Source organism: Streptomyces sp. NPDC001530 (assembly GCF_042894545.1).
In the GTDB taxonomy this organism is placed as follows: Bacteria; Actinomycetota; Actinomycetes; order Streptomycetales; family Streptomycetaceae; genus Streptomyces.
The window spans coordinates 173015-391097 of record NZ_JBIAVS010000009.1 but is presented as its reverse complement, the minus strand read 5'-3'; the positions used below and the strand labels follow the sequence as shown (position 1 = coordinate 391097).

The following is a 218083-nucleotide window of genomic DNA, read 5'->3' as shown; positions in this document are numbered from 1 at the left end:
CGGTGGTGGGGGTGGGCGGGGGGGGGGGCCCCCCCCGCCCCCCCCCCCCGGGCGCCGCCCCCCCCCCCCCGGGGGGGGGGGGGGCACCGCCGCGACAAGCCCCCACCCACCCGCAGCCGAAAGGCTGGTACGGGACGGGCAGGGGCGGAGGGGGCGAAAAACCTCTGGCCCGGCACCAACGCCGGGTGCCCTGCACACCAGTTGGCGTGCAGGGCACCCGACAAACACAGCGGAGCGCTTACGCGGGGACGGAAGCCACACCCGGCTCCAGGAACCGCTTCGCGTTCACCCGCTCGGAGACGCCCTCACGGTCCAGGTAGGGAGTGATCCCGCCCAGGTGGAAGGGCCAGCCGGCACCGGTGATCAGGCAGAGGTCGATGTCCTGGGCCTCGGCGACGACGCCCTCGTCGAGCATCAGACCGATCTCCTGGGCCACCGCGTCCAGGACGCGGTCACGGACCTGCTCCTCGGTCAGGACGACATCGCCCTGCTTGAGGAGAGCGGCCACCTCGGGGTCGAGCTCCGGCTTCCCGGAGTCGTACACGTAGAAGCCACGCTTGCCCGCCTTGACGACGGCCGCCAGGTTCGGGGAGACCGTGAAGCGGTCCGGGAAGGCCCGGTTGAGGGTCTCCGAGACGTGCAGGCCGATGGCAGGGCCCACCAGCTCCAGCAGCACGAGCGGCGACATCGGCAGACCCAGCGGCTCGACCGCCTTCTCCGCGACCTCGACCGGCGTGCCCTCGTCGATGACGTTCTGGATCTCGCCCATGAAGCGGGTGAGGATGCGGTTCACGACGAACGCCGGGGCGTCCTTCACCAGAACCGCCGTCTTCTTCAGCTTCTTGGCGACGGCGAACGCCGTGGCCAGAGAGGCGTCGTCCGTCTGCTCACCACGGACGATCTCCAGCAGCGGCAGGATCGCGACCGGGTTGAAGAAGTGGAAGCCGACGACCCGCTCGGGGTTCTTCAGCTTCGACGCCATCTCCGTCACCGACAGCGAAGACGTGTTCGTCGCCAGGATCGCGTGCGCCGGAGCGACCGCCTCGACCTCCGCGAACACCTGCTGCTTGACGCCGATCTCCTCGAAGACCGCCTCGATGATGAAGTCGGCGTCGGAGAAGCCCTCGGCCTTGTCCAGCACACCGGTGACGAGGCCCTTCAGGCGGTTGGCCTTGTCCTGGTTCACGCGGCCCTTGCTCAGCAGCTTGTCGATCTCGGCGTGGACGTAGCCCACACCCTTGTCGACGCGCTCCTGGTCGATGTCCGTCAGGACGACGGGCACCTCGAGGCGGCGCAGGAAGAGCAGGGCGAGCTGAGAGGCCATCAGGCCCGCGCCCACGACGCCCACCTTGGTGACCGGACGCGCGAGCGACTTGTCCGGCGCACCCGCCGGACGCTTGCCGCGCTTCTGGACCAGGTTGAACGCGTAGATGCCGGAGCGCAGTTCGCCACCCATGATCAGGTCGGCGAGCGCCTTGTCCTCGGCGTCGTAACCCTGCTGCAGGTCGCCGTTCTTGGCGGCGGCGATGATGTCGAGGGCGCGGTAGGCGGCCGGAGCGGCCCCGTGCACCTTGCTGTCCGCGATGAAGCGGCCCTTGGCGACGGCCTGGTCCCAGGCCTCGCCGCGGTCGATCACCGGGCGCTCGACCTCGACGTCGCCCTTGAGGACGTTGGCCGTCCAGATCAGCGACTGCTCCAGGAAGTCCGCGCCCTCGAAGATCGCGTCGGCGATGCCCAGGTCGAAGACCTGCTGGCCCTTGAGCTGCTTGTTCTGGTTGAGCGAGTTCTCGATGACGACCGAGACGGCCTTCTCCGCACCGATCAGGTTCGGCAGGATCGTGCAGCCGCCCCAGCCCGGCACCAGACCGAGGAAGACCTCGGGCAACGAGAAGGCCGCGATGGCCTTCGACACCGTGCGGTACTTGCAGTGCAGACCGACCTCGACGCCACCGCCCATCGCCGCGCCGTTGTAGTACGCGAAGGTCGGCACGGCCAGCGCCGACAGGCGCTTGAAGACCTCGTGGCCGCCCTTGCCGATGGCGAGCGCGTCGTCGTGCTTCTTCAGCAGCTCGACGCCCTTGAGGTCCGCGCCGACCGCGAAGATGAACGGCTTGCCGGTGATGCCGACACCGACGATCTCGCCGGCCGCGGCCTCCGCCTCGACCTGGTCGATGGCGGTGCTGAGGTTCGCCAGCGAGGCCGGGCCGAAGGTGGTCGGCTTGGTGTGGTCGAAGCCGTTGTCCAGCGTGATGAGCGCGAAGCGCCCGGCGCCGAACGGCAGGTCGAGGTGGCGTACGTGCGCCGACGTCACGACCTCGTCCGGGAACAGCTCGGCCGCACCCTTCAAAAGTTCAGCGGTGGTGCTCACTTGCTGCCTCCGGCGGTTTCCTCGAAGTGCGGGTTCTCCCAGATGACCGTCGCGCCCATGCCGAAGCCGACGCACATGGTGGTCAGGCCGTAGCGGACGTGCGGCTGCTCCTCGAACTGGCGGGCCAGCTGCGTCATCAGACGGACGCCGGAGGAGGCCAGCGGGTGGCCGAACGCGATGGCGCCGCCGTACTGGTTGACGCGCGCGTCGTCGTCCGCGATGCCGTAGTGGTCGAGGAAGGCCAGGACCTGGACGGCGAAGGCCTCGTTGATCTCGAAGAGGTTGATGTCCTCGATCGACAGACTGGCCTTGGCGAGGGCCTTCTCGGTCGCCGGGATCGGGCCGTAGCCCATCACCTCGGGCTCGACGCCCGCGAAGGCGTACGAGACCAGGCGCATCTTGACCGGCAGGTTGTTCTCGCGGGCGAAGTCCTCGGACGCGATGATCGAGGCGGTCGCACCGTCGTTCAGACCAGCGGCGTTACCGGCGGTGACGCGGCCGTGCACACGGAACGGCGTCTTCAGACCGGCGAGGTTCTCGAGGGTCGTGCCGGGACGCATCGGCTCGTCCGCCGTGACCAGGCCCCAGCCCGTCTCGCCGACCTCCGCGTTGGTGTTGCGGACCGAGATCGGCACCAGGTCCTGCTGGATCTTGCCGTTGGCGTACGCCTTGGCGGCCTTCTCCTGCGAGCGCACGGCGTATTCGTCGGCGCGCTGCTTGGTGATGTGCGGGTAGCGGTCGTGCAGGTTCTCGGCGGTCATGCCCATGAACAGGGCGGACTCGTCGACCAGCTTCTCGCTGACGAACCGCGGGTTCGGGTCCACGCCCTCGCCCATCGGGTGGCGGCCCATGTGCTCGACACCACCGGCGATGACGGCGTCGTACGCGCCGAAGGCGATGGAGCCGGCCGTCGTGGTGACGGCGGTCAGCGCGCCCGCGCACATGCGGTCGATGGAGTAACCCGGGACCGACTGGGGGAGCCCGGCGAGGATGCCGGCCGTGCGGCCCAGCGTCAGACCCTGGTCACCGATCTGCGTGGTCGCGGCGATGGCGACCTCGTCGATCTTCTTCGGGTCGAGGCCGGGGTTGCGGCGCAGCAGCTCCCGGATGGCCTTCACGACGAGGTCGTCGGCGCGGGTCTCGTGGTAGATGCCCTTCGGGCCCGCCTTGCCGAACGGGGTGCGGACGCCGTCGACGAAGACGACGTCCCTGACGGTACGAGGCACGATGGCTCTCCTCCAGATGCGGGATGGCACTGCTGCGATGCGCTGAGCGCGCGCTCAGGACCCATGCTACTTGCGGGTAATGTAGCTGCCCAGTCCCCTAGGCCGGAGCGGTGAACGTCACACACCGTGGCGCGCCCCGTAGGGGGCGCGCGGAACTGCGCGACAAGCCACATACGGCCCGCAGTCCACATACGGCCCGCAGTCCACATACGGCCCGCAGGCCGCATACGGCCGGCAGTCCGCATACGGCTGTCACACCCGCGGCGGCGCCGCAGACCCCCGAGGCGTAAGAACAGGCGTGGGCGCCCCCTCCCATGCCTGCGCGGACTGATTGGCGGCGGCCAACACCAGCCCCTCGCCCCGGAGTTGGAGCGTCAGCAACCGGTCCGCATACAGCCGCCGCAGCTCGTGGTAGAGCTGTTCCGCCCGGCCGTCCCCGTCGATCGCGGCCCAGGACGTCACCGGCCAGCAGTCGTTGAGCGGCCAGACGATCGTGCCCGCGCTCCAGCTTCCCGTTCCCGTCGTCTGCTGGTGGTGCAGCAAGGATCTTGGCGTGATCTCGACGTCGCTGTTCCGCTTCAAGGGCCCGTTCGGCGCGCACGGGGAGACGATCTCGGCGGGCGCGGTGCTCGTCATCCAGCCGACCTTGATCGTCTTCCTGCTCCTGCAGCGCTTCGTCTGCAACGGCTTCATGCGAGGGGCGACCAAGTGAGCGCCGGGTGCCCCTGAAGGGGCGCGGGGACCTGCGCGACCAGCCACGAACGAGCCGCAGCCGCCATAGGACCTCACCGCCTACGGCGGCTGCGCGCCCCTCAGCCCTTGGTGGACAGTGCCGCCACCAAGACAGGCGTGACCTGTTCGACCTGCCAGGGGCGCGCTCCGTAACCCACGAGGGCAGCCGCAACCGACCCGGAGTCCGGGCTGGCCGGTGGCTCCCAGCACACCCGCCGCACCGTGTCCGGCGTGATCAGGTTCTCCTGAGGCATGTTGAGTTGCTCGGCAAGGGCCGATACAGCGGCCCGCGCGGCGGAGAGCCGAGCGGCGGCGGCGGGGTCCTTGTCGGCCCAGGCGCGCGGCGGCGGAGGCCCGGTCACCGGCTGCCCCGGCTGCGGCAGCTCGGAGTCCGGCAGCGCCTTCGCGCGATCGACGGCGGCCTGCCACTGCTCCAGCTGGCGCCGCCCCATCCGATGCCCGAACCCGTTCAACGCGGCGAGCGCGTGCACATTGGCCGGAAGAGAGAGCGCGGCCTCCACAATGGCCGCGTCCCCCAGCACCTTGCCCGGTGAGATGTCCCTGCGCTGCGCGATCCGGTCCCGGGTCTCCCACAGCTCCCGTACGACCGCCATCTGCCGGCGGCGGCGCACCTTGTGCATCCCGGACGTACGACGCCAGGGGTCCTTGCGCGGCGGCGCGGGCTGGGCCTGCGCGATCGCCTCGAACTCCTGCTGGGCCCACTCCAGCTTGCCCTGCCGGTCGAGCTCCTTCTCCAGGGCGTCGCGCAGGTCGACGAGCAGCTCCACGTCGAGCGCGGCATAGCGCAGCCACGGCTCGGGCAGCGGGCGCGTCGACCAGTCGACCGCGGAGTGCCCCTTCTCCAGTACGAAGCCGAGCACGCTCTCGACCATCGCGCCCAGACCCACCCGAGGGAACCCGGCGAGGCGCCCGGCCAGCTCGGTGTCGAAGAGCCGCGTCGGGATCATGCCTATCTCGCGCAGACACGGCAGGTCCTGGGTGGCCGCGTGCAGCACCCACTCCACTCCGGAGATCGCCTCGCCGAGGGTCGACAGATCGGGGCAGGCGACGGGGTCGATCAGCGCGGTCCCCGCTCCCTCGCGGCGTAGCTGCACCAGGTAGGCGCGCTGGCCGTATCGGTACCCGGACGCGCGTTCTGCGTCGACGGCTACGGGGCCGGATCCGGCGGCGAAGGCGGCGATCACCTCGGCGAGCGAGGCGTCGTCGGCGATCACGGGTGGGATGCCGTCTCGGGGCTCAAGCAAAGGGATCGGCGCCGATTCGACGTCGTCCGGAGGGGCGCCTCCGGTGGTTCGCAGTGAGCTGTCTGCTGCGGTCTCTTGGGCGTCGGTCACCTGTCAAGGGTATCTGTGTATGGACAACGCCCGTCGACGGAACGTTCCGTCGACGGGCGTCTGAGGGTCGTAAACCAGTCAGGTCAGTGAAAGATCCGGCTGACGGGCGGGGGAGGGGGCCGAGCGGTGGGCGGGTCGGAGTGGGGAAAGGCCGGAGTAGGGGGATCAGGGAGCAGAGATCAGGTATCAGGGATCAGTGGATGATTCCGGTGCGCAGGGCCACCGCCACCATTCCGGCGCGGTCACCCGTGCCGAGCTTGCGGGCGATCCGGGCGAGGTGGCTCTTGACGGTCAGTGCGGACAGGCCCATGGAGACGCCGATGGCCTTGTTCGACTGGCCCTCGGCGACCAGCCGGAGCACCTCGACCTCTCGTCCGGACAGCTCGCGGTAGCCACCCGGGTGACTCGGGGCACCCGGGGGGCGGCGGTGCATACGGGCGGCGGCCGAGCCGATGGGCGCGGCGCCCGGCCGGGTGGGGAGCCCGACGTTCGTACGGGTGCCGGTGACGACGTAGCCCTTGACGCCGCCCGCGAGGGCGTTGCGTACGGCACCGATGTCGTCGGCGGCGGAGAGGGCGAGGCCGTTGGGCCAGCCCGCGGCTCGGGTCTCGGACAGCAGGGTGAGCCCGCTGCCGTCGGGCAGATGGACGTCGGCGACGCAGATGTCGCGCGGGTTGCCGATTCGGGGACGGGCCTCCGCGACGGACGACGCCTCGATGACGTCGCGCACTCCGAGCGCCCACAGATGGCGGGTGACGGTGGAGCGGACCCGGGGGTCGGCCACGACCACCATGGCGGTCGGCTTGTTCGGGCGGTAGGCGACCAGGCTTGCGGGCTGCTCGAGGAGAACGGACACCAGGCCTCCTGGGGTGCGGGTCGGAGCCGGCTCTGGGGATGAAGCCGGGACGAACCGTGCTTTCAAGGTCACAGACGTCTTCGGCACCAAACCCGTCCTCCTTTAGAGAATGATCACGATTTGGTGAGTAACAATCCGTGCAATTCGGACACGCGATCGATCATCCGAAGATCGAACCGAGTCGATCCGCGTCAATACGCGGCCGAAAGTGGCCGTATCGACAAAGAACCGGTAAGGACCGGCAAGCGGTGCGCGCGTCGGCGTGCGCGCCGGGGCTTCCAGCGGGACGGTGGGCGCGGTGGGCACCCGTACGGAACTCACGCGGTGGGCCCGCGCACGGAACTCAACGGAACCCACCCGCGTACGGAACCTCAGCGGGGCTGCGGTCCCCGGCGCTGCGGAAGGCTGACCACCGACGGGTCGCCCGGGGTCACCGGCGGGAGCCCGGCGATCTGGCACAGCAGATCGCACCACGCGGCGAGGTGCATGGCCGTGTCCGGGACGCCGCCCAGGCCCTCCCGGGGCGTCCACGACGCCCGGATCTCGATCTGGGAGGCGGCCGGGCGCTCCGCGAGGCCGCCGAAGTAGTGCGAGCTCGCGCGCGTGACGGTGCCGCTCGCTTCGCCGTACGACAGACCGCGGGCCTGGAGCGCGCCGGTCAGCCACGACCAGCAGACCTCGGGGAGCAGCGGGTCGGCGGCCATCTCCGGCTCCAGCTCCGCGCGGACCAGGGTCACCAGGCGGAAGGAGCCCTGCCAGGCGTCGTGCCCCTCCGGGTCGTGCAGCAGGACGAGCCGGCCGTCGGCCAGATCCTCGTCGTCCGCGACGACCGCGGCCTCCAGCGCGTATGCGTACGGGGCCAGGCGCTGCGGCGGGCGCGTCGGGTCGATCTCGATCTCCGGCCGCAGCCGCGCGGCCCTCAGCGCGTCAACGGCGGCCCGGAAGGGCAGCGGAGCCGTCTCCATCGCATCCCGGTCCCCCTCCTTCGCGTCGTCCATTCCGCCAGCGCCGTCCGACAGTCGTCCCTGAGCCGCAGCCATGCGGGGAAGATTAAGGGGAACGGAGCCTTCGCGCAGGGAGAGACACCCTTGCCTCCGGCGGTTCGGCGGGAATGCCTCCGGCGGTGCGGCGGGAATGCCTCCGGAGTTCGGCGGGAACGGCTCGGTTTCGCCGTGTTCGTGACCGTAACTGCGTGTGGCCGTGAGCGGTTCGTCGTGGGTGGTTCGATCCTGTGGCGGCCGCGGGTGGTCTTGGGTTGCTCGCGCCCACGCGGCGGAGCCGCACGATGTCACCAGCCCCGCGCCCCTTTGCGGGGGTCGCTGCCCCCGAGCTTGGCTGTCAGTGCGGCGTGCGAGACTTTCCGTCGTGAGTGCCAACCACAGCCCCGCCGGGCAGCAGCCGACAGCCACGTACGAGTCCGCCTTCCTCAAGGCGTGCAGGCGCGAGCCCGTGCCGCACACGCCGGTGTGGTTCATGCGGCAGGCCGGTCGCTCACTGCCCGAGTACCTCAAGGTGCGCGAGGGCATCCCCATGCTGGAGTCCTGCATGCGGCCCGAGCTGGTCGCCGAGATCACGCTCCAGCCGGTGCGCCGGCACCACGTGGACGCGGCGATCTACTTCAGCGACATCGTCGTCCCGCTGAAGGCCATCGGCATCGACCTCGACATCAAGCCGGGCGTCGGCCCCGTCGTGCAGAACCCGATCCGCACCCGCGCTGATCTGGCCCAGCTGCGCGATCTGACCCCCGAGGACGTCAGTTACGTCACCGAGGCGATCGGCCTGCTCACGGCCGAGCTCGGCCCGACCCCCCTCATCGGCTTCGCGGGCGCGCCTTTCACCCTCGCGAGTTACCTCGTCGAAGGCGGTCCGTCCAAGAACCACGAGCACACCAAGGCGCTCATGTACGGCGACCCGCAGCTGTGGGCCGACCTGCTCGACCGTCTCGCCGAGATCACCTCCGCCTTCCTGAAGGTCCAGATCGAGGCCGGCGCCAGCGCCGTCCAGCTCTTCGACTCCTGGGTCGGCGCCTTGGCACCCGCCGACTACCGCCGCTCGGTGATGCCCGCGTCCACGAAGGTCTTCGACGCCGTGGCCTCGTACGGCGTTCCGCGCATCCACTTCGGCGTCGGCACCGGCGAGCTGCTCGGCCTCATGGGCGAGGCGGGCGCGGACGTCGTCGGCGTCGACTGGCGCGTCCCGCTCGACGAGGCCGCCCGCCGCGTCGGCCCCGGCAAGGCGTTGCAGGGCAACCTCGACCCGGCCGTCCTCTTCTCCTCGACCGAGGCCGTGGAGACCAAGACCCGCGAGGTACTCGACGCCGCCGCCGGTCTCGAAGGCCATGTCTTCAACCTCGGCCACGGCGTCCTGCCGACCACGGACCCGGACGCGCTGACCCGGCTCGTGGAGTACGTGCACACGCGGACCGCCCGCTAGTTCACCAGCCGGGCCGCGCCTGCCTCCCCCACAACAGGCGGCGCGGTTCCGGTGGCGGCGGGGTGCCCGGGCGCAGCGGCCAGGCGAGCAGCATGCCCGCGAGGAAGCCGACGACGTGCGCCGCGTACGCCACCGTTCCCGCGGTCGAGACGCCGCCGCCGGACGAGTACACGGCCTGGAGCACGAACCAGAAGCCCAGCACGGTCCACGCGGGCAGCCGCAGCGGCAGGAAGACCAGGAACGGGACGAGGACCCAGACCCTGGCCCTCGGATAGAGCACCAGATAGGCGCCGAGGACCCCGGCGATCGCTCCCGAGGCGCCGATCAGCGGGTCGCCCGAGTCGTCGTTCAGCAGCGCGAAGCCGTAGGCCGCCGCATAGCCGCAGGCGACGTAGAACAGCGTGAACCGCACATGTCCCATGCGGTCCTCGATGTTGTTGCCGAAGATCAGCAGGAAGAGCATGTTGCCGAGCAGGTGCAGCCAGCTCCCGTGCAGGAACATCGCCGTGAACACCGACAGCGGCGGCGACTTGTCGTAGTCCGGCGGGCTCACCACACAGCCGGCCCCGTGCGCTCCCACCCCGACGTCGCCCGTGGGCACCAGCCGGGGCATCTGATGGTGGATCAACTCCTGTGGCACCGCGGCGTAGTGATCCAGGAACGCCTGCAGATGGCACAACTGGGACAGACTGCTGTCGCCCGCCACCGATCCGGCGAGGCCGGGGGTGTAGAGGAACACGAGAACGTTGGCGGCGATCAGCGCGTACGTCACATAGGGCGTGCGCCGCACCGGGTTCACGTCATGGACGGGAATGACCACAAGGAACTAGTGCCCTCGATGCGCCGCGCGAATCCGCGCCCCGTACGTGGCGTGGGGCGGTGACGGCATGGGGATCCGCCCCACTGAACGCTGCCGTCCCTCTCTGCGTATGTCTCCTCAACCGCCCGCGCCGCGACGAAGACGCGACGCGAGGAAGACGTGAGGACACAGGCGATGAACGACCGAGTTACTCCTCCGATGCACGCCCTGCCCGACGGTGAGGCGGAGATCGCCCTCGTGCTGCACCTGCCCTGGGAGGACGTCGCCGCGCTCGGCCAGGAGGCGGGCCGGCTCGCGGCGCGTCTGCAGCGTCCGGTGACGCTCGACGAGGCTGTCAGCCATCGGTTGCGCACCAGTAGGCCTGCCGCCCATGCGAAGCCGGCGCAGTCGCCGCCGGCGGTGGCTGCGCCCGCCTCGGTCTCGTCCCTGCCTGCGCGGCCGCCCGCGGAGCAGGCCCGGCAGGCCATCGATCGGATCAACGGGACCCCCGGGCACGAGTCTGCGTAGGCGCGCCGCGGCGGAGCGGTCGGTCGTTGACTGCGGGCCATGCGTGGCTGGGCGCGCCCGCGCGGCGGAGCCGCATGACGTCACGGCCCCGCGCCCCTAGAGGGCGCTCTTGCGCACCGCCGCTACCGCCTTGCGGGCCGCCACCAGTACGGGGTCCCAGACGGGGGAGAACGGGGGCGCGTAACCCAGGTCCAGGGCTGTCATCTGCTCCACCGTCATGCCCGCTGTCAGCGCCACCGCGGCGATGTCGACCCGTTTCGCCGCCCCCTCGCGGCCGACGATCTGCACGCCGAGCAGCCGCCCCGTGCGGCGCTCGGCGAGCATCTTGACCGTCATGGGGGTGGCGCTCGGGTAGTAGCCCGCGCGGCTGGTCGACTCGATGGTGACGGTCACGAACTGCAGGCCCGCCCGGCGCGCGTCCTTCTCGCGCAGCCCCGTGCGGGCGATCTCCAGGTCGCAGACCTTGCTCACCGCCGTGCCGACGACGCCGGGGAACGTGGCGTACCCGCCGCCCACGTTGGAGCCGATGACCTGCCCGTGTTTGTTGGCGTGCGTGCCCAGCGCGATGTGCCGTTCGCGCCCCGAGACCAGGTCGAGCACCTCGACGCAGTCGCCGCCCGCCCAGATGTTCTCGTGCCCGCGCACGCGCATCGCCAGATCGGTGAGCAGTCCGCCGTGGTCGCCGAGGGGCAGTCCGGCCGCCTTGGCGAGCGTCGTCTCGGGGCGTACGCCGATGCCGAGCACGACCACGTCCGCCGGGTACTCGGTGTCCTCCGTGGCGACCGCGCGGACCCGCCCCCCGTCACCGGTGAGGATCTTGGTGACCTCGGCGTCGTCGACCATGGTGATGCCCATGCCCTCCATGGCGGCGTGCACCAGGCGGCCCATGTCCGGGTCGAGCGTGGACATCGGCTCCTTGCCGCGGTTGACCACCGTCACCTCGTACCCGCGGTTGATGAGCGCCTCGGCCATCTCCACGCCGATGTAGCCGGCGCCCACGACCACCGCGCGGTGGCCCTGCGTCGCCGCCAGGGTGTCCAGGAGGGCCTGGCCGTCGTCCAGGGTCTGCACGCCGTGCACGCCCGGCGCGTCGGCGCCCGGCAGATCGGGGCGGATGGGCCGCGCGCCGGTCGCGATGACGAGTTTGTCGTACGACGTCCATGCCTCGGCCCCGGTTTCGAGGTCGCGGGAGCGCACGCGAGCGCCCGCGACGTCGATCTCCGTGACCTCCGTACGCATCCGCAGGTCGATGGCGCGCTCCCGGTGCTCCTCGGGCGTCCGCGCGATCAGCCGGTCCCGCTCGGGGACGTCGCCGCCCACCCAGTACGGGATGCCGCACGCCGAGTAGGAGGTGAAGTGGCCGCGCTCGAACGCCACGATCTCCAACGTGTCCGGCCCCCGCAGCCGGCGCGCCTGCGACGCGGCGGACATGCCCGCCGCGTCACCGCCGACCACGACCAGTCGCTCTTTCGCCCTGCCCGCGCTGTCCGCCCTGCCAGTCCCGCTCGTACGGCTCATGCTCATACGAACACGCTACGGGGGCCCCGCATTTCAGTCCTCCTCGCCACTCTTCTCCCGTACGGGAGGAGCCACAGGGAGCGAACCGGCGGTGGCCGGAGCCGGGGCGGGAGCCGCAGCCGGAGCCGCAGCGGGCCGGCGCGGCAGCCGGGGCCGGACGAGACGCATCCACACCAGGACGATCAGCGCCAGGCCCACCGCGAACGGGAACACCGCGCCGAGCGCCAGGGCGATCCAGCGCAGCATCGTGACCAGCACGTGCCAGCCGCCCGTGAGCGCGTCCACGAAGCCCGGGTCCTCGTCCTTCTTCTCGGCCTTCTTCACCGGGGTTTCGGTCAGCGAGAGCGTGATCGTGGCCAGGCTGGTGCGGTCCTTCAGGGACGCCTGCTGGGCGAGCAGCGCCTCCAGATCGGACTCACGGCTGCTCAACTCCCCTTCCAGGGTGACCACATCGCTGAGCTTGGTCGCCTGGTCCATCAGTTCGCGGACGCGGGCCACGCTGGCGCGCTGGGACTTGATCCGGCTCTCCACGTCCACGACCTGGTCGGTGACGTCCTGGGCCTTGGCCGTCCGCTCGACGACCTTGCCCGCGCCCTGCAGGTCGGCGAGCACCTCGTCGTACCGCTCGGTGGGCACGCGCAGCACGACGCGGGTGCGCTCGTGGCCCTTCTCGTCGCGGGTGGTGGTCTCGTTGCCGACATAGCCGCCCGCGTTCTCCGCCGTGGTCCGGGCCTCGTCCAGGGCCTTGGGCACGTCCTTGACCTGCACGGTCAGGGAGGCGGTGCGGATGATGTGGTTCGCGGTCACCTTGGGCGGGGTGGTGGCCTTGGAACCGCTCGACCTGCCGCTGTCCGCCGCGCCCCCGGCACCGTCCTGGGCTTCCTGGGCGGCCGCCCCCTTGCCGGCCTTGGAGTCGGTGGACGACCCCCCAGTGTCGTCGGCACCGCTACACCCCGCCAGCGCGAGGGCGGCAGCGAGGAGGATCCCCGCCAAGGTATGGACGGGTCGTACGGAACGTCGTGTGCGCATCTGGGCCTACCCCCGAGGATCGTGACAACTCTGTCCTGACGACTGACGCTCCTTCGACGCCCGAGTAGGCGGGGACGTTGGCCGGATCCGGTCCCGATGCGGTCACGGTCAGGACTCGTACAGGACACCGGACTGCTGGTGGGCGTGTCAGTGGGGTCTGAGAAGGTGGAGACATGCGCGCACAGGAGACTCGTACGGGTACGGGACACGTCGTGGTCATCGGCGGCGGGATCGCGGGTCTGGCCGCAGCCCACCGATTGCTGGACCGCGGGGCGCGGGTGACCGTCCTGGAGGCGTCGGACCGTGTCGGCGGCAAGCTGCTGCCCGGCGAGATCGCGGGCGCGCGCGTCGACCTGGGCGCCGAGTCGATGCTCGCGCGCCGCCCCGAAGCGGTGGCCCTCGCCCGCGAGGTCGGCCTCGCCGAGCGCCTCCAGCCCCCCGCCACCGCGACGGCCTCCCTCTGGACCCGCGGCGCGCTGCGCCCCATGCCCAAGGGCCACGTCATGGGTGTCCCCGGGTCCGCGTCCGCCCTCTCCGGGGTCCTCTCCGACGAGGGCCTGCGCCGCATCGAGCGCGACGCCGACCTACCCCGCACGGAGGTGGGCGACGACGTGGCGGTGGGGGAGTACGTGGCGGCGCGCCTCGGCCGCGAGGTCGTCGACCGCCTGGTCGATCCCCTCCTCGGCGGTGTCTACGCGGGCGACGCCTACCGCATCTCCATGCGCCTGGCCGTCCCCCAGCTCTTCGCGGCCGCCCGCACCCACGCCTCCCTGACGGAGGCGGTCCGCGAGATCCAGACGAAGGCCGCCGCCGCCCAGCAGACGGGGCCGGTCTTCATGGGCATCGAGGGCGGCGTGGGCCAACTGCCCCTCGCGGTCGCGGAGTCGGTGACGGCCCGTGGCGGCGAGATCCTCACCGGCGCGCCGGTGAGCGAATTGCGGAGGATCGAAGGAGCGGAGCCCAACACCGCGAGCGGGGGACCAGGAGCGGCCGGCGGCGAGCCCGGGGCGGCCGGAGACTCGGGCCTCGTAGGCGGCGACGGCTCGCTGCTCGCGGGGACGCAGCCGCCCGCGGCGTGGCGTGTCGTCGTCGGAGGCCGTGGAAGCGCTGGAAGCCGTGAAAGCCGTGTCCTGTACGCCGATGGCGTCGTCCTGGCCCTCCCCGCCCCGGCGGCCGCCGCGCTGCTGCGCGGCGAGGCGCCCGCCGCCGCGGCCGAGCTGGCCGCCGTGGAGTACGCCTCCATGGCGCTCGTCACGCTCGCCTATCGCCGCACGGAAATCGCCCTCCCTGAAGGGAGCGGTTTTCTGGTGCCGCCGGTCGACGGGCACACCATCAAGGCGTCCACCTTCGCCTCCCAGAAGTGGGGCTGGATCGCCGACGAGAACCCCGACCTGCTCGTGCTGCGCACGTCCGTCGGACGGTACGGAGAGACGGACGTGCTCGGACGGGAGGACGCCGACCTCGTGGACGTGTCCCGGCGCGACCTGCGGGAGGCCACCGGCCTGGACGCGGCCCCCCTCGCGACCCGGGTGACCCGGTGGAACGACGGGCTGCCGCAGTACCCCGTCGGGCACCACGCGCGCGTGGCCCGCATCCGCGAACACATCGCCAAGCTCCCGGGCCTCGCCGTGTGCGGCGCGGCGTACGACGGGGTCGGCATCCCCGCGTGCATCGCGAGCGCGTACGCCGCCGTGGACCAGCTCGGCGGCGACCGCGGCGGGCTGGACGCGTTGATCGCGAACCCGGTGCAGAGTCTGCACGGCGGCGCGGGAGAATAGCCTTATGAGTGACGACGCCCCCGCCAAGATCCCGAACATCGGCAAGAAGGCCAAGGACCTCAACGAGGTCATCCGCTACACCCTGTGGTCCGTCTTCAAGCTGCGCGACGCACTGCCCGAGGACCGCGCCGGTTACGCCGACGAGGTCCAGGAGCTCTTCGACCAGCTCGCAGCGAAGGATGTCACCGTCCGCGGCACGTACGACGTGTCGGGGCTGCGCGCTGACGCCGACCTGATGATCTGGTGGCACGCCGAGACGAGCGACCAGCTCCAGGAGGCGTACAACCTCTTCCGCCGTACCAAGCTGGGCCGCGGCCTGGAGCCGGTCTGGTCGAACATGGCGCTGCACCGCCCCGCCGAGTTCAACCGCTCGCACATCCCGGCGTTCCTCGCCGACGAGACGCCGCGCAACTATGTGAGCGTCTACCCCTTCGTGCGCTCCTACGACTGGTACCTGCTGCCGGACGAGGACCGCCGCCGCATGCTCGCCGACCACGGCAAGATGGCCCGCGGCTACCCGGACGTGCGCGCCAACACGGTCGCCTCGTTCTCCCTCGGCGACTACGAGTGGATCCTCGCCTTCGAGGCCGACGAGCTCTACCGCATCGTCGACCTCATGCGTCACCTGCGCGCCTCCGAGGCCCGGATGCACGTCCGCGAAGAGATCCCGTTCTTCACCGGGCGCCGCAAGTCGGTGGCCGAGCTGGTCGCCGGGCTCGCCTAGATCGGCCGGATCGCCCAGATCGGCCGGATCGGCTGAATCGGCCGGATCAGGGCGCCTGCCGGGTGGTCTTCGGGTCCTCGGAGCCCTCGGAGCGCTCAGCGCCCTTCGAGTTCTCCGAGCCCTTTGAGCCCTCCGAACGATCGCCCGGCTCCACCGGCTTCGGTTCCGCGTGCGGCGCGCACGCCGCGCGCCGCACCGGGAGCCGGCCCTCCAGCAGATACGCGTCGAGATAGCCATTGACGCACTGGTTGGGCCCGCCCCCGATCCCGTGCGTCCCGGCCCCGTTCTCGGTCACCAGGACCGAACCGGACAGCCGCTGCTGCAGCTCCAGGGCCCCCTCGTACGGCGTCGCCGCGTCCCGCTCGGCCGCCAGGATCAGGGTCGGCGGCAGCGCGCCCGGCAGCGTCCGTACGGCGAGGGGCTTCTGCCGCGGCTCCGGCCAGTACGCGCACGGCAGGTTCATCCACACGTTGTCCCAGGTCTCGAACGGCGCCTGGCGCGCGAGGCGCGTGTTGTCGCGGTCCCAGGTGCGCCAGTCGGTCGGCCAGGGCGCGTCGTTGCACTCGACGGCCGTGTAGACCGCGCTGCCGTTCTCCTGCTCGGCGGCCGCCTCCGGAAACGGACCGGCCTGCTCGATCAGCGGCTTCGGGTCGCCCTTCAGATAGGCGGAGAGCGCCGTGGCGGTCTGCGGCCAGTAGTCGTCGTAGTACCCGGCCTGCAGGAGTGTGCTCTGCAACTGCCCGGGCCCCACCTTGCCGCCCGCGGGCTCGGCGGCGAGCTGCGCCCGCGCCTTCTCGTAGCTGTGCAGCACCTCTTCGGGCGTGGCGCCGAGCCCGTACACATCGTCGTGCTTGGCGATCCACGCGCGGAAGTCCGCCCAGCGGGTCTCGAACGCGGCCGACTGGTCGAGGTTGTTGCGGTACCAGATCTTGTCGGGGTCGGGGTTCACCGCCGAGTCGAAGACCATCTTCCGGACGTGCGAGGGGAAGAGGGTCGCGTAGAGGGCACCGACATACGTCCCGTACGAGGCGCCCATGAAGGTCAGCTTCTGCTCGCCGAGCGCGGCGCGCAGCACGTCCAGGTCGCGGGCGTTGTTGAGCGAGGTGTAGTGGCGCAGGGCGCTGCCCGAGCGCTCGGCGCAGCCGCGGGCGTACGCCTTCGCCTCCGCGATGCGCTCCTGCTTGTACGACTCCGAGGGGTACGTCGGTGCCTGCGAGGGCGCCTTCACGAAGTGCTTCGGGTCCTTGCAGGACAGCGGGGCGGAGCGGCCGACCCCGCGCGGCGCGTAGCCGACGAGGTCGTACGCGCCCGCGATGCGCTTCCACTCCGGGAGGACGCCGATCAGCGGGAAGTACATGCTGGAGGCGCCCGGGCCGCCGGGGTTGTAGACGAAGGCGCCGTGTCGGGGCACCTTCCGCTTCGAGTTCTTCGCGTCCTTGCCGGTGGCCCTGACGCGGCTGACGGTCAGCTTGATCTGCTTGCCGTCCGGATGGGCGTAGTCGAGGGGCACGGTGACCGTGCCGCACTGCAGGGTGCCCGGAAGGTCCTGCTCCTTGGCGCAGTTCCCGAAGTGGATGCCCGCGGCCGCGGCGCGCTCGGCGGCGACGGCGGTGCCGCGCATCTCGGCGGCGCCGGCCGGGTTCTGCCAGGCGGGTGCGCCAGCCGCTGGGGCACCGACCGCTGCTGTGCCGACTGTTGGCTCGCCGACCGCCGGGGCGGCGACGAGAGCGGTCAGGAGCAAGGACCCTGCGGTTCCGTGGAGGACGGCAGTTCTCATCGAGAATCCCTTCAGCACGCGGCAGCGACAAAGGGGATGTTTCGTTTGACGGTTGGCGAAGTAAAGCACCGGCCGCCGGTGTCGGCGCCTATGACCCCTATGCGCTCCCTGGGGCGCCCCTCAGCCCCTCCGCAAGCCTCTTTGCGGCCCTTCGGAAGGTCGCCAACCCGTCGCTAGCCCCTTCGCTCGGCGCTGCGGTCGCGGTGTGTGAAGGCCGCGCGCAGGTCCGGTTCGCCGATCGCGCGGATGCCGCGTACGGCGACGGAGGTGAGGTACGTACGGTCGTCGCCGGTGTCGTCGCTGTGCCGGGCGAGGGTGCCGAGCAGTCGCTGTCCCGCCGGGGACGCCCAGCGCGTGTACGGGTGGACCTCGATGCGGGCGATGGCGAGGCAGCTCAGCGTGAGGACGAGCGGAAGCGCGAACCAGACGACGACCGGGACCTCGTTCCCGGTGGTCTGGGCGGGCAGCATCAGGGCCACGGCACCCAGCGCGAGGACCGCCGCCGCGGCGGCCTGCACCTGGCGGACGGCTCCCGCGACGGTGGTGCGGGCGCCGTCGGGCACGGCGAGCCCCACGGCGACGAGGTGGTCGGCGAGATGGCGCACCGAGTCCGCGGCGGCCGCGGTCGCCCGGACCGGCGCTATCCGGGACTGGCCCTCCGGGCCGATGGCTCCTATGACCGAGCGCTCCATCTCGTCGCGCCCGCGCGGGTCCACGACGGTCGCCCAGCCGGTGTGCGCGAGCAGCAGCCGGCGCTGGCGGGCCATCGAGACCAGGGTCAGATCGGCGACCCGGGCCGGTCCGCCGGACAGGAACGCCGCCTCGTACAGCGTGAGGTCGTGCCCGCGCGCCGCGTCCGCGTCGACGGCCGCCGCGCGTACGGCGGCCAGGCACAGCCGGGTGCAGGAGATGCCGGCCGCGGCCCAGGCCAGGAGCAGGAGAAGGACCCAGAACATGGCGTTTTTCTATGCGAACGGCCGGGCGGACGCCATGGGTTATTCACTATATGGACGGAGCGTTGCGGGTATGTGACGTTCCGCTTGTCGCCGGTTGGGCCCCATGGAGCCCTGGGGAGGCCTGTGAAGCCCTGTGTGGCCCCTTGGAGCTATGGGGTTGAAGGGGGTTTGGCGCGCGACGCGGCCGGAGGCATGGGGTAGCCCGAAGACGGCGTCACCGGGATCGGCGAGTCCGGGGACTGCGTCGGGCCGGGCGGGGCCGGGGAGTTGGTGAGGGGCGGCGGGCTCGCGGTGGCCGCGTCCTCGGCGAGGGCGTCGAAGTCGACGTATCCGGTGGCTTCGAGGACCTTGATGTGGTCGAGCACGGTGGTGTTCGCGTCGTCGGCGAGGTCGCGTACGAGGGAGTTGCGGGTGTTCGCGCGGACCTGGGCGACCACGGAGAAGACCTTGCCGTGGGCTTTGCGCAGGATGTTCGCGAACTTCCGGTCGTAGTCCGTGCCGTGCGCCGCGTCGAGCGTGGCCAGCCACTGACGCTGTTGCGGGTTGGGCTGGTTGGGCAGTTCGAGGCTGAGCCGCGACGCGACATTGCGGACGCGCGCGTCCAGGAACGTGTGGCCCTCGATGAGGTGCCCTCCGGCGGTCCGTACGGCCTGGGTGGTGCCGCGCTCCTGGGCCTGCTGGCCCGCGGGCAGCTCCCACAGGCCGGCCAGCCGGACCTTGGTGATGAACTCCCGGTCCAGGGTCGACAGCGGACCGAACTGGGTCGACACGGTCTGTGCGTTCAGGGTGTCCAGGCCGGTGCCGGAGCGGTCCGCGTACGACCAGATCGGAAAGACCAGCGCGACGAGGGTCGCCGTGAGGCCCGTGATGATGAGCCCTGTTCCACTGACCAATCCGGTGCGGTTGATGGATCGCATGGTGCCTCCTGTTGCGGCACCGCACGCTAGTGCGCTTCGGGTGCGGGTTGGCATATTACTGCGAGCGCTACGCCAACTGCCGTACGAGGAGAACGGGTTGAGCGGTGGGTGGAAGGCGCCGGATGCGGTATTTCGGGCGTACGCCAGACCATCCGAAACCCGTGGAATCCGGACGCGCACAGCACCTTCACAGACGGCGGTGTTAACCCCGGCACACTCTGCGGCGGTGCGGGCCGCCGCGCGCGTACTCGGCCGTGCCGAGGGGTCGCCGCACCCGTACTCAGCGGCGCAGCAGCACCCGCCGTGTGGCGCGGGCCAGGCGGGCCGTGGGGCGCTGCGACAGCGGGGCCGGGCCCGAGCGCTCCAGCCACCAGTCGCGCAGCCGGCGCCGGGTCTCCGCATCCTCCGGGAGCCCCGCGAGGAGCAGCTGCTCGGCGAAGTCGAGGGCGTCGCGCCGGTACCCACCGGTCATCGGATGCCTTTGCGCATACGCGAGGAACGCCGGCCGGTAGCCCTCTGCCAGGATCTCCGGCAGCTCCGCGGCCACCTTCGCCACGACATCCGCCCGCTTGGCGGCAAGCGCCCGCGCCTGCACCCCCAGCCGCACCCGGTCGAACCCCTCGGGCACGGGGGTTCCCGCCACGAGCGCGGACAACAGCGCGGTCTGCGCGAGAGCGAGCCGCTGCCGGGCGGGACCGGTGTCGGCTCCGTCTTCGCCGGAGTCAGGGGCGGTCGTCGCCGAGGGGCAGCTGTCCGCTGCCCGAGGGACCTCCCCCGCCTTTTCCAGGGTTCCCTGTATCGCCGCCAACTCCCGCTCCAGCTCACCTGGTTCGGGGAAGTTCTCGTCCCGCTCGAGGAGGACCCCCGGCGGGCTCACGCGGGAGGCGAGGTCCGCCAGGATGTCCAGGACCGCCCGGGGGACGGGGTGGGCGTGGCTGTCGTGCCAGACGCCGTCGCGTTCGAAGCCGCCCGCGACGTGGACGTAGGCGATGGCTTCGACGGGGAGTTCGGCGAGGGCCTTTGCGGGGTCCTCGCCGCGGTTGACATGGTTGGTGTGGAGGTTGGCGACGTCGATGAGGAGGCGTACGCCGGTGCGGTCGACCAGGTCGTAGAGGAACTGGCCCTCCGTCATCTCCTCGCCGGGCCAGGAGATCAGCGCGGCGATGTTCTCCACCGCGAGAGGCACGGGCAGGGCGTCCTGGGCGATACGGATGTTCTCGCACAGGACGTCGAGGGCGTCCCGGGTGCGCGGGACCGGCAGCAGATGCCCGGCCTCCAGCGACGGCGACGCGGTGAGGGGACCCCCGGCCCGTACGAACGCGATGTGCTCCGTGACGAGCGGCGAGCCCAGCGCCTCGGCCCGCTCGGCGAGCGCGGTGAGGCGGGACTCGTCCGGGCGGTCCGCGCCGCCGAGGCCCAGCGAGACCCCGTGCGGCACCACGGTGACCCCGCGCTCGCGCAGCCGCAGCAGCGACTCGGGGAGATGCCCGGGGCACACGTTCTCGGCCACGGCCTCGACCCAGTCGATGCCGGGCATGCGCTCCACGGCGTCGGCGATCTCCGGCCGCCACCCGATTCCCGTCCCCAACCGCTTCAGCTGCTCCATGTCCCCTCCTGCGTCACAGACCTCGACCAGACCCTGCGTGTCGTCTCCTTACGACGGACTGTGTTCCGGCGTGACGGAGTCATGGCCCCGGGACCCGGGGCCGAACCCAGGGGAGGGGACGTTCAGAGCAACATTTGAGGTTCCGCACGGCTACTGGAGTACGTGGTCCGAGTCCGTGGGCTCCGGTCGGCTGGTGTTGATGTCCGCGCCGACCTGCGGCTGCGCCGACGGGCTCGACGAGACGTTGACGCCGTTGCCCGGCTGGACAGGCGGCGCGGAGGCCGCCGACGCACCGACGGTCGGCGCCGGGGGGCCGGTCGGGCTGGCGGTCGACGTGGCGGCTGCCGCGTTGGCGATGGCGTCGAAGTCGACCTCGCCGGTCTTCTCCAGCATCGTGATGTGGTCGAGCACGGTCAGGTTGGCGTCCGTGGCGAGCTGGCGCACCAGCGTGTTGCGGGTGCTGTTGCGGACCGCGCCGATGGCCGGAAAGATCTTGCCGTGCGCGGCCCGCAGCAGGTTGGCGAACTTCTGCTCGTACTCCTTGCCCGACGCCGCGGTCAGCTCCTTCAGCCAGCCCTGCTGCTGCTCGTTCGGCTGGTTCGGCAGCTCGACATTCAGCTGGGCCGCCACGATCCGCACCCGCTTGTCGAGGTCGGTGTGGCCGACGATCAGGTGGTCGCCCGCCTCCTTGATCGCCTTGGTGGGCGCCCGCTCGATCGCCTGCTGGCCGGCCGGCAACTCCCAGAGGCCGGCCAGTCGCACCCGTACGATCAGATCGCGGTCGGCGGCGGACAGCGGCCCCCAGCGTGTGTTCACGGTCCCGGCCGCGAGATTCGCCTGGCCCGTGCCCGCACGGTCGGCGTACGACCACACCGGGAACGCGAGCGCGCCCACGGTGGCGACGAGTGCCGCGATGACGAGGGCCGTACCGTTGATACGCCGCAATTGTGCCTCCCCGGGCAAACCAACTGGTCGTTGGGAACCTTTACTTGGCCAGCGCCAGGGGGTACGTGCGGGACGGCGGTGTTGTTCAAACGCCGTGGCGGGGCGTGCGGAGCAGCTCGGCGGGGACGACGGGCGGGCTCCGCTAGCTCGTCGGCGGCCACTTCTCCGGGTCCCGGCCCAGCAGCCGCAGCGCCTCGTCCAGCGGGTCCGACCCGGCCGGCCCCTCGAGCACGGGCGCGAACGCGAACCCCGGCCCACGACGCGCCGGATCCGTCGGCACGCGGCGGGCGACGGCCAGCGCCGCGTCGAGGACATGGCCCGGCAGGTCGAGGCCGGCGCCGAGCGCGGCGGCCACGTCCCACGCGTGCACCACGTAGTCGATGAAGTGAAAGCCGACGGCCCGCCCTCCGGGGAACTCGCCGCCCAGCTCCGGCAGCGCGAACTCCCGCTCCGTGACGCCCGGTTCGGCGAACGCGGCGAGCACGGCGGTGGCCGCACCCCGATACGTCCGCCCCGGATCGCTCATGTCCTCCGGCTCCCGCCAGTACGCCGCCTCGCGTCCCGTTCCGCGCGCGGCCGCGGCGAACCCGTAGTGCTGCGCGGCCATGTGCGCCACCAGCTGCCGCAGCGTCCACCCCGCGCAGGGTGTGTCCCGCTCCCAGTCCGCCTCCCGCGCCAGTGCCACGACCCTGAGCGACTCGTGCACGGCGATCCGGTCGAGCTCGACGATGTCCGGTCCAGTCGTTGTCATCCGGCCTCCTCGGTGAGGGGACGAGCATAAAACTAAGCGAACGGTCGTGCTAGTTGTTTCAGTAGGCCGCGCGCTTCGGCCCTCGTGTTCAAGTTGCGTGCGGATTACGGGACTTCGGGCACCCGGGACGGATCCGTCGCCGCCGCGCGCAGTCGGGAGCTGATGGCGACGCGGGCCCTGCGATAGGCGACCGTCTCGTTGTGCAGGACGGAGACGGCGTTGGCCGTCTCCATCAACGCGATGAGTTCGAAGGCGAGTTGGGGTGCGTCCGTGTCGGGATGGAGGTCGCCGAGGTCGCGGGCCTCCGTGACGGTGCGCTCCACGTGGTCCGTCCAGTCCCGCTGGGCGCGTACCACCGCGTCGTGCACGGGCCCCGACCTCGCGTCGAACTCGGCGATGACCTCGTAGAAGAAGCAGCCGCCCGGGAAGACCCGGCGCTGGGAGTAGTCCAGCCAGAGCTCGCACAGCCGGAAGACGCGGGCGATCCCGGCCGGGGTCTGGGCCGTGGGCCGGATCACCTGCTCGACGTAGATGCGCGCCGCCTCCCGCACGGTGGCCAGTTGCAGCTCCTGCTTGGAGCCGAAGAGCGCGAAGACCCCGCTCTTGCTGAGCCGGAGCTCGGTGGCCAGGCGTCCGACGGACAGGGCCTCCAGTCCCTCGACGGAGGCGATGTCGACGGTGCGGCGGAGCACCAACTGCCGTGTGCGGTTGCCGCGTTCGACCCTGCCGTCCAGCCGGGTTCCGGCCATCGTGACCTCCCCATGTCCACGCCTGTGCGAAGAGCCTAGCCCGGGGGCTCTGTCAGGCCGCGAAGAGCAGGGCGGCGCTGACGAGGACGGCGACGGCGGTGGCGAAGTGGATCCCGAAGGCGACGGCCTTGGTGCCGCCATGACGGAGCACGATCAGCGTGTCGCCGAGCGGGGCCAGCGCCACCACCAGCATGAACCACGCCTCGGCGGTGGCGCCGGCGAAGGCGAGCAGGGCCAGGCCCAGGACGCCGAAGGTGGCGTCGCGCAGGCCCTTGATCTCCAGATAGGCGGCGTCGCCCTGCGGCTTGGCGGGAACGCCGTAGCCGGCGGCGGCAAGCCCCGGCTGCAGCAGGAACCGCGCGCCGATGAAGAGGACGAGGAGGTCGAGCACGATGGCAAGGCCGTAGGCCGTGGGAGTGAGCACGTCGGATCTCCTTGCTAGCAGCGCTAGGGACAAGAGCGAAGCTAGCATAGCGCCGACACAAATGCTAGCGGTGCTAGAATCACTGTCATGTCGATCCAGACGCGCCGAGAGCGCGAACGAGCGGAGCGCGAGCGGCTGATCGTCACGGCCGCGCGGGAACTGGCCGAGTCCGAGGGCTGGGACGCGGTGACCACACGTCGGCTGGCCGCCGAGATCGAGTACAGCCAGCCCGTGCTGTACAGCCACTTCAAGGGCAAGGACGCCATCATGGCCGCCGTCGCCGTGCAGGGCTTCGCCGAGCTGGCGGCGGAACTGCGGGCGGCCCGCGCGTCAGTATCGGATCCCGGCGCGGCCCTCGCCGCCGTCGGCGCGGCCTACGCGGAGTTCGGTGAGCGACGCCCCGCGCTGTACGACGCGATGTTCACGCACGCCGTCGACCTGCCGTTCGCGACCCCCGAGGCGCCGCCCGCCCTGTGGGACGCCTTCGGCGAGCTGCACCGGACCATCGAGCCGCTCGCGGGGGACGACGACCCGGGCATCCTCACGGAGACCTTCTGGAGCGGGCTGCACGGACTCGTCACGCTGATGCGCAGCGGACGCCTGCCGCGCGAGGGCCACGACCGCCGACTGGCCCTCCTGATCGGCCACTTCGCCCCGCGAGGGTAAGGGGGACGGGAGGCCATCTGAGGGTAACGGGGCGGGAGGCCCTGCGATGGCAAGGGGGCGGGAGGCCCCGCGAGGGTAAGGGGGACGGCGCCCCCCGCGAGGGTAAAGGGGCCGGGAGCCTCAGCGGCGCAGCGCCGGGTGGTCCGCGACCACCGTGCACGACCCCGGCGCGATCTCCGTGAAGCCTGCGTCGCGGACCAACGGGAGCCCGGAGGTGGTGAGTTCACCCCAGCGGGCCGGGTCCGCGGTGCGCACGGCGAGCGCGAAGCCCGCGTCGCGCCAGGCCGCGCGCTCCTCGTCCGACAGCTCCCACCACGCCAGTTGGGCGCCGTGGCCTGCCTGTGCCATCGTCTTGCCGGCCGACATGTCGAGGTCGGGGTTGAGCCACAGCACCGGCGCCGTCGGGTCGGCGTCCACCGGCGGCTCCGGGTCGTCGAGGTCCGTGCCGGAGACCTGGAGCCGGGCCAGGTCCTTGGGCCAGCCGTCCAGCGGGACCGGCGGGAAGACACGCACCTCGGCGGACTTCCCGGTCACGGTGATGCCCGGCAGCGCCTCGGCCCGCCGCCACTCGGCGCCGCGCGCCCGCCGGACGACCTTGCGGATCCGCGCGTCCTGCCAGTCCCGAATCGCCTGCGCCCATTCCCCGTCGCCGCGCGACCGCTCGTCGCCGAGGACGGTCAGCACGGCGCGGGCCGCGGTCTCCAGCGCGTCGGTACGCGCCGGGGGAGCGGCCTTCTCGATGCGCACGACCAGGGGCAGCACGAACTGCGGTGCCTGGTCGCGCGCGGTGCGCTCGGAACGGAAGGGGCTGTCGCCGGGAACGGAGGGATCACTGGTCACGTCCTCCAGTCTGCCAGGCGGAAGATCGGATCTTCCCCGGGCGGCCGTGACGACGAGCGAGGAGGGGCGCCATGGGACGTGAGCTACGGCTGAAGGGGGTCGGCCGTCGTTACGGCATCCACGAGCCCTGGGTACTGCGCGGCGTGGACCTGGCGGTGGCCCTCGGCACGCTGATCCGCGTCGAGGGCGCCAACGGCACCGGAAAGTCCACCCTGTTGCGCCTCCTCGCCGGGATCGACGCGCCCACCGAGGGCCGGATCACCGGGCGCCCGCGCTGGGGGTCCCCCCACGCCCTCTAGGCAGTGGGGGAATACGTCCCCGAGCGCTTCCCCGCCGCCCTCCCCTTCACCGCCTCCGGGTACCTCACCCACCTCGGCGCCGTCCACGGCCTGACCCGTACGGCCGCCGCCCGCGCCGCCGAGGAGTGGCTGGAGCGGCTCGGCGCCGCCGCGTACGCCCGTACGCCCATGTCGGAGCTGCTCGTCCTCGACGAGGCCTGGACCGGCCTCGATGTCGCCGCCCGCGCGGAACTGGAACGCGCGGTCGCGGAACGCACCGCCGCCGGCGGTGCCGTCGTCTTCGTCGACCACGACCCGAAGCGCCTGGAGGACGCGACGTACACGGTGATCGACGGATCCCTCAACCGCCGTACGGACAGTGTCACTTCGGCGGTGTCCGGACCGCACGTCGTCGTCGAGGCCGAGGGCCCGCCGCCCGCCGAAGCGACGAGCAGGCGCTCCCCGACGACGAGCGGGCACTCCCCAAGGACGAGAACGTCGTACCGCACCTCGAAACCGAAAGCCGCCGATGACCGCCCTCCTCCGCTACCAGGCCGCCCTCCTGCTCCGCTCCCAGCGCTGGTTGTCGCCGTGCATCCTGTACGCGGCGTTCCTCGCGATCGGTGTGCAGAGCGGCCAGCCGGTGCTCGACTCGCTCGGCTACTCGGCGGCGGCCGTGCTCATCGGGGCGGCGGCGACCTTGGTCGTCACGGTGATCAGCGATCCGACCAGTACGGACCACCAGAAGCGGATGCCGGTCCTCGCGGCGGGCGCTGCCGGACTCCTCGCGGCGCTCGTCTGCGCGCTGCTCGGCACGGCCGTCGGCGCGCTCACGACCTGGCCGCTGCTGCGCTCGCCGGGCCGCGCGGTGCCCGCGATGCTGCTCGCGGCGCTCCTCGCGCTGGTGCTGACGGGCTCACCGGCCCACGTGGCGCTCACCGACCTGATCACCGGCTCGCAGGAGGGCAGGGTCCCCGCGCCGCTGCTGCCGCTGGCGGCCGCCGCGGGCGGCGCGCTGCGCTCCCCGCTGGTCAGCCCGAGCAGGCGGTGCGCTGTGCCTCCTGCCACTCGCAGACGGGGCACAGCGTGATCCCCTTGTACGACTCCGGGTACTCCGTCGGTTTCCGGCACAGCACGCACTCCGCGTACGGCGGCCCGTCCGCCTTGGGCGGCCTGGTGGCGTCGATCGTGCAGTAGTCGTCGCTCATGCCGTCAGCGTACGAGGCTCACCGCCGACCGCTCGCCGCCCCGATCAGCTCCGACACCTTCACGAAGCGGTACCCCTTCTTGCGCAGTTCGGGAACGATCGTGCGCAGGGCCTGCTCGGTCGCCGGCGCCGCACTGCGCGTGCAGTGCATCACGACGACGGACCCAGGCTTCACGCCCTCCAGGACCTGCCGCGCGACCGCGCCGGAATCCGTCGCGAACGCGTCCCCGCTCACCACGTCCCACTGCACGGCGGTCACCCCGGCCGCGCTCAGCGTGCGCAGCGCCCGCTGGTCGTAGCACCCGCCAGGGAAACGGAAGTACGGCATCACGTCCTTCACCCCCGCCTTCTTGAAGGAGGCGAACGCCCGCTCCACGTCCGCCCGCATCCTGTCCTCGGACACGGTCGGCAGCCCGTAGCAGTCGTCGGTGAAGGCGTAGTGGCTGTACGAGTGGTTGGCGACCTCGAACAGCGGGTCCTGCCCGATGTTCTTGGCCTCCTGCGGATACTCGTCGGCCCACCGCCCCGTCATGAACACGGTCGCCGGCACCTTGAACGCGCGCAGCGTGGCGATCAGCTCCGGATTGTCGAAGCGCTCCCCGGCCGCCGCCCGGGGCCCCTGATCAGCGGTCATGTCCGCGTCGAAGGTGAGCGCGACGGTCTTGTCCTGGGTCCGGGGACCGTTCTTGAAGACGGGGGTCAGCCCGGCGGGGCCGGGAGCGAGCGTCGGGGGCCGCGACGACGCGGCACTGGCGGACGCGGGGTGCCCTGGCCGGGCGGCGTGCGGGGTCCCGGGGGCACCACAGGCGGCGAGCGCGATCCCCAGGGCGCCGAGGGCGCAGGTTGCGGCGAATCGTCGTACAGGAATGATCACCGTATGAAAATATCCGCGCAAATGTGATTATTCGTCCCTTTCGTACGCGTGCCGCGCGGAGACGGCCCCGAAGTCACCCGCCTAGAGCCGCGCACCGGGGTCCGGGGCCTGCGCGAGCAGGCGCTTGCGGCTCTCCTCGATGTCGAAGTCCGGCTTCGGGTACTGCGGATCCAGCGCCTCCAGGTGCTCCAGGAGGAGCCTGCTGATCGCCCAGTTGCGGTACCACTTGCGGTCGGCGGGGACCAGGTACCAGGGCGCCTGTGGCGTGGAGCAGCGCTCCAGGGCGATCTCGTACGCCTTCTGGTACGCGGGCCACAGGGCGCGCTCGTCGATGTCGCCGGGGTTGAACTTCCAGTACTTGTCGGGGTTGGCGAGACGTGCGAGAAGGCGGCGGCGCTGCTGCTCGTAGGAGATGTGCAGGAAGCACTTCACGACGGTGACGCCGTCGTCGGTAAGGGACCGCTCGAAGCGGTTGATCTCGCCGTAGCGGTGGGCGATTTCCTTGCGCGGGGCCAGTTCGCGGACGCGGGCGATCAGGACGTCCTCGTAGTGCGAGCGGTCGAAGATGCCGATCTCGCCGTGCTCGGGGAGAGCCCGCCTGATCCGCCAGAGGAAGGAGTGCCTGCGCTCCTCGGGGGTCGGCGCCTTGAAGGCCTTGATGCGGCAGCCGGAGGGGTTGAACAGTCCGATGACGTGCTTGACCGTGCCGCCCTTGCCGCTGGTGTCCATCCCCTGGAGGACCAGCAGGACGCGCCGCCGGTCGCCCGCCGTGCTCGCGGCCCACAGACGTTCCTGCAGGTCGGCGAGGTGTTCGCCCATCTGGGCGGTGGCGGCGAGACCGGCGGCCTTGTCGCTCGGACCGGCGGGGGTGGCCTCGGCGTCGTAGGAGGAGAGGTCGACCCCCTTCCCGCCGGGGATGCGCAGCAGCTCGCGGAGCTGGGCGGGGGCCTGGCCCTGGCCCTTGCCCTTGGGCGTGTGCCCGTCGGCCTTCCCGTCGCGCTTTCCGCCGTCCTTCTTGCTGTCCCGCCGGCCGGCGTGCTCGTCCTTCCTGCCGTCCCGCCGGCCGGCGCGCTCGTCCTTCTTGCCGTCCTGTTTGGCCACCGCGTACCCCTTCCGGCCGTGTCCCTCGATGGTGCGACGGGCGGCCGGGGCCCGCTAGTCGCGCTCAGGCGTCCTCGTCGAGCAGGTCGGTGCTGTGGGCATCGATCAGCTGTCCGATGCGGTGAAGGACCTCGGCGGCGGGCCGGGCGTCGAGGCGGCGGCCGTCGCGCAGGCGCAAGGCGATCAGATCGGCGGCGGCCTCCCTGGGGCCGATCACCGCCTGGTACGGGACGAGGCGGGCGGCGCGGATCCGGGCGCCCAGGGTGCCCTGGTCCGGAGCGGCGAGCTCGGCGCGGAGCCCCTGCGCGCGGCAGCGGCGTACCAGCGCTGCGGCCCGGTCGGCCTCGGCGTCGGAGACGGGCAGGGCCACCAGCTGGGTCGGCGCGAGCCAGGGCGGGAAGGCGCCGCCGTGCACCTCGATGAGATGAGCGACGGCCCGTTCCAGGCTGCCGATGACACTGCGGTGGACCATGACCGGCCGGTGCTTGGCGCCGTCGGGGCCGATGTAGCGCAGGTCGAAGCGCTCGGGCTGGTGGAAGTCGACCTGGACGGTGGAGAGGGTGGACTCGCGGCCCGCCGGGTCGGCGATCTGGACGTCGATCTTGGGACCGTAGAACGCGGCCTCGCCCTCGACGGCCTCGTACGACACGCCGGAAGCGTCGAGGACCTCGCGGAGCAGCGCGGCCGAGCGCTCCCACAGCTCGGGGTCGGCGACGTACTTGCCGCCCGGGCCCGGCAGGGAGAGCCGGTGGCGCGCCGGGCTGATGCCGAGCGCGGCGTACGCCCGTCCGATCAACTCCAGTGCCGCGTACGCCTCTTCGGCGACCTGGTCCGGGGTGCAGAAGATGTGCGCGTCGTTGAGCTGGATGGCGCGGACGCGGGTGAGTCCGCCGAGGACGCCGGACAGTTCGGAGCGGTACATGGCACCCAACTCGGCCATACGGAGCGGAAGTTCGCGGTAGCTGTGCGAGCGGGAGCGGTAGATGACCGCGTGGTGGGGGCACAGGCTCGGCCGCAGCACCAGCTGCTCGCCGCCGAGTTCCATCGGCGGGAACATGTCCTCGCTGTAGTGCGACCAGTGCCCGGAGGTCTCGTACAGCTCCCGTTTGCCCAACGCAGGTGAGTACACGTGCCGATAGCCCGCGCGTCGCTCGGCGTCGCGGACGTACTCCTCCAGGGCGTGCCGCACGGCCGCGCCGTCGGGCAGCCAGTACGGCAGGCCCGCGCCCATCAGGGGATCGGTGTCGAACAGGTCGAGTTCACGGCCGAGTCGGCGGTGGTCATGCATGGTGGTCTCCTCACGGGAGGGGACGAGTGCCCGCACGACGAAGCCCCGGGGCACTCGCCCCGGGGCTTCGGACTCACGTCAGCGGTCAGCGCGCCGGGACACTCTCCGGCGTCGTCGTGTTCACAGCGGCACGCTTCATGTCGGCGACGCTAGCAGGAGACCGCCGGGCAGGCATCGGATTTACTCCGAGGCCGACACCCGCGAAGGCGGCGCTTGGCTCCGCCACGGCCTCGTCACCTAGCTCCGCCAGGGGCCCGTCACCGCGAACGTCGTTCCCGGTGTGTAGCAGTTCACGTACATCGTTCCGCCGTCGGGCGAGAACGTGACGCCCGCGAACTCGCCCCACTCCGGGGCCTCCGGGGTGCCGATGTTTTGCGCGCCGCGTACCAGGGGGTACACCTCGCCGCGCCGTGTCACGCCGAAGACGTGCTGCGCGCCGTTGCCGTCCTCGCAGACCATGAGGCCGCCGCCGGGGGCGAGGCAGATGTTGTCGGGGGACTCGCCGGGGAGCTGTACGTCGGTGTCGGGGCCGAAGACGATCACCAGGGTGAGCCGGCGCGTCGAGGGGTCGTAGCGCCAGATCTGGCCGTAGTGGTCGGCGGCCGAGCCGTCCGCGCCGCGGGCGAAGGAGGACACGAAGTACACGCATGTGCCGCCCCAGTAGCAGCCCTCCAGCTTCTGGGCGTGCGTGATGCCCTTCGGGCCGAAGTCCTGCAGGCGGATGGGTGTTTGGGCGGCGAGCGGGTCCGGTACGTCCACCCACTCGATGCCGTCGAAGCTCGCGCCGGTCTCCTGGATGGACGACAGGTCCGCTACGCCGGGCACGCGCATCGCCTGGAGCCGGCCTCCCGCGCGCAGTGAACCGGTCCCGCCCTCGGGCCTGTTGGGCAGAAAACGGTAGAAGAGGCCGAAGGGATTGAGGAACGCGTCCTCGGTCTCGTAGACGATGCCCCGCTTCGGGTCGACGGCGATCGCCTCGTGCTGGAAGCGGCCCATGGCGGTGAGCGGGACGGCTCCGGTTCGGTGCGGGTCCACCGGGGCGACCTCGAAGATGAAACCGTGGTCCTTGGTGTAGCCGTTGGTGCCTGCCTTGTCCTCGGTCTCCTCGCAGGTCAGCCATGTGCCCCAAGGGGTGGGCCCGCCTGCGCAGTTCACAGCCGTACCGGCGATGGCGACGCGCTCCGACAGGACGTTCCCGCCCCGGTCCAGCGTCAGCGACGTACAACCACCCTTGCCCATCGGGTCGTACGTCAGGCCATCGATCGTCGGGACCGGGATCTTCGCGGTGACGCGGTTCTCGTGGTTGCGGACCAGGTGGACACGGCCGTTTCTGCCCCTGAAGGCCGACATGCCGTCGTGGTTGCTGGGCACCAGGCCCTCACCGGAGCGGAGTTGGTCGCCCTCGCGGGACAGGACCCGGTAGCGGAAACCTTCCGGCAGGTCGAGCAGTCCGTTCGGGTCGGGGACCAGGGGGCCGTAGCCGCTGTGGCCGAGGTTCTGCGCGGCGGCGGTGCCCGCGAAGAGTTCGGAGAGGTTTCCGGCGAAGGCGATCGAGGCGCTTAACACTGCGGTGCGAGCAATCGCCTGACGCCGTGTCGTGGAGCGGCCGTTTTCGGGCATGGGGCAACCTTCCTGCTGGCGGACAGGACTGTGACCCGCCTGTGTGTATCACGGGGTGGGGGCCGCCGGAACCACGCGCGTCACACGTGTCACTCGTCGCCCTTGGGCTCATCGAGCTCGTCAAGGCCACGGAGCGGATCGAGCTCCTGGAGTCCGGGGACCTCATCGAGCTTCTGGAGTTCATCGGGCCGGCCGAGTTCGGCGGACTCGTCCGGCTGGTCGATTTCATCGGGCTCGTCGAGCCGCACGTGCTCATCGGGTCGCGGGGGCGCCGGCTGCTCGACCGCTTGCGGCGCCTGTCCGGCCTGCGCCCGCTCCAGGAACCGCAGCAGCTCCACCGGGAAGGGCAGCACGAGCGTGGAGTTCTTCTCGGCCGCGACCGCCACCACGGTCTGCAACAGCCGCAGTTGGAGCGCGGCGGGCTGCTGGGACATCACTCCGGCGGCCTCGGCCAGCTTCTTGGAGGCCTGCAGCTCCGCGTCCGCGTTGATGATCCGGGCCCGCCGCTCGCGGTCGGCCTCGGCCTGCCGGGCCATCGAGCGCTTCATCGTCTCCGGCAGCGACACGTCCTTGATCTCGACGCGGTCGATCTGCACGCCCCAGCCGATGGCCGGGCTGTCGATCATCAGCTCCAGGCCCTGGTTGAGCTTCTCGCGGTTGGACAGGAGGTCGTCGAGGTCGCTCTTGCCGATGATGGACCGCAGCGAGGTCTGCGCCATCTGCGAGACCGCGAAACGGTAGTCCTCGACCTGGATGATCGCGTCGGGCGCGTTGACCACCTTGAAGTAGACGACCGCGTCGACCCGCACCGTGACGTTGTCCCGCGTGATGCCCTCCTGCGCGGGCACCGGCATCGTCACGATCTGCATGTTGACCTTGTGCAGCCGGTCGATGATGGGGACGATCATGGTGAAGCCCGGCGGGCGCACACCTCCCGTGAACCGCCCCAGCCGGAGGACTACACCGCGCTCGTACTGCTTGACGACCCGGGCCGCCGCCGACAGGTAGACCAGGCCGGCCGTACCGGCTGTCACCGCCGCGACGACGATTTCTTCGACCATGACGACTCCCTTCCGAGCCGCCCACCACCGCTATGCCTGACGTATCCACTTTACGTCGTAGGGCTGGACCTGTTGACGCCCTCGGGCTGGGCCTGCCGTACGCCGAAGGGCCGGGCCCGCCGCAGGGCGGGCCCGGCCCCCGGTTCACGATCCCGGCGTGACCTTCACCGGCTCGATCCCCGTCGCACTGTGCCGCGCCGACCAGTTCTCCAGCGCGGTCCGGCACGCGTGGTCCAGGTGGTGCAGACCGGAGAGGTCCAGCTCGACGGGCCGGTCCTGCGGCAGCGCCTCCAGGCTGTCGAGGATCTTCGGCAGCCGCAGGAAGGTCGCGTTGCCCGAGAGGTACGCCTGGACGGGCCCGGCGCCCTTGTCTATGACGTCGAGGCGCACGTGCGAGGCCTCCCACGCCGTCTTGGCGACGGCCAGCGCGAGCCCGATCAGCACGCCCTCGAACATGCTGACGGCGACGATCGACACGGCGGTGACCACGAGGATCAGCGCCTCGCCCCGGTGCTCGCGCCACAGCGACGCGATCTCGCGCAGCGGGATCAGCTTCCAGCCCGCGTGCACGAGGATGCCCGCGAGGGCGGGCAGCGGGATGACGCCGAGCGCGGCGGGCAGCAGCGCCGCGAACAGCAGCAACCACACGCCGTGCAGCACCCGGGACGCCTTCGTCCGCGCACCAGCCTGGACGTTCGCCGCGCTGCGGACGATCACGGCGGTCATCGGCAGCGCGCCGAGCAGCCCGCAGACCGTGTTGCCCGCGCCCTGCGCCATGAGTTCCTTGTCGTACGCCGTCCGCGGCCCGTCGTGCAGTCGGTCCACGGCCGCCGCGCTGAACAGCGACTCGGCGGAGGCGATCAGGGTGAACGCCAGGATCGTGCCGAGGACGCCGACGCTCACCAGCTCACCGAACGCGTCGAGGGGCGGCGGCTGGAGCGAGCCCAGCAGCCCGCGCACCTCGACCGTGGCGACGGGGAGCCCGAACACCGGCGTGGCGAGGGTGGCGAGGACGACCGCGCCGAGCGCCGCCGGCACCGTCCGCACGCGCCGCGGCAGCCGCTGCCACAGGACGAGGACGGCTACGGTGCCCGCGCCGAGCCCGAGCGAGGCCAGCGCCTCGGTGCTCCCGGCGGCGTCGACGAGCGCCCCCGGCAGCCCGGCGAGCTTGTCGAGTCCGGACGCCGGTGCCTTGAGGCCCGCCATCGAGTAGAGCTGGCCCGCGATCAGCACGAGCCCGATCCCGGCCAGCATGCCCTCGACGACGGCCACCGAGATCGCCCGGAAGTAGCGCCCCAGCTTCAGGGCGCCCATGAGGAGTTGGAGCACACCCGTGGCGAGCACGACGACTCCGAGCACGGCGAGCCCGTACTCCCGAACGGCCTCGAAGACCAGCACGGTCAGCCCCGCGGCCGGCCCCGACACCTGGAGGCTGCTGCCGCGCATCAGCCCGGTGACGAGACCGCCCACGATGCCGGTGACCAGGCCGAGTTCGGCCGGGACTCCGGAGGCGACGGCGACGCCCACGCACAGCGGCAGGGCGACGAGGAACACGACGATCGAGGCGGCGAAGTCCTGCCGCAGGTACGGGAGTCGCCTGGTGAGGTTCGGGAGGGTCATCGCGCGGCTCACAGCGCCTCGAAGGAGTCGGTGTCCGGCCGATGCGCGCGCACGGCGCCGGTGTGGACCTCGTAGTACCAGCCGTGCAGGCGCAGGTGACCCGCCGTCAGGGCACGCTGCACACACGGGTATCCGCCAAGCCGCAGGAGCTGGGCGAGGACGTGGTTCTGCACCGCGTCGGCGACGGCCGGGTCGTCGTCCGGCGCGTCGGTGGGGGGCTCGGCCTGCGCGAGCCAGTCGCGCACGGCCGGTACGGCGTTCAGGTCCTCGCCGCGCACCAGGGCGCCCACGGCGCCGCAGTGCGAGTGGCCGCAGACCACGATCTCGGAGACGCCGAGTACGTCCACCGCGTACTCGACGGTGGCCGCCTCGGAGGTCGGCCGTCCGGAGACGTAGGGCGGCACGATGTTGCCCGCGGTGCGCAGCTCGAAGAGCTCGCCCGGGCGGGCGCCGGTGATCAGGGCCGGGACGACCCGGGAGTCGGAGCAGGTGACGAACAGGACCTGCGGGGACTGGCCTTGGGCGAGCGAGGCGAAATCCTCGGGCCGCCGGCCGAAGGAGCGGGCATGGTCGATGAGAGGCTGCATGTCAGTTCCTCCTGGCGCGCCCTGCGGGCGCGTCGGCTTACGAAACAGAGCGTGGGGGGACGCGCTCCGCTCAGCAGAGGAAGACCTGAAGTCTCGCGGGGGAGTGGTTGGCCGACGCACTCGACGTACGGGGGTGCGTGGCGGCGAGCGGGACCGGCGGGTACGTGGCCGCGGGGTCGCACGCCAGCAGGGCGCGCGCCGGTGTCTCGGGCACCAGGTCCTCGTCGCGCATCCGCCGGCGGGCTCCCAGGGGCGGGGCCATCTTGTGCGGATGCTCGGCCTCGGCGCAGGAGGCGACCTCGCCTCTGTACGCGGACGCGAACGCCTCGGTGGGGGTGCAGAGTTGCAGACAGATGAGGACGGCGGCGAGTACCACATACAGGGTCCGGGTCGTCGTACCTCGTAACATGCGCTCCCTCCCCGCCCCATACTCGCGTCAACCGTCAGCGTCAATACATACGTTAACGCGGCAAGTTGTTTGCAGGGTTAACTCGGCGTTTCACCCGGAAGAGCGCCCGAAACGGGAGGGGGAGTTGGCGCGATCTTGCCCTTCGCGGAGCCTTCCTAGCCCGCCACGAGCCCCTTGGCGTCCCGCGCCAGCGCGGTGAGCCGCGATATCGCGCGGAAGTACTTCTTGCGGTAGCCGCCGTTCAGCATCTCCTCGCTGAACAGTTTGTCGAAGGGCATTCCGGAGGCGAGGACCGGCACCTCGCGGTCGTAGAGGCGGTCGGCGAGCACGACGAGCCGCAGCGCGGTCGACTGGTCCGGGACCGGCATGACGTCGGTGAGGCAGACGGCCCTGAGGCCGTCCGTCAGGGCGCCGTACCGGCTGGGGTGGACGCGCGCGAGGTGGTCGAGCAGGTGCGGGAAGTCGTCGAGGGAGGCGCCGTCGGTGGCGTACGCGGTCTTCGTGACCTGCTCGTCCGAGAACGGCGCCGGGGCCTCGGGCAGCCCGCGGTGGCGGTAGTCCTCGCCGTCGATGCGCAGCGGCCGGAAGTGCGCGGACAGGCCCTGGATCTCGCGCAGGAAGTCGGCGGCCGCGAACCGGCCCTCGCCGAGCTTGCCCGGCAGCGTGTTCGAGGTGGCCGCGAGCGCGACGCCCGCGTCGACCAGCTTGCCCAGCAGGGTGGACACCAGGACGGTGTCGCCCGGGTCGTCCAGCTCGAACTCGTCGATGCACAGCAGCCGGTGCCCGGACAGCGTCTGCACGGTCTTCTGGAAGCCGAGCGCGCCGACCAGGTTCGTCAGCTCCACGAAGGTGCCGAACGCCTTGAGCGCGGGCTCCGCCGGGGTCGCGTGCCACAGGGAGGCCAGCAGGTGGGTCTTGCCGACGCCGTAGCCGCCGTCGAGGTAGACGCCGCGAGGCCCTGCGGGCGTCTTCGGGACCTTGCCGAAGCCGAACAGCCGCCGCTTGCCGCCGCCCACCGCGTGCGCCCCGCCGAGCCCGCCGGCGAAGCCCTCGAGGACGCGGACGGCCTCGGTCTGGCTCGGCTGGTTCGGGTCCGGGATGTACGTGGCGAAGCGGACCGAGTCGAAGCGCGGCGGGGGCACCATCTCGGCCACGAGCCGGTCGGCGGGGACGTGCGGCTCGCGGGCGCACAGGGACAGGGGGGCCGCTTCGGTTATCGGGTCGATCCCGGAGGCGGTGGTGGAGGACGACACGGTTCCCCACTCTAAGGGCCGTGCCACACTGCACGTCATGCGACGCCTGTTCCCTGTGACCTACGAAACAGCAGCCCAGGCCTCGGGTGGGGCCCCTGAGGCGGATGTGACGGACCGAGAATGGGGGCTCGGGGAACTGGCGGAGGCCTACGCCTACCCTGACCGCCGCGCACCCTGGCTGCGCGCAAACATGGTCTCCACGCTCGACGGCGCCGCCCAGCACGACGGGCGCTCGCAGCCCATCTCCAACGCCACCGACATGCGGATCTTCGGCGTGCTGCGGGGACTCGCGGACGCCGTGGTCGTCGGCGCGGAAACCGTACGGCAGGAGGGCTATCGTCCGGCACGCGCGCGTGAGGCGTTCGCGGCGCTCCGGGAGGCGGCCGGACAGGGCCCCGCGCCGGCCATCGCGATCGTCACGGCCAGCCTCGACCTGGACTTCTCGCTTCCGCTCTTCACCTCGCCCCTCGTGCCCACGCTGGTGCTCACGGGTGCCGCGGCGCCTCCCGAGCGGGTCGCGGCGGCCGAGAAGGCGGGCGTCCAGGTGGTGATCGCCGGGGACGAGACGGGCGTGCATCCCGCCCGCGCCGTACGGGCCCTCGGGGAGCTCGGTCTCACCCGGCTGCTGACCGAGGGCGGGCCCCGGCTGCTCGGCCAGTTCGTCGCGGCGGGAGTGCTCGACGAGCTCTGTCTGACCGTGTCGCCGATGCTCGCCGCGGGCGACGCGCAGCGGATCGCCGGAGGACCCGCGATGGCGGTCCCGAAGCGGTTCGAACTCGTGTCCCTGCTGGAGGAGGCCGGGTTCCTGTACAGCCGATACCGTCGGTCCTGACAAGTGGGTGGAATGTCCCATTCCGCTTATCTTTCGCTGGGCACACTAAATCTCGCAGTCCCCGTGCGGTCACGGGGCAGGATGGTTTCCGCAGGGGCCCAGGGAGGCCCACGGAGGAGAAGGGCGCCTGTCGTGTTCACAAGCGTATTGATGATCGAGAAGGCCCTGACGTCCGCCGACGTGGAGTTCGTCACCACCTTGCACGGCGACGAGCCGGTCGCCTTCCACGTGCTGCTGCAGCCGCGGGGCGACCAGGCGGACCGGCTGCTGCGGGCCATCGACGATGTCGCGCTCGGCGAGCTGGACGAGGCGGCTCGCGAAGGCGAGACACCGGAGGGCGAGGAGGCGGCCAGTCAGGGGGAGCAGGCCCTGGAGGTGTCGCTGACGGCTCTGCGTGCCTCCGGCAGCGAGGCCGAGGGCCGGCTCATCGAGGACCACCCGCTGGATGCCCTGAAGGCCCTGGTCGACGAGACCGACGCCGACGAGGTCATCGTGCTGACCGACCCCCACTACGTGGAGGAGTTCTTCCACCGCGACTGGGCCTCCCGGGCCCGCCACAAGGTCGGCGTGCCGGTGCTGAAACTGTTCTCGCACAGCAAGGCGTGATCGCTGCCGCTGCCGCTGCCGCTGCCGCTGCCGCTGCCGCTGCCGCTGCCGCTGGGGCTGGGCTTGGCCGTGGGCGCCGCGGGGGTGCGGTGTTTTTCTGGGTGCGGGTGCTTCGTGGCTGGTCGCGCCCGCGCGGCGGAGCCGCACAAGGGCACGGCCCCGCGACCCTTGCGGGGCGCTGCCCCGGCCACGGCATAGGCTGGGGGCGCGCTCCTTCAGGGGGCGCGCTCATCGTCGTACCGGATCTTGGGGAGACATACGCATGGCACCCGGCCTTCCTACCGCCATGGACCGACCGCACTTCATCGGCATCGGCGGCGCCGGGATGTCGGGCATCGCGAAGATCCTCGCGCAGCGCGGGGCCAAGGTGGCGGGCAGCGACGCGAAGGAGTCCGCGACCGCCGAGGCCCTGCGCGCGCTCGGCGCGACGGTGCACATCGGCCACGCGGCCGACCACCTGGCGTCCGACGCCACCTGCGTCGTCGTCTCCTCCGCGATCCGCGCGGACAACCCGGAGCTGGCCCGCGCGGCCGAGCTCGGCATCCCGGTGGTGCACCGCTCGGACGCCCTCGCCCGGCTGATGGACGGCCTGCGCCCGATCGCGGTCGCGGGCACCCACGGCAAGACGACGACCACGTCGATGCTGGCGGTGTCGCTGTCGTCCCTGGGCCTGTCCCCGTCGTACGCGATCGGCGGCGACCTCGACGCCCCCGGCTCGAACGCCCTGCACGGCGAGGGCGAGATCTTCGTCGCCGAGGCCGACGAATCGGACCGCAGCTTCCACAAGTACGCGCCCGAGGTGGCGATCGTGCTGAACGTGGAGCTCGACCACCACGCCAACTACGCGTCCATGGACGAGATCTACGAGTCCTTCGAGACGTTCGTGGACCGCGTCACGGAGGGCGGCACGCTGGTGATCTCGGCGGACCACGAGGGCGCGCGCGAGCTGACACGGCGCGTCACGGCCTGTGACGTGCGTGTGGTGACGTACGGCGAATCGGCGGACGCCGACGTCCGTGTGCTCTCCGTGGTCCCGCACGGCCTGAAGAGCGAGGTGACGGTGCTCCTCGACGGCTCGGAGCTGACCTTCACGGTCTCCGTCCCCGGCCGCCACTACGCGCACAACGCGGTGGCGGCACTGGCGGCGGGCGTGGCGCTCGGCATCCCGGCGGCCGAGCTGGCCCCCGCGCTCGCCTCCTACACGGGGGTGAAGCGCCGCCTCCAGCTGAAGGGCGAGGAGGCGGGCGTCCAGGTCATCGACTCCTACGCACACCACCCGACGGAGATGACGGCCGACCTGGAGGCCATGCGCGCGGGCGCCGCCGGCCGCATCCTCGTGGTCTTCCAGCCCCATCTGTTCTCCCGCACCCAGGAGCTCGGCAAGGAGATGGGCGAGGCCCTGGCGCTGGCGGACGCCTCGGTCGTCCTGGACATCTACCCGGCCCGCGAGGACCCGATCCCGGGTGTCACGAGCGACCTGATCATCGCGGCGGCACGGGCGGCGGGCGCGGACGTGACCGCGGTCCACGACAAGGCCGAGGTCCCCTCTGCCGTCGCGGGAATGGCCAAGCCCGGTGATCTCGTTCTCACCATGGGCGCGGGCGACGTCACGGACCTCGGTCCCGAGATCCTGACCCGCCTGTCGAAATAGCCGTACACCGTACGTGCAGTGACGTACTTGTAGTGAGGGGTTGAGCTTCATGTCGTACGACATCGAAAAGCCGGACGAGCAGTGGCGCGCGGAGCTGACCCCGGCTGAGTACACGGTCCTCCGCAAGGCGGGCACGGAGCCGGCGTTCACCGGCGAGTACACCGACTCCAAGACCAAGGGCGTCTACTCCTGTCGCGCCTGCGGCGCCGAACTCTTCACGTCCAACGAGAAGTTCGAGTCGCACTGCGGCTGGCCGTCCTTCTACGACCCGAAGGACACCGACGCGGTCGAGCTGATCGAGGACCGGTCGCACGGGATGGTGCGCACGGAGGTGCGGTGTGCCCGGTGCGGCTCGCATCTTGGGCATGTGTTCGAGGGTGAGGGGTATCCGACGCCCACCGACCAGCGGTACTGCATCAACAGCATTTCGTTGCGGCTGACGCCCGACGCAGGCTGATACGCGTCGGCGCCGCCCGGGCCGGTCACCGGAGGCCAGTGGTCGCCGCTATCGGCACGGAGCCGCGGCCCGGGTGCGGATGCGCAGCGGGGCGAACGCGTCGGAGGCGAGCTGCTGGAATCGCTGGGCCCTGTCACCGGGCCTGAGGGACGGTGGCCATGGGCTGCCTCCTTCGCCGGTGACTCATTGTGCCCCGCCGCGCAGTCCGTCGAAGAGGACGGCCGTCAGGGCGTCCGCCAGCGCCGTCACCGGCAGTCCGCCCTCCGGCCGGTACCACTCGATGAGCGAGTTGACGGTGCCGAACAGCAGGCGGCTCGCGAGATGCGGGTCGATGTCGTCGCGTACGCCGCCCTCGGCCGCCGCCCGGGCCACCAGCTCGGCCACACGGTGGTCGAACTCCCGGCGCCGCTCCAGGGCCCGCCGCTCGACCGCGCTGTTGCCGCGCACCCGCAGCAGCAGCGTGACATAGGGCAGTTCGGCGGCGAGGACTTCGACGCTGCGGTGCACGACATGCTCCAGCCGCGCCGTCGCCGTCGTGTCCTCGGCCCGGTGCTCCTCGTCGAGAACGGCGAAGAGGGCGTCCAGAGCGCGGCCGACGGCGAGATCGAGCAGTTCCTCCTTGCCGGAGGTGTGGTGGTAGATGCTGGACTTGCTCAGGCCCAGCCGCCTGGCCAGTTCCTCCATGCCGGTGCCGTCGTAACCGCGCTCGTTGAAGACCGTGACGGCGACCTCCAGCAGGGACTGGCGGTCGTAGGCCGGGCGGTCACGACGGCCGGCGGGGCTCTGCGGAGGCGTTCTCCTCACCTGGCTCTTCTCGCAAGGGGGACGGTGACGGTCATGGGCGGCGGAGATCCTTGACGCGGCGGAGCTTTCCGAGCGAGCGCTCCAGGGTCTCCGGGTCGACGATCGCCACTTCGACGGTGACACCCACCCCGTCCTTGACACCCTGGGCGATCGCCTTGGCGGCCGCTTCCCGCTGCTCGGGACCGGCGGCGGGGCGTGCCTCGACACGGACGACCATGTGGTCCATGCGGCCGCGCTGGGTCAGCTGGATCTGGAAGTGCGGCGCGACCCCGGGCGTGCGCAGCACGATCTCCTCGATCTGGCTGGGGAAGACGTTCACCCCGCGCAGGATGATCATGTCGTCGCAGCGACCGGTGATCTTCTGGATGCGGCGGAAGGCGGGCCTGGCGGTGCCGGGCAGCAGCCGGGTCAGGTCGCGGGTGCGGTAGCGGATGATCGGCAGGGCCTCCTTGGTGAGCGAGGTGAAGACGACCTCGCCCTCCTCGCCCTCGGGCAGGACGGCGTCCGTGATCGGGTCGACGACCTCGGGGTAGAAGTGGTCCTCCCAGACGTGGAGGCCGTCCTTGGTGTCCACGCACTCCTGCGCGACGCCCGGGCCGATCACCTCGGACAGGCCGTAGATGTCGACGGCGTGGATGTCCATGCGCTCCTCGATCTCCCGGCGCATCTCCTCCGTCCACGGCTCCGCACCGAAGATGCCCACCTTCAGGGAGCTGGTGCGCGGGTCGACGCCCTGTCGCTCGAACTCGTCGAGCAGCGTGAGCATGTAGGACGGGGTGACCATGATGATCTCGGGCTTGAAGTCCTGGATGATCTGCACCTGGCGCGCCGTCATGCCACCGGAGGCCGGGATCACCGTGCATCCGGCGCGCTCGGCGCCGTAGTGTGCGCCCAGGCCGCCGGTGAACAGGCCGTAACCGTAGGAGATGTGCACCTTGTGCCCGGGACGGCCGCCGGCCGCGCGGATCGAGCGGGCGACCATGTCCGCCCACATGGACAGGTCGTTTTCCGTGTAGCCGACGACCGTGGGGCGGCCGGTGGTGCCGCTGGAGGCGTGGATACGCCGTACGTCGGCCATCGGGACGGCGAACATGCCGAAGGGGTAGGTGTCCCGCAGGTCCGCCTTGGTGGTGAAGGGGAACCGGGACAGGTCCTGAAGCGAACGGCAGTCGTCGGGCCCGACCCCGGCCTCGTCGAACTTCTTCCGGTACAGCTCCACGTTGTCGTACGCGTGCCGCAACGTCGCCCGCAGACGGTCGAGTTGGAGCTTCCTGAGCTGCTCGCGGGTCAGGCGCTCGCCGTCGTCCAGCAGGTCGTGGGGGAGCGGTTCGCCCAGGCGGTGGGCGGCGGCCGCGCCGGCCGTCGGTGCGGTGCTCATCGCGACTCCTTCGTCGTGCTTCTCATGCTGCGGCTGCGTCCGCGGAACTCCGCGATCACCTCGCCCGCCCGTCTCCCGCCACCACCCTCAACGGACCGCGCTTCGCGCGGACCGTCATTGATGCGTCGGACGCTCACGTCGTACAGGCCGCTGCGGCCGAACCGGGTGCGCTCCTCGGCCGTCGCCACGAGTACGTCGCCCTCGTACGCCGGGGCGACGAAGGTGATGTCGGCGCCGGCCGCGACGGTCACCGGGCCGTGGCTGTTGCAGGCGCAGGCGAAGGCGGTGTCGGCGAACAGGAACAGATAGCCGCCGTGGGCGATCTTGTGTCCGTTCACCATCGCCGGGGTCACGGTCATCCGGAGAACGGCGGTGCCCTCCCCGTGCTCCAGCAGTTCGATGCCGAGACTCCGGGACGCGTCGTCGGCGGCGAACATCGCCTCGGCAGGAGTCGCGTCAGTGGTCCGGGTCACCTTTTCCACCACCTTGTCTCCCGACCGAACATTCGGTTAGCGTGCGGCACGGCCTAGTAATCCAGCCACGCCGCTGCCTGTCAAGAGGTGGAACGCATGCCCCAGAACCTCCCTGACCGTCCGGACTTCTTCGCCCGTCACCGAGACCTGCTGGAGCGGGCGGTCGCCGCCACCGCGAGCCGGGACCACTGGACGCCGTACCCGGAGTCGCCGAGCAAGTCGGTGTACGGAGAGGACGCGGCGAAGGACGGGGAAGCGGCCTTCCGGGACCGGATCGGAGGTCACTTCGAGCTCCCCGGTCACCCGGGCAACGGCGTGGTGCCGGCCACCGAGACCTCCCCGTACGGCTTCCCGCTCGGCATCACCTACCCGCGCGTCGCGCCGGACGAGGCGGTCGCCGCCGCGAAGGCCGCCACCGGCGCCTGGCGCGACGCGGGCCCCGACACCCGTGCCGGAGTCGCCGCCGAGATCCTGGCCCGGCTCAACGCCGCGAGTTTCGAGATCGCGCACGCCGTGCAGCACACCACCGGGCAGGCCTTCGTGATGGCCTTCCAGGCGGGCGGCCCGCACGCGCAGGACCGTGGCCTGGAGGCGGTGGCGTACGCCTGGGCGGAGCAGAAGCGGCACCCGGGCGCGGCTCGCTGGAGCAAGCCGCAGCGCAAGGGTGGGCCGCTGGTGATGGACAAGAAGTTCACACCGGTGGGGCGCGGGGTGGCGCTGCTGATCGCCTGCAACACCTTCCCGACCTGGAACGGCTACCCGGGCCTGTTCGCCTCCCTGGTCACCGGCAATCCGGTCGTCGTCAAGCCGCACCCGGGTGCCGTGCTGCCGCTCGCGATCACCGTGCGCATCGCCCGCGAGGTGCTGGCCGAGGCGGGCTTCGACCCGAACCTGGTGATCCTGGCGGCGGAGGGTGCAAAGGAGCGTACGGCTTCGGAGTTCGCCCTCCACCCGGACGTACGGATCGTCGACTTCACCGGCTCGACCGTCTTCGGCGACTGGCTGGAGACTCACGCCCGCCAGGCCGCCGTGTACACCGAGAAGGCGGGCCTCAACACCGTCGTCCTTGATTCGACGGACGACTACCGGGGTCTGCTGGGCAACCTGGCCTTCTCGCTGTCCCTCTACAGCGGCCAGATGTGCACGACCCCGCAGAACCTGCTCATCGCCCGCGAGGGCTTCGCCACCGACCAGGGGGTGAAGTCCGCGGACGAGTTCGCCGCCGACCTCGCGGGAGCCCTGGAGACGTTGCTCGGCGACCCCGCCCGCGCCGCGGGCACCCTTGGCGCGATCGTCAATGACGGGGTGCGGGAACGGCTGGAGGTGGCGGCCGGGCTCGGTCGTACGGTGCGTGCGTCGGCGTCCGTCGAGCACCCCGAGTACCCGGACGCGGTCGTCCGTACGCCGCTGGTGGCGCGCCTGGACGGGGAGGCCGACCGGGAGACGTACACCCGCGAGTGGTTCGGGCCGGTCTCCTTCGTCATCGGCACCGACTCCACCGAGCACAGTCTGCGGATCTTCCAGGAGACGGTGCGCGCGCACGGCGCGCTGACCGCGGCCGTCCACTCCACCAGTGAAGAGGTGCTGGACACCGCGGAGTTGGCGGCCCTGGACGCCGGAGTGCACCTGTCGGAGAACCTCACCGGTGGGGTCTTCGTCAACCAGTCCGCGGCCTTCAGTGACTTCCACGGCAGCGCCGCCAACCGGGCCGCCAGCGCCACCCTGTCCGACCCCGCGTTCGTCACCGGCCGGTTCGCGACGCTGCAGTCGCGTCGGCCCGTCGCTGCTGAGGAGTCCGCCCATGCCTGACGAGGTCTTTCTGATCGACGGGGCCCGCACCCCGCAGGGCCGCTACGGCGGCGCGCTGGCCTCCGTACGCCCCGACGATCTCGCGGCCCTGGTGGTCGGTGAGGCCGTCCGGCGTGCCGGAATTCCGGGCGAGGCCGTGGACGAGGTGATCCTCGGGGCCGCCAATCAGGCCGGTGAGGACAACCGGGACGTGGCCCGCATGGCCGTGCTGCTCGCCGGGCTCCCGCACACCGTGCCCGGCTACAGCGTCAACCGGCTGTGCGCGTCCGGGCTGACAGCGGTCGCGAGCGCGGCCCAGGCGATCCGGTCCGGCGAGGCCGAACTCGTCGTCGCGGGCGGCGTGGAGTCGATGACCCGCGCGCCCTGGGTGATGGCGAAGCCCGGGGCCCCGTGGGCCAAGCCGGGCGAGGTGCACGACACCTCGCTGGGCTGGCGTTTCACCAACCCGCGCTTCTCCGCCGCCGACCGGGCGATACCCGCCGGTGCCGGCCCCGAGACGGCGAAGGTCACCCTGTCGATGGGCGAGACCGCCGAGGAGGTCGCCGCCCTCGACGGCATCACCCGCGCCGACTCCGACGCCTTCGCGCTGCGCAGCCATCAGCGGGCCGTCGCCGCGCAGGAGGCCGGGCGCTTCGACCGCGAGATCGTCCCGGTGCCGGTGAAGGACGGCGAGGTGACCCGCGACGAGGGACCGCGGCCCGCCACCACGTTGGAGAAGCTGGGGAGCCTGCGGACGATCTTCCGCAAGGACGGCATCGTCACGGCCGGTTCCTCCTCGCCGCTGTCCGACGGCGCCGCCGCGCTGGTGGTGGCGAGCGCCGCGGCCGTCGAGCGCTACGGGCTCACACCGCGGGCCCGGATCGTCACCTCCGCCTCGGCCGGTGTCCAGCCGAACCTGATGGGTCTCGGTCCGGTTCCCGCCACGGAGCAGGCACTCGCCCGCGCGGGCTGGGGGACCGGCGACCTGGACGCGATCGAGCTGAACGAGGCGTTCGCCGCCCAGGCCCTGGCCGTGATCCGGCGGCTGAAGCTCGACGAGGAGAAGGTCAACGCCGACGGCGGCGCCATCGCGCTCGGGCATCCGCTCGGCTGCTCCGGCGCGCGCATCCTGCTCACCCTGCTCGGCCGGCTGGAACGCGAGGACGCCCAGCTGGGCCTCGCCACGCTGTGCGTGGGCGTCGGGCAGGGCGTCGCGATGCTGGTGGAGCGCGTATGACCACCACGTACGACACGCTCCTGGTCGAGGAGCGCGACGACCGGGTCGTCGTCACCCTGCACCGCCCCGAGGCGCGCAACGCCATCAGCGGGCTGATGATCCGCGAACTGCACGCCGTCTGCGGCCAGTTGGAGCAGGACCCCAAGCTGCTGCTGCTCACCGGCCACGGCGGGGTCTTCGCGGGCGGCGCCGACATCGCGGAGCTGCTGCGGCGCGGCCGGGACGAGGCCCTGCGGGGCATCAACAGCCGGCTGTTCGAGCGGGTGCGCAGGCTGCCGATGCCGACCGTCGCCGCCGTCGACGGCTGGGCACTGGGCGGCGGTGCGGAACTGTCGTACGCCTGTGATGTACGGATCGCGGGGCCGGACGCGGTGTTCGGCAACCCGGAGCCAGGGCTCGGCATCCTCGCCGCCGCCGGGGCCTGCTGGCGGCTGCCCGAGCTGGTCGGCGAGTCGGTCGCCAAGCAGGTACTGCTCGCCGGTCGGCGGCTGGACGCGGCCGCCGCCCTGGCGTGCGGGCTGGTCATCGACGTCGTACCGGCCGACAGGCTGCTGGACGAGGCGCACGCGCTGCTCGACTGCATGACACGCTCCTCCGCCACCGCCCTGCGCCTGACCAAGCTCGTGGTCGACTCGCCCGGCGCCCACCCGGTGGCCGACGACCTGGCGCAGGCGGTGCTGTTCGAGGGACAGGACAAGAAGGACCGCATGACGCGGTTCCTGGAGAAGTCTTCGGAGAAGAGGAGCAACAGGTCATGAGCACTCCTTCGGCGCCTGCCGTCGTCGGTGTGATCGGCGGTGGCCGGATGGGCGCCGGGATCGCGCAGTCCTTCGCGGCCGCGGGCTCCTCCGTGACCGTCGTGGAGAGCGGTGCGCAGGCCGCGGCCGCCGCGCTGGACCGCGTCGCCACCGGTCTGCAGCGGGCCGCCGAGCGGGGCCGGCTCACCGAACCCGCCGAGCAGGTGCTCGGCCGGGTCGGCACGGTGGACTCGGTGGACGCACTGCCCGCTGCGGCCGACCTGGTCGTCGAGGCCGTCCCCGAGGACGCCGCGCTCAAGGCCCGGCTGCTGGCCTCGGCGGAGCGGGCGGTGAGCGTCACGACCGTGCTGGCGAGCAACACCAGTTCGCTGTCGGTCACCGAACTCGCCTCCGCGCTCACCCACCCCGGGCGCTTCCTCGGCATGCACTTCTTCAACCCCGTACCGGCCTCCGAGCTGGTGGAGATCGTCGTCGCGCCGGACACCGGGGACGAGACCGTGCGCGCGGCGCTGGCCTGGACGCACGCCCTCGGCAAGAAGGACGTCGTCGTCAAGGACTCGCCCGGGTTCGCCAGCAGCCGCCTCGGTGTGGCGCTGGGCCTGGAGGCGATCCGCATGGTCGAGGAGGGGGTCGCCGAGCCGGAGGCCATCGACGACGCCATGAGCCTCGGCTACAAGCACCCGATGGGACCGCTGCGTCTGACCGACCTGGTCGGACTCGACGTACGCCTCGCCATCGCCGAGCACCTGCACGCGATGCTGGGGGAGCGCTTCGCGCCACCACGGCTCCTGCGCGACAAGGTCGCCCGCGGCGAGCTGGGCCGCAAGAGCGGACAGGGGTTCTACTCGTGGCAGTGAGCCCCGTCGCCGCCGACCCCGCCACCTCTGGCCCGGCCGCCGCCGGCCCCGTCGCCGCTCGCCCCGCCACCTCTGGCCCCGTCGCCTCTGGCCCCGAGGCCTCCGGCCCCGACGACGTCGGCATCGACAGTCCGGCCGGGTCTTGCCCGGCACGGGAAAACACGTCAGACTAGTACCGAACGAATGGTCGGTAGGGAAGCTGGTATCGATGACCACGACACACTCCGCCGAGGCGCCACTCCAGGAGCACTTCGACGCGACGATCGCGCGTGACCAGCGGATCGAGCCGCGTGACTGGATGCCGGACGGCTACCGCAAGACGCTCGTCCGGCAGATCGCGCAGCACGCGCACTCGGAGATCATCGGCATGCAGCCGGAGGGCGAGTGGATCACCCGCGCGCCGTCCCTGCGCCGCAAGGCGATCCTGTTCGCGAAGGTCCAGGACGAGGCCGGCCACGGTCTGTACCTGTACTCGGCGGCCGAGACCCTGGGAGCCGACCGCGCCGACCTCACGGAGCGGCTGATCGAGGGCCGCCAGAAGTACTCGTCGATCTTCAACTACCCGACCCTGAGCTTCGCCGACGTCGGAGTGATCGGCTGGTTCGTCGACGGCGCGGCGATCTGCAACCAGGTGCCGCTGTGCAGGAGCTCGTACGGGCCGTACGCGCGCTCCATGGTGCGGATCTGCAAGGAGGAATCGTTCCACCAGCGGCAGGGGTACGAGCTGCTGCTGACGATGATGCGCGGCACCGACGCCCAGCGCGCGATGGTCCAGGACGCGGTGGACCGCTGGTGGTGGCCCTCGCTGATGATGTTCGGCCCGCCCGACGACAACTCGCCCAACTCGGCCCAGTCCATGGCCTGGAAGATCAAGCGGCACAGCAACGACGAGCTGCGCCAGCGGTTCGTCGACATGACCGTCCCGCAGGCCGAGAAGCTGGGCGTCACCCTGCCCGACCCCGAGCTGCGCTGGAACGAGGAGCGCGGGCACCACGACTTCGGCACCCCCGACTGGGACGAGCTGATGCGCGTCATCAAGGGCGGCGGCCCGTGCAACGCCGAGCGGATCGCCCGGCGCAGGACCGCCCACGAGGAGGGCGCCTGGGTGCGCGAGGCGGCCACCGCCCACGCGGCCAAGCAGAGCGAGCGAGCGCACAAGGGAGCGGCGGCATGAGTGACACCAGCAAGGGCAACTGGCCGCTGTACGAGGTGTTCGTGCGCGGCAAGCGCGGCCTCAACCATGTGCACGTCGGCTCGCTGCACGCCGCCGACGACGAGATGGCCCTGACCCACGCGCGCGACCTGTACACCCGGCGCAACGAGGGCGTGAGCATCTGGGTGGTGCGCTCGGAGCACATCGCCGCGTCCACGCGCGACGAGAAGGACCCGTTCTTCGCGCCGAGTGCCGACAAGGTGTACCGGCACCCGACCTTCTACGACATCCCCGACGACGTCCCGCACATCTGAGGAGCAGGGCATGAGTGACGATCACGTCTACATGACCCTCGCCGAGGGACACGAGGACGACACCCGCTGGGCGTACGGCACCGGCTTCGAGGACCCCCTGCACGGCGTGGACACCGCCGTGCCCGAGGGCATCGACGTCGGCCGGCTGGCCGCGGACTGCACGGCCCTCGCCGACGACGCCCTGGTCTCGGCCCAGCGGCTGGCCGAGTGGACCACCCGCGCCCCCGAGCTGGAGGAGGAGGTGGCGCTCGCCAACATCGGCCTCGACCTGCTCGGCCAGGCCCGCCTGATGTACGCGCGCACCGGCCAGGTCGACGGCACCGGGCGCGGCGAGGACGCGTACGCCTACTTCCGGGACGCCGAGGACTTCAGGAACGTACGCCTGGCGGAGCTGCCCAATGGCGACTTCGCGTTCTCGATCGTGCGGTTGCTGGTGCTGTCCAGCTGGCGCCTCGCGCACTTCGAGCAGCTCACGTCGCACCCCGACCCGGTCCTGGCGGCGATCGCGGCGAAGGGCGTCAAGGAGCTTACCTACCACCGGCAGTACGCGGCCGAGTGGGCGGTGCGGCTCGGTGACGGTACGGAGGAGTCCCACCGGCGGATGCGTACGGCCCTGGAGCAAGTCGCCCCCTACTTGGGTGAGTTGTTCACGGCGTACGACGTACGGGACGAGGTCGTCGCGGTCCTGCGCCAGGTCACCGAGGCGGCCGGACTGCCCATGCCCGTGTACCGGCCGCTGCCCGGGGCCGGCCGCGACGGCGCCCACACCGAGCATCTCGCGCCGCTGCTGGCCGAGTTGCAGAGCGTGGCGCGTGCCCATCCGGAGGCGACATGGTGACCGTACTGACGGACGCGCGGCGGGCCCGGCACATCGCCGAGCAGGTGCCCGACCCGGAGCTGCCCATGCTCACCCTGGCCGACCTGGGCGTGCTGCGCGAGGTGTCGGTCGCCCCGGACGGTACGGTCGTCGCGAGCCTGACGCCGACGTACTCGGGCTGCCCGGCGATGGCCGAGATGCGCGCGGACGTGGCCGCCCGGCTGCGCGACGCGGGGTACGCGCGCGTGGAGATCCGTACCGTTCTGGACCCGCCGTGGACCAGCGACTGGATCACGGCGGAGGGCCGCCGCAAGCTCGCCGAACACGGGATCGCCCCTCCAGGGGCCGCACCCCGCCGGGCGGCCGGACCGGTGCCGCTGGTGCTGGCCCCCACCCGACGGGTGGTGGCGTGCCCGCGGTGCGGCTCGGCGGACACGGAGGAGACCTCCCGCTTCGCCGCCACGTCCTGCAAGGCGCTGTGGCGCTGCCGCGCCTGCCTGGAACCGTTCGAGTACGTCAAGGAGATCTGATGGAAGACCTGTTGGGCCCGGCCGCCCCCGCCCCGGCGGTACGTCCGCGTACCCGCCGCCGTCCGGCCTTCCACGCCCTGCGGGTCGCCGCCGTCCAGCCGCTGTGCGACGACGCGGCGGCTGTCAGCTTCGACATTCCGGAGGAGCTGGCCGAGGAGTTCGCCTTCGCGCCCGGCCAGTCGCTGACCCTGCGGCGCGCGATCGAGGGCCGCGACGAGCGCCGCTCGTACTCCATCTGCTCGCCCGCCGGATCGGTGCCGCGCATCGGTGTGCGGGTGGTGCCGGGCGGATTGTTCTCGTCCTGGCTGGTGCGGGACGTGCGCCCCGGCGACACCGTCGAGGTGATGGCCCCCACCGGCGCCTTCACCCCCGACCTCACCACCCCCGGCCACCATGTGCTGATCGCGGCGGGCTCCGGCATCACGCCCATGCTGTCCATCGCCGAATCCGTGCTGGCCGCGGACTCCCGCTCGACCGTCACCCTCTTCTATGGCAACCGGCGCACCGACACGGTGATGTTCGCCGACGAGCTGGCCGACCTGAAGGACCTGTACCCGACCCGGTTCCACCTCGCCCACGTGCTGTCCCGCGAGCCCCGCGAGGCCGAGGTGCTCTCCGGGCGCCTCGACGCCGAGCGGCTCTCGGCGCTCATCGACTCGCTGGTCGACGTGAAGGCCGCCGATCACTGGTGGCTGTGCGGCCCGCACGGCCTGGTCCGCGACGCCCAGCAGGTCCTCGACGGTCTCGAGGTGCCCGGCGAGCGCGTCCACCAGGAGCTGTTCTACGCCGACGACGAGCCCGTACGGGAAGTGCACCACGAGGACGCCGCCGCCGAAGGACCGGTCAGCCAGGTCACCATCACCCTCGACGGCCGCTCCACGACCTCCGCCCTCCCACGCGGGCGGACCATCCTCGACGGCGCCCAGAGGACCCGCCCCGACCTGCCCTTCGCCTGCAAGGGCGGCGTCTGCGGCACCTGCCGCGCCCTCGTCACCGACGGCGAGGCCGACATGCGCCGCAACTTCGCCCTCGAACCCGCCGAGGTCGACGCGGGCTACGTCCTCACCTGCCAGTCGTACCCGGTCTCCGAGACCCTGGCCGTCGACTACGACAGTTGATCCGTCCGTGAGCGGCGGTCGTACGTGCCTCGAGTGCCGAACGGCTGCCGGTACCGTCGCGACCGATGAATCTCGTCGTTCCCGATCGTCTGAATGTTCTGAGTCCGAATGTTCTGAGAACGCAGCAGATGAGGTGAAGGATGAGCGTGTTCGTCCTGATTCCCGGAGCCGGGGGTGCGGCCTGGTACTGGCATCGTGTGGTGCCCGAGCTGCAGGCCAGGGGCCACGCGGCGGTCGCGGTCGATCTGCCCGGCGCCGACGAGTCCGCGGGGCTGCCCGAATACGCCGACGCGGTCGTTGCCGCGATCGGGGATCGCGATGACGTCGTGCTGGTGGCCCAGTCGATGGGCGGCTTCACCGCCCCGATGGTCTGCGCTCGCGTGCCAGTAGGTCTGCTGGTGCTGGTCAACGCGATGATCCCGCTGCCGGGCGAGACGCCCGGACAGTGGTGGGACAACACCGGATCGCCGGCGGCCCGTGTCGCGGCAGCCGAGGCGGGCGGATACTCAGCGGAGTTCGATCTGGCTGCCTACTTCCTGCACGACGTGCCGGCAGAGGTCGCCGCCGCCGGTGCGGCGCATGAGCGGCCCGAGGCCGACATCGCGTTCGGCCAGCCCTGCGGCATCGAACGATGGCCGGACGTGACCACGCGCGTGCTGGCCGCCGCCGAAGACCGGTTCTTCCCCCTCGAGTTCCAGCGCCGAGTGGCCCGCGACCGTCTCGGGATCGAGGCTGACGAGGTCCCCGGCGGTCACCTGGTCGCGCTGTCGCGCCCCGTCGATCTCGTGGACCGGCTGATCGAGTATCTGCCCTGAAGAACGGTGGGCCGTCGTTCCGGTTCGGCTTCGGCCGAAGAGCGCTCCTGGGTCCTTGCGTGACTTCGGATGGTCACAGCACCTTTCGGTGGAGGAGGGCCGAGAGGACGAGGGCGCCCGGCAGCAGGGGGAGCCAGACCGTCAGGACGCGGTAGCCGATGACGGTCGCCGTGGCCAGGTCCATGGGGGCGCCCAACGTGACCATGGTGAACACCAGCGCCGCGTCCACGGGGCCGATGCCGCCCGGCGCGGGCACGGCCCCGACCGCCGTGCTGGCGGCGAGGAACGCGAAGACCACCTGCGCCCACGACAGCGGCAGGCCGAGCGAGGCCCCCACGGAGGCGATCACGCTCGCCTGGAGCACCGGGGCGACGGCAGCCCCGCCCCAGAGGGCGAGGACGCGGCTGGGACGGGAGTGCAGCAGCCGTACGTCGGTCAGAGCGGTGCGTACGAAGGCGAGGATCGGGCGACGCAGCGGACGTACCACCGCCATGAGCAGGGCCGGCGCGGCGAGACCGATCGTCACGCTCCCGGCCGCCAGGAGCAACGTCCGCTCGTCCGGGACGAGTTCACCCAGCCGCAGCAGGTCGGGGAAGGCCACGAGGAACACGAGGAGTACCAGCGTCTTCGCGATCGGTTTGATCAGCGAGTACAGGGCGAGCGAGGCGGTGGCCCGCGCGAGGGGTATGCCGCGGCGCTGCAGAAAGCGCAGGGTGACGGCATGGGCGCCGATGCTCGCCGGAAGCACATGGTTGGCGGCCCCGGCGGCGAACTGGGACGCGAGCAGCGGCCCCGGCGGAAGCCTCTCCGGTATGGCCCCCTGCCGGACGCACGCGGCGGCCACCCAGCCCAGGCAGGTGAAGAAGACCCCGGTCAGCAGCCACCGGGGGTCGGCGGAGGCCAGCCGGGCGGCGCCGTCGGACACCGCGTGCCAGTCGACCGCCGCCCACGCTCCGATCAGCAGCAGCGGGAGGAGGCTCAGCACCCGGCCGGCGAGGCGTGCGGCGGAGGCGGAGGGGGAGCGGACGGGGGCGGGGAGCGGCCGGGGGAGCGGCCCGGGGAGGTCATCGAGCGGGAGCAGGGACACGGCGCACGTCGTCCTTCCACGTCACGTCCCGCGCGGTGCGGGGCGAGACGGATACAAGGCGAGGCAGGAGGGGACGGCGGAAACGTGCCCGCCCGGTGTGACGCCATAGTGTCCGGGAGCCGAAGGAGCGCTGGCGGCTGGGCGACGCTGCCGACGCCGGACGCGAGCCGAGCCCGGGGCGGTGGGTGTGCGGGTCGAGCGGTGTGTGCCGGTGGGCGTGCGCGTCGAGCGGTGTGTGTCGGTGGTGTGCGCGTCCGCGCCCGTCGCCGCGAGAAGCGGGGCGCTCGGCGCACTCGTTCGTACGGCTCGCCGCCGCGTGAACCGGCTGCGACCATATCGTTCCGCGAGAGCTCGCAGGCGGAGGGGAAGAGAGCCACGTGGCGCAAGTGCGATACGACCAGCGGGTGTTGGTGCTGGTCGAGGTCCGGGGCGGGGCGCATGACTGGGAGGAGGCCGAGCGGCGTTTCGATGCGCACGGCTGGCCCCTGCGAGGTCATCATCCGTGCGGCGAGGGGCCGTTGAGGGGTGTGCTGCCGCCCGATCCCACCTCACGTGTGTACGAGGTGGAGGTACGGCTCTTCGGAGCTGCCCGGGGGTGTGACCGAGGCGCCTCGCACCGGGTGCGCAAAGTGATGCGGGCCGCACGTCTCGAAGCCTATGTGCGTCGTGCCGAACCTCTGGTGCGTGACCGGGAGATGTTCAGCCACTGGAAGGTCTTCAGCACTGCCCACCGGCGGGCGGGGCGCGGTTCCCGGCTGCGTCGGCTCGTCGACCGGTATGCCGTGCGGCTCGGGCGGTACGACACGGACGTACGGGTGTCCGGGAGACCCGCGCAGGCGCTGCGCCTCGCCCGCGCCGACGGCACGTCGGGCTATGTCGCGTCGACGCCGGTGGCCGTGCGCCCACTGGACGGGAGGTGGCGCGCGAACGTGGGGTACTGGCCGGAGGAGGAGGGGGAACGCCGCCTGTTCCGGATGGTCTGCTGGACGCTCCTCGCCGCCGCCTCGCTGGTGTTCGCGTCCGGACGCGAGGGGTCGGCGCTCTGGTTCTGGTGCGGTGTGGTGGTGCTCGGCCTGGCGGGCGCGCTGTGGTCGGGGACGCGGCTGTATCGGCGGGGGCGGCTGGCGGGCGGAGTCATCGCGGCCGTGGCGGTGGGGGTGTTCGCCGCCATGGCGCTCGGCCTGCTCGACGAGCACGGGCACGGTTGGACGCGAATGCAGGGTCCTGGTCACCGTCGCCCTGGTCGCCGTACTCGGTGGCCTGCGGCTGCTCGTGCGGCAGTGGACGTGGGGTGAGTGGGTGGCCTGGGCGGTGCCGCTCGTGGTGACGCCGGCCGCCTCGTCGTTCATCGCCGCGGGGTCCGTCCTGCACGCCCTGTACGCGGACGGGCTCGATCTGGCGCCGGACGACCTCGACGTTCCGGGCATCTGGCAAGTGGCCGCCGCCGTCAAGCTGTTGGTCCTGCTGAGCGTGGTCATGGCGGTACCCGCCTGGTGGGGCTACGCCCGGCACCGGCATCACTTCTACGCCACGCCCGGCGACGGGTTCAACGTCGTCCTCTACGTCCTGCTGCTGATCCTCATGCTCGGCGGGGCCGCGAGCCTCGCCTTGGACTCGGCCGGGATCGCCGTGGACCGGACGACCGCCGCTGTCAAGCGCGGTGAGGACCCGCCCTCCTACTTCGGTGTCCAGCCTGAGTGGACATGCGTCGAGTCCGTGGTGTCCGTGTCCCGGCTCTCCGGAGAGGGGCCCCGGCTCCGACCCGCAAGGCCCTACCTGTCGTTCGGGGTCGTCGACGGCACGGCCGTCCTGTGGGACCGGGCGACCGAGCAACCGGTGAAGCTGCCCGCGAACCAGGTGCGTCTCGTACCGGCGCGGTCGGCGACGGCGCCATGCGGGGGCCCCGCCCGATAGTCATCGGGCGGGGCCGGGGGTGGTGTGCCGTCTGCTCAGCTGACGTCGGAGGCGTCCAGGCGGTACAGACCGCCGGCGCTCGACGAGGACGACGAGGACGACGTTGAGCTGCTCGTCGAGGTCGACGACGAACTGGAGGTGTACGCCGAGGACTTGACGGCGGTGCCGTGCTGCGCGACCCAGGTGGCGATCTCGGAGTCGGTGCCCTGTCCGCCACCGGTGCTGCTGATCATGATGTAGTGCAGCTTGCCGGACTTCACCAGGCTCTTGAGCTTGGCCAGGGTCATGGCGTTGTCGCTGCCGGACCAGCCGCCCATGGAGATGACGGGCTGCCCGGACTCCAGGATGATCGAGGACGCGGTCTGGTCGGTGGCCACCGCCAGCAGCCAGGTGGCGCCGTCCTGGTGCTTCTTCAGATACGTGATCATGTCTGACGTGACCTGGCTGCCGCCGCCCATCTGGCCACCGCCGCCGCCCGCCTGGCTCTCGCCCGCCTGGCTCTCGCCCGCCTGGCTCTCGCTCGGCTTGGTGCCGGACTCGGCCGTGGACGACGAGCCGTTGCCCGTCGGCGGCTCCCCCATGGACTGGCCGCCGGTGCCGCTCTTGCCGCCGGTGCCGGTCGGTGCCTCGCCGCCCGTGGTGCCCTTGCTGCCGCCGCCGCTCGGGCCGCCGCCCATACCGCCCATTCCGCCGCCGGTGTTCGGGCCCGCCGTCGGGTTGGTGCCGTTGCTGGAGGTGCCGGTGGCCGCGGAGAGCGAGTACGCCGTGGGGCCGGCCAGCAGCGCGACGACGGCCGCCAGCGCGGCGAAGCCCAGCAGCCGCTGCCGCTTCAGGAACCGTCCGGCGAGCAGACCGAGCACCGCGACCGTGCCCGCGACGCCGACCACGGTCTCGGCGACGGTGTAGAGCGTCCCGGAACCCGAGACCCGCTGGAGCAGGACGATCGCCCTGACCGCGCTCGCCGCGACGGCGGCCGGGAGGACCCAGCCCCACTTCGCCGCCGAGCCCGCACGGAACGCCCGGTACAGGAGCACGCCGCCGGCACCCGCCAGGGCCGCGATGCCGGGGGCCATGGCGGTGACGTAGTACGGGTGGAAGGTGCCCTCGGCGAGGGCGAAGGTCAGATAGTGCAGGACGAACCAGCCGCCCCAGAGCACGAGGGCCGCGCGCTGGGCGTCCGTGCGGGGGGCTCGGCCGCGCAGGATGAGACCCGCGATCAGGGCGATGGCGGCGAAGGGGATGAGCCAGGAGATCTGGCCGCCCATGATCTCGTTGAACAGCCGGTAGATGCCCGCCTCGCCGCCGAAGCTCGCGCCGTTGCCCTGCGAACCCACCGACGAACTGGCGCCGAAGATGCGGCCGAAGCCGTTGTAGCCGATGACCAGGTCCCAGACGGTGTTGTCGGTCGAGCCGCCGATGTAGGGGCGGGAGGACGCCGGGATCAGGTCGACGATCACCATCCACCAGGCGCTGGAGACGACCAGGGCCACCGTGGCGACGGCGAGGTGGCGGATCCGCCTGCCGAGGCTGCCGTGAGCGGCCCAGAGGTAGACCGGGAAGAAGGCCGGCAGGACGACGTACGCCTGCATCATCTTGGTGTTGAACGCGAAGCCGATCGCGACGGCGGACCAGACGAGGGGCATCAGCCGGCCGGTGCGGACGGCCTTCAGCAGGCCCGCCGCGCCGAGCAGCATCAGGAAGACCAGGATCGGGTCGGGGTTGGTGTCGCGGGTGATGGCGACGGTGATCGGGGTGAGGGCCAGCGCCAGTGCGGCGATCGTCGCCGCCACCGGGCCGAAGTCACGCTTGACCAGCCGGTGCAGCAGGGCCACCGATCCCGTGCCCACCGCGACCATCGGCAGCATCAACTGCCAGGTGCCGTAGCCGAAGACGCGGGCCGACAGCCCCATCACCCACAGGGCGAACGGCGGTTTGTCGACGGTGATGAAGCTGCCGGAGTCCAGGGCGCCGAAGAAGAACGCCTTCCAGCTCTTGGTGCCGCTGTAGACGGCGGCGTTGTAGAAGGTGTTGCCCGTGAGGGAGGAGAGGTTCCAGGCGTACAGGGCCGTGGCCAGGACGAGGATCGCCCACAGGGCGGGGCGGGTCCAGCGCGGATCCTCGGCGGGGCCGGTGAAGAGCCCGCGGGCGGGGGCGGCGAGGCCGCCGTCGGCGGGCGGGGCGGCCCGGTGCCTGCTGCCCTGAGATGACGTGGGCGGTGGGGCGAGGGTCGTCATGACGCGTACTCCAGGTTCTCCGGGCGGGAAGAGGGGCTCGCGTCGGCGCCCGCCCGAACGGGCAGGACCTCGGCGGTCTGACGGGTGGCCGGCACCTGCGGGACACTGACCCGGCGCGGTACGGCGGCGACCCTGGCTCGGCCGGTCGCCCAGCGCTTCAGCATCCGGCCCACGCCCTTGAGGTCGTCCACGGCGGTACGGACGAGGTCGACCCGGCTGTCGGGGTCGTCGACCCAGTCGACCGGCACCTCGTGGATGCGCAGCCGGTTGCGTTCGGCGAGCACCAGCAGTTCGGTGTCGAAGAACCAGGCGTTGTCCTCGATGTGCGGGGCGAGCGCGCGGAAGACCTCGGTGCGTACGGCCTTGAAGCCACACTGGGCGTCCGAGAAGCGGGCGGCGAGACCCAGCTTCAGCAGCAGGTTGTAGGAGCGGGAGATGAACTCGCGCTTCGGGCCGCGCACCACCGCCGCCTGACGGTGCAGCCGGCTGCCGATGGCCAGGTCACTGTGGCCGGACAGCACGGGCGCGACCAGCGGCAGGAAACCTTCGAGGCCGGTGGACAGGTCGACGTCCACGTACGCGACCACGTCCGCCGTCGACTGGCTCCACACGTGCTTCAGGGCACGGCCCCGGCCCTTGGCGTCCAGGTGGACGGCGTGCACGTGCGGGAGTCGGTGCGTCAGGTCGTTCGCCTGCTGCCAGGTGGCGTCCGTGCTCGCGTTGTCGGCGACGGTGATCCGGAACGGGAACGGGAAGGAGGCTTCGAGGTATGCGTGGAGACGGCCGATGCTGTCGGCGAGGACATGAGCCTCGTTGTAGACCGGCACAACGATCTCTACCGAGCGCTGCCGGACGCCTCCCGCGTTCTTTTCGTTCATGGCAGCGACCATCCGGGCCGCGTCTGGGGCATCGGTGAGTCCGCGCTGAGGGGAGGATGAGAATCAGGGAACTCACAGCTTTCCCACAGCCGGGTCACGCCGGGCCGCAAGGAACCGCCGGGCAACGGCAATTGCGCACGATGGAGGAAGCGGTGCCCGCGAGCCCGCCGGCCGACTCGTGGTGCGTGTGCCCGGACGCGGAGGAGTCGGCCTGGCGTCCGGGCACGGATCCGTCAGATCGGGAAGTGCGCGTGGCCCACGGCCTGGGCGGTCACCCACCGGGTGTCCGTGAACGCCTCGGCGCCCGCCTGCCCGTCGAAGCGGCCGTAGCCGGAGCTCCACGCCGCCGAACGGGGCCTGCGGTTCGTCGCCGATTGACTGGTCGTTGACGTGGACGATGCCGGTACGGAGGCGGGCGGCGACCTGCAGGCCCGTCGCCAGGTTCTCGGTGATGACGCCCGCGCTCCGCGGGCGTCGCACTTGCGCGCGCATGACATGGCGGCAGTTGATGGAATGGGGACGACTTCTCCAGGAGGGAGATCGAATGAGCGTGCACCAGGGGTCCGAGGGGTCCGAAGGGTCCGAGGGGTCCGGGCGGCCGCGGACCGGGCCGCTGAACGCGCTGACGGATGTCGCGGGCCTGCGGGTCGGCCACGCCCAGCGCGCCGGTGACGGCTGGCTGACCGGCGTCACCGTGGTCCTCGCGCCCGAGGGCGGCGTGGTGGCCGCGGTCGACGTGCGCGGCGGCGGCCCGGGGACCCGGGAGACCGACGCACTGGATCCGCGGAACCTGGTCGACCGCATCGACGCCGTGGTGCTGACCGGTGGCAGCGCCTTCGGACTGGACGCGGCGAGCGGCGTGGTGGCCTGGCTGGAGGACCAGGGGCGCGGCTTCCGCGTGGGCGCCGATCCGTCCCAGGTGGTCCCCGTGGTGCCCGCCGCCACCCTCTTCGACCTCGGGCGCGGCGGCGACTGGCGGGCCCGGCCCGGGGCGGCCTTCGGACGGGCGGCCGTCGAGGCGGCGGCCGGCACGACGGAGGGCTCCCCGGTGCCGCAGGGCTGCGTGGGCGCGGGCACCGGCGCGACGGCGGGCGGAGTCAAGGGCGGGATCGGCACGGCGAGCGTGCTGCTGCCGTCGGGGGTGACGGTGGCCGCGCTGGCGGCGGTGAACGCGGCCGGCTCGGTCCTCGACCCCGACACCGGGGCCCTGTACGGCGCCTGGACGGCCCTGGGCGAGGAGTTCCGCGAACGGGGCCTGTCCGCCGGGACGCCCGCCGAGGACGTACACCTCCGGGCGCGCGAACGGCTGGCCGCGGCCGGCGAGGAGTCCCTGCGGCGCAAGGCGGACACGGCGCGCCCGCTCAACACCACCCTGGCGGTGGTCGCCACCGACGCGGCACTCACCCGCGCGCAGGCGCAGAAGCTGGCCGGCACCGCCCACGACGGACTCGCCCGGGCGATCCGTCCGGTGCATCTGCTCACCGACGGCGACACGGTCTTCGCCCTGTCCACCGGAGGCCGCGCGCTGCTGCCGGAGCACGCCGACACCACCGGCTGGGGCGCCCATACGGAGACCGCGGAACTCAACGCGGTCCTCGCGGCGGGCGCGGACGTCGTCACCCGGGCCGTGGTGCACGCGGCCCTCTCCGCCGAGGGCGTGGACGGCCCGGGCGGCGTCTTCCCGTCCTACCGGGACCTGTACGGAGGGCAGGTGACGGGCGGTCGGACATCGTGACGGCCGCCGCCGGCATCGCTCGATGGCGTAACTACTGGACGGGAAGCGGCTGTTCGGCCCAGATCGTCTTTCCGGTGCCGGTCGGGCGGGTGCCCCAGCGGTCGGTGAGCTGGGCGACGAGGAGGAGGCCGCGGCCGCCCTCGTCGTAGGTGCGGGCCCGGCGCAGGTGGGGCGAGGTGCTGCTGGCGTCGGAGACCTCGCAGATGAGGGCGCGGTTGCGGATGAGCCGGAGCTGGATGGGGGCGCCGCCGTAGCGGATGGCGTTGGTGACGAGTTCGCTGACGACGAGTTCGGTGACGAAGGCGGCCTCGTCGAGCCCCCAGTCGGCGAGCTGCTCGGTGGCGTTCTGCCGGGCGGTGGCCACCACCGCCGGGTCGGCGGGCAGGTCCCAGACCGCGACCTGCCCGGTGTCCAGGGCGCGGGTGCGGGCGAGCAGCAGGGCCACATCGTCGGCGGGGCGCTCCGGGAGCAGGGCCTTGAGGACGTTGTCGCAGGCGTCCTCCAGGTTTCCGGCCGGGGTCGCCAGGGCGGTGCACAGCGCGGCGGTGCCCGCGTCCACGTCGAGGTCGCGGGCCTCGATGAGACCGTCGGTGTAGAGGGCGAGTACGGCGCCTTCGGGCATGTCCAGTTCGGTGGACTCGAACGGGAGGCCGCCGACCCCGAGCATCGGCCCCGCGCTCACCCCGACGACCTCGACGGTTCCGTTCGGATACAGCACGGCCGGCGGCGGATGCCCGGCGGAGGCGATCGTGACGTGGCGGGAGACCGGGTCGTACACCGCGTACAGACAGGTCGCGCCGATCTCGGCGCCCACCCCGCTCTCGTCGGCCGCCAGATGCCCGACGAGGTCGTCGAGGTGGGTGAGCAGCTCGTCCGGGGGCAGGTCGACATCGGCCAGCGTCCATACCGCCGTACGCAGCCGTCCCATGGTGACGGAGGCGTGGATGCCGTGTCCGACGACGTCTCCGACGACCAGCGCCACCCGGGTGCCGGACAGCGGGATCACGTCGAACCAGTCGCCGCCGACGCCCGCCTGGGACAGCGCCGGAAGGTAGCGGGAGGCGAACTCGACCGCCGCCTGGTCCGTCACGACCTGCGGCAGCAGACTGCGCTGCAGGGCCAGCGCGGTCGTGTGCTCCCGGGTGTACCGGCGGGCGTTGTCCACACAGACGGCGGCGCGGCTGGCCAGCTCCCGCGCCAGGGACACGTCGTCCTGGCCGAAGGGATCGGGACTCTGTGGAGTGAGCAGCCGGACGAAGACGGCCACCCCGAGGGTCGTACCGCGCGCCACCAGCGGTACGGCCATCAGCGAGAAGTCGCGGTTGTCGTTCTCGCGCAGTTTGGCGGCCCGGTCGTGGTGCCGTGCGAGCCAGACGTCGAGGTCCGCCTCGCCGGTTCTGGTGACCACCGGGTCGCCCGTGGCCAGCGCGCGGGCGGGCGGCGAGGAGGGCGGATAGACGTCCGCGGCGCCCAGGTCGATCGCCGCCTCGGGCACTCCGGCGGTGCGGGAGTGGTGGGCGACACGGCGCAGCCGCAGCTCGCCGGCCTCCGGGCCGGCGGCGGGTTCCTCGCCCGCCAGCACCGAGTGCAAGAGGTCGACGCTGGCGAAGTCCGCGAGCCGGGGCACCGCCAGTTCGGCCAGCTCGCGGGCGGTGTGGATCACGTCCAGCTTTGTACCGATGCTGGTGGCGGCCTTGTTCAGCAGCGCGAGCCGCTGCCGCGCCCCATGCTGCTCGCTGCTGTCGAACGCCGCGAGCGACACTCCGAGCAGCTGCCCGGAGGGGTCCCGCAGCGGCCACATCTCGGTGCTCCAGGCGTGCATCCGCCTCCCGGAGGGCGTGCGGGTCCAGCTCTCGTAGCGCACGGGCCGACCGGTCTCGACGACCTCGCGCAGATGGCGCAGGAAGCCGCGGCTGTGCTCCGCGTCCTCCACGGTGTCGGGGTAGGAACGGCCGAGGAACTCCGCCGCCGCCCGGCCCATGATCCGGCACGCCGTGTCGTTCATCCGCAGATACCGCTGCTCGGTGTCGAGGACCGACATCGACACCGACGCCTGCCGGAAGGCCAGCTCGCCGAGCGCCCGGGCCTCGTCGTCCGGCACCGCGGTGATCACGTATCCCCGCGGTCCCCCCTCGTCGCCCTGCCAGGGGCACGCCCGCAGGGCCAGCTCGGTCCGCCGCCCGTCCGCACGCCGTACGGCCACCACCGCGCCGCCGCTCGACCGCAGATCCCGCCATGCCGCGTCGCAGTCGCCGTCCATCAGCTCCGACAGCGGCCGTCCGGTGATCTCCCGCGTCGTGTATCCCGTCAGCAGGCGAGCGCCCTCGCTCCAGCCCGTGACGACTCCGTGTACGTCGACCACCGCCCTGGCGTCACCGGCCGTGGTCGCCCGCCCCGCATCGCCCGGCAATATCACCATATGTACAAGGATGATCCGATCGGGCAGCGGCATCAAGCCAGGGCCGGACCCGGTCTATACGGCGCTATACGGAGCTGTCCGCGTGGCCGGTCCGCCAGGCCCAGGCGGCGATCTCGACGCGGTTTCGCGCCGGGAGCTTGAGCTGGATGCTGGCGAGGTGCGTCTTCACGGTCGACAGGGAGACGTACATCGAAGCGGCGATCTCGGCGTTGGTGTGGCCGAGGGCGACCAGCCGTACGACGTCCAACTCCCGGTCGGTCAGGGCCTCCTGAGGCAGCGACGGCCCGGGCACGGGCGGCGTCTGCGGTGCTGTCTGCGTCTGAGCAGTGGTGATGTGCTTGAGGAGGCGGACCGTGACCGAGGGGGAGACCAGCGAGTCGCCGACCGCTGCGGCCCGGACCGCCTCCGCCAGCAGCGTCGGCCCGGCGTCCTTGAGCAGAAAGCCGCAGGCACCGCCGTTGAGCGCCCCGTAGACGTACTCGTCGAGGTCGAAGGTGGTGACCACGACGACCCGCAGCGGATCGGCGACGCCCGGCCCGGCCAGCAGCCGGGTGGCCTCCAGGCCGTCCAGCTTGGGCATCCGGATGTCCAGCAGACACACGTCGGGCCGCAGCCGCCGCGCCAGCGTCACCGCCTCCTCCCCGTCCCGGGCCTCGGCGACCACCGTGATGTCCGGCTGGGCGTCGAGGAAGAAACGGAAGCCGGTGCGGACCATGTCCTGGTCGTCGGCGATCAGCACACGGATCGGGCTGCGGTCGGTCATGAGCGCATCATGCCCGAGGGCGCCGTGCGCGACGTAGGCGGAACGGCCGGTGCCATGGTCGTTCCTCGCCGGCGTCTCAGTCCGGCTGCTGCGCCGGATCGTCGGTGACAGCCCGCAGCAGTGGGCGACTGGCGCCGATCGCGGCGAACATCGCGGCGGCGCCGACGACGACGCAGAGGCCCAGCTGCAGCGCGCCGGAGCCGTCGATCGTGGTGCCGCCCGCCTTGTTCAGCTGCATCGCGAGGTAGACACCGGACCCCGTCATGCCTCCGGCGAGCACCACCAGCGGGAGCACGGTTTCGCGGACCCGGGCCCGGTCCAGCACCTTGAGCGGGGTGCCGGCCAGGCGCAGCAGGCCGTAGACGCGACGCCGGTCGAGCACGTTCGCGGCGGCCGTGAGACCGGCGGAAGCGGTGGCGACGGCGAAGCCCAGGGCCATGGTCGCCCGGCTCATCGCCCGCAGCTGGCCGGCGGCGACGTCGTCGACCCCGGTCAGATCCTTCGGGTGTACGGCGGTGAAGCGGGGTTCAGCGGAGTCAGCGCTGTCACGGCGGTCTCCAACTGCGCCTGTCCGCCGGTGACTTGGGCTGTGATGCCGTCGCCGCCCAACAGGAGGGAGTCGTCGGCCCCATCTCCGGTGCGGACCTGTACGGTCGCGGTCACTCCGGCGTCCTTCAGCAGCGCGCGGGCACGGGCGGCGGTCTCCCCTACGGTGCCGGACGGGTGCGCGTTGGCCGGCGCGACGACGGCGACCTGGCCGCGATAGCCGAAACCGTCGAAGCCGAGGTGCGCCACGGAGAAGAACCCGGCCACGAAACCCGCCAGGACCAGGCCGCTGACGGTGCGCCAGGCGCCGCGCGGATCGTCGCTGAGCCTGCGGGCGGCGAGCAGCGTGGCGGGGCGGCGGGCGAAACGGCCCAGGATGCGGCCGAGCCGGTCCACGACCCACGGGCCGACGATCCAGAAGGCCCCGTAGAACAGAGCGAGCAGCGCGACCTGCTGGGAAGTCTTGAGGCCGCCTCCGCTGCTCCTGAGGCCGGGGAGGTGATCCGCCTCGACTCTCGCCGCCGGGCGGCGCCCCGCGCCTCGGCCGAACGGTCAGCACCCGGCGGCCCCTACGCCATAGGGTCGGCCGATCGGCCGATCCCTCGGGGCCGCCCCCTCCGTACGGTGGGCAGCGTGTACCTCGTGCAAGGGATCGACGCCCCCAAGAGCCGTCGGCAGGGCTGCCTCCGGGCGGTCGGCATCACCGTCCTGGTGCTGCTGGTCCTGACGGACCTGATGCTGTCGGGCGCCTCCGGCTTCGCCGTCTGGCCACAGCTCCCGGTGCTGGTCCTCGGCCTGGCCGCCGTTCTCTGGCCGGTCGCCCGACGGCCGGCGTGGCTCAGCCCGCAGGTGCGCACCCTCGTACCCGTGGCGGCGTCCATAGTGCTGACGGTGGTGGCCACGCCGCAGGACGGGATGCCGCAGTTCGGGCCCGGTGAAGTGGCCATCCTGCTCTGCCTGTTGATGGTCGCCGTCCGTACCTGCCCGCCGGGCCGGGTGGGCACGTGCTCCGTACTGTGCGGCGGCGCGATCCTCGCGTTGCCACTGCGTGCGTACAGGTTCAGCGCCGCCAACGACGACCTCGGCGGCCTGTCCGGGGTCCTGACGCTGCTCGTGGTGCTGGTCGGCATCGTCGCCGGACTCGGCGGCTACCTGCGCACCCTCGACCGGCGGCGCAGCGACGCGGTCACCGAGACGCGTCGCGCAGAACGCCTCGCCATGGCCGCCGACCTGCACGACTTCGTCGCCCACCATGTCACCGGCATCCTCGTGCAGACGCAGGTGGCACGGCTGATGGCCACCACCGAACCGGACAATCTCGACCCGGTGCTTGCGGGCATCGAGCACGCCGCGACCGAAGCTCTCGCCTCGATGCGCCGCACGGTCGGCATTCTGCGCGAGGGACCCGAGGACATGGCCGGACCGGAGTCCGCCGACCGCCGCCCGGCGGGCGACCTGACGGCACTCGCGGACCTGGTCGAGGGCTTCGGCGGCCCCATCGGCCCGAAGGCGGAGCTGCGCCGCGACGCCTCCGTGCCCGCGGACCTGCCCCACGAGGTGCAGGCCGCCGCCCACCGGGTCGTCCAGGAAGCGCTCACGAACGTACGCCGCCACGCGGCCGACGCCACCGAGGTCACCGTCGCCCTGGCCTACGAGGACGGCACCCTGCGCGTGACGGTGCGCGACAACGGCCGGGGCGGCACGCAGATGCCGCACGCCGCCCGGGGCGGCGGATTCGGCCTGGTCGGCCTGACCGAACGCGTCAGCGCACTCGGCGGCGAACTGCGCACCGGACCGCGCCCCGACGACGGCTGGGAGGTCCTGGCCCTGCTGCCGGCCGTGGGGACGGGCGTGAACACCTATTCCTGACGGGCGTGAACGCCTATTCCCTTTCCTTGTCATCTCAGGGGCGGTGGAAATCCTGTGAGGCGGCCCCGCCGTTCGGCGGGGGATTCCCGCCGAACGGCGCGTACCCTGCAGTCGACCCGCCGGGCACCATGAACGCACTGGTCACACCGCAGTGGCCGTGATGCGAGGAGCCGCCATGACCGCCGAGCCGACGATCTCCGCACCCCTGGCAGACACCGAGCAGGTCCCCCCGCCGCCGCCCTTCGACCCGGAGCTGGCCGCCGCGCTGGAACTGCTCGCGGAGGAAATTCCCTCCGGTTTCACGGCGGAGCTGATCCCCGCGCTGCGGGAGGGCACGAACCACATGCGGCCCTCGGACGAGGAGCTGCGCCGGGACGGAGCCTTCCAGGTCGAGGAGCGGTCGGTGCCGGGGCCCGCGGGCGCGCCGGACATCTCGTTGCTCATCTGCCGGCCGACCGGCGCGAGCACACCGCTGCCTGCCGTGTACTACATCCACGGCGGCGGCATGATCCTCGGTGACAACCGGATGGGCGTGACCGAAGCGCTCGACTGGGCCGAGGAGTTGGGCCTGACGGTGGTGTCGGTGGAGTACCGGCTCGCCCCCGAGCACCCGCATCCGGCACCGGTCGAGGACTGCTACGCGGGTCTGGTGTGGACGGCCGCGCATGCCGAGGAGCTTGGAGTCGATCCCGACCGTCTCCTCGTCGCCGGGGCCAGCGCCGGGGGCGGACTCGCCGCGGCCCTCGCGCTGCTGGCGCGGGACCAGGGCGGGCCCGAGCTGATCGGCCAGATGCTGATGTGCCCGATGCTGGACGACCGCAACGACTCGCTCTCCGGCCGCCAGATGGCCGGGCTCGGCGTCTGGGACCGCACGGCCAACGCGACCGGCTGGGGCGCCCTGCTCGGGGAGGCGTGCGGCGGTCCCGACGTCTCGCCGTACGCGGCCCCGGCCCGGGCGGCCGACCTGTCCGGGCTGCCCCCGGCCTTCATCGACGTCGGCTCCGCGGAGACCTTCCGCGACGAGGACATCGCGTACGCCGACCGCCTCTGGCAGGCGGGCGGCCGCGCCGAGCTCCACGTCTGGCCCGGCGCCTTCCACGGCTTCGAGATGTTCGCCCCCCAGGTCCCCCTGGCCCAGGAGAGCCGGGCGACGAGGCTCCGCTGGCTGCGGCGGCTGCTGGGAATCTGACCGGCGGATTGACCCGGGGCGCCTGCCGGTTGTCCGATCGGTGGTCGGGTCTGCGTGGGCTGCGTGGGCTGCGCCTGCTTGTGGGTGCGTGATAGCGGGCCGGTGTGCGGGGCCACGATGGCTGCTCGATGCGGTGTCTGGCCGCGCTCGCCCGCCTGCGCGGGCTGCGCCGGCTGCTGATGCCTGATCGGACGTGGCGTTGGTGCCGGTGCCGCCGTATCGCCGCCGTGGCGTTCGTCTCCGCGCCGCCGTACGGCTGTGGCGTTGGTGCCCGTGCCGCAGTATCGCCGCCGTGGCGTTCGTCTCCGCGCCGCCGTACCGCCATGGCGTTCCTCCCACGCCGCGGGTCGGCCCGCGCGAGCTCCGCCGGCCTCCGTGTGTCTGGCCGGCGGGCCTCCGCCTCCCCGCGTCGGCTGCACCGCTTTCCGGGCGGCGAACCGGCGAATCCGCCCGCGTCGGCCGCCTCGCCCCCCTTGGCTGCATCGGCTCCTGGACGTCCGACCGGCGGGCCCGCCGCCTTGCGCGCCGGCCCCGGCGCTTGGCAGGACGGGGCCCCGGTCGCAGGATGGTGCCTGTGAAAGAGCTGGCAGGACGGCTCGCGGCGCTCGACCCGGACGCGGGGGCCGCGTTGCAGGTCATCGCGTACTTCGACCGCCTGACGGAGGGCCGGGTCGGCCTGGAGGCCCTGGTGCGCGGCGCCGCCGTGCTGTCCGGCTGCACTGCCCGGCTGATCGACGAGCGGCGCGGCGTACGGGTCCGGGTGACGCCGGACGGACGGCGCGACGACTCCGCCGGGCCGGTCGACCCGGCGTGGCCATGGGTGCCGCTGAAGCCCGTCGCGTCCGCGGCGCCGGATGCCGCCTCCGCCGCGTCCCTGGCGTTGGACACCGCCTCTCTTGCGTCCGCGGCGCTGGGTACCGCCTCTGCCGCGGCCCCGGCGCTGGGTACCGCCTCCGTTGCGTCCGCGCCGCCAGCCACCGCCTCCGTCGCGTCCGCGGTGCCCGGTACAGCGTCCGTCGCGTCCGCGGTGCCCGGTACAGCGTCCGTCGCGTCCGCGTTGCCGGGTACAGCCTCCGTTGCGTCCGCGCCGCCAGCCACCCCCTCCGTCGCACCCCCGGTGCCGGCCACCGCCTCTGTCGCGCCCCCAGCGCTGGCCACCCCCGCATCCCCGCCGCCGGACACAGCCCCCGCAGCTGTCCCGGAAACCCCGGCCGCCCTCTGGCTGGAGCGCCCCGGGCCGCCCGACGGTGTGCAGGCCATGATCCTGGAGCGGGCGGCGCGTGCCGTACGGGATGTCATGGACCGTACGCGCGGGTGGGCGCCCCCGGCTGTACCCGCGACGCACGATCCAGCGCTGGTGGAGGTGGTGCTGGACGCGTCCGCGCCGCAGGCCGCGCGGAGGCATGCTGCGGCACAACTGGGGCTCAAGCAAGGTGAGTTGGTGCGGGCGGTGGCGTTCCATGAGGGCGGTGCGGAGATCGTGGCCGCCGGTCGGCGCGTATCCGAGACACGGCGGGCCGGGGTAGGGCCGGCCGTCGAGCCCGCCGAGCTCCCGCACTCGTGGGCGGCCGCCAGGACCGCGCTCCGGCTGACCGCCGAGGGCACCGCACAGGATCCCGGGGCGCGCACGGTGTACGCCGAGGAGCTCGGCGGTCTGGCCCTGCTCGCCACCGCCGTGGGCCCGGGCACCCCGCCGATTCCCGACGTACTCGCCGTGGAACGCGCCCTGGCCGAGGCTCCCTGGGCGGCCGCCACGCTCCACGCCGTGGCCGCCGCCCCCAGTCTGCGCGCCGCGGCAGCCGAACTGACGGTGCATCACTCAACCCTCCAGGAACGCCTCGCACAGGCCGAGCACATCCTGGGCTGGGACGTACACGCGCCCCAGGGCCGACTGCGTCTGCAACTTGCCCTTGCTGTACGGAAGTTGCGACGCACCCCGGCGGACACCGGGACGGGACAGGCGGCACCCTCGGCGTAAACGCCCCCCGTCGCCCCGTCGCCCCGTCGCCCCGTCGCCCCGTCGCCCCGTCGTCCCGCAGCCCGCGACCATGCGTCGCGGGAGCCCTACGGCCGCTTCCCCCTGTACCGCATCTCCCGAGGGCTCACCCCGAACCGCTGTCGGAACGCCGTGCTCAGTGCGCTCGCCGAGGAGAAGCCCGAGGTGTACGCGAGGTCGGTGATCGTCAGGTGTTCGCAGTCGCCGCACTGGAGGCGCTCGCGGACGAGGCGGAGGCGTTCTTCGCGGATCAGGTCGCGGGGGGTGGTGCCCGCGCGTTGCAGGGCCAGTTGGATCTGGCGGAGGGACCAGCCGAGGGCGTGGGCCATCGACGTACCGGTGAGGGCGGGGTCGGCGGCGTGCTCGCGGACGTAGCGGCGGACCATGGTCTCGACGTCGGTGAGGTGCCTGGATCCGTCCGGGCGGTCGTCGCCGGTGGCGAGCATGCACAGCAGCTCGACGATGCGGTCGGAGACGGCGTTGAACTGGGGGTCGGTGAGGTGCTCCCGCTCGGTGTAGAGGTCGTTCAGCATGGAGCCGACCACCCGGCCGAGGCCTCTGCTCAGGTCGAGCCCGGTGGCCAGCGGCGACTTGCGGTTCAGCGGGCCGTCCACCTCGCGGGCCGGGATCGTGAAGATGAACGCCTGTGTGGACGCGTCCTGGAGGCACTCGAAGGGGGATCCGAAGGAGACGAGCGTGCCGGTCCCCGGCGTCAGCCGTGCCTCCTGACCGTCCTGGCGCAGGACGATCTCGCCGGTGAGCGGAAGCAGTAGGCGGTAGTCCTCGTCGGGGTCCTCCCGGAGCTGCCCCGCGGTTCTGCTGTACTCGATCTCGTCGGACCGGAATCTGACGAGCTGGTAGGTCTCGGTGCGCTGGCGGACCGTCTCGCCGCGGAAGTTGTCGGTGCGGGCGTACCGGTAGCCCATCCGGGACTGGTAGGACCCGATGTGCTCGCTCCAGAAGTCGGTCCGCTCGCGCGGATCCACCTCACCGGTCGACTGTGATTCCACGAGGTAGCTTCCCGCCGGCAATGACACCTCAACTCCCGTACTGCTGGCCACAGTTACGCGCCGTCAGCCTAGTGCACACAGCCCGTGCGCATGACAACAACTTCCTTGCGCGCCGGGGCAAGCGCGGGCGCGGGCGCGCGGCTACCGTCGTGCGCCGCGCCCACTCGCGCCCCACCCCTCTCCCTTCCACCTCCCACCCCTTCAACGCACATATGCATACGAGGACTTGAGGACCCATGACCGAACGGATACCGGAGGCGGCGTTCTGGTGCCTGGCCGTCGGACTGCTCGCCGTCACCGTGCTGCTGCTGCGCCAGCACGGCATCACCGGGCGGCAGCGCAGACGGACCGCCGAGCTGGCGGACGGAGTGCGGGCCCGGGACGAGGAGCTGCGCCATCTGGTCGCGGTCCGGCTGCCCGCCCTCGAGGAGGCCCCGCACCAGACCGCTCCGGCCGTCGGTCTGCTCGACGCCCGGCTGGCCGACACGGACTTCGCGAAGTGCCTCGACAGCGTTCTTGAGCGCTTCTCCGGCGCCGTGGAGCACGCGCAGTCCCGCGCCGACCAGTCCGCGAAGGCCGCCCTGAAGGCGTCGATGCGCTCCATCCAGGCCCTCGCCAACGAGCAGCAGGTGTCCATCTCCGAGATGCAGGACCGGCACGACCACCCCGACGTGCTGCGCGATCTCCTCGAAATCGACCACACCAATGCCCAGTTCGGCCGTCGGGCCCAGGCCATCGCCGTGCTGTGCGGCTCCTGGCCCGGACGGCAGCGGTCCACCTCCGCGCTGATCGAGGTCGTCCGCGGCGCGACCTCCCGCATCCGCGACTACCGGCGCATCCGGATCAATGGACAGGTGGACATCGCGGTCGAGAGCCGCGCCGTGGAACCGGTGGTCCTCGCGGTCGCCGAGCTGCTGGACAACGCGGCACGCCACTCGCAGCCCAACACCAACGTCGAGGTCAACGTCCAGTCGGTGCACAACGGCGCCTGCGTGATCATCGACGACGCGGGCGTCGGCATGGACGGGCAGGCGACGGAGCACGCCGCCGCGCTGCTGTCCGGCCGGCACGCGGTGGACGTCACCCGTCTCGACGACCCGCCCCAGTTCGGCTTCGCCGTCATCGGCGTGCTCGCCGCGCGCTACGGCTTCAGCGTCTCCGTGGACACGCGCTCGCCGTACGGCGGTGTCCGCGCCGTCGTGTTCGTACCGGCGGCCCTGCTCACCCACGTGGACACGGTCGAGGACGTGCCGCCACCGGCCGAGCCGACACCGACGCCCGCTCGTACAACGACTCGTACGTCCCCTCGTACGACCGAGCCCGCGGAGGCCACCACGGCCGGAGGACTGCCCAAGCGGCGCCGCCGCGCACCCCAGGCGCCGGCGACCGCCGCAGAGCCGGCCGCCCTCCCGGCCGAGGAGGCCGGCGGCCGGTCGGCCGAGGAGAACGCCCGGCGCATGGGCGCGTTCGCGCGCGGCACCCGCTTCGGCCGGGCCGCCCAGGACGCCCCCGACGCCGACGAAGCCCCCCACGAGAACGAAGGGAACACACAGGGATGATCGCGCCCATGACCAACGAGCTGGGGTGGATGCTCGACGAGGTCCTGAAGGTGCCGGAGGCGCGGCACGCGATCCTGCTGTCCGCCGACGGCATGCTCCGGGCCCACTCCGCGGACATCGACCGCGACGACGCCGAGCGGTTGGCCGCGGGCCTGTCCGGGGTGCAGTCGATCAGCCGCAGCACAGCCGAGTTCTGCGGCAGCCCGCACACACCGTGGCGGCAGACCCTGATCGAGTTCGCGCACGGGTACGTCTTCCTCGTCGCCGCGGGTGAGGGCGCCTACCTTGCGGTGTCCACCACCGAGAACGTGGACATGGAGGCGGTCACCTACCGCATGCACAAGCTGGTCGACCGGCTCGGCAAGGAGCTGACCAGCCCGGCCCGGCAGGACACCGGCAGTCCGGCATGACGCCCCGGCGCCGTCCCGGAGAGCGGCTGGTGCGGTCGTACGTCGTCACGGACGGCCGCGCCCACCCGTCCCGCAACACCCTCGACCTCGTCACGCTGCTGATCGCCGCCGACGATCTGCCGCTGACCGGCCTGAGCCCGGAGAAGCGCCGGCTGATGGAGCTGTGCAGGCCAGGAGCGCTGTCGGTCGCCGAGGTGGCCGGGCATCTGGAGCTGCCGGTCAGCGTCACCAAGGTGCTGATCGCCGACCTGATGGACAGCGGTCACATCGTCACCCGCGCGCCGATCCCCTCCGCCCGCCCTTCCGACACCCGCATCCTCCAGGAGGTGCTCGATGGGCTCCGCGCCCGCCTCTGAAGCCATGTATCTGCGCGAGGGGGTGCAGACCGCGGTCAAGCTGCTGATCGTGGGCCACTTCGCGGTCGGCAAGACCACCTTCGTCGGCGCGCTCTCCGAGATACGGCCGCTGCGCACCGAGGAGGTCATGACCCAAGCAGGCGCCCTCGTCGACGACTTGGCCGGTACGAAGGACAAGACGACCACGACGGTCGCCCTCGACTTCGGCCGCCTCACCCTCAACGACGCCCTGGTGCTGTACCTGTTCGGCACTCCGGGGCAGCAGCGCTTCACCGAGCTGTGGCAGGACATGACACGGGGAGCGCTCGGCGCGCTCGTCCTGGCCGACACCCGCCGCCTGGACCAGTCCTTCGAAGTCATGGGCGTACTGGAGGAGTTGGGCCTGCCGTACGCCGTCGCCCTGAACGACTTCGACGACGCACCCGCACACGATCTGGACGAGGTGCGCGAGGCCCTCGACCTGCTGCCCTCGACGCCGCTCGTACGCTGCGACGCCCGTGACCGCGTCTCGTCCACCGAGGCGCTGATCGCCCTCGTCGAACATCTGCTGACCCGCACCGGCGAAAGCCGCCCAGGCGAACTGGAGCACGCGTGACCGCCGTACCCCCACCGGGCTGCCCCTTCCACGAGCCGTTGCACGGCCCGGAGTTCGCGGCCGACCCGGCCGCCGTCTACCAGCGGCTGCGGAGGCTCGGACCGACCGCTCCCGTGGAACTGGCACCCGGAGTCCAGGCGACGCTCGTCACCTCGTACGACGCCGCCCTGCACGTCCTGCGCAGCCCGGAGACCTTCTCCAAGGACCCGCGCCGCTGGAAGGACCTGGCCAACGGCACCGTCCCGATGGACAGTCCGGTCGTGCCGATGATGATGTACCGGCCCAACGCGCTGTTCACGGACGGCGAGGAGCACCGCCGGCTGCGCGGGGCGATCACCGACAGCCTGGCCCGGGTGGAGCCGAACACGCTGCGCGGATACGTGGAGCGCAGCGCCGACACCCTCATCGACCGGTTCGCTCCGCTCGGCACGGCGGACCTGCTCGGCGAGTACGCGCAGGTCCTGCCGCTGCTCGTCTTCAACCACCTCTTCGGCTGCCCCGCCGACTACGGTGTCCGGCTGGTCGAGGGCATGTCCGGGATCTTCGACGGGGTGGACGCCGAGAAGGCGAACGAGCTGCTCACCACCACCCTGCTCGACCTGGTCACGCTGAAGCGGGCGAGGCCCGGGCAGGACATGACGTCCTGGCTGATGGCGCACCCCGCCGGGCTCACCGACGAGGAGATGATCCACACCCTCGTCGTGCTGATGGGCGCCGGCACCGAGCCGCAGCAGAACCTGATCGCGAACAGTCTGCGGCTGCTGCTGTCCGACGACCGCTTCGCGGGCGACCTGTCCGGCGGCAGCCTGCCGGTGGAGGACGCCCTCGACGAGGTGCTGTGGACCGACCCGCCGATGGCCAACTACGCCGTGCACTACCCGATGCACGACGTCGTGTACGAGGGCACGCTGCTGCGGGCGGGCGATCCGCTTGTCGTGAGTCTCGCCGCCGCGAACACCGATCCGGCCCTGACGGCCGATCAGCGGGCGGGAAACCGCGCCCACTTGGCATGGAGTGCGGGCCCGCACAACTGCCCGGCGCAGAGCCCGGCCCGGCTGATCGCGGCGGTCGCGGTCGAGAAGCTCCTCGACCGCCTCCCCGACGTCGAACTTACCGCGCCCGTCGAGGAGTTGGCCTGGCGCCCCGGCCCGTTCCACCGCGCGCTCGCCGCACTGCCCGTACGCTTCCCGCCCGCCACCGCGGTCGTACGACCCGACAGTGGGCGGCAGCCGCACGCGCAGCCCGACCCGGCGCCCGTGACGCAGCCGCCCACCGAGGTGCCCGACCGCCCGAGGAGCGGCTGGGCACGGCTGCTGGCGTGGTGGCGCGGGGAGTGAGCCCTTCCGCGGTGGGACTGGTCCCTCCGCGGTGCTACGAAACGCGTACGGGAAGGGAGCGGTGGCCGTTGGAGATGAAGGAGTCCACCGGCCGCAACTCCTCCGAGGGAACCGCGAGGTGGAGGCCCGGGAACCGGTCGAAGAGCGCCGGGAGCGCGATGCGGGCCTCCAGTCGGCCCAGCGGGGCGCCGAGGCAGTGGTGCACGCCGTAGCCGAAGGCGAGGTGCTCCTTGTCGGCGCGGGTGACGTCGAAGCGGTCGGCGTCCTTGCCGTGCCGCTCGGGGTCGCGTCCGGCGGCGGCGTACGCGGCGAGGATCGCCTCGCCCTTGCCGATCACGGCTGCGTCCGGGCCGCCGAGTTCGGCGAGCGGGAGGTCCTCCACTGCGTACCGCAGCGGCAGGCTCGCGACCGGCGCGTCCGCACGCAGCGTCTCCTCGATCACGTCGTCCCAGGTGGCGCGGCCCGCGCGGACGTGCGCCAGCTGCTCCGGGTGGGTGAGCAGGGCGTGCACGGCGTTGTCGATGAGGTTGACCGTGGTCTCGTGCCCGGCGCTGATCATCAGCACCAGGGTGTCGAGCAGCTCCTGCTCGCTCAGCCGGGTGTCGCCCTCCTCGTCGCGGGCCGCGATCAGCCCGGAAGTCAGGTCGTCGCCGGGCGACTCCCGCTTGGAGGCGACGAGTTCGGCCAGCAGGGCGTACATCCGCTCGTAGGCGGCGGTCATCTCGCCCGGGTCGCTGGAGGTGTCGAAGAGCCGGTCCACCAGACTCCGCAGCACCGGCCCCCGCTCCTCGGGCAGCCCGAACAGCTCGCTGATCACCTGGATCGGCAGCGGATAGCAGAACTCCTCGCGCAAATCGACGGTCCGGGAATCGCGCCCGGCCTCCTCGATCCGGTCCAGGAGCTGCCGGGTGATCTCCTCGATCCGTGGCTGGAGCGCGGCCGTCCGGCGCGCGGTGAACGCCTTGGAGACCAGAATGCGCAGACGTTTGTGGTCACCGCCGTACGCGGTGAACATGTTCTGCACGGCGACCCAGGTGAACAGCGGCCAGTCCGGGGTGATCTCCCCGTTCGCGAGCCGGGGCCAGTGCTGCCGGGCGTCCTTGGACACCCGCGGATCGGTCAGCAGCCGCTTGAGCAGCTCCGGACTGCTGACCGCCCAGGCCTCCACTTCACCGGGGAGCACCACCCGGGCCACCGGGCCCCTGGCGCGGATGCGGGCGGCTTCTCCGTGAATGTCGCGGCCGGTCGCGTCTATCACTAAGGGGCTTGGGTTTCCCATCGGGAGCCTCCCTGGCACTCGAACGTCAATACGGCACGTCACGCTACGCGGGGGTACGGTTCCCCAGCGAGACCGCCTGGCGCTCGGTGCGTACGCGGGCAACTTCCCTGCGCGTACCCGCAAGTGCTCCTAGGCCTCGGTCGCCGCCCGCCGCTGCTGGTCGCGGCGGTGCAGCAGGCGTCGGCGGGGTTCCTGGTCCGGGAGCCAGCCGAAGGTGAGGCAGCTGCCGGTGGCTCCGAGGAGGAGGCCGATGAGGAAGCCGCCGAGGTTGGAGGTGAGCCAGGTGCCGAGGGAGAGGAGGATGCCGAGCAGGGAGTAGAAGAGGCGCTGGGACGGGTTGAAGAGGATCAGCAGTCCGCAGAGCAGCATCACCGTGGGCAGGAGATAGCCCGCCATTCCCTGCATGCCGATGTGCATGACGACCTTCAGGGACGCCTTCTCGGTGAGGAGGATCTCCGCCCCGGCCAGGGTGAGCAGCAGCCCGCCCCAGAAGGGGCGGTGAGCGCGCCACTGCCGGAAACCGGACCTCAGGTTCCGGACGGAGGACATCAGCAACCCGTGTCGCTGAAGCGGAGTTTGAGACCGGGGAGCTTGAACACCGCCGCCGTGGTGGCGTAGTTGGTCTGCCGCAGGTTCGCGATGTGCACGGTGTCGGCCTGCTGGCTGAACACGCCCTTGGGGCCCTGGACCCCGGCCTTGGTGAGCGTGCTGGCGTCGTTGCCGATCTCGATGTTGTCGAAGGACGCGTCGCCCGACAGCTCGGTCGAGTCGGTCGTCAGGTGGGTCGCCTGCACCTTGTCCGAGCCGCTGCCCGCGGTGATGAGCAGGTTCGTACCGCCCAGGTCGACGCTCTGGCACAGCTTGGTGAGCGTCGCGTTCTTGATCGCGGAGGTGACGACCAGGACCTGGCCGCCCGTGTCGCCGGCGTTCGGACTGCCCTCCGCCATGTTGTCGAGGGCGCCGAACTGCTCGAAGCCCGTGCCGTTGAGATCTGTCGCGGTGACCGTGAACGGCATGCCGGAGATGGCGAATTGGACGCCCAGCGCGCCCTGGGCGGTGAGGATCATCAGCCCCGCGGCGATCGCGGTGGCGGGCACCGCCATCACGGCGGCACGGCGCAGGCGGACCCGCCCGCGTCTCGCGGAAGCGCTCTCCAGGTCTTCGGGGGTGGAATCGGTGGACGCCGCGGCGTCCGAGGACGAGGCCATGTCTGCTCCCTGGGCATAGTCAATGCAGGTGGGGCTTCGGCGGCTCGTTGCCCTGGCGCGGACAGCGGCTGTGGCGCACGGCTCCTCACAACTCCCGGAGGATGCAAGGGCTTTCCCGTTACGCCGCAGTAGCCGCCGAGGAAGTTACCCGGGGTTACATTCGAGGGTCAAGCGACTTGTGGGAAAAGGGTGTTGATTGTGTCCCGCCTGTGAGTGCGAGGCCTTCCTGACCTTCAACTTCCTTGCTGTGCCTTGACGTTGAGCATCCATCGGGTCTACAACTCTCCCTTGTTTCCCAAGGATCCGTGGCGCCGGATCCACGGCGCGGCGATGTCACCCTCCCGGCCCCCGCCAGTCGCGGGGCGTATGTGACGCATCCGAACGCGCGGCGCGCCATCCCTCACCCCGCCACCCCCCCCATGGCACCGGCACGGCCGCCTTCCCCCCTTGGGCCGTGCCCGGTTGCCCTGCTGCCGCTGCCGTTCCGTCGCGTACGGAGAAGGCGTCACGGACCGGCAGCGGCCCCAGGCCCCGCACCCCCCTTCGGAGAAGAGGCACCCCCATGCGTACTCGATCCCTCCTTGCCCTCGTCGGCGTCGCCGCGGCACTCTCGGTCTCCGCGATCGCCCCCGCCTCCGCGGCCGACACCCCGGTGCTCACCACCGGCGGCGCCGGCGGAACCCCCGTCGCCACCGGGGACGTCCTCAGCGCCTCGCTGGCGAGCGGCACCGCGGCCACGCTCTACTCCAGCAGCACCGGCACGAGCGGCGTCTCCTGCTCGTCGTCGACCTTCACCGCCACCGTCGTCGACAACCCGGCGGCCCCCGGTACGGCCACCGAGTCGCTCACCGGGCACACCTTCGACAGCAGCACATGCACGAGCAACGTCGTCGGCGTGCTCGGCGTCACGAGCATCACGGTCGACAACCTGCCGTACACCACCACGGTCGCCTCCGACGGCACCGTCACCGTCACTCCGGCCGCAGGCTCCACGATTCAGACCACGGTCAAGCTGCGCACGCTGCTGGGCAGCATCAGCTGCGTCTACCAGGCGGCCAGTCTGTCCGGGACGGCGAGCAACACGGACAACAGCATCGCCTTCACCAACCAGCAGTTCACGAAGACCTCGGGTTCGTCCCTGTGCTTCAGCAACGGCTACTTCACCGCCACGTACGCACCCGTCTCGGACACCGGCCAGTCCGACAGCCCGGCGGTCTTCGTCAACTGACCGCTCAGCGGCGCCGTCGGAGGGTGATGGCGACGCCCGCGATGAGGAGGAGCGCCGCCGTTCCCCCGGCGACCAGGGGGAGCGCGGCGCTGCTGCCCGATGTGCTGTCAGCGGCGGGCGCAAGGTGATCCGGCGCGGTCTCCTGAGCCGGTGAAGTGGTCACCGGCGTCGGCGAGTCGGCCGACTGTGCCGGTGACGTGCTCGTCCGCGGAGGAGTGGTCGCGGGCGCCTGCTTCGCCGGTGCCGTCGTCTTCTGGGCGGCCTCGGCGCTCCGGCTGTTCCGCGTGGGCGTCGACACCTTGCTTCCGTCCGACAGCACCACGTCCGAGCACGAGTAGTACGTATCCGTCGTGCTCGAGTTCTGCCAGATCGTGTACAGCATCTGGCGGCCGGTCCGGTCGGACGGCAGCTTGGCCTTGATGTGGTAGGCGCCGTTCACCAGAGCCGGATCGGTGGCGGTGGCGAACGGCTGCGCCGGCAGGTCGGACCACTTCAGGGGCCGGGTCGGGTCGTACCCCGGCTTGGTCAGATAGAGCTTGAAGGTCCCCGTGTGCGGGATCGTCGAGCTGTACGTGAGGGTGAAGCTCCCGCCGGGGGTCAGTCGGGTCGACGGCCAGTCCGCGCGGGCGAGGTCGAGGCCCTTGTACGCGGGCAGGCCTCCGCTGCACAGCTGCCCGTCGGGGATCACCTGGCGGTCCCTGCCGCCGACCCCCGCCACCCGGAGGTTGTCCCAGGCCGTGAAGGGCGCCCCGTTCGCGGCGATCGCCGCCTTGCAGGCCGCTGTCCGGATCAGGCTCCCGCCCTCGGGCGAGCACGCCGCGACCCGGCTGACCGGATCCGTCGGCGCGCCGTGCGCCTGGGCGGGCCCCGCGGCCCACGTCGCGAGGAGCAACGGAGCCGCCAGGGCGACAGCGGCCGCGGTGGCGGTGCGGTAGGCGGTCATCCGGTGGGTCTCCTCGGTGCGTCGGCGAAGCGGATCGAGCGGATCCGATCGGGCGGATCGGGCGGATCCGAGCGGATCGATGGGATCGAGTGGGTCGAGTGAGTCGGTCACCGCGCGCGGCCGCGACCTACTCCTCGCTCGGAACACCGTGAAGTACGGGGCCACGGCGCCGTGCGTTCAGATCCGCGATCCGTGCGAAAAGGCATCATCCCGGCCAACTGCCCGCATTCGAGGGTCGGTTACCGGCCAGATCGAGGGTTTCCCCTGTATCCCTCTTACCTGCGCTTTGCCTATCGTTCGAGCACAGACGGCCCACAGGAAACCCCTCACCGGGTCGCACGCGCATGGCCGGCCACCGCGCCGCTTTCTGGTTTTGCACCCCCCGCCGCTTCGACGACGAGGCGAATCGTCCGCTCCTCCGCACCGCATCGCGCTGCCCGGAGCCGGCCACGAAAGGCAATCCCTTGCGTCCCTCCCCCTCCCGCGATGCCAGACGGAAGCTGCTGTCCGTCGCCGCGATATCCGCCGCGCTGCTGGCCGGTATGACCACCACGGTCGCCGCCCATCCGGCCACCGAGAACGTGCAGGTCACCCCCGCCGCCCAGGCGGCCGCCGCCCCCGCCGAGCGGCTGATCGTCGGTTACAAGTCCGGCGCCCCCGAGGCCAAGTCCAACAAGGCCGCCGACGCCGACGCCCGGGCCAAGGGTGACAAGGCCGGCGAGGACCTCGACTTCCAGCGCCGCCTCGGCACCGGCGCGGCCCTCGTCGACCTCGGCGCCGAGCTCAAGAAGGCGGACGTCGCCGACGTCATCGCGCAGTACCAGGCCGACCCGCAGGTCGCCTACGTCGTACCGGACCGCCTCAACAAGCCGCAGGCGGACCCGAACGACACCGAGTACGGCAAGCAGTGGGACCTGTTCGAGTCCACCGCCGGCATGCGCGTCCCGGGGGCCTGGTCCACCTCCACCGGCAGCGGCGTCACCGTCGCCGTCATCGACACCGGTTACGTGGCGCACTCCGACGTCGCCGCGAACATCGTCGGCGGCTACGACTTCATCTCCGACACGGCCGTCTCGGTCGACGGCGACGGGCGCGACAGCAACCCGGCCGACCCGGGCGACTGGTACGCCACCGACGAGTGCGGCGCGGGCACCGGCTCCAGCGACTCGTCCTGGCACGGCACCCACGTGGCCGGCACCATCGCCGCGGTCACGAACAACAACAAGGGCGTCGCGGGCATCGCGTACAACGCGAAGATCTCCCCGCTGCGCGTCCTCGGCAAGTGCGGTGGCTACGACTCCGACATCATCGACGCCATCACCTGGGCGTCCGGCGGCAGCGTCTCCGGCGTCCCCGCCAACACCAACGTCGCCAAGGTCATCAACATGAGCCTCGGTGGCTCGGGTGCCTGCACCTCCGCCACCCAGAGCGCCATCAACGCCGCCGTGAACCGCGGTACGACCGTCGTCGTGGCCGCGGGCAACGACAACGACAACGCCTCCAAGTACTCCCCGGCGAGCTGCAGCAACGTCATCACCGTCGCCGCGACCGGCCGTACCGGCTCCCGCGCCTCGTACTCCAACTACGGCTCGATCGTCGACATCGCGGCCCCCGGCGGTGAGATGAGCACTGGCACCGCCAACGGCATCCTGTCCACGCTCAACTCCGGTACGAAGACGCCGTCTTCGGAGTCCTACGCGTACTACCAGGGCACCAGCATGGCCACCCCGCACATCGTCGGCCTCGTGGCGCTGATGAAGTCGGCGAACCTGTCGCTGACCCCGGCTCAGATCGAGTCGGCCATCAAGACCAACGCCCGTGCCCTGCCCGGCACGTGCTCGGGCGGCTGCGGCGCGGGACTCGCGGACGCGACCAAGACCGTCCAGGCGGTGGCGTCGAGCGGCGGCACCACCTTCTCCAACACCACCGCCCTGTCGATCCCGGACGCCGGCTCGGCCGTCGAGTCGTCGATCGCCGTCAGCGGCCGCAGCGGCAACGCGCCCTCCACGCTCAAGGTCGGCGTCGACATCACCCACTCCTACCGCGGTGACCTGGTGATCGACCTGGTCGCGCCCGACGGTTCGACCTACCGCCTGAAGTCCTCCAGCACCTCGGACTCCGCGGACAACGTCAACACCACCTACACGGTCGACGCCTCCAGCGAGGCCGCCAACGGCACCTGGAAGCTCCGCATCCAGGACGTGGCCGCGCAGGACACCGGCACGCTCAACAGCTGGAAGCTGACCTTCTAGCAGACCGGTTGAGCTTTACGGGGGGAGGGGCCGTCCGACGCGCACACGTGTCGGCCGGCCCCTTCTGCTCGGCCGGTACGGTGAGCCGCATGCCCGAATCCTCAGCCCCGGCTCCCGCCGACGCGCCCGTGATCCTCAGCAACGCCGTGGGCTCGTTCCCCTGGAGCGTGCTGGCCGAGCGGCATCCGGCGCTCATCCGGAAGGTCCGGGACGCCTTCCCGTACGGCCCCGAACAGCACCGCGCGCTCGACGCCCTGCTCAAGAACAGCACCGAGGGTGTCATCGAACCGCTCGGCGCGCAGGCGGCGGACCGCGCGCAGTGGAACGCCTGGGGCCGGGAGTACTTCGGCCGGTCCTGGTTCGACGTGCCCTTCCTGTGGGCCGAGAGCTACTTCTACCGCCAACTCCTGGAAGCCGTCGGGTACTTCACCCCCGGCCCCTGGAAAGGCATCGACCCCTTCCGCCCCTTCAAACTCGCCGAACTCGACACCCCCGAGGCCGACGACGAGCTCGCCGCGCTGGACGAACTCGCCGGGCAGCCGGTCGAGGACCAGCAGGAGGCGCTGCTGCACGGCTCCCTGTGGGGCAACCGCGCGGACCTCGGCTTCCGTCTGAGCACGGCAGGCGGCGAAACGGCGATCGACTCCCCACTCGTCGCGAACGACAGCGAGGTGCTGCGGTCGCTCGTCACCGGAGGCACTCTCTGCCTGGTGGCTGACAACGCGGGCCGGGAGCTCATCCCCGACCTGCTCCTGATCGACCATCTCCTCCTCCACGGCCGCGTCGCACGGGCCGTCCTGCACGTCAAGCCGTACCCGTACTACGTCTCCGACGCCACAACGGCGGACCTGCTCGACGCGCTGCGCCGTCTCACCGCCGCCAAGGGCGCCGCCGCCGAGTCCGGCCATCGCCTCTGGTCGGCCATGACCGACGGCCGCCTCACGGTGCGGGCCCACCCCTTCTCCTGCGCCCCGTTTCCGTACGCCGACATGCCCGACGACCTTCGCCAGGAGTTCGCCGAGGCCGACGTGACGATCATGAAGGGGGACTTGAACTACCGCCGCCTCATCGGCGACCGGCTGTGGCCCGCCACCACACCCTTCGCGATCCCCACCGCGTACTTCCCCGGCCCGGTGGCCGCCCTGCGCACCCTCAAGTCGGACGTGATCGTCGGTCTCGACCCCCGCACCGAGTCCGCACTCGTCGCCGCCGAGGAACAGCGCTGGCGCACGAGTGGCACGCATGCGCTGATCCAGGCGAGGCCGTCACCTCTCAAGTGACCTGCAGTGGGAGCGACTTCAGACCGTTGATGAAGTTCGAGACGAGACGTCGGGGAGGCCCGGCGGTGCGCAGTGAGGGCAGGGCGCGCAGCGTCTCCTCGTAGAGCACGCGCAGTTGCAGGCGGGCGAAGTGGGCGCCGAGGCAGATGTGCGGGCCGTCGCCGAAGGAGACGTGCGGGTTCGGGGTGCGGGCGAGATCGAGCCGGTGCGGGTCGGCGAAGACGCGCTCGTCGTGGTTGGCCGAGGCATGGAAGACGACCACCTTGTCGCCCGCGCGGAGACGCTGCCCGGCCAGCTCGGTGTCCACGGCCGCCGTACGGCGGAAGGTGAGGACGGGAGGATGCCATCGCAGCAACTCATCCACGGCCGCGCCGAGTTGGAGGCGTCCTCCGCGCAGTCCGTCGTACGCGTCCGGGTGTTCCGCCAGCGCCAGCAGGCCCCCGGGAGCCGCGCTGCGCACGGTGTCGTTGCCCGCCACGGTGAGCAGGAAGAAGAACATCTCCAGTTCGGCGGGGGAGAGTTCGGGATCCGCCGCGAGGGTGGTCATCACATCGTCGCCGGGATGGTTCTTCTTGTGGATGGCCAACTGGTGCGCGTACGCGAACATGTCCCGCAGCATCGCCGGGGAGCGCGGATTGACGGGCCGGCCCTGCGCGTCGAGCACGGGCTCACCCGCCTCGTCGGGGTCCTGGTAGCCGATGACCCGCTGCGTCCAGCGCAGCAGCAGCTCCCGGTCGCGCTCCGGCACGCCGAGCAGGTCCGCGAGGTTGAGCAGGGCGTAGTCGTCGGTCACGGCGGTGACGAGGTCGCAGGTGCCGTCGCCCGCGCGGGCCCGCTCCACGGCTTGCCCGAGCAGCGTACGGGCTCTTTCGCGCGCGACCGACTCGAAGTGGTCGACGCGGCGCGGTGTGAACGCCCGGCTGACCAGGCGCCTCAACCGCCCATGTCCCGGCGGATCCTGATTGAGCATCATGCGCCCGATGAACGGCAGGTCGTCCGGGTCCGGATCGCGAATCTGTGTCGCTCCGAGATACGAGGAGTACGTGGCGGAATCCTTGAGGACCCGCACGACGTCCGCATGCCGGGTCACCGCCCAGAACCCCGGCCCCGCCGGCCAGCCGAGCACCTCGGGTTCCCGCTGCCAGGCGACGGGGTGATGGTCGCGGAGGGTGCGGTACGCGGCGTGGGGGACCCCATCGGCGTACCGCCGTGGATCGAAGACGTCCGGCACGGGCGGCGCGGTCTCGCGCGCGACGCTCACGCGCGGTCGCCCTCGCCCGCAGGTCCGGCCGGTGCGCCCGCGGGTGGGGCGGAGTGGTCGTCGAGCCCAGTCGTGGATGAGCCCGTTTCCTCCGTGCGCCCAGCCGTGGGTGCGACCGATTCCTCAGTGTGCCGAGCCATGGGTGCGTCCGCGCGGCCGGCCGCGGTTGCGCCGGTGTCGTCCTCTCGGAGGAAGTCCTCCACCACGCGGATTACCTCCAACGGGGTCTCGTCCATGGCGTAATGGCCCGCCCCGAGCAGCTCACGCACCTCGCCGCGGGGATACCAGGACAGCCAGGTCTCCCGCATCAGGCCCGCCGAGAGCGCGGGATCCAGCGCTCCCGTCACGGCCAGCGCGGGCACCCTCGCCCCCTCGACCTCGGTGTGGAAGTCCTCCCCGGCCCAGGAGTCCAGCCAGGCTCGGAACGCCTTCGCGTCGCTGAGTGCGAGCGAGCGGTCCACCATCCGGTCGAGCCAGATCGCGGGGCGGCGGCCGCCTGTCGTGAAGTCGATGATGGCGCGCCGGTTCCCGGGCTTGTGCGCGGCGTCGGCGAACAGCTCCCACTGGTCCGCGGGCATCGGCAGCCCCGACGCGGGCACCGGCGAGATCCCGACCAGACGGCGCAGCCGGTCCGGGGCGAGGGCCGACAGGCGCTGGGCCACGGCGCCGCCCATCGAGTGGCCGACCACCGAGAACCGCTCCCAGCCGAGCCGGTCCGCCAGCTCGACGAGATCGGCGGCCGCCTCGGCGGTCGTGTACGCGCCGACCGCGTCCTTCGCCTCCCCGTAGCCGCGCAGATCGACCAGCGTGTACTGGAACGCGGCGCGGTCGAGATCCGGCAGCACCGCCGCGTACGCGGACCGGTCGGCGAACCAGCCGTGCACGGCGAACACCTTGTGGGCGCCGTCGCCGTGCACTTCATGGGGGAGCACGAAGGAAGTCATGCGACCACGGTGACCGGGCGGGTGCGGGTCGGCAAGGGGCGTGCGGGGACACGTCCGTGGCGTGGGTCCCGGGCACCCTGACCCGGACGTCGGGCGCGCTGCTGCTCCCGCCAGGGGGAGCGTGGAGGGTTTTTCGCCCCCTCCGCCCCTACCCGTCCCGTACCTGGGGGTCTTCGCCCCCGCTGACCCCCGTAACGCGCTTCGCGCTCGTCCTCAAACGCCGGACAGGCTGAATCCTTCCCCGGCCGGAGCTAGAGATCTTTAGACCGTCCCGCGCAAGCGGATCGGCGCGGCACCCGCTCTGTGCGACGGCGAGGTAGTTGCGCAGGAACAGGCCGGCCGAGGCACCGTGCTCGTACCCTGATTCACGCGATGGTGTGAGCATGTCCCGGCAGACGGATCTCGCCGGGGGGCCATGGGTAGGGCCCGGCCATGACGCAGCCGTTCGCACTCCCGCACTTCTACATGCCGTATCCCGCGCGGCTGAACCCCCATCTCGACGAGGCGCGGGCCCATTCGGTCGAGTGGGCCCGCGGCATGGGCATGCTGGAGGGCTCCGGCATCTGGGAACAGTCCGATCTCGACGCACACGACTACGGGCTGCTGTGCGCGTACACGCACCCCGACTGCGACGGACCCGCGCTCTCGCTGATCACCGACTGGTACGTGTGGGTGTTCTTCTTCGACGACCACTTCCTGGAGACCTTCAAACGCAGCCAGGACCGTGACGGCGGCAAGGCCTACCTGGACCGACTGCCCCTCTTCATGCCGCTGGACCTCGCAACTCCCGTACCGGAGCCGGAGAATCCGGTCGAGGCCGGCCTCGCCGACCTGTGGGCGCGCACGGTGCCCGCGATGTCGATGGACTGGCGCGAACGGTTCGCCGTCTCCACCGAGCACCTGCTGAACGAGTCGATGTGGGAGCTCTCCAACATCAACGAAGGCCGGATCGCCAACCCCGTCGAGTACATCGAGATGCGCCGCAAGGTGGGCGGCGCCCCCTGGTCGGCGGGGCTCGTCGAGTACGCGACCGCCGAAGTGCCCGCCTCCGTGGCCGGATCCAGGCCCCTGCGAGTGCTGATGGAGACCTTCTCCGACGGTGTGCATCTGCGCAACGACCTCTTCTCGTACCAGCGGGAGGTCGAGGACGAGGGCGAGCTCAGCAACGGCGTCCTCGTCCTGGAGACCTTCTTCGGCTGCACCACCCAGGAGGCCGCCGAGACCGTCAACGACATCCTCACCTCGCGGCTCCACCAGTTCGAGCACACCGCCCTCACCGAAGTGCCCGGGCTGGCCGCGGAGAAGGGGCTCACCCCGGACGAGGTCGCGGCGGTCGCCGCGTACACGAAGGGCCTGCAGGACTGGCAGTCGGGCGGCCACGCGTGGCATCTGCGCTCCAGCCGCTACATGAACGAGGGGGCGCTGGAGGGCGAGCGGCCGTTCGGCGTCGGCGCCTTCGGCACGTCCGCCGTGGACGTCGGCGCCCTGCTCTCGGCAGCCGGGGCGGAGCGGCTGCGCGCGTACACCCACATCCCCTTCCAGAAGGTCGGACCGTCCCAACTCCCCGACTTCCACATGCCGTTCCAGGTGAGGCTCAGCCCGCATCTGCCGGGCGCCCGGGACCGCCTCACCGGCTGGATGCACACCATGGGCATGCTCCGGGAGGGTGTCTGGGACGAGGACAAGCTCGCCGCCTACGACCTGCCGCTGTGCGCCGCCGGTCTCCATCCGGACGCGACCGCGGAGGCCCTCGACCTCGGCTCGCAGTGGCTGGCCTGGGGCACCTACGGCGACGACTACTACCCGCTCGTCTTCGGCAACCGTCGCGATCTGGCCGCCGCCAAGCTGACCACCGCACGCCTGTCGGCCTGTATGCCCGTCGACGGCGAGGAGACCCCCGTGCCGGTCAACGGCATGGAGCACGGCCTCCTCGACCTGTGGCAGCGCACCACCGTCACCATGACCCCGGACGAGCGGCGCACGCTCCGGGCCGCGGTGGACGTGATGACGGAGAGCTGGCTGTGGGAACTGTCCAACCAGATCCAGCACCGCATCCCCGACCCCATCGACTATCTGGAGATGCGCCGCGCCACCTTCGGCGCCGACCTCACCATGGGCCTGTGCCGCCTGGGCCACGGTCCGAAGGTCCCACCGGAGATCTACCGCAGCGGCCCCGTCCAGTCGTTGGAGAACGCCGCCGTCGACTACGCGATGCTCATGAACGATGTCTTCTCGTACCAGAAGGAGATCGAATACGAGGGCGAGGTCCACAACGGCATCCTCGTCGTGCAGAACTTCTTCGGCTGCGACTACCCGACCGCGCTGGGCGTCATCCATGACCTGATGACCCAGCGCATGCAGCAGTTCGAACACGTCGCCGCCCGTGAACTGCCCCTCCTGTACGAGGATTTCAAGCTCTCGGAGGAGGTGCGCGGGATCATGGAGGGCTATGTCGTGGAGCTGCAGAACTGGATGGCCGGGATCCTGAAGTGGCACCAGGACTGCCACCGCTACGGCGCGGCGGACCTGGCCCGGCGTGCCCACGGCTTCGTACCGGACCGGGCGCCCGCCCTGCCGTTCACCCGGCCGGGGACCCCGGTATCGGCTGCTGTCCGAGGGGGGTCTCCGGCTGCTGTCTGACACTGGTCCGGGCCGCCTCGGAGAGCTCCGCGAGGAGTGCCGCGGCGGCCTCGGTGATCTCATGGACGTCGTGCCATCCGGGTAGTCCGACCAGGATCTCCAGCGCCTCGTCGACGCTGTCCCCGATGATCTCGGCCGAGCCCTCGGAATCGGCGTACAGCACGGAACCGTCCGCGCACACGAAATACGTACCGCCCGTGTCGTCGCCCGCTATCGGCTGCAGCGGGCCGTCCGAGGCCAGCATGACGTCCTCGACGTGGTCCGCGCGGGTCAGGTCGAAGTGGAAGGGGAACACGGCCAGTTCGGCCAGGTGAGGGTTCTCCCGGAGCAGCCGGAGGGCGTGATCGGTCATGTCACAGAACGTAACAGCCGCCACTGACAACGCCCTCGATCATGCCGCGGCCGCCGCGGTCAGACCGACGGCACCTCGCTCGCGACGGCCGCGTGGGCTGCTGCGGCGCGGGCCAGCGCCCGAACGATCGGGTGCGGGCGCGAGCCGTCACCGGACAGCTCCGGCTGGAAGAGGGTGGCCAAGTAGAAGGGATGGCCGGGGAGTTCGGCGATCCGGACCAGTCCGTCGTCGTCGTGACCGCTGAACCGCAGTCCGTGCGTGCGCAGGGTGTCGAGGTGGCGGGAGGGGCCGTACGCGCAGAAATAACGCTCGACCGTCCGTTCGGAGCCGATCACCGACTGGGCGAGTGAGCCGGGCTCGATCGTGACGGCGGCCTCGTGGCCCACGAGCGAACAGGCGAGCGGCTCGATGAGGAAGTCGTCGGCGTCGGGGTCGTTCTCGGCGTGCGCGACCCCGGTGAGGCCGCACACATTGCGGGCGTACTCGAGGAGGGCGTGCTGGAAACCGCCGCACGTGCCGAGGAACGGGACGCCGTCCTCGCGGGCGGTGCGGACCGCCGTGAGCACCCCCGCCTCACTGCGGTACGGGCTGCCGGGCAGCACCCACACGGCGTCGAAGCCGCGCACCGCTTCCGTGTCCTCGGCGTCCTCGGACGGGATCCAGTAGGCGTCCAGCACGATCCGGTCGCGGGTGGCGAGGGCGTCGAGGAGGAGCGGGATACGGGTGTGCGAGACGACGTTCGGGGAGCGGTCACCGACCAGGGCGACACGAGCGGTCCTTGCGGTGTGGGCGGGCTGGGCCGTGCGGGCGGTCTGTGCTGTGTGGACGGCCTGGGCCGAGCGGGCGGTCTGTGCCGTGTGCGTGGTCATGCCGTTCATCCTGGGCGCGCTCGCAGTTCACGTCCAACGATGATTCCTGCACCCTCGATAAGCAACGCTGATGCCATGCGGGATCCTGGAGCGCATGGACCCGCATCTCCTGCGTACGTACGTCACCGTGGCCCGGCTCGCGTCCTTCTCGGAGGCCGCGCGCGAACTCGGCTACACCCAGTCCGCGGTGTCCCAGCACATCGCCGCCCTGGAGCAGGACCTCGGCGCGCCCCTGCTCACCCGGCGCCCGGTCGCGCCCACCGCGGCGGGCGAGCGGCTCCTCGAACACGCGGGACCGCTGCTGTTGCGCCTGGACGCGGCCCGCGCCGACGTCGCCCGGATGGCAGCCGCGCCCGAGCACGGGCTGACGCTCGCCGTCACGCCGACCGCGCTCGGACCGCGTACCCTCGCCGCGCTCCCCGCGGCCGGCGTGACCCTGCGGGTGCTGGCCCGCGACGAGATCCCCGCGGCGGTCGCCACCGGAACCGCGGACCTGGGGCTCGTCGACGGCCTCGCCGCGCCCAGCGACCCCCTGCGGCTGCCCGACGTGGCGCCGCTGACCACGCACGGCGCGGGGGAGGAGCCGGTCTGCGTCCTGCTGCCCGCCTCCCATCCGCTTGCCCGGCGCACGGGGCTGCGCCTCGGCGACCTCGTCGACGCCCGCTGGCTGGACGCCCCCGGTGCGGGCCTGCCGCTGGACCAACTCCGCGCCGCGAACGGCAGCGGAGGCTTCCGTCCGGCCCTGCGCTACGAGGGCACCGATATCCGTACCCTCACCGCCCTGGCCGCCGCGGGACACGGCCTGACCCTGCTGCCGCGCACGGTGGCCACCGGCGTGCCCGGAGCGGTCGCCGTCCCGCTCGTGGCGCCCCGCGTCGTGCACCTTACGGAGCTGGTGCACGGCGGATCGCTGTACGGAGCCGCGGCGACCATGGTGGACAAACTTCTCGAACGTGCATAACAGTCTCACTCGTTCGTGAATCGTCGTGCGCCGGAGCGCCGGGTAGAGCAAGACCCGGAGGCGGTCCGTAGAGCATCTGCCGGAGGCGATCCATGGAACAGACCGCGTTGCGTGCCAAACCGATGCCCGGTCAGGAGCCCGGCGGCGGTCGTCCGCCCACCGGCCCCCGGCGCCCGCATGCCGCGCGGCGCCGCGGCAAGCGGTTGATGAGCCTGCTCTTCGGCCTGTTCGTCGGGACGGTGCTGGTCCTGTCCGGCGTCGGAGTCGGCACCGTGGGCGCCACGGTGATCGGCATGAGCAAGCTGGCGGATCTTCAGAAGCAGGCCGGGGCGCAGGGGGCGGCGGGCCGGCAACCGGGGCAGCCCTCCGGTGCGCCGCAGGCGGGCGGCTCCAAGTCGGCATCCAACGCTGGGAGTCCGGTCCCCTCGAAGGAGTCCGAGAAGGAGCCCGTACGGGCAACCCTCGGCGTCGAGGCCGTCGACGCCTTCAAGGACGCGGGCGCACTCGTCGTCGGTGTCCACATCCCTGGCCCGGGCTACACGGCGGGCCTGGTCCGCGGCGACGTCCTGGTGGCCTTCGGTGAGAGCCGGATCGAGTCGGCCGCCGACCTCGCGCGCGCGGTCGCGGTCACGCACCCCGGGGCGGCCGTCACCCTCACGGTGCGCCACGCGAACGGGAGCCGCCAGCAACTGTCCACGGTCCCCGCTGTCGTGACGTAACGTCAGGCCACTCCCTTCAACGGCCCCCCAATGGGCCCCCAGGGCAGTCGCAGCGTCCAGGTCACGCCGGGGCCGACGACCAGCGGCCGTCCGGCGAAGGTGGTCGCTGCGGGCGTGTGCGCATGGCCGGACCCTCGGTTACTTAATGGGACGGACTCATCCAAGCATTAGCGGTAGTAGCAGAGCAGTGCTCGGCCGTTAGGCGAGCGGTCGGAAAGGGACGCGCCGCACGAAACCGGAAAAAGGCTGGCCGCGTGGAAGGTGGCACGTCACGATGGCCGCATGCTGAGCACCCTTCTCGCCTTCCTCGGCGCCTGCACACTGATCGCGGCCTCGCCCGGCCCGAGCACCGTGCTGATCATCAAGCAGTCGCTGCGTAGCAGGCGGTCCGGCTTCCTGACCGTGCTCGGCAACGAGACCGGCGTCTTCATCTGGGGCGTCGTCGCCGCGTTCGGCCTCACCGCACTGCTCGCCGCCTCCGAGATGGCGTACCACGTCATGCGCATCGTCGGCGCCGTCGTGCTCGTCGGCTTCGGCGTCCAGACCCTGCGGCAGGCGCGCCGCTCCAAGGGGGCCGTGGACGGAGGCTGGGAGGGCGCCGAGAGGAGCGGCTGGGCCTCCTACCGGGGCGGGCTGCTGCTCAACCTCGCCAACCCGAAGGCGGCCATCTTCGCCATGTCCTTCCTGCCGCAGTTCGTGCCCGAGGGCGCCCCGCACCTGCCCACCATGGTCGGTCTCGCCGCGCTCTGGGCGGTCTACGAGGTCGGCTACTACGGCCTGTACGTGTGGTTCGTCGGCCGGATGAAGGCCGTACTGTCCCGGACCGGCGTGCGCCGGCGCCTGGAGCAGGTCTCCGGAGGCGTCCTGCTGCTCCTGGGTGCCCGCCTCGCCCTGGAGAGCTGACACGCGGGGGCGGTAACCGGCTCGCGCGCGCCTCACCGGAAGGGCAGGATGCTGCCCGTGGACCCCTGGGAAACTCCGGACAGACGGAGGCATGGATGACCGGCACGCCCGCGCCCTTCACCGCCGGTGACTACGAGGCCCGTATGCGGCGCGCGGCGGAGTCCGCAGCGGACGCCGGGCTCGACGGCGTACTTGTCGCGCCCGGGCCCGATCTGGTGTGGCTGACCGGCTACCGGCCCGTGGAGACCGAGCGGCTCACTCTGCTGGTGCTGAGGGCCGGACAGGACCCGGTCCTGGTCGTACCCACCCTGGAGGCGCCCGACGCGGCCAAGGCGGCCGGCGCGCCCTCGCTGGCCCTCCGCGACTGGACCGACGGCCAGGACCCGTACGAGGCTGCCGCGTCCCTCATGGGCCGCGAGGGCCGCTTCGGAGTCAGCGACAACGCCTGGGCCCTGCACCTCCTCGGCCTCCAGAAGCGGCTGCCGGACACGCGGTACGTCGCCCTCACCGAGGCCCTGCCGATGCTGCGGGCCGTCAAGGACTCGGCCGAACTGGAGCGGTTGGCGGCCGCGGGAGCGGCCGCAGACGCAACGTACGAGGAGATCCGGAAGGTTCCCTTCAGTGGCCGCCGGGAGGCCGACGTGGCCGCCGACGTCGCCGATCTGCTGCGGCGGTTCGGGCACTCCCAGGTCGACTTCACCATCGTCGCCTCGGGCCCGAACGGCGCCAACCCGCACCACGAGGCCGGCGACCGCGTCATCCAGCGCGGCGACATGGTCGTCCTGGACTTCGGCGGCCTCAAGGAGGGCTACGGCTCCGACACCTCCCGCACGGTTCACGTCGGGGAACCGGACGACGAGGAACGCAGGGTGCACGACATCGTGCGCGCGGCCCAGGAGGCGGGCTTCCGCGCCGTGAAGCCCGGTGTCGCCTGCCAGGACGTCGACCGGGCGGCCCGCGCGGTCATCACCGAGGCCGGGTACGGCGAGTACTTCATCCACCGCACCGGGCACGGTATCGGCGTCACCACCCACGAACCGCCGTACATGATCGCGGGAGAAGAGCAGCCCCTCGTACCCGGAATGTGCTTCTCCGTGGAGCCCGGCATCTATCTGCCCGGCCGCTTCGGCGTGCGCATCGAGGACATCGTGACGGTGACCGAGGAGGGCGGACGCCGCCTCAACACCACCTCCCGCGAGCTGGTGATCGTCGACTGACCGACCATCAGAAGCACTTCCCAAGGCCCCCAAGGCCCCCAAGGCCCCCAAGGCCCCCAACGTTCCCAACGCCACAGAGCCCCAACGCCCCCGACGACAACGGCGCGACCATGACCCAGGCACCGACACCGACCACGGACACCGTCCGCCGACTGGTCCGTTCCCTGCTCGCCGAGGGCGCCGCGGCGGGCGCCGGACCCGATGTCCGGCCCGTCGTGGCGGGCGGCGAGCACTGCACCTGGTGGGTGGGCACGCGCCATGTGCTGCGGCTCGCCCAGGACCGCGACGCCTCCGCACGCCAGCGCCGCGAACTGCGGCTGCGCGACCTGGTCCGGCCACACGTCGGAGTCCCGGTCCCGGTGAGCGTCGCGCACGGCGAATGGGCGAGCGGACTGAGCTACACCCTCGACACCCGGCTGCCCGGCGTCTCCGGCGAGGAGCAGGCCGTCTCGGCCGTCGGTGAGGCAGACCTGGCGGGACTGCTCACAGGGCTGCGCGAAGTGCCCGTACGCCAGGCCGAGGCGCTCGGTGTCCCGCGCGTCGCGCCACGCTCGCTGGAGGCGCTCCGGACTGCTGCCGCGCGCGCCGCCGAACAGCTCGCCGCCGCCGACGAGTTCGACCCCGCGCGCCTGGCCCAGCTCACCGCGCCCGCCGCCGTCCAGCTCGCCGCACAGCCTGCCGCCGCGGTGCTCGTGCACCACGACCTCAAGGGCGAACACCTCGTGGTCAGCGCCGACGGGCGGGTACGCGGTGTCCTCGACTGGACCGACACCGTGATCGGCGACCCCGCCGAGGACATCGCCGGGCTCGCCATCGCCGTCGGCGCGCCCGCGGCCGTACGCGCCGCCACACTCGCCGGGTATGGCGCCCGCCCCTGTCTGCGCGGCCTGTGGCTGTCCCGCTGCGACACCGTGATCCGCCTCGCCGATCGCCTCCAGGGGCGTGACACCGGCCCCGTCCCGCTGTTGGAGACCCAACTGCGCCGTGCCTGGGAGGCGATCCTGCTGGAACGGGTCACTGATCTGCGGGACGGGTTGGACGAGACGCCGTAGGGAGGGTGCGGGCGTCGCGTCGGGTCGCGTCGCGTCGGGTCGCGTTGCGTGGCGTCGGGTCGCTTTGGGCGCGGCTCGCCTCGACTTGCCGGGAGGACGTAAACGCTTACGCGAGCGTTTACGTGAGCCTTTACGTAAACGCTTGCGCATACGTTTACGTAAGCGTTTGCGTAAGCGTTTGCGTAAGCGTTTGCGTAAACGTTTACGTCGAGCGACCTCGCCGAGTGCCGCACGCCTGTGTCAGCGCTGACGCCGAGCGCCTCACGCCTGCGTCAGCACCACGCATGACTCGCCCGGCACGCTCAACACCCCGTCCGCGTCCGGCGCTTCGACCGGCTCCCAGGCGGCCAGCACGCGCGTGTGGCGGATGCCGAGCGGGATCGCCGCGGTCTCCTTCGAGAGGTTGACGGCGACGCGGACGTCACCGCGACGGAGCGCCAGCCAGCGGGCCTGCGCGTCGTGGGCGACCCTGACCGCCGCGAGATCGGGGTCGGCGAGGTCGGCCTGACGGTGGCGCAGGGCGATCAGCTCGCGGTACCAGGCCAGCACGCGCGCGTGGAGGGCCTTTTCGGGTTCCGACCAGTCGAGGCAGGAGCGGTCCCGGGTCGCCGGGTCCTGGGGATCGGGAACGTCCTCCTCGGCCCAGCCGTGCGCCGCGAACTCCCGCCGCCTGCCCCGCCGTACGGCGTCGGCGAGCTCGGGATCGGTGTGGTCGGTGAAGAACTGCCAGGGCGTGCCGGCGGCCCACTCCTCGCCCATGAACAGCATCGGCGTGAAGGGCGCGGTGAGCGTCAGTGCGGCGGCACAGGCCAGCAGCCCGGGGGAGAGGGAGGCCGAGAGCCGGTCTCCTTGGGCGCGGTTGCCGATCTGGTCGTGGGTCTGGGCGTAGCCGAGCAGACGGTGTGCCGAGACGCGCGTACGGTCCAGCGGGCGGCCGTGGGAGCGCCCGCGGAAGCTGGAGTACGTGCCGTCGTGGAAGTAGCCCGAGGTCAGCGTCTTGGCGAGCGCGGCGAACGGGGCGCGCGCGAAGTCCGCGTAGTAGCCCTGTGTCTCACCGGTCAGCGCGGTGTGCAGCGCGTGATGGAAGTCGTCGTTCCACTGGGCGTGCAGTCCGAGGCCGCCTTCCTCGCGGGAGGTGATCAGCCGAGGGTCGTTCAGATCCGACTCGGCGATCAGGAAGAGCGGCCGGCCGAGGTCGTCGGCGAGCGCGTCCACGGCCGTCGACAGCTCCTCCAGGAAGGGCACCGCGCGCGTGTCGCGCAGGGCGTGCACCGCGTCCAGGCGCAGCCCGTCGAGCCGGTAGTCGCGCAGCCACGCCAGCGCGCTGCCGACGAGATACGCGCGCACCTCGTCCGAACCGGGCGCGTCCAGGTTCACGGCGGAGCCCCAGGGCGTCTGATGGGTGTCCGTGAAGTACGGCCCGAACGCGGGCAGATGGTTGCCGGACGGGCCGAGGTGGTTGTGCACCACGTCGAGCACGACGCCGAGGCCGAGTTCATGGGCTCTGTCGACAAAGCGCTTCAGTGCCTCGGGGCCGCCGTACGGCTCGTGCACGGCCCACAGCGAGACGCCCTCGTATCCCCAGCCGTGCCGCCCCGGGAACGGGCACAGCGGCATCAACTCCACGTGAGTGACGCCCAGTTCCGCGAGATGGTCGAGCCGCTCGGCGGCCGCGTCCAGCGTGCCCTCGGGCGTGTACGTCCCCACGTGCAGCTCGTACAGGACCGCACCCGGCAGTGGGCGCCCCGCCCACTCGGTGCGCCAGGCGTACCGCCCCTGGTCGACCACCGCGCTCAGGCCGTCGGGGCCGTCCGGCTGCCGCCGCGAGCGGGGATCGGGCAGCACGGGGCCGTCGTCCACCGCGAACCCGTAGCGCGTCCCGTCCTGCGCGTCCGCCTCACCCGTCCACCACCCGGCACGCTCCGGATCGCGCTCCAACGCGCGCGTGGCGCCCGCGCAATGGAGCGTCACCTGGTCGGCCTGCGGTGCCCACACCTCGAACCGCACAGACGGTTCCCCCTTGTCAGCTCACCGTGACGTAGCCCGTCCATGGTGCTTCACTTGAGATCAATTCGCTTTCGAATCCACCCTTTTGCCGCGTGTTTGCCGTGCATTTGCCGCGCGGAACGAGCGGGTCGGCCGCAGCGGCCGTTTCCATGTTTTCTGGACACCCCGCTCTCGCTGCCCGACAATCACCAGCGTGACGTCGTCTTTCGAGTTCCACACGTACCCCGCGCGGCTGTCCGACGCGGAGCGCGACCGGGCGCTCAAGGCGCTCCGTGACGGCGTCGCTCTCGGCCGTCTCTCGCACGACACGTTCATCCGCCGCATGGAGCTGGCCCTCGCCGCCCGCAGGTCCGACGAACTCGCCGTGCTCACCGCCGACCTGCCCACCGAAGGCCGCTGGTCGAAGCTGGTGTTCGGCACCGTGGAGGCGGTCTCCGGCTTCACCGTACGACTGCGCAGGGCCTGGCAGGCCGAGCGGCTCCCGAAGCTTCAGCTGCCCCACCCGGGCAGCCCCTACCCGCTGCGCATCGGCCGTGACCCCGCCAGCGGACTGCGGCTCAACCACGAGACGGTGTCCCGTGTGCACGCCGAACTGAGCCGGCAGGGCGGGCTGTGGGTGCTGCGCGATCTGGGCTCGACGAATGGCACGACCGTCAACGGGCGGCGCGTCATCGGCGCCACGGTGGTCAAGGACGGCGATCAGATCGGCTTCGGGCGGATGATGTTCCGGCTCGCGTCGGAGTGAGCCGCATTCCGGCTCGCGTCGGAGTGCGCACGACCTTCCGTCTGTCGTACTGAGCCCCGGCCCCAACGACCTCTGGCCTGGGGTTCACGTACCGATTTCCTCAACATCCCTTAGGTTCCGCGGTGTTGACGTACCCCCAGAGCCGTGACTGACTGTGCGTACACCATGCACATCAGGTGAACCGACGGCACCACATAAGTGGAGGTGTGCCCTGCCGCCACTCCTCCGCTACCCGACTGTGGACGAGCTGGGCGCCCGTGCGGCCGCGCTCGTCGCCCGCCGTCCGCGGGACGCCCGGCTGCGCCGCGTGGGCACCTCACGGGCGGGCACGCCGCTGTGGCTCCTGTCCGTCGGACACGGCAGCCGCCAGGCCCTCGTCGTCGCCGGACCGCACGCCAACGAACCCGTCGGCGGCGCCACGGTCCTGCGTCTCGCCGAACGGGCGCTCGCCGACCCCCGGTTGACCGAGGGGGCGGACACCACCTGGAATCTGCTGCTCTGCCTCGACCCCGACGGCGCCCGTCGCAACGAGACCTGGCTGTCGGGCCCGTACACCCTCGGCCACTACTTCCGGCACTTCTTCCGGCCAGGCTTCCTGGAACAGCCCGAATGGCTGCCCGAGGGCGCGGACGGGGCCACCCTGCCCGAGACCCGCGCCCTCCTCGACCTCCAGGACGAACTGCGGCCCTTCCTGCAGTGCTCCCTGCACGGCGTCGACGTCGGCGGCGCCTTCGTCGAGCTGACCCGTGAGCTGCCCGGGCTCGCCCAGCGCGTCGCGCACTCCGCCGCGCGCCTTGGCATCCCGCGCGAACTCGGCCCGTACGACACCCTGTACTGGCCGATGCTCGGGCCAGCCGTCTACCGCATCCCCCCGCCCCGCAGGGGCGGCCTGGCCGCCGCCATCACCGAGGCCGCGGTCGAGTCCACCTGGTTCCACCCGCACGCGTACGGCACGGTGACGGCGGTCGTCGAGGCCCCCATGTGGGGCGTCGCGACCGTGGAGGACCCCACGCCGCCCGCCGACGCCGACGCGATGCTGCGCTCCGTCAGCCGCACGCTGCGCCGCGACACGGGGCTCCTGGAGGGCATCCTCGCGCGCGTGCGGCCCGAGCTCGGCACCTCCCCGGACGTGGCCTGCCTGCTCGCGCCCGTGGACGACTATTTACTGGTCGGCCCCGGGCTCGCCGACTCATGGGACCCCGACACCTACGACGCCGGCGCCCGCCCCCTGCCTCCGCTCGACACCGCCCGCCTGACGGCGCTGCGCCTCGCGGGACGCCGGGTCGCGCTGCGCACGGCCGGGCTGCTGCACCAGCTCGTGACCGCCACCGGGCACGACCCGTGCGGTGTGCTGCCCGAGCTCGACCGGCTCATCGACGAGTGGTGCGCCGACTACCGCGAGGGCTGCGGGGCGCGCTGGATACCGGTGGCCCGCCAGGTCGAGTACCAGGCGCGCGTGGTGCTCGCCGCGTTCGAACTCGCCGGGCGGCACGCGCCCGTGCGCTCCCGTTCGGGTGAGTCCGGGTGGGGTTCGCAGGCCGCGGTGCCGATGCATCTGGAATGACGAAACCCATTCCGGCGAACGCTGTTCAAGCGAAGGCTCCGCAATCGAAGACCGTTCAAGCGGTACGTGTCGGCCTGCTGGCGGCACCCCAGGAGTCCCTCTCAGGCAACTGGCTCTACCTCACCGTCACCCGCGGTGACGTCCGCTCCGGCGACACCCGCGGCACGCTGCTGCTCTGCGACCCGCCTCAAGGACACCCGCACGCGGCACAGTTCTGCGAGGAACTCCGCGCCGTCAAGGGCGACATCTCCCGGATCCCGCCGAGGGCCGACGTCCTGTGCCCCTTGGTCTACGCCCCGGTGACCGCGTCGGCCCAGGGCGTATGGGACGGTCGCCGGGTCACGTACACGCACACCTTCTCGAACTCCTGCGTGATGGGGGCCGAGACGGGAGCGGCGTTCGGGCTGTCGGACTGAGGCGGGCGGCGGACCGGCGCGCGCGCCCATGCGCACGCGCGCGTACGCGTCGAAACGCTCTCAAGCCGCGTTGTCGCGCGCGTGACGGGCCGCCGCCACCACCGTACGGGCCTGGTGCTCGACCTGGTGCTCCAGCGGGACCCAGCGGGCGCGGAACCGTTCGGCGAAGGCGTCGCTCCAGGCGGCGACGAGGCCTTCGAGGCGCGGCGCCTCGCGGTCGTCGGCCTCCAGGAGGACGCGCAGCAGCATCGCGGCGGCGCGCAGCGGGAGCCGGCGGCCGAACGCGTCGACACTGCCGACGTACGCCATCGTCGTGTCCGGAGGCGGCGTCTGGACCCAGTCGTCGGCGAGGCCCGGCACCAGGTCCAGCGCCCACTTCGCGGCCCGCAGAAGCGGCCCGTGGGGGCCTGGCAGCCGAGGCAGGGCCTCCGCGAGCACCGCCTCCACCTGGAGCGCGTCACGCAGCAGCCGGCGCGCCAGACGCCGCATCGCCGCCGCCGGAGCGGGGTGCGGCGCCGGATCGTCCACCAGGTCGCTGGCCCACATCGGCACCTCGACGACGGCGGTCAGACCGCCGTACCGGTGGGCGTGGTACCAGGTGCTGTGCCGGGCGTCGTCGGGCATGCTCGGGTAGGCCGCGTCGGAACCGGGCGCCGGCATCACATGCACCCCGGGCCCGGAGGCGGGCCAGCCCGCGGCGTCCGACGCGGCCGTCTCCACCGGTATGTGCAGCTCCGCCGCGGACTTGGCGAACGGCTCGGCGAGCCCCGGGATGTCCTTGGTCAACTGCACCCAGCTGCCGCCCAGATCGGTCCCGTGGAGGGTCACTTGCAGGTAGGGCCGCAGCTCGTCGATGACCCGGGTCAGGGCGCGGGTCTCCGGCGGCAGCCGGTCGGGCGGCAGGACGGACGGTGACCACTCCGGCTGCTCGGGCCCGGCCGGACGGAAGAAACCCAGGTGGTAGTCGAGCAGGGTGCGCGGTGCGGGCGTCACATGGAGGCTCGCCCCGTCCGGGTCCGCGCAGAGCAAAAAGTGCCAGGAGGTCTCGGCCCGCAACTCCCGCTCGTGCAGTGCACGTTCGGCCAGAGCCAGTAGGGTCGAACCGCCCGTCGGTTCGTTGGCGTGGGCGCCCGCCACGACGAGGACCGCGCGTTGCGCGTGGCCGATGGACAGCAGGTGAAGGGGTCTGCCCGCGCGCGAGACGCCCACTTGTCTGAGGACGCACAAGCCGGGTCGGTGAGTCGCCAACGCCCGGGCGGACGAGACGATTTCGGTCACACTGGGGTAGCGCAACTCCGGCAGGAGACTCACCCCCGACTTGTCCGCCCTGCGTCGCTTTTGGCAGTACTCCACGGACTGGGTGAACTGTCAAGGAGGTGGCGGGGCGGCTCCAGGGGGCGCCAGGTGGCATTTACCGCTGGTAGGGGGGTGTCGCACCGTCAGGGGGGACTTCACGGTCGGCTGCGAGGGGGAATGCGTTTTTGGCCACGCGGGGGAGTCACTGCTGATGCAGGCCACGCCCCGCGAGCGTCAGGAACGTCTCGCCGACGGCCTCCGAGAGGGTGGGGTGTGCGTGGATGTGCCGGGCCACGTCGGACGGCTCGGCGTCCCAGCCGACGATCAGCTGGCTCTCCGCGATCATCTCGGACACGTTCGGGCCCACCAGGTGGACGCCGAGCACCTGTCCGCCGCCGGCCTCGGCGACGACCTTCACCATGCCGCCCTGGCCGTGCACCATGCCCTTCGCGACGGCGGTCAGCGGCATCGTGTTGACGTCCACCTCGTGCCCACGCGCGCGTGCCTCCGCCTCGCTCAGTCCCACGGCCGCGGTCTGCGGCGACGAGTAGGTGACCCGGGGCACGGCCGCGTAGTCGACCGGCGCGGACGGCAGCCCGGCCAGCGTCTCGGCCACCAACAGGCCCTCGGCGAACGAGGCGTGGGCGAGCCCGAGGGACGGGGGAGGCAGCAGATCGCCCACCACGTGGATACCGGGCACCGCCGTCTCCAGCCGGTCCCAGTCGGCGGGTGCCACGAAGCCCCGCTCGTCCGCCACTAGGCCCGCAGCGGACAGCTCCAGTCCGTCGGTCACCGGGGCCCGCCCGACGGCCACCAGGAGCCGCTCGGCCTCGAGGGTGCGGGTCTCACCCCGCGCGGTGCGCACCCGCGCCCGTACGCCGTCGTCGAGGACCTCCGCGTCGAGCAGCCGCGCCCCTGCCTGCACGTCGATGCCGCGTTTCTTCAGACCGCGCGTCAAGTGACGGCTCACCTCCGCGTCCTCGAGCGGTACGAGCCGGTCGGCGGCCTCCACAAGAGTCACGTCCGCGCCCATGGAACGGTGGAACGAGGCGTACTCGACGCCGATCGCACCGCCACCGAGCACCAGCACGGACTTCGGGAGCCCGGGCGCGAACAGGGCGTCGTCGCTCGTCACCACGCGCCGTCCGTCCGGCGTGAGCCCGGGGAGCGTGCGCGGGCGCGAGCCGGTCGCCAGGACGATCCCACGGCGTGCGGTGAAGTCCCCCGCGCCCTCGATACGTACGCTGCGGGGTCCCGTCAGCCGAGCGCTGCCGCGCACGACCCGCACGCGCGCGTGTGCGAGGTGCGCCTCCACGCCTTGGTGGTTGCGGCGCACGATGTCGTCGCGCGTGGCGACCAGCGCGGGCCAGTCGACCTCCTCCAGCGTGGCCTTCACGCCCCAGCGCTCGCGTGCCTCCGCGATGCCGTCGATCAGCTCGGCCGCGTGCAGCATCGCCTTGCTCGGGATGCAGCCGCGGTGCAGACAGGTCCCGCCGACCTTGTCGCGCTCGGCGAGTACGACGTCGAGACCGAGGGCGGCGGCGCGCAGGGCGGTGCTGTATCCGCCGGTGCCGCCGCCGATGACGATGACGTCAGGTGTGACATCGGATGTCCTCATGTCGTCCATGCCCTCACCCTCCGTCCGATGCTTGCCATGAGTCCAAGGCAATGTTCTTGTGGAACCCATGCAGAACGCTTATGGGTTGGCCGGAGGGATCGATCAGGGGAGGCCCCGGACATGAGCCTGCGTCAGATGGAGTACTTCCTGACGGTCGTCGAGGAGGCGTCGTTCACGCGCGCCGCCGAGGTCCTCCACGTCACCCAGCCCGCGCTCTCCCACCAGATCAAGGCCCTGGAGAAGTCGGTCGGCGGCGCCCTCCTGGAGCGCATGCCGCGCGGTGTGCGCCTGACGCCCATGGGCCGGGCCTTCCGGCCGCACGCCGAACTCGCCGTCCGCAGCGCCGCACAGGCCCAGCGGGCCGCGCGCGCCGCCGCCGGCGCGGAGGGCGGCGAACTGCACATCGCCGCCGTGCACTCCGTCGCCGTGGGCGTGCTGCCGGACGTCTTCGCACGCTGGCGGGCCGCTCACCCCGGCGTCCTGCTGCACCTCCACGAATACGCCACCTCACAGGCGCTGGAGGAGCAGGTCGAGCGCGGCATCGCCGACCTCGCCGTCGGTCCCGCGCCCACCGACTGGCCCGGAAGCGTCCTGCCCGTCGGCGAGGAGGAGATCGTCCTCGTCGTGCCCTTCGACGACCGCTTCGCCGGCCGTACGACGGTGACCCTGGCCGAGTTGTCGGACCGCCCCTGGATCCGGTGCGCCATGGAGCCCGTGGTCCATGGACAGCGCTTCCTCGACTGGGCGTGCGGACAGGCGGGCTTCCGGCCGCGTACCGCCGTGTTCACCGAGCACACGTCGACGGCCGTACGGATGGCGGCGGCCGGGGTGGGCGTCACCACCGCGCCCTCGCACATCGTGCGCGGCGCCGTCGGCGAGGACTGCGTGGTGCTCTCCGTCGACCCGCCCTGGAGGCGCGCCCTGACCGTCTTCTCACGGGTACCGCCGACGGGCGTCGCCGAGGCCTTCGTGGAGCTCCTGCGCACCTCATGGCCCTCCGGAGAGGGCCGCTCCGGAGAGGGCCGCTACGGAGAGGAGCGTTACGGGGAGGAGCGTTACGGGGAGGGGGTCTACGGAGAGCGGACCTACGAAGGGAAGCTCCACGAAGAGGGGGCTTACAAAGACCGGGCCCGCGGAGAGGCCCCCGCGTCACCCGTACGGGCGTATGAGGACTGCGGTCCAGGCGCGGCGGTGGTCCGCTGAGAACAACCGCGCGCGGGTCCTGCGCGCACATTCGAGGTGGAGGCCGGCGGTGCTGTGTCCTCACGGTCTTCCTGGCGAAGGCGCGCCCGTGGCCACGCCGACGGGACCACCGCCCGCGCGGTTGCTGTCGGCACCCCCCGGGGCGCCGCCGTTGAATCCGTCCGCGCCGCCGAGCCCCTTCGCGCCCCCGAGCCCGGGCCCGGAGAGCCGCTCGGCGCCGCCGAGTCTGCTCGCGCCCGGGACCGAGCGCGACCCGTACCCGCTGTACCGGACCCTCCGCGAGCGCCACCCACTCGTGTACGACGAGCCGTTCGGCTCCTGGCTGGTCAGCCGGTACGCCGATGTCCGTGCCGCCCTCGCGGACCCGCGGCTCGTCGCGCCGCCGCCCGGACGCACGCTGGCCCACCTGGAGGGCGGCACGCACAGCGCGCACCGGGCCCTCGTCTCCCCGGCGTTCCGTGGCCGTGCGCTGGCTGCTCTGACCGCCGGTGTCGAGCGCACGGCGTACGTCCTCGCCCGTCGCCTCGCCGCCCGCCAGGAAGCCGATCTGGTGGCGGAGTTCTGCCACTGGCTGCCCACCGCGGCGGCCGTCGCCGCGCTCGGGCTGCCGTACGAGGACACCGCGCACGTGCACGCGTGGTGCCGCACGGGCCTCGACCACCTGGGCGGACACCATCCCGAACTCGACGCCTTCCTGCGCCCGTACATCGCCCGCCGCCGCGCCCGCCCGGGCGCCGATCTGCTGTCCGCGCTGTGCACGGCGCGGGCCGACGGGCGTCCGCTGTCCGACGAGGCCGTGGCGGGGCTGGCCGGGACGCTTCTCGGGGCGGGCGGCGAGGCGACCGCCCGGGCGCTCGCGTCGTTCCTCGCCAATCTCCTCGACCACCCTGGCCAGTTGGGGGTGATCCGCGCCCGTCCCGCGCTAACGGCCGGTGCCTGGGCCGAGTCGCTGCGCCGCGATCCACCGCTGCATGTCGTGTCGCGCCGGGCCGTCGAGCCGGTCGGCCCGATGATCCCCGAGGGCGCCACCGTGGCGTGTCTGCTGGGCGCGGCGGGCCGCGATCCGGCACGGTTCGCCGACCCGGACCGCTACGACGCCTTCCGCGCCGACCCGGGGGATCTCGCGTACGGCTCCGGACGGCACTTCTGCCCGGGCCAGCTGCTTGCCGGGCTCACCGCGGAACACGGCCTGCACGCCCTGCTGGCCGCCCTGCCGGACCTCCGCTGGGCCCCGGGCTTCCGGCCCGCTCCGGAGGGTCTGATCAGCCGCTCTCCGCGGACCCTGCTGGTGTGCCTGCGCTGACCCGCTCCAGCAAGGCCACGGGCAACCGCTCGAAAAGCTCCTCCACGCGCGCGCGCCCCGTGAACTCCCTTCCCGGGGAGAGCACATCGGCCCAGAGCCCCTCGGGGAGCGTGAGACGGGTGTCGCGCCAGCCACCGGCGTCGGCCAGCCGCAGCGACATCCGCGTGACGGCCGTGATCACCTCTCCGGAGCGCACGAACGCCACACAGTGCGCGGCGCCCGGGCCCCGAGCCGGCAGTGGCGCGTACGTCGCAGAGTCGCCGAAGACAGCCGGGCGCCGCCCGCGCAGCCGCAGCGCGGCCGTCGTCAGAGCGGCTTTCTCCGAGAGCCGCTCCTGCGGCGCGAACGGACGCCGGTTGTCCGGGTCCACGAGCGCGAGGTACTCGCCCTCGGTGCCCTGGTAGACGTCCGGCACCCCGGGCATCGTCAGATGGACCAGAGCGGCCCCCAGGACGTTCGCCCGGACATGCGGCGCCAGGGCGGCCCGGAAGTCGGCCACGCGCCGCCCAGGCGCCCCGCACGGCCCCTCGGCGACGAACGCCGCGACCGCGTCCTCGTACGCGGGATCCCGCTCGGTCCAGGCGGTGTGCAGTCCGGCCTCCCTGATGTGCTTCAACAGGGCCCCCTGGACGCGCTCCTCGGAGGCCGGGCCGAGTCCGAACACGGTCTGCCACGCGGCCCACGCGACCTGCGGGTCGGGCACACCCGCGCCGTCGCGGGTCACCTCCGCCAGGACGTCGGCCCACCGCTCGGGGCACTGGGTGAGCACCGAGAGGGCCGCGCGCACGTCGGCGCTGCGCTTGGTGTCGTGCGTCGACAGCACGGTTCCGGTGGCGGGCCAGTCGCGCTGCACGCGCGTGCAGTAGGTGTGGAAGCCCTCCGGGGACACCGCCAGAGTGCCCGGGTCGCCGCCCACCTCGTTCGCCGAGAGGAGGGGCACATAGCGGTAGAACGCCGTGTCCTCCACGGACTTGGCCCGCAGCGCGGACGAGGTCTGCGCGAACCGGGCCCGGAACTCCGCGTGCCCGGGGCCGTCACCGGCCCGCCCGAGCACCAGATCCCGTACGACGTCCACGGCATGCGCCTCCTCGGGCACCGTGAACACCGCCCGGGCCTCGTCGGCGGCCTCCTCGGTCACCACCAGGGAGGCGTCCGTGGAGGCGTAGGGCCGGTACACCTCGAGGCGTACGAGGAGTTCCCGCAGCGCGCTGCCCAGGGCCCAGGGAGCGTGATCGCGCATCGCCGGGTCCGGGGACGTGGCGCACACACCGCTCGCCACGCGCGTGAGGCGATCGACCTCCGTGGCCAGCTCGTGCGTGACCACCTTGTAGGCCGCCCTGCGCACCGTCGACTCCCAGTGGCCGCCCCGGTCGGCCTGAGGGGCCGCGAACCGCCGGTACTGGCCGAGGAGTTCGCCCGCGCCCGCCGGGTCCGTGAACAGGCCGTCCACGTGCCGCAGTGCGTCGTAGCCCGTGGTGCCCGCGACGGGCCACGCGGCCGGCAGTGGTTCGCCGTCCGCGAGGATCTTCTCGACCACGGTCCAGCGGCCCCCCGTCGCCTCGTGCAGGCGGCGCAGATACGCGTCGGGGTCGGCGAGCCCGTCCGGGTGGTCGATGCGCAGCCCCTCGACCACGCCGTCGTCGAGCAGCTCCAGGATCTTCGTGTGGGTCGCCGAGAACACCTCCGGGTCCTCGACGCGCACTCCGATGAGCTCCGAGATGCTGAAGAAGCGGCGGTAGTTGAGCTCCGTACGGGCCAGCCGCCACCAGGCGGGGCGGTACCACTGCGCGTCGAGGAGTCGCGGCAGCGGCAGGTTCTCGGTGCCCTCGCGCAGCGGGAACACGTGGTCGTAGTAGCGCAGGACGTCGCCGTCGACCTTCAGGTGGTCGATTTCCGCGCCCAGCCGGTCCCCGAGCACCGGCAGCAGCAGCCGGCCGCCCTGGGCGTCCCAGTCGATGTCGAACCAGCGGGCGTACGGCGACTCAGGGCCCTCGCGCAGTACCTCCCACAGGGGGCGGTTGTGGCGCGGGGCCATGGCCATGTGGTTCGGCACGATGTCCAGGACGAGGCCCAGGCCGTGCTCCCGCGCGGTGCGCGCCAGGGAGCGCAGCCCCTCCTCGCCGCCGAGTTCGGCCCGCACACGCGTGTGGTCCACTACGTCGTAGCCGTGCGTCGATCCCGGGACGGCCTCCAGCACGGGCGAGAGCTGCAGATGCGAGACGCCGAGCGAGGCCAGATACGGCACGGCCGCCTCGGCGGCCCCGAAGGGGAACTCCGGCTGCAGCTGCAGCCGGTACGTGGCGGTCGGCACGGCGGGAACCACCGGGCCGGGGACCACCGAGTCCGGAATCACCGGGTCGGGACGCTCAGGTGTCATGCGATCCTACGTACCCGCCCTGCCGCCTTTCGTGTCATCGACGCATGCATACGGGCACGCGCGCGTGGCTGGCGTCGAACGATGGGGAACACGGGGCGGGGCGGCAGCCGGGGCACACACGGCACACCCGGAGCGGACGGCGCGCCGGAGCCGCCCGCCGACGCGAAAGCCGCGCCGGACACGCCGATCACGCCTCGCCGCGCGCCGACCGGCGCGCCGGGCACTCCGCCCCCGTGCGACCGGCACGCCGGATACCTCACCCCGTGCGACCGGCACGCCGGATACCTCACCCCGTGCGACCGGCACGCCGGATACCTCACCCCGTGCGACCGGCACGCCGGACACCTCACCCCGTGCGACCGGCAAACCGAGCACCCCGCCCCGTGCGACCAGCACGCCGGGCAACTGCGCCCCGTGCGACCAGCACGCTCGGTACCTATCACCGTGCCGTCGCCTGACCGGCGCGGCGCTTCCCGCAGCGTCCTTCCTGGGCCGGCTGCCCACTGCCACCATCCAGAGTTCGGCAGTGTGCTGCTCGTGGCGCGGTCGAGTGGCTCGCTGGGCGGCGCGGGTCTGGGCGGCGGACCCTCCACGCGCGTGTGGACCCGGAGAACCAGCCCCACACGCGCGTGCACCCCGAAGACGACAACGCGCCGACCTAGGCAGGCCGCTGCAACACCGTCAGACTCCGGTCGACCAGCGTCAGCGTGGCCCCGGCCTCGACCTTGACGCCCGTCCCGGGTGCCACCCCCTCCGGGCGGGCCGTGTCGACGACGACCTGCCACTGCCGCCCGTGGTTGACCGGCACCACGAACTCCAGGGCCTTGGGTGAGGCGTTGAACATCAGCAGGAAGGAGTCGTCCGCGATGCGCTCCCCGCGCGGGCCCGGCTCGGAGATCGCGTTGCCGTTGAGGAAGACGGACAGCGCGCGCGCCTGCGCGGAGCCCCAGTCCCGCTGGGTCATCTCCTTGCCCTCAGGGGTGAACCAGGCGATGTCGGAGAGCTCGTCGTGCGTGCCCTGCACGGGCCGCCCGTGGAAGAAGCGGCGCCGCCGGAAGACGGGATGGTCGCGCCGCAGCCACACCATCGCGCGCGTGAAGTCGAGCAGCTCGCTGCCGTCCTCCGGCCACGGCACCCAGGCCAGCTCGCTGTCCTGGCAGTAGGCGTTGTTGTTGCCGCCCTGGGTGCGCGCGAACTCGTCGCCGTGGCTGAGCATCGGCACGCCCTGGGAGAGCATCAGCGTCGCGATGAAGTTGCGCATCTGGCGCGCCCGCAGGGCGAGCACGTCCTCGTCGTCGGTCTCGCCCTCGGCGCCGCAGTTCCAGGACCGGTTGTGGCTCTCGCCGTCGCGGTTGTCCTCGCCGTTGGCCTGGTTGTGCTTGTTGTTGTACGAGACGAGGTCGTGCAGCGTGAAGCCGTCGTGGCAGGTCACGAAGTTGATGGAGGCGAGCGGTCGGCGGCCGTCGTCCTGGTAGAGGTCGGAGGAGCCCGTCAGGCGGGACGCGAACTCCGCCAGCGTGCGCGGCTCGCCGCGCCACAGGTCCCGTACGGTGTCGCGGTACTTGCCGTTCCACTCGGTCCACAGCGGCGGGAAGTTGCCCACCTGGTAGCCGCCCTCGCCGACGTCCCACGGTTCGGCGATCAGCTTCACCTGGGAGACCACCGGGTCCTGCTGCACCAGGTCGAAGAACGACGACAGCCGGTCCACCTCGTGGAACTGCCTCGCCAGCGTGGCCGCGAGGTCGAAGCGGAAGCCGTCGACGTGCATCTCGGTGACCCAGTAGCGCAGCGAGTCCATGATCAGCTGGAGTACGTGCGGGGAGCGCATCAGCAGGGAATTGCCGGTCCCTGTGGTGTCCATGTAGTAGCGGGGGTCGTCCGCCAGCCGGTAGTACGAGGCGTTGTCGAGGCCCCTGAAGGACAGCGTCGGGCCCAGGTGGTTGCCCTCGGCCGTGTGGTTGTAGACCACGTCCAGGATGACCTCGATCCCGGCCTCGTGCAGTGCCCGGACCGCCGACTTGAACTCCAGGACCTGCTGGCCGCGGTCGCCCCAGGAGGCGTACGCGTTGTGCGGGGCGAAGAAGCCGATCGTGTTGTAGCCCCAGTAGTTGCTGAGGCCCATCTCCGCCAGACGGTGGTCGTTCACGAACTGGTGTACGGGCATCAGCTCCAGTGCGGTGACGCCCAGTTCCGTCAGGTGTTCGATGATCGCCGGGTGGGCCAGCGCCGCGTACGTGCCGCGCAGCTCGTCGGGCAGCGCCGGATGCTGCATGGTGAGGCCCTTCACATGGGCCTCGTAGATCACCGTGTGGTGGTACTCGGTGCGCGGGCGCCGGTCGTCGCCCCAGTCGAAGTACGGGTTGACCACGACCGCCGACATGGTGTGCGGTGCCGAGTCCAGGTCGTTGCGCTTGTCGGGGGCCCCGAAGGGATAGCCGTACACCTCCTCGCCCCACTTGACCGAGCCGGCGATGGCGCGCGCGTACGGATCGAGGAGCAGCTTCGCCGAGTTGGCGCGCTGTCCGCGCTCGGGCGCGTACCTCCCGTGCACCCGGAAGCCGTACCGCTGCCCGGGCATGATTCCCGGCAGATACGCGTGCCGCACGAACGCGTCGGTTTCGCGCAGCTCCACCGCCGTCTCCGAGCCGTCGTCGTGCAGCAGACACAGCTCGATACGGTCGGCGGCCTCCGAGAAGACCGCGAAATTGGTACCGGCACCGTCGTACGTGGCACCGAGTGGATATGCCTCTCCAGGCCAGACCTGCATGGATACGACTCTTCCAGTAGTGCCGCGCCCCTGGGGGCGACTCCGAGCCGAGTCTCCCCGAAAGTGATGGAACCTCCTATGACTTACGTCCCTCTTACCCGATGACCAGGCATACGCCGTATGCCGAACCAGTGGGGCTCAAACGACTCCTGACGACGTAGGGGGAGTAGGGGGAAATGTGCGCAAGATAGTGCACCGCCATCTGGGCAAGGTGGTGGCAGGTGCGGCCATCGCGGTGGCCGGGACGGCCGTGATGGTCGGAATCACCCTTCCGGGCTCGGCGGGGGCCGACGAATCGGACGGGGGCCTGGGCGCCGGGACCTCGCAGCAGGCGGGACAGCAGGCGGGCCAGGGGCAGGCGGCCGTCCAGCCGGGCGTCGTCGAGCAGGCACCGGCCGAGGGCGAAAAGGGCAAGGGCCGCGACCCGCTGACCGACGACGAGATGAAGCGGGTCGAGCAGATCGCGGTGAACCGTCAGCTGTTCAACGCGAGTGAGAACGTCGAGGGCGAGCGCGGCCCGCAGCGCGTGAGCGTCGACCTCGCCGAGCCCGAGACGAACGAACTGGACGACCCGAACGCGCCCCGGCGCGCCGACGTGACGTTCTACGACTACAAGGACGACACGCTCGTCACCAAGACCGTCAACCTCGACACCGGGAAGGTCGAGAAGACGGGAACCCAGCACGACGTCCAGCCGCCCATCAGCCGCGACGAGATGATCGAGGCGGCCAAGCTGCTGATCGCCGATCCGCTCGGCGGGGGCCTGAAGGCGGACTTCAAGGACGCCACCGGCAAGGAACTGACCTCGCCGGACCAGCTGATGCTCAACAGCATGGTCTACCGCGCCACGCCCGGCGCCCAGCCCGCGGTCCTCGACGACTGCGGCGAGCACCGGTGCGTACGGCTCTTCCCGAAGGTCAAGAACGGGCCCTGGATCGACAGCCGTGACCTGGTGATCGACCTGAGCGCCCGCAAGGTCGGCAAGCTCGGCTGAGCGCCGCCTTCTCGCACCTTCCAGCTTCTTCCCACTTTTCCTGCTTTCCGCAAGGAGTCACTTCTTCATGCGCGTCAACAGAAACAGCCGTGCCCGCAGCCGGACGGCGGTGGGCCTCTCGGTGCTCGCCCTCGCCGCCGGCGCGACGACGGCCGCGGGACCGGCCGTCGCCCAGTCCAAGACCGCGGCCCATCCCAAGACAGCCGCCGCGGCGGCCGCCGACTGCAGCGCGGCGTACAAGATCGAGCAGAAGCTCTCCACCGGCACCACCTGGCGGATGTGCTGGCACTACGAGAGCGAGGCCGGGCTCGTCCTGGAGAACATCTCCTACCAGCCCCCCGGCGAGGCCCGCCCGATCAAGGTCCTCAGCAGCGCGAAGCTCGCCCAGATCGACGTCCCCTACGACGACGGCTCGGTCGAGTACAGCGACCTCACGGGCGCCGGCTTCGGACAGGGCCTGGTCGACATGGTGCCCGCCGAGTGCCCCGGCGGCACCATCAAGACGGTGAAGGTCCCCGAGGCCTGGGACCCGCAGCACGCCAACGTCAAGGGCCTGTGCACCACGACCCGTTCGCGCGGCCATGCCTACCGCATGCAGGCCGACACCGGGAACAAGGTCTTCCAGAAGCAGGGCAAGGACCTGCTGATCTACACCGTCAACAAGGTCGGCTGGTACGAGTACATCACCGAGTGGCGCTTCCAGGACGACGGCACCCTCAACATGAACGTCGGCGCCACCGGCAGCCTCTCGCCCGGTGACTACGACGCGGGCGACGGCCGCGGCTGGCCGCTCGGCAAGGGCGCCAAGGCCTACGCCACCAGCCACAGCCACAACGTCTTCTGGCGGCTCAACTTCGGCCTCGACGGCTCCTCCAAGGCCAAGGTCGAGCAGTACGACTCCGTGGTCAGCCCGCCGGCACGGGGCGCCGAGGCCCCGAGCAACAAGACCACGCGTACGAAGATCACCAAGGAACTCGCGGGCGACGCCAAGAACATGCGCTGGTGGCGCGTCGTCAGCAACACCGGCAAGAACAAGGACGATCACGCCCGCTCGTACGAGATCGTCCCGGGCGCGACCACCAAGTACCTCGGCCGTCCCTTCACCAAGCACGACATCTTCTTCACCGAGTACAACAAGTGCGAGCAGTTCGCCAGCGACAACCTGCGCAACTGCGGTGCCGGCCACGGCAAGTCCGTCGACAAGTGGATCAATGGAGAGACGCTCACCCACCCCGTGGTCTGGGTCAATGTGGGCTTCCACCACATCGCGCGTGACGAGGACCAGCAGCCCATGCCGGTCCACTGGCAGGGCTACTCGATCGCCCCGCGCGACGTCACCGCTATGAATCCGCTCACTCCGCCGGAGCTCGCGGACCAGAACGGCCATGTGGAAGAAGGTCGTTGAGAAACGACACTGTCCATCGGGCTGCACCGCCGACCGCTCCCGGAGTACCCTTCCTTGATCGTTGATAGGGGCCTGGCCCCTGGGGTGGCTCGGGGGAGCGGAAGGCGGTGCGCGGGTGGGCTCGGGAGGGCTGGAGTTGCCTCCTGGTGACGAGGGTCACGAGGGGAACTCCACAGATGTCCCACCCGGCGCGGTGTCCCTGGCACGGCCGATGGAAATGGGATCCATTGGACCGGAGTTGGACTGGGGCGCCGACGCCTGGCGCGAGGTGCGTACGCGCGCCCAGCGAGCCGGGCGCGCCTACATCTGGCTGAACCTTGTCGAACAGCGGCTGCGCGCGGTCGTGGCCGCTGTTCTCCGTCCCATCTACGAACCCGTCCACGGCGACGACTGGGTGGTCGCCGCCGCGGGGCCCGCCGGTCAGGAGTGGGTGCAGCGCGCGGTCGCCGTACGCGAAGTCAGCCGCCGCAAGGGCTACTTGCTCGACCCTGCCGACGACAACGTGCTCAGTTTCCTCACGTTGCCGCAGCTGCGCGAGCTGATGGTGCAGCACTGGCCGTGCTTCGAGCCCTACTTCGACGAGCGCCGGGACGTCGAACTCGCCCTGGACGAGCTGGAGGTGACCCGGAATGTCGTCTCCCGCAACCGGGCGCTGTCCGAGGCCGTCCTCAACCAGGCCGAGCGGGCGGCGGCGAAACTCCTGGAGATACTCGGCGCCGGCAGTGATGTGCCCTCCGCGCGCCGGCTGCCCGTCGACGCCGTGGAGGAGCTGGTCGGCGACCGGTATGCGGATGTGGTCGGTGTGCACTCGGACCGGGTGCGGCTGCTGCGCCAGTTCCCCGCCGAGGACCTCTTCGGCGGTGCCCGTCGCCTCGATGCCATCGGCATCGGCCTGAATCTGCTGGTGCAGAACTTCTCCGGGCGACGGCTCGTCCGCCTCGCCGAGTCCGGCTGCCGCGTGCGACTGCTGTTCCTGAATCCCGCCTCCAGCGCGGTGAAGCGGCGCGAGCGTGAACTCGGCATAAAGCGAGGCGAGTTGAGTCGCGCCGTCGAGATGAACATCCTGCACATGCGCCGGGTGCGGTCCAAGCTGCGCGATCCGGGCGCCTTCGAGATCCAGGTCTTCGACGAGACGCCCCGCTTCACCGCCTACCTTGTGGACGGGGACGGCTCGGACGGCATCGCGGTCGTGCAGTCGTATCTGCGCCGTACGCGCGGCATGGAGGCGCCGGTGCTCGTGCTGCGTGGCGGAGGCAGAGTAGTCAAACCGGATGACACGGGTGAAGAAGGTCTTTTTCCGACCTATCGCGAGGAGTTCGAGGTGGCTTGGGCTGATTCGCGGCCTGTGTCCTGACGCCGGGAGTCCTCAGGGGTGGAGCCCGGGAGCCCCGGAAGCGGAACGCGGTCCTCTGATTGTCAGTGGCTCATGCGATCGTGGAGACCACTGGGGGAAAGCACCACGAAGAAGGGGGGCCGCCCATGGGCTGGCACCGGGAGCTGCTGATCGGCTTCGACCTGGAGACGACCGGGACGGATCCGCGCGAGGCGCGCATCGTCACGGGGGCCGTGATCGAGGTCAAGGGCGGAGAGCCGATAGGGCGCCGCGAATGGCTGGCCGATCCGGGCGTGGAGATTCCGGCGGACGCGGTGGCGGTGCACGGGATCAGCAACGAACGGGCGGCGTCCGAGGGCAGGCCCGCCGACCAGGTCGCCGACGCGATCGCGGGCGTCCTCGTCACCTACTGGAAGACGGGCGTCCCGGTCGTCGCGTACAACGCGGCCTTCGACCTGACCCTGCTCTCCGCAGAACTGCGCAGATACGGACTGCCGTCGCTGCGCGAGCGGCTGGGCGGCGTCGACCCCGCCCCCGTCATCGACCCGTACACCATCGACCGCTCGGTGGACCGCTACCGCCGCGGCAAGCGCAACCTGGAAGCGGTCTGCACGGAGTACGGGGTGGCGCTGGACTCCGCCCACGACGCCTCGGCCGACGCGCTCGCCGCGGCCCGGCTCGCCTGCGCGATAGCCGGCCGCCACCCGAAGGTCGCGGCCCTCGGCCCCGCGGAGCTGCACCGCCGCCAGATCGAGTGGTACGCCGAGTGGGCGGCGGACTTCCAGAGCTTCCTGCGCCGCAAGGGGGACGCGGACGCGGTGGTGGACGGGACGTGGCCGCTGCGGGACCTGGCGGACGAACGGGTCTGACCGGGCGTCCGGTTCAGGACGAAAGGGTCTGACGGGGCCTGCGGTTCAGAAGGAGTACCAACGCACCGTCTCGTCCCCGTCCCGCAGTGACGCCACCCTGCGCTCGAACTCGGCGAGGGCCTTGGGGTTGGTCGGCGCATGCTGGGCGACCCAGGCGCAACTGGCGGTCTCGCGTGCCCCCCGCAGCACGGAGCACCCCTCCCACGCGCGGACATCCCAGCCGTACGCCTCGGTGAACGAGTCGTAGGCCTCGGCCGGGAGCCCGTAGCGGTCCCGGGAGAGGGCCATGACCACCAGGTCGTGCTCGCGCAGGTCGGCGGAGAAGGTCTCCAGATCGACCAGGACCGGGCCGTCGGGGCCGACATGGACGTTGCGGGGCAGTGCGTCGCCGTGGATGGGGCCCGGCGGCAGATGCGGGGTGAGCGCGGCCGCGGCATCCGCGAAGCCGTCGCGCCGTGCCCGCAGATACGCCGCGTCCGCGGGGTCGATCGCGCCGCCGGCCAGGCGCAGCCAGCGCTCCACACCGCCCAGCAGCTCGCGGGGCGGCAACGGGAAGGAGGGGGAGGGTAGTGCGTGCACCACCCGTAGCAGTTCGGCCAAATCCCGCGGCTCGGCGGGGCGTACGGGATCGGGCAACCGGTGCCACACCGTCACCGGGTGCCCCTCCACCAGCAGCGCCTTGGTCTCGGCGGCCCGCACCGCGGGGACGCCCGCTTCGGCGAGCCAGGCCGCGATGTCCAGTTCCCGCCGCGCGCGGTCGAGGAGTTCGGCGTCGCGCCCCACCTTGACGACCAGGTCACCGGCGGCGAACACCGCGTTCTCGCCGAGCGCGAGGAGCGTTGCGTCCCGTACCGACCCGGGCAGTACGCCCGCCGCGGCCAGTACGTCCCGAGCCCGTGCCTCGTCCATCCTTCGCCTCCGTGTCCTCGCGCACGCAGCACTCGTGCGGGTCCCGTGCGGTCCTCGCGTACGGCGTCGTGTTCACGCCATCCGTTGGCCAGTCTCGCATTCCCACAGGTGGGACGGCGTGCACGGTGCCTTGACGGCGTACAGCGCCTTCACGACCATGACGGGGGCCGCTCGGGCGGCCAGACCGTCACGAGCCGCCCAAAGGAGCCGATTCCATGACATTGGCGACCGCGACGCGGCGGTCGGTGAAGCAGGCGCCCGACCGGAGCGGGGACCGCCGTCCCGTCGGCCATGGGGCCTGGTTCCTGGTGCTGCCCGCGCTGATTCCGATCCTGGTGCTCAGTGTCGGACCGCTGCTGTACGGGATCGCGCTGGCGTTCACCGACTCGCAGTCGGGGCGGACCTCGCCGACGCAGTGGATCGGCGTCCTCAACTTCCAGGACCTGCTGCACGACACGCTGTTCTGGGACTCGTTCCGGATCGGTCTGCTGTGGGCGGTCGGGGTGACCGTGCCGCAGTTCCTGCTCGCGCTCGGGCTGGCCCTGCTGCTCAACCAGGAGCTGCGGTTCCGCTGGCTGGCGCGGGCCCTCGCGATCATTCCCTGGGCGATGCCCGAGGTCGTCGTCGGCATCATGTGGCGGCTCGTCTACAACCCGGACGCGGGCATCCTCAACGAGACCCTGCGCGACCTCGGCCTCGGCGACGGCCGTGACTGGCTGAGCGGCCTCGGCACCGCCCTGCCCGCCGTGATCGTGGTCGGCGTCTGGGCGGGCATGCCGCAGACCACGGTCGCGCTGCTCGCCGGGCTGCAGAACACCCCGCGCGAACTGCACGAGGCGGCCGCGATGGACGGCGCGGGCGCGTGGCGCCGCTTCCTGACGGTCACCTGGCCCGCCCTCAGACCGGTCGCGCTCGCCATCACGGCGCTCAACTTCATCTGGAACTTCAATTCGTTCGCGCTGGTCTATGTGCTGACCAACGGAGGTCCGGGCGGCCGCACCCGGCTCCCCATGCTGTTCGCGTACGAAGAGGCGTTCCGCTATGGGCAGTTCGGTTACGCGGCGGCGATGGGCTGTGTGATGGTCGCGGTGATCTCGGTGATCCTCGCGGTGTATCTGGTGGGCCGTCTGAGGGGAGGCGAGGACGCGTGAAGACCGGCAAAGGCGCCCGCGCGGGCCAGTATCTGGCGCTCCTCGGCTATCTCGTCTTTCTCGCCTTCCCCTTCCTGTGGCTGCTCTCCATCGCCTTCAAACCGGCGCGCGAGCTGGCGAGTCTGCACCCCACCTGGATTCCCGAGGACCCCACCCTCGCCAACTTCCGGCAGGCCTTCGACGAGCAGCCGCTGCTGCGCGCCGGGCTCAACTCCCTGATCGCGGCGCTCGGCGCGGCGGTGATCGCCGTAGTGATCGCGACCCCGATGGCGTACGTCATGGCGCGGCACCGGACGCTGCTCGCGCGGGCCGCCACCGGATGGGTCGTGGTCAGCCAGGCGTTCCCCTTCGTACTCGTGATCATTCCGCTGTTCCTGGTCCTGAAGAACCTCCGGCTGATCAACTCACTGCCCGGACTGATCATGGTCTATGTGGTGTGGGCGCTGCCGTTCGCGCTGTGGATGCTGGTGGGGTACATACGGGCCGTGCCCACCGAGGTGGAGGAGGCGGCCGCGGTGGACGGCGCGGGCCGGGTGCGGACGCTGGTCTCGATCACGGCGCCGCTGCTTGCGCCGGGCATCGTGGCGACGGCGCTGTTCGCGTTCATCAGCGCGTGGAACGAGTTCTTCTTCGCGCTCGTCCTGCTCAAGACCCCGGAGAAACAGACGCTGCCGGTCGTCCTCACGCACTTCATCGGAGCCGAGGGCGTCGCGGACCTCGGGCCGCTGGCCGCGGCGGCGTTCCTGGCGACCCTGCCGTCGCTGGTCATCTTCGCGATCATCCAGAAGCGGATCACGGGCGGCATGCTCGCCGGGGCGGTGAAGAGCTGATGCGGACGCGATGGATCGTCGCGCTGGTCATGGGACTGCTGCTCACGGGGTGCTCCTCCGACAACAGCGCCTCCGGTGGAAGGATCACCCTGCACTTCCAGTCCCTCGCCTGGCAGCAGGAGTCCGTCGCCGCCAACAAGGAGCTGGTGAAGGAGTGGAACGCGGCGCATCCGGATGTCAGGGTCGAGTATGTCCAGGGGAGTTGGGACAGCGTCCACGACCAGCTGCTCACCTCCTTCGAGGGCGGTGAGGCGCCGGACATCATCCATGACGCCTCGGACGACCTCGCGGACTTCGGGTACGGCGGCTATCTCGCCGATCTGCGCGAGCTGCTGCCCGACCGGCTCAAGTCCGATATTCCGCAGCACAGTTGGGAGACGGCGACCTTCGGGGGCGGTGTCTACGGCGTGCCGTTCCTCCAGGAGCCGCGCGTCCTGATCGCCAACGCCAAGTGGCTGAAGGGGTCGGGCGTGCGCATCCCCACGCCCCAGAAGCCATGGACCTGGGAGGAGTTCCGCACGATCGCGAAACAGCTGAGCGGCAACGGCACGTACGGCGTCGCATGGCCGCTCAAGGAACCGGTCTCGGCGACGCTCAACCTCTCCCTCTCCGCGGGCGGGCAGCTGTTCCACCGGGGTGCGGACGGCAAGGTGACGGTCCGTTTCGGCGCGGCCGACGCGGTGGTGCCGGAGACCGTGCATGAGGAGGTGAACACGGACAGGAGCGCGTCGAGCGCGACGCTCGGGATGGGCGGCTCCGACACGCTGCCCGGGTTCTTCGGCGGCAAGTACGCGATGGTTCCGCTCGGCTTCTCCTACCGCCAGCAGATCGTGCAGCAGGCACCGAAGGGTTTTGACTGGCAGGTGCTGCCCGCCCCGGCCGGCGCGGACGGACTGACCCAGGGCGTCAGTCCGCAAACTCTGTCCATCGCCGAGGACAGCCCGCACAAGAAGGAGGCCGCCGAGTTCATCGACTTCCTGCTCCGGCCGAAGAACATGGTCCGGCTCGCCCTCGGCGACTGGATGCTGCCCACCGGCACCGAGGCCCTCAAGGACCCCGCGCTGCACACCACCAAGGACGACTGGGCGACCGGCACCGCCCTCGCCGCCCACCTCCGCTCGGCGCCCGCCCAGTCCGTCCGCGGCTACCCGGAGTGGAAGGACAAGATCGCGACGCCGGCGTTCCAGGAGTACTACAGCGGGGCGATCGACCTCGACGAGCTGCGCCAACGGCTGGTGAAGGACGGGAACTTGGTGCTGGCCCGCTATCAGCGCTGAGCGCCCGCGGCGCTGTCCCCGCCCGCCGTCGTCGTTCTCAGCGCTGAGCGCCCGCGGCGTTGTCCCCTCCCGCTGCCGTCGCTCCCAAGCGCTGAGCGCCCGGCGCCCTCTCCCGCAACGCCCGCGCCTCCAGGAAGTCCGCGTACGCGTCGGCGTACCGGTGCCCCGCGGTGAGAAGGCTCGCCCGGTCGAAGAGGGCGCGCGCCAACCACGGCCCGTCGCCCAGTCGACGGGCCGGCGCCACCCCCTCGTCGAAGTGCGGCAGCGCGGGCTCCAGGAAGCGGTGACCGCGACGGAGCTCGGAATGCAGCGCGGTGCGGAAGGACAGCCTGCGGTGCAGCCTCACCCGCTCGGGAAGGCCCGCCGCGGCCGCGGCCTCCCGCAGCGCGGGTATCTCCGCGAAGTAGCGCTCCCGGACGTCGTGGGTCCAGTCCCGTGTGTACGAGCCGAAGGGCGGCGCCGGGCGCCCGGGCGCGGGCAGGTCCTGCGCCCGGGCGGAGAGCCCGAACAGGATGGCCAGTACGTGTATTTGGCTGCCGCTCCCGTTCTGGGGCTCACCGTTCGCGGCGAGTTCGGCCAGTAGCTCCGCGGCCTCGTCGAGGTCGGCGGTCGCGGCGTCGTGCTCCCCGTACCTGTCGTGCAGCTCGGCCAGCCGGAGGAGGGCGAGCGCGAGGCTCTTGAACGAGTTGCGGCCATCGGTGAGGCCCTCGCGCTCCTTGTCCACCAGCTCACCGGTGGCGGCCGGCGCCGCCTCCCGCAGACCGGCGGCCTCCGCCTCGGCCGCCCACTCGAACCGCCACCACACATAGGCGCTGCTCAGCGCTCTTCGCGGCCGGGCGTGCGCCACGAGTTCTTCGAAGAGCTCCGCGGCTTCGCCGTGCCGGCCTTCCTCCGCGAGGGCGCGGGCCCACAGTTCCAGGCCCTTCCGCCAGGGGGTGTCGGGGTCGGCCTCGACGGCTCGTCGGCTGATACCCGCCATCTCCTCGCGCACCGCCAGCCCTTCGGGACGCCGCCCCAGCGCGAACAGGGTGCGCTGGTACCACTCCAACGCTTCGAGCAGGACCTCCGTGTACCGGGGGTCGGGCTCGTCCAGCTCACGCGCCGCTGCCACGGCCTCCGCAAGGAGCACCGACTTGGCCTCCGGCAGCTCGCGCACCGAGTCGTCCCAGCTGAGGCGCACCAGCGCCTTCGACAGCCCGCGGCAGATACGTCTGCGCGAGATCGGGGAGGAGATGGCACGGGAGGGCGGCACGCTGCGGGCGGCCGATCTCATCGAGGCCGAGCTGCCCGCGCGGGCAGAGGCGGAGCCGTCGACCGGCGCGCAGGGCCGTCATGAGCCCGAACTGCCCCCGCGGGCATGAGAAATGGGCCTGTTGGTTCCTCGAGGGAACCAACAGGCCCTGATCTGCGGGGAGTTACACCCCGGCCCGCTCGCCTTCCCGAGCCGGCGGCAGCACGGCCTCAGGTGCCTCGTCGTGCGTGAGGTCCGGCAGTCGGTGCAGCCACTTCGGCAGGTACCAGTTGCGCTCGCCGAGCAGGGCCATCACGGCGGGGAGCAGCACACCCCGGATGATCGTCGCGTCGATGAGCACCGCGGCGGCCAGGCCCACACCCATCTGCTTCATGGACTGCATGGACAGCGTCCCGAAGATCGCGAAGACGGCGACCATGATGACCGCGGCGCTGGTGACCACACCGGCCGTGGTGACCACGCCGTGCTGGATCGCGTCCTTCGTCGTACGGCCGCGCAGTCGCGCCTCGCGGATCCGCGAGACCACGAACACGTGGTAGTCCATCGACAGGCCGAACAGGATCACGAAGAGGAACAGCGGCAGCCAGGTGATGATGGCGCCCACGCCCTCCGCGCCCACCAGGGACGCGCCCCAGCCGTGTTGGAAGACGGCGACGAGGATGCCGTAAGCCGCGCCCACCGACAGCAGGTTGAGCACGATCGAGGTGATCGCGACCGTCAGCGAGCGGAACGACAGCAGCATCAGCAGGAAGGCGAAGACCACGACGAACGCGAAGACCGGGATGACGGCGCCGGCCAGCTGGTCGTTGAAGTCGTGCGAGCCGGCGACCTGTCCGGAGATCGGCGCCTGGACGCCGTCGACCTTGCCGAGCGTGGCCGGTCGCACCTCGTCACGCAGCTTCTCCAGGCTCGCGCCCGCCTTGTCCAGGTCGGAGCCGCCGACCAGCGGGACGTACACGTAGGCGATGTTCTGCGCGTCGTGCAGCTTGATCTCGACCGGGCCGCGGGAGGCGCCCGAACTGATCGCCCGGTCCTTGAAGTCGGCGAGCGCGGACTTCACCTCGGGAGCGTTGATGTCCTTCGCCTTGACGACCACCTCGGCCGGCTCGGAGCCGCCCGGGAAGGCGTCGTTGACCCGGTTGTACGTCTGCACGATCGGCAGCGAGTCGCCGAACTCCTGGTCCAGCGTGAGGTTCTGGGTCTTCATGCCGACCGCGGGAGCCGCGATCGCCAGCAGGACACCGCCCGCGACGAGGACGGAGGCCAGCGGCTTGGCGAGCACACGGCGCAGGACGGCGGTCCAGAAGCGGCTCTCCCCGTTGTTGCGGGCGGCGCGGCGCTGCATGGCCTTGTGCAGGAACGGAATGCGGCCCTTGTCGACCCGCTCGCCCAGCAGGGACAGCAGCGCCGGCAGCACCGTCACCGACCCGACCATGGCGACCGCCACGACCATCAGCGAGGCCAGGCCCATCGCCTCGAACTCGGCGAGCCCGGTGAACAGCATGCCCGCCATCGCCACGCACACCGTCACACCCGAGACGATGATCGCGCGACCGCTGGTGGCGGCGGCGACCCGAAGCGCCGTCTGCGCGTCCCGGCCGGCCTCGCGCTCCTCGCGCTCACGGCGCAGATAGAACAGGCAGTAGTCGACGCCGACCGCCAGACCCACCAGGAGCATCACGGAGTTCGCGGTGTCGCTCATCGGCATCACATGGCTGACGACGCCCATCAGACCCATCGTCGCCATGATCGCGGTGATCGCCAGCGCCACCGGCAGCAGCGCCGCCACCAGCGCGCCGAAGGCGATGAGCAGAATGCCGAGGGCCACCGGCACCGCGGAGTACTCGGCCTTCTGGAAGTCGTCCCCGAACGCGTCGTCGAACGTCTTCATCATGCTGGCGCCGCCGATCTCCTCGATCCGCAGCTCCGGGTGGTCCTTCTGCACGCCCTTGACGGCGTTCAGAACGGGCTCGACCCGCTCGCCCGCGGTCTCCGAGTCGCCGCGCATGTCGAACTGCACGAGCGCGCTGCGGCCGTCCTTCGAGATCGTCTTCGTGTCGTACGGCGACGTCACGTCCGTGACCTTGCCGGTGGCGTCGACCGCCGCGACGACCGCGGCGACCGCGCTCTTGAACTCGGCGTCCGTGGCCTTGGTGTTCGCGCCCTTCGCCTGGATCAGGACGGTCTCACTGGCCGGCTCCTCGATGCCGGCGTCCTCGACGATCTTGGCGGCGGTGTGTGTCTCGCCCTTGAGCTGATCGCTCTCCTTGACGTCGACGCGGCCCGCCGCCGAGCCGAGCCCCATCGCCAGCACGACGAACAGCACCCAGATTCCGACGGCCGCCCATCGGTGCCGGGCGCTCCAGCCGCCGGCCCGGGCGGCGATGCCCCGCACCCGTGTATCTCCGTTCCCCATGACGGGCAAGCCCCCTTGTGTGCGGTGACGGCCCCCTGCCGCCACCTTTCGTAATGAAGGTATGGGTCGGATAAGCGTGTCTCGTCGTACTGCCTGGTGAACCCCCGAGGCCGCGACTCCTCCCCTCGGACCCCAGGGTCTCCGCACTGGGGAGGATGGAAGCCCCTTACATGTAACGGGACTTCTCGGGGATGTGGATCAGGGTGTCCGTTCTGTCGGGCGGAGCCCTCTTTGTTATTTCGAAAGGTTGTTGATTAAGTCACAGCTCCATGTAGGTGTTGATCTGCGCGGGCCGATCGGTCAGGGTTTCGTGCCAACCCGCCGGTAACTTCCCGTGCGGGCCGCGGCCGTCGCGCCCACCCCCACGGGGCACGACGGCCGCTTTAAGGTGTCCGGATGACGACGACGTACGCGGCGCTGTTGCGCGGGATCAACGTGGGCGGCGCCAAGAAGGTGCCGATGGCCGAGCTGCGCACCCTGATGGAGGGACTCGGCTACGGCGACGTACGCACCTATCTGCAGAGCGGCAACGCGGTGTTCAGCAGCGACCACGGCGACGAGGAGTCCCTCGCCGCGGAGCTCGCCGAGGCCATCGAAAAGCGCTTCGGTTTCACCGTCGGCGTGCTGGTGCGCGACCACGCCTACCTGAAGGCCGTACGGGAGGCGTGCCCGTTCCCGGCCGCCGAACTGGAGGCCAAGCAGCTGCACGCCACGTACTTCTCCGGCCCCGTCGACGCCGAGCGCTTCGCCTCGGTCGACCAGGCGGCCTTCCTGCCGGAGGAGTTCCGCCTCGGCGACCGTGTCCTGTACCTGTACGCCCCCGACGGCCTCGGACGCTCCAAGCTGGCGGAGGCCCTGTCCAAGCCCCGGCTCCTCAAGGGCATCACCGCCACCAGCCGCAACTGGAACACCGTGGTCAAACTGGAGGAGATGACCCGTGCTTGAGGGCAACGCCGCCGTGGAGGCCGCCACCGAGGGCGAACTGCGCCTGCTCGACCCGGAGATCCGCCGCTCGCCCGAACTCGTCGGCGCGCTGCTGCACCCCGACTTCTACGAGTTCGGCGCGTCGGGGCGAATCTGGGACCGCGCCTCGATCGTCGCCTGGCTGGCCGCGGAGAACGAGCCCGGGGCCCGGCCCAGCACCACCTCGCACATGAAGGGCGTCCAGCTCGCGCCCGACCTGGTCCACCTCACCTTCGACACCGACAACAACGGCCGCCGGGCGCACCGGAGTTCCCTGTGGCGGCTCACCGAGCAGGGCTGGCTGCTCTACTTCCACCAGGGGACGTTGTACGACTCCGACGCAGCGTGACCTTTCGTACGCCGCCGTAGGTCGTGTACGAGGTGATCTCGTCCGGCACGGTGAGGCGCGGGTCCTCGTACAGCCGCCGCAGCTCGTCCTCGGACCGGGCCGCCGCGACGGCGTCGGTGAGGGCGATGTCGTCCTCGGTGAGGGCCGCGTCGTCGAGGATCTCGGGGCCCCAGCCGTCCCAGGGGAGCAGTTCGACTCGATGGAAGGCGGCCAGGTCGCGGCACACGTCGGCCCGCACGAACCAGAGGCCCTTGACCCAGTCGAGGCCGGTCACGCCGAACGTCTCCGGGTCCGCCCGTCCCTCGCGGCACGCCCGCCAGGCTTCCCCGGCCACGAGGAACCGGTCCCGCGGCACGTCGAGCGGGTCGAAGGGGACGTCGTACGAGGGGTGGTGGACCTGCGGGTCGATCAGCCGCCAACTCCCGTCCGGCAGCCCGTACTCGGTGACCCAGTGATCGTCGTGGAAGCCCTCGCTGAAGTAGGTGGCGAAGCCGCAGCGGATCCGTGCGGGCGTGCCCGTCGCCCGCAGCAGCGAGCAGTGCAGCAGCGCGAAGTCCCGGCAGGTGCCGACGAACCGCTCGTCGGGCGCGCGGTGTTCGGTCAGCGGCGCGTCCTTGCGCTCCCGCAGGATGCGCAGCAGTGCGGCGGCGTACCGCGACTCGGCGTCGTCGTGCAGTCGTTCCTGCGGAATGGCGTATCCGAACCGCTCTCCCTCGCCCCGATGGATGATCACATCCCTGACCAACCGGGCGAGTTGGCCGGGATCCCGGGGCAGTCCGCTGACATCGAGATCACCGGGATCGCTGTACGGGCTCTGCGTCAGGTAGAAGTCCATGTCCAGGACCCTCGGGTCTGCCCCAGGGGCAAGGTCAACCCACCGCGTCCAGCCGGGACATGTCCGTTCCCGGAATCGTCCATGGTCGCTACAGACATCTGTGTCAGGCTCGTGGGTATGCGCTACATCATCATCGGGGCAGGCGCGGTTGGCGGGGCGATCGGTGCTCGGCTGGCCGAGGCGGGACACGAGGTCGTGCTGGTCGCGCGGGGCGCGCACTACGAGGCGCTGCGCGTGGGCGGGTTGCGCTTCATGGCCTCGGAGGGAACGCAAACGCACCGGCTGCCCACGGTCGACCGGCCGGAGGCGCTCGGGGAGCTGCGCGCCGACGACGTGCTGGTGCTCGCCGTCAAGACACAGGACAGCGAGGCCGCCCTGGAGGCGTGGGGCCCGAGCCCGGTCGCGGGCGGTGGTACGGCGGCCGAGCGGCTGCCGCTGGTGTGCGCGCAGAACGGCGTGGAGAGTCAGCGCCTCGCGCTGCGCCGCTTCCGCCGGGTGTACGGCGTCTGCGTCTGGCTGCCCGCCACCTTCGTCGAACCCGGCCTCATCTCCGCGGCCGGCACCCCGCTCACCGGCATCCTGCACCTCGGCCGCTATCCGCACGGCACGGACGAGACGGCCCGCCGTATCGCAGCCGACCTGGAGAAGTCCCGCTTCGAGGCGCCGGTCGTGCCCGATGTGGCCCGCTGGCAGTACGCCAAACTCCTCGGCAATCTGGCGAACTCGGTCGAGGCGGTCAGCGGGGTGCTCACCAGTGCGGAGGGCCTGGCGCTTTACCAGCGCGTGCGCGCGGAGGGCGAGGCCGTGCTCGACGTCGCCGGAATCCCGTACGTCGGTGCGGAGGAGCAGAGGAAGACCCGCGGCGACAAAACCCGCTTCGAGCCTTTCGACGGCTCCGAACGCAGGGGCGGCTCCTCCTGGCAGTCCCTCCACCGCGGCACCGGCACCATCGAGGCCGACTACCTCAACGGCGAGATCGCGCTCCTGGGGCGGCTGCACGGCGTACCGACTCCGCTGAACGACCTGCTCCAGCGGCTGGCGAACACGTTCGCGCGCGAGCGCAGGGAGGCGGGGTCGATGCCGGTGGCGGAGCTGGTGCGGCTCGCCGACGAAGCTGTCGCGTTTGTTCAAGAGTCCTGAGCGCGCCGTTCCTACCATGAGGTGCATGAAGAACGACGCCATGCACGCGTACATGATCGAATGCGCCGCCGAGGCAGCCCGCGTCGCCCGCAGTGTCACGGCGGCGCAGCTGTCCGAGCCCTCGTACTGCTCGGACTGGGACGTCCGCACCCTCGTCAACCACTGGGTCCTCTACACCTCGCACGGTCTGGAGCACCGGGCGCTGCGCAAGCAGCTCTCCGAGGAGCTGACCGCGCGCGACTTCACGGCCGATCCCGGCTGGGCCGAGGCGTACGCGGCCCAGCTCGACCGCGCCGTCGCCGCCTGGGACGACCCGGACGTGTGGGAGGGCGAGGTCGACCTGGGGATGGCGAAGATGCCCGCCGCCGACATCGCCTCGATGATCGTCAAGGAGATGGCGGTGCACGGCTGGGACGTCGCGGCGGCCACCGGCCAGGAGTTCCGTATCTCGGACGGCGCGGCCCGGTTCGTCCTGGACGTCGTCGACACGCATGCCGAGCTCTACCGCCAGTACGACGGCTTCGCCGACCCGGTACCCGTGCCCGACGACGCGCCCCCCTTCGAGCGCGCCCTCGCCCACAGCGGCCGTGATCCGAGGCTGTCCCGGGCGAAAGTGGACCAGTAAATCCGGGGCTGATTGGATCGTGTTCCTGTGCCATTGGCTGACTAGCCTCGACGGCATGACGAACACCTCGCCCACCCGCGTCGACTTCTACTTCGACCCCGCCTGCCCCTTCGCCTGGATCACCTCCCGCTGGATGCTGGAGGTCGAGCGGAAGCGACCTCTCGACCTCCGCTTCCACGCGATGAGCCTGTACCTGCACAACATCGGCAACGAACTCCCCGAGTGGTACCGGGAGTTGGTCGACAAGTCCATCGGCCCGGTACGGGTCGCGGTGGCCGCCGCCGAGCGGCACGGCGAGAAGGTGCTGCGTGACCTCTACACGGCCTTCGGTACCCGTATCCACGAGTTCAGGATCGAGGACTTCGACGCCGTGGTCGCCGACTCCCTCGCCGAACTCGGACTCCCGGCCGAACTGGCCGACGCGGCCCACGACTCCGGCTACGACGAGGCGGTGCGCCAGAGCCATGACGCGGGCAAGGAGCGCGACTCCGACGCCTATGTGGGGACGCCGACCATCCATGTTGATGGAACGGTGTGGTTCGGCCCTGTGCTGCGGGCCATTCCGCGCGGCGAGCAGGCGGCGGAGCTCTTCGACAGTTTCCGCGTCCTCGCCGCGCACCCGGACTTCTTCGAACTCAAGCGGACCCGCACGGGCGGGTTGTCCTTCGACTGAACGGTGATCGAGGTCAGGCAGCGGTCAGTCGGGCTCACCCCGCCAGGCGTCCCGCCGTGCCCAGCGCGCGGCGGGGCGCACCGCGAGTCCGGCGACCGCGAACAGGGCTCCGAGCAGGGCCCAACCGGCCGTGCCGTGCCGGATCGCGGTGAACGTGATCAGCGCCGGGCCCGCCATCACGCCCGCGGACATGCCCGAGCCGAACACGCCCTGGTAGACGCCGTGGGCCCGGGCATCGGCGAGTTCGTAGCCGAGGGTCCAGCCGCCCGCGGCCGCGAGGACCTCCGCGAAGACGTGGATCACCGCGCCCACCGTCAGCGTCAGCACCGCCCACACCGGTGAGAGGCCCGCCGACACGGCATACACCGCGCAGGCCGCGGCGAGCAGCAGCCCCGCCGCGCCCATCGCCCGGACCGCGCCGGGCACTTGGGACGCGTGCCGGGCGACCCGTACCTGGAGCAGCGCCACCAGCACGCAGTTCAGGATCATCAGCAGGGCCGCCGTCCAGCGCGGCGCCTCGGTCCGCTCCACAATCCACAGCGGCAGACCGACCTCGGCCAGCGTGTAGTGCACGACCAGGACCGTGTTCAGCACGGTCACCGTCAGATACGGCAGGTCGCGGACCGCACGCCAGCGGCTCTCGCCCGCGACCTCGGTCTCGGCCGCGCGCTCCGCGGCGTGCGCGGCGAGCGGGAGCCTCCGTATCATCAGCGCCGGCGCGGCGAAGGTCAGCGCGTTCACCAGGATGACGGCCACATACGCGCCCCGGGTGTCGAGTTGGAGCGCCACCGCGCCGAACGCGCCGCCCACCCCCATGGCCACGTTGACGACCGTCCGTAGATAGGCGCGGGCCTCGACGCGGCTCGCGGCGGGCAGCACCTCGGCGTACACCGCCCCCATGACTCCGCGGCTGGCCATCATCAGCGCCGTCACACAGATCTCGGCGGCCAGGAAGCCCGCGTACGAGGTGACCACCGTGTAGGCGGCCGTGGCGAGACCGCAGCCGCCCCACAGCAGCGCGGCCACGTGGCGGGCGCCCCAACGGTCCGCGGCCCGCCCGGCGGGAACCCCCGCCGCCACCCCGACCAGTCCCGCCACCGTCATTCCGAGACCCACCGAGGTCGCGTCGAGCCCGACGATCCGGGTGAAGTACAGGACGCCCAGCGGGAAGAACAGCCCGTTGCCGAAGGCGTTGAAGAGCGTGGGCACGGACAGTCGGCGCAACACGGGGTCGACGGGCAACAGCCCGCCCGCCCGCGTGGGTTGTTCGGTAGCGGTCATATTCACACCCAACCCAGGACCCACCCGCCCGTGACAATCATTTAGCGTGACGCTCAATGATTGAGTTCCGCTTCGGCGTCGGCGACCTCGCGACCACCTCCTTTGCCTACTCTCCGCTCCAGGAGGCGGTCTTCTCACTGCGCTCCTGGGCGGACCCGCAGCGCTTCCCGTACCAGCTGCCCTGGCTGCGACGGCTGCGCCCGGCATACGAACGGCAGGACACCGAGATCCTCGGCGCGCTGCTCACGGTGAGCAGCTGGATCCCCGACTTCCTGACCCCGCGGCCCACCCGGGCCCGGCCTGCCTTCGCGGCCGAGATGCGCGCCCTGCGCGATACGCCCGTCGAGCGGCTCGCGGTCGACTTCGCGGAGGCCTTCGCGCACGAACCCGCCGTCCCGGAGGTGATCGTGCGGGGGCTCGCCGATCCGCCCGTCCTGCTGGAGCGGATCGTCGAGTCCCTGGACCGCTACTGGCACGAGTGCCTCGCTCCCGACTGGTGGCCCCGGGCCCAGTCGATCCTGGAGGCCGATCTCACCCACCACGCCAAGGTCCTCGCGGAGCAGGGCGCTGCGGTGCTCTTCCCGAGCCTCGACCATCGCCTCACCTGGACCGGGGACGGCCTGCGGTTGATCCACCCGACCGACCCCAACTGGCCCGAGAGCGACATCCGGGTCGCGGGCCGCGGCATGGTGCTGACCCCGACGATGTTCGCGCGGGGCGCGGCCACCTGGGTCGATCACCGGCTGCCGCCCGTACTGTCGTATCCCGCCCGTGGCCGCGCCACCGTCTCCGAGACACCACCCCCGGTCACCGACCGCGCCCTCGTCCGTCTCCTGGGCCGGGCCCGCGCCCGCCTGTTGCTCCTGCTCGCGGAACCCGCCTCCACCACCGAACTGGCCCACCGCCTCGATGTCACCCCCGGCGCGGTCAGCCAGCATCTCGCCGTGCTCTACGACGCGGGACTGCTGAGCCGTACCCGCAGCGGCCGGATCGTGCGGTACGCGCGGACACCTCTCGGGGACCAACTGTGCCGTTAGGCGGTCGTGCCGTCAGGCGCCGACGGCCGCCAGCGCCGGCAGGCGGGCCTCGTCGTACCGTTCCAGCAGCACCCGCGCCACCTCGGGCGCGGGACCGAGGACATCGGCCAGTACGTCGGCCTCGGCGGCCCCCCGCGCGATGCGGTCCGGCAGGAAGCCGGGGGCGAGGACGTAGGGGGCGACCGCGACGTGTGCGCAGCCGAGGGCGCGCAGCTCGCGCACCGCGTCCTCGGTGCGCGGAAGGGAAGCGGAGGCGAACGCAGGTCGCACGGCGCACCAACCGGTGTGCCGCCACTCCCGCGCGATGTCAGCGATCACTGCGATCGCCTCCGGGTCCGTGGACCCCGCCGAGGCCAGCACGACCCCGGTCGAGGACTTGTCGGCGGGCGTCAGCCCCGCCTCGTACAGACGACGTTCGAGCGCGGCCGTCAGGAGGGGGGAGGGGCCGAGCACCTCCGCCTGGCGGATGCGCAGCCGGGAGGGGGCCTCCCGCAGGACCGCCGGGATGTCCGCCTTCGCGTGGAAGGCGCGGGTCAGCAGCAGCGGGAGGGCCACCACGTCCCGTACGCCTTCCGCCGCCAGGGACTCCAGCACCCCCTGCACCGAGGGGATGTTGAAGTCCAGGAAACCGGTCTCCACGCGCAGGCCGGGGCGCTGGGCCCTGACCCGTCGTACCAGGGCATCCACCGTCGCGGCATGGCGCGGATCGCGGCTGCCGTGGGCGATGACCAGAAGGACCGGCTGACTCATGACGGGCTCAGCTCTTCACCAGGAGACCGCGGCTGCGCAGCACCCACCGCTCCACCGGGCTGAAGATCAGCAAGTCGATGGCGATGCCGACGAACAGGATCAGGAAGATGGCGAGGAACACCATCGACATGGAACTGGCGTTGCGGCCGTTCTCCAGCAGCTGGCCGAGGCCCACGCCCAGGTCCGGCGAGGACGCGATGATCTCCGCCGCCATCAGGGAGCGCCAGGAGAACGCCCAGCCCTGCTTCAGACCGGCCAGGTAGCCGGGCAGCGCGGCGGGCATCACGATGTGCCAGGTGCCCTTCAGGCCCGTCGCCCCCATCGTGCGGCCCGCCCGCAGGAACAGCGGCGGCACCTGATCGACGCCCGACACCAGGCCGTTGGCGATCGACGGGACGGCGCCGAGCAGGATCACCGCGTACATCATCGAGTTGTTCAGGCCCAGCCAGATCACGGCCGGCGGAACCCAGGCCACCGAGGGCAGGGACTGCAGGCCGGAGAGGATCGGGCCGATCGCGGCGCGCACGAACTTCACACGCGCCACCAGCAGGCCCAGCGGGGTGCCGATCACCAGGGCGAACAGGAAGCCGAGCAGACCCCGCGAGACGCTCGTCCAGATGTAGTCGAGCAGCGTGCCCTGCAGCCAGGCGTTCTCGACCTCGCCCCACACGGCGGACGGCGAGGGCAGCTTGGTCGGGTCGTCGACGATCTTGAACGAGATCAGCGCCTGCCAGGCCACGAGCACCACGGCGAACGCGACGAGCGGCGGCAGCACCTTCTGCTTGAAGGTGAGCCCGAACGACGGGCGGCCGGTGGCGGACACCTCCAGGGCGTCGAGGCCCGCCTCCAGACCGCCCAGCTCGTCGTTGTCCTTGACGGCGGCGTCGGCCTTCGTCTCAGTGCTGGCCATGGCGGCGGATCTCCCCACGGAGTTGTTCGGTGATCTGGATGGACAGCTCCGCCACGGGGGCGTCCTCGATACGGCGCGGCTGCGGAATGTCCACGGACCATTCGCGCGCGATCCGGCCGGGGCGGGAGGACAGCAGGATCACGCGCTGCGCGAGCCGCACCGCCTCGCGCACGTTGTGCGTGACGAACAGGACGGACAGTCCCGTCTCGCTCCAGATCCGGGTCAGCTCGTCGTGCAGCATGTCGCGGGTGATCGCGTCCAGGGCCGCGAACGGCTCGTCCATCAGCAGGATCTGGCTGTCCTGCGCGAGCGCTCGGGCCATCGCCACGCGCTGGCGCATACCGCCGGACAGCTCGTGCACCCGCTTGCCGTACGCGCCCTTCAGCCGTACGAGTTCGAGCAGCTCCTCGGCACGGTCGCGGCGCTCCGCCTTCGGAACACCCCGGAGCTTCAGGGCGAGTTCGATGTTCTTGCCCGCGGTCAGCCACGGGAAGAGGGCGTGCTCCTGGAACATCAGGGCCGGGCGGCCGTTCGTCGCGATGCTGCCGGCGGAGGGCTTGTCGAGCCCCGCCACCAGATTCAGCAACGTCGACTTGCCGCAGCCCGAGGCCCCCAGGAGGGTGACGAACTCGCCCGGCGCGACATCGAGGGTGATGTCGTCGAGGACGAGCTGCTGCCCCGCCGGCCCGGCGAAGGACTTCGAGACGTGCTCGATCCGCGCGGCGTACTCGACCGACGTCGTGGCGTCGGCGGCCTTGGCGAGGGTCGTGGCCATGGTCGTCACCTCCTGGGAACTCATCGGGATCCGGGCTTACTTGACGCCGAGACCGGCGTCGTCGACCGTGCTCTCGCCGTCGGCCTTGAGGACCTTGTTGAGGAGCGTGAGGTCGTAGATGCCGCTCAGGTCGGGCTTCTCGAGCAGACCCGCCTTCACCGCGTGCTCCGCCTCGGTGTTGAGGGTGGCGGCCAGCGGGTCATTGGTGATCTGGATGGACTTCCAGGCCGGGTCGAGGACGTTGGCCGGAAGCGCCTTGCCGGAGTCCACCTTGAGCTGTGCGTTCGCCGCTGCCTTGGCCTTGTCGGGGTTGGCCGCGATCCACGCGTTGGTCTCCACCGAGCCCTTGAGGACCGCCTCGACGACCTTCGGGTGTTCCTTGAGGAACTTCTGCGACACGATGATGTTCGTGATCACGAACTTCTTGTCGGGCCACAGCGTCGACTCGTCGAGCAGCACCTTGCCGCCCTCGGCGACCAGCTTGGACGCGGTCGGCTCCGGCACCCAGGCGCCGTCGAGGGAGCCGGACTTGTAGGCGTCCGGAGTGATCTTGTTGTCCGTGCGGACGACCGAGACGTCGCCCTTGCCGCTCTCCGCGTCGACCTTCCAGCCCTGGTCCGCGATCCAGTTGAGGAACGCGACGTCCTGCGTGTTGCCCAGCTGCGGCGTCGCGATCTTCTTGCCCTTGACGTCCTTCAGGGACTTGATCTTCTTCGGGTTGACCACGAGCTTCACGCCGCCGGACGCCGAACCGCCGATGATGCGCAGGCTCTTGCCGTTGGACTTGGTGTAGCCGTTGATCGACGGCGAGGGGCCGATCCAGCCGATGTCGATGGAGCCCGAGTTCAGCGCCTCGATCTCGGAGGGGCCGGCGTTGAAGGTCGAGTACTCGGCCTTCGTGGCACCCAGTTCCTTCTGGAACAGACCCTCCTGGCGGCCTACGAGCGCGGTGGCGTGGGTCAGGTTGCCGAAGTAGCCGATCTTCACGGAGTCGAGACCGTCGATCTTCTTCGATCCGGCGGCGACCTTCTCCTTCGAGGAGGTGTCGTCCTTCGCCTCGGAGCCGTAGCTGCAGGCGGCGAGGACGAGGAGGGGGAGAGCGGCGGCGACGGCTATGCCGCGGCGGACAAGCGTGGAGCGACTGGAGCGACTGGAGCGGATGGCAGGCACGGGAGGGGTTCCTCTCGTTGGCCCGGCGGTCACGGGTCTCAGGCCGTGGCCGGGAAGTCGGCAGGTCTTCGTTTTCGCAGGCGGTGGGGGGTGCGGGCGCGCAGGCAGTGCGCGTACGTCATCGCGCACATCGCGCCACCCCGCCCTGCCCGCTGCCGAGGGCGCCGCTGCCGACGCGGCCGCCCTCCTTCGCGAACGTGGAGTAGAAGTCGGTGGACGTCATGTCAGAAGTCCCATCCGTCGTCGTCGCCTTCGTCCTTGACCGGCTCGGGCGACGCGAACGACTCGCCGACCATGCCCGCGGTGAGCGTGGTGCCGTCGTTCGGGTCGATCAGGATGAACGAACCGGTGCGCCGCGAGTCGGCGTAGGAGTCGACCGGCAGCGGCTCCGCGGTGCGGATCTTCACGCGGCCGATGTCGTTGGCGACGAGCTGTCCCGGATGCGGGTGCAGCGAGAGGTCGTCGAGCGTGAGACGGGACGGGATGTCCTTGACGATCGCCTTGACCGTGCGGGTGCCGTGCTTGAGCAGCACCCGGTGGCCGACGGTCAGCGGCTGGTCGGCCACGTGGCAGACGGTCGCCTCGATGTCCTGGGTGGTCGGCGGCGCGTCCTTGCTGGGCACGATCAGGTCGCCTCGCGAGATGTCGATGTCGTCCTCCAGCAGGACGGTGACCGACTGCGTCGTCCACGCGACGTCGACCGGCTTGCCGAGCAGATCGATGCCGGAGATCTTCGTCGAACGGCCGGACGGCAGGACCGTGATCTGCTCGCCGACCCGGAAGGTCCCGGCCGCGATCTGACCGGCGTAGCCCCGGTAGTCGGGGTACTCGGCGGTCTGCGGGCGGATCACGTACTGCACGGGCAGGCGGGCGTGGCAGTGCGCCAGGTCGTGGCTGACCGGCACCGTCTCCAGGTGCTCCAGGACCGTCGGGCCGCCGTACCAGTCCATGTTCGCGGAGGCTTCCACCACGTTGTCACCGGCGAGCGCCGAGATCGGGATCGCGGTGATCTCGGGGACGCCCAGCTCGGAGGCGTACGCCGTGAACTCCTCGGCGATCGCGGCGAAGACGGACTCCTTGTACTCGACGAGGTCCATCTTGTTGACCGCGAGGACCACGTGCGGGACACGCAGCAGCGCGGCGACGGCGGCGTGCCGGCGGGTCTGCTCGATGACGCCGTTGCGCGCGTCCACGAGGACGACGGCCAGGTCGGCGGTCGAGGCGCCGGTGACCATGTTCCGCGTGTACTGCACATGGCCCGGGGTGTCGGCCAGGATGAACCGGCGGCGCGCGGTCGCGAAGTAGCGGTACGCGACGTCGATGGTGATGCCCTGCTCGCGCTCGGCGCGCAGGCCGTCGGTGAGCAGCGCGAGGTCAGGGGCGTCCTGGCCGCGGCTCTGCGAGACCCGCTCGACGGCCTCCAGCTGGTCGGTCAGGACCGACTTGGAGTCGTGCAGCAGACGTCCGACGAGCGTGGACTTGCCGTCGTCGACGGAGCCCGCGGTGGCGAAGCGCAGCAGGGTGGTCGCCGACAACTGCTCGACCGACAAGGGCTCGGTGGGTTCGGTGGTGCTGGTCATGTCTAGAAGTACCCCTCGCGCTTGCGGTCTTCCATCGCGGCCTCGGACATCTTGTCGTCGGCGCGGGTGGCACCGCGCTCGGTGAGCCGGGAGGCGGCGATCTCGGCGATCACGGCGTCGAGCGTGGTCGCGTCGGAGTCGACGGCGCCCGTGCAGGACATGTCGCCGACGGTGCGGTAGCGGACCTGCCGCTTCTCGACCGTCTCGCCGCTCTTGGGGCCGCCCCACTCGCCGGCGGTCAGCCACATGCCGGACCGCTTGAAGACCTCACGCTCGTGCGCGAAGTAGATCTCGGGCAGCTCGATGCCCTCGCGGGCGATGTACTGCCAGACGTCCAGCTCGGTCCAGTTGCTGAGCGGGAACACGCGGACGTGCTCGCCGGGTGCGTGGCGGCCGTTGTAGAGCTGCCACAGCTCGGGGCGCTGGCGGCGCGGGTCCCACTGGGAGAACTCGTCGCGCAGCGAGAACACCCGCTCCTTGGCGCGGGCCTTCTCCTCGTCGCGGCGTCCGCCGCCGAACACGGCGTCGAACCGCTCGGACTGGATCTTCTCGGTCAGCGGCACGGTCTGCAGCGGATTACGGGTGCCGTCCGGGCGCTCCTTGAGGACACCGCGGTCGATGTAGTCCTGCACGGAGGCCACATGGAGGCGCAACCCATGTGCGGCGACCACACGGTCGCGGTACTCCAGGACTTCGGGGAAGTTGTGTCCGGTGTCCACGTGCAGCAGCGAGAAGGGGACTGCCGCCGGGGCGAACGCCTTCAGCGCCAGGTGCAGCATGACGATGGAGTCCTTGCCGCCGGAGAAGAGGATCACCGGCCGCTCGAACTCGCCCGCGACCTCGCGGAAGATGTGGACGGCCTCGGACTCGAGAGCGTCCAGATGCGAGAGGGCGTACGGAGTGTCCGTGCCCTCCTCGACCTTGGCGACGGTCGTCATGCCAGTCCCCTCTCGGTGAGCAGCGCGTAAACCGCTGCCGCGGACTCCTGGACGGTCTGGTGCTGCGACTCGATGCGCAGGTCGGGCGACTCGGGCTCCTCGTACGGGTCGTCGACACCGGTGAGCCCGGTGAGCTCGCCCGCGGCCTGCTTGGCGTACAGACCCTTGACGTCGCGTACGGAGCACACGTCGACCGGGGTCGCCACGTGCACCTCGATGTACGGCGCCGCGCTCTCCTGGTGGCGCTTGCGAACGGCCTCGCGGCTGTCGGTGTAGGGCGCGATCACCGGGACGAGTGCCTTGACGCCGTTGCGGGCGAGCAACTCGGCGAGGAAACCGATGCGCTGCACGTTGGTGTGCCGGTCATCGCGGCTGAATCCGAGGCCCGCCGAGATGAACTCGCGGATCTCGTCGCCGTCGAGCACCTCGACGCGGTGGCCCTCCTCGCGCAGCCGGCCGGCCAGCTCGTACGCGATGGTGGTCTTGCCGGCACTCGGCAGACCCGTGAGCCAGACGGTGGCTCCGGTCGTCACGTGGTTCTCCTGGTTCGTCGAAAGCACAGTCGTGGTCATCCGTGCAGCCCGCACTCGGTCTTGGCGCGACCCGCCCAGCGGCCGGCGCGCGCGTCCTCGCCCTCGAGGACCCGGCGGGTGCAGGGGGCGCAGCCGACGGAGGCGTAACCGTCCATCAGCAGCGGGTTGGTGAGGACCCCGTGCTCGGCGACGTACGCGTCCACGTCGTCCTGCGTCCAGCGGGCGATCGGCGAGATCTTGACCTTCTGCCGCTTCTCGTCCCAGCCGACGACCGGGGTGTTCGCCCGGGTCGGGGACTCGTCGCGGCGCAGCCCGGTCGCCCACGCGTCGTACTTGGTCAGGCCCTCCTCAAGGGGCTTGACCTTGCGCAGCGCGCAGCACAGGTCCGGGTTGCGGTCGTGCAGCTTGGGGCCGTACTCGGCGTCCTGCTCGGCGACCGTCTGGCGCGGGGTGAGCGTGATGACGTTGACGTCCATCACGGCCTCGACGGCGTCCCGGGTGCCGATGGTCTCCGGGAAGTGGTAGCCGGTGTCGAGGAAGACGACGTCCACGCCGGGCATGGCACGGGAGGCGAGGTGGGCGACCACCGCGTCCTCCATGGAGGAGGTGACGCAGAACTTCTTGCCGAAGGTGGCGACCGCCCACTGGAGGATCTCCAGGGCGGAGGCGTCCTCCAGGTCGCGCCCCGCCTGTTCGGCGAGGCGCTTCAGGTCCTCGGCCGTACGCTCTTCCTGAATCGTCGTCATATCTCGTCCCCTCCACCTTCGCTGGGCTGAACCCCACGGGCGAGCAGCCCGAGGAACTTCAACTGGAAGGCTCGATTGCACGCCGCGCATTCCCACGCGCCGTGGCCCTGCTCGCTCGGACGAAGGTCTTCGTCGCCGCAGTAGGGGCAGTAGAAGGGCGCGGCTCGCTCGCTCACGACAGAGACTCCTCGCCGGCACGCGCGGCCCAGGTGGCGAAGCGCTCGCCGTCCTCGCGCTCCTCCTGGAAACGCTTGAGCACGCGCTCGACGTAGTCGGGCAGTTCCTCCGACGTGACCTTCAGACCTCGGACCTTGCGGCCGAACCCGGCCTCCAGGCCGAGCGCGCCGCCCAGGTGCACCTGGAAGCCCTCGACCTGCTCGCCCTGGTCGTTGAGGACCAGCTGGCCCTTGAGACCGATGTCCGCGACCTGGATACGGGCGCAGGCGTTCGGGCAGCCGTTGATGTTGATGGTGATGGGCTCGTCGAACTCGGGGATGCGGCGCTCGAGTTCGTCGATCAGGGAAGCACCGCGCGCCTTGGTCTCGACGATCGCGAGCTTGCAGTACTCGATGCCGGTGCAGGCCATCGTGCCGCGCCGGAAGGGGGAGGGCTTGACGGTGAGGTCGAGCGCCTCCAGGCCCTCGACGAGGGAGTCGATCTGCTCCTGCTCCACGTCGAGCACGATCATCTTCTGCTCGACCGTGGTACGCAGGCGGCCGGAGCCGTGCGCCTCGGCCAGCTCGGCGATCTTCGTGAGGGTCGCGCCGTCCACGCGGCCGACGCGCGGGGCGAAGCCGACGTAGTAGCGGCCGTCCTGCTGGCGGTGCACACCGACGTGGTCGCGCCAGCGGGCGACGGGCTGGTCGGGGGCCGGGCCGTCGACGAGCTTCCGCTTCAGGTACTCGTCCTCCAGGACCTGGCGGAACTTCTCGACGCCCCAGTCGGCGACCAGGAACTTCAGGCGGGCGCGGGTGCGCAGCCGCCGGTAGCCGTAGTCGCGGAAGATCGAGATGACGCCCTCGTAGACGTCCGCGACCTCGTCCAGCGGGACCCAGGCGCCGAGGCGCTGGCCGATCTTGGGGTTGGTGGAGAGGCCGCCGCCGACCCAGAGGTCGAAGCCGGGGCCGTGCTCCGGGTGGTTCACGCCGACGAAGGCGACGTCGTTGATCTCGTGCGCCACGTCGAGGAGCGGGGAGCCGGAGATCGCGGACTTGAACTTGCGGGGCAGGTTCGAGAAGTCCTTGTTGCCGATGATCCGGCGGTGGATCTCCTCGATGGCCGGGGTGCCGTCGATGATCTCGTCCTCGGCGATCCCGGCGACGGGCGAGCCGAGGATGACGCGGGGTGTGTCACCGCAGGCCTCGGTCGTGGACAGACCCACGGCCTCCAGGCGGTCCCAGATCTCCGGGACGTCCTCGATGCGGATCCAGTGGTACTGGACGTTCTGCCGGTCGGTGAGGTCGGCGGTGCCGCGCGCGAACTCCTGCGAGATCTCGCCGATGACGCGCAGCTGCTCGGTGGTCAGCCGGCCGCCGTCGATGCGGACGCGCAGCATGAAGTACTTGTCGTCCAGCTCCTCCGGCTCCAGGATCGCGGTCTTGCCGCCGTCGATCCCGGGCTTGCGCTGGGTGTACAGCCCCCACCAGCGCATCCGGCCACGCAGGTCGTTGGGGTCGATCGAGTCGAAGCCCCGCTTGGAGTAGATCGTCTCAATGCGTGTCCGCACATTGAGACCGTCGTCGTCCTTCTTGAACTGTTCGTTGCCGTTGAGCGGGGTGAAGTGACCCACGGCCCACTGACCCTCGCCGCGGTGACGACTCACCTTGCGGCGGGGCGCGGCGGCGGGATTCTGCGGGGTGGCGGCCATGGTTGTTACGTCCTTCGGGACTGCGGGACAGGTCTGTCAACGGCTCTGACCTGCGCATGCGGGCGCATACGGAAGTACGGGCGCGTCATTGCGCAAGGATCGCAAAAGGGGGGAATCGGCGGTGCTGGACCCGTGGCCGGAGGCCACTACGGGTACGTCAGCGCGCCGGACAGATGGCGCTGGACATGCGGCCGAGGTCGACGTGCCGCCGACTCACCAAGGCAATTCCAGTTCCAGACATGACGGAAGCGTGTCACGGGGATCTCGGGCCAGTCCACCATCATCCATCATGTGGACACCCTTGTCCCGAATGGCGAGACAAGGGTGTTGTCGGTCACACGGCCGGGCCTCCGGCCGTACCGAACGGGGGCATCAGCAGGTCAGACCGCCCGCGCCCCCGGCCAGGGACCCGGTGTGGTCACCTCCGGCTCCTCCTCGACCTTCGTGTCGAAGAGCTTGAAGCCGCGGCGCAGGTAGTTGTCCATCGCGTGTTCCCCGTCCTTGCTGCAGGTATGCAGCCAGACCCGCTTGGTCTCGGCCCGCCCGGGCCGGCGCTCGGCCAGGTCCCAGGCCCGCGCGACACCGTACGAGAGGAGGTGTCCGCCGATGCGGCGACCCCGGAAGGCGGGGATCAGCCCGAAGTAGACGACTTCCACGACACCGTCGTCCTGCGGGTCCAGCTCGACATAGCCCGCGGGCGTCCCCCGGTCGTACGCCACCCAGGTCTCCACGCCCGGCCGCTCCAGGGCCTCCTGCCACTGCGCGTACGTCCAGTCGAGCCGGTCCGTCCAGCGGATGTCCCCGCCGACCGACGCGTACAGGAAACGGCTGAACTCGGGCGAGGGGACCTCGGCGCGCACGATCCGGACGTCGCCGTCGGGCGCCATCGCGGGGAGCAGGTCGGTCGGGGCCGTCTGCTCCAGGGACCAGGTGGTCACAGTGACGTTGCTCATGCGGGCCAGGGAACCATGGGGGCGGGTGCCCCTCCAAAAGCGGCGCTCGTTCGGTCGGGTGCCTAGTCCAGCGAACCGTCGACCGCGGACAGCGGAACCGCGTAGAGCGTCCGCTCCGCTCCCGCGCCGGTCAGCGTCCACAGCTCGCCCGTCTCCTGCCAGTACGAGAGGGACTCGGCGCCCAGGCCCCAGCAGGCGTGCGACTGGTCCGCGGTGCACGTGGCCGCCTTGGCGCCGCGCTCGGTCTGCCGCCAGAGAGTGCCGCGCTGGGTACGGCTGTCCGGTGCGTGGCCGGCGTACCACTCGGCCTCGCGCGTGCCGCTCGGCGTGTGCGAGAGGACGCCGGTGAGCCCGGCGGTCTTGGTCTCGTAGGCCTCGACCGCGTCCACGTACCCCTGGGAGTCGGCGAGCAGGCCCGTGCGGTAGGCGGCGGTGCTGTAGGAGTACCGCCAGACGCGGGCCCGCTCCGCACCGGCGGACGTGGCCCGCTCGGTGGCGACCAGGCTGTCCGGTGCGGTCGTACGGTCCAGGGAGAGGGAGCCGAAGCAGGGGACCGCGGCGTTGGTGCCGGTGCGGGCGCCCGCACCGGTGCCCGTGCCTGTGCCGCATGCCCCGCCGGTCACGTCGTACGAGCCGATGGCCGGGAGTACGAACTGGTAGCCGTCCGCCGAGTAGCCGCCGCTCACCCTGCCGACGGCGCCGCTGTTCACGTCGGTCTTCAGGATGCGGTGCATGTCGAAGACGAGCAGGCCCGCGCCATGCGCGGCGGTGACGATCAGCTTGTCCTGGTACCAGACCATGCCGCCGAGGCCGGAGCGGACCGCCGTGAAGTCCTTGCCGTCGGCGCGCGGGGCGACGAGCAGCACCCAGCGGTACTTGAGGGCCTGCGGATCGGTCGCGTCGACGAAGGCGACCCGGGCCAGGCCCTCGTCCCGGGTCGGCGCGGCGGCCTGGTGGTCGTTGTGCGACCAGCCGGCCAGGATCACCCGGTGCTCGCCCCAGCGGCCGTCGTCGTCGGCGTCGCCCGACGTGGTGACGGACCGCGGCTGCCACTGCCGGGTCTGCGCGTCGCCGCGCTCCCAGCAGTACGCGCGCGTGGCCGTCGGCTCGACCGGCAGCGCGGCCCGCTCGTCGGCGGTGCAGTCGGCCTTGTCGCGCATCGCGTGGTCGGCGGTCCTGAGGACGCCGTCGACACCGACGTTCCCGCCCATGTCCTTGGTGAGCGTGTCGAGGGTGTCCCGGGGGACCAGGTTCTCGTGGAGTCGCAGCTTGCCGGTCGCGGCCGCCGAGGTGAGCGGGGTCAGCCCGCCGGGAGTGCCGCTGCCCGTGGCCTGGGAGGTGCTGATCAGGGTGGCGGCCGCGGTGAGCGCGAGGGCGGTTCCGGCCAAGGTGGCGCGCAGCGCCTGTCCCCTTCTACGACGACGGTGCCTGCCGCGGTGCTTCATGCGTCCTCCCGGGAAGGCCAACTGCCCCTCGCGGTCAACAGGTTGAGCGGGGAGCGGGTGGGGTGGCCTGTGAGAGAGATGCTACGTCAGGGAGCCGCGCCGCTGGCCGAAGACCCGGAAATATAGGGAGAACCCTCGGCGAGGGGGATCAAAGGGAGGACGGAGCGTACGGCCATGGCGGGGGCGTCGAACGAGATGCCCAGCTCGCCACGGGTCGTCGGCCAGGAGTGGCTGTGCCTCGTCGCGCGGTGCGGCGAGGCGGGCGGCCATTGCCGCGGCCGGCTACCGGTGCCGGGTGGTGTCCCGGCTCTCCGGGACGTGGTCCCAGACGCTCGATCCGCGGACCCGCGCCACCCAGTCCTTCTCGACGACCGGTGCGGTCGGCGTCGCCAACCCGCTCCGCTGGACCGTCAGTTGCCCGACCGATCCGACCTGCACGACCGAAGCCGCCACCGTGCCGCCCACCACGTTGCGGCTGCCCTCCGCATCCGAGAGGGACAGCCTAGGAGCCGTTGTCGCGCCCAGGGGCCCGCTTGTCGCGGAGGGGTCTGGGGATCAGTGCGGCCGCGCCGTCCCGGCCTGCCCCGTACGCGCCTCCGCCACCGCGGGCGCCGTCGAGTGCGGCAGGAGGTCCAGCGGATCCGCCGGGAGCAGGACCTCGACCTCCACCTCCTCGCGGAAGCGGTACGGGCGGTGGTCCAGGAGGCCCGTGAGGCGGCGCCGTACTCGGGAGAGCTCCGCGCGGACGGTGACCGTGCGGGTCGGGTCGTCGAAGAGGTCGACGGCGAGCTGGGCGGCGCTGCGGCCCTGGCGGTGCACGGCGAGGACGTAGAGGAGCTCGGCGTGGCGTGGGGTGAGGTCCTGTGCCCAACTGCCCGCCGCGCCGGTGATGGTGGCGCGCGGCCGCCGGGGCTCGCCGAGGTCGAGCACGACGCGGCTCGCGCACCCCGCGCTGTCGGTCTCCGTGACCCGTAGCAGCCAGCCGCCGGGCATCGGCTCCGCGACGCACATGCCGAGGGAGGGCAGCCAGACGCGGCCCGCGCCGAAGGAGTTGGGCAGCGCGACACGGTCGACGGGCGGCATCCCCGTGACGGCCGCGAGCCAGCCGTTGGTGTCCACCACCAGCGCCTTGCCGCCCAGCCGGCACAGGAGGGGCGCGGCCACCGCGCGCAGCCGCTCGATGGCCGTCAGATGCCTGCTGCGCAGTTCACTTTCGGCCAGCTGGGACACCGAGTCGACCAGGGCGAGCGTGGCCGGATGAAAGGTGCTGTCTGGCCCGCTCACATCGATGATGCCGAGCAGCCGCCCGTCCCGCGGGTCGTGCACCGGCGACGCGGCGCAGGTCCAGTCGTGCAGCGTGCGCACGAAGTGCTCGGCCGAGTGCACCTGGACGGGGGCGCCGGCGCTGAGCGCCGTGCCGATCGCGTTGGTGCCCGTGGTGTCCTCGCTCCAGGCGGCGCCCTCCTCCAGGCAGATGGTGTCGGCCCGGCGCAGCACCCCCGCGTTGCCCTCGCGCCACAGCACCCGGCCGTCCGCGTCCGTGACCACCATGATCTGCAGGGACGCGTCGGCGACCGAGCCCAGCCCGCCGCTGAGGATCGGCATCACATCGGCGAGGGCGGTGGATGTCCGGCGATGTTCGAGTTCGTCCGTCTGCAACAGCACGCTGTCCGTGCTTTGTTCGGGATCGACACCGAAACGTTTCACTCGTTGCCATGACTGACCGATGACGGGCCGCGGCGCGATCGGGGAGGGTTCGCCTCTGAGCGTCGCGGCCCACGTTTCCTGGAGGTGCCGGACCGTTTCGGACGCGTCGGGCGGAGCGAAACGCGCGGGGTTGAACGATGTGGTCTTCACAGGGCACTCCCGGAACCAGTACCGCGTACGAGCTGTGACGCCGCCGTCACCCCACATCGTGCCTGCTCTCGGCCCGGGACGCGGGAAGTTCGCACAAGGAGCACAAACGAATGCAACGGTCTGCAACTCTCGCCAACGGTCACAACGTTCCTTGAAACTGACAACGACGTCGCCTGCGCGGCGTCCGAGCTCCTTGAAACGGGGCCGCGGGGGTGGTGCCGTGTCGGCGCAGCACCACCCCCGCATAAACCCGGCGTGGGAACGGTTCAGGAAACCGGCCGCGCCCGCTCCACCACCGTGGCCAGATCCAGACTGTGCGGCAGCGTGCCGAAGGCCGCACCCCAGTCCCCGCCCAGCCGCGAGGCGCAGAACGCGTCGGCGACCTCCGGGGGCGCGTACTGGACGAGCAGCGACCCCTGCAGCACCGTCGCGATGCGCTCGACGAGCCGGCGGGCCCGGCCCTCGATGCCGTCCAGGTCCGCGAGTTCGGCGAGCAGGTTCTTGATGGCCCCGTCGAGGCGGTGGTCGGCACCCCGGGCCCGGCCCACCTCGCGCAGATACGCGTCCAGCGCCCCGGGCTCCCGCTGCAGCGCGCGCAGCACATCCAGCGCCTGCACATTGCCCGCGCCCTCCCAGATGGAGTTGAGCGGCGACTCGCGCAGCAGCCGGGGCATGCCGGACTCCTCGACGTACCCGTTGCCGCCCAGGCACTCCAGCGCCTCCACCGCCACCGGCGTACACCGCTTGGTCACCCAGTACTTGGCGGCCGGCACCGCGAGGCGCAGGAACGCCCGCTCCTGCTCACTGCCGTCGTCGTACGCCGCGGCCAGCCGCAGCGCGAGCGTCGTCGCGGCCTCGGACTCCAGCGCCAGATCCGCGAGGACGTTCCGCATCAGCGGCTTGTCGATGAGCCTGCCGCCGAACGCCTCCCGGTAGGTGCAGTGGTGGATGGCCTGCGCGACGGCCTGCCGCATCAGGGAGGCGGAGCCGAGTACACAGTCCAGGCGGGTCGCCGCGACCATCTCGATGATGGTCCGCACCCCGCGCCCCTCGTCCCCGACCCGGCGCGCCCAGGTCCCGTCGAACTCGACCTCGCTCGAGGCGTTCGACTTGTTGCCGAGCTTGTCCTTGAGCCGCTGGATGCGGAACACATTGCGGGTGCCGTCCGCCAGGACGCGCGGGACGAGGAAGCAGGTGAGGCCCCCTTTGTCCCCGGAGGGGGTGGCCTGCGCCAGCACCAGGAAACCGTCCGACATGGGTGCCGAGCAGAACCACTTGTGGCCGGTCAGTTCGTACGTCCCGTCCTCGGCGAGCGGTCGCGCCTGAGTCGTATTGGCGCGTACGTCGCTGCCGCCCTGCTTCTCCGTCATGCCCATCCCGAAGAGCACGCCGGCCTTCTCCGCCGCGGGCCGCAGCCCCTGGTCGTAGACCGTGGACGTCAGCCGCGGCTCCCACTCGGCGGCGAGCGCCGGGTCGGTGCGCAGCGCGGGCACCGCCGCGTGGGTCATCGACAGCGGGCAGCCGTTGCCCGCCTCGACCTGCGTCCAGACCACGAAGGCGGCCGCGCGCCGGAGGTGTCCGCCGGGCCGGCTCCAGGCCGCCGTCAGCCCGGCCGACACACCCTTGCCGAGCAGCCGGTGCCAGGACGGATGGAACTCGACCTCGTCGATCCGGTGGCCGTAGCGGTCGTGGGTGCGCAGCTTGGGCGGGTTCTCATTGGCCAGCACCCCCCACTCCTGCACCTGCGCGGAGCCGGACGTCCGCCCGAGCGCCGACAGCTCCTCGCGCGCCTCGTCGAGGAGCTGTGGATCGAGATGCCGTTCGACCGCCTCCACGAGGGCCCGGTCGGCGGCGAATACGTCATACCCGACCAGGGGCGGAGCCTGGTTGGTCACGGTGTGGGTGCTGGCTGCCATACGGATACGGTAAGGAGGTGCACCAGGCAAAAGAAACACCTGAACGGCCTCCCTCGGGCCGCTTCCACCGCGCTCGCGCGCTGTACCGGAACGTATCGAAGCGCAGGACCGCCTGGCTGCTGCTCAAGGACACCGTCAACTCGTGCATGGAGTACCGGATCCTGGGTCTGGCGGCCGAGGCCGCTTTCTTCACGCTTCTGTCCGTGCCGCCGCTGCTGCTGAGCATGATCGGGCTGCTGGGATACGTGGACGACTGGACCGGCGCCGACACCATCGCGAGCCTCGAGTCCAACATCCTCGAGGCGTCCCGCACGGTCCTCACCGAGAAGGGCGTGCACCAGATCGCCGAGCCGATCCTGCACGACGTGATGAAGGGCGGCCGCCCCGACATCATCTCCCTCGGTTTCCTGTTCGCCCTGTGGTCGGGCTCCCGCGCGGTGAACGTCTTCATCGACACGATCACCGTGATGTACGGGCTCGACGGCACCCGCGGGATCGTGAAAACCCGGGTGATGTCGTTCCTGCTGTTCATCGTGGCGCTGCTGATCGGCTCCGTCGCGCTGCCGCTGATGGTGGCGGGCCCGGACGCGGTGGTGAACGTCGTGCCATGGTCGACGACCGTCGTACAGGTCCTGTACTGGCCCGTCGTCATCGTCCTGTCGATCGTCTTCCTCACCACGCTCTACCACGTGTCCGTGCCCGTGCGCTCCCCGTGGGTCGAGGACGTGCCGGGCGCCCTGGTGGCCCTCGCCATGTGGGTGCTCGGCAGCTTCCTGCTCCGCATCTACCTGACCAACACCGTCGAGGGCCCCACGATCTACGGCTCGCTCGCCGCGCCCGTCGCCGTCCTGCTCTGGATCGGTGTGTCCGCCTTCGCGGTCTTGGTCGGTGCCGCCGTCAACGCCGCCATCGACCGGGTCTGGCCGGCCGCCGCCACCTCCGCGGCCCGCGCCGCGAACGAGCGCCTGCGTCAGGAGCAGGCGGCCGAGTACGTCGCCCGCGCGGCCGCGGCCCGCTCGTACGACGCCGACATCGACCCCGAGAACCCGGACATGCCCTCCGAGTTCCCGGAGCGCTGGTCACGCTTCCTGCCCCCGGAGGACGTGACGTCCCGGCTGCGCACGCATGCGAAGAGCACCCATCACCATCCGCATCAGAACGGGGACGCACCGCCTCCGGCGGAGTGACCTTCTTGGGGGAGCCTCTTGAGGGTCACGCCTTCCGGACTCCGGCCGCCGCGGCCTCCCGCGCGAAATCCGTACTGTGTTCTCCCGGGGGACAACCCCCGGACCCCCGGCCCGACGGGCGAGGAGTACCGGTCCTGTCGCGTCGCCTCTAGGCCTTCCAGACTCCGGCCGCCGCGGCCTCCCGCGCGAAATCCGTGAAGTCGCGCGGAGCGCGGCCCAGGATCTGCTGGACGCCGTCCGAGAGGTAGGAGTTGCGGCCGTCGAGGAGGCTCTCGAAGAGGTCGACCAGGAACTCGACCTCCTCGGGCGGCACCCCGAACCCGGCCAGGCTGTCGCCGTACTGGCGCGCCGTCACCGGGGTGTACGTCAGCTCGCTGCCCGTCGCCTCGGAGATCTCCGCGACCGCCTCGCGAAAGGTGAGCAGCCGGGGCCCGGAAATGGCGAGCTCCTGTCCGACGTACCGGTCACCCCCGGTCAGCACGGCCACGACCACGTCCGCGATGTCCCGTACGTCGATGAACGGCTCCCGCACCTCTCCGGCCGGGAACACCAGCTCCCTGTGGCGCAGCCCCTCCACCAGCGGGCCCTCACTGAAGTTCTGGGAGAACCACGCGGCTCGTACGATCGTCCAGTCCGCGCCCGACGCCTTGAGCGCCTCCTCGGTCGGCCACGCCCGCTCCTCGCCCCGCGACGACAGCAGCACCAGCCGGCGTACGCCGAGCCCGACCGCCTCCCGCGCGAGCGCCCCGATCGCCTCGGTGGCGGCCGGGGAGCCCACGTCCGTCGGGTACATCAGGTACGCCGCGTCGGCGCCGCGCAGCGCCCCGGGCCACGTCGAGGCGTCCTGCCAGTCGAAGCCCTGGGCGCGTGACGCGGCCCGAACCGTCAGTCCCGCCGCCCGCGCGGCCTCCGCGACCCGGCGGCCGGTGCGCCCCGTGGCCCCTGTCACCAACACCGTCATGTTCCTCGTGTTCTCTGTCATGCCCGTCAGTCAACTGCCGCCCGCTGGACGGAACCATCGCTGAACGGCTCATTCCCATAAGCGGACGTCTACGACAGGGTCCGGGAGGGCGTTTACGCTGACGCCATGGACGCACTCGCAGGCCTGTTGGAGGGTCCACGCGCGCGTGGCGCCTTCATGATCCGTGCGTGCTTCGACCCGCCGTGGTGCATACGTGTCGAGGACCGCGCCCCCCTGACGATCATGCTGGTGGTCCGCGGCGACGCCTGGGTCGTACCGGACGGGGGAGAGGGGATGCGGCTGCGGGCGGGCGACATCGCCATCGCGCGCGGCCCGGACCCGTACGTCTGCGCCGACGACCCGGACACCCCGCCGCAGGCGGTGATCCTGCCGGGCGGCGAGTGCACCTACCCCGACGGGCGCTCCCTCAAGGGCCACTGGGAGCTCGGCGTACGCAGCTGGGGCGACCGGCTCGACGGCTCCACGGTGCTGCTGATCGGGACGTACATGATGCAGGGCGAGGTCAGCGGCAGGCTGCTGGACGCCCTCCCGCCACTCCTGTCGCTCACCTCGGACGTGTGGGAGTGCCCGCTGACGCCGATCCTCGCCGAGGAGATGGTGCGCGACGAGCCCGGTCAGGAGGTCGTCCTCGACCGGCTGCTCGACCTGCTGATGATCGCCGCGCTGCGGGCGTGGTTCTCCCGCCCCGAGGCCGCGGCGCCCGCCTGGTACCAGGCCCTCGCGGACCCCGTCGTCGGCCGGGTGCTGCGGCTCGTGCAGGACGACCCGGCCCACCCCTGGACGGTGGCGACACTCGCCGCCAAAGCCGGGGTCTCGCGGGCCGCCCTCGCCCGGCGCTTCAGCGAACTCGTGGGCGAGCCCCCGATGACCTACCTGACCGGCTGGCGCCTCGCCCTCGCCGCCGACCGCCTGCGCGAAACGGACGACACTCTGGACTCGATCGCGCGCCAGGTGGGCTACGGCAGCGCGTTCGCGCTGTCCAGCGCCTTCAAGCGGGTGTACGGGGTCAGCCCGCAGGAGCATCGGACCCGGGCGGCGTAGCTTGGCGTACGTGTACGTGGAGCGGGCGTCCCGGTTGGCGGGCGCGGTGGTGTGGAGCCGTGTCCTGCCGGGGCGCGGCTCGGCCGTAGGGCCCGTACTGCCCGACGGCTGCATGGACCTCCTGTGGACCGAGGGGCGGCTGCTGGTCGCCGGTCCCGACACACGGGCGTACGTTCCCGAGGGGGTGCCCGGCGGCTGGGCCGGCGTCCGCTTCTACCCCGGTACGGCGCCCGCGGTGCTGGGCGTACCCGCCCACGAACTCCGCGACCGGCGGGTGGAGTTGGCCGACCTGTGGCCCGCTTCCCGGGTGCGGCGCCTGACCGGGAGGGTCGACGGGGCCGCCGACCCCGTGAGCGCCCTCGAAGAGGTGGCCCTGGAGCGGGCGGCGGACGCGGAACCCCCGGATCCGCTGCTGCGGGGCATGGTCGCGGCCCTGGACTCGGGTCGCCCGGTCGCCGCGACCGCCGATGAACTCGGCCTGAGCGCACGGCAGTTGCACCGCCGCTCACTGGTCGCGTTCGGCTACGGGCCGAAGACGCTGGCCCGGGTGCTGCGACTGCAGCGGGCGCTCGCCCTCGCGCGGGACGGGGTGCCCCTCGCGGAGACCGCGGCCCGCGCCGGGTTCGCGGACCAGGCCCATCTGGCGCGCGACGTACGGGAGCTGGCGGGGATGCCGGCGCGGGAGCTCCTGGGGCTCCGGTAGACGTGGAAGAGACCGGGTCTCCGGTAGGCGCAGGAGCTACTGGGTCTCCGGCAGCCGTGCGAAAAGGTCGACGCCATTCCCGTCAGGGTCGTGCACGACCGCGTACCGCATGCCCCAGAAGGCGTCCCACGGCTTGAGCTCACCCTGATGACCGGCGCCGACCAGTTCCTCGTACACGGAGTCGACCTCCGCCGGACTGTCGCAGAGGAAGGCGAGCGAGGTGCGGCCGCCCCCGCTCGGCGGCCGCCACCCGGCGTGGAACGACCGGACCGTCTCCTCCGTGTCGAGCGCCAGCCGCAGCCCGCCGGGCAGTTCGGCCTCGACGTGCGGCTGGTCCTCGGAGCCCTCGGGGAAGACGAGCCCGAGGCGGCGGTAGAAGGCGAGGGAGGCGGCCATGTCGGAGACGACGAGGCCAATCACATCGAATCGTGGAGTCATATGGCCACGGTAGGCAGAGCCCGGTGGCCGGTCTTGAACGAATCGGACGCGGTCGGGGACCGGCGTCTTGTACGGCGTGCCACCGGTTCCGGTCCGCGCGGCGGATCCGAAATTTTCGGTCTCATCGGCTCGTTGGGGCGCACCCCACCGCGGAAATAGGCTCGGGGCCATGCCGCCCTTCCGTGTTCTCGTCTACACCCGCACCACGGCCTACCGGCACGACTCCATCCCCGACGCCGTCGCCGCCGTGCGCTCCCTCGGTGACGAACACGGCTTCGCGGTCGATGCCGGCGAGGACCCCGGTGCCTTCGAGGAGCCCCTCGACGCGTACGCCGCCGTCGTCTTCCTCTCCACGAGCGGGGAGGTGCTGACGCCTCCGGGACGCGACCGTCTCGCGGCGTACGTCGAGGGCGGCGGAGGGTTCGTCGGGGTGCACGCGGCTGCCTGTACCGAGTACGGGTGGCCCTACTACGGCGAGATGCTCGGGGCTCGCTTCGACCGGCACCCGGCGTATCAGCCGGGGAAGGCCGTCATCGAGGACGGCGAGCATCCGGCGACCCAACATCTGCCGCCCGTCTGGGAGTTCACGGACGAGTGGTACGACTTCCGGGTCAGTCCTCGTGGTGCGGTGCGTGTGCTCGCCTCCGCGGACGAATCCTCGTACGAGGGCGGGGGCATGGGGGAGGACCATCCGCTGGTGTGGTGTCGCGAGCAGGGCGGGGGCCGGGTTTTCTACACCGCTCTCGGGCACGCCTCGGGGGCGTACGAGGATCCGGACTTCCGCGCCCATCTGCTCGGCGGTATCACCTGGGTGACCAGGACGTAGCCGGTGCGGGGCCCGTGCTCGCCCGCTCCACCAGGCGGGTCGACAGCTCCGTACGCGTGCCCTCCGGCTGGTCGCCCGCCATCATCCGGACGAGGAGGCGCAGCGCCGTCGCTGCCATCTCGGAGAGTGGCTGGCGGACGGTGGTGAGCGCGGGGGTGGCCCAGCGGGACTCGGGGAGGTCGTCGAAGCCGACCACGCTGATGTCGTCCGGGACGCTCAACTGCCGTTCGGCCAGGGCCTGGTAGACGCCGAGCGCCATCTTGTCGGAGCAGACGAAGACGGCGGTGGGAGGTTCGGGCAGGTCGAGGAGTTCCAGCATGCGGCGGTGGGCGCCGGTCTCGTTGAAGCTGCCGTAGCGGACGTACTCGGGGCGGTGCCGGATCCCGGCGGACGCGAGGGCCGAGCGGTAGCCGGCGATCCGGTCGCTGCTGCATATCTTGCGGCGGTAACCGCCGATGACGGCGATGCGCTCATGGCCGAGGGAGAGCAGATGCTCCGTCGCCAGCAGACCGCCCTGCCAGTTCGCCGCGCCCACCGACACGACGCCCGGCGGCGGTTCGAGGACCGGGTCGATCATCACGAACGGGATGAGGTGCTGGGCCAGCCAGGCGTACTGCGACGACGTCAGCTCGGCCAGGTTGAACAGCACACCGGACGAACCGCGCGCGATGAGCTTGTCCAGCCAGCCGCGCTCCGGCCGCGCGCCCCGCGTCCGGGTGAGCCCGGCCGACACCACGACCTCCAGGCCCGCGTCGTGCGCCGCCGCCTCCACGCCGTGCAGCACCGCCCCCGACCATGAACTGTCGAGCGAGTGCACGATCAGGTCGACCCGGCCCGGCGCCTTCGCCGCATCGAACCGGGGTCGGCGCACGTAGCCGAGCCGGTCCAGCGCCTCCGTCACGCGGCGGCGCGTCTCCGGCGCCACGTCCTCCCGGCCGTTGACCACCTTGGAGGCGGTCGGCACGGACACCCCCGCCTCGCGGGCGACGACCGCCAGTGTCGGCCCGGCCGCCACGCTCGCACTCCCCGTACGGACCATCGGGAACCACCTCTCCGGCCCGCCCGAGGGCCATGAAAAGTTTCGACCAGCGCGGAAACAGTAAGCGCTTCCTACCCTAGGTTCATCGGGTGGAGTCGGGAAGAGGCCGGACTTCGCAGGTCTTCGCGGTCCCGCACTTTCGAAACTTCGAACGCGGCGACGTCTACCAGCAGGTGAGCCGGAAGCCGGTGAAGTCGGCCGTGAACGCCGCGTCCACCAGGTCCACGGCATGGATGCCGGCCATCGCCCCGGTGAAGCGGAGCTTGGATCCGTAGTCGTCGGAGAGCTTGCCGAAGTCCAACGGCTCCCCGACCGGCGTACGTATCCCGTCCCGCACGTACCAGAACCGCACCTCGGCCCCGCCGACCGTCACGCCCAGCGTCACCGGCGCGTCCGCGCCGACGTCGACGACGGTCACCGGCCGGGTGCTCGCCTCGTCGCGCTCCACGAGCCGGAGCACCGTGCGGCCGCCGCCCCGCCACTGCTGCCCGTGCTGCCCCTCGCCCTCGGCCTCCGCCCAGGTCAGGTCCAGGCTCAGATACGCCTCCGTGTTGTACCGGAGCACCAGGCCCGCGGCCTGCGTGAAGGTGTTCGGCCGCGCCTCGACGGTGACTTCGGCCTCCGCACGGTGCTCGGTGATCCGCTGGGCCAGCAGGCTGTGCGCCCACCGGGACTCGGGACCGTGCCGGCCGCGCAGCCGGATCCAGCCGGGGCGGGTGGCGGTGTCCGCCCAGGACGGGTCGGGGGCGTCGCGCAGGGTGCTCCACGGCCACCCCAACGCCTCGGAGGGCGGGGTCACTTGCGCCTCGGGTCGGGTCGGCACGTCGACCTCGACCGCCGGATGATGACCCCCGTGGCTCAACCTCGGCCAACCCTCCGCATCCCACGTCACCGACTGGATCGCCGTCTCCCGGCCGAGCGTGCAGCGCGGGCCGTCCGGGGTCCGCAACGGACGGGCCGCCAGATGGCTCAACACCCAGTCGCCGTCGGATGTTTGGACCAGCTCTCCGTGCCCCGCCTTCTGCAGCGGCAGCGACGGGTCGTCCCGGGACGTCAGCAGCGGGCGGTCGTCGAGCTCGTACGGTCCGGTGAGCGCACGGCTGCGTGCCACCCGCACCCCGTGCTCGAACCCCGTGCCGCCCTCAGCGAGCACCAGGTAGTACCAGCCGTCGCGCCACAACAACTTCGGCCCCTCGATGAGCCGTTCGTGCTGGAGGAGGAGGTGGGTGTCACCGACGGGGTTCAGCGTCTCGCGGTCCAGCTCGGTCAGGACGATGCCCGCGAAGCGCCTGCCGCCCGGCCGGTGGTCGTTCTGCAGGTTGAGCAGCCACAGCCGGCCATCGTGGTGGAAGAGCGCGGGGTCGAAGCCGTGGCTCGCGACCCGTTGCGGGGTCGTCCACTTGCCGCCCACCTCGGCGGCCGTGCTCACGTACGCGTCCGCGTCGAAGTACGGCGTGCCGACCGACCGCACGACCGAGTAGACCACCCAGAACCGCTCGCCGTCCCAGCTCAGCGACGGCGCCCAAATGCCGCCCGAGTCGGGCACCCCGGCCAGCGAGTCCCCGGGGACCGCGCCACGCACATGGCCGGCGTACTCCCAGCGCGCGAGGTCACGGGAGCGGTGGATCGGGATGGTCGGGAACCACTCGAAGGAGCTGGTCGCCACGTAGTACCAGTCGCCGACCCGGACCAGCGAGGGGTCGGGGGCGAAACCGCGGATGACGGGATTGCGCAGCACGGTCACGTGAAAACTCCCGGTGTGACGGTCACTTGATAACTCCTGGCGTGACGGTCACTTGAGGGCCCCCAGCGTCACACCGGTGCGCCAGTAACGCCGCATCGCGACCATCATGATCGCCATCGGCACGATGGACAGCAGCGCGCCGGTCAGCACGAGACTGGTCAGGTCGACGCCGGACTCCAGGCGTTTGCCGGACCAGTTGTACAGGCCCAGGTTGAGGGTCCAGTTCTCCTCGCCGCGCAGCACGGTGAGGGGCAGGAAGAAGGCGTTCCAGGTGTTGACGAAGGCCAGCAGGAACACCGTCGCGCCCCCCGTCGTCATCATCCGCAGCACGATGCTGAAGAAGATCCGCAGTTCGCCGGCGCCGTCGATGCGGGCGGCCTCCAGCAGCTCGTACGGGATGGTGGCCTCGGTGTACACCTTGGCGAGGTACACGCTGAACGGGTTGATCAGGCAGGGGATCAGCATCGCCCAGGGCGTGTCGACCATGCCGATCTCCGAGAACAGCAGATACAGCGGCAGGGTGAGCAGCGCGATCGGGATCAGGAACGAGCCGACCACGCACGCGAACACCAGGTTCCGGCCCGGGAACTGGAAGCGTGCCAGACCGTAGCCCGTCGCGAGGGCGAGCAGGGTGCCGCCGAGGGAGCCGACTCCCGCGTACAGGAACGAGTTGGCGGTCCAGCGCAGGAAGATGCCGTCCTCGTAGGTGAACAGCTGGTGCAGGTTGTCCCACAGGTGCCAGCCCGAGAACCACAGGCCGTTCGTCTGGTACAGCCCCGTCCGGTCCTTGGTCGATGCGACGATCAGCCACCACACCGGGAACAGGCTGTACACGCTCGCCAGCGTCAGGCCGACGAGGAGGAAGCGCTGGCCGCCGCGGGTGCGGGAGGCCGGATCCGGCTTGGTGAGGCGGCGGACCTGGCTCGTCCCCGCGCGTTCTTCGGTGAGTGTCATCAGTCCGCCTCCCTTGACGTCAGCCGGTAGAAGAGGAAGGAGGCGACGCCGAGGATGAGGGCGAGCAGCACCGACAGGGCCGCGGCGTAGTGGTAGTTGCCGGCGTTGAACGCCTGGTTGTAGATGATCATGATCGGGGTGAAGCTGTCGCTGACCGTCTGCGGGGTGATGTTCCTGAACAGCGCGGGCTCGTTGAAGATCTGCAGCATCTGGATGATCGACAGCATGCCGGTCAGCACCAACGCACCCCGCACGAATGGGATCTTGATGCTCAGCGCGATCCGCCGCTCGGAGGCGCCGTCGAGCCGCGCGGCCTCGAACAGCTCCCGAGGCACACCCTGGAGCGCAGAGTAAATGATCACCATGTTGTAGCCGACGCCGTGCCAGGTGAGCAGGTTGCCGATCGACGGCCACACCATCGACGGCGCGAAGAAGTTCCAGTCGAAGCCGAACACCTTGCCCAGCGGGGTCAGCGGACCGACGTCCGGGCTGTACAGGTTGATCCACACAAGGGCGGCGACCACACCGGGGATCATGTACGGCACCAGCAGGAGGATCCGGAACCGGCCGGCCACCTTCGAGGCCAACGCGTCCAGGAACAGCGCCAGTACGAGGCTGATGAGCAGCATCACCGGGATCTGCACGCAGGCGAACAGCACCACCCGCAGCACGGAACCCATGAACGCCGAGTCGGTCAGGCCCTGTTGGTAGTTGTCCAGGCCTGCGAACTTCTCCGTCGCGCCGCCGAGCCCGAGCCCGGACTGCTGCTCGCGGTACAGCGACTGGTAGATCGCGTAGCCGATCGGGAGCAGGTAGAGGAAGACGAAGCCGAGCTGGAAGGGCACCGTGAAGGCGGCGCCCTTCCAGCGCAGGGAGCGAGTCATCAGTGGTTGCCTTCAGCCTCTAGCCCTCGACGCTGATGCCGCGGGACTTCAGGTCCTTGACCGTCCACTCCTGCATGTGCGCCAGCAGATCGGTGACCTTCTCCTGCTTGTTGACGACCTTGGCCCAGCCGGCCTGCATCTCCGTGAACATGGCCGTCCAGTCCGGCCCGAAGGTCCAGTCGGTGGTGACCGTGTTCAGGCTGTCCGTGACGATCTTCTGGGCCGGCTCGTAGTTCTTGCCGAGCAGCTTGTCGGAGATCGCCTCACCGACGTACGAGTTGCTGTCGGCCAGCGCCGGCATCACGCCGTTGCCGGTCGTCGGGCTCGCCATCGTCTTGACCGCGCCGGTGTTGGTGGACATCCACAGCGCGGCCTCGGCGGCCTGCTGCTGGTTCTTGCACTGCTTGGTCACCAGCGTCACGCTGCCGGTCAGGTTGGTGCCGGCCGGGGTCTTGGCCGCCTCGCCCTGGTACGTCGGCCAGGGTGAAAGCGCCCACTTGCCGAAGGACTTGGTGAAGTTCTGCACCATGCCGGCCATCTGCCAGGTGGAGATCTGCCGGGTCGCGGTGCCGCCGTTGTCGTAGTTGCGCTGCACGGCCGCGTAGTCGGCGAAGGACAGTTTGGAATTGAGGTCGTTGTCGATGATCTCCTGGATCACCTTCGCGGCCTTGAGGGTGCCCGCGTCCTGGAAGTTCACCTTCCAGGAGTTGCCGTCGATGGAGTACCAGTGCGCGCCGGCCTGCATGGCGAGCACCTCCAGGGTGCTCGGGTCCTCGCCGGCGTAGTTGGTGATCTTGATGCCGTGCTTCTTCAGAGCCTTGCCCGCGGCGATGAAGTCGTCCCAGGTGGCGGGGGGCTTGAGGCCGTACTTCTCGAAGATGTCGGTGCGGTAGATGGTGAAGTTGGGCGCCGAGCTGGTGGGGACGCCATAGAGCTTGCCCTGCACCTGCGCGCTCGCCCAGGAACCGGCGTTGAACTTGTCCTTGTTCGACCCGACGTACTGAGTGATGTCGGCGAGCGCGCCCTGCGAGACCCAGCTCGTCACGTACTCGGCGGTGTTCTGCACCAGGCAGGGCGCGTTCTTCGCCTTCACCGCGTTGGTCAGCTGCTTCTGCATGGTCAACTGGTCGGTGACCTTGGTGTACTTGAGCTTGACGTCCTTGTGCGAGGCGTTGAACGCCTTGACGACGGCTTCCTGGCCGTTGGCCCAGCCCCAGAAGGGGAGGGTGACCGGGCCGGACGACTTGGTGTCGTCCCCGGAGTCCGATCCGCCGCAGGCGGAGAGCAGACCAGTGAGCGCGAGACCCGCGACGGTGGCGTGGGCGAACCTTCTCCGGCGGCTGGTGAAGTTCATCTGACCGTGTTCCTTCGGAATGTAGGGCGGCTCGGAACGAGAGGACGGCGGCTCGGTGCAGGCCGGGAACGGCGGCCGGGAATCCGTCGGCTCGCGGTTGCGGGGGGTCGGCCAAGCGGAAGCTGTAGTAAGCGGTTGCTGGGACGGTAGGCCGAGGGGTCGGCGCCTAGCAAGAGGTGCGCAGAAATTTGTTACGGCGGGTTGTCCGTCTGGTGAGGTCCAGGAGTGGGCCGAGCGAGCGCGCGCGGCAGGACATAAGGCCAGGTCAGTGGCTACAGTCCCAGAAGTGGAAGAAGCCCGGCGGGCGTCTCGGACACTCCCGCCGGGCTCGAAAAAAGCGGGGGAAACCGTTTACGAAACGAGCACTTCCCCCACAGCGCAGTCAGCGCCGGGCGGGCGGCTGCACGGAGTTGCGTACGACGACATGGGTGCCCAGCACCAGGTGGTCGCCGTCGGCGCCCTTGCGGCGGCCCGCCCCGGCCTCGCGCCGGTCGGCCACCGCGCGCAGGGCGACGCGGCCCATCTCCTCGTACGGTACGTGCACGGTGGTCAGCTGGGGTGTGAGCTGGGAGGCGAGCGGGATGTCGTCGTAGCCGACGATCGAGACGTCCTCCGGCACCCGCAGCCCTGCGGCGCGCAAGGACTGCATGGCGCCCGCGGCGACCACGTCCGTGCCGGCGAGCACCGCGGTGAAGTCCGGCGTTTCGTGCAGGGCCGTCTCGACGGCGCTGTACCCGTGCTCGTCGTCGTACGGACCGTGCCGCACCATGCCCGGGTCGAACGGCACCCCGTACGACTCGAAGGCCCGCTGCGCGCCCCTCAACCGGCCCTGGGCCGTGGTGAGTTCGGCGGGTCCCGGCAGCACCAGGACCCTGCGGTGTCCGGCCGACAGCAGGTGGCTGGCCATCGCGTAGGCGCCGCCCTCGTTGTCGTAGTCGACTGTCGTCGCCGGGACGTCACCCTCCAGGGGCGGCCTGCCCACCAGGACGAGATGGGAGCCGGCCGCGTCGAGGGAGCGGGCGAAGCGGGCCATGCGCAGCTGGTACTCCTCGTAGTCGTAGGCGCCGCCGAGCAGGACGACCGCGGCGACGCCCTGCTGGCGCATGAGGTTCACCAAGGCGAGCTCGCGCTCCGGGTCGTCGCCCGTGGTGCCGACGAGCGACAGCCAGCCGCGCAGGGTGGCGGCGCCCTCGACGCCCTTGGCCACGTGGGCGAACGCGGCGCCGGTGATGTTGTTGATGAGGATCGCCACGGTCGGTGTGCCGCCGCCGGCCAGGGAGCGGGCATGGGCGTTGGTGACGTAGTCCAGGTCCCGGACGACCTTCATCACCCGGCGGCGCAGCTCCTCCGACACCGGGTAGTTGCCGGACAGGACGCGCGACACGCTGGCGACGGAGACCCCCGCCCGCTCCGCCACGTCGCGGATGGTGGCCCGTCCGGCGTCACCGGGCGCCTTGCGCTGACTCACCGTTGCGGCTCCTTCACCGTCACGACTGCTCCGCCGGCGTAACAGGGCCGCGGCCCTTCGCCGGGCGACCAGGGGGGTGCGCCCCTTGCCGGTGCGGAAACCGTATCCCATTGTTTCTCTCCCATGACGGGTCGCGTCGGTGCGGGGGTCACGCGACACGGTCCAGGTCCGAGTGCCGTACCTCGTGGGCCGGGGGCAGGCCCGCGACCAGGCGCTCCAGTTCCTCCACGACGATGCGGCCGAGGCGTTCCAGCTCGTTGCCGAGCGAGCCCGCGATGTGCGGGGTGAGGAAGACGTTGGGCAGGCGGTAGAGCGGGGATCCGGCGGGCAGTGGTTCGGGTTCGGTGACGTCGAGGATCGCGTGCAGCCGGCCGGAGACCAGCTCGTCGGTGAGCGCGCCGGGGTCGACCAGGGCGCCGCGGGAGGTGTTGATCAGGACGCCGCCGTCCCGGATGAGGGCGAGCCGGTCGGCGTCGAGCATGCGGTAGGTCTCGGGGATGTCGGGGGCGTGCAGCGACACGATGTCGCTGTGCCGCAACAGGTCCTCCAGAGACAGCAGTTCGGCGCCCAAGGCGGTGGCCTCGGCGGGGCTCACGTAGGGGTCGTGGAGCAGGACCGTGAAGTCGAACGGCCGCAGCAGCTCCAGTAGGCGGCGGCCCACGCGCGAGGCGCCGATGACCCCGACCCGGCGGCCGACGTTGCCCGTGGCCGCGGTCTCGGTGTGGGAGGGGTAGGTGTGGCTGGCGCGGAAGCGCTCGCGGTGGGTGAAGGTGTCCTTCCCGGCGAGCAGGATCATGGCGAGCGTGTACTCCGCGACCGGCAGGGCGTTGCCGGTCACCGCGCTGGAGACGGTGATCCCACGCTCCCACAGGGCCTCGCCGACCAGCGAGCGGACCGAGCCCGCGGCGTGCAGGACGGTGCGCAGCCGGGGTGCGGCGGCCAGGACGCCCGCGTCGAGGCGGGGGCAGCCCCACCCGGTGATCAGCACCTCGGCCCGGGCGACGGCATCCGCGGTCGCCGGATCGGTGAAGTCCCGTACGACGAGCGCGGGGTCGAGGTCGGACGCCTTCCTCAGCCGGGCCATGAGCGGCGGAGGGAAGAGCAGGGGGAGGTGCACCGGATCCATCGCGAACGCGACCCTCGGCGGCTGCGGGCTTGGCATGGCTCTCCTGACACACTGGATGGAAACATTTTCAGAAAGCGCCTTCTACCGTATATCTGCCAGGAAGCGGCGGTCAATCGGTGGGACGACGGGCGGGAGCGTCGTGTGGCCCCGGAGCGTGGCTTGCCCGAGTCGGCCGGATGCGGTCCTTGATCCCGCTCCGGCGCGAAATCGGTTACTCAGCTTGCTCGGGAGGGTGTCGTATTCGGCGCATGGTGAGACAACCGGTTGCCTTCCTGACCAGGAGCGTAGGCACTGGAGCCCCCTGCGCCCAGGAGGCCCACAGTTTTCGAAAGTTCGTCATGCCTCTTGACGTGCCGTGCCCTCAGAAGGAAGCTCCCTGCACCGCTTGTAGCAACCGGTTTCTGAAACTCGCACGCCGCATCACATCCCTCGGAGCGTGCCCCTGTGTCGTCATCCATCTGAGTGAAGAGAGTGGGTAGTTCATGCACACCCAGGCCGGTGCTCCGCTGAGCCGTCGCCGATTCCTCGCCCTCTCGGCGGCCGGCGTCGCGACCGGTGCGGCGGCGCTGAGCGGCTGTGCGCTGCAGGTGTCCACCGGGGTCAGTGGCAAGGGCGAGACCGTCACGCTGATGGTCAAGCCCGACGACATCTCCCCGGAACTGGTCAAGCAGGCCCAGAAGGACATCGGCGTCAAGATCATCAAGGTGCCGTACAGCATCACCAAGCTGGTCGCGATGATGACCAACGGCAACCCGCCCGATCTGGTGCGCGGCGTCGGCGCCGTGGACGCGCCGTACTTCGCGGCACGGGACGTGATGGAGGAACTGGATCCGTACTTCGCCAAGAGCAGTGTCCTCGAGCTCGATGACCTGGACCCGGTCAACGACCTGTGGCGGTACGACGGCAGGACCCAGGGCAAGGGGCCGCGCTACGGCATGGCGAAGGACTTCTCCCAGGACTCCATGTACTGGTACAACACCGCGCTCTTCGACAAGGCGGGTGTCGACTACCCGCCGGAGAGCGAACCGGTCACGTACGAGGAGTGGCTGGAGAACGCCAAGCGGCTCACACGGCGCAAGAACGGCCAGACCACCGTCTTCGGCGGCAGCTACAACGGCGTCCTCACCCCCAATCTGCTGGCGAGCCTGACAGTTGCCGCCGGAGGAAGTCTCTTCAGCGACGACTTCTCCCGAGTCGACTTCACCGCCCCCGAGGCCCGCAAGGCGCTCGGCTGGTACATCGACTACTGCAGGACCAAGGTCGGGCCCAGCATCATCCAGCCCGACCCCAACACCTGGGACGGTCCCACCTACCAGGCGAATCGGATGGCCATGACGAACTCGGGCTACTGGCTCGGCGGCCTGATCAACGCGGACAAGAAGTTGGCGCCGGTGTCCCGCCTCGCCCCCGCCCCGGTCTTCGAGGGTGGCGCGCGGACCAGCCCCTGCCAGGCCGGCACCGGCCTGTGGATGCCGAAGAAGGCACGCAAGAAGGACGCCGCCTGGCGGGTCTTCGAGTGGTTCTTCGGCGAGGCACCGGCCAAGGCGCGCGCCTCCAGCGGCTGGGGCATCCCGACCCTGAAGTCCCTGCGTCCGCTGATGCCGGCCCAGGAGGACTACCAGAAGCGGGTGCTGAAGGTGCAGGAGGCCGAGCTCAAGCACTTCTCGGTGATCGCCTTCACCCCCTTCGCCACGGCGGACTCGCTCTACGCCATCTTCAACCAGTTCGCCCCGGCAGCCATGAGGGGTGAGATGTCCGTCGACAGCCTCGCCGGCCATCTGAACTCGGCCATGAACGAGCAGCTCAAGCGCGGTAAGGAGCAGGTGGGATGACCGTCGGGCAGATCTCCTCCGTCGCGGACCGGTCCGGCTCGACCGCGACCACCGGCGGGGCACGGGCCGCGGACCGGCCGCGCACGTCCATGACCGCGCGCAGGCACCGGGCGTTCTACATGTTCACCTCGCCCTGGATCATCGGTTTCCTGCTGCTGACCATCGCCCCCATGGCGTACGCGCTGTGGCTGAGCTTCACCACGTTCGACGGCATCTCGCCGCACTGGCGGTACGTCGGACTCGGCAACTACCGCGAGCTGTTCTCGGATGCGCAGACCTGGGACGCCCTGGGCCGCACGGGCCTTTTCGCGGTGACCTCGGTGCCGCTGTCGATCATTGCCGGGCTCGGGCTCGCGGTTCTGGTCAACCGGCCGCTCAGGGCCCGCGGACTGTTCCGCACCCTGCTGTATCTGCCGGCCGTGGTACCCCCGGTGGGCGCGGGCATCGCCTTCAAGCAGCTCTTCGACCAGAACTCCGGTGCCACCAACGGCGTGCTGAACATCTTCGGCATCGACGCGATCGGCTGGCTCGCCGACCCCTACGCCCGCTACGTGCTGCTGATGACGGTGCTGTGGGCCGCCGGAAACATCATGATCATCTCGCTGGCCGGGCTCCAGGACGTGCCCCGCGAACTCCACGAGGCGGCCCGCATCGACGGCGCGAGCGCCTGGCGGACCTTCCGCAGCATCACCGTGCCACTGCTCTCCCCCGTGCTGCTCTTCCAGACGGTGACCGGGGTGATCGCGTCGGTGCAGTCCATCATGCCGCTGCTGTTGGCGCCCGACGGCACCCCCCAGGGCATCACCGCGATCCCGCAGTCCAACTACCTCTACATGATGCACGTGTTCGCGGAGTACTTCGCGTTCGGCCGCTACGGCTACGCCTCCGCGCTGCTGTGGGTGCTCTTCGTCCTGATCCTCGTCGTGACCGGACTCATCTTCAGGGCCACGTCCGGCGCGGTGTTCTACAACGTCGACCCGGAGGCGAAGAAGTGACCGCCACCAGCCTGCCCCCCAAGTCGCCGGCCCGTTTTCGGATACGAGTGAACCGCCTCGTCCTCTACACCGTCCTGGTCGCGATCACCGGGCTGTTCCTCGGCCCCTTCGGCTGCCTGGTCCTCAGCGGCCTCAAGACCCCGGCCGAACTGGCCGCCTCGCCCGTCCACTGGGTTCCCGCCCCCTTTCAGTGGCACAACTTCGCCGACGCCTACCACCTCATCGACTTCCTCGGCTACGCCCGCAACTCCCTCGTCATCGCCACCATCTACGCCACCCTGGTCACCCTCAGCTCGGCCTGGGTCGGCTTCGGGTTCGCCCGGCTGACCGCGCCGGGCAAGAAGGCGCTGTTCGGGGTGCTGCTCGGCTCGATGATGCTGCCCCAGCTCATCACCCTGCTGCCGACCTATCTGATCTTCGCGAAGCTCGGCATGGTCGACACCTACTGGCCCTGGGTGCTGTGGGGCCTGTCCGCCGCCCCCTACTTGGTCTTTCTCTTCCGGCAGTTCTTCGCGGGGCTGCCGCGCGAGCTGGAGGAGGCCGCCATCGTCGACGGCTGCGGCTACGCGGCAATCTTCTGGCGGATATTCCTGCCGCAGTCCTGGCCGGTCCTCTCCGCGAGCTTCGTCATCGCCTTCACCTGGACCTGGGGCGACTACATCGCCCCGCAACTGCTGCTGTCCACCGACCGCTCCACCCTCGCGGTCGCGGTCATGTCCAACTACGTCACCTCGGCAGGGACGCCCGTCACCAACCTTCAGGCCGCTGCCTCCGTGATGTACGTCGCCCCCATCCTGCTGATCTTCCTCATCGCCCAGCGCGGCTTCGTCGCCGGCATGTCCACCTCCGGTCTCAAGTAACCCCGCTTACTCACCTGTTGCAAGGAGTCACGCATGAACACGCCCTTGTCACGCCGTACCGCCCTCCAAGCGGCCGGTGCCACCGTGCTCGCCGCAGGACTGTCCGGCCTGACGGCCACGGCGGCCCGCGCGGACGACGACAACTCCGCACCGAAGCTGGTCACTTACCCGCGCCCGTCCACCATGCCGACCAACACCAGCTTCAAGGTGCGGGTCCGTGTCGCTCCCGACGGCGAGTGGCAGACCCTCGACATCTGGCGGCCGCGGCTGGAGGAGATCAACCCCACCACCGGATCGGGCAAGGTCTACGACACGTCGATGGTCTACTTCGACTTCCAGGGGTCCGTCGAGATCGAGGTCACCTACCTCAAGGGCGGCACCACCAAGGCCCGGGTGAGACCGGACGCGCTGGGCATCAAGCCCGAACTCCTCGGCGACACCCTGCGTTTCACCTTCGACGAGCCGCGGGATGTCGTCGTCCAGGTCAATGACCAGGTCTTCGACTGCCTGCATGTGTTCACCAACCACATCGACCCGAACCCGCCGGCCGCCGACGACCCGGACGTCATGTACTTCGGCCCCGGCGTGCACACCGTCACCGGCAATGTCCTCACCGTCCCCAGCGGCAAGACCGTCTATCTGGCGGGCGGCGCCGTCCTGGTCGGTCAGGTCTACTTCAAGGATGTGGAGAAGGCCTCCCTCATCGGACACGGCATGGTCTACGGAGGCACGGCGAACGGCGTCCTCTGCGAGGGCAGCAAGAACATCCGGGTCGAGGACGTCATCATCATGAACCCGGGAGGCGGCTACATAGCCACCCTCGGCGAGAGCGAGAACGTCCACATCAAGCACGCGCGCGGGTTCAGCTCGCGGGGCAACGGTGACGGCATCGACATCTTCTCCAGCAGCGGCGTCGTCATTGACGGCTGTTTCCTGCGCAACTCCGACGACTGCATCGCCATCTACGCCCACCGCTGGAACTACTACGGCGACACCCGCGACATCACCGTCCAGAACTGCACCCTGTGGGCCGACGTCGCCCACCCGATCAACGTCGGCACGCACGGCAACACCGACGCCCCCGAGGTGCTGGAGAACCTGGTCTTCAAGAACCTGGACATCCTCGACCACCGCGAGCCCCAGATGGGCTACCAGGGCTGCATCGCCCTCAACCCCGGTGACTCCAACCTCATCAAGAACGTGCTCATCGAAGACGTACGCATCGAGGACTTCCGCTGGGGCCAGGTGATCCACATGCGGATCATGTACAACACCAAGTACAACACCTCGGTCGGCCGCGGCATCGAGGACGTCTACGTCAAGAACCTCACCTACACGGGCACCCACGCCAACCCGTCCCTCTTCCTCGGCTACGACGCCGACCACGCCATCAAGAACGTCACCTTCGAGAACCTGGTGATCAACGGGACGGTCATCGCCGACTCGATGAAGAAGCCCAAGTGGTACCTGACCACCGACACGGTGCAGTGGTACTACAACGAACACGTCCTGAACCTGAAGTTCCTCACCACCGCCGAGGCCGAGGCGGCCGCCGCGTCATGACGATTCCCGCACCGAGCCGCCGGGGCTTCCTCGGCGGCGCCGCGGCCCTGCTGCTGGCGTCGGGCGTGAGCGGACTGCTCGTACCCGGCACGGCCGGGGCGGCCGAGAACGACACCGGCGCCAGAGCCTTCACCCACCCCGGTCTGCTGCACACCGCCGACGACCTGGCCCGTATGAGGGCCGCCATCGCCGCCCAGGAGTCGCCGATCTTCGACGGCTACCTCGCGCTCGCGGCCCACGCCCGGTCGAAGGCGACGTACACGATCCAGAACACCGGCCAGATCACCTCCTGGGGCCGCGGCCCCACCAACTTCCAGAACCAGGCGGTCGCCGACTCGGCCGCCGCCTACCAGAACGCCTTCATCTGGTCCGTCACCGGCGACCGCGCGCACGCCGACAAGGCCCGCGACATCCTCAATGCCTGGTCGGCGTCCCTGACGATGATCACGGGCGCCGACGGCCCGCTCGGCGCGGGCCTGCAGGCCTTCAAGTTCGTCAACGCGGCCGAACTGCTGCGGCACGGCGACTACGACGGCTGGGCGGACGAGGACATCGCCCGCTGCGAGCGGTCCTTCCTGGATGTCTGGTATCCGGCCGTGTCCGGCTACATGCTGTACGCCAACGGCAACTGGGACCTGACGGCCCTTCAGACCATCCTCGCCATCGGCGTGTTCTGCGAGGAACGCACCCTCTTCGAGGACGCCCTGCGCTTCGCCGCCGCCGGTGCCGGCAACGGCAGCATCGCCCACCGCATCGTCACCGACGCGGGCCAGGGCCAGGAGGCCGGCCGCGACCAGGGCCACGAACAGCTCGCGATCGGTCTGACCGGCGACATCGCCCAGGTCGCCTGGAACCAGGGCGTCGACCTGTGGGGCTACGACGACCACCGCATCCTCGCGAACTTCGAGTACGCCGCCCGCTACAACCTGGGCAACGACGTTCCCTTCACTCCCGACCTCGACCGTACCGGCAAGTACATCAAGAAGACCGTCTCGGCCACCGGGCGCGGCACCATGCCGCCGATCTACGAGATGGCGTACGCGCACTACGCGGGCGTACGCGGCCTGGATACCCCGTACACCAAGGCGGCCGTCTTCCGCGGGACCGGCGGCGCCCGAGTCGTCGAGGGCAGCAACGACGACCTGCCCAGCTGGGGCACCTTCGCCTACGCCGGTGCGACGGCCGCCTCGCCGAGCGTGCCCACGGCTCCGGCGGGTGTCACGGCGGTGGGCGACGACAAGGCGGTCACCGTGAGCTGGCTGCCGTCGGTGTGGGCGAGCGGGTACACCGTCCAGCGGGCCAACCGCCCTGAGGGCCCGTACGAGGAGATCGCCTCCGGGGTCGACCATCCGTCGTACACCGACAGCGACGTGCGCCCGGGCCGGACGTACTCCTACACGGTCATCGCGTCCAACCCTCAAGGAACCAGCGGTAGTTCAGGCCCTGTCTCGGCTGCCGCCGGTCTCCCCGAGCCCTGGTCCACCCAGGACATCGGGGACGTGAAGATCCCCGGCTCCGCCGCCTTCGACGGCGAGCGGTTCGTGCTGGAGGCGAGCGGCACCGCGGACAGCTACCGCCTGGCGCACCTCCCGCTGCCCGGCGACGGCACGGTCAGCGCGCGGATCGTATGGCCGCTCAGCTCGCAGTACTCCAAGATCGGCGTCACCCTTCGGGACTCCCTCGACGCGGACGCAGCGCATGCCTCCATGCTGATCCAGGGGCTGCCGCTGCACACCTGGAGCGGAGTGTGGACGGTGCGCCCCGCGGCCGGGGCGGACATCTCCGCCACCGGCAGCACCCCCGTGCCGCCCTCCCAGCAGCAGGCCATCACCACCTCCGCGGCCTTCCCGATCTCCAGCCTCGGCACCCTGCCGGAGTCGGCGACCCCGCTTCAAGCCCCGTACGTCGAGGGTGCGGGCGACGGCTACCGGCTGCGGACGCCGTACTGGGTGCGCGTGACCCGCAGGGGCCGCCGCTGCACCGGCGCCATCTCGCCGGACGGCATCCGCTGGACCGAGGTCGGCTCCACCGAGGTCGAGTTGGGGCACACCGCGTACGCGGGCCTCGTCCTCACCTCCTGCCTGGGCGTCGACGAGGAGTACGCCGAGACCGGCACCGGTGCTTTCGACAACGTCAGCGTGACCTCCTCCTCGTCCGGTGAGCTCTGGTCCGTGCCGCGCCCCTCCCGCACCGCCACCGGCCTGCGGGCGACCAGCGGCGCCGACGCCGTCGAACTCGCCTGGACCGATCCCGACCCCTCCGCCCGGTACAAGGTGCTGCGCGCCACCGACGCCGACGGCCCGTACCAGACGATCGCGACCGGCATCGGCCCGGTCGGGTTCGGCACCCGAGTCCGGTTCGAGGACGCGACGGGCACGCCCGGTGCGACATACCACTACGTCGTCGCGAAGATGAACTGCGGCGGGCGCGGTCCGCTGTCGCAGTCGTCCGCCGCGCCGGTGCCGACACCTTCGGTGCCCCAACTCACCTCGGCGGACACCGCGTTCGCAAACAAGGGCGTTGCGTTCCGTCATCTGCTGCGCGGCTCGCACGAGCCCATACGGTTCACCGCGGACGGCCTGCCCGACGGCCTGCGCGTCGACAAGCGCACCGGTCTGATCTCCGGAACCCCCACCGGGACAGGCGAGTTCACGGTCACGACCACCGCGGGCAACGCGGCCGGCGACGGGACCGGCACCCTCACCCTCACGGTCGGCACACCTCCGCCCGCCCCCTGGACGTATGACGACCTCGGTGACGTGGTCCTCGACGACCGCGATTTCGGGACGCTGGGGGTGGTGGCGATCCGTACGCCCGGCAGCACGTCGTACGACGGCGGGACCTTCACCGTCCGGGGCGCCGGCACCGATCTCACCGTCAACAACCAGGGTATGACCGGCCAGTTCGTACGGCAGCCCGTCACCGGCGACTGTGAGATCACCGCCCGATTGCTCTCCCGTACCGGGGCCACCGCCGACCGGGTGGGCCTGCTGATGGCCAAGTCGCTGTCGCCGTTCGACCATGCGGCCGGGGCGATCGTCACCGGCGGGACCGCCGCGCAGCTGATGCTGCGCAAGACGGTGGCAGGCGCTTCCGCCTTCACCGGCACCACGACCGTACGACTGCCCCTGCTGCTGCGGCTGAAGCGCACCGGGACCGCCTTCGCCGCGGCCGTCTCCACCGATGACGGCGCCACCTGGACCCCCCTCGCCGACGGAGAGATCCCGGGATTCGGTGACGCCCCCTACTACGTGGGCCTCGTGGTCTGCTCCCGCAGCCCCCTGGTCCGCAGCACCACCGAGTTCGAAGAGGTGAGCATCACCCCCACCTAGCGGGATTGGAGATGCACCAGCAATGAGCCGCACCAAGAACCCCCACGCGCAAGGAAAGCCACCACAGTTGAGCCGCCGCGGTCTGCTGAAGACCGCGGGCGGGCTCACCGCCGCCCTCGCCGTCGGCGCGTCCGCCGCGGCCGTCACCGGCGGCACCGCGGACGCCGCGCCCGCAACCTTCACCCACCCCGGAATGCTGCACGCCTACGGAGAGCTCAACCGCGCCAAGGTACGGGTCGCCGCGGGCGACGACCCGTGGCTCTCCGGCTGGAAGCGCCTCACCGCCAACAGCCACTCGGCCAGCACCTGGACCCCCAACCCGCAGGCCACGATCATCCGCGGCGGCACCGGCGAGAACTACGGCATCCTCTACAACGACATCCACGCGGCCTACCAGAACGCGCTGCGCTGGAAGATCGCGGGGACGACCGCGAACGGCGACACGGCCGTCAAGATCTTCAACGCCTGGTCGGCCAAGCTCACCACGGTCACCGGCAACGCCGACCGCTTCCTCGCCGCCGGGATCTACGGCTACCAGTTCGCGAACGCCGCCGAACTCATGCGTGGCTACAGCGGATTCGACCTCGCGCGGTTCAAGACGATGATGCTCAACGTCTTCTACCCGCTCAACAACGACTTCCTGCTCCACCACAACACCGCCTGCATCACCAACTACTGGGCCAACTGGGATCTGTGCAACATGAACGCGCTCCTGGCCATCGGCATCCTGTGCGACGACCCGGCCAAGTACGACCAGGCGGTGAACTACTTCAAGAACGGCGCGGGCAACGGCTCCATCAAGCACGCCATCCCGTTCGTGTACGACAGCGAGGGGCTCGCCCAGTACCAGGAGAGCGGCCGCGACCAGGGCCACACCATGATGGGCATGGGCCAACTCGGCGCCTTCTGCGAGATGGCCTGGTCCCAGGGCGAGGACCTGTACGGCTACGACAGCAACCGGATCATGAAGTGCGCCCAGTACGTCGCCAAGTACAACCTGGGCCAGAACGTGCCCTACACGACGTACACCTGGGGCACCGGCCAGAGCTGCGCCCAGCAGTCACAGACCGTGATCTCGTCAGCGAGCCGCGGCCAGGTCCGGCCGGTGTGGGACCTCCTCTACTACCACTATGCGCGCCGGCGCGGGCTCTCCGTCCCGTACATCCAGGCCATGGCCGAGAGCGTCCGCCCCGAAGGCGGCGGCGGTGACTACGGCCCGAACAGCGGAGGCTTCGACCAGCTCGGCTTCGGCACGCTGATGTACGCCAAATAGGGCCGTCCACGGCCACAGAAATCGCGGAAACGACGTCCGCGCGAAGGACGTCCGAAGGAATACCCGGAGGTGATGTGATGCTCTGATGTGAACGGTTCGCGAGTCGGCGAGGAGCTGGTGGTCGGATGGCGGTGCACGCGGTGGACTCGGTTTCGGAGACGAAGGACCCGGTGGTCACCACCCCGTACGGAGCGGTGCGCGGCCGGTACGAGAACGGGATCGCCGTCTTCCGAGGCATCCCCTACGCGGCACCCCCGTTCGGCCCCCGCCGCTTCCGGCCACCGGCGCCGCCCGAACCCTGGGACGGGGTGCGCGACGCCGGTGCCTTCGGTCCGACGCCGCCCAAACCGCCGTACTCCGAGGCGTTCGCGCGGCTTCTCGCCGACCCCGTCGTGCCCGGCGACGACTGCCTCAACCTCAATGTGTGGACGCCGGAGCCGGGACCGGGCGCCCGGCTCCCCGTCATGGTGTGGATCCATGGCGGGGCCCTGACCCGCGGCTCCTCGGCCGTGCCCGTCTACAACGGACGCTCCTTCGCCCGCGACGGAGTCGTCCTCGTCTCCCTCAACTACCGCCTGGGCGTGGAGGGTTACGGCCTCTTCCCGGACGCGCCCGCCAACCCGGGACTGCGCGACCAGCTCGCCGCGCTGGAGTGGGTACGGGAGTCCATCGCGGAGTTCGGCGGCGACCCCGACCGCGTGACCGTCTTCGGCGAGTCGGCCGGAGCCATCAGCATCGGCGCGCTGCTGGCGAGCCCGCGCGCCGCGGGACTGTTCCACCGGGCCGTCCTGCAGAGCGGGCCGCCCGAGGCGAGCGACCGCGACAAGGTGCGCCGGATGGTGCGCAGGATGGCCACCCGGCTGAGGATCCCGGCGACGGCCGAGGCGTTCGCCGCCGTCGACCGCGATCTGCTCCTGCGCACCCAGGCCGACGTCGGCAAACTCAGCAGCCCCGTCCTCGGAGGGCCCGCCTTCGGCATCGTCGTCGACGGCGACCTCGTCCCGCGTGACCCGCTGGAGGCCCTCCTCGAGGGCGCCGCCGCGGCGGTCGATCTCCTCCTGGGCTGGACCAGCGAGGAGTACCGGCTGTGGCTGGTGCCCGGCGGCCTCCTGGAGCGCGTCGACCGCCTCGGTCCCGTCGCCCTGGCCGGCGCGATGGCCCGCTGCCACTGCGGCCACGAGGTGCCCCGCGGCAACCGCGCCATCCACCCGGACGCGGGCACCGCCGACCTCGTCGGCCAGATGGTCACCGACCACCTCCTCCGCGTGCCCCTGCACCGCCTCGCGGACGCCCCGACCCGCCCATCGCCCTCGTACGTCTACGAGTTCGGCTGGCCCTCGAACGTGCCCGACCTCGGGGCCTGCCACGCCCTGGAGCTTGGCTTCGTCTTCGACACCGCCGACGTACCGGAGTCGGCGAAGCTCGCGGGCCCGGGCGCCCCGCAGGAACTCGCCGACGCGATGCACACGGCGTGGGTACGGTTCGCGGTCGAGGGGGATCCCGGGTGGGAGGCCTGGGACGCCTCGCACCCGGTCCGCGTCTTCGGCACCGGCGCACCGCGCACTGTCCACGGGCCGCGCGATCGTGAACTCGCCCTGTGGGATGCGGAGTTGGGCAAAGCGGCGGGCAGGGCCGTCAGCCTTCCGGAAACCACCACCGCGGCGCACGGGCCCGCCGGTTCGTCCCCGCGCGCGGCGGTGCCGCTGTCATCCGTACGCCGCTTCCGTCGCTCCGGCGGCGACCGGCGGTCGTGACGACGGGACACCGCCGAGTTCGCCGTCACTCACCGTCCCCGTCCTTCACCCGGGCCACCGAATCGCGGATCACGACGTGCGTCCCAAGGAGAAGGTGTTCGTTCGGGACGTCCGGGGTTCGGCCCAGGGCGGTGCGCACGGCGAGGCGGCCGAGTTCCTCGTAGGGGACGTGGACGGTGGTGAGCGGGGGGAACAGGTCGCGGGCGAAGGGGATGTCGTCGTAGCCGGCGAGGGAGACGTCGGCCGGGACGCGCAGGCCCGCTTCGTGGAGGGCGGTCAGCGCGCCGGAGGCGACCATGTCGGTGGAGGCGATCACGGCCGTGAACTCCAGCCCCTGCGCGAGGGCTTGGCGCATCAGGCGGTGGCCGGAGTCGCGGGTGAAGTCGCCGTACAGCCGCAGCGCCGGGTCCGGGTCGATGCCTCGGGCGTGATGCGCGGCGAGGTAGCCGCGTTCGCGGCCCTGGGCCGTGGTGTTGTCCTCCTTCCCGCCGAGGAACAGGACCCGCCGGTGGCCCTGGGCGAGGACGTGCGCGCACAGGGCGTAGGCGCCGCCCTCGTTGTCGTACTCGATGACCGTGACCGGCGTCCCGGGGGCGAGCGGCGGCCGCCCGCACAGGACGAGCCGTGACCCCGCCGACGCCAGCGAGTCGGCGATGCGGGCCATCCGCTCGCGGTACTCGGCGGTGTCGGTGGCGCCGCCGACCAGGATCACCGCGGCGGCCCGCTGGGCGCGCATCATCTCGATGAACTCCAGCTGGTGTTCGGCGTCGCCGTCGGTGCTGCACACCAGGCACAGATGCCCGAGCCGGGTCGCCTCCCGCTCCACCCCGTGCGCCATGTGCGCGAACGAGGGGCCGGTGATGTCGTCGAGGACGAACGCGAGCGTCGGCGTGCCGGCCCCCGCGATCGCCTTGGCGCGGGCGTCGGCGACATAGTCCAGCTCGCGGACCGCGCGCATCACCCGCGTACGCGTCGTCGTGCTCACCGGGTACTCGCCGCCGAGCACCCGCGACACCGTCGACGCCGAGACCCCCGCGCGCGCCGCCACGTCCCGGATCGTGTGCCGGCTCCCGGCGTCCGTCGTGCTCTTCCTCGTCATCCTGGCCCCTTTTCCACCGCCTCCGGCGACGACGTATCCGGCGCCGGGGCCCCCTCGGGAAGTGCGGCAACACATGTGGCAACCGGTTCCCGAGCCGGAGGCTAGCAGGGGGAGCGCCGCAGGACGAGAGACGAGGAATGCGAAAGTTTCACTCCTGCACCGAGGCTCGCACCGGCCGTCCCGGGGCGCCTAGCATCCCGCAGCGATGTGGAAACCGGTTGCCCCTGGGGGTGGGGTAGTTCGCCCCCTCCGCCCCTACCCATCCCATCCTTGGGGCTGCCGCCTATCGCGCTAACGCGCTCGTCCTCAAACGCCGGACGGGCTAAACCGGCGGCGCCCCAAGGGGACGAGAATGGACAGGGGCGGGCGGGGGCGAAGAACCGCCTACGCCGACCCCAGCGTCCCCGCGATCCCCGCGATCGCCCCCGGCCCCACCCGGCAGCACCCCCCGATCAACCGAGCCCCGCCCTCTCGCCACCCGGCGACCTGCTCAGCGGTGAACGTGGACCGCCCGCTCCACGCCCGAGCCTTTGCGTCCCACACCTCACCACTGTTGGGGTACACCACGACCGGCTTCCCGGTCACCCGCGCCGCGGTCTCGACGGCCCCGTCCACATCCTCCGGAGCGCAGCAGTTCACGCCGACCGCGATGACCTCGTCCGCGTCGGCGGCCAGCGCGAAGGCCTCCTCCAGAGGCTGCCCGGCGCGCGTACGGTCCCCGGCGACGCTGTACGACAGCCACGCCGGTACGCCGAGCCCGCGCACGCCCCGCAGCAGCGCCTGCGCCTCGTCGGCGTCCGGCACGGTCTCCAGCGCGAGCACGTCGGGCTCGGCGGCGGCCAGCACCTCCAGGCGCGGCCGGTGGAACCGCTCCAGCTCGGCGACACTCAGCCCGTACCGGCCCCGGTACTCCGACCCGTCCGCGAGCATCGCCCCGTACGGTCCGACGGACGCGGCCACCCACAGCGGCCGCGTGACGCCCTTCGCGTGCGCGCGCCGCGCTGCCTCGCGCGCCAACTCGACGCTGAGGCCGAGGAGTTCGGCCGCCCTCTCGTGCGGGATGCCGCGCTTGGCGAAGCCCTCGAAGGTGGCCTGGTAGCTGGACGTGATCGCCACGTCCGCGCCCGCCTCGAAGTAGGCGAGATGCGCCTCGACGATCGCCTCGGGCCGCTCCGCGAGCAGCCGCGCCGACCACAGCTCGTCACTCAGGTCGTGCCCGGCCGATTCGAGCTGGTTGGACATGCCGCCGTCGAGGACGACCGGGCCGGCGGAGAGGGCTTCGGCGAGCGTGCGGGAGGTGTCGCTGGTCATGACATGACGCTAGTCGATATGGGGCACGACGCCCGATGGTGTCCACCAAGTGGACATTTTGCCCACGATGCGGGATGCGCGATGGGAGATGGGAGATGTGGGATGCGGGATTCCGATCTCGTTTCTCCTCCAGGCTCCTAGCTGCGGTCACCTCGAGGCCGCGTGCCGGCGTCCGCCCCTGCTGCGGTGCGTCCGCCTGCGCCAGGCCGACGGCACGATCAGCGCCCCCAGCAGTATCGGCACGAGCAGAAGCGGCCACCACGCGCGCGTGCTCTCGCTCTTGCCGAGGGCGGTGTGCTTCACGGAGGGAGCCGCGGAGGAGGCGGACGGGCTGGCCGCGCGGTGCTTCGAAGCCGTCTTGAGGACCACGTCGTTGCCGTCACCCCCGTGGTAGCTGATGCGGTACGTGGTGTCGGCGAGCTTGAGGGCGGCGCCCTCGGGGAGGTGGGTGAAGGTGCCGGTGGTCTTCTCGTGGCCGGTGTGGTTGAGGAGGGTGATCTCGCGGGCGGGGTCGGTCGCCGCTTCGGAGAGGTCGATGTCGCCGGCGAGGCGGACGGCCCCGGTCACCTTCAAGGGCTTGTCGCGCAGGACCAGTTCGCCGTCGGCGTGCTGGGTGTAGTCGCCGGTCACGGTCAGGGCGCCGGCGACGACGCCCTCGTTCGTCAGCGAGCCCCGTACCGTGCCCTTGCCGGTGAGGGATGTCGTCACCCGCAGGCCCGTGGAGCGTGCGTCCAGGCGGGCGCCGGGCGACGTGAGCCGGATCGCCTTGCTGTGCGCGAGCGAGGCGCCGCCGGTCAGGGCGAGCGTGCCCTTGGTGACCGTCGTCGTTCCCTTGTACGTCACCTCGCCGCCCGTCAGTGTCGTCGTCGCGGCGCCCGACTGGGTGAGCCCGCCGCTGCCGCCAACGCGGGTGAGTATGACGGGAGTTGAGGTGTTGCGGACGACGAGTGTGCCGTCGTTCACCACGCGCCGCCGCGCCGTGCCGGTCATCAGTGAACCGTCGCCGCCCGGTGAGCCCGACCCCAGCCGCAGCACCGCGCCCTTCTCGATGGTGGTCGACCCGTCGTAGTGCTGCTTCGCGGCGAACGTGACGTCGTTGCCCTTCGTCCCCTTGATCACGACGTCCCCGGCGCCGGGCGCGGCCAGTGTGTCGTGGTACTTGCCGCCGCCGATGGGGGCGCCCAGGGTCACCGGGCCGTTGTAGGCGAACGTCAGCAGCGAGCGTCGTCCGCTCGCCACGTGCAGGTTGATGTAGACGGTGTCCTTGGTGCCCGGCATGAAGATCTTGTGGGTCGTGCCGTCGCCCCACTGGACGTTCGCGCCCTCGATGTTGGTGCCCCGCTTGTTCAACTGGTGGGCGATGGAACGCCAGTTGGTGTCCGGGTCGCTGAGCGAGGGATTGGTGTCGCCGCCCTGGTCGCTGTAGCTGTACTGGCCGGTGAGCACCACCTTGCTGCCGGGCCGCGTATGGACGTTGACGTCGCTGCCGTACTCGCGCTGGTAGAAGTTCTGGCGCAGGGTGATCGTCTGGTACAGCGGGGTGTCGATGATCCAGGAGCCCTGGTTGAGGATGGCGCGGGCGTTCGGGAGGGCCACGGGGTACTCGGGGCGGCCCACGGCCATGCCCGTGCCGTTGTCGATCACCCCTGAGAAGGGGTGGGTTCCGGCCAGGTCGAGCGTGCCCCACATGTTGCGGGGCTGGGTGACCAGGCCCGAGCCGCTGATCGTGCCGATGTTGAAGGTGCGGGTCAGGGACAGGCGCAGGGTGCCGTCGACCCGGACGTTCAGCTGGTTCAGCTGGTAGCCCGGGGTGCTGTACGGGAAGTGGCCGATCAGGCCGGTGCCGCCGCCCGTGCCGTACTGCAGGGTCGCGCCCCGCTCCACCGTCACGGCGGGCGGATCGGGGTTGGCGACCGTCGTGTACGGGTGGTTGCCGCCCTGCGTCTTCACCGTCTGGCGCTGCCGTGCCTTGGGGAGCGTGAAGTCGCTGTCCTTGGTCAGGACCAGGGTTCCGCTGCCGCGCACGGTGAGCGTGCCCTCGCCATGGAACACCCCGTTGTACGTCGTCGTCCCGGCCGGCATGGTCACCACCGTGTCGCCGGTGAGCGTCACGTCCCGGCCCGCGAGCACGTCGGCCGTTACGTCCCTGGCCCCGGCGGCTGTCGCCGTGGGGGCGGTGAGCATGAGGGCGACGGCGGCGAGGGCGCCGACGACGCCCGCCGACTTCTGATGCATATGACTGCGCACACCTCGGAGACGCGCGCCCCGCCCCCGAATAACAAAAACTTCGCACCCGTCTCACCATGCAACCGCCCCTGCGGTGGGCACGCGTGCCCCCGGAACCGCCCTCGCTGTGGGCAAGGGGTGACATCCCACCCGTCCCAGCCGTGGGCATGCGTGCCGCTAGGGGTGACATCCCACCCGTCCCAGCTGTGGGCATGCGTGCCGCAAGGGGCGACATCCCACCCGTCCCAGCTGTGGGCATGCGTGCCGCTAGGGGCGGCACGGGTGGGCACAGCGGCACCCCGTAAGCGCCGGGCTGCGCGACCCACCCCGACCCCAGCCCCCGGTACCGGGAACCCTGGTGCGACACGGCACCCGGCGCTGGTGGCTGTGCCCACCCTCCCCCAAGTTCTCGGCTTCGCTCGAACAGGGGGGACCCCCATCGCCCTGCGGGACGATTGCCCACAGTGGTAGCGGCAGCGGCAGCGGCAGCGGCAGCGGCAGCGGCAGCGGCAGCGGTAGCGGTAGCGAGCCACGGCGCCCGGCGCCGCCGCGGGAGTGGGCTCGGCGAAGGCGGGGGAGCCGGTCAACCGGCTGAGGCGCCCGCGTCAGCGCCCGCCCCCGCACCCCCCGTCACACCTCGAACCCCGTATCCCGCGCCACCTTCTCCCACGCCGCGATCTCGGCCCGCTGTGCGTCGATGTGGCCGAGCACGGCGTCGACCCCGTCGGAGCCGAGGGGGAGGCGGAGTGGGGTGTTGTCGGCGGCGAGGGCGGCGAGGACCGCCGCGACGCCGCGCGCCGGGTCGCCCGGCTGGGCGCCGTCACCGGCGGCGACCGCCTGCCGGGTCGGGCCGACCGTGTCCGCGTAGTCGGCGATCTCCTCGCTCGCGCTCGCGCTGCCCATCAGGTTGGTACGGAACGCTCCCGGTTCCACGACCAGGACCTTGATGCCGAGCGGTCCGACCTCCGCCGCCAGCGCGTCCGAGAAGCCTTCGAGCGCGAACTTCGTGCTGCAGTACGCGGAGAACCCCGGGTACGTCATCTGCCCGCCCATGCTGCTCATCTGGACGATCGCCCCCGAGCGCCGCTCGCGCATGTGCGGAAGGACGGCGCGCACCAACGCGGCGGGCCCGAAGAAGTGCAGGTCGAACAGGGACCGCAGCTCGGCGTCCGTGGTCTCCTCAGAGGCGCCGACATGGGTGCGGCCCGCGTTGTTGACCAGTACGTCGACCCGCCCGTGCCGCGCCACCACATCGGCCACGACCGATTCGATGCCCGCAGGATCCGTGACATCGAGGGTGAGCGCCTCGACCTGGTCCGGGTGGGCCGCCACCAGGTCGGCCAGCGCCTCGGGCCTGCGGGCCGTGGCGGCCACGACGTCGCCCTCCGCGACGGCCGCCTCGACGAACGCCCGGCCGAAGCCGCTGTTCGCGCCCGTGACCAGCCATACCTTGTTCATGTCCGACTCCCTCGTGCGTTCCGAAGCTTCAGCTGTGCTGCCTCAGCGCTGCCTCAGCTTCAGCTGAGCTGCCTTGTGCCGCTTTCGATGTATCGAGCCTCGCCCGAAACCCGCTCGCCCGTCCAAGACCCCTCGTGATAACCAATGGTTATGGCCATGGACGTGCACGGACGGGACCTGCGCTACTTCGTCGCGGTCGCCGAAGAGCTGCACTTCACCCGTGCGGCCGAGCGCCTCTTCGTCTCCCAGCCCGCGCTGAGCAAACAGATCCGCATGCTGGAGCGGCAACTCGGTGCGGAGCTGTTCGAGCGGGACCGGCAGGGCGTGCGGTTGACCCCCGTGGGCGCGGCCCTGCTGCCGTACGCGCGTCGGGTGCTCGCCGACTGGGACGCGGCGTCGGACGCGGTGGCGCGTGCCATGGCCGAGCAGCAGGCCACGCTCGTCGTCGGGATGAGCACGAGCCCGGGGCGCGGCGGGCTGCTGCCCGCGATCAGGTCGCGGTTCAGCGAGGCGTGCCCCGCTGCCAAGGTCGAGCTGCGGCAGGTGAGTTGGACGGACTCCAGCGCCGGGCTCGCGGACGGCTCGGTGGACGCGGCCTTCGTCTGGCTGCCGGTGCCGGACGAGGAGCGCTACGAGTGGGTGGTGGTGGCCGAGGAGCCGCGCCATGTCGCGCTGCCGGACACCCATCGCCTCGCGGACCGGCCGGAGATCGATTTCGCGGAACTCCTCGACGAACCCTTCATCGCCATCCCGAAGTCCGCCGGCGTGCTGCGCGACTACTGGCTCGCCCTCGACGCCCGCGCCGGGCGCCCGGCGCGGATCGGCGCGGAGGCCGCGAGCGCGGACGAGACGTACGAGGCACTCGTGGACGGCCGGGGCGTCTGCCTGCTCGCCGCGGGCAACGCGCCCCTGCTCACCCGCGGCGGCGTCGTCACCCGCCCGGTGCGCGGCATCTCACCGAGCCGACTCGCCCTCGCCTGGCGCGCGGGCGACCGACGCCCCCTGGTGCGGGCGTACGCGGAGGCGGCCCGCCTGGCCTCGGGTCACCGTCCCGGCTGAAGCGTCCGCCCCGCCCTTAGCAGCCGCTGCGCAGGAAGCGCCCGCTCGACGAGAAGTGTCCAGTCCTGTCCGACCCGTTGACCTTCCCGTAACACACCCTTACCTTTTCGGCGTTCGGTAATGGCAGATGTCGTTTCAAAATGTTGGACCTCTTTCGTTTCCTGCCACGCCCCCTCCTCCGAGAGGCATGAGATGAGACGTGTGTACGCAATCCTCCTCGCCCTGTGCTGCGCACTCGCCGCGGCGCTCGTGACCGCCGGGCCCGCCCAGGCCGCAGCCCAGACCATCACCAACGGCACCCAGTTCACGGACACTTCGGGCAACGCCGTGCACGCGCACGGCGGCGGGGTCGTCAAGGTCGGCAGCTACTACTACTGGTTCGGCGAGCACCGCAACGCCGACAACACCTTCCAGTACGTGGACGCCTACCGTTCCACCGACCTGAAGAACTGGGAGTTCCGCAACCACGTGCTGACCCAGTCCAGTTCGTCCGAGCTGGCGAGCGCCAACATCGAGCGCCCGAAGGTCATGTACAACGCGTCCACCGGCAAGTTCGTCATGTGGATGCACAAGGAGAACGGCACCGACTACAACGAGGCGCGCGCCGCCGTCGCCGTCTCGGACACGGTCGACGGGAACTACACCTACCAGGGCAGCTTCCGCCCGCTCGGCCAGTACATGTCCCGTGACATCACGGTCTTCGTCGACACGGACGGCACCGGCTACATGGCGTCCGCCGCCCGCGACAACTACGACCTGCAGATCTACAAGCTCACCGCCGACTACACCGGCATCGCCGGCCTGGTCGCCGACCCGTGGCACGGCGGCCACCGCGAGGCACCCGCCCTCTTCAAGCGGGGCGGCGTCTACTTCATGCTGACGTCGGCCGCGACCGGCTGGAACCCCAACCAGCAGCAGTACGCCACCGCGACGAGCATCGCGGGTCCCTGGACGGCGATGACGAACATCGGTGACTCGACGGCCTTCGGCTCACAGACCGCGTACGTCCTTCCCGTGCAGGGGAGTTCGGGCACCTCGTACCTCTACATGGGCGACCGCTGGGGCAACTCCTTCGGCGGGACGGTGAACGACTCCCGTTACGTATGGCTGCCGCTCACCTTCCCGACCTCGACCACGATGTCCATGTCCTGGTCGCCCGAGATCACCGTCGACACCGCCGCCGGAACGGTCACCGGGACGAGCGCCACGTACAACACGCTGATCGCCCGGCACTCCTCGAAGTGCGCCGACGTGACCAGCCAGTCGCTGTGGCAGGGCACCCAGATCAAGCAGTACGACTGCAACGGCGGCAACAACCAGAAGTACTGGTTCAAGTCCGTCGGCAGCGGTTACTACCAACTGATCGGCCGGGGCAGCTCTTTGTGCGTCCAGGAGAACGCCACCAACGTCACCCAGGAGAACTGCAGCGGCTCGGCGACCACCCAGCAGTGGTCGCTCACCACCTCGGGCAGCTACGTCCTCCTGAAGTCCCGCGCGAGCGGCGAGTGCCTGGACGTGTCCGGCGCGTCCACCGCCAACGGCGCCGCGCTGATCACGTACACCTGCAACGGAGGCACCAACCAGCAGTGGACACGCGGCACTTGATCCGTCGGTGAACCCCGCTTCAGAAGTCGACGCGCATGACGGCCCGCCGAGGACTGGGGCGACTCACCTCGGCGAAGCCGGCGTCGGCGAACACCTCACGGCTGCCGACATGGAGCTCGCCCCAGGTGATCTCCTTGCCGGGCTGGGTCAGCATCGCGTAGGCCTCCAGTGCCCGGGCCCCGCGGTCGCGGGCGAAGCCCACGGTGGCGCGGGCGAGCGCGTAGGTGATGCCGCGCTTGCGGAAGCCCTTGCGGGTGACGAAGCACGTGACGGCCCAGACGCCGTCGTCGGTCTTGTCCTCGTCGCGTCCCGTCCAGGGTGTACGGGTGCGGAGCAGACGCGGATAGGCGGTGCGCGGCTCGACCGCGCACCAGCCGACCGGCTCCCCGTCGAGGTAGGCGACGAGACCGCTGGTCGAGCGCGCCTCCGGGTCGTCGCACCCGGTCTGCGCACGCAGCCGGTCGGCGCGTTCGGCGTCGGAGACCGAGCCCCACTGCGAGCCGAGGATCTTGTAGCGCTGGCACTGGCACTTGCCCGGATAGTCAGTGGTGCCGAAGATCGCCCGCAGATCGTCCCACGACGCCTCGTTGGCGGGGACGATCGTGAGCCGGTCGGGCGATAGGGGTCCCCCTTGGTCGAGCGGTGCCGTGAACTCGGGGGAGGGCCCGAGAACATCCGTCGTCTCGTCGGTCATGGGGCAGGACGCTACCGGGCACCACTGACAGCAGTGCCGGGCAGCGGAGTTCAGGCCAGCAGGTCGATCGCGTCGATCGACGTGCCCGCGCTGAGATAGCTCGTCGTCCCCGAGCCGCTCACCACGTTGATCTTCAGCACGTTGTACTGGCTGGTGTCCGTGAGCCAGGCACTGGCCGGAACACTGTAGGTGAACGTGTAGTTGTTGCCCCGGTACGAGCCGACGGTCAGCGACCGGGTGCTCGGCTGCGTGGGCGGCGAGGGGATCGACGACGTCCAGCCGTTGACGGAGATCTGCGGCCGGCCGTTGGCGTAGGCCGTCGTCACCCCGATCCGCAGGGTGTGCGCGGCGGCGGCCTGCGCGGCGGTCAGCTTGAAGTACACGATCAGCCCGCTGTTGACGTCCTTCCAGATGTAGCAGGGGAAGGCCGAGGTCTCGCTCCCGCTGCCGATGACGACGTTGCCGGTCCAGGACGCGGCCCGGACGTCCGACGGATGCGCGTACGTCATCAGGCCGGCGTTCTTGAACCCGCTCGGCGTGCCGTCCCAGGTGCCGATCCGCCAGATCGCGCTCGCGTTGCCCGGGTCGTTCGAGGAGGGGATCGTGATCGTGTTGAGGGTGGTCGTGCCGCCCGCCGAGACCGTCACCGAGGTGGTGTAGACGGCGAGTTCACCCTTGAAGACCGTCAGGGTGTACGTCCCCGGCAGCACCCCACCGATCGAGAAGTAGCCGTCCGACGCGCGCGCCGAACCCCAGTACTGCGCGGCCGAGTTGGCGAGCCCGACCGTGTACGCGTACGCCGTGTCGCGCCCGGAGATGCCGACGCCCGCGACCTTGCCCCGGCCGCCGGCGGCCACGTACCCGGAGATGCCGAGCGAGTCCGCCCACGAGGTGGTCAGGGTCCCCGGGAACAGCGAGGACGAGGGCGCGCCACCGTCCGTGAAGGCGATGACGTAGGGGCCCTGGAGGCCGAAGCGCTGGGCCTCGGTCTGGTTCTCGCCGTAGTACAGGATCTCGTACAGTCCGCCGCCGTCCGCGCTCTGGTGTCGCAGCAGGGAGCGGTAGAACGGGCCGCCGGAGGCCTTCTCGTGGTTGCTGCGCACGATCCACAGGCCGACGCTGCCGGTGGACCAGCCGATGTAGTGGTAGTCCATGACCCGGAGCTTCGAGTAGTGCTTCGAGCGGGTCTGGCCGTCGGACTTCTTGAACACGTCCGAGGCCTCGATGGTGGTGGGCGCGTACGTGTAGGAATCCGGCTCGTCGTTGAGGAACAGGCCGGCCTTGACGCGCACGATGTAACGGGTCGCCGAGACCGACGTGTCGGCCTTGTCGGTCCACAGGTAGACGTTGTTCTCGCCGCTGCGGGCCGCGTAGTAGTGCCTGAGCGTGCCGTACGCGACGGAGATCAGGATCGTCGAACCGGACTGCTTGGTCGTCACCGTCGAGGTGCCGAGGCCGGACTCGACGTGCGAGTTCTTGCCGCCGTAGCCCTGGTACTCCGTGCCGCGGTAGACGAGCGAGGTCAGGTCGCCGTTGGTCTTGCTGACCTTGAAGACGAGGTTCGCGCCGGTGTCGACGACGTAGTTCGAACCGTCGTCGCTCCAGCCGAAGCTCGCGGCGGACGCGGACGGTGCGAGGGGTCCGACGAGGGCCGCCGAACCGGCGGCGGCCGCGCTGCCGAGCACGAAGGTACGGCGTCGGACCGATCTGTTCGGGGATTCGGACATGGGGGTGCCTCCTTCGGGAGGTGTGGGGGTGCGGGTGTGTGTGAGAGTGACAGTTGAATCGATTTCGCGAAATGGCTTTCGCTCGTGGGAGGTTGGCAATCTTGTGAAATCGGTCCAAGACCTAGAAAGCGCTTGCCCGGAGCGATACGGTCCAGCCGCCAGGTCATGTCGCCGTGACGGAGGAGACCCGAGTGAGACGTTCCAACGGTTTTCGCATCGCCGTGCCGGCGGCGGTCGTGCTGAGCACCGTCCTGTTCGCCGCACCCGCCCGGGCCCACGACCAGCAGCCGTCCCTCGGTGTCGAGAACTGCACCGCCACCGCCTGCCACTTCGACGTCCCGCCCGGCACGTACGACGTGAAGGTGCTCCTCGGCGGCGAGGCCGCGTCGAGCACGAGCATCAGCGGCGAGACCCGGCGCTCCCTGCTCCCCGAGACCGCCGCCCCGGCCGGCGAGCACGTCGCCCGCAGCTTCACCGTGAACGTCCGCACCCCCGAGGGCGAGCCGACCGGCGCGGGCGGAACTCCCGGCCTGGACCTGGCCATCGGCGGCTCGGCCCCCGCCCTCGCCGACATCAAGGTCACCCCGGCTCACCACGCTCGCCAGATCTTCCTCGTCGGCGACTCCACGGTCTGCGACCAGCCCGGCGACCCGTACTCCGGCTGGGGGCAGCAGCTGCCGCAGTACCTGCGCAAGGGCGTGTCGGTCGCCAACTACGCCGACTCCGGCGAGAGCACGGTCACCTATCTGGCCAATCCGCTGCTCTGGGGCACGGTCGAACCGCTGATCCGCCCCGGTGACCTGGTCCTGATCCAGCTCGCCCACAACGACAAGACCACCGACGAGCCGACGTACCGCGCGAACCTCGAAACGCTGGTCGCGGGAGTCCGCGCCCAGGGCGGCGAGCCGGTCCTCGTCACCCCCATCGTCCGCCGCTGGTTCAACGCCGACGGCACCCTCAACAACAACACCGCACTGTTGGTGAACGGCCTGGGCGTCGACCACCCGGCCGTCGTCCGCTCGGTCGCCGCCGCCGAGAACGTCCCGCTGATCGACCTCACCGCCAAGACCAAGGCCCTCCTCGAGTCCCTGGGCGTCGAGGGCTCCAAGGCGATCTACCTCTACAACGAGAAACGGGACAACACGCACACCTCGGTGCACGGCGCGACGACGTACGCGGGTCTGGTCACGGACGAACTCGTCGCCCACCATCTGGTGCCGGAGGGCCTGGTGAGGGTGGGATGAGCTCCTGGGGCGTCCCGACCGGAACCGGGGCGCCCCAGGTACTGGCCCCATCGGCCCGTACTGGCCCCATGGGCCCGTACTCGCCCCATGGGCCCGTACTGGCCCCTACCGAGCGAGACAGGACCTGATCGATGCCTCCTGAGGACCGCACCCTCAGCCCGTACACCGGCTACACCCGCGCCCACTGGGAGGCGGTCGCCGACTCCCTGCTGGCCGCGGTCGCGCCGTACGCGACGGAGGACGGCGCGCTCTACCACCTCCCCGGCGAGCACACGAGCTGGTCCGGCAGGCTCTCCGACGGACTGGAGGGCTACGCGCGTACCCTCCTCCTCGCCGCCTTCCGCCGTGACGAGAAGGTCCTGGAGCGGTACGCGGACGGCCTCGCCGCCGGAACCGCGGGCGGCTGGCCCCGCGTCGAGCACCGCGGCCAGCCGCTCGTCGAGGCCGCCTCGATCGCCCTCGCGCTGCGGCTGACCCGGCCGCTGCTGTGGGACCGTCTCGACGACGGTGTACGGCAGCGGGCCGCGGCCTGGCTCGGCGACGCGCTCACGGCCGAACCCTGGCCCTGCAACTGGGAGTTGTTCCCGGTCACGGTCGGCGGCTTCCTCCAGGAGATCGGCCACGAGCCCGAGGCGTCGCGCGCCGCGATCGACCGCGGCCTGGAGCGCATCGAGCAGTGGTATGTCGGGGACGGCTGGTACACCGACGGCGACGGCCGCAAGTTCGACTACTACAACGGCTGGGCGATGCACCTGTACCCCGTGCTGCACGCCTGGCTGGCGGAGGACACCCGCCTGCTCGACCTGTACGGGGGCCGACTGGACACCCATCTCGCGGACTACGCCCGCCTGTTCGGCGGCGACGGCGCGCCGATGCTCCAGGGCCGCTCCCTGACCTACCGTTTCGCGACCACCGCACCGCTGTGGCTCGGCGCGCTCACGGGCCGTACGCCCCTGTCGCCGGGCGAGACCCGACGGCTGTCCTCCGGCGCCCTGCGCTACTTCCTCGACCGGGGCGCCGTCGACGAGCGCGGCCTGCTGACCCTCGGCTGGCACGGCCCCAACGAGGCGCTCCTGCAAGGGTATTCGGGTCCGGCCTCCCCGTACTGGGCGAGCAAGGCCTTCCTCGGTCTGCTGCTGCCGCCGGACCACGAGGCCTGGACGGCGCGCGAGGAGCCGGGCCCGACGGACCGCGCCGATGCCGTCACCCCTTTCGGTCCGCCCAACTGGCTTCTCCAGTCGACCACTTCGGACGGCCTGGTCCGCCTCCACAACCACGGCAGCGAGGACGTCCGCTACGACCCGTACTACACACGGCTCGCGTACTCGACGACGACGGAGCCTTCGCCGTCGTACGACAACAGCGTGATCGTCGGCGACGACCCGAGCCGTACGGACATCGAGCCGCTGGGGGTGGGGGAGGGATGGATCGCGTCCCGGCACACGGTCAAGGACGGCATCCGGGTCACGAACCTCGTCGTCGCCCAAGGCGCGGTGGAGGTCCGGGCGCACCTGGTGTCCGGGGCGGCCGCCGGGACACCGGTGCGGGTGACGGGGTGGGCGCCCGGCGACGGCGTACGCTCCGAACTCCTCCCCGTACACGGCCTGTTGGACTCGGGGGCCGGTGTCACAGGAGATGAAGACGCCACGCTCTTCGTCGCCCTCGCCCGCCTCACCGCCGACCCGGACCACCTGCCCCTCACGGAGCTGGTGTCCGTGAGGGTGGAGGGGGCCTACGAGCTGAGTGTGGAGTGGGCCTCGGGCCCGACGGCGCGCTTTCGGTTCACGGAGTCAGACGGGCGATCCGCAGGCTCGTCGTGGTCGGTGACGCCCCGGTGAGCGCGGTGGCGTAGGACGGAGTGACGGGCGCGTAGGCCCACGTGAGAGTGCCGTCCTTCAGGACCGCGATGTCACCCGTGATCCGAGCGCCGACGACGGTGTCCGCGCTCTGGAACTTGCCGTTCCAGTCGATGAGCCGCAGGTGCGTGCCGGTGAAGGTGCCGGTGCAGGTGCCGTCCTTGCACCGGGCGTTCTTCAGGGACTCCCAGGACAGCAGGAGACGGTCCTTGCCGTACGGGGCGAGATGGACGTTGACGTGCTCGGTGCCCGTGGTGTTCGACAGGTAGATCGCCTTGCCGGGGCCGGAGTTGCGGTTCTTCATGAAGGCGACGGCCACCTGATGCGTGCTCGTCTTCGGCGTGACCGTCCAGCCGCGCCCGCTGGCGTCGTCGGGGTTCTTCTTGGCGGAGCCGGCGCCGCGGGAGGCGAAGGCGGTGGCGTACCGGCCGGTCGAGGACTTCACCAGGTCGCCGGTGCGGCCCGCGAACGTGCCGCCGCAGTAGCCCGCCCAGCACTGCTCGCGCTGCACGACCGGCGCGGTGTCGGGCGCGCCGATGCCCGTCGACACGAACAGGCCCGAGCGCCAGTCGTCGAAGCAGAGGGACGTGAACGCGCCGGACGTCTCGGCGTGCAGCGCGATGCCCTCGTTGTGGCTGCAGCCCCAGCTCCAACCGCCGCTGAGCTTGGCCCCCATGGAGCCGATGTACGACATTTTGTCGCCGTAGTGGCCGTCGGCGAAGCCGCCCGCGCCGTGCACGACGAAGTACGCGCCGTACTTCGATCCGTTCCAGGTGAGCTGGCCGTCGAGGAGCGGCGCGGTGTCGTGGGAGGCGGTCCCCGTGAGCTTGGTGCGGAAGGTCTGCTTGCCGTTCGTGTAGCGGACGAGCGCCGCGGCCGTCTCCTTCCACTTGTTCGTGTCGGAGACCCGGGTCAGGAGCGCGAAGCCGTCGTTGTGCGCGACGAGCCCGCCGACCTCCTTCGTGCCCTTGACCACCGTGTCGGCCGCGGACCGTCTGCCCGCCGCGGTGAGCGGCGTGACGTGAATGCCGTCGGAGGCGGGCCAGGCCACCCTGAGGGTGCCGTTGGGCGCCACGGCGGTCGCCGTCCGCGTCCACTCGCGGGAGTTGTTGTAACCGGCCGACAGATAAGGGAACTTGGCCGACAGGCTCACGGTCGTGTTGCTGACGGCGAGGCTGTCGGCGGTCGTCGTCGCCCCGTTGGCGGTCGCGTACCACGCGCCGGCGAGGAGAACCGCGGCCGACAGGCCCCCCACCACGGGCTTGCGGGCGATACGGCGACGGCGGTGCGTCGTGGTGCGTCTTGCGTTGGTCATGCCTGGTGGTTGCCGCTGGACGGGAAATGGTTGCCGCCGATGACGCAGTGACGTGCGTCACGCCTCCGTCCAGTCCGGCTCGATGATCACGAGGTCACCGGGGTCGACCACCACCGCGAGCTCGCCGGAGTCGGCCACGGAGAGGTCCGACACGGGCGCGGGCATCTCCAGGGTGCGCAGGCAGGTGCCGTCGGCGCGCCAGAGCCGTACCGTCGCGTCCTGATCACCCGTCACGGCGATCGGGCGGCCGTGCCGCACCGTGAGAGCGGTGGCCACCACCCAGCCCGTGTGCCCCTTCAAAGGGGTGCCGGTCGGGCGACGTTGGGACAGATCCCAGAGGCACGGCTCGGCGGGAACGGGCATGCGGCCGCTCCTGGCTCCGCCGAAGTAGCCGGTCAGGGCGACCGGCCTGCCGTCGGCCAAGGCGCAGGAAACCGTGCACAGTTCGCCGTCGTGCGCCTGGATCTGGTCCGAGACGGGCTGCCCGGTCTCCAGGTCCCACCAGCGCAGTACTCCACTGCCCGTCCCCGTGACGACGATGGGCCGTCCGTTCAGCGTGGTGCACGCCATGGAGAAGACGCCCTCCGGGCGGCCGGACGTCAGCTCGCGGCTCTGTCCGGTGAGGATGTCCCGCACCTGGAACCTGCCGTTCCAGTCCACCTCCACGGTGACGGGGCGGCCCCGCAGCGTCATACAGGTCACGACACTGCCGCCCTCCCACGGGTCGAGCAGCCGCTCACGCGTGGAGAGGTCCCAGACGTGCACGCTCCGATCGGTCAGCCCGCCCGTCGTCACGGCGAAGGCACGACCGCCCATGGTGACCGGAGTCAGCGTCCTGGTGCCGTCCCCCAGCGGGGCGCCCACGGGCTGCCCCGTGGCCAGGTCTCGGATCCGCACGCCCGAGTCACCGGCGGTGACGGCGACGCCGCGTCCGTCGACCGTCGTACAGGCGACGGCGTACACCGCGTCGGCGCTCGCGGTCCCGGACCGGTCTCCGCGGGACTTCCGGGCGGGCGGCCCGACGGGCAGATCCCAGACCCGCGCCGTGCCTTCGCGACTTCCTGTGACGGCCTTGGCCGAGCCGTCGATCGTCGTCGAGGTGATCACGTGAGCGGTGTGGCTGTGCCCGACCAGCGGCGGATGGGCCCGCCGGAGAACGAGGTCCGTCACCTGGACCGTCCCGGCCCACCCGCTCGTCAGGACGATCGGTGCGCCTTCGACCGTGATGCAGGCCAGCCCGTCGATACGGCCCGGACCGGGATGCAGGGGCCTGAACAGTCTCCGTCCGCGGGCCAGGTCCCAGGTGTGCACGGCGCCGTCCCGGTGGCTGGTGAGGACGACAGCCCGCTTCTGCACGCTGGCACAGGCGAACGCCCAGATCTCGGACTGGACGTACAGATCGCGCACGGGCGTACCGGTGTCGGCGTCCCACACCCGCAGGTGTCCGTCCCAGCCGCCGATGACGACGACGTGCCGCCCCCGCAGGACCGCGGCATGCGCCTGGTCCGCCCCAGGGCGGTTCGGTACCTCGTACAGGACGGCGCCGCTGTCGACGTCCAGAGCCGTGATCGTGTCACCGACCACCACGACCGCGGGCCGGCCGCGGACCATTGTGCCCACGAGCGCCTTCGGACTGCCGCCGACGGTCACTTCGTGACGGAAGCCGCCCGTCTCCAGGTACCAGCTCCGTACGGTGCCGTCGGCGCCGGCGCTGACAACGACCTGCTGCCCGCCGACCGTTGTGCACACGACACCGTGGACGGGCCCGACATGGCCCGTCATCGGCTCGCCGTACAGCCGCCCGGACTCGAGGTTCCAGACGCGGACGACCCCGTCGTAGCCCCCGGTGACCGCGACCGGGCCGCCGCTCAGGGTCGTGCACGTGAGGCGCTCGACTCCCTGAGGGTGCGCGAGAGTGCGGCGCAGCGCCCGGGTGACGCCGAAACCGGTGGCCCAGCGGGGCATCCAGCCCTCGGACGACGGCAGGCTCAGGCGGCTGAGCAGCGACCGGTCCTGATAGCGGGCCGCGTCGATCGCCAGCAGCCTGCGGCGGGACTCCGGCAGGAGCGTGCGATGAAGGTCGATGGAGGCGCGGTAGACCGCGGCCGCCGAGCGTGCCTCGTCGCCGCGGACATGGTCGAGGACGGGTACGAGCGTGTCCGGGTCGGCGTGCACGAGGAACTCGGGGTCGGTGATCAGCTCCTCCTCGCGTCCTGCCTCGACGGCGTGCTCGATGGCGTGCCGCAGGAGATACGGCGGTGCCGTGCCCCAGCCGGCGGCCTGCGGGCCGGTGATCCCCGCGAGCAGCCGGTCCAGGATCTCGCCGGGGTCGGGCGGCGCGGTCCCCGGTTCGGGGGAGGGCTGACGGCGCAGGTGGTCGGTGAGCCCCTGGTGGAACAGGCGGTAGAGGGTCGTGCCGTCGGGTTCCACGCCGGTACGGAGGTAGAAGCGGGCCTCGTCGAGCAGCCGCTGTACGACGACGGTGTCGTCGCCGGGATCGGGTCCGGCGCCTACGGCTGCGGGGTCGGCGCCTACGGATGTGGGTCCGGCGCCTACGGGCGTCGGCCCGGCGCCGTCCGGAGTGGGCCCGGCGGCGAGACGCGCGATCACCTCGGCCGGCATTCCGTCGCCCTTCGCCAGGGCCACCGCGGACAGGACGCCGCGCAGCGCCACCGGGTCGGGGCGCAGACTCAGGTCGAGTTCCAGTACGCCCGGCAGCGTGGTCGGCGCGTCCTGCGCGATGCGCTCGGCCTCCTGCGGGGTCCGGGCGGGCTCCCGGTTCAGCAGATACCCGGTGAGGACGCTGCCAACGAGGAACGCGCCCCATTCGTCGGTACGGGCCGTGGGCGAGGTCAGCTCCGCGGCCGTGGCGGACGCCAGCCGCTCACGGACGGCGCGCTGCTCGCGCGGGGCGTAGCCCGGCATGTCCGCCAGCGTGCCGGCGAGGTACCCGGCCAGGTCCGTGCGGAGTTCAGGGGTGCCGACGGCGTCAAGGTCGATCAGTCCGTCCTGGGCCAGGGCCGCCTGCCTCAGCCGGATGAACTCCTCCCACGGGCGCATGCCCACCAGCAGCCGGCACACCGGCTTGCCGTCGGGCCGGGCGGCCCGGGCGAGCGGCACCAGGAGTTCGTCGCAGATGCTCAGCGGGTCGATGGCCTCGTCCAGCGCGTCGACCACGACGGGCGGCGGAGCCGTCAGGCGCCCGAGTGCCTGCACCAGGGTGGCCGGCTGCCACGCGTCCGCCGGAGTGGGCAGCTTCAACTGGCGGACGATCGCGGCGATCACCTCGTCCAGGGTCCGTTGCCGCGCGTGCACCGCGGCGAGCTGCGCGTGCTGGGACGGGCAGCCGAGCGGGTCCTGCGCCTGGAGCCTGGCCCGTACATGCGGTACGACGGCGACGAGCTCCGTGTGCGCCGCGCAGACCAGCGCCCCGAGCAGCGCGGACTTGCCGGCACCCGGGCTGCCGGTCACCACGCGCAGCCCGCCGACCGCGTCGTCGTCCAACCACGGTGCGAGGAGCCGCAGTTGGGCGCGCCGCCCGACGAAGTGCTGTCCGGCGCGATCGGTGAAGTGCCCGGCATCACTGCCGTCGATCTCGGTCAGGTCGTCCAGGAAGGCCCGCAGCGGAGGCGAGACTCCGAGCCGGGTCCGGCGCGCGGTGCCCTCCCGGAACCGGGGGTTGGGGAAGAAGGGGAGGTCGGGTTCGTCCAGCCCCAGATCCATTGCCGTGGCCAGGACGGTCTGCGGCAGCCCGGGCGCGGACTCGACCCTGCGCCGTACGTGGCGGGCCACGGCCGAGAAGGCGACGTGGCGCCGGGTCGGGTCGGCGCCGAGTCCGGTCCGCGACAGCTCGTGCAGCGTGTCCACCACGGCCCGGCTGAAGCGGCCGTCGTACGCGTCCTCGTCCGTGCCCGACGCGGCGATCACCCAGACGTGGGTGTGGCGTCCGGCGTGCGCCAGCAGGAAGGGCAGCCGCGCGGCCCGCCCCGAACGGCACAGGTCCAGCAGGAAGAGCGTGGGGCGGCGCAGGGTCTGCGCCGAGGAGACCCACTCGCTGATGTTCGTGCCGATGCCGACGCGTCCGGATGTCGGGACGACGTCGACGCGGGTGGGGTCGCCGTCCGGGTCGGTGAAGCCGTGCGAGATGAGGTGCAGGACCCGGCAGTGCTCGCCGTCGGAGCCGACCGACTGCTCCAAGGCGCTGCGCAGCGCGCTCTCGTTCGGGTCGACGACTTGTGTGGTGAGGTAGCCGAGCCCCTTCAGGGAGTCCGCGAGTTGCGGAATCAGGGCGTAGACGAAGGCGAGTGGATGCCATGCCGCCGAACCGATCTCCGGTTCTTCGTCGCTGCCGACCTCCGCGGTGAAGCGCCCGACTCCCAACACCAGTGCCGTGTTGCTCATTTGGCCCCCGCTGTCCGTGGTTCCACGCCACGACTGACCTTCGATGGTGGCAGCTGAACCACGGGGACGGCCACTGGCGGTGCGAGATCCGGCACGGGGCTTTCCCTTCGGCCTCGCGTCGGCCCGGCACACTTCGGCCTCGCGTCGCCCCGCCACACTTCGGCCGACACCGAAGCGTTCCGCTTCTAGCGTTGCGGACATGACCGACTCCGCGCAGGAAGCAGCGATCGAGGCCGTCGTGGGCATGGTGGACCACGTCCTCGATCTGGCGGCCACCTGGACCGCCTGGGACGGCAAGCCCGCCCACGTCGACGACCGCGTCTACACCCCGCACAAGGCGATCCGCAGGGTCGCCGACCATCTCGTGGACCACTTGGCCGAGTTGGAGGCCCGACTCGTCGGCGAGGAGCCGCAGCCCGACCACTGGCACGCGTCGGCGAGCACCACGGAGGCCGACCTCGCGCCCTTCACGCAGGAGGACCTCGACGAGGCCCGCAGCCGGCTCACGCGCCTTGCCCGTATATGGGCGAACCGGCTCGGCGAGCTGACCGACGAGCAACTCGACGACTCCCCGGGAGAGGGCTGGACGTTCCGCGAACTGGCCACGCACCTGAAGGGATCGACGTATTACGCCGATGCCGTCGGGAGGCAGGCATGACCCCCTTCTCCGCACTCCACTACGCCGGCACACCCCTGCTCCTGCCCAACGCCTGGGACCATGCCTCGGCGGCGGCCCTCGCCGCCCAGGGCTTCGAGGCGATCGGCACCACCAGCCTCGGCGTCGCCGCTGCCGCCGGGCTGCCGGACGGTACGGCGTTGACCAGGGACTTGACGCTGCGACTCGCCAGACAGCTCGGTGCGGGCTCGTTCCTCCTGTCCGTCGACGCCGAGGACGGGTTCGGCCAAGACCCGGACGACGTCGCCGAGTTGGCGCGTGAGCTGGTCGAAGCCGGGGCGGCTGGCATCAACCTGGAGGACGGCCTCGGGCCCGTGACGCCGCACGTGGCGAAGATCGCCGCGGTCAAGGCCGCCGTACCGGACCTCTTCGTGAACGCCCGCACCGACACGTACTGGCTCGGCGACGGCAGCCATGCCGAGACGTGCCGCCGGCTCGACGCCTACCAACAGGCGGGCGCCGACGGGGTGTTCGTCCCAGGCCTGAGCGACGCCGACCGGATCGCCACCCTGGTGAAGACCCTCGACGTCCCGCTCAACATCCTCTACTCACCCCTGGGTCCCAGTGTCGCCCAACTCGGCGACCTCGGCGTACGCAGGGTCAGCCTCGGCTCCCTGCTGTACAGGCGGGCACTGGGCGCGGCCGTGGACACGGCCGTGGACATCCGGGCGGGACGGCCGCCGCGAGGCGTCACGCCGACGTACTCCGAGGTGCAGGCGCTCAGCGCAGAAGGCCCCAACCCCTAGCACCGCCGGCACCACCGGATACACCCCCCAGAAGACGAGTACGACCGCGACCAGCGCGCTCCCCGCGAACGCGCTGTACGGCAGAGTGCTCCGCCGGGGGAGGAGCGCGACAGCGGCCGGCGTGACGGCGGCGAGGCAGGCCGAGGTCGCCCGGAGCAGCATCTCCACGCCGGTCCCGCCCGGCGCGGCGACGAGCAGTACGGCCGCGCAGGCGACGCCGAGCAGCAGCAGACTCCGCCGGACGGCCACCGGCCGTGGGTCCCCGGCAAGGGCCGGACCCAACCGGGCACCGCCCGACAGATACGCGTTGACGGTGCCGAAGGTCAGCAGCACCCCCGCACCCGCCGCGACTCCACGGGCGTACGAGCCGATGCCGCGCTCCAGGACGAGGCGAGCGGCACTGGGAGGACATCCTGCGAATCATCGGCTCCATCCATACCGGAGCCGTCCGCGCCTACGACGTCATGCGAATGCTGTCCCGGGACGGCCGGCCCACCCCGCTGGGCGACGCGATCGCACCACTGGCGGATTGCCAAGACCCTGCACATCCTGCGCCTGGCCGATGAGCCCGGCTACCGCCGTCAGTTCAAGGTGCAGGCCAACCTCCAGGAGGGCCGCCACGCGCTCGCACGGAAGATCTTCCACGGCCGGGCCGGGCAGCTCTACCAGCGCTACCAGGACGGCATGGAGGACCAGATCGGAGCGCTGGGCCTGGTCCTCAACGCTTTGGTGCTCTTCACCACCTGCTCCATGGACGCCGCCGTGACCCAACTGCGGGCAGACGGCTTCGACGTCCGCCACGAGGACGTGACCCGCCTCTCGCGATTCGTGCGGCATCACGTCAACATGCTGGGCCGCTAGCCCTTCCAGCTGCCGGAACTGCCCGGCGGCATGTGGCTACTGCGCGGCCCAGACGCGGTTGACGTGGGATAAGTGAGCGCTCCTGCAGTCCGGCAGACTAGGCGCCGTCTCCCGGGGCGATCAGCCCCGTCTCGTAGGCGAAGACGACGGCCTGGACGCGGTCGCGCAGGTCCAGCTTCGACAGGATGCGGCCGATGTGGGTCTTGACCGTGGTTGGGCTGAGGAACAGCCGGTCGGCTAGTTCGGCGTTGCTGAGGCCCGTCGCGAGCAGGCGGAGCACTTCGAGCTCGCGCGGGGTCAGGCCGGACAGATCGCGGTGCAGGGTGGTGGTCTGCGGCTCGTCGCGGTGGGCGAAGCGTTCGATCAGCCGACGGGTGATCGTGGGCGCGAGCAGGGCGTCGCCGGACTGCACCAGGCGTACGGCGGCCACCAGATGCTCGGGGGTGACGTCCTTGAGCAGGAAGCCGCTGGCGCCGGCGGTGAGCGCGGCGTAGACGTAGTGGTCGAGGTCGTAGGTGGTCAGGATGATGACCCGGGTGGCGTCCGGGCCACCGTCGGCGAGGATGTGCCTGGTCGCTTCGATGCCGTCCATCTGCGGCATCCGGATGTCCATGAGCACGACGTCGGGCCGTGTGCGGCGGACCGCGGCGACCGCCTCGGCCCCGTCGGCCGCCTCGGCCGTCACCTCGATCCCGTCGGCGGCGAGGATCATCCCGAAGCCCGTACGCACCAGGGCCTGATCGTCGGCGATGACGGCCCGCAGGGGCGGCTGGCTCATACGGTCCGCCAGGGGACTCGCGCCTTGATCCGGTAGCCTCCGGCGAGGGTCGGCCCGGACGTCAGTTCGCCCTTGTAGACCGCCAGCCGCTCGCGCAGTCCGATGAGGCCCCGGCCATTGCCGTCCGTCGGCACGGCGTCCCGCACACCGCCGGTGTCGGTGACCTCGATTTCGAGACAGTCCTCGGTGTAGCCGATCATGACGGCGGCGTCGGCGCCGGGCGCGTGCTTGATGGTGTTGGTCAGCGCCTCCTGGACGACGCGGTACGCCGCGAGGTCCACCCCGGGCGGCGGCGGGTCCGGCGGCAGCGACACCGCGACGCGCACCGGTGTCCCCGCGGCGCGCACCCGCTCGACCAGGGCGTCGAGCTGCCCGAGCCCCGGCTGGGGCTCGAGGCCGTCGGGACGCTCGTGGTCCGGGGCGGCGAGGAGGCCCATCACATGGCGCAGTTCGGCCATGGCGGCTCGTCCTCCGGCCTCGACCGCGAGCAGCGCTTTCTTCGACCGCTCGGGCGCCGCGTCCATCACCTTGCGCGCCGCACCCGCCTGGATCACCATCACGCTCACATTGTGGGTCACCACGTCATGCAGCTCGGCGGCGATCCTGGAACGCTCTTCCGCAACGGCCCGCCGCATGGCCTCCTGCTGTGCCTGCTGCAGCTCCGTGTAGCGGTAGCGGCTGGCCGCCAGCTGCCGCTGCCAGAACCGGACCAGGCCGGCCAGTGCGCCGGCGATGAACAGCACGACGGCCGGGCTCGACCAGCCCGGCAGGATCGGTTCCGTGTTCTTGAACGCGAGGCCGGCCAGCACGGCGGCGAGGACCATGCCGGCCTTGGCCCGCGTCCGGTGGCGGCTGTACATGACGGCGCTGTAAGCGCCGAGGACGCAGGTCACCACGTTCATCCAGGTGGCGTCGTCGACCATGACCAGCGTCGCGCCCATCACCACCGCGAACGCGGTCAGCGGATACCGGCGCCGGTACGCGAGCGGCAGCGCCGCCAGCACGACGAGCGGCCAGATCATCGACGAGCGCTCTTCCACGTGGGGCACGACCTCCCCGGGAGGCACAGGCACCGGGGGCGGATACGGCGCGTCCCGTTTGTACTGGACCAGCCCGCCGTCGGGGTAACGCGCCGCCACGACCAGCGCGATGACCGTCAGCAGCACCGCCAGCAGCACATCGGCGCGCACCGCCCGCCGCGACAGCGGTGCGGGCTTCGCGTCCGGGCGCAGCACGTAGCGCAGCTGCCGGCGCCAGCCGCGCCGGTCCTCCGTCTCCATCAGCACATTGTGCGGCCCTTCCGCACCGCCCCGCGTCCGCCTGCGCGACCACGGAAGCTGTCCCGCAGGCGTACGCCGCAGGGATGACCCCGCGGCCGCATCATCCGCGGGAACGGCCGGATGTCGGTGCCGCGGCCGACGCGCCGCAGAACCGCCCGACCCTACGTTCGCTGAGCCGGCACAGGCATGAGCCCTCGCGAACCCCAAGGACGGGACAACTCCCATGACCCACGTGATCGAACTGACAGGTGTGGCCAAGCGCTACGACAGCGCCGGCGCACCTGCGCTCGGACCGATCGACCTGAGAGTCGCCAAGGGCGAGGCCCTGGCCGTGACGGGCCCCTCCGGCAGCGGAAAGTCGACGCTGCTGAACCTCGTCGCCGGTCTGGACAAGCCGACCGAGGGCTCGGTGACCGTGGCCGGCCAGCAGGTCGACCAGCTGAGCGAGCACGGGCTGGCCCGGTTCCGCCGCGAGCAGATCGGCATCGTCTTCCAGTTCTTCAATCTGCTCGACGACCTCACCGTCGCCGACAACATCCAGCTCCCCGCCCAGCTCACCGGGACCTCGCGGAAGAAGGCCGCAGCCCGCGCTGCCGAGCTGATGGAGGTGCTGGGCATCAGCAAGCACGCCCTCGCCTATCCGGGCCGGCTCTCCGGCGGCGAACGCCAGCGGGTCGCGGTGGCCCGGGCGCTGGTCAACCGGCCCGCGCTGCTGCTCGCCGACGAACCGACCGGCGCACTCGACACCGCTTCGGGCCACGACGTGAGGGAGCTGCTGGTGGATCTGCACCGCGGGGGCCAGACGATCGTGCTGGTGACGCACGATCTGGCGCTGGCGGAGGCCTGCGCCAGCCGCACGATCCATCTGGTCGACGGTCATCTGGCGCTCGACACCCATGCGGAGGCTGTCCGATGAGCCGCTGGGGAACGGGCCCGCTCGGCCGGGTCGTACGCGCCGGGGTGGGTCGGCGACGGGTCCAGACGGTGGTGATCGCCATCGCCACGATGATGGCCGTGGCCTCGGCCGTCGTCGCCGGATCGCTCATGGTCGCGACGAACGCGCCCTTCGACCACGCCTTCGCCAAGCAGCACGGCGCACATCTGACCGTGCAATTCGATCCGGACAAGGTGAGCGAGGCTCAGCTCAAGGAGACCAAGCAGCTGGAGGGAGTCACCGCGAGCGGCGGGCCCTACCCGTCGACTTCCTTCCAGCCGGTGGATTCGCAGGGCGGGCATCTGCCGAGCCTGACCCTGGTCGGGCGGTCCGGTCCGCACGCCGACGTGGACGACCTGGACCTCAAGTCCGGGCGGTGGGCCGAGAAGCCCGGCGAGATCGTGCTCTCCGCGTCGTTCACCGGCCCCTTCCTCGAGGTCGGCTCCACCCTGAAGACGTCGGACGCCGCCGATGGGCCGACTCTGACGGTCGTGGGCTTCGCCACCTCGGTGGCCCGGACCGCCGACGCGTGGGCGACGCCCGGGCAGGTCAGATCGCTCGTCTCGAAGGACAGCCCAGTCATGAGCCAGATGCTCTACCGGTTCGCCTCCGCCGGCTCGAAGGGGCAGATCGCCGCCAACCGTAAGGCACTCGCCGCCGCCGTACCGTCCGGGGCGTTGGTGGGCGCCCAGTCGTATCTGGACACCAAGCGGGCCGCCGACTCGGGTGCGCGGGCGACCATTCCGTTCCTCCTCGCTTTCGGCGTGCTGGGCATCGTGATGTCGGTGATCATCATCGGCAGCGTGGTGAGCGGTTCGGTCGGCACCAGCCTGCGCCGGATAGGCATCCTCAAGGCCATCGGCTTCACCCCGCGCGAGGTCGTACGCGCCTATGTGGCACAGGCGTTGATCCCGGCCGGTGCGGGCATTGTGCTCGGGGTCGTGCTGGGCAATCTGCTCGCCGTACCGCTGCTGGAGGACACCGAGCAGGTGTACGGCACAGCCTCGCTGACCGTGGCGTGGTGGGTGGATGTCGTGGTGCCGCTCGTGGCGCTGCTGATCGTCGGGATGGCGGCGCTGCTCCCCGCGCTGCGGGCGGGGCGGCTGCATACGGTCGAGGCCATCGCGGTCGGCCGGGCGCCGCGGACAGGGCGCGGTCAGTGGGCGCACCGGGCGGCGGGCCGGCTGCCGCTGCCGCGGGCGGTGACGTACGGACTGGCAAGTCCCTTCGCGCATCCGGTCCGTACGATCGCGCTGCTGCTGGCGGTGGCCTTCGGCACAGTCGCGGCGACCTTCGCGGTGGGGCTGACGCAGTCCCTGAACGCGGTCGGTGCGGCGTCGGACCCCGAGGAGCGCTCGGCGGTCACCGCCATCAGCGGCGTACCGGAGGGAGCGGGCGGCGGACCGAGCATCGAGAGGAAGTCCCGCGGCGGGCCGCCCCCGGGGGAGGCTCCGGAGATGCCGTCCGCCGACCCGGAGAAGGTCAGCGCCGCCATCAAGGCCCAGTCGGGCACCGCCTCGTACTACGGGCTGAGCCAGGGGCAGGTCGCGGTGACCGGCCTCTCCGGCGCGGTGGAGGCCAGCTTCTACCAGGGCGACACGAGTGCCGGACGCTACGAGATGATCTCCGGGCGGTGGCTCACCGGCCCGGGGCAGGCCGTCGTGCCGACGGGGTTCCTGGAGCGGACAGGCACCAGGATCGGCGACACCGTGCGGGTCACGTACCAGAAGGACACGCAGACCCTGCGGATCGTCGGCGAGGCCTTCGACACCTCCGATGACGGGCTGCACATCAACGCGGACATGGCCACCTTCGCCAAGGCCAAGCCCCAGACCTTCCAGATCGCGGTGAAGCCGGGCGTCTCCCCCGCCGAGTACGCCGAGAAGCTCGCTGCGGAGGTGGAACCGCTGGGCGGCGACGTCTTCGCCAACTCGCCCTCGGAGCAGGAGAGCATGATCCTCATCCTGGATGCGATGGCGGTGCTGCTCACCCTCATGCTGGTCTCCGTGGCGGGCCTGGGCGTGCTCAACTCCGTCGTCCTGGACACCCGCGAACGCGTCCACGACCTGGGCGTCTGCAAGGCGCTCGGCATGTCTCCGCGGCAGACCTTGAGCCTTGTGCTCGCGTCGGTCGCCGGGATCGGCCTGATCGGCGGGCTGGTCGGACTGCCGCTCGGGTTCGCGCTGCACGGCTATGTGCTGCCGGTGATGGGGCATGCGGCGGGAACCAATCTGCCGCCGTCCATCCTCGAGGTGTACGACACTCCGCAGCTGGTGCTGCTGGGGCTGGCCGGGATCGTGATCGCCGTGCTGGGCGCGCTGCTCCCGGCGGGCTGGGCGGCCAAGGCCCGTACGGCCACGGCGCTGCGCACCGAGTAGCGGCCGTCAGAGCGCGAACCGCCGGGGAAGGTCCGCCAGGCCTGCAGGGGTCGGGCTGCCGTGCAGCCGCAGGCGCGCGATGCCCCCGTCTGGGTAGATGTTGAGGCGGACCTGGGAGGCCCGGCGACCAGGTCTCGCCGCCGTACGCCGCCACAGACGCCCAGCCTGCGGCGTTGCGGACGTACTACGAGGTGCCGATCTACCCTTTGCGGCTGCTGACCCCCGAGTTCAGCAGCGCCTGTCGCGGGGGGCCAGCAGGCTGGTGACCTCCGCGATCGCCTCCGGAGAGGGCTTGAAGTAGCGCCGGACATTCTCCGGCTTGTTGTGCCGGGACTTGGCCATCAGCATCAGCAGGCCGGCCCCGCCCTCGCCGAGGTGGGTCAGCCGAGTGTCGATACTCGTGCAGGTCGTCGGTAGTTGTACGACGGTGGGCACAGCTTCCCCCCTTCCGATGTTCCTCAACCCCGACACCCTCCGCGTGGCAGATCTCGTACACCTCCCCGATCAGCGCCCGCTGCCGCGCCGCGTCGGGCAGTACCCCGACGCTCGGCGGCTCATGAGCGACCACGCGCCGCAGGCGCTCCCGATGCCGGGCCCCATCGGGTGACCGGCCCCACCGGGAATGATCAGCAGCACCCGCCCGCTGCCGCACACGTCGTAGTGCGGGTCACTCATGATCGCCGCCCTTCGTCCGTGGCCAGTGCTCCAGGGCGACATGCAGGGCGTCCAATGCGCGCTCCCAGGACGTCTGTACGTCACGGGGGGCGCCGAATCCGCCGATGGCTTCGAGGGCGCAGTAGCCGTGGAAGGTGCTGCGCAGCAGGCGTACCGCGTCGGTGAGATCGGGCTCGGACAGCCCGTACGCGCGCAGCATGCCGTAGGTGACCTCGGCGGTGCGGCGGCCCGCGTCGGACTCGGCGGCGACGGCGGGGTCGAGCTGCAGATGCGTGGCCCGGTACCGCCCCGGCCGCTCCAGCGCGTACTCCCGGTAGGCGCCCGCGAAGGCGACGAGCGCGTCCTTGCCCGCGCGCCCGGCCACGGCGGCGGCGATCCGGTCGATCATCTCGCCGGCCGCGAGAAGCGCGATCCGCGAGTGCAGGTCCCGCACGTTTTTGACGTGCGAGTACAGACTCGCGTCCTTCACCCCGAACTGCCGCGCCAGCGCGGACAGGGTGACGTTCTCGAAGCCGACCTCGTCCGCGAGATCGGCTGCCGCCTCCACGACGCGATCGGTCGTGAGCCCGGCACGGGCCATGTGTCACCACCTGTTGTTCGACTGAACCTAGGGTATCTAGGTTACAACCTAGTGTGCACAGGTTTATGGGGGCGGGAGGAACTCATGCACCGCCGCGCGGAACTCCTCCGGACGCACGGCGTGGACGCGGTGACCTGTGGGGATGGTGACGAGTCGCCCCTTCGGGAAGCGAGCCGCCATCTTCGCCATCTCGTCCTGGGGCAGATGACTTTCGGGGCCGCCCGCGATCACCAGAACGGGGGCCTGGACGGTCCTCTGAGCGTCCTGCCACGCCGGATCCGGAGCGTTCAGCTGCCGCACGATCGCGGGGCGGGCCGCCCAGTCGAACCCGAGCGGTCCCGGAGGGCGCTGGGGGGCGGGTAGGCCGAGCGGGACCGGGGGCGGAGTCTCCTCCAGGGCCAACCGCGCGACCCGGCCCGGCTGCCGGGCCGCCAGTAGATACGCGACCACACCGCCCAGTGAGTGACCGATGAACGTCGCCTCTTCCAGGTCGAGTTCATCGGCGAGCGCGAGTACGTCGTCACGCATCAGCTCGAAGGAGTACGTACCGGGGTGCGGGCTGCGGCCGTGGCCCCGCAGGTCCGGCACGACTACGCGGTGGCTGCCGGCGAAGTGGGCCGCCACCGCGTCCCACGCGCTGCCGTCCGAGGTGAGCCCGTGCAGCAGTACGAGGGGCGGGGCCTCAGGGTCCCCCGACTCCCGGTATGCGAGCCGTACTTGGTCAGCCACGCGCGGCGAACTCGACGAAGTCCGTCCAGGCGGTGGGGGAGAGGGTGAGTTGGGGGCCGCGGGTGTTCTTGGAGTCGCGGATGTGGATGGTGGTGGGGCAGGTGGCTATCTCGACGCAGTCGCCATCGCCGCTGCTGCTGTACGTCGACTTGCGCCAGGTGAGGGCCACTTCGACGCAGTCATCACCCGAGTCGCCGCTGTAGCTGCTCTTGAACCAGGCCAGTTCGGTGGTCCTCATAGTGCTCCTCGCATCCGCTCCAGCAGGCTCCGGGAATCCTCCGGAGTCAGAGCCTGTGAGCGAAGTTTCGCATAGCGCATGTGGAGCACACTGATCGTTTTCGGACTGGAGATGAACTGGCCGCTCTCCTGCCCCTCGCAGTAGGCGAACCACTCGTTCTCGGGCGTCTCCAGCAGGCGGATGGGACCGTTCAGTCCTGCATGGACATGACGCTCCAACGGCATTAACTGGAGTTCCACGTTGCGCAGTTCGGTGAGCCCCAGGATGTGGTCGATCAGTTCCCGCGTAACCTCCGTGCCGCCGGTCCGCCGCATGAAGACGTACTCCTCAACGATGAAGCTGAACGCCGTGTTGGGCCGCTCGGCCAGCATCCGCTGGCGCTCCATGCGGGCGCTGAGCTGGGCCTCGATCTGCGAGTCGGTCAACAGGGGCACGCGTGCTCCGAACAGGGTGCGTGCGTACCCCTCCGACTGCAAAAGCCCCGGCACCAGCCGGTTCTCGTACGTGTACAGGCTGATCGCCAGCTCCTCCAGCTCCGCCCACCTGCGGAACCACGCGGCCAGCCCCTTCTCCCGTCCCGCGTACTTGTACGCCGCCTTGAGCGCGCCGAAGGCGTCCAGGATCTCCTCGGCCCGCTCGACGAAGACGCGCGGTGGGAAGCGGCGCCCCTGCTCGATCGAGGCCACCGTGGACGGCTGGAACCGCACGAGCGGCGCGTACGACTCCTGCGTGTACCCCGCTCGCCTGCGGAAAGCCTTGTGTACCGCCCCGAACGACTTCAGACTGTCGGACGGCTCGGGCTCGGTCGTGGTGTTGCCGGTGCTGATGGTGCTGTCGGTCATGTCGGGTACCCCCGAGTGCATTGGTGCCAACCCCGCCAAGTCACCAAGAGTCACGGACAGTTACGCCTACTGTCCAGTCCGTGAACTCGTACGGTGCGCAGCGTACGAGTGGCGTCGCTGGTCGACCCCCGTGCCCCAGGGGACCGTTGAGGCATGCCAGGAGAGACCCGGGCCCAAGTGGCCGTCACCGTACGTACGTTCACCCAGCTCTTCAGCTGCACCCCGCGAGGGGCGAGGCTGGCCCGGCGGCTCGTGTCGCATCGGATGGACGCGTGGGGTTTCGCGTACGACGGGGACGTCAGTCTGGACGTGACCCTCGTCGTGGCCGAGCTCGCGGCGAACGCCGTGCGGCACGGACGGGTGCGTGGGCGCGACTTCCGCGTACGGCTGGTGCTGCGTGAGGACGTCGTACGCGTGGAGGTGGCCGACGGACGGACGGACCGGCTGCCCGTTCTCCAGGAGCCCTCGGACGACGAGGGTGGGCGCGGGCTGTTGCTCGTCGCGGCGGTCGCGGATCGGTGGGGCGTGGAGCCCCGCCCGGGCGCGGCGTACAAGGTCGTCTGGGCGGAAGTCCGGACGCAACGGGCGGTCGGCTGACCAACGCGGGCGGGCTAGACCAGTTGACCCGCCCGGGTCGCTCGGTGATCACGCACCGGCCGTCCACTGTTCATGTTTCGCATCGAATCTCCTCCTGACACGCGTCCCATGGGTGGCGCGCGACTCAGGAGGCGGTCATGGGGCACACGCACGGACACGAGCACGGGCATCACCACCATCACCACCAGGAGGAGTCGGGCGGCGCCCCGCTGCCCGCCGCCTTCGACACCTCCGTGCCCGACGAGGCCCTCACCCCCGAGCAGCAGTCGCGTCGCTCGCTGCTGCGTCGTGCCGGACTGCTCGGTGCGGGCCTGGCCGCCGGCAGCGTCCTCGCGCAGGGGGCCGCCACCCCCGCGTATGCCTCCACGGGCGGTCGGAAGAAGGACGGCTTCCTGTGGCTGGCCGGCGACCACCACATCCACACCCAGTACAGCAGCGACGGCAAGTACCGCGTCGGCGACCAGGTCCGCCAAGGCGCCCGACACGGCCTGGACTGGATGGTCATCACCGACCACGGCAGCGAGACGCACGCAAAGATCGGTGTGGAGAAGGTCAACCCGGACATCCAGGAGGCCCGGGACGCCTATGAGGACACGCTCGTGTTCCAGGGGCTGGAGTGGAACATCCCGGCCGCCGAGCACGGCACGGTCTTCGTCCACCCGGGCAAGAACGAGGTCGCGGTTCTCAAGCAGTTCGAGACCGACTACGACGGCAGCGTGAGGGGCGCCTCCGACGCGACGCCCGCCAACGAGGCGCTCGCCGTCGCGGGGCTCAACTTCCTTGCCGAGCAGGTCGAACGGCGCAAGGTCAAGGACGCCCTGATGCTCGCCAACCACCCGGCGCGGCGTGGCGTCGACTCGCCGCACGAGATCCGCGGCTGGCGCGACGCGACCGCCCCGGGCCGCCAGATCGCCGTCGGCTTCGAGGGCGCCCCCGGCCACCAGGCCGCCGGTATCGCCACGCCGCTCGGCATGGGGCGGGCCCGTGGCATCTACGACAACAGCCCGAGCGCCAACTCCTTCGCCGGTTACCCGCTGGAGAGCTACCGCACCTGGGGCGGCTTCGACTGGATGACCGCCACCGTCGGCGGCCTGTGGGACAGCCTGCTCGCCGAGGGCAAGCCGTGGTGGATCACCGCCAACTCCGACTCCCACCAGGTGTACACGGACACCGCCGTACGCGGCGGCCCGGACAGCGACTTCACCGCCAACGGCAAGCACACCGACCCGGTGTACGGCGGCAAGGTCGACCTCACCCAGGGCGACTACTGGCCCGGCCAGTACAGCCGTACCCACGTGGGCGCCGACGGATTCTCGTACGCGGCCGTGATGGACGGCATCCGCGCCGGGCGTGTGTGGGTCGACCACGGGCGGCTCGTGAGCGGTCTCGACGTGCGGGTGGCGGGCGGCAGCCGCTGGGCCACCCTCGGCGGCGCGCTGCACGTGAGGAAGGGCACCCGGGTCACGCTGACGGTGGACCTGGGACTGGCCGGTGGCCCCAACTGGGCGGGATTCGTACCGAAGTTGGCGCGCGTTGACGTCATCCAGGGCGATGTGACGGGCGCTGTCTCGGACCGGGACACGTTCACCGCTCCCACCGCGAAGGTCGTCCAGTCGTACGAGGTGAACAAGTCCACCGGCACGGTGCGCCTCACCTACGACCTCGGTGCGGTCGACCGCCCGGTGTACGTCCGGCTGCGCGGCACCGACGGCAACCGTTCCGCCGTCGGCCTGATGGGCGCGGCGGTCGACCCGGCGGGCCCGGCCGTGGACGTCGTCGGCGACGCGGACCCGTGGAAGGACCTGTGGTTCTACTCCAACCCGGTGTGGGTCCTGCCGTCGTGACCGAGCGGTACGGGTACGTCGTCGGAGTCGACACCGGCCTCGTGGGAGCCCTGCAGGAGGCCGACCACCTGCTGCGCGGGCTGGCTGTCGAACTCGGCGCGGCGGAGGACGTGTTGGGCTGCACGCACCACGTACGGGACGGAGGGCGGCCGCGCATGGCCCTGTCCTTCGCCGTGCCGTCGGAACGTGCGGCCCGCACGGCCTTGCGGCGGCTCGCGGAAGGGGAGTTCGGTGCCGCTCTCGGAGCCGAGCTGCACGGTCCTGCCGAACTGGCCGCCGGCGCCGCACGGGCCGCCGCCGAGCACGCCGCGCGCACCGGTGGCCGCGCCGTCCTCTACCCCGGGTCCGAAGCCCTCACCGGTACGGTGACCGTCGCCCGGCTGCTGGCCGTCTCCGCGGTGGACCGGGTGGCCGTACTCGGCTCACCCGACGGTCCCGAGCCGGAGCGGCAGATCGTCACGCGCGACCACGTACGCCCGGAGTGGCGCGACGGACAATTGGTCCTGACGACGATGCCGGCCGCGGGCGGGACGCTGGTCCCGTTCGAGGTACCAGACCCCACGCCCTGCTGCGCGGACCACTGACGGCGGCGGGCAGTCGAGGGCAGTCGGCCGGAACTGTGGTGAAGGTTCCGGCCGACGTTGCTCCCCTTGGACCACGCTACGCACGCGACGTCCGGTCGAGTCTCCGATTCCCGCCCGCGGTGTCACCGATACGCGCCACGGAACCGGGCAACTGTCGTTTACGTCCACGGAGATGAGGTGCGCGGGCGAGGCGGATGAGGGGGCGGCCCCATGAACGACGGTGCCTTAGGTGCGTTACACGTACGCCGAGCCACCGTGAACCAACTGCAGACCGCCGCCTCCACGATCCTCGCACCGCTCGCGGTGACCGCTCCGGGCGTGGACGGCTTCCGCGCCGACATCGACGCGGCGGCGGTGGGGCGCGCCTGCGTGGCGCGGATCCGGGGCTCCGGGCATCTGGTCGCGCGGACGCCCCGGGCGATCACCTCCACCGATCCCGAGCTGCTGAAGGTGACGCTGCACCGGTCGCCGGTGCCCGCCGCCGTGGACCAGGGCGGGCGTCAATCCCGGGCGCACGGCGGGGACTTCGTGGTCTTCGACATGACGCGGCCGTACCGGCTCGCGGTCGCCGACGACTGTGACGTGCTGGCCGTCGGCATCGCGCGCGGCGAGCTGGGCCGCCACGCCGACACCCTCGCCCGCCAGGCGGCCCGGCGGCTGCAGGCCGAGACGGGGGCGCAGGCGGTGCTCTCCGCCTTCCTGGACGGCCTCGGCCGGCACCTCGACGAACTGACGGGACCGGCGCAGGCTCACGTGGGCGACGCGCTGGTGTCCCTCCTGATCGCGGCGTTCACCGAGAAGGCGCCCGCACGGATGGACACGGCCACCGAACTGGTCGACCGCATCCGCGTCTACACCCTCGCGAACATCTCCGACCCCTCCCTGTGCGTCGATTCGGTCGCCGCCGCGCACGGCATCTCGGCACGCCAGCTGCACCGTCTGTTCCGCCGCACCGGCGAGCCCTTCGCGGCCTGGCTCCGCCAGGAACGCCTCGAACGCATCCGCCGCGATCTCCTCGACCCCGCCCACGACGGCCGCACGACGGCAGCCGTGGCCGCGCGCTGGGGCATCCACGACCCACGGCACCTCGCCCGCGCCCTGAAGGCGCACTACGGTCAGTCGGCGCGCGATCTGCGGCGCGGGCGGGGTTGTTAGTGAGGCCTATGCGTTCGGGTTGAGGCCGTTCGACAGTCCCGTGTAGGCGGGCTTCGCCGCGTAGTTCTCGTCGTACGGGAGGGCGGCGCCGTATCCGCTGAAGGTGCCCGGGATCCAGGAGTACTTGTCGCTGACGCCCCATACGGTGACGCCCGCGCACCGGGCGACGCCCAGGCAGTTCTCGCTCGCCGTCTTGTAGTCGGCGGACTGCTGGGCGAGTTCCGCGGAGGAGGCGGGAAGCGGGATGCGGATGTCGAGCTCGGTGACGGAGACTTCGAGCCCCAGGTCCGAGAACCGCTTCAGGTTCGCCTTCATCGTGGACGGCACCTGGCCGACCACGAAGTGGGACTGGAAGCCGATCCCGTTCAACGGCACGCCGTCCGCGAGGAGTTGCTTGGCAAGCGCGTACAGGGCGTCGCTCTTCGCGTTGTCCGCCTCGATGTTGTAGTCGTTGATGTACAGCTTCGCGGCGGGGTCGGCGGCGTGCGCCCACCGCAGCGCGTTGGCGATGTACCCGGAGCCGAGCTTGTCCTGCCACAGCGAGCTGCGCATCGAACCGTCCTCGTTGAACGCCTCGTTGACGACGTCCCAGGCGTAGACCTTGCCCTTGTAGCGCCCCATCTCGGTGTCGATGTGGCTCTTGAGGAGGGAGTTGAGCTCGGAGGCGGAGAAGTTCCCGTTCTTCAGCCAGGACGGCAACTGGCTGTACCAGGCGAGTGTGTGCCCACGTACGCCCTGGTTGTGGGCGCTCGCGTGCGCGACGAGCCGGTCGGCGGCCGCCCAGTTGAAGGAGCCCCGACTCGGCTCGACGGCATCCCACTTCATCGCGTTCTCCGCGGTGACGGAGTTGAACTCCCGGTCCAGGACGGTGGTGTACGCCGAGTCGCTCTGCAACGGCCCGTCCCCGACCGCAGCCCCGATCTTCACGCCCCGCCCGTCCGCGTATCCGCGCAGTGTGGTCGCGGCACTCGCGTCGGGCGTGAGCTGCGGCAAGGTGACGGCCGCCGCCGCTACGAGGGTGCCCGCGGCGACGAGGGGGAGTGGGCGGCGGGTACGGCGATGGTGACCTGCGGGTGACTGAGGCACGGCTGCTCCTCGCGGCGTGGGGGTGTGGTGCGTCCCCCTTCCGTCGCCGCCGCGCGCGGGAAGGTTGCCGACCGGAGGCGCGGGAAGGTTGCCGACCGGATCAGCTGCCCCCAAGGCTTCACGGCCGTCGGCCTGGCCCCGGCTCGCCACCGGGGCCGGGCCGGGCGACCATGGAGTACGGGACCGGTCCGGGGGCCAGACACTGGGAGACACCCGTGGCGCACACCGACACCATCGACGTACTGATCGCGGGCGCCGGCCCGGTCGGACTGAGCGCGGCCGCCGAACTCCGCCGCCACGGGGTGCGCTGCCGCCTCATCGACCGGCTCGCGGCCCGCCTCCCGTACGCCAAGGCGGTCGGCATCCAGCCCCGCACCCTGGAGATCTGGGACCGGATGGGCCTCGCCCGCACCGTCCTGGAGGCTGCCGTTCCGCTGCGCGGCCAGCTGATCTACGTCAACGGCCGGGAGCAGGCACGGATCGACCTCACGCTGCCGCCCGAGGTGCCCTACGGATTCGCCGCGCTGCCGCAGTACGAGACCGAGCGCCTCTTGGAGAAGTACGTCGCGGGCCTGGGCACGGCGATCGAACGCCAAACCGAGCTGCTGTCCTTCACCCAGGACGCGGACGGGGTCACCGCCCGCCTCGGCACCGCCTCGGGCGCCGACGAGGAGGTCCGTGCCCGCTATCTGATCGGCTGCGACGGCGCGCACAGCGTCGTCCGCAAGGGGCTGGGACTCGACTTCGCGGGCGGAGCCTTCGCCGAGGAGTACATGCTGGCCGACGTCGAGGCCGACTGGGACCTCCCGCACGGATTCGGCGTGCGCTCCAGCCACCGCACCGACGACGGCTCCACCGACGACCTGCTGGTCTGCATCCCCCTGCCCGGCGTGGGCCGCTACCGCATGTCGATGCTCGTCCCGCCCGAACTCTCCACCCGGGCGACAGAGCAGGCGCCCGCATCCGGCGACGGCGTCGCGCACGGCCTGGAAGGCCGCCGGGGCCCGGAACTGCACCACATCCAGGCGGTCGTCGACCGACTGGCTCCCAGACCGGCCGTCGTCTCCCGGATGCGCTGGTCCTCCGTCTTCCGCATCAGCCACCGCATCGTCGACCGCTACGCCGACGGCCGGGTCTTCGTCGCGGGCGACGCCGCCCACATCCACCCGCCCACCGGCGCCCAGGGCATGAACACCGGCATCCAGGACGCCTGCAACCTGGCCTGGAAAATCGCCCTCACCGTCCGCGGGGAGGCCGGACCCGCCCTGCTCGCCAGCTACGACGCCGAGCGCCGCCCGGTCGGCGAAGAGGTCGTCGGCCGGACCGTCCGCCACGCCACCCAGGGCATCGAAACCGACCCCGACGACCCGCGCACCCTGATGCTCCGCGAGGCCCAACTGCTCGTCGGCTACCGGGGAGGCCCCCTCTCCGGCAGCCCGTACGGGCCGGCCGACGCGCCCCAGCCCGGCGACCGCGCCCCGGACTGCGCCGGCCTGACCGCCCCCGTCGCCACCTACCCGCTGCGCCTGCTGGACATCCTGCGCGGCCGCACGGGGCATGTGCTGCTCCTGTACGCGCGCAACACCGCCCACCTGGCCGAGGCGGCCCGGGCCGCCGGGGCCGACCGGCTGCCGCCGGAGCCGCCCGCCGAGAGCCAGGGCAGCTCCCACGCCCCTGACCCCGGGGCCGGCCTGCAGACCGTCGCCATCCTCGCCCGCGAGGGCGCGGCGACCGCCCCCGACACCCTGGCCGTCCCTGGATACCGCGACGCCGCCGGGGAGTTCGCCCGGCTCTACCGCCCCGACGGTCCGACCGGCTTCGTCGTCCGCCCCGACGGGCATCTCGGCGCCCGCTTCCCCCTCGCGGACACCGCGACGGCCCTGTCCGGCTATTTCGCGACCCTGTCCGCGCCGCTCGTCACTCGCTGACCGTCACGCGCCTCTTCAGGGGCGCGGGGAACTGCGCGATCTTTTGGCGGGGGTCTGGGGGCGCAGCCCCCAGGGACGATGGGGGTCCCCCCTGCTCGAGCGAAGCCGAGAGCTTGGGGGAGGGTAGGGGCGGAGGGGGCGAAAACTGCTTGGCGCCCCACACCGGCGCCGCGGACGAGGTCGTGGAGGTCGTGGTCACCCATTGACCCCCGTGTAGTGCCGAAGGCTCCACCGCCACAGCAGCCGCGAGCCGAGACACGCGGCTGCCCCGAGCAGCGGCGACACCGCCGCCAGCCAGTACGGCACGCCCGAGTCGCCCCCGTGGCCGGTCAGCACGGCGGCCGGGAAGTACGCGACGAAGGCCAGCGGCAGCCCGTACGTGAGGAACCCGCCGACCGCGCGCGGCAGCACATTGAGCGGATAGCTGCCGAACGTGCCGAGCAGCTCCTCCAGCCAGCGCCCCCAGTAGTCCGCCGCCGGGAAGCGCAGGGACGCGCAGGCCACCACCGTGAACAGGGCGGCCTCCAGGAGCATCCCGCCGAGTACGCAGACGACGAGATACGAGATCCGCGCAGCGTTCCAGTCCAGGTGGCTGCGGCTCAGCGCGCCTGCCATCAGGCCCGCCGCCACCGTCAGGTCGCCGATCGCGTTGGTGGGGAAGAAGGAGAGCTGGAGCTGGCGGTGGACCGGCATCGGGCGGACGAGATACGTGTCGATCACGCCCTCCTGGATGTGCCGGGCCAGGCCGTGCACCCGCCCCAGGAAGAGCACGAACAGACCGTGCGCCAGCATCCGGGTGGCCGGGATCAGCAGGACTTCCGAGCTGTCCCAGCCGCCCATCCCGGTGAACCGGGTGAGCAGCACCGTCGCGAACACGATCACCGACACCTGCCAGACCGCGCCGATCGCGACCATCATCAGGAACTCGGAGCGATACTCCAGCTGCGCGCGGAAGTTGAGACGCGTGATGCGCCAGGCGACGCGAAAGCCCTCTAACGACATCCTCAGCCTCCCTGCGAGATCACACGCCGGGCGGCGCGCCGCCACAGCAGTCGGGTGAACAGGGCGAGCGCCACCACCCAGGCGGCCTGGAGGGCGAGCTGCGGGCCCGCGTCGGACAGCGGAATCCGGCCCACGTACAGCGACAGCGGCACACTGAGCGTCGCTTGGAAGGGCAGCAAGCGGCTGAGCGTGATGAACCAGTCGGGGAAGAACCACAGCGGCGCGTACACCCCGGACAGCAGGTTCTGCGCGAAGACCAGGATCATGATCGCGGCACCGTTGCGGAGCGTCCAGAAACACAGCTGGTCGATGACGAGCATGACGTAGTAGAGGACCCACTGGCCGAGCAGCACGCTCAGCGCGAACACTCCTGCCACGGCAACCGACTTGGGTGGTTCCACGACGTCGGCGGCGAGACAGATCAGGTATCCGGCCAACGCCCAGACGAATCCGTAGAGCTGCTCGCCGAGCGCGCGCAGCGCGTAGTAGCGCTGCGGGGGCAGCGGGCGCAGATACCAGTACACGATGGTGCCGAAGTGCATGTGCTGCTGCACGGTGTCACGGCCCGAGTACTGGTCCAACTCCCTTATGCGGGTGGCCAGTACGGCGAGTACTGCATACGTGACCGCCTGGTCGCGGCTCAGCCCGGCGGTGGTGCCGGTCGCCGCGTACAGGCCGCGCCACAGCGACGCCACCAGCACCACCTGCACGGTGAGCCGGAGCAGCGCGGCGGTCATCCGGGGCGGCGTGTGCAGCTCGCCGAGCGGGGTGACCCGGGCGGTCCGCCATCCGCGCGGGACCGTCGCCGTCATGCTTCCCCCGCCTGGACGTACGCGGTCCGCATCACGTCCTCCAAGTCGGCCTCGTCCAGGGCGACATCGGTCACCTCGTATCGTTCGATGACCTGCTTCAGCGCCTGGTGGACGGTCGGGGCGGTCTCGCCGTCCGGCCCGAACACCACCTGCGGGCCCTCGCGCCGCAGCAGCGCGATCCCCGGCAGCGGCTCGACGTGGGCGTGCGGATCGGCGAGCGTGGCCCGCACCTGCCAGGTCGAGCCGAACTTGCGGCGGATCTCGTCGAGCGTGCCGTCCAGGACGAGCCGGCCGTGGTTGATGAGCACGACCCGCTCGGCGAGCCGCTCGACCTCCGTCATGTCGTGCGTGGTGAGCAGCACCGTCCGGCCGCGCTCCTCCACCTGGTGCTTGAGGAAGCCGCGCACCTGTTCCTTGACCACCACGTCCATGCCGATGGTGGGCTCGTCGAGGAACACCACGGGCGGATCGTGCAGAAGGGCCGCGGCCAGGTCGCAGCGCACCCGCTGGCCCAGGGAGAGGTGCCGTACGCGGGTGTCCCAGAAGGCGGAGAGTTCGAGCAGCTCGTCGAACTCGGCCAGGCGGGCGCGGTGTTCACGCTCCGGCACCCCGTAGATGTCTCGCAGGATGGCGAAGGACTCGCGCACCGGCAGGTCCCACCACAGCTGGGTGCGCTGCCCGAACACCGCGCCGATGTTGCGCGCGTTGCGCTCGCGCTCCTCGTACGGGACCACACCCGCGACGCGCGCCTCGCCGGCCGTCGGGGTGAGGATGCCGGTGAGCATCTTGATGGTGGTGGACTTGCCCGCGCCGTTCGGGCCGAGCAGGGCGAGCAGCTCACCGGGCGCGACCTCGAAGCTGACGTCCGAGACGGCTTCCTTGGCCACGCGCTCCGGGCTGACGAGGGACTTGAGGGCGCCTGTGAACCCGGGGCGGCGGACGGTGGTGTGAAAGGTGCGGGACAGACCGCGGACCTGGATACTGCCGTTCACACCGGCGGAGCTGTTGGACCCGCTCACGCGGGCGGGGCTGTTGACCTCGTTCACACGGGAGGTGCTGTCGACTTCGTTCACGTCGGCCGTGCTGTTGACCTCGTTCACAGGGGCGGTGCTGTTGGCCCCGTTGTCGTCGGTCGTGCTGTCGGTCTCGTTCACATCGGCGTTGTTGTTGACCCCGTTCACCTCGCCAGAGCTGTTAATCCCGTTCACACCCCTCATGTCGTACGCCCCCGCGTCAGTCGCATCAGCCAGACCGTCGCCACCAGCGACGCGCCTGACAACACGGTCAACAGCCAGGGCACGGCGTGAATCCCGGACGCCTCGATGCCCACGCCGAGCAGCGGCGGCGCCGCCACCCCGCCGATCATCGACGCGGCGATCACCCAGGCGCCCGCCCGCTTCGCCCCCGGCAGCGCCTGGTTCAGCCAGGGCAGACCGGTCGGGAACACCGGTGCGATGAACAGGCCCACACCGGCGTACGCCACCGGCGCCGCCCCCGGTATCAGTGCCAGCAACAGGCACGCCGTCATCCCGGCCGCGCAGACCGCGAGGATCCGCTCGGGCGCGTACCGCAGCGTGATCGGGACGACGAGGAAGCGGCCCGCCGTCATCATCAGCCAGTACACCGAGGTGGCGGAGGCGGCGACGGTCGCGCTGTAGCCGACGGTCTCCAGGTGCGTGGGCTCCCAGCCGCCGACGCCCGCCTCGACGGCGACGTTCAGGATGTAGAGGGCGAGGAAGCCGACCAGTACGCGGGAGAGCAGGCCACCGGAAGCGGGCGATTGCGCTGCGGGAGGCTCCGGTGCCTCGCTGCGTACGCCGCCCGTGCACAGGATCAGCGCGCCCGCCAGCACGGCACACGCTCCGAACGCGTACGCGTAGTCGCCCGGACCCACCCACGCGATGAGCGCGGGGCCGAGCACCGCACCGATGCCGAAGTGCGCGTTCAGCACATTCAGCATGGCCGTCGAACGGTCGCCGAAACCGACCGCGAAGAGCTGGTTGAGGCCGTAGTCGATACCGCCGAAACCGAGGCCGCCGAGGAAGGCGGCGGCGAGGGCGAGCGGCCAGGTCGGGGCGAGCGCGAAGCCCGCGCCGCCGACCGCCATCAGCGCGTAACTCGCCGCCAGAAGCGCCCTGTTGCTGATCCGGGAGTGGATCGCGTTGAAGGCCAGGACGCCCGCGACACCGCCGGTGAAGTGCAGGCTCAGGCCGAGCCCGGCCGCGGACGGGGACAACCCGAACTCCGACCGCAGGCCCGGAACGGCCGGCCCGTACAGGGCCTGGAGCATGCCGATGAGGACGAACGCGACGCAGGACGCGACCGCGGCCGGACGGCTGAAGAGCCGTCCGGCCGCAGTACGTGTGAGGGTGTCAGCCATGGATCTCCGACACCGGCGAGAAGACGAACGAGAACTCCGCGGGAGCGGCCCGCAGCTGGTACTGAGGCAGCGCGCCGGGGCCGCACGACTGCGAGCCGATGCCCTGCTGCCCGTGGTCGAGGTTGACCCAGACCGTGTCGCCCGCCGCCAGATCCGTCAGGTGCTCGGCGGCGTCGAGCTGCTCGGTCGTCCAGCGGCGCGCGGTGAACCAGAACGCCGGATCACCCTCGACGCGCAGGCCACCGATCTCCGCCCAGCGGACGTCGGCCCGGGCACCGTTCTCCTGCGGACGCACGTACGGCGTCTGCATCTCGTCCACCGTCGACTCCCAACGCCCCACCATCGACGCCGACTTGGTGTCCGGGTACCCCTCGCCGGGACCACCGCCGCACCACGTCACCCGGTCCGCCGAGCCCGAGAGCCCCAGACGGATTCCGAGCCGCGGCAACGGCAGCCTCCAGTCGCCCTCGGGCGCCACGGACACGGTCAGTCGCAGCCGCGTCCCGTCGGACGTCCACCGGTACACCGTGCGCAGGCCCACCTCCCAGGCCGCGGGCGCCACCCGGGTCCGTACGGTCAAGGCGTCGTCGCCCAACTCCACCGCGTCCAGCCGGTGTTGCATCCGATGCAGGCCCAGCTTGCGCCAGAGCAGCCCGTAGCGCTCGTCCGGCTGCCAGTGCGCGCCGTTGTCGTTGTCGGTGGGCGCCCGCCACACATCCAGGCGCAGGCCGGTCACGTCGATCCCGCCGATCGTCTTCAGCGCACCGGTGCGGGCGTCGAAGGCGGCCGGGCCGAGGGTGACGAGCCGCTCGCCGAGCGCGGGCGCTCCGGAAGGGGCGAACTGCTCCAAAGTGCCTTCGTTCACCGGTAGTTGAGCCCAGGCGACCTGATGACCCTGCGGGCCCCATGCGGTCTCGGCGGCCAGCACCGCCCGTACCGTCCACCCAGTCTCGGCCCCCCGCCCGTCCATGGGCGGCGTCGGCAGCTTCACCTCCGCCGACTTGCCCGGAGCGAGGGCGGGCACTGACAGCGCGCCCGTCTCGACGGTCTCGCCGTCGACCTGGTAGGACCACTCGAAGGCGAGCTCGGAGAGGTCCGCGAAGTCGTACGCGTTCGTCATGCGCACGGTGCCGCCCGGGCCGTCCCCTTCGATGTGAACCGGCTCGATCACTTTCTTGTACTCGACGAGCCCCGGCGACGGCGTGCGGTCCGGGAAGAGCAGCCCGTCGCAGACGAAGTTCCCGTCGTGCAGCTCCTCGCCGAAGTCACCGCCGTACGCGAAGCCGTACCGCTCGTCCTTGATGCCGTGATCGATCCACTCCCAGATGAAGCCGCCCTGGAGACGGTCGTACGACTCGAAGAGGCGCTGGTAGTCGGCGATCCCGCCGGGGCCGTTGCCCATGGCGTGCCCGTACTCGCAGAGGATGAAGGGGAGCTGACGCCGCTTCAGCCCACCACCGTCCAGGCCTCGGCCGATGCGCTCGACCTCGGCGTGTTCGGCGTACATACGTGAATAGACATCTGTGTCGCGGCAGTTGAGGTCGCCCTCGTAGTGGATGATCCGCGAACCGTCCCGGCCGCGGATCCACTCGGCCATGGCGGTGAGGCCGCGTCCGGTGCCTGCCTCGTTGCCGAGGGACCAGACGACGACCGACGGATGGTTCTTGTCGCGTTCGACCGTCCGGGCGGCGCGGTCGAGCAGCGCCGGGGTCCAGCGCTCGTCGTCAACGGGGTTGTCGCGCCAGGCCTGTTCGGTGAAGCCGTGCGTTTCGAGGTCGCACTCGTCGATGACCCAGAGGCCGTACTCGTCGCACAGGTCGAGGAAGGCGGGGTGCGGCGGGTAGTGCGAGGTGCGTACCGCGTTGATGTTGTGCCGCTTCATCAGCAGCACGTCCTCGCGCATGGTCTCCGGGTCGAGGGCGCGTCCCTTTTCCGGGTGCCACTCGTGCCGGTTGACGCCCTTGAACAGGATCGCCTTGCCGTTGACCTTGATCAGGCCGTCGGCCAGCTCAACCGTGCGGAAGCCGATGCGCAGCGGGACGCGTTCGCCCTCCGTGGCCAGCACACCGTCGTACAGCCGAGGCGTCTCGGCCGTCCATGCCTCCACCGGCACCGTCACCGACTCGCCCGTCGCGACATCGATGTCCAGGGCCGGCACGGTCACCCGGCCGTCGACGTCCGAGTCGACGCGCAGGGTGCCCTCGCCGGTGATGTGGTCGTACGACGCGTGCACAAAGAAGTCGAGGACGCTGCCCGCCGGGCGATGCAGCAGCGTGACGTCCCGGAAGATGCCCGGCAGCCACCACTGGTCCTGGTCCTCCAGGTACGAGCCCGCCGACCACTGGTGCACGCGCACCGCGAGCACGTTGCCGGCCGGCTTCAGCAGATGGCCGACCGCGAACTCGTGCGGCAGCCGGGAGCCCTTGAACTCGCCGATGTCCGTGCCGTTGAGCCAGACGCGGGCGCAGGACTCGACCCCGTCGAAGCGCAGCACCGAGCCCCCGTCCGAGGGCCAGTCGGACGGCAGGTCGAAGACCCGCAGATGATCTCCGGTCGGGTTCTCGGTCGGCACGCGCGGCGGGTCGACCGGGAAGGGGTAGAGGTGGTTGGTGTAGATGGGGGAGCCGTGGCCCTGAAGGACCCAGTGGCCGGGGACCGAGACTTCCGCCCAGTCCCCGGCGTCGTAGTCCTCGTCGGCGAACGAGTCGTCCTCCGCGTCGGCGGTCGCCGACAGCCGAAAGCGCCAACTGCCGTTCAATGAAAGGGACGTGGCATCCGAGGACGCATACCAGGCCCGCGGTGGAAGCGCGCCGCTGCCGGGTGAGACGTCCTCGACGTAATCGATGGAAGTGGTGGCGCGGAAAGACATCGGTCTCCTAGATCAGCCCTTGATGCCGGTCTGCGCGACCCCCTGGACCAGCCAGCGCTGGAGGAAGAGGAAGACGAACACCAGGGGCAGGATGGAAATGGCCGTGGCCATGAAGATCAGGTGGTAGTTGACGGTCTGGTTGGTCATGTACGAGGAGAGCGCCACCTGGACGGTCCAGGCGCTGGGGTCCTGACCGATGACCAGCGGCCACAGGAAGGCGTTCCAGCCGCTGATGAAGGTGATCGTGGCGATCGCGGCGAAGAAGTTCAGCGAGTTCGGTACGACGACCCGCCAGTACGCGCCCCAGTAGCTGAGCCCGTCCACACGCGCAGCCTCCTCCAGTTCCTTGGGGAACCCCAGGAAGTACTGCCGGAAGAGGAAGCAGGTGAAACCACTGAACAGGCCCGGAATGATGAGACCGCGATAGGTGTCCACCCAGCCGAGCGAGGAGACCAGCACGAAGCTGGGCACGAAGGTGACGGCCGTGGGAACCATCAGAGTGGCCAGGACGGCGTAGAAGACCTTGTTGGCGTGCTTGTAGGGGATGCGGGCCAGGCCGTAGCCGGCGAGGGAGCAGATCAGGAGGGTGCCGACGGTCATCAGGACCGCGACGACCAGGGAGTTCACCATCGCACGGCCGAAGTCGACCGTCACGTCGTCGAACGGCTCGGTGATGTTGCCCCACTGGATGTCGGTGGGGAACCACTTCCAGTTCTCGCCCGTGATCTCCGGGTCGGTCATCAGGGCGTTGCGGACGATCAGGTAGAAGGGGAGGAGGAAGAGCAGGGCGGCGATGCCGATGGCGACGTACAGGCCGGTGTTGCCGATGACGCTGCCGCCGTGCCTGACCTTGCGCGGCTTGCTGATGTCGGGTGCGGTGGTGGTCACTTGGACTCCTCACCCCTTCCGAAGCCCATGATCTTGCCTTGGAACAGGGTCACGACGCAGATCAGCAGGGTCAGGATGACCGCGCCCGCGCTGCCCGCCCCGTAGTCCTGGTTGTTGCCGAGGGCGGTGTTGTAGAGCTCGACGAGGGGCGGCTTGCCCCACGTGGCCTTGCCCAGCAGGTTGTAGAACTCGTCGAAGGCCTGGTAGGCGGCGATCAGGAGCAGCAGGATCACCGCGGTCGACGTGGCCCGCAGCTGCGGCAGCGTGATGTACCGGAAGGTCTGCCAGCCCGGCTTGGCGCCGTCGATGGCGGCGGCCTCGTACAGCTCGCCCGGGATGTTCTGCAGTGCCGCCAGGAAGAGGATCATGTAGAAGCCGGACTGCAGCCACAGGCGCACGGTCACGATGACCAGCCAGTACCACGGCGGATCGGGGTTGGCCAGCCAGGCGATGTTGTCGATGCCGAACCAGCCGATGACGGTGTTGGCGAGGCCGAAGCGGACGCCGTTGAAGATGGACATCTTCCAGATCAGTGCCGCGGCGACGTAACTGCACGCGGTCGGCAGGAAGAAGACCGAACGGAAGAACGCCTTCATGAAGCGCATCCGGTGCACCATCATCGCCAGGCCCAGGGAGACCGCCCACGTGGTGGGCACGATGAACGCGGCGAACACGGTGAAGGTGCCCAGCGATTTGACGAAGTTACTGTTCGTCAGGATCTGGTGGTAGTTGTCGAACCCGATGAACTTGCTGGGGGTGACCGTGTAGCGCGCCTCGAAGAAGCTGAGCCAGATGCTCCATCCGATGGGGACGAAGATGAAGATCACCAGGCCGATGACGAACGGCCCGGTGAAGAGCCAGAAGTTGAGCGTGGGGTTGCCCCGCAGCCCCCGCCGGGGCCGGGCCTTGGAAGCCTTGGCCGGGGCGGGGCGCGCGACGTCGCGTGCTGTGGTGGTCGACATGTCGTGGTCCGTCCGCCGGCCTATCCGAAGAGCTTCTTGAGCTCGACGTTGACCTTCTTGTCGCAGGCGTCGAGCGCGGCCTCGGGGTTCTGGTTCTTGCGGACGGCGTTGGCCATCACGTCGTTGAACGCCACGATCATGGCCTGGGTCCAGCCGATGTTGTCGAAGTGCCCGAAGTCGTTGAAGAGCTTGACGCCTTCGGCCGGCAGACCCGACTTGAGCTTGGTGGCGTCAGCGGCGATCGAAGAGCGCGGCGGGATGTGGAAGCCGTACGAGAGGGCCCAGTCCTCCTGGTACTTCTTCTGCTCGATCCACAGCCACTTCACGTACTCCTTGGCCGCGTCGACGTTCTTGCCCTTGGCGTTGACGAACATCGACCAGCCGCCGTTGTAGACCGACTGCTTGCCGGAGTCGCCGACCTTCGGGAACGGGAAGATGCCCAGGTCGTCACCGAGCGCCTTCTGCATCACGGGCATCGCCCACATACCGCACCACTGGATGGCGCACAGGCCCTGGTCGATCGCGGACGGGTCCCAGTAGTCGGCCGGGGCGTCGAGCAGCAGGTGGCCGCTGGTGAACAGCCCGTGGAGTTTGGTGAGGCCCTCGGCGACCGCGTCCGTGTGGTACGCGATCTCGTTCTTCTCGTTGAGGGTGTCGGCGCCGGCGGACCAGATCAGCGGGTGCTGGATCGACGTGAGGTCGTTGCCCATGAACAGGCCCTTGACCTTGCTGGTGGTCAACTTGGCGGCCGCCTCTATGAGTTCGTCCAGCGTCGTCGGAACGTCGACCTTGGCCTTCTCCAGCATCGACTTCCGGTAGAAGAAGAACTGCGGGTCGTCGATCATCCGGAGGCCGTAGATCTTGCCGTCGACCGTGTGCGACGTGATGTCGGCCGGATTGAAGTCGTCCTTGACCGGGTCGATGATGTCGCTGAGATCGGCCACCTGACCGCTCTTGATGAGCTGGATCTGCGGGTGGAACTCGAAGACGTCGGGCGCGTTCTTGGTGAGCAGCGCCGCGAACAGCTTCGTCTCGAAGGTGTTGCCGGTGATCCACTGGGTGGAGACGTTCGCCTTGTCGTACGCCGCGGCGTACCGCTTGATGGCCTGCTCGGTGCCGGCCTCCCCGTACGCGTGGAAGTACTGGACGAGGCTCTTGCCTGAACCGCTCCCGCCGCCGCGGCCGTTGTTGCTTCCACAGGCGGCCAGCGGGCCGAGGGCGGCGAAGCCGGCGGCGGCCCGCAGTACGGATCGGCGGTCCCAGTTGCTGTTGCTCATTGCCGACATGGTGACGTCCTTGTCTCGAGTACGGCTGCGGCTCAGTGGCTCCCTGCGCCCCTTGACCGGCTCGTCGGTCAAGTGGCTCAAATGGCGCTGCGGTGCGGGACGTTAACCTTCGGCTAAGGCTTCGGCAAGGGGTTGGACGAAGCCTGTTCGAAGCGTTGTGTAGCGTTCGGGATACCGGACGTAACGGAGTCGCGGGCCGCCACGTCAGCGGCCCGCACCCCTCAACTTCTCCGCATGCGCTACTGCTTGGACCAGAAGTTCTTGAGGTCGTTGACCCACCAGGCGCCGGACGCGCCGATGTTGTCGATGGTCTGGGCGGCGTGCGGGGAGACCTCGGCGGCCGCGGGGTCGGCGGCCGAAGCGGGCGGGGTGGATATCAGCGTCCCGGTGACAGCCAGTGCGGCTGCCGCTGTCGCGAGGACGGATCTCCTGGTGCGCGTCAACGTGCATCCCTTCCGTCGTCATGAAGGTGGTGCGGTACGGCTCCTTGCGCTCGTGGTGCGTTTCGTGGACCTCTGGCCGACTGACTGGAGCGCCCCTTCCAGGGCGAACGTCGCGGCTCCGAGGCAGACCGGATCGGTCGGAATGGGGGAGAGGACGATCTCGGTGGCCGCGAGCGGCCGCTTCAGCGCGTGCCGGGCGACGGCCTCGCGCACCTCGTTCAGCAGCGGCTCGCCGAGCGTGGCCGCGACCCAGCTGCTGAGCACGACCACCTCGGGGTTGAGGAGGTTCACCAGGTCGGAGATCCCGGCACCGAGATAACGGGCGGTGTCGCGCACGACCTTGAGCGCCACCGGGTCCTGCGCGGCGACGCCCTGGGCGAGCGCGTCGATCGTGGCGGTCTGGTCCTCGGGGTGCAGCAGCGGACTGCGAGGGCTCAACTCCCGCAGATTCAGCATGATTCCGGGCGCCCCGACATACGTCTCCACACAGCCGTGGTTGCCGCAGTGGCAGAGCCGCCCGTCGAGGACGAGCGTGGTGTGGCCCCATTCGCCGGCGCTGTTGCTGACCCCGCGGTGCAGCCCGCCGCCGAGGGCGAGACCGGCGCCGACTCCCGTGCCCAGATTGACGACCACGGCGTCTCCGCGTCCGCGGGCCGCGCCGAACCACAGCTCGGCGACCGCGCAGGCGCGCAGCGGATTGTCGAGGTAGAGGGGGTAGGCGATGTGCTCGGCCAGCAGGTCGAGGAGCGGCACGTCGTGCCAGTCCCAGTTGGGGGCGTACTCGGAGATCCCGGTGTCGCGGTCCACCTGCCCGGGGACGCTGACCCCCACGCCGAGGACGCGCGCACCCTCGACGCCGGCCTGCGCGACCACCGAGCCGACGGCCGCCGCGACATGCCCGACGACCTGCTCCGGGCGGCTCTCGCCGGGGCGCATGTCCTCGTCGGCGCGGGCGAGCACGTTCAGCGCCAGGTCGAACAGCTCGACGCGTACGTACGTCTCCGCGATGTCGACGCCGATCAACGCGCCCCCCGACGCGTTGACCGCCACGAGGCCCCGCGGGCGGCCACCCGCGGAGTCCTCGAACCCGACCTCGGTCAGCATCCGCAGGTCGAGCAGCTCACCGACAAGCGTGGCGACCGTGGCCAGGCTGAGCCCGGTCGCTGCCGCCAGCTCCTGCCGGGAGGTGGGCGATTGGGCGATGATCTGGCGCAGCACCTCGTAGCGGTTCGCGGTG

At 71.1% G+C, this 218083-nt stretch carries 188 protein-coding genes and 10 pseudogenes (1 of these 198 only partly in view); 86 read left to right on the top strand and 112 right to left on the bottom strand.

Features of this window, described 5'->3' with window-relative positions:
• Window positions 1–238 precede the first annotated feature (238 nt).
• The 3 genes and pseudogenes from ACFY0T_RS20980 to ACFY0T_RS20970 all read right to left on the bottom strand — a co-directional run.
• Window positions 239–2368, bottom strand: coding sequence for a 3-hydroxyacyl-CoA dehydrogenase NAD-binding domain-containing protein (locus ACFY0T_RS20980; RefSeq protein WP_388872441.1), 2130 nt, complete (start codon window positions 2366–2368; stop codon window positions 239–241).
• A complete protein-coding gene (locus ACFY0T_RS20975) occupies window positions 2365–3594 on the bottom strand; it encodes a thiolase family protein (RefSeq protein ID WP_388872438.1) in 1230 nt (409 codons plus the stop codon). Before ACFY0T_RS20975 ends, ACFY0T_RS20980 begins: the two co-directional genes overlap by 4 nt.
• A gap of 303 nt (window positions 3595–3897) precedes the next feature.
• A pseudogene (locus ACFY0T_RS20970) lies at window positions 3898–4095 on the bottom strand (hypothetical protein); the annotation flags it as partial.
• Window positions 4096–4132: 37 nt separating this feature from the next.
• On the opposite strand from ACFY0T_RS20970, the pseudogene ACFY0T_RS20965 reads away from it, so the two are divergent.
• Window positions 4133–4306: pseudogene (locus ACFY0T_RS20965) on the top strand (carbohydrate ABC transporter permease); the annotation flags it as partial.
• 100 nt (window positions 4307–4406) lie between these two features.
• Here the strand turns inward: ACFY0T_RS20965 and ACFY0T_RS20960 are convergent.
• From ACFY0T_RS20960 to ACFY0T_RS20950, 3 genes are all read right to left on the bottom strand, one after another.
• Window positions 4407–5681 (bottom strand): HRDC domain-containing protein, encoded by a 1275-nt coding sequence (locus tag ACFY0T_RS20960; RefSeq protein ID WP_388872435.1) that lies wholly within the window; start codon window positions 5679–5681, stop codon window positions 4407–4409.
• Window positions 5682–5874: 193 nt separating this feature from the next.
• Window positions 5875–6537 (bottom strand): response regulator transcription factor, encoded by a 663-nt coding sequence (locus ACFY0T_RS20955; RefSeq protein WP_019073943.1) that lies wholly within the window; start codon window positions 6535–6537, stop codon window positions 5875–5877.
• A gap of 371 nt (window positions 6538–6908) precedes the next feature.
• Window positions 6909–7535 (bottom strand): DUF3000 domain-containing protein, encoded by a 627-nt coding sequence (locus tag ACFY0T_RS20950; RefSeq protein ID WP_388872461.1) that lies wholly within the window; start codon window positions 7533–7535, stop codon window positions 6909–6911.
• Window positions 7536–7902: 367 nt separating this feature from the next.
• Between ACFY0T_RS20950 and hemE the strand changes: the two genes are divergently transcribed.
• Window positions 7903–8970: a uroporphyrinogen decarboxylase gene (gene hemE, locus ACFY0T_RS20945; protein ID WP_388872433.1), complete on the top strand. Its 1068-nt coding sequence runs from the start codon at window positions 7903–7905 to the stop codon at window positions 8968–8970.
• Window position 8971: 1 nt separating this feature from the next.
• Here hemE and ACFY0T_RS20940 read toward each other — a convergent pair whose 3' ends face one another.
• Window positions 8972–9790: a rhomboid family intramembrane serine protease gene (locus ACFY0T_RS20940; RefSeq protein ID WP_388872431.1), complete on the bottom strand. Its 819-nt coding sequence runs from the start codon at window positions 9788–9790 to the stop codon at window positions 8972–8974.
• Between the two features lie 174 nt (window positions 9791–9964).
• On the opposite strand from ACFY0T_RS20940, the gene ACFY0T_RS20935 reads away from it, so the two are divergent.
• Entirely contained in the window at window positions 9965–10297 is a 333-nt protein-coding gene (locus ACFY0T_RS20935; protein ID WP_388872428.1) for a hypothetical protein, read from the top strand.
• A gap of 96 nt (window positions 10298–10393) precedes the next feature.
• Here ACFY0T_RS20935 and ACFY0T_RS20930 read toward each other — a convergent pair whose 3' ends face one another.
• Window positions 10394–11821: an FAD-dependent oxidoreductase gene (locus ACFY0T_RS20930; protein WP_388872425.1), complete on the bottom strand. Its 1428-nt coding sequence runs from the start codon at window positions 11819–11821 to the stop codon at window positions 10394–10396.
• 27 nt (window positions 11822–11848) lie between these two features.
• Entirely contained in the window at window positions 11849–12844 is a 996-nt protein-coding gene (locus ACFY0T_RS20925) for a DUF4349 domain-containing protein (RefSeq protein WP_388872422.1), read from the bottom strand.
• Between the two features lie 173 nt (window positions 12845–13017).
• On the opposite strand from ACFY0T_RS20925, the gene hemG reads away from it, so the two are divergent.
• Together hemG and hemQ are read left to right on the top strand one after the other, a co-directional pair.
• Window positions 13018–14622, top strand: a complete 1605-nt coding sequence (hemG, locus tag ACFY0T_RS20920) for a protoporphyrinogen oxidase (RefSeq protein ID WP_388872419.1) — start codon at window positions 13018–13020, stop codon at window positions 14620–14622.
• A 4-nt stretch (window positions 14623–14626) separates the two neighbouring features.
• Window positions 14627–15346, top strand: a complete 720-nt coding sequence (gene hemQ / locus ACFY0T_RS20915; protein WP_388872416.1) for a hydrogen peroxide-dependent heme synthase — start codon at window positions 14627–14629, stop codon at window positions 15344–15346.
• A 46-nt stretch (window positions 15347–15392) separates the two neighbouring features.
• On the opposite strand, the gene ACFY0T_RS20910 is transcribed toward hemQ, so the two are convergent.
• The 8 genes from ACFY0T_RS20910 to ACFY0T_RS20875 form a co-directional block, all read right to left on the bottom strand.
• Window positions 15393–17123, bottom strand: coding sequence for an alpha/beta hydrolase (locus tag ACFY0T_RS20910; RefSeq protein WP_388872413.1), 1731 nt, complete (start codon window positions 17121–17123; stop codon window positions 15393–15395).
• 173 nt (window positions 17124–17296) lie between these two features.
• The gene (locus tag ACFY0T_RS20905; protein WP_388872410.1) at window positions 17297–18079 is read right to left on the bottom strand and encodes a TIGR04222 domain-containing membrane protein; all 783 of its coding nucleotides are present in this window, start codon (window positions 18077–18079) and stop codon (window positions 17297–17299) included.
• Between the two features lie 149 nt (window positions 18080–18228).
• Entirely contained in the window at window positions 18229–18996 is a 768-nt protein-coding gene (locus tag ACFY0T_RS20900) for a DUF4142 domain-containing protein (protein WP_388872407.1), read from the bottom strand.
• Between the two features lie 280 nt (window positions 18997–19276).
• Window positions 19277–20602, bottom strand: a complete 1326-nt coding sequence (locus tag ACFY0T_RS20895) for a DUF692 domain-containing protein (RefSeq protein ID WP_388872404.1) — start codon at window positions 20600–20602, stop codon at window positions 19277–19279.
• 150 nt (window positions 20603–20752) lie between these two features.
• Complete coding sequence (locus ACFY0T_RS20890) at window positions 20753–21547, bottom strand: DUF4142 domain-containing protein (RefSeq protein ID WP_388872400.1); 795 nt, start codon at window positions 21545–21547, stop codon at window positions 20753–20755.
• A 142-nt stretch (window positions 21548–21689) separates the two neighbouring features.
• Entirely contained in the window at window positions 21690–22298 is a 609-nt protein-coding gene (locus ACFY0T_RS20885) for a TIGR03086 family metal-binding protein (RefSeq protein WP_388872397.1), read from the bottom strand.
• Window positions 22299–22402: 104 nt separating this feature from the next.
• Window positions 22403–23047: a TetR/AcrR family transcriptional regulator gene (locus tag ACFY0T_RS20880; protein WP_388872395.1), complete on the bottom strand. Its 645-nt coding sequence runs from the start codon at window positions 23045–23047 to the stop codon at window positions 22403–22405.
• 52 nt (window positions 23048–23099) lie between these two features.
• The gene (locus tag ACFY0T_RS20875; RefSeq protein ID WP_388872392.1) at window positions 23100–23471 is read right to left on the bottom strand and encodes a DUF4267 domain-containing protein; all 372 of its coding nucleotides are present in this window, start codon (window positions 23469–23471) and stop codon (window positions 23100–23102) included.
• 87 nt (window positions 23472–23558) lie between these two features.
• On the opposite strand from ACFY0T_RS20875, the gene ACFY0T_RS20870 reads away from it, so the two are divergent.
• Window positions 23559–24137 (top strand): TetR/AcrR family transcriptional regulator, encoded by a 579-nt coding sequence (locus tag ACFY0T_RS20870; RefSeq protein ID WP_388872389.1) that lies wholly within the window; start codon window positions 23559–23561, stop codon window positions 24135–24137.
• A 120-nt stretch (window positions 24138–24257) separates the two neighbouring features.
• On the opposite strand, the gene ACFY0T_RS20865 is transcribed toward ACFY0T_RS20870, so the two are convergent.
• The gene (locus ACFY0T_RS20865; protein WP_388872388.1) at window positions 24258–24977 is read right to left on the bottom strand and encodes an aminoacyl-tRNA hydrolase; all 720 of its coding nucleotides are present in this window, start codon (window positions 24975–24977) and stop codon (window positions 24258–24260) included.
• 71 nt (window positions 24978–25048) lie between these two features.
• Here ACFY0T_RS20865 and ACFY0T_RS20860 point away from each other — a divergent pair.
• Window positions 25049–25852, top strand: a pseudogene (locus tag ACFY0T_RS20860) (ATP-binding cassette domain-containing protein); the annotation flags it as partial.
• A complete protein-coding gene (locus ACFY0T_RS20855) occupies window positions 25785–26345 on the top strand; it encodes an ABC transporter (protein ID WP_388872385.1) in 561 nt (186 codons plus the stop codon). The pseudogene ACFY0T_RS20860 and the gene ACFY0T_RS20855, both read left to right, overlap by 68 nt.
• Here the strand turns inward: ACFY0T_RS20855 and ACFY0T_RS20850 are convergent.
• The 10 genes from ACFY0T_RS20850 to zapE all read right to left on the bottom strand — a co-directional run bounded on the left by ACFY0T_RS20850 (window position 26287) and on the right by zapE (window position 36275).
• Complete coding sequence (locus tag ACFY0T_RS20850) at window positions 26287–26463, bottom strand: hypothetical protein (protein ID WP_388872382.1); 177 nt, start codon at window positions 26461–26463, stop codon at window positions 26287–26289. The two genes, ACFY0T_RS20855 and ACFY0T_RS20850, sit on opposite strands and share 59 nt — an antisense overlap.
• Window positions 26464–26481: 18 nt before the next feature.
• Entirely contained in the window at window positions 26482–27336 is an 855-nt protein-coding gene (locus tag ACFY0T_RS20845; protein WP_388872379.1) for a polysaccharide deacetylase family protein, read from the bottom strand.
• Between the two features lie 81 nt (window positions 27337–27417).
• A complete protein-coding gene (locus ACFY0T_RS20840; RefSeq protein ID WP_388872376.1) occupies window positions 27418–28437 on the bottom strand; it encodes a PPK2 family polyphosphate kinase in 1020 nt (339 codons plus the stop codon).
• Window positions 28438–28501: 64 nt separating this feature from the next.
• A complete protein-coding gene (gene thrS / locus ACFY0T_RS20835; protein WP_388872373.1) occupies window positions 28502–29761 on the bottom strand; it encodes a threonine--tRNA ligase in 1260 nt (419 codons plus the stop codon).
• Window positions 29762–29962: 201 nt separating this feature from the next.
• Complete coding sequence (locus tag ACFY0T_RS20830) at window positions 29963–31345, bottom strand: alkaline phosphatase PhoX (protein ID WP_388872371.1); 1383 nt, start codon at window positions 31343–31345, stop codon at window positions 29963–29965.
• 89 nt (window positions 31346–31434) lie between these two features.
• Entirely contained in the window at window positions 31435–32406 is a 972-nt protein-coding gene (locus ACFY0T_RS20825; protein ID WP_388872367.1) for a slipin family protein, read from the bottom strand.
• 144 nt (window positions 32407–32550) lie between these two features.
• The gene (locus tag ACFY0T_RS20820; protein ID WP_388872365.1) at window positions 32551–34026 is read right to left on the bottom strand and encodes a SulP family inorganic anion transporter; all 1476 of its coding nucleotides are present in this window, start codon (window positions 34024–34026) and stop codon (window positions 32551–32553) included.
• A gap of 8 nt (window positions 34027–34034) precedes the next feature.
• Window positions 34035–34613 carry a carbonic anhydrase gene (locus ACFY0T_RS20815; RefSeq protein ID WP_388872362.1) on the bottom strand — a complete coding sequence of 193 codons (579 nt, stop codon included), beginning with the start codon at window positions 34611–34613 and terminating at the stop codon, window positions 34035–34037.
• Window positions 34614–34683: 70 nt separating this feature from the next.
• Window positions 34684–35022: a hypothetical protein gene (locus ACFY0T_RS20810; RefSeq protein ID WP_388872359.1), complete on the bottom strand. Its 339-nt coding sequence runs from the start codon at window positions 35020–35022 to the stop codon at window positions 34684–34686.
• Between the two features lie 155 nt (window positions 35023–35177).
• Window positions 35178–36275, bottom strand: a complete 1098-nt coding sequence (gene zapE / locus ACFY0T_RS20805) for a cell division protein ZapE (RefSeq protein WP_388872357.1) — start codon at window positions 36273–36275, stop codon at window positions 35178–35180.
• Between the two features lie 37 nt (window positions 36276–36312).
• Between zapE and ACFY0T_RS20800 the strand changes: the two genes are divergently transcribed.
• The 4 genes from ACFY0T_RS20800 (at window position 36313) to msrB (ending at window position 39821) form a co-directional block, all read left to right on the top strand.
• Window positions 36313–37107, top strand: coding sequence for a pyrimidine reductase family protein (locus ACFY0T_RS20800; protein WP_388872355.1), 795 nt, complete (start codon window positions 36313–36315; stop codon window positions 37105–37107).
• A gap of 132 nt (window positions 37108–37239) precedes the next feature.
• On the top strand, window positions 37240–37713 hold the full coding sequence (locus ACFY0T_RS20795; RefSeq protein WP_388872352.1) for an indole-3-glycerol phosphate synthase: 474 nt from the start codon (window positions 37240–37242) through the stop codon (window positions 37711–37713).
• Between the two features lie 262 nt (window positions 37714–37975).
• Window positions 37976–39364, top strand: coding sequence for a UDP-N-acetylmuramate--L-alanine ligase (murC, locus tag ACFY0T_RS20790; protein ID WP_388872349.1), 1389 nt, complete (start codon window positions 37976–37978; stop codon window positions 39362–39364).
• A 49-nt stretch (window positions 39365–39413) separates the two neighbouring features.
• Window positions 39414–39821: a peptide-methionine (R)-S-oxide reductase MsrB gene (gene msrB / locus ACFY0T_RS20785; protein WP_388872346.1), complete on the top strand. Its 408-nt coding sequence runs from the start codon at window positions 39414–39416 to the stop codon at window positions 39819–39821.
• A 183-nt stretch (window positions 39822–40004) separates the two neighbouring features.
• Here the strand turns inward: msrB and ACFY0T_RS20780 are convergent, their stop codons facing one another.
• From ACFY0T_RS20780 to paaI, 3 genes are read right to left on the bottom strand one after another with little or no spacing between them, the layout of a single operon-like run.
• Complete coding sequence (locus ACFY0T_RS20780) at window positions 40005–40625, bottom strand: TetR/AcrR family transcriptional regulator (protein ID WP_388872343.1); 621 nt, start codon at window positions 40623–40625, stop codon at window positions 40005–40007.
• A 31-nt stretch (window positions 40626–40656) separates the two neighbouring features.
• Entirely contained in the window at window positions 40657–42003 is a 1347-nt protein-coding gene (paaK, locus tag ACFY0T_RS20775) for a phenylacetate--CoA ligase PaaK (protein WP_388872340.1), read from the bottom strand.
• Window positions 42000–42476 (bottom strand): hydroxyphenylacetyl-CoA thioesterase PaaI, encoded by a 477-nt coding sequence (paaI, locus tag ACFY0T_RS20770; RefSeq protein WP_388872336.1) that lies wholly within the window; start codon window positions 42474–42476, stop codon window positions 42000–42002. Before paaI ends, paaK begins: the two co-directional genes overlap by 4 nt.
• Window positions 42477–42572: 96 nt before the next feature.
• Here paaI and paaN point away from each other — a divergent pair, with 96 nt between their 5' ends.
• The 10 genes from paaN (at window position 42573) to ACFY0T_RS20720 (ending at window position 51863) form a co-directional block, all read left to right on the top strand.
• Window positions 42573–44285: a phenylacetic acid degradation protein PaaN gene (gene paaN, locus ACFY0T_RS20765; RefSeq protein ID WP_388872333.1), complete on the top strand. Its 1713-nt coding sequence runs from the start codon at window positions 42573–42575 to the stop codon at window positions 44283–44285.
• The gene (locus tag ACFY0T_RS20760) at window positions 44278–45501 is read left to right on the top strand and encodes a thiolase family protein (RefSeq protein ID WP_388872330.1); all 1224 of its coding nucleotides are present in this window, start codon (window positions 44278–44280) and stop codon (window positions 45499–45501) included. Before paaN ends, ACFY0T_RS20760 begins: the two co-directional genes overlap by 8 nt.
• Window positions 45498–46259 (top strand): enoyl-CoA hydratase/isomerase family protein, encoded by a 762-nt coding sequence (locus tag ACFY0T_RS20755; protein WP_388872327.1) that lies wholly within the window; start codon window positions 45498–45500, stop codon window positions 46257–46259. The genes ACFY0T_RS20760 and ACFY0T_RS20755 overlap by 4 nt, the downstream gene beginning before the upstream one ends.
• Entirely contained in the window at window positions 46256–47116 is an 861-nt protein-coding gene (locus tag ACFY0T_RS20750) for a 3-hydroxyacyl-CoA dehydrogenase family protein (protein WP_388872325.1), read from the top strand. Before ACFY0T_RS20755 ends, ACFY0T_RS20750 begins: the two co-directional genes overlap by 4 nt.
• Window positions 47117–47324: 208 nt before the next feature.
• Entirely contained in the window at window positions 47325–48290 is a 966-nt protein-coding gene (gene paaA / locus ACFY0T_RS20745) for a 1,2-phenylacetyl-CoA epoxidase subunit PaaA (RefSeq protein WP_388872322.1), read from the top strand.
• A complete protein-coding gene (gene paaB, locus ACFY0T_RS20740) occupies window positions 48287–48583 on the top strand; it encodes a 1,2-phenylacetyl-CoA epoxidase subunit PaaB (protein WP_388872319.1) in 297 nt (98 codons plus the stop codon). The genes paaA and paaB overlap by 4 nt, the downstream gene beginning before the upstream one ends.
• Window positions 48584–48593: 10 nt before the next feature.
• The gene (paaC, locus tag ACFY0T_RS20735) at window positions 48594–49421 is read left to right on the top strand and encodes a 1,2-phenylacetyl-CoA epoxidase subunit PaaC (RefSeq protein WP_388872316.1); all 828 of its coding nucleotides are present in this window, start codon (window positions 48594–48596) and stop codon (window positions 49419–49421) included.
• Entirely contained in the window at window positions 49415–49930 is a 516-nt protein-coding gene (gene paaD / locus ACFY0T_RS20730; RefSeq protein WP_388872314.1) for a 1,2-phenylacetyl-CoA epoxidase subunit PaaD, read from the top strand. The genes paaC and paaD overlap by 7 nt, the downstream gene beginning before the upstream one ends.
• Entirely contained in the window at window positions 49930–51048 is a 1119-nt protein-coding gene (gene paaE / locus ACFY0T_RS20725) for a 1,2-phenylacetyl-CoA epoxidase subunit PaaE (protein ID WP_388872311.1), read from the top strand. The genes paaD and paaE overlap by 1 nt, the downstream gene beginning before the upstream one ends.
• A 140-nt stretch (window positions 51049–51188) precedes the next feature.
• A complete protein-coding gene (locus tag ACFY0T_RS20720; protein WP_388872308.1) occupies window positions 51189–51863 on the top strand; it encodes an alpha/beta fold hydrolase in 675 nt (224 codons plus the stop codon).
• A 73-nt stretch (window positions 51864–51936) separates the two neighbouring features.
• On the opposite strand, the gene ACFY0T_RS20715 is transcribed toward ACFY0T_RS20720, so the two are convergent.
• Entirely contained in the window at window positions 51937–52950 is a 1014-nt protein-coding gene (locus ACFY0T_RS20715; RefSeq protein ID WP_388872306.1) for a YbhN family protein, read from the bottom strand.
• Window positions 52951–53327: 377 nt separating this feature from the next.
• Between ACFY0T_RS20715 and ACFY0T_RS20710 the strand changes: the two genes are divergently transcribed.
• Window positions 53328–54245, top strand: a complete 918-nt coding sequence (locus ACFY0T_RS20710; protein ID WP_388872303.1) for a hypothetical protein — start codon at window positions 53328–53330, stop codon at window positions 54243–54245.
• Between the two features lie 4 nt (window positions 54246–54249).
• Entirely contained in the window at window positions 54250–54864 is a 615-nt protein-coding gene (locus ACFY0T_RS20705) for a hypothetical protein (RefSeq protein ID WP_388872300.1), read from the top strand.
• Between the two features lie 35 nt (window positions 54865–54899).
• On the opposite strand, the gene ACFY0T_RS20700 is transcribed toward ACFY0T_RS20705, so the two are convergent.
• The 3 genes and pseudogenes from ACFY0T_RS20700 to ACFY0T_RS20690 form a co-directional block, all read right to left on the bottom strand.
• Window positions 54900–57098, bottom strand: a complete 2199-nt coding sequence (locus tag ACFY0T_RS20700; protein WP_388872297.1) for an ArnT family glycosyltransferase — start codon at window positions 57096–57098, stop codon at window positions 54900–54902.
• Window positions 57095–57976: a dolichyl-phosphate beta-glucosyltransferase gene (locus tag ACFY0T_RS20695; protein WP_388872294.1), complete on the bottom strand. Its 882-nt coding sequence runs from the start codon at window positions 57974–57976 to the stop codon at window positions 57095–57097. The genes ACFY0T_RS20700 and ACFY0T_RS20695 overlap by 4 nt, the downstream gene beginning before the upstream one ends.
• A 233-nt stretch (window positions 57977–58209) precedes the next feature.
• Window positions 58210–58441: pseudogene (locus ACFY0T_RS20690) on the bottom strand (aldehyde dehydrogenase family protein); the annotation flags it as partial.
• Between the two features lie 79 nt (window positions 58442–58520).
• On the opposite strand from ACFY0T_RS20690, the gene ACFY0T_RS20685 reads away from it, so the two are divergent.
• A complete protein-coding gene (locus tag ACFY0T_RS20685; protein WP_388872292.1) occupies window positions 58521–59711 on the top strand; it encodes a P1 family peptidase in 1191 nt (396 codons plus the stop codon).
• Between the two features lie 31 nt (window positions 59712–59742).
• On the opposite strand, the gene ACFY0T_RS20680 is transcribed toward ACFY0T_RS20685, so the two are convergent.
• The 4 genes from ACFY0T_RS20680 to ACFY0T_RS20665 form a co-directional block, all read right to left on the bottom strand.
• On the bottom strand, window positions 59743–62130 hold the full coding sequence (locus ACFY0T_RS20680) for a SpoIIE family protein phosphatase (RefSeq protein WP_388872289.1): 2388 nt from the start codon (window positions 62128–62130) through the stop codon (window positions 59743–59745).
• A 64-nt stretch (window positions 62131–62194) separates the two neighbouring features.
• Entirely contained in the window at window positions 62195–62893 is a 699-nt protein-coding gene (locus ACFY0T_RS20675) for a response regulator (RefSeq protein WP_388872287.1), read from the bottom strand.
• A gap of 76 nt (window positions 62894–62969) precedes the next feature.
• Complete coding sequence (locus tag ACFY0T_RS20670) at window positions 62970–63347, bottom strand: hypothetical protein (RefSeq protein ID WP_388872284.1); 378 nt, start codon at window positions 63345–63347, stop codon at window positions 62970–62972.
• Between the two features lie 38 nt (window positions 63348–63385).
• Complete coding sequence (locus ACFY0T_RS20665) at window positions 63386–63835, bottom strand: hypothetical protein (protein WP_388872282.1); 450 nt, start codon at window positions 63833–63835, stop codon at window positions 63386–63388.
• 228 nt (window positions 63836–64063) lie between these two features.
• On the opposite strand from ACFY0T_RS20665, the gene ACFY0T_RS20660 reads away from it, so the two are divergent.
• The 3 genes from ACFY0T_RS20660 (at window position 64064) to ACFY0T_RS20650 (ending at window position 68475) form a co-directional block, all read left to right on the top strand.
• Window positions 64064–65308 (top strand): sensor histidine kinase, encoded by a 1245-nt coding sequence (locus tag ACFY0T_RS20660; RefSeq protein ID WP_388872280.1) that lies wholly within the window; start codon window positions 64064–64066, stop codon window positions 65306–65308.
• A gap of 175 nt (window positions 65309–65483) precedes the next feature.
• Window positions 65484–66497: an alpha/beta hydrolase gene (locus ACFY0T_RS20655; RefSeq protein WP_388872277.1), complete on the top strand. Its 1014-nt coding sequence runs from the start codon at window positions 65484–65486 to the stop codon at window positions 66495–66497.
• A gap of 574 nt (window positions 66498–67071) precedes the next feature.
• A complete protein-coding gene (locus tag ACFY0T_RS20650; RefSeq protein WP_388872274.1) occupies window positions 67072–68475 on the top strand; it encodes a helix-turn-helix domain-containing protein in 1404 nt (467 codons plus the stop codon).
• 86 nt (window positions 68476–68561) lie between these two features.
• Here the strand turns inward: ACFY0T_RS20650 and ACFY0T_RS20645 are convergent, their stop codons facing one another.
• Window positions 68562–69524 (bottom strand): AraC family transcriptional regulator, encoded by a 963-nt coding sequence (locus ACFY0T_RS20645; RefSeq protein ID WP_388872458.1) that lies wholly within the window; start codon window positions 69522–69524, stop codon window positions 68562–68564.
• 215 nt (window positions 69525–69739) lie between these two features.
• Here ACFY0T_RS20645 and ACFY0T_RS20640 point away from each other — a divergent pair, with 215 nt between their 5' ends.
• The 5 genes from ACFY0T_RS20640 to ACFY0T_RS20620 are packed head-to-tail and all read left to right on the top strand — an operon-like array spanning window position 69740 to window position 73760.
• Window positions 69740–71062, top strand: a complete 1323-nt coding sequence (locus ACFY0T_RS20640) for an ATP-binding protein (RefSeq protein WP_388872272.1) — start codon at window positions 69740–69742, stop codon at window positions 71060–71062.
• Window positions 71059–71472 carry a roadblock/LC7 domain-containing protein gene (locus tag ACFY0T_RS20635; RefSeq protein WP_362017389.1) on the top strand — a complete coding sequence of 138 codons (414 nt, stop codon included), beginning with the start codon at window positions 71059–71061 and terminating at the stop codon, window positions 71470–71472. The genes ACFY0T_RS20640 and ACFY0T_RS20635 overlap by 4 nt, the downstream gene beginning before the upstream one ends.
• A complete protein-coding gene (locus ACFY0T_RS20630; protein WP_388872269.1) occupies window positions 71469–71828 on the top strand; it encodes a DUF742 domain-containing protein in 360 nt (119 codons plus the stop codon). Before ACFY0T_RS20635 ends, ACFY0T_RS20630 begins: the two co-directional genes overlap by 4 nt.
• A complete protein-coding gene (locus tag ACFY0T_RS20625) occupies window positions 71806–72423 on the top strand; it encodes an ATP/GTP-binding protein (protein WP_388872267.1) in 618 nt (205 codons plus the stop codon). The genes ACFY0T_RS20630 and ACFY0T_RS20625 overlap by 23 nt, the downstream gene beginning before the upstream one ends.
• Window positions 72420–73760, top strand: a complete 1341-nt coding sequence (locus ACFY0T_RS20620; RefSeq protein WP_388872264.1) for a cytochrome P450 — start codon at window positions 72420–72422, stop codon at window positions 73758–73760. The genes ACFY0T_RS20625 and ACFY0T_RS20620 overlap by 4 nt, the downstream gene beginning before the upstream one ends.
• Before the next feature lie 34 nt (window positions 73761–73794).
• On the opposite strand, the gene ACFY0T_RS20615 is transcribed toward ACFY0T_RS20620, so the two are convergent.
• The 3 genes from ACFY0T_RS20615 to ACFY0T_RS20605 all read right to left on the bottom strand — a co-directional run bounded on the left by ACFY0T_RS20615 (window position 73795) and on the right by ACFY0T_RS20605 (window position 76247).
• Window positions 73795–75039 (bottom strand): cytochrome P450, encoded by a 1245-nt coding sequence (locus tag ACFY0T_RS20615; protein ID WP_388872262.1) that lies wholly within the window; start codon window positions 75037–75039, stop codon window positions 73795–73797.
• A 129-nt stretch (window positions 75040–75168) separates the two neighbouring features.
• On the bottom strand, window positions 75169–75588 hold the full coding sequence (locus ACFY0T_RS20610) for a DUF6114 domain-containing protein (protein ID WP_388872259.1): 420 nt from the start codon (window positions 75586–75588) through the stop codon (window positions 75169–75171).
• On the bottom strand, window positions 75588–76247 hold the full coding sequence (locus ACFY0T_RS20605; protein ID WP_388872256.1) for a DUF6230 family protein: 660 nt from the start codon (window positions 76245–76247) through the stop codon (window positions 75588–75590). Before ACFY0T_RS20605 ends, ACFY0T_RS20610 begins: the two co-directional genes overlap by 1 nt.
• 562 nt (window positions 76248–76809) lie before the next feature.
• Between ACFY0T_RS20605 and ACFY0T_RS20600 the strand changes: the two genes are divergently transcribed.
• Window positions 76810–77475 (top strand): Tat pathway signal sequence domain protein, encoded by a 666-nt coding sequence (locus ACFY0T_RS20600; protein WP_388872253.1) that lies wholly within the window; start codon window positions 76810–76812, stop codon window positions 77473–77475.
• A 4-nt stretch (window positions 77476–77479) separates the two neighbouring features.
• Here ACFY0T_RS20600 and ACFY0T_RS20595 read toward each other — a convergent pair whose 3' ends face one another.
• The gene (locus ACFY0T_RS20595) at window positions 77480–78418 is read right to left on the bottom strand and encodes a lytic polysaccharide monooxygenase (protein WP_388872250.1); all 939 of its coding nucleotides are present in this window, start codon (window positions 78416–78418) and stop codon (window positions 77480–77482) included.
• A 464-nt stretch (window positions 78419–78882) separates the two neighbouring features.
• Between ACFY0T_RS20595 and ACFY0T_RS20590 the strand changes: the two genes are divergently transcribed.
• Together ACFY0T_RS20590 and ACFY0T_RS20585 are read left to right on the top strand one after the other, a co-directional pair.
• On the top strand, window positions 78883–80670 hold the full coding sequence (locus ACFY0T_RS20590; protein ID WP_388872247.1) for a S8 family serine peptidase: 1788 nt from the start codon (window positions 78883–78885) through the stop codon (window positions 80668–80670).
• An 89-nt stretch (window positions 80671–80759) separates the two neighbouring features.
• Window positions 80760–81950: a damage-control phosphatase ARMT1 family protein gene (locus ACFY0T_RS20585; protein ID WP_388872244.1), complete on the top strand. Its 1191-nt coding sequence runs from the start codon at window positions 80760–80762 to the stop codon at window positions 81948–81950.
• Here ACFY0T_RS20585 and ACFY0T_RS20580 read toward each other — a convergent pair.
• Both ACFY0T_RS20580 and ACFY0T_RS20575 read right to left on the bottom strand, forming a co-directional pair.
• Window positions 81943–83211: a cytochrome P450 gene (locus tag ACFY0T_RS20580; protein WP_388872242.1), complete on the bottom strand. Its 1269-nt coding sequence runs from the start codon at window positions 83209–83211 to the stop codon at window positions 81943–81945. The two genes, ACFY0T_RS20585 and ACFY0T_RS20580, sit on opposite strands and share 8 nt — an antisense overlap.
• A 170-nt stretch (window positions 83212–83381) precedes the next feature.
• A pseudogene (locus tag ACFY0T_RS20575) lies at window positions 83382–84155 on the bottom strand (alpha/beta fold hydrolase); the annotation flags it as partial.
• A gap of 432 nt (window positions 84156–84587) precedes the next feature.
• Between ACFY0T_RS20575 and cyc2 the strand changes: the two are divergent.
• A complete protein-coding gene (gene cyc2, locus ACFY0T_RS20570; RefSeq protein ID WP_388872239.1) occupies window positions 84588–86795 on the top strand; it encodes a germacradienol/geosmin synthase Cyc2 in 2208 nt (735 codons plus the stop codon).
• Here the strand turns inward: cyc2 and ACFY0T_RS20565 are convergent.
• Complete coding sequence (locus ACFY0T_RS20565) at window positions 86734–87147, bottom strand: hypothetical protein (RefSeq protein WP_388872236.1); 414 nt, start codon at window positions 87145–87147, stop codon at window positions 86734–86736. The two genes, cyc2 and ACFY0T_RS20565, sit on opposite strands and share 62 nt — an antisense overlap.
• Window positions 87148–87206: 59 nt before the next feature.
• Complete coding sequence (locus ACFY0T_RS20560) at window positions 87207–88016, bottom strand: hypothetical protein (protein ID WP_388872234.1); 810 nt, start codon at window positions 88014–88016, stop codon at window positions 87207–87209.
• Between the two features lie 94 nt (window positions 88017–88110).
• On the opposite strand from ACFY0T_RS20560, the gene ACFY0T_RS20555 reads away from it, so the two are divergent.
• Together ACFY0T_RS20555 and ACFY0T_RS20550 are read left to right on the top strand one after the other, a co-directional pair.
• Window positions 88111–88977 carry a LysR family transcriptional regulator gene (locus ACFY0T_RS20555; protein WP_388872231.1) on the top strand — a complete coding sequence of 289 codons (867 nt, stop codon included), beginning with the start codon at window positions 88111–88113 and terminating at the stop codon, window positions 88975–88977.
• Between the two features lie 92 nt (window positions 88978–89069).
• Complete coding sequence (locus tag ACFY0T_RS20550; protein WP_388872228.1) at window positions 89070–89696, top strand: PDZ domain-containing protein; 627 nt, start codon at window positions 89070–89072, stop codon at window positions 89694–89696.
• 38 nt (window positions 89697–89734) lie between these two features.
• Here the strand turns inward: ACFY0T_RS20550 and ACFY0T_RS20545 are convergent.
• Window positions 89735–89827 (bottom strand): annotated as a pseudogene (locus tag ACFY0T_RS20545) (phosphodiesterase); the annotation flags it as partial.
• 151 nt (window positions 89828–89978) lie between these two features.
• Here ACFY0T_RS20545 and ACFY0T_RS20540 point away from each other — a divergent pair.
• From ACFY0T_RS20540 to ACFY0T_RS20530, 3 genes are all read left to right on the top strand, one after another.
• Window positions 89979–90599 (top strand): LysE family translocator, encoded by a 621-nt coding sequence (locus tag ACFY0T_RS20540; RefSeq protein WP_388872225.1) that lies wholly within the window; start codon window positions 89979–89981, stop codon window positions 90597–90599.
• A gap of 95 nt (window positions 90600–90694) precedes the next feature.
• Complete coding sequence (locus ACFY0T_RS20535) at window positions 90695–91816, top strand: aminopeptidase P family protein (RefSeq protein ID WP_388872222.1); 1122 nt, start codon at window positions 90695–90697, stop codon at window positions 91814–91816.
• A 110-nt stretch (window positions 91817–91926) separates the two neighbouring features.
• A complete protein-coding gene (locus ACFY0T_RS20530; RefSeq protein ID WP_388872219.1) occupies window positions 91927–92868 on the top strand; it encodes an aminoglycoside phosphotransferase family protein in 942 nt (313 codons plus the stop codon).
• Window positions 92869–93129: 261 nt separating this feature from the next.
• On the opposite strand, the gene treZ is transcribed toward ACFY0T_RS20530, so the two are convergent.
• Window positions 93130–94875 (bottom strand): malto-oligosyltrehalose trehalohydrolase, encoded by a 1746-nt coding sequence (treZ, locus tag ACFY0T_RS20525; RefSeq protein WP_388872216.1) that lies wholly within the window; start codon window positions 94873–94875, stop codon window positions 93130–93132.
• A 193-nt stretch (window positions 94876–95068) separates the two neighbouring features.
• Between treZ and ACFY0T_RS20520 the strand changes: the two genes are divergently transcribed.
• The 3 genes from ACFY0T_RS20520 to ACFY0T_RS20510 all read left to right on the top strand — a co-directional run bounded on the left by ACFY0T_RS20520 (window position 95069) and on the right by ACFY0T_RS20510 (window position 97600).
• Window positions 95069–95620 (top strand): FHA domain-containing protein, encoded by a 552-nt coding sequence (locus ACFY0T_RS20520; protein ID WP_388872213.1) that lies wholly within the window; start codon window positions 95069–95071, stop codon window positions 95618–95620.
• 238 nt (window positions 95621–95858) lie between these two features.
• Window positions 95859–97184 carry a M14 family zinc carboxypeptidase gene (locus ACFY0T_RS20515; protein ID WP_388872210.1) on the top strand — a complete coding sequence of 442 codons (1326 nt, stop codon included), beginning with the start codon at window positions 95859–95861 and terminating at the stop codon, window positions 97182–97184.
• Window positions 97181–97600, top strand: a complete 420-nt coding sequence (locus ACFY0T_RS20510) for an SSI family serine proteinase inhibitor (RefSeq protein WP_388872207.1) — start codon at window positions 97181–97183, stop codon at window positions 97598–97600. The genes ACFY0T_RS20515 and ACFY0T_RS20510 overlap by 4 nt, the downstream gene beginning before the upstream one ends.
• 60 nt (window positions 97601–97660) lie before the next feature.
• Here the strand turns inward: ACFY0T_RS20510 and ACFY0T_RS20505 are convergent, their stop codons facing one another.
• Both ACFY0T_RS20505 and lpdA read right to left on the bottom strand, forming a co-directional pair.
• Window positions 97661–98911 carry a M14 family zinc carboxypeptidase gene (locus ACFY0T_RS20505; protein WP_388872204.1) on the bottom strand — a complete coding sequence of 417 codons (1251 nt, stop codon included), beginning with the start codon at window positions 98909–98911 and terminating at the stop codon, window positions 97661–97663.
• A gap of 187 nt (window positions 98912–99098) precedes the next feature.
• Window positions 99099–100523 carry a dihydrolipoyl dehydrogenase gene (gene lpdA / locus ACFY0T_RS20500; RefSeq protein WP_388872201.1) on the bottom strand — a complete coding sequence of 475 codons (1425 nt, stop codon included), beginning with the start codon at window positions 100521–100523 and terminating at the stop codon, window positions 99099–99101.
• 111 nt (window positions 100524–100634) lie between these two features.
• On the opposite strand from lpdA, the gene ACFY0T_RS20495 reads away from it, so the two are divergent.
• Both ACFY0T_RS20495 and ACFY0T_RS20490 read left to right on the top strand, forming a co-directional pair.
• Complete coding sequence (locus ACFY0T_RS20495) at window positions 100635–101717, top strand: LysR family transcriptional regulator (protein ID WP_388872198.1); 1083 nt, start codon at window positions 100635–100637, stop codon at window positions 101715–101717.
• An 88-nt stretch (window positions 101718–101805) separates the two neighbouring features.
• Window positions 101806–103020, top strand: a complete 1215-nt coding sequence (locus tag ACFY0T_RS20490; protein WP_388872195.1) for a cytochrome P450 — start codon at window positions 101806–101808, stop codon at window positions 103018–103020.
• Here the strand turns inward: ACFY0T_RS20490 and treY are convergent.
• Together treY and glgX are read right to left on the bottom strand one after the other, a co-directional pair.
• Complete coding sequence (treY, locus tag ACFY0T_RS20485; protein ID WP_388872192.1) at window positions 102980–105397, bottom strand: malto-oligosyltrehalose synthase; 2418 nt, start codon at window positions 105395–105397, stop codon at window positions 102980–102982. The two genes, ACFY0T_RS20490 and treY, sit on opposite strands and share 41 nt — an antisense overlap.
• A 658-nt stretch (window positions 105398–106055) precedes the next feature.
• A complete protein-coding gene (gene glgX, locus ACFY0T_RS20480; RefSeq protein WP_388872190.1) occupies window positions 106056–108164 on the bottom strand; it encodes a glycogen debranching protein GlgX in 2109 nt (702 codons plus the stop codon).
• A 178-nt stretch (window positions 108165–108342) separates the two neighbouring features.
• On the opposite strand from glgX, the gene ACFY0T_RS20475 reads away from it, so the two are divergent.
• The 4 genes from ACFY0T_RS20475 to ACFY0T_RS20460 all read left to right on the top strand — a co-directional run bounded on the left by ACFY0T_RS20475 (window position 108343) and on the right by ACFY0T_RS20460 (window position 112765).
• Window positions 108343–109158 (top strand): Tat pathway signal sequence domain protein, encoded by an 816-nt coding sequence (locus ACFY0T_RS20475; RefSeq protein ID WP_388872188.1) that lies wholly within the window; start codon window positions 108343–108345, stop codon window positions 109156–109158.
• Between the two features lie 67 nt (window positions 109159–109225).
• Complete coding sequence (locus ACFY0T_RS20470; protein ID WP_388872186.1) at window positions 109226–110563, top strand: copper amine oxidase; 1338 nt, start codon at window positions 109226–109228, stop codon at window positions 110561–110563.
• A gap of 115 nt (window positions 110564–110678) precedes the next feature.
• On the top strand, window positions 110679–111917 hold the full coding sequence (locus ACFY0T_RS20465; protein WP_388872184.1) for an SAV2148 family HEPN domain-containing protein: 1239 nt from the start codon (window positions 110679–110681) through the stop codon (window positions 111915–111917).
• 125 nt (window positions 111918–112042) lie between these two features.
• Complete coding sequence (locus ACFY0T_RS20460) at window positions 112043–112765, top strand: 3'-5' exonuclease (protein ID WP_388872181.1); 723 nt, start codon at window positions 112043–112045, stop codon at window positions 112763–112765.
• Window positions 112766–112810: 45 nt separating this feature from the next.
• Here ACFY0T_RS20460 and ACFY0T_RS20455 read toward each other — a convergent pair whose 3' ends face one another.
• The gene (locus ACFY0T_RS20455) at window positions 112811–113674 is read right to left on the bottom strand and encodes a phosphotransferase enzyme family protein (RefSeq protein WP_388872178.1); all 864 of its coding nucleotides are present in this window, start codon (window positions 113672–113674) and stop codon (window positions 112811–112813) included.
• 215 nt (window positions 113675–113889) lie between these two features.
• Between ACFY0T_RS20455 and ACFY0T_RS20450 the strand changes: the two genes are divergently transcribed.
• The 3 genes from ACFY0T_RS20450 to ACFY0T_RS20440 are packed head-to-tail and all read left to right on the top strand — an operon-like array spanning window position 113890 to window position 116932.
• On the top strand, window positions 113890–114825 hold the full coding sequence (locus ACFY0T_RS20450) for a carbohydrate ABC transporter permease (protein WP_388872175.1): 936 nt from the start codon (window positions 113890–113892) through the stop codon (window positions 114823–114825).
• Entirely contained in the window at window positions 114822–115655 is an 834-nt protein-coding gene (locus ACFY0T_RS20445; RefSeq protein ID WP_388872172.1) for a carbohydrate ABC transporter permease, read from the top strand. Before ACFY0T_RS20450 ends, ACFY0T_RS20445 begins: the two co-directional genes overlap by 4 nt.
• Window positions 115655–116932 (top strand): ABC transporter substrate-binding protein, encoded by a 1278-nt coding sequence (locus tag ACFY0T_RS20440; protein WP_388872169.1) that lies wholly within the window; start codon window positions 115655–115657, stop codon window positions 116930–116932. The genes ACFY0T_RS20445 and ACFY0T_RS20440 overlap by 1 nt, the downstream gene beginning before the upstream one ends.
• A 37-nt stretch (window positions 116933–116969) precedes the next feature.
• On the opposite strand, the gene ACFY0T_RS20435 is transcribed toward ACFY0T_RS20440, so the two are convergent.
• Window positions 116970–118088 (bottom strand): hypothetical protein, encoded by a 1119-nt coding sequence (locus tag ACFY0T_RS20435; RefSeq protein WP_388872166.1) that lies wholly within the window; start codon window positions 118086–118088, stop codon window positions 116970–116972.
• Between ACFY0T_RS20435 and ACFY0T_RS20430 the strand changes: the two genes are divergently transcribed.
• Window positions 118066–118293 (top strand): hypothetical protein, encoded by a 228-nt coding sequence (locus ACFY0T_RS20430; RefSeq protein WP_388872470.1) that lies wholly within the window; start codon window positions 118066–118068, stop codon window positions 118291–118293. The two genes, ACFY0T_RS20435 and ACFY0T_RS20430, sit on opposite strands and share 23 nt — an antisense overlap.
• Before the next feature lie 54 nt (window positions 118294–118347).
• On the opposite strand, the gene ACFY0T_RS20425 is transcribed toward ACFY0T_RS20430, so the two are convergent.
• A complete protein-coding gene (locus ACFY0T_RS20425; RefSeq protein ID WP_388872163.1) occupies window positions 118348–120600 on the bottom strand; it encodes an MMPL family transporter in 2253 nt (750 codons plus the stop codon).
• 396 nt (window positions 120601–120996) lie between these two features.
• Here ACFY0T_RS20425 and ACFY0T_RS20420 point away from each other — a divergent pair, with 396 nt between their 5' ends.
• Both ACFY0T_RS20420 and ACFY0T_RS20415 read left to right on the top strand, forming a co-directional pair.
• Window positions 120997–121545: a DUF1697 domain-containing protein gene (locus ACFY0T_RS20420; protein WP_388872160.1), complete on the top strand. Its 549-nt coding sequence runs from the start codon at window positions 120997–120999 to the stop codon at window positions 121543–121545.
• Window positions 121538–121912: a DUF4440 domain-containing protein gene (locus tag ACFY0T_RS20415; protein WP_388872158.1), complete on the top strand. Its 375-nt coding sequence runs from the start codon at window positions 121538–121540 to the stop codon at window positions 121910–121912. Before ACFY0T_RS20420 ends, ACFY0T_RS20415 begins: the two co-directional genes overlap by 8 nt.
• Here ACFY0T_RS20415 and ACFY0T_RS20410 read toward each other — a convergent pair.
• The gene (locus ACFY0T_RS20410) at window positions 121848–122747 is read right to left on the bottom strand and encodes a transglutaminase-like domain-containing protein (protein ID WP_388872155.1); all 900 of its coding nucleotides are present in this window, start codon (window positions 122745–122747) and stop codon (window positions 121848–121850) included. The two genes, ACFY0T_RS20415 and ACFY0T_RS20410, sit on opposite strands and share 65 nt — an antisense overlap.
• A 117-nt stretch (window positions 122748–122864) precedes the next feature.
• Between ACFY0T_RS20410 and ACFY0T_RS20405 the strand changes: the two genes are divergently transcribed.
• The 3 genes from ACFY0T_RS20405 to ACFY0T_RS20395 are packed head-to-tail and all read left to right on the top strand — an operon-like array spanning window position 122865 to window position 125185.
• A complete protein-coding gene (locus ACFY0T_RS20405; protein WP_388872153.1) occupies window positions 122865–123887 on the top strand; it encodes a ketopantoate reductase family protein in 1023 nt (340 codons plus the stop codon).
• A gap of 25 nt (window positions 123888–123912) precedes the next feature.
• A complete protein-coding gene (locus ACFY0T_RS20400) occupies window positions 123913–124512 on the top strand; it encodes a TIGR03086 family metal-binding protein (protein WP_388872151.1) in 600 nt (199 codons plus the stop codon).
• Between the two features lie 55 nt (window positions 124513–124567).
• A complete protein-coding gene (locus ACFY0T_RS20395) occupies window positions 124568–125185 on the top strand; it encodes a DsbA family protein (protein WP_388872149.1) in 618 nt (205 codons plus the stop codon).
• Window positions 125186–125209: 24 nt separating this feature from the next.
• On the opposite strand, the gene ACFY0T_RS20390 is transcribed toward ACFY0T_RS20395, so the two are convergent.
• Window positions 125210–126466, bottom strand: a complete 1257-nt coding sequence (locus ACFY0T_RS20390; protein WP_388872146.1) for an MFS transporter — start codon at window positions 126464–126466, stop codon at window positions 125210–125212.
• A gap of 56 nt (window positions 126467–126522) precedes the next feature.
• Between ACFY0T_RS20390 and ACFY0T_RS20385 the strand changes: the two genes are divergently transcribed.
• The gene (locus ACFY0T_RS20385; RefSeq protein ID WP_388872143.1) at window positions 126523–127503 is read left to right on the top strand and encodes an ArsR family transcriptional regulator; all 981 of its coding nucleotides are present in this window, start codon (window positions 126523–126525) and stop codon (window positions 127501–127503) included.
• Window positions 127504–127515: 12 nt separating this feature from the next.
• On the opposite strand, the gene ACFY0T_RS20380 is transcribed toward ACFY0T_RS20385, so the two are convergent.
• The 16 genes from ACFY0T_RS20380 to ACFY0T_RS20305 all read right to left on the bottom strand — a co-directional run bounded on the left by ACFY0T_RS20380 (window position 127516) and on the right by ACFY0T_RS20305 (window position 142943).
• Window positions 127516–128253: a sirohydrochlorin chelatase gene (locus ACFY0T_RS20380; protein WP_388872140.1), complete on the bottom strand. Its 738-nt coding sequence runs from the start codon at window positions 128251–128253 to the stop codon at window positions 127516–127518.
• A gap of 7 nt (window positions 128254–128260) precedes the next feature.
• A complete protein-coding gene (locus tag ACFY0T_RS20375; RefSeq protein ID WP_388872138.1) occupies window positions 128261–129163 on the bottom strand; it encodes an ABC transporter permease in 903 nt (300 codons plus the stop codon).
• Window positions 129150–129938: an ABC transporter ATP-binding protein gene (locus ACFY0T_RS20370; RefSeq protein ID WP_388872135.1), complete on the bottom strand. Its 789-nt coding sequence runs from the start codon at window positions 129936–129938 to the stop codon at window positions 129150–129152. The genes ACFY0T_RS20375 and ACFY0T_RS20370 overlap by 14 nt, the downstream gene beginning before the upstream one ends.
• Window positions 129939–129974: 36 nt before the next feature.
• Window positions 129975–131108, bottom strand: a complete 1134-nt coding sequence (locus ACFY0T_RS20365) for an aliphatic sulfonate ABC transporter substrate-binding protein (protein WP_388872132.1) — start codon at window positions 131106–131108, stop codon at window positions 129975–129977.
• Between the two features lie 224 nt (window positions 131109–131332).
• Window positions 131333–132688, bottom strand: a complete 1356-nt coding sequence (locus tag ACFY0T_RS20360; RefSeq protein ID WP_388872129.1) for a sulfate adenylyltransferase subunit 1 — start codon at window positions 132686–132688, stop codon at window positions 131333–131335.
• A gap of 2 nt (window positions 132689–132690) precedes the next feature.
• Window positions 132691–133626 (bottom strand): sulfate adenylyltransferase subunit CysD, encoded by a 936-nt coding sequence (gene cysD / locus ACFY0T_RS20355; RefSeq protein WP_388872126.1) that lies wholly within the window; start codon window positions 133624–133626, stop codon window positions 132691–132693.
• Window positions 133623–134159: an adenylyl-sulfate kinase gene (gene cysC / locus ACFY0T_RS20350; RefSeq protein ID WP_388872123.1), complete on the bottom strand. Its 537-nt coding sequence runs from the start codon at window positions 134157–134159 to the stop codon at window positions 133623–133625. Before cysC ends, cysD begins: the two co-directional genes overlap by 4 nt.
• 35 nt (window positions 134160–134194) lie before the next feature.
• On the bottom strand, window positions 134195–134905 hold the full coding sequence (locus ACFY0T_RS20345; RefSeq protein ID WP_388872119.1) for a phosphoadenylyl-sulfate reductase: 711 nt from the start codon (window positions 134903–134905) through the stop codon (window positions 134195–134197).
• Window positions 134902–135081 carry a hypothetical protein gene (locus ACFY0T_RS20340; RefSeq protein ID WP_388872116.1) on the bottom strand — a complete coding sequence of 60 codons (180 nt, stop codon included), beginning with the start codon at window positions 135079–135081 and terminating at the stop codon, window positions 134902–134904. The genes ACFY0T_RS20345 and ACFY0T_RS20340 overlap by 4 nt, the downstream gene beginning before the upstream one ends.
• Window positions 135078–136772 (bottom strand): nitrite/sulfite reductase, encoded by a 1695-nt coding sequence (locus tag ACFY0T_RS20335; protein WP_388872113.1) that lies wholly within the window; start codon window positions 136770–136772, stop codon window positions 135078–135080. Before ACFY0T_RS20335 ends, ACFY0T_RS20340 begins: the two co-directional genes overlap by 4 nt.
• 157 nt (window positions 136773–136929) lie before the next feature.
• On the bottom strand, window positions 136930–137013 hold the full coding sequence (locus tag ACFY0T_RS20330) for a putative leader peptide (RefSeq protein ID WP_310591794.1): 84 nt from the start codon (window positions 137011–137013) through the stop codon (window positions 136930–136932).
• 139 nt (window positions 137014–137152) lie between these two features.
• Window positions 137153–137725: a GNAT family N-acetyltransferase gene (locus tag ACFY0T_RS20325; protein ID WP_388872110.1), complete on the bottom strand. Its 573-nt coding sequence runs from the start codon at window positions 137723–137725 to the stop codon at window positions 137153–137155.
• Between the two features lie 62 nt (window positions 137726–137787).
• On the bottom strand, window positions 137788–139170 hold the full coding sequence (locus ACFY0T_RS20320; protein ID WP_388872107.1) for a hypothetical protein: 1383 nt from the start codon (window positions 139168–139170) through the stop codon (window positions 137788–137790).
• 282 nt (window positions 139171–139452) lie between these two features.
• Complete coding sequence (locus ACFY0T_RS20315) at window positions 139453–139638, bottom strand: hypothetical protein (RefSeq protein ID WP_388872104.1); 186 nt, start codon at window positions 139636–139638, stop codon at window positions 139453–139455.
• Between the two features lie 87 nt (window positions 139639–139725).
• Entirely contained in the window at window positions 139726–141027 is a 1302-nt protein-coding gene (locus tag ACFY0T_RS20310) for a GAF domain-containing protein (protein WP_388872101.1), read from the bottom strand.
• Between the two features lie 266 nt (window positions 141028–141293).
• Complete coding sequence (locus ACFY0T_RS20305; RefSeq protein ID WP_388872098.1) at window positions 141294–142943, bottom strand: acyl-CoA dehydrogenase family protein; 1650 nt, start codon at window positions 142941–142943, stop codon at window positions 141294–141296.
• A gap of 17 nt (window positions 142944–142960) precedes the next feature.
• On the opposite strand from ACFY0T_RS20305, the gene ACFY0T_RS20300 reads away from it, so the two are divergent.
• Entirely contained in the window at window positions 142961–144130 is a 1170-nt protein-coding gene (locus ACFY0T_RS20300) for a YihY/virulence factor BrkB family protein (protein WP_388872095.1), read from the top strand.
• Window positions 144131–144278: 148 nt separating this feature from the next.
• On the opposite strand, the gene ACFY0T_RS20295 is transcribed toward ACFY0T_RS20300, so the two are convergent.
• Window positions 144279–145112 (bottom strand): NAD(P)H-binding protein, encoded by an 834-nt coding sequence (locus tag ACFY0T_RS20295; protein ID WP_388872092.1) that lies wholly within the window; start codon window positions 145110–145112, stop codon window positions 144279–144281.
• Window positions 145113–145217: 105 nt separating this feature from the next.
• Between ACFY0T_RS20295 and ACFY0T_RS20290 the strand changes: the two genes are divergently transcribed.
• Both ACFY0T_RS20290 and ACFY0T_RS20285 read left to right on the top strand, forming a co-directional pair.
• Complete coding sequence (locus ACFY0T_RS20290; RefSeq protein WP_388872090.1) at window positions 145218–146153, top strand: AraC family transcriptional regulator; 936 nt, start codon at window positions 145218–145220, stop codon at window positions 146151–146153.
• A 10-nt stretch (window positions 146154–146163) separates the two neighbouring features.
• Window positions 146164–146856, top strand: a complete 693-nt coding sequence (locus tag ACFY0T_RS20285) for a helix-turn-helix domain-containing protein (protein ID WP_388872455.1) — start codon at window positions 146164–146166, stop codon at window positions 146854–146856.
• A 36-nt stretch (window positions 146857–146892) separates the two neighbouring features.
• Here the strand turns inward: ACFY0T_RS20285 and ACFY0T_RS20280 are convergent, their stop codons facing one another.
• A complete protein-coding gene (locus ACFY0T_RS20280; protein WP_388872087.1) occupies window positions 146893–147294 on the bottom strand; it encodes a VOC family protein in 402 nt (133 codons plus the stop codon).
• 169 nt (window positions 147295–147463) lie between these two features.
• On the opposite strand from ACFY0T_RS20280, the gene ACFY0T_RS20275 reads away from it, so the two are divergent.
• Entirely contained in the window at window positions 147464–148120 is a 657-nt protein-coding gene (locus tag ACFY0T_RS20275; RefSeq protein WP_388872084.1) for a ThuA domain-containing protein, read from the top strand.
• On the opposite strand, the gene ACFY0T_RS20270 is transcribed toward ACFY0T_RS20275, so the two are convergent.
• From ACFY0T_RS20270 to ACFY0T_RS20240, 7 genes are all read right to left on the bottom strand, one after another.
• Entirely contained in the window at window positions 148098–149159 is a 1062-nt protein-coding gene (locus ACFY0T_RS20270; protein ID WP_388872081.1) for a LacI family DNA-binding transcriptional regulator, read from the bottom strand. The genes ACFY0T_RS20275 and ACFY0T_RS20270 overlap by 23 nt on opposite strands.
• A gap of 163 nt (window positions 149160–149322) precedes the next feature.
• A complete protein-coding gene (locus ACFY0T_RS20265; protein ID WP_388872078.1) occupies window positions 149323–150903 on the bottom strand; it encodes a family 43 glycosylhydrolase in 1581 nt (526 codons plus the stop codon).
• Between the two features lie 48 nt (window positions 150904–150951).
• The gene (locus tag ACFY0T_RS20260; RefSeq protein ID WP_388872075.1) at window positions 150952–151857 is read right to left on the bottom strand and encodes a carbohydrate ABC transporter permease; all 906 of its coding nucleotides are present in this window, start codon (window positions 151855–151857) and stop codon (window positions 150952–150954) included.
• Entirely contained in the window at window positions 151857–152741 is an 885-nt protein-coding gene (locus ACFY0T_RS20255) for a carbohydrate ABC transporter permease (protein WP_388872072.1), read from the bottom strand. Before ACFY0T_RS20255 ends, ACFY0T_RS20260 begins: the two co-directional genes overlap by 1 nt.
• A gap of 19 nt (window positions 152742–152760) precedes the next feature.
• The gene (locus ACFY0T_RS20250; RefSeq protein WP_388872070.1) at window positions 152761–154095 is read right to left on the bottom strand and encodes an ABC transporter substrate-binding protein; all 1335 of its coding nucleotides are present in this window, start codon (window positions 154093–154095) and stop codon (window positions 152761–152763) included.
• A gap of 382 nt (window positions 154096–154477) precedes the next feature.
• Window positions 154478–155563: a LacI family DNA-binding transcriptional regulator gene (locus ACFY0T_RS20245; RefSeq protein ID WP_388872067.1), complete on the bottom strand. Its 1086-nt coding sequence runs from the start codon at window positions 155561–155563 to the stop codon at window positions 154478–154480.
• A 148-nt stretch (window positions 155564–155711) separates the two neighbouring features.
• Complete coding sequence (locus tag ACFY0T_RS20240) at window positions 155712–156725, bottom strand: hydroxyacid dehydrogenase (RefSeq protein WP_388872064.1); 1014 nt, start codon at window positions 156723–156725, stop codon at window positions 155712–155714.
• Between the two features lie 446 nt (window positions 156726–157171).
• On the opposite strand from ACFY0T_RS20240, the gene ACFY0T_RS20235 reads away from it, so the two are divergent.
• The 7 genes from ACFY0T_RS20235 (at window position 157172) to ACFY0T_RS20205 (ending at window position 168298) form a co-directional block, all read left to right on the top strand.
• On the top strand, window positions 157172–158521 hold the full coding sequence (locus ACFY0T_RS20235) for an extracellular solute-binding protein (protein WP_388872061.1): 1350 nt from the start codon (window positions 157172–157174) through the stop codon (window positions 158519–158521).
• Entirely contained in the window at window positions 158518–159516 is a 999-nt protein-coding gene (locus ACFY0T_RS20230) for a carbohydrate ABC transporter permease (RefSeq protein ID WP_388872058.1), read from the top strand. Before ACFY0T_RS20235 ends, ACFY0T_RS20230 begins: the two co-directional genes overlap by 4 nt.
• On the top strand, window positions 159513–160376 hold the full coding sequence (locus ACFY0T_RS20225; protein WP_388872055.1) for a carbohydrate ABC transporter permease: 864 nt from the start codon (window positions 159513–159515) through the stop codon (window positions 160374–160376). Before ACFY0T_RS20230 ends, ACFY0T_RS20225 begins: the two co-directional genes overlap by 4 nt.
• Before the next feature lie 33 nt (window positions 160377–160409).
• On the top strand, window positions 160410–161939 hold the full coding sequence (locus ACFY0T_RS20220; RefSeq protein WP_388872052.1) for a glycosyl hydrolase family 28 protein: 1530 nt from the start codon (window positions 160410–160412) through the stop codon (window positions 161937–161939).
• Window positions 161936–165271 carry an alginate lyase family protein gene (locus tag ACFY0T_RS20215; protein WP_388872049.1) on the top strand — a complete coding sequence of 1112 codons (3336 nt, stop codon included), beginning with the start codon at window positions 161936–161938 and terminating at the stop codon, window positions 165269–165271. Before ACFY0T_RS20220 ends, ACFY0T_RS20215 begins: the two co-directional genes overlap by 4 nt.
• 22 nt (window positions 165272–165293) lie before the next feature.
• Window positions 165294–166544: an alginate lyase family protein gene (locus ACFY0T_RS20210; RefSeq protein WP_388872047.1), complete on the top strand. Its 1251-nt coding sequence runs from the start codon at window positions 165294–165296 to the stop codon at window positions 166542–166544.
• 125 nt (window positions 166545–166669) lie between these two features.
• The gene (locus ACFY0T_RS20205) at window positions 166670–168298 is read left to right on the top strand and encodes a carboxylesterase/lipase family protein (protein ID WP_388872045.1); all 1629 of its coding nucleotides are present in this window, start codon (window positions 166670–166672) and stop codon (window positions 168296–168298) included.
• 25 nt (window positions 168299–168323) lie between these two features.
• Here the strand turns inward: ACFY0T_RS20205 and ACFY0T_RS20200 are convergent, their stop codons facing one another.
• From ACFY0T_RS20200 to ACFY0T_RS20185, 4 genes are all read right to left on the bottom strand, one after another.
• Window positions 168324–169397 (bottom strand): LacI family DNA-binding transcriptional regulator, encoded by a 1074-nt coding sequence (locus ACFY0T_RS20200; protein ID WP_388872042.1) that lies wholly within the window; start codon window positions 169395–169397, stop codon window positions 168324–168326.
• 384 nt (window positions 169398–169781) lie between these two features.
• A complete protein-coding gene (gene mmuM / locus ACFY0T_RS20195; RefSeq protein ID WP_388872039.1) occupies window positions 169782–170708 on the bottom strand; it encodes a homocysteine S-methyltransferase in 927 nt (308 codons plus the stop codon).
• 147 nt (window positions 170709–170855) lie between these two features.
• On the bottom strand, window positions 170856–172943 hold the full coding sequence (locus ACFY0T_RS20190) for an autotransporter (RefSeq protein ID WP_388872036.1): 2088 nt from the start codon (window positions 172941–172943) through the stop codon (window positions 170856–170858).
• A gap of 621 nt (window positions 172944–173564) precedes the next feature.
• The gene (locus ACFY0T_RS20185) at window positions 173565–174392 is read right to left on the bottom strand and encodes an oxidoreductase (protein ID WP_388872033.1); all 828 of its coding nucleotides are present in this window, start codon (window positions 174390–174392) and stop codon (window positions 173565–173567) included.
• 150 nt (window positions 174393–174542) lie between these two features.
• Here ACFY0T_RS20185 and ACFY0T_RS20180 point away from each other — a divergent pair, with 150 nt between their 5' ends.
• Entirely contained in the window at window positions 174543–175451 is a 909-nt protein-coding gene (locus ACFY0T_RS20180; RefSeq protein WP_388872030.1) for a LysR family transcriptional regulator, read from the top strand.
• Between the two features lie 192 nt (window positions 175452–175643).
• Window positions 175644–177056 (top strand): RICIN domain-containing protein, encoded by a 1413-nt coding sequence (locus ACFY0T_RS20175; protein WP_388872027.1) that lies wholly within the window; start codon window positions 175644–175646, stop codon window positions 177054–177056.
• A gap of 19 nt (window positions 177057–177075) precedes the next feature.
• Here ACFY0T_RS20175 and ACFY0T_RS20170 read toward each other — a convergent pair whose 3' ends face one another.
• Window positions 177076–177750: a GNAT family N-acetyltransferase gene (locus ACFY0T_RS20170; RefSeq protein WP_388872024.1), complete on the bottom strand. Its 675-nt coding sequence runs from the start codon at window positions 177748–177750 to the stop codon at window positions 177076–177078.
• A gap of 50 nt (window positions 177751–177800) precedes the next feature.
• The gene (locus ACFY0T_RS20165; protein WP_388872021.1) at window positions 177801–179477 is read right to left on the bottom strand and encodes a rhamnogalacturonan lyase B N-terminal domain-containing protein; all 1677 of its coding nucleotides are present in this window, start codon (window positions 179475–179477) and stop codon (window positions 177801–177803) included.
• A gap of 191 nt (window positions 179478–179668) precedes the next feature.
• Between ACFY0T_RS20165 and ACFY0T_RS20160 the strand changes: the two genes are divergently transcribed.
• Both ACFY0T_RS20160 and ACFY0T_RS20155 read left to right on the top strand, forming a co-directional pair.
• A complete protein-coding gene (locus ACFY0T_RS20160) occupies window positions 179669–180721 on the top strand; it encodes a rhamnogalacturonan acetylesterase (protein WP_388872018.1) in 1053 nt (350 codons plus the stop codon).
• Between the two features lie 131 nt (window positions 180722–180852).
• Window positions 180853–182559 carry a DUF2264 domain-containing protein gene (locus tag ACFY0T_RS20155; RefSeq protein WP_388872015.1) on the top strand — a complete coding sequence of 569 codons (1707 nt, stop codon included), beginning with the start codon at window positions 180853–180855 and terminating at the stop codon, window positions 182557–182559.
• On the opposite strand, the gene ACFY0T_RS20150 is transcribed toward ACFY0T_RS20155, so the two are convergent.
• Both ACFY0T_RS20150 and ACFY0T_RS20145 read right to left on the bottom strand, forming a co-directional pair.
• Entirely contained in the window at window positions 182504–183892 is a 1389-nt protein-coding gene (locus ACFY0T_RS20150; protein ID WP_388872012.1) for a hypothetical protein, read from the bottom strand. The two genes, ACFY0T_RS20155 and ACFY0T_RS20150, sit on opposite strands and share 56 nt — an antisense overlap.
• A gap of 57 nt (window positions 183893–183949) precedes the next feature.
• Window positions 183950–188293 (bottom strand): hypothetical protein, encoded by a 4344-nt coding sequence (locus ACFY0T_RS20145; RefSeq protein WP_388872009.1) that lies wholly within the window; start codon window positions 188291–188293, stop codon window positions 183950–183952.
• A 199-nt stretch (window positions 188294–188492) separates the two neighbouring features.
• On the opposite strand from ACFY0T_RS20145, the gene ACFY0T_RS20140 reads away from it, so the two are divergent.
• The 3 genes and pseudogenes from ACFY0T_RS20140 to ACFY0T_RS20130 all read left to right on the top strand — a co-directional run.
• A complete protein-coding gene (locus ACFY0T_RS20140; RefSeq protein WP_388872006.1) occupies window positions 188493–188951 on the top strand; it encodes a hypothetical protein in 459 nt (152 codons plus the stop codon).
• Window positions 188948–189715 carry an isocitrate lyase/phosphoenolpyruvate mutase family protein gene (locus ACFY0T_RS20135; RefSeq protein WP_388872004.1) on the top strand — a complete coding sequence of 256 codons (768 nt, stop codon included), beginning with the start codon at window positions 188948–188950 and terminating at the stop codon, window positions 189713–189715. Before ACFY0T_RS20140 ends, ACFY0T_RS20135 begins: the two co-directional genes overlap by 4 nt.
• A gap of 386 nt (window positions 189716–190101) precedes the next feature.
• A pseudogene (locus tag ACFY0T_RS20130) lies at window positions 190102–190648 on the top strand (Tn3 family transposase); the annotation flags it as partial.
• A 25-nt stretch (window positions 190649–190673) separates the two neighbouring features.
• Here the strand turns inward: ACFY0T_RS20130 and ACFY0T_RS20125 are convergent.
• The gene (locus ACFY0T_RS20125) at window positions 190674–191354 is read right to left on the bottom strand and encodes a response regulator (RefSeq protein WP_388872001.1); all 681 of its coding nucleotides are present in this window, start codon (window positions 191352–191354) and stop codon (window positions 190674–190676) included.
• Window positions 191351–192634: a sensor histidine kinase gene (locus ACFY0T_RS20120; protein ID WP_388871998.1), complete on the bottom strand. Its 1284-nt coding sequence runs from the start codon at window positions 192632–192634 to the stop codon at window positions 191351–191353. The genes ACFY0T_RS20125 and ACFY0T_RS20120 overlap by 4 nt, the downstream gene beginning before the upstream one ends.
• A 223-nt stretch (window positions 192635–192857) precedes the next feature.
• On the opposite strand from ACFY0T_RS20120, the gene ACFY0T_RS20115 reads away from it, so the two are divergent.
• A complete protein-coding gene (locus ACFY0T_RS20115; protein WP_388871995.1) occupies window positions 192858–193550 on the top strand; it encodes an ABC transporter ATP-binding protein in 693 nt (230 codons plus the stop codon).
• The gene (locus ACFY0T_RS20110; RefSeq protein ID WP_388871992.1) at window positions 193547–195946 is read left to right on the top strand and encodes an ABC transporter permease; all 2400 of its coding nucleotides are present in this window, start codon (window positions 193547–193549) and stop codon (window positions 195944–195946) included. The genes ACFY0T_RS20115 and ACFY0T_RS20110 overlap by 4 nt, the downstream gene beginning before the upstream one ends.
• Before the next feature lie 6 nt (window positions 195947–195952).
• Here ACFY0T_RS20110 and ACFY0T_RS20105 read toward each other — a convergent pair.
• From ACFY0T_RS20105 to ACFY0T_RS20075, 7 genes and pseudogenes are all read right to left on the bottom strand, one after another.
• Window positions 195953–196108, bottom strand: a pseudogene (locus ACFY0T_RS20105) (hypothetical protein); the annotation flags it as partial.
• 66 nt (window positions 196109–196174) lie between these two features.
• Window positions 196175–196364 (bottom strand): annotated as a pseudogene (locus ACFY0T_RS20100) (site-specific integrase); the annotation flags it as partial.
• Between the two features lie 86 nt (window positions 196365–196450).
• Window positions 196451–196621, bottom strand: coding sequence for a hypothetical protein (locus tag ACFY0T_RS20095; protein WP_388872468.1), 171 nt, complete (start codon window positions 196619–196621; stop codon window positions 196451–196453).
• Entirely contained in the window at window positions 196614–197201 is a 588-nt protein-coding gene (locus ACFY0T_RS20090) for a TetR/AcrR family transcriptional regulator (protein ID WP_388871989.1), read from the bottom strand. The genes ACFY0T_RS20095 and ACFY0T_RS20090 overlap by 8 nt, the downstream gene beginning before the upstream one ends.
• A 63-nt stretch (window positions 197202–197264) precedes the next feature.
• Window positions 197265–197930 carry an alpha/beta fold hydrolase gene (locus ACFY0T_RS20085; protein ID WP_388871987.1) on the bottom strand — a complete coding sequence of 222 codons (666 nt, stop codon included), beginning with the start codon at window positions 197928–197930 and terminating at the stop codon, window positions 197265–197267.
• Window positions 197923–198168, bottom strand: coding sequence for a DUF397 domain-containing protein (locus tag ACFY0T_RS20080; protein ID WP_388871984.1), 246 nt, complete (start codon window positions 198166–198168; stop codon window positions 197923–197925). Before ACFY0T_RS20080 ends, ACFY0T_RS20085 begins: the two co-directional genes overlap by 8 nt.
• Window positions 198165–199010 carry a Scr1 family TA system antitoxin-like transcriptional regulator gene (locus tag ACFY0T_RS20075; RefSeq protein WP_388871981.1) on the bottom strand — a complete coding sequence of 282 codons (846 nt, stop codon included), beginning with the start codon at window positions 199008–199010 and terminating at the stop codon, window positions 198165–198167. The genes ACFY0T_RS20080 and ACFY0T_RS20075 overlap by 4 nt, the downstream gene beginning before the upstream one ends.
• A 153-nt stretch (window positions 199011–199163) precedes the next feature.
• On the opposite strand from ACFY0T_RS20075, the gene ACFY0T_RS20070 reads away from it, so the two are divergent.
• The 4 genes from ACFY0T_RS20070 (at window position 199164) to ACFY0T_RS20055 (ending at window position 203190) form a co-directional block, all read left to right on the top strand.
• A complete protein-coding gene (locus tag ACFY0T_RS20070) occupies window positions 199164–199607 on the top strand; it encodes an ATP-binding protein (RefSeq protein WP_388871978.1) in 444 nt (147 codons plus the stop codon).
• Between the two features lie 137 nt (window positions 199608–199744).
• Entirely contained in the window at window positions 199745–201451 is a 1707-nt protein-coding gene (locus tag ACFY0T_RS20065; RefSeq protein ID WP_388871975.1) for a PHP domain-containing protein, read from the top strand.
• Entirely contained in the window at window positions 201448–202035 is a 588-nt protein-coding gene (locus ACFY0T_RS20060) for a hypothetical protein (protein WP_388871973.1), read from the top strand. Before ACFY0T_RS20065 ends, ACFY0T_RS20060 begins: the two co-directional genes overlap by 4 nt.
• 255 nt (window positions 202036–202290) lie before the next feature.
• The gene (locus tag ACFY0T_RS20055; RefSeq protein WP_388871970.1) at window positions 202291–203190 is read left to right on the top strand and encodes a helix-turn-helix domain-containing protein; all 900 of its coding nucleotides are present in this window, start codon (window positions 202291–202293) and stop codon (window positions 203188–203190) included.
• 6 nt (window positions 203191–203196) lie between these two features.
• Here ACFY0T_RS20055 and ACFY0T_RS20050 read toward each other — a convergent pair whose 3' ends face one another.
• Window positions 203197–204276 (bottom strand): endo-1,4-beta-xylanase, encoded by a 1080-nt coding sequence (locus ACFY0T_RS20050; RefSeq protein ID WP_388871967.1) that lies wholly within the window; start codon window positions 204274–204276, stop codon window positions 203197–203199.
• Between the two features lie 215 nt (window positions 204277–204491).
• Between ACFY0T_RS20050 and ACFY0T_RS20045 the strand changes: the two genes are divergently transcribed.
• A complete protein-coding gene (locus ACFY0T_RS20045) occupies window positions 204492–206204 on the top strand; it encodes an FAD-dependent monooxygenase (RefSeq protein WP_388871964.1) in 1713 nt (570 codons plus the stop codon).
• Between the two features lie 195 nt (window positions 206205–206399).
• Here ACFY0T_RS20045 and ACFY0T_RS20040 read toward each other — a convergent pair whose 3' ends face one another.
• From ACFY0T_RS20040 to ACFY0T_RS19995, 10 genes and pseudogenes are all read right to left on the bottom strand, one after another.
• Window positions 206400–207206 (bottom strand): ABC transporter permease, encoded by an 807-nt coding sequence (locus tag ACFY0T_RS20040; RefSeq protein ID WP_388871961.1) that lies wholly within the window; start codon window positions 207204–207206, stop codon window positions 206400–206402.
• A gap of 2 nt (window positions 207207–207208) precedes the next feature.
• Window positions 207209–208018, bottom strand: a complete 810-nt coding sequence (locus ACFY0T_RS20035) for an ABC-2 family transporter protein (protein WP_388871955.1) — start codon at window positions 208016–208018, stop codon at window positions 207209–207211.
• On the bottom strand, window positions 208015–209010 hold the full coding sequence (locus ACFY0T_RS20030; RefSeq protein ID WP_388872453.1) for an ATP-binding cassette domain-containing protein: 996 nt from the start codon (window positions 209008–209010) through the stop codon (window positions 208015–208017). Before ACFY0T_RS20030 ends, ACFY0T_RS20035 begins: the two co-directional genes overlap by 4 nt.
• 221 nt (window positions 209011–209231) lie before the next feature.
• Entirely contained in the window at window positions 209232–210398 is a 1167-nt protein-coding gene (locus ACFY0T_RS20025; protein WP_388871952.1) for an MFS transporter, read from the bottom strand.
• Window positions 210391–213267, bottom strand: coding sequence for a glycoside hydrolase family 2 TIM barrel-domain containing protein (locus tag ACFY0T_RS20020; RefSeq protein WP_388871949.1), 2877 nt, complete (start codon window positions 213265–213267; stop codon window positions 210391–210393). Before ACFY0T_RS20020 ends, ACFY0T_RS20025 begins: the two co-directional genes overlap by 8 nt.
• A gap of 12 nt (window positions 213268–213279) precedes the next feature.
• Window positions 213280–214155, bottom strand: coding sequence for a carbohydrate ABC transporter permease (locus ACFY0T_RS20015; RefSeq protein WP_388871946.1), 876 nt, complete (start codon window positions 214153–214155; stop codon window positions 213280–213282).
• The gene (locus ACFY0T_RS20010; protein WP_388871944.1) at window positions 214152–215117 is read right to left on the bottom strand and encodes a carbohydrate ABC transporter permease; all 966 of its coding nucleotides are present in this window, start codon (window positions 215115–215117) and stop codon (window positions 214152–214154) included. Before ACFY0T_RS20010 ends, ACFY0T_RS20015 begins: the two co-directional genes overlap by 4 nt.
• Window positions 215118–215137: 20 nt before the next feature.
• The gene (locus tag ACFY0T_RS20005) at window positions 215138–216403 is read right to left on the bottom strand and encodes an ABC transporter substrate-binding protein (RefSeq protein WP_388871941.1); all 1266 of its coding nucleotides are present in this window, start codon (window positions 216401–216403) and stop codon (window positions 215138–215140) included.
• Window positions 216404–216657: 254 nt separating this feature from the next.
• Window positions 216658–216868, bottom strand: a pseudogene (locus ACFY0T_RS20000) (beta-glycosidase); the annotation flags it as partial.
• Window positions 216865–218083, bottom strand: the 3' portion of a protein-coding gene (locus ACFY0T_RS19995) for an ROK family transcriptional regulator (protein ID WP_388871939.1). Its footprint extends 26 nt past the window's final position; 1219 of the gene's 1245 nt are visible here — the last part of the coding sequence; its start codon lies off the right edge, out of view — the gene reads right to left on this strand; it ends in the stop codon at window positions 216865–216867. The gene ACFY0T_RS19995 and the pseudogene ACFY0T_RS20000, both read right to left, overlap by 4 nt.

Coding starts and splice junctions, on each gene's coding strand:
- cysD (WP_388872126.1), bottom strand. CDS start 133,626: ATGACGACCGTCGCCAAGGTCGAGGAGGGCACGGACACTCCGTACGCC.
- ACFY0T_RS20110 (WP_388871992.1), top strand. CDS start 193,547: ATGAGCCGCTGGGGAACGGGCCCGCTCGGCCGGGTCGTACGCGCCGGG.
- ACFY0T_RS20560 (WP_388872234.1), bottom strand. CDS start 88,016: ATGACCACGCACACGGCACAGACCGCCCGCTCGGCCCAGGCCGTCCAC.
- ACFY0T_RS20145 (WP_388872009.1), bottom strand. CDS start 188,293: ATGAGCAACACGGCACTGGTGTTGGGAGTCGGGCGCTTCACCGCGGAG.
- ACFY0T_RS20165 (WP_388872021.1), bottom strand. CDS start 179,477: ATGTCCGAATCCCCGAACAGATCGGTCCGACGCCGTACCTTCGTGCTC.
- ACFY0T_RS20370 (WP_388872135.1), bottom strand. CDS start 129,938: ATGGCCACGACCCTCGCCAAGGCCGCCGACGCCACGACGTCGGTCGAG.
- ACFY0T_RS20455 (WP_388872178.1), bottom strand. CDS start 113,674: ATGGACGAGGCACGGGCTCGGGACGTACTGGCCGCGGCGGGCGTACTG.
- ACFY0T_RS20605 (WP_388872256.1), bottom strand. CDS start 76,247: ATGGCCTCGTCCTCGGACGCCGCGGCGTCCACCGATTCCACCCCCGAA.
- ACFY0T_RS20695 (WP_388872294.1), bottom strand. CDS start 57,976: ATGAACGAAAAGAACGCGGGAGGCGTCCGGCAGCGCTCGGTAGAGATC.
- ACFY0T_RS20035 (WP_388871955.1), bottom strand. CDS start 208,018: ATGACGGCGACGGTCCCGCGCGGATGGCGGACCGCCCGGGTCACCCCG.
- ACFY0T_RS20950 (WP_388872461.1), bottom strand. CDS start 7,535: ATGGACGACGCGAAGGAGGGGGACCGGGATGCGATGGAGACGGCTCCG.
- ACFY0T_RS20830 (WP_388872371.1), bottom strand. CDS start 31,345: ATGCCCGAAAACGGCCGCTCCACGACACGGCGTCAGGCGATTGCTCGC.
- ACFY0T_RS20025 (WP_388871952.1), bottom strand. CDS start 210,398: ATGGCTGACACCCTCACACGTACTGCGGCCGGACGGCTCTTCAGCCGT.
- paaB (WP_388872319.1), top strand. CDS start 48,287: ATGAGTGACACCAGCAAGGGCAACTGGCCGCTGTACGAGGTGTTCGTG.
- ACFY0T_RS20925 (WP_388872422.1), bottom strand. CDS start 12,844: ATGCGCACACGACGTTCCGTACGACCCGTCCATACCTTGGCGGGGATC.
- ACFY0T_RS20825 (WP_388872367.1), bottom strand. CDS start 32,406: ATGGTCGAAGAAATCGTCGTCGCGGCGGTGACAGCCGGTACGGCCGGC.
- ACFY0T_RS20720 (WP_388872308.1), top strand. CDS start 51,189: ATGAGCGTGTTCGTCCTGATTCCCGGAGCCGGGGGTGCGGCCTGGTAC.
- ACFY0T_RS20295 (WP_388872092.1), bottom strand. CDS start 145,112: ATGACAGAGAACACGAGGAACATGACGGTGTTGGTGACAGGGGCCACG.
- ACFY0T_RS20565 (WP_388872236.1), bottom strand. CDS start 87,147: ATGACCGATCACGCCCTCCGGCTGCTCCGGGAGAACCCTCACCTGGCC.
- ACFY0T_RS20250 (WP_388872070.1), bottom strand. CDS start 154,095: ATGAACTTCACCAGCCGCCGGAGAAGGTTCGCCCACGCCACCGTCGCG.
- ACFY0T_RS20120 (WP_388871998.1), bottom strand. CDS start 192,634: ATGGAGACGGAGGACCGGCGCGGCTGGCGCCGGCAGCTGCGCTACGTG.
- ACFY0T_RS20810 (WP_388872359.1), bottom strand. CDS start 35,022: ATGTTACGAGGTACGACGACCCGGACCCTGTATGTGGTACTCGCCGCC.
- paaE (WP_388872311.1), top strand. CDS start 49,930: ATGGAAGACCTGTTGGGCCCGGCCGCCCCCGCCCCGGCGGTACGTCCG.
- ACFY0T_RS20540 (WP_388872225.1), top strand. CDS start 89,979: ATGCTGAGCACCCTTCTCGCCTTCCTCGGCGCCTGCACACTGATCGCG.
- ACFY0T_RS20070 (WP_388871978.1), top strand. CDS start 199,164: ATGCCAGGAGAGACCCGGGCCCAAGTGGCCGTCACCGTACGTACGTTC.
- ACFY0T_RS20615 (WP_388872262.1), bottom strand. CDS start 75,039: ATGGGAAACCCAAGCCCCTTAGTGATAGACGCGACCGGCCGCGACATT.
- ACFY0T_RS20215 (WP_388872049.1), top strand. CDS start 161,936: ATGACGATTCCCGCACCGAGCCGCCGGGGCTTCCTCGGCGGCGCCGCG.
- ACFY0T_RS20005 (WP_388871941.1), bottom strand. CDS start 216,403: ATGTCGGCAATGAGCAACAGCAACTGGGACCGCCGATCCGTACTGCGG.
- ACFY0T_RS20680 (WP_388872289.1), bottom strand. CDS start 62,130: ATGGTGATATTGCCGGGCGATGCGGGGCGGGCGACCACGGCCGGTGAC.
- ACFY0T_RS20815 (WP_388872362.1), bottom strand. CDS start 34,613: ATGCAGCCTCTCATCGACCATGCCCGCTCCTTCGGCCGGCGGCCCGAG.
- glgX (WP_388872190.1), bottom strand. CDS start 108,164: ATGCAGGTCTGGCCTGGAGAGGCATATCCACTCGGTGCCACGTACGAC.
- ACFY0T_RS20255 (WP_388872072.1), bottom strand. CDS start 152,741: ATGACTCGCTCCCTGCGCTGGAAGGGCGCCGCCTTCACGGTGCCCTTC.
- ACFY0T_RS20880 (WP_388872395.1), bottom strand. CDS start 23,047: ATGGCCGGAACCCGGCTGGACGGCAGGGTCGAACGCGGCAACCGCACA.
- ACFY0T_RS20850 (WP_388872382.1), bottom strand. CDS start 26,463: ATGAGCGACGACTACTGCACGATCGACGCCACCAGGCCGCCCAAGGCG.
- paaD (WP_388872314.1), top strand. CDS start 49,415: ATGGTGACCGTACTGACGGACGCGCGGCGGGCCCGGCACATCGCCGAG.
- ACFY0T_RS20535 (WP_388872222.1), top strand. CDS start 90,695: ATGACCGGCACGCCCGCGCCCTTCACCGCCGGTGACTACGAGGCCCGT.
- ACFY0T_RS20380 (WP_388872140.1), bottom strand. CDS start 128,253: ATGAGTCAGCCGGTCCTTCTGGTCATCGCCCACGGCAGCCGCGATCCG.
- ACFY0T_RS20410 (WP_388872155.1), bottom strand. CDS start 122,747: ATGGACTTCTACCTGACGCAGAGCCCGTACAGCGATCCCGGTGATCTC.
- ACFY0T_RS20280 (WP_388872087.1), bottom strand. CDS start 147,294: ATGACTCCACGATTCGATGTGATTGGCCTCGTCGTCTCCGACATGGCC.
- paaK (WP_388872340.1), bottom strand. CDS start 42,003: ATGAGCACCGCACCGACGGCCGGCGCGGCCGCCGCCCACCGCCTGGGC.
- ACFY0T_RS20600 (WP_388872253.1), top strand. CDS start 76,810: ATGCGTACTCGATCCCTCCTTGCCCTCGTCGGCGTCGCCGCGGCACTC.
- ACFY0T_RS20390 (WP_388872146.1), bottom strand. CDS start 126,466: ATGACCGCTACCGAACAACCCACGCGGGCGGGCGGGCTGTTGCCCGTC.
- ACFY0T_RS20095 (WP_388872468.1), bottom strand. CDS start 196,621: ATGAGTGACCCGCACTACGACGTGTGCGGCAGCGGGCGGGTGCTGCTG.
- ACFY0T_RS20870 (WP_388872389.1), top strand. CDS start 23,559: ATGTCGATCCAGACGCGCCGAGAGCGCGAACGAGCGGAGCGCGAGCGG.
- ACFY0T_RS20230 (WP_388872058.1), top strand. CDS start 158,518: ATGACCGTCGGGCAGATCTCCTCCGTCGCGGACCGGTCCGGCTCGACC.
- ACFY0T_RS20395 (WP_388872149.1), top strand. CDS start 124,568: ATGACGAACACCTCGCCCACCCGCGTCGACTTCTACTTCGACCCCGCC.
- ACFY0T_RS20335 (WP_388872113.1), bottom strand. CDS start 136,772: ATGGCCGCCACCCCGCAGAATCCCGCCGCCGCGCCCCGCCGCAAGGTG.
- ACFY0T_RS20385 (WP_388872143.1), top strand. CDS start 126,523: ATGATTGAGTTCCGCTTCGGCGTCGGCGACCTCGCGACCACCTCCTTT.
- ACFY0T_RS20585 (WP_388872244.1), top strand. CDS start 80,760: ATGCCCGAATCCTCAGCCCCGGCTCCCGCCGACGCGCCCGTGATCCTC.
- ACFY0T_RS20090 (WP_388871989.1), bottom strand. CDS start 197,201: ATGGCCCGTGCCGGGCTCACGACCGATCGCGTCGTGGAGGCGGCAGCC.
- ACFY0T_RS20640 (WP_388872272.1), top strand. CDS start 69,740: ATGACCGAACGGATACCGGAGGCGGCGTTCTGGTGCCTGGCCGTCGGA.
- ACFY0T_RS20305 (WP_388872098.1), bottom strand. CDS start 142,943: ATGGCAGCCAGCACCCACACCGTGACCAACCAGGCTCCGCCCCTGGTC.
- ACFY0T_RS20900 (WP_388872407.1), bottom strand. CDS start 18,996: ATGCGATCCATCAACCGCACCGGATTGGTCAGTGGAACAGGGCTCATC.
- ACFY0T_RS20235 (WP_388872061.1), top strand. CDS start 157,172: ATGCACACCCAGGCCGGTGCTCCGCTGAGCCGTCGCCGATTCCTCGCC.
- ACFY0T_RS20550 (WP_388872228.1), top strand. CDS start 89,070: ATGGAACAGACCGCGTTGCGTGCCAAACCGATGCCCGGTCAGGAGCCC.
- ACFY0T_RS20670 (WP_388872284.1), bottom strand. CDS start 63,347: ATGAGCCGGGCGACCATGGCCCTGGGCTTCGCCGTCGCCACCGCTTCC.
- ACFY0T_RS20800 (WP_388872355.1), top strand. CDS start 36,313: ATGCGACGCCTGTTCCCTGTGACCTACGAAACAGCAGCCCAGGCCTCG.
- ACFY0T_RS20630 (WP_388872269.1), top strand. CDS start 71,469: ATGACGCCCCGGCGCCGTCCCGGAGAGCGGCTGGTGCGGTCGTACGTC.
- ACFY0T_RS20175 (WP_388872027.1), top strand. CDS start 175,644: ATGAGACGTGTGTACGCAATCCTCCTCGCCCTGTGCTGCGCACTCGCC.
- ACFY0T_RS20655 (WP_388872277.1), top strand. CDS start 65,484: ATGACCGCCGAGCCGACGATCTCCGCACCCCTGGCAGACACCGAGCAG.
- ACFY0T_RS20185 (WP_388872033.1), bottom strand. CDS start 174,392: ATGAACAAGGTATGGCTGGTCACGGGCGCGAACAGCGGCTTCGGCCGG.
- ACFY0T_RS20760 (WP_388872330.1), top strand. CDS start 44,278: ATGCCTGACGAGGTCTTTCTGATCGACGGGGCCCGCACCCCGCAGGGC.
- ACFY0T_RS20150 (WP_388872012.1), bottom strand. CDS start 183,892: ATGACCAACGCAAGACGCACCACGACGCACCGCCGTCGCCGTATCGCC.
- ACFY0T_RS20820 (WP_388872365.1), bottom strand. CDS start 34,026: ATGACCCTCCCGAACCTCACCAGGCGACTCCCGTACCTGCGGCAGGAC.
- ACFY0T_RS20700 (WP_388872297.1), bottom strand. CDS start 57,098: ATGACGACCCTCGCCCCACCGCCCACGTCATCTCAGGGCAGCAGGCAC.
- paaN (WP_388872333.1), top strand. CDS start 42,573: ATGCCCCAGAACCTCCCTGACCGTCCGGACTTCTTCGCCCGTCACCGA.
- ACFY0T_RS20260 (WP_388872075.1), bottom strand. CDS start 151,857: ATGACACTCACCGAAGAACGCGCGGGGACGAGCCAGGTCCGCCGCCTC.
- ACFY0T_RS20040 (WP_388871961.1), bottom strand. CDS start 207,206: ATGTCGTTAGAGGGCTTTCGCGTCGCCTGGCGCATCACGCGTCTCAAC.
- ACFY0T_RS20330 (WP_310591794.1), bottom strand. CDS start 137,013: ATGTCTGGAACTGGAATTGCCTTGGTGAGTCGGCGGCACGTCGACCTC.
- hemG (WP_388872419.1), top strand. CDS start 13,018: ATGCGCGCACAGGAGACTCGTACGGGTACGGGACACGTCGTGGTCATC.
- ACFY0T_RS20140 (WP_388872006.1), top strand. CDS start 188,493: ATGACCGACTCCGCGCAGGAAGCAGCGATCGAGGCCGTCGTGGGCATG.
- ACFY0T_RS20200 (WP_388872042.1), bottom strand. CDS start 169,397: ATGACGAGGAAGAGCACGACGGACGCCGGGAGCCGGCACACGATCCGG.
- ACFY0T_RS20065 (WP_388871975.1), top strand. CDS start 199,745: ATGGGGCACACGCACGGACACGAGCACGGGCATCACCACCATCACCAC.
- ACFY0T_RS20495 (WP_388872198.1), top strand. CDS start 100,635: ATGAGCCTGCGTCAGATGGAGTACTTCCTGACGGTCGTCGAGGAGGCG.
- ACFY0T_RS20240 (WP_388872064.1), bottom strand. CDS start 156,725: ATGCCAAGCCCGCAGCCGCCGAGGGTCGCGTTCGCGATGGATCCGGTG.
- ACFY0T_RS20405 (WP_388872153.1), top strand. CDS start 122,865: ATGCGCTACATCATCATCGGGGCAGGCGCGGTTGGCGGGGCGATCGGT.
- ACFY0T_RS20610 (WP_388872259.1), bottom strand. CDS start 75,588: ATGTCCTCCGTCCGGAACCTGAGGTCCGGTTTCCGGCAGTGGCGCGCT.
- mmuM (WP_388872039.1), bottom strand. CDS start 170,708: ATGACCAGCGACACCTCCCGCACGCTCGCCGAAGCCCTCTCCGCCGGC.
- ACFY0T_RS20750 (WP_388872325.1), top strand. CDS start 46,256: ATGAGCACTCCTTCGGCGCCTGCCGTCGTCGGTGTGATCGGCGGTGGC.
- msrB (WP_388872346.1), top strand. CDS start 39,414: ATGTCGTACGACATCGAAAAGCCGGACGAGCAGTGGCGCGCGGAGCTG.
- ACFY0T_RS20290 (WP_388872090.1), top strand. CDS start 145,218: ATGGACGCACTCGCAGGCCTGTTGGAGGGTCCACGCGCGCGTGGCGCC.
- ACFY0T_RS20675 (WP_388872287.1), bottom strand. CDS start 62,893: ATGACCGACCGCAGCCCGATCCGTGTGCTGATCGCCGACGACCAGGAC.
- lpdA (WP_388872201.1), bottom strand. CDS start 100,523: ATGGACGACATGAGGACATCCGATGTCACACCTGACGTCATCGTCATC.
- ACFY0T_RS20885 (WP_388872397.1), bottom strand. CDS start 22,298: ATGACAACGACTGGACCGGACATCGTCGAGCTCGACCGGATCGCCGTG.
- ACFY0T_RS20270 (WP_388872081.1), bottom strand. CDS start 149,159: ATGGTCCGTACGGGGAGTGCGAGCGTGGCGGCCGGGCCGACACTGGCG.
- murC (WP_388872349.1), top strand. CDS start 37,976: ATGGCACCCGGCCTTCCTACCGCCATGGACCGACCGCACTTCATCGGC.
- ACFY0T_RS20440 (WP_388872169.1), top strand. CDS start 115,655: ATGCGGACGCGATGGATCGTCGCGCTGGTCATGGGACTGCTGCTCACG.
- ACFY0T_RS20595 (WP_388872250.1), bottom strand. CDS start 78,418: ATGACCGCCTACCGCACCGCCACCGCGGCCGCTGTCGCCCTGGCGGCT.
- ACFY0T_RS20855 (WP_388872385.1), top strand. CDS start 25,785: ATGACCGCCCTCCTCCGCTACCAGGCCGCCCTCCTGCTCCGCTCCCAG.
- ACFY0T_RS20220 (WP_388872052.1), top strand. CDS start 160,410: ATGAACACGCCCTTGTCACGCCGTACCGCCCTCCAAGCGGCCGGTGCC.
- ACFY0T_RS20905 (WP_388872410.1), bottom strand. CDS start 18,079: ATGTTCTGGGTCCTTCTCCTGCTCCTGGCCTGGGCCGCGGCCGGCATC.
- ACFY0T_RS20635 (WP_362017389.1), top strand. CDS start 71,059: ATGATCGCGCCCATGACCAACGAGCTGGGGTGGATGCTCGACGAGGTC.
- ACFY0T_RS20420 (WP_388872160.1), top strand. CDS start 120,997: ATGACGACGACGTACGCGGCGCTGTTGCGCGGGATCAACGTGGGCGGC.
- ACFY0T_RS20320 (WP_388872107.1), bottom strand. CDS start 139,170: ATGAAGCACCGCGGCAGGCACCGTCGTCGTAGAAGGGGACAGGCGCTG.
- ACFY0T_RS20190 (WP_388872036.1), bottom strand. CDS start 172,943: ATGCATCAGAAGTCGGCGGGCGTCGTCGGCGCCCTCGCCGCCGTCGCC.
- ACFY0T_RS20325 (WP_388872110.1), bottom strand. CDS start 137,725: ATGAGCAACGTCACTGTGACCACCTGGTCCCTGGAGCAGACGGCCCCG.
- ACFY0T_RS20075 (WP_388871981.1), bottom strand. CDS start 199,010: ATGACCGACAGCACCATCAGCACCGGCAACACCACGACCGAGCCCGAG.
- ACFY0T_RS20020 (WP_388871949.1), bottom strand. CDS start 213,267: ATGTCTTTCCGCGCCACCACTTCCATCGATTACGTCGAGGACGTCTCA.
- ACFY0T_RS20895 (WP_388872404.1), bottom strand. CDS start 20,602: ATGGAGCAGCTGAAGCGGTTGGGGACGGGAATCGGGTGGCGGCCGGAG.
- ACFY0T_RS20080 (WP_388871984.1), bottom strand. CDS start 198,168: ATGAGGACCACCGAACTGGCCTGGTTCAAGAGCAGCTACAGCGGCGAC.
- ACFY0T_RS20555 (WP_388872231.1), top strand. CDS start 88,111: ATGGACCCGCATCTCCTGCGTACGTACGTCACCGTGGCCCGGCTCGCG.
- ACFY0T_RS20685 (WP_388872292.1), top strand. CDS start 58,521: ATGAGCGTGCACCAGGGGTCCGAGGGGTCCGAAGGGTCCGAGGGGTCC.
- ACFY0T_RS20170 (WP_388872024.1), bottom strand. CDS start 177,750: ATGACCGACGAGACGACGGATGTTCTCGGGCCCTCCCCCGAGTTCACG.
- paaA (WP_388872322.1), top strand. CDS start 47,325: ATGACCACGACACACTCCGCCGAGGCGCCACTCCAGGAGCACTTCGAC.
- treY (WP_388872192.1), bottom strand. CDS start 105,397: ATGACACCTGAGCGTCCCGACCCGGTGATTCCGGACTCGGTGGTCCCC.
- ACFY0T_RS20135 (WP_388872004.1), top strand. CDS start 188,948: ATGACCCCCTTCTCCGCACTCCACTACGCCGGCACACCCCTGCTCCTG.
- ACFY0T_RS20510 (WP_388872207.1), top strand. CDS start 97,181: ATGACGAAACCCATTCCGGCGAACGCTGTTCAAGCGAAGGCTCCGCAA.
- ACFY0T_RS20400 (WP_388872151.1), top strand. CDS start 123,913: ATGAAGAACGACGCCATGCACGCGTACATGATCGAATGCGCCGCCGAG.
- ACFY0T_RS20910 (WP_388872413.1), bottom strand. CDS start 17,123: ATGAGAACTGCCGTCCTCCACGGAACCGCAGGGTCCTTGCTCCTGACC.
- paaC (WP_388872316.1), top strand. CDS start 48,594: ATGAGTGACGATCACGTCTACATGACCCTCGCCGAGGGACACGAGGAC.
- ACFY0T_RS20460 (WP_388872181.1), top strand. CDS start 112,043: ATGGGCTGGCACCGGGAGCTGCTGATCGGCTTCGACCTGGAGACGACC.
- ACFY0T_RS20155 (WP_388872015.1), top strand. CDS start 180,853: ATGCCTCCTGAGGACCGCACCCTCAGCCCGTACACCGGCTACACCCGC.
- cyc2 (WP_388872239.1), top strand. CDS start 84,588: ATGACGCAGCCGTTCGCACTCCCGCACTTCTACATGCCGTATCCCGCG.
- ACFY0T_RS20125 (WP_388872001.1), bottom strand. CDS start 191,354: ATGAGCCAGCCGCCCCTGCGGGCCGTCATCGCCGACGATCAGGCCCTG.
- ACFY0T_RS20375 (WP_388872138.1), bottom strand. CDS start 129,163: ATGGCCAGCACTGAGACGAAGGCCGACGCCGCCGTCAAGGACAACGAC.
- ACFY0T_RS20010 (WP_388871944.1), bottom strand. CDS start 215,117: ATGTCGACCACCACAGCACGCGACGTCGCGCGCCCCGCCCCGGCCAAG.
- ACFY0T_RS20470 (WP_388872186.1), top strand. CDS start 109,226: ATGCGCGTCAACAGAAACAGCCGTGCCCGCAGCCGGACGGCGGTGGGC.
- ACFY0T_RS20210 (WP_388872047.1), top strand. CDS start 165,294: ATGAGCCGCACCAAGAACCCCCACGCGCAAGGAAAGCCACCACAGTTG.
- ACFY0T_RS20345 (WP_388872119.1), bottom strand. CDS start 134,905: ATGACGACGATTCAGGAAGAGCGTACGGCCGAGGACCTGAAGCGCCTC.
- ACFY0T_RS20425 (WP_388872163.1), bottom strand. CDS start 120,600: ATGGGGAACGGAGATACACGGGTGCGGGGCATCGCCGCCCGGGCCGGC.
- ACFY0T_RS20180 (WP_388872030.1), top strand. CDS start 174,543: ATGGCCATGGACGTGCACGGACGGGACCTGCGCTACTTCGTCGCGGTC.
- ACFY0T_RS20930 (WP_388872425.1), bottom strand. CDS start 11,821: ATGAGCATGAGCCGTACGAGCGGGACTGGCAGGGCGGACAGCGCGGGC.
- ACFY0T_RS20360 (WP_388872129.1), bottom strand. CDS start 132,688: ATGACCAGCACCACCGAACCCACCGAGCCCTTGTCGGTCGAGCAGTTG.
- ACFY0T_RS20625 (WP_388872267.1), top strand. CDS start 71,806: ATGGGCTCCGCGCCCGCCTCTGAAGCCATGTATCTGCGCGAGGGGGTG.
- ACFY0T_RS20205 (WP_388872045.1), top strand. CDS start 166,670: ATGGCGGTGCACGCGGTGGACTCGGTTTCGGAGACGAAGGACCCGGTG.
- ACFY0T_RS20450 (WP_388872175.1), top strand. CDS start 113,890: ATGACATTGGCGACCGCGACGCGGCGGTCGGTGAAGCAGGCGCCCGAC.
- hemQ (WP_388872416.1), top strand. CDS start 14,627: ATGAGTGACGACGCCCCCGCCAAGATCCCGAACATCGGCAAGAAGGCC.
- ACFY0T_RS20530 (WP_388872219.1), top strand. CDS start 91,927: ATGACCCAGGCACCGACACCGACCACGGACACCGTCCGCCGACTGGTC.
- ACFY0T_RS20755 (WP_388872327.1), top strand. CDS start 45,498: ATGACCACCACGTACGACACGCTCCTGGTCGAGGAGCGCGACGACCGG.
- ACFY0T_RS20275 (WP_388872084.1), top strand. CDS start 147,464: ATGCCGCCCTTCCGTGTTCTCGTCTACACCCGCACCACGGCCTACCGG.
- ACFY0T_RS20935 (WP_388872428.1), top strand. CDS start 9,965: ATGAACGACCGAGTTACTCCTCCGATGCACGCCCTGCCCGACGGTGAG.
- ACFY0T_RS20115 (WP_388871995.1), top strand. CDS start 192,858: ATGACCCACGTGATCGAACTGACAGGTGTGGCCAAGCGCTACGACAGC.